This is a genomic window from Bradyrhizobium sp. CCBAU 51753 (assembly GCF_015291565.1).
GTDB lineage: Bacteria > Pseudomonadota > Alphaproteobacteria > Rhizobiales > Xanthobacteraceae > Bradyrhizobium > Bradyrhizobium ivorense.
Genome location: NZ_CP030037.1, coordinates 6,833,531 through 7,061,982, shown reverse-complemented (window position 1 = coordinate 7,061,982; position 228,452 = coordinate 6,833,531). Strand labels below are relative to the sequence as shown.

The following is a 228,452-nucleotide window of genomic DNA, read 5'->3' as shown; positions in this document are numbered from 1 at the left end:
TGGAACACCACGCCGCGGTCGGCGTCCGGTTCGCCGGGTAGCGGCTTGCCGTCGACCAAAATCTGTCCGCGCGTCGGCTGCTCCTCGCCGAGCAGCATCCTGAGCAGCGTGGTCTTGCCGCAGCCGGAGGGACCGACCAGCGCAATGAACGCGCGCGGCTCGACTTCCATCGTGATGCGTTCGAGCACGATGTGATCGCCATATTCCTTCCAGACGTCGTCGAAGCGGATCGCGCTCATTCGGCCCTCACCGACGCAAACCACGGAAACGCTCGGCGCTGCAGCACGCGCAGACCGGCATCGATCAGGAACGCCAGGAGCGTGATCCAGGCGACGTAGGGAATGATGATGTCCATCGCGAGATAGCGGCGCACCAGGAAGATCCGGTAGCCGAGCCCGGAGTCGGAGGCGATCGCTTCGGCGGCGATCAGAAACAGCCAGGCCGGTCCGAGTTGCAGCCGCAGCACGTCGATCAGCCGCGGCAGCGTCTGCGGCACCGCGACCCGCAGCGCGATCTGCCAGGTCGAGGCGCCGAGCGTCTGCGCCTTGACGATCTGCTCGCGCGGCAGCTCCTGCACCTTCATGGCGAGGTCGCGGATCATACAGGGCAACGTCCCGATCACGATCAGCGCGATCTTGGAGTTCTCGCCGAGCCCCATCACGATGAACAGGATCGGCAGCAGCGCCAGCGGCGGCACCATCGAGGTGACGGAGACGAACGGGCCGAGCAGGGCATTGGCACCCGGCAACAGCCCGATCACTATGCTGAGCACCAGGGCTGCCGCGGTCGAGATCGCCAGCGCCGAGCCCAGCCGCCCGAGGCTCGCGACCGTGTCCGACAGCATCAGATGGCTGCCGGAGCGCGGGTCGATCTCGAACGCCATTTGCTTGACGGCCTGCACCATGCTGGGCAACGCCGGCAGCAGCTTGTCGTTGGGATTCTCGGCGAGCCGCGCGGTGGAGCCGGCGAAGTAGGCGATTGCGACCAATACGAACGGCAGCGCGAGAAGATAGAATCGCGTCTGCCGGCCCGGCCGTATGTTCACAAGTCGCATGGCGAGCTCCTGCGTAAAGCTATTCCGCGGTCAGAGCTTGCCCTTGGCGGCGTCGTCCATGTAGGTCGGATCGAAGCGCAGCTTGACGTTCGACTTGTCGCCCAGCACCGACTTGTCGGCGAGCTCGATGCCGACGGCGTCGGCCGACTTCGCGCCCTTGCCGAGCAGGTCCTTCTCGAACAGGAACTTGCGCACGCGGTCCATGGTCGCGCCGACGGTCTGGCTGCGGGTGAAGGCTTCCGCATCCGCCGCCTTGTCGAACAGTTTTGTCGACGCGAGCTGGCTGTCGAAGCCGGCGAGGTCGGTGCCGGAGGCCTTGGCCATTGCCTCCTTGGCGGCCTTCGCGGCCTCGTCGTTCGCCGTCATCTTGGAGATCGTCTCGTACCAGATGCCGGCCAGCGCCTTGGCGAAGGCGGGATTGTCCTTGGCGACCTGGGTGTTGACCACCATCAAATCCATGATCTCACCGGGGATCTGCGAGGAATCGAACACCTTCTTGGCGTCGGGCGAGCCGAGGATTTCGGTGACGATCGGATTCCATGTCACGACAGCGCTCACGTCCGCGGTCTTGTAGGCGGCCGCCATGTCGGCATCCGACGTGTTGACGACCTTGATGTCCTTCTCGCTCAGCTTGCTGCTTTCCAGCGCGCGCGCCAAGAGATAGTGCGACACCGAGAATTCGACCAGATTGACACTCTGGCCTTTGATCGCGGCGAGATCGGACTTGTTCTTGAGGATCACGGCATCGTTGCCGTTGGAGAAGTCGCCCATCACGATCGCGGTGGTGTCGACGCCGCCGGCGGCGGGGATCGACAGCGCGTCCATGTTGGTGATGGTCACGGCGTCGAAGCCGCCGGCGGTGTACTGGTTGATCGATTCGACGTAGTCGTTGAACTGCTTGACCTCGATCTCGATGCCGTATTTGTCGGCCCACTTCTTCACGATGCCGGTGTCGGCGGCATAGCCCCACGGCATCCAGCCGACATAGATCGACCAGGCGACCTTGAAGCTTTTCTTCGGTGCGGCGTCGGCGGCGGGCGCCGCCGCAGCAAGCACGACGGCGCAGGCGATGATGACAGAGCGAAAGAAGATGGTGAGTTTGTTCATTGCCGATCCCTCTTGCGAAATTTCACAAAAAGGGAGTGGCGAAAGACCATCGCTCCGCCAATCCCTTGGCTAACGAGGTCTCCCGGGCTTTTGTCCCGCCGTGCACCTGCGGGGATGTCTCCCCCGCAAGCGGCTGCTCTCGGACCAGCGCCTTGCTGCTTGCAAGACCGGAACCCTAGCGGCCAACTCACCACCCTGTGATGCACGAGCCGTGCCACGGCTCGCTCGGTTGAATCGCAAGAGATTTCAGCCGCGCCGGCCGTCCGATTTGCTACCGCGCGCGGGCATCGTGCCTAAAGACTGTGCAGCAGCTGCCGGAAATTGGCTCTGTCAATTCGCCGGCGGCGCGCGCACGATCGTGACGTTCACCTGTTGGGGAGCAGCCTCGATGCGCACCCTGTTGCGCGTGTTATGTGACGGCTTCTGGCGCGGACTGCACGGCCGTTATGGCCGGACGCCGCATTGCGGCCTCGGCAACCGCTAGGCCTCTTCGCCGCCCCGCGCGATCGCCGTCGCGCCGATCATCCTATGCGCTTCATATGCGGCTGAGCCCGCAGCGCTCTCGAATTCATATCCCGCCCTATTGCCCGCGAGACAAGCGCGCCCGCGACGAGTTCTATGGACCGATCGGCGCGGGCGCGAAACCAACGGGTGATAGCATGCCTTCCATTCAGGCCGCCGCGGGCGACAGGATAATCGAGCCGATGATTGCGCTTGCCGGCTGCTCGACGCAGCAGCGCATCCTCGTTGCCGGCGCGAAGAGCATGGAGTTGATGTTCGATCTGCACCGGCGCGGCTATCTGCGCGCGGCGGCGACCGGCAATTGTGGCCGTCCGGCCGGCCAGTATGACACCGCGCTGGTCGACTGGCGGCGCCGTCCGCTGCGCACGCTCGACACGACGTTGGACTGGCTGACGAACTACCTCGGCGCCCGCGCGGTGCTGGTGGTCTGGCTCGATGCCCAGAAGGCGTCGGCCAACGAAAGTCTGCGCGGTTCGCTGCAAAGCCGCGGTTTTGTGATCGGACGTGACATCGTGCACGAATGCGGCTGCGCGCTGTCGGCGCGCCGGCTGCAGGCGCGGCCGCTGCAATTGGCGGCCTGACGAAAGACGCTGCTTCTCCTCGAAGGATTCCAACATGTCCAAGGTGCGACGCGCGATCATTCGCGAGTGGATGACGCTCGCGCGCGAGCAGCGGCAATTCCCCGCGCAGGCCTCGGCTTTCGCGAAGGTCGCCATCGCGCGGCACACGCTGCCGCGCCGCCGGCGCACGGCGCAGGACATCGTCATGGGCTGGTGCGGCCGCGCACCGGGCGGCCCTGATTTGGCAGCATAGACGGCGTAGCCTGGATGAGCGAAGCGATATCCGGGGCTGCTGGTCCCGCATGTTGCTTCGCTCATGCGGGCTACGGACGATAACTAACGTGACGACCGTCGACTGACCTTCTTCTTCGCGGGCTTCGCCGCCGCGGCCGTCTTGCCCGCCGGCCGCACCCGCAAACCATCCACGAACACATCGAGCAGCCGCAGCGCGGTCGCCTGCCAGCCGGGCTGGTCGTGCATGTAGCACATGCCGATCAGCGCGCGCAGCACGTCCTCGGCGCTGATGTCGCCGCGGATCTCGCCGGCCGCGACCGCGCGGGCGAGCAGGGTGCCGATCGCCTTGGTCAGGCGGTCGAACGAATAGGCGTACAGCTCGGTCGAGCCGTGCGCGACCAGCGCCAGCGCCGAGATCATGCCCTTCTTGGTCGCGACGAACTCGACGTTGGCGCGCATCCAGCGCCGCAGCGCCTCGACCGGCTCGGGCGCGCATTGCAGTTGCTCGGCAAGATCGCCGAGCTGCTCGACCTCGCGGCGATAGACCGCCTCGAACAGCGCCTCGCGGGTCGGGAAGTGGCGATAGAGCGTGCCGATGCCGACGCCGGCCTGCCGCGCCACCGCTTCCAGGCTCGCCTCGCTGCCGCCGGCCGAGAACACCGCTTTGGCAGCTTCCAGCACGCGTTCGCGGTTGCGCACCGCGTCGGCGCGCGGCTTGCGAACAATTTCTGTTGAGCGACCGGCCATCGTTTTTCTTTTCACCCTCCCTTGTAAACGGAGGATGCCTCCGTATATGGCGACCAGCATCCGGCCTGACAAGGCGCGCCGACCCTCCATCGGCGGGCCACGGCGCCGTGTTGCCTCGATTCAACCGACCATACACGGATCGGAGCCCTGCATGAATCTTCCCATCAGCCTCACCATCAACGGCGTCAGGCGGGACATTGTTCTCGACGACCCCCGCGTCACCCTGCTCGACCTGCTGCGCGAGCGGCTCGATCTCACCGGAACCAAGAAGGGCTGCGACCGCGGCCAGTGCGGCGCCTGCACCATTCTGGTCGACGGCCGCCGCATCAATTCCTGCCTCGCGCTCGCCGTCAGCCATGACGGCGCCGAGATCACAACCATCGAGGGCGTCGCGCAGGGCGACCAGCTGCATCCGGTGCAGGCCGCCTTCATCGCCCATGACGGCTTTCAGTGCGGCTTCTGCACACCGGGCCAGATCATGAGCACCATCGGCCTGATCCAGGAAGGCCAGGCCGGCGATGATCCGGAGCGCGTCCGCGAATGCATGAGCGGAAATCTGTGCCGCTGCGGCGCCTATGCCGGGATCACCGAGGCCGTGCTCGACGCGCAGGCCAACATGACACACGCAAAGCAGAGGCGCTCCGCATGATGAACTTTGATTATGTCCGGCCGGCCAACGTCACCGAGGCGATCGCGGCGGCCAGCGAGAAGGGCGCGACCTATCTGGCGTCCGGCACCAATCTGCTCGACCTGATGAAGGGCGGCGTCTGCCGGCCGAGCCGGCTGGTCGACGTCACGCGGCTGCCCGGGCTCGACCGCATTGAGCGTCTTGCCGACGGGTCTTTGCGGATCGGCGCGCTGGTGCGCAACGCCGATCTCGCCCATGACGCCGAATTTGCCTACGCCTATCCGGCGGTCGCCGAGGCGCTGCTGTCCGGCGCATCGGCGCAGCTTCGTAATGCCGCGACCGTCGGCGGCAATCTGATGCAGCGGACGCGCTGCGCCTATTTCTATGACGTCGGCAGCGCCTGCAACAAGCGCTGGCCGGGCGCCGGCTGCGACGCGCTGAAGGGCGAGAACCGCCTGCACGCGGTGCTCGGCTGGAGCGAGGGCTGCATCGCGACTCATCCGTCCGATTTCTGCGTGCCGCTGGTCGCGCTCGACGCCGTGGTCGAGATCGAGGGCAAGGACGGCCGGCGCGAGTTGCCGCTCGAGGCGCTGCACCGTCTGCCCGGCGACGCACCGGCCCGCGAGACCGAACTGGAGCGCGGCGACCTGATCGTCGCGCTACGGCTGCCGGCCCAGGCCAAGGACTTTGCCGCGCATGCGCGCTACATCAAGGTGCGCGAGCGCACGTCCTATGCCTTTGCCGTTGTCTCTGCCGCAGCACACCTGCGTATCGGGGACGGCAAGATCGGCGAGGCGCGGCTCGCGCTCGGCGGCGTCGCCGCAAAGCCGTGGCGGCCGCGCGAGGCCGAGCAAATCCTCGCAGGCGGTTCGCCTGACGCTGCCCTCTATCGCGAGGCGGCGCGCGCTGCGCTCGCCGATGCAAAACCGTCCGGCGACAACGCCTTCAAGATCGAGCTCGCGCAGCGCATCGTCGTGCGCGCGCTCTCGCTTGCTGCCCAAGGCACCCCGGCGCGCATTCCCGCGCTGCCCGGCTCTCCCTTCTCCTCCGTTGCAGGAGCCTGACGCATGACGCTTGAGATCAGTCTGACCCGCGACCCCGCCCATCTCCGGCATGGCTCGAACATCGGCCAGCCGCTGACCCGCACCGATGGCATTTTGAAGGTGACCGGTAAGGCGCGCTACGCCGCCGACAATCATCCGCCCGGCATGCTCTATGCCGTGATCGCGACGAGCTGCATCGCGCGCGGCCGTGTTACCTCGCTCGATGTCGCCGCGGCAAAGCGCCATCCCGGCGTCGTCGACGTGATGACGCCGTCGCACAAGCCCGAGCTGGCGGAAGACCCCGACGCCAAGGGCAATCCGTTCGCCTTCCGCATGGAGCTGTTGCAGAGCGATGCGGTGCGCTACGCCAACCAGGCGATCGCGGTCGTGATCGCCGAGACGCTGGAGGCCGCGACCGAAGGCGCCGCGCTGCTGTCGCCGCGCTACCAGGTCGAGATCGCGCGCGTCGGCCTCGAGGCCGGCGAGGCCTATGCGCCGCCGGTGGTCGGGATCGGCAACCCGGCTGAAGTCGTCGTCGGCGATATTGATGCCGGCCTTGCTGCAGCGTCGAAGGTGACCGATGCGACCTACGAGACGCCGGCGCAGTATCACAACGCGATGGAGCCGCACGCCATCGTCGCGGTGTGGGACGGCGACCGCCTGTTCATCGACACGCCGAGCCAGGGCATGGCGTTCGCGCAGATGCGCGTCGCCGGGCTGTTCGGCATTCCGCCCGGCAACATCCATGTCAACAGCCCGTTCCTCGGCGGCGGCTTCGGCTCCAAGGGGCTGATCTCCGGGCCGCAGGTGCTCGGCATCATGGCGGCCAAACTGGTCGGGCGTCCGGTCAAGCTGGTGCTCCGGCGGAGCCAGATGTACGGCCCGGTCGGCCACCGCCCGCCGACCCGGCAGCGGCTGCGCATCGGCACTGATGATGCGGGCATGCTGACCGCGATCGATCATCACGCGCGGATCGTGACCTCGAGCTTCGACGATTTCTACGAGCCCGCCGCCGACGCTTCGCACACGCTCTATGCCGCACCCGCGATCCACACCGCGCATGAAGCGGTGCGCGTCGACACCGGCACGCCGCTGTTCATGCGCGCGCCGGGCGAGGCCACCGGATCGATCGCGCTGGAGAGCGCAATCGACGAGGCGGCGTTCGCCTGCGGTATCGATCCACTGGAGTTTCGGCTGAAGAACTACGCCGAGGTCGAGCCGACCACCGGTAAGCCGTTCTCCTCCAAGGCGCTGCGGCAGTGCTATGCCAAGGCCGCCGAACGCTTCGGCTGGGCGCGGCGTCCGCTTGCGCCGAAGCAGATGCGCGACGAGAACGGCTTTCTGGTCGGCTGGGGCATGGGCACCGCGACCTTCCCGGCGATCATGTTCCAGGGCAATGCCCGCGCCGTGATCCGCGCCGACGGCAAGGGCGTGATGGAGACCGGCGCGCACGACATGGGGCAGGGCGCCTGGACCGCGCTGGCGCAGATCTCGGCTGACTCGCTCTGCCTCGATCTCGATCAGCTGACGTTCCGCTCCGGCTCGTCCGATCTGCCGGATGCCGGCATCGCCGGCGGCTCGGGGCATACCGCAACCGTCGGCGCCGCCATCCACAATGCCGGCGCGGCGGTGATTGCCAAGCTCGCCGAGCTTGCGACATCGGATGAACGTTCGCCGCTGTTCGGCGCCGGCAATGCCGGCGTGATTGCGCGCGGCGGGCGGCTGCATCGCCGCGACGACGAGGCTCGGAGCGAAGGCTATGCCGAGATCCTGGCGCGCGCCGGGCTCGCCGAGGTCGACGGCACCGGCAGCGGCGCGGCCGATCCGGCGGCGCAGTCGCGATATGCGATGCATGCGCATGGCGCAGTCTTCGCCGAGGTCAAGGTCGATCCGGAGCTCGGCCAGATCCGCGCCACGCGCATGGTCGGCGCCTTCGCCGCGGGCCGCATCATCAATCCGCTGCTGGTGCAGAGCCAGCTCTATGGCGGCATGATCTGGGGCCTGTCGTTCGCGCTTCATGAGGAGGCGGTGATGGATCATCGCTCGGGCCGCATCCTGAACGCCAACCTCGCCGAGTATCATGTGCCCGTGAATGCCGACGTGCCGCCGATGGACGTCATCACCGTCGACGAGCACGATCCGCACGTCAACGCGCTCGGCATCAAGGGCGTCGGCGAGATCGGCATCACCGGCAGCGCCGGCGCCGTCGCCAACGCCGTCTGGCACGCCACCGGCGTCCGCGTGCGGCGGTTTCCGATCCGGATCGAGGAGGTGGTGATGGGGTTGGGAGGCTGACCCCTCTCACCGTCATTGCGAGCGAAGCGAAGCAATCCATTTCACCGCGCGTGCGGAACGATGGATTGCTTCGTCGCTTACCCTCCTCGCAATGACGGCGGAGAGGTTGAGCGAGAACTATCCCCACCGTCGTCCTGGCGAAAAGCCAGGACGACGGTGTCATCCCGCCGCCGTCACGCAATTCACCCACAGCACCACGGCCTTGGCATCACGCGCGGGATTGGAAAACCGGTGCGGCCGGCGGCTGGCAAATCGAAAACTGTCGCCCTGCTTCAGCGTCCACGTCTCCGTATCCACCGTCAGCGTCATCTCGCCTGATAGCACGAGACCGGCTTCCTCGCCGTCATGAGTGTAAAACTCGTCGCCGGTGTTGCCGCCGGGTTCGAGATGCACCAGGAACAGATTGAGCCGGCTCTCGCTGCCGGCCGGGCTCAGCAATTGCTTTGAAATTCCGGTGCGCCACAGTTTCAGCTCGGCGCGCTGCGGCTCGCGGGTGACGACGCCGCCGGTGCTGTCGTCATTCGGCGCGGCACCGAACAGCGCCGCGATGCCGACGCCGAGCACGTCGGCGAGCGTTGCCAGCACGCGCAGCGAGGGCGACGACAGGCCGCGCTCGATCTGGCTGATGAAGCCGATCGACAGCTCGGTGCGTGCCGCCACCGTCTCCAGCGACATCGCCTTGCCGCGGCGCAGGTCGCGGATGCGGCGGCCGACCGCGAGATCCATCGGCGGCTCGGCCGGCTTGCTGGCCGGCTTTCTGACAGGTTTTCCGGCCGGCTTTTTCGCGGCGCGGCGTGCCGTCGCGGGCCGCGCTGCCGCCGCTTTGCGCATTCTCTTGCCGCCGCTCACGTCAATCCGCTTCCTTCATGTGCATGAAAACCGCTTGCATTGGCCGCGATTTCGTGACCACAATTTCATATTGGTGAAAATAGGCCGGAACGGCGTCGCCCGCAACAACAAGCTCAGAAACCGCGGGCGATGCGGCGCCGGGACCAGCTTCGGGAGGTCGTGCAATGTCGTTTCAGCGTCTCGTCCAGGCCGCGTTGGCGGCGCTTGCCCTTGTCTCGATCCCGGCCCTGAGCGCGCCGTCGCAGGCGCAGCAGGTGCTCAAGGTCGGCTCGACGCCGACCGGCATCCCCTTCACCTTCCTCGACACCAAGACCAACTCGATCCAGGGCATCATGGTCGATCTCGCCACCGAGATCGGCAAGGACGCCGGCTTCACCGTGCAGATCGAGCCGATGCAGTTCTCGGCGCTGATCCCCTCGCTGACCGCGAACAAGATCGACATCATCGCCGCCGCGATGTTCGCCACCGCGGCGCGCAAAGAGGTGATCGACTTCTCCGACGCCGTCTACACCTATGGCGAGGGGCTGATGGTGCCGAAGACCGACAGCAAGGCCTACAGCTCGCAGGAGGACCTGAAGGGCACCGTGGTCGGCGCCCAGGTCGGCACCGCGTTCGTCGATGCGCTGAAGAAGACTGGGCTGTTCAGCGAAGTCAAGGTCTACGACACCATTCCGGACATCCTGCGTGACGTCAATTCGGGGCGGCTGAAGGCCGGCTTCGCCGACTATCCGATCCTCGCCTACAATCTGCAGCAGGGCAATTTCGCCGACGTCCGCCTGGTCGACAGCTACAAGCCGGTCACCGTCGGCACGGTCGCGATCGGCGTGCGCAAGAGCGACACCGAACTGCTCGGCAAGATCAATGCGTCGCTGGCGAAGCTGAAGGCCAACGGCACGATCGCGAAGATCTTGGAGAAGTGGGGCCAGAAAGCCAACGCGTCGTGATACAGCAGGCCGCGAACGTGCTCGAGTTTGAACACGTGACTCTCTCCACGTCATTGCGAGCGAAGCGAAGCAATCCATCGGCCGGCACACGCGGAGGGATGGATTGCTTCGTCGCTGCCGCTCCTCGCAATGACGCGCGCGGATGCATTTGGAGCGTCTCGCTCGCCATCCCTATGAAGCCGCACACTTAGCCGATGCAAAAATTCTTCCATGACGCGGTCGAGTTCGTGCCGATCCTGCTGCAGGGCGTCTGGCTGACCATTGTCGTCACCATCGGCTCGCTGTTGCTGTCGACCGTGCTCGGGCTGGTGTGGGCCTTGATGCGGGTCTCCGGCATCGGCTTCTTCGTCGGTCTCAGCGCCACGCTGATCAACGTGATCCGCGGCATCCCGATCATCGTGCTGCTGTTCTACATCTACTTCGTGATGCCCGATTTCGGCATCGCGCTATCAGCGCTGCAGGCCGCGATCATCGGGCTCGGCATCGCCTATTCGGCCTACCAGGCGGAAAATTTCCGCGCCGGCATCGAGGCGATCGACAAGGGGCAGATCGAGGCGGCGCAGACCATCGGCATGGGCTGGTGGCTCACCATGCGCCGCGTGGTGCTGCCGCAGGCGGTCAGGATCATCCTGCCGCCCTACGGCAACATCATGATCATGATGCTGAAGGATTCCTCGCAGGCCTCGACCATCACGGTCGCCGAGCTCGCGCTGCAGGGCAAGCTGATCGCCTCTTCGACCTTCAAAAACACCAGCGTGTTCACGCTGGTCGCGCTGATGTATCTCACCATGAGCATTCCGCTCATCCTGCTGGTTCGGCATTTTGAGAACAAGGCGAACCGGAAATGATTGAACTGAGGGATGTCCATAAGAGCTTCGGCAAGGTCGAGGTGCTGAAAGGCATCACCGCGTCCGTCGCCAAGAGCGAAGTGGTGTGCATCATCGGGCCGTCGGGTTCCGGCAAGTCGACCATCCTGCGCTGCATCAACGGCCTCGAAAGCTACGATGCCGGCGACATCACCGTCGAAGGCGCGCGGGTCAACCGCGACGACCGCTCGATCGTTTCGATCCGCACCCAGGTCTCGATGGTGTTCCAGCGCTTCAATCTGTTCCCGCATCGCACCGCGCTCGAGAATGTCATCGAAGGCCCACTCTATGTGAAGAAGGAGCCGCGCGATCAGGCGATCGCGCGCGGCCGCGCGCTGCTGGCGCAGGTCGGGCTCGCCGACAAGGCCGACGTGCATCCGCCAAAACTATCCGGCGGCCAGCAGCAGCGCGTCGCCATCGCCCGCGCGCTGGCGATGCAGCCGAAGGCGATCCTGTTCGATGAGCCGACCTCGGCGCTCGATCCCGAACTGGTCGGCGAGGTGCTGTCGGTGATGCGCAAGCTCGCCGACGACGGCATGACCATGGTGGTCGTCACCCACGAAATGGGCTTTGCCCGCGACGTCGCCGACCGCGTGCTGTTCATCGACGGCGGCGTCATCGTCGAGCAGGGCGCCGCCAAATCTGTCCTCAACCAGCCGCAGCACCCGCGCACGCAAGACTTTCTGCGGCGCGTGCTGCATCCGCTCTGATCCGGTCGCATCTTATGTCTCCACCTGTCCGCCTGCCGCTGCCACCGAGCCTCTATGCCGACACCGCAGTCGAACCGACGCCGACCTCGCCGCTGACCGCCGACAAGAGTGTGCCGGTTGCGATCATCGGCGGCGGCTTCACCGGGCTGTCGACCGCGCTGCATCTTGCCGAGCAGGGGGTGTCAGCGACCGTGCTGGAGGCGCAGGAGCCGGGCTGGGGCGCCTCCGGCAACAATGGCGGGCAGACCAATCCGGGGCTGAAGCACGATCCCGACCAGATCGAGGCCGATTTCGGCGCCGATCTCGGCCGCCGCATGATCGACTTCTCCTACGGCACCACCAATTTCACGCATGATTTGATCCGCCGCTACCAGATCCCCTGCGAGGCGCGGCAGAACGGCACGCTGCGCGCCGCCTACAACGAAGCCAGCGCGGCGGCGATCGCGACCACCGCCAAGCAATGCATCGCCCGCGGCATGCCGGTCAAATTGCTCGACGCCGCCGAGATCCGCGAGATGACCGGCAGCGACCGCTATCTCTGCGCCATGCTCGATGCCCGCGGCGGCGATCTGCATCCGCTGAGCTATGCGCGCGGGCTGGCGCGTGCCGCGATCGACGCCGGCGCCGCGGTGCACGGCGAGACGCCGGCGCGGCGGCTGACCCGCGACGGCGGCCGCTGGCGGATCGAGACGCCGCGCGCGGTGGTGCATGCCGACAAGGTGCTGCTCGCGACCAATGGATTTACCGATGATCTCTGGCCAGCACTCCGCCGCAGCATCGTGCCGGTGTTTTCCTCGATCGCCTGCACCGCGCCGCTGTCCGACGCCGTCGCACGTTCGATCATGCCGGGGCGGCCGGTGCTGTACGAGAGCGGCCACATCACGGTCTATTACCGCATCGACCAGCGCAATCGCCTGCTGATGGGTGGCCGCGGCCCGATGCGCTGGATCAGCAAGCCGTCCGACGTCGCCTATCTCATCAGCTACGCCGAACGGCTGTGGCCGCAGCTTGCCGGCGTCGCCTGGACCCATGGCTGGAACAGCCGCCTCGCCATCACCGCCGATCACTATCCGCACGTGCATCAGCCCGCGGAGAACCTCCTGATCTCGCTCGGCTGCAACGGCCGCGGCGTCGCGCTCTCGACCGCGATGGGTGCGCAGCTCGCCCGCCGCCTGATCGACGGCAAGTGCGAGATCGACATGCCCGTCACGGGCATCAAGCCGATCCCGCTGCACGCCTTCTGGCGCGTCGGCGTCACCGCCGCGGTGCTGACCGGGCGGGTGCGCGACCGGCTCGGGGTGTGAAACCCGCGAGCTATTTTTTCGCGAGGATTCTCAGCTCCGCCGTCGCCTTGGCGACCGTCACGTCCTGGGCATCGATCAGGTCGGCCTCGACAATCATGTCGCGCTCGGTGCGGGAGACCACTCTTGCCTTTGCGATGATCGGGCCGACGCTTGCGGCCTTGAGGAAGCGGGTGTTCAAACTCTTCGTCACCACGGTCTGGGTCGAGGGAAGCGCGGCCAGCGCGCCGAGGCCGGTCGCCGAATCCAGCATCGCCGCCAGGAAGCCGCCCTGGATCGTTCCGTGCCGGTTGGTGAATGACGGGTGCGCCTGGAAGCGGATCGATGCGGTCTCGCCATCGAAGCCCAACCATTCGCGTCCGAGAAGCTGGGCGCCCGGCGGCACATCTGTGCTCTGATCGTTCATGTCGCCGACCGCCACCACGGATACTGGCTCGGCATGTCCTCCGAGACCTTGCCCGGAAAGGCCGGCTTCCGCTTCTCGATGAAGGACTGCACGCCTTCGCGCACGTCGGGGTGGCCGCCGCGCTCGATCGACATCGGCTTGTCGATCGCGAGCAATTCGAAGGGATCGGGTGCGCCGGCGAAGCGCCACAGCAACTGCCGGGTCAGCGCGACCGATACCGCAGAGGTCTCCGCCGTCATCTCCTCGGCGATCTGCCGCGCGCGATCCAGCAGCGCGGTGGGCTCGACGACCTCGCTGACAAGGCCCCCCTTGAGCGCTTCGTCGGCATCGAAAGTGCGACCGGAGAGCGACCAGCGCAATGCCTGCGGCAGCCCGACGAGTTTGGGCAGGAACCAGGCGCTGCCGGCCTCCGGCACCAGACCGCGGCGTGCGAAGATGAAGCCGACCTTGGCGCCCCTTGCGGCAATGCGCACGTCCATCGGCAGCGTCATGGTGATGCCGACCCCGACCGCAGCGCCGTTGATCGCGGCGATCGAGGGTTTCCGGCAGTTGAAGATCGCCTCGACGAAACGGCCGCTGCGCTGGCCGGCGCTTGCGAACACGCCGGCGCCGTGGCTGCCCGACGTGTCAAAGCTCTTCGCGCCGCCAGAGACATCGGCGCCGGCGCAGAACGCACGGCCGGCACCGGTGACGATGACGGCGCGGACATTGTCATCCATGTCGGCACGCTGGAAGGCGTCGGCGATCTCGGCGCCCATCGTCCCGGTATAGGCATTGAGCTTGTCCGGTCGGTTGAGCGTCAGGATCATCACGGAGCCGTCGATGTCGCACGTGATCTGTTCGTAGCTCATGGCGGCCTCCTTTTGACGACGCTGTTCTTGTGCCAACTGCGATCGGATTACTGCTCCGCCACCGCATCGCTCCACGGCTGGAACGGCTCGGTGGCGCCGCTGTTGGTGGTGCCGTCGCGCAGCACGAGGCTCGGGCAGGCGAACTTCATCGGCAAATTCTGGATCCGCGCCTCTTCATAGTCGAAGCGGCCGCGCAGCGCCTCGCGCACTGCGGCGGGCAGGCGGACATCGCCGATCACCACCGCGCCCTCGCTGGCGTCGATCCGTGGCTGGTGAATTGCAGCGTCGAGGTCCATGCCGAAGTCCATCACGAAGGACAAAAGCTGCGACACCGCGGGCAGAATGCGGCGGCCGCCGGATGCGCCGGCGGCGACGCGCCGTCCGTCGGCGGCCTCGGCCACGACGGGCGTATAGTTGGTCAGGCAGCGCTTGCCGCCGGCGAGCGAGTTCGGGTTGCCCGGCGTCGGGTCGAACCACATGATGCCGTTGTTCATGGTGAGCCCGGTGCTCGGCGTCACGAATTTCGAGCCGAATGTCGACAGCAGCGTCTGCGTCACCGCGGCCATGTTGCCGTCGCGGTCGACCGCGGAGAAATGCGTGGTGCAGCTCGGCGCGATCGCCTCGGCGCCGAGCGAACGGCGGCCGTCGACGTCGCCCATGTCCTTCAGCCGCTCGCGATAGGCAGCCTGCAGCGCCTCGACATAGGCGGTGTAGGCCACGGCATCGGGGCCGCCGCGCGCGGGCGCGAATGCCTTCTGCAGCAGGCCGAGCGTGCGCGCCATGGTCGGGCCCGCGGTCAGTTCCGGCGTCGCGTAAACCGTGCCGCCGCGATAGGGGATTTTCAGCGGCTCGCGCAGGTGCGCGTGGAACGCGGCGAGGTCGCGCACCGACAGCGCGCCGCCGGCGGCCTGGATGTCGTCGGCGATCGAGCGCGCCAGATCGCCCTCGTAGAAATCGCGCGCGCCGGCCGCCGCAAGCTGCGCCATCGTCGCCTTGAGCCGGTCCTGCGGCATCCGCACCACCGATTTGATGCCCCATTGCGCGTTCGGCGGCAGCCCGTCCTGCAAGTAGGCTGCGGCGCTGGCCGGATAGCGCCGGAGATCGGCGGCCGAGCTCGCGATCATCGCGGTGGTCCACCAATCGACCAAAAGCCCTTCGCCCGCGAGCTTCACGCTCGGCGCCAGCAAATCCTTCCACGGCAATTTCGCATGGCGGCGATGCGCCTCCTCCATGCCGGCGACCACGCCGGGCACCGCGATCGATCCGGGTCCGTGCAGGTTGCGGTCGTCCTTGACCCGCGCCCAGGGGAAGATGTCGGAGGCAACGCCGCTGGCGCTCAGCGGATAATCCTCGATGCGCAGGCTGTCGGGCGCGCGCATGCCGTAATCGATCACCTCGACGCGGTTCTCGCGGGCGCGGTACAGCACCATGGCACCGCCGCCGCCGGCGCCGCTCATCCAGGGTTCCAGCACGCCAAGCGCAAAGGTGGTGGCGATCACGGCGTCGACGCAATCGCCGCCTGCCGCCAAAACCTCGGCGCCGACCTCGGCGGCCTTGCGCGATTGCGCGGCGACGATGCCGCCCCTGGAACTGACGGCGGGTTTGCGGATCACTTGCGAGTTGGAGAACTGGTCGGACATGGCACTGCTTCCTGGCGTTGCATTCGCCGTTCTTGTTGCGGTTGGCGTTGGCGTAGCATGCCAAGCATGGCACAGTCAGTGCAACAACAAGCCTGTTCCGGGGAGAGGAAAATGACCGGTGTGAAGCGCGAGCGGGACGGCAAGGTCGGCATTCTGACGCTGAACGATCCCGCCAGCCTGAACGCGATGACGCCGGACCTGCTCGGCGATCTCGCAATGGCGATCGGCGAGATGACGGGCGACGCCGGGATCCGCGCGCTGGTGCTGACCGGCGAGGGCCGCGGCTTCTGCTCGGGGCAGAATTTGAAGGCGGTCAATTCGCTCGGCGACAACCTCTATGCTGGCGTCATGCAGCATTACTGGCCCGCGATGCAGGCGCTGCGCGAATGCCGCGTGCCGGTCGTGGTCGCGGTCAACGGCGTCGCGGCCGGCGGCGGCTTCAGCCTCGCGATGTCCGGCGACATTATTCTTGCAGCGCGTTCGGCGAGTTTCATTCAGGTGTTCAGCCGGATCGCTTTGGTGCCCGACCTCGGCTCGACCTGGCTGCTGCCGCGCCTGATCGGCCGGCAGCGCGCGCTCGAACTGATGCTGCTGAACGAGCCGCTGTCGGCTGAGCGGGCCAAGGAGTGGGGGCTGGTCCGCGAGGTCGTGGACGACGCAAAGCTGCTCGAGGCGGCGAAGGCATTGGCGCAGCGCCTTGCCGACGGGCCGACCCGGGCGCTGGTGGCGACGCGGCAATTGCTCGAGGAGAGTGAGCACGCGTCCTACGAGGCCCAGTTCCGCCGTGAGCTCGAGGTGCAGTCGGTGATCCGCACGGGCGAGGACGCGCAGGAAGGCCGCAAGGCCTTCGTCGAGAAACGCAAGGCGCAGTTCACCGGACGCTAGACCGTGATGTCAGGTGCGTCAGCCGATCGCGATCGCCACCTTGCCGAAATGCGCGCCGCTTGCCATGTGCGCGAACGCGTCCCTGACCTGGTCGAAGGGGAACACCTTGTCGATCACAGGCTTGACGCCGTGCATCGCGATGCCGTCGCAGAGTGCCTGAAGGTCCTCGATCGAGCCGACGGTAACGCCCTGCAGCCGCTGCTGCTGCATGACCATCAGCGGCAGCCTTGTGTCGGCGGTGGCGGGACCTGCCAGCACGCCGATGAAGGCGATGGTGCCGCCGATTCTGGTGGCGCGGATCGACTCGTTCAGCGTGCCGACGCCGCCGACCTCGACTACGAGATCGACGCCGCGCCCGGTCAGTTCGCGTGCCTTCTTGCCCCAGTCCGGCGTCGTCTTGTAGTTCAGCGTCACATCGGCGCCGAGCTGCTTCAGCCGCGCAATCTTGGCGTCGCTGGAGGAGGTCGCGATCACCCGCGCGCCGCACATCTTTGCGAATTGCAGCGCGAACAGCGAGACGCCGCCGGTGCCTTGGGTCAGTACCGTCTGCCCGGGCTTCACATTGCCGAGCTTGACCACCGCGCTCCAGGCGGTGAGGCCGGCGCATGGCAGCGCAGCGGCCTCGACGTCGGACAGATGGGCGGGCGTGCGCACCAGCGCGTGGGCGGGAAATACCCGGTACTCGGTCAAGACGCCGTCGACACTGCCGCCGAGCGCGGCGCGCATGCTGGCCTCGCTCGGCTCGCCGCCGAACCAGTTCTCGAAGAAGCTGCCGATCACGCGGTCGCCGGGGACAAGACTCCTGACCCCGGCGCCGATCGCTTCGACCACACCGGCGCCGTCGGAGACCGGCACCAGCGGAAACTTTTGCCGCGAGCCGTAGCCGCCCTTCACCGTCAGCAGATCGCGGTAGTTCAGCGTCGCCGCCTTCAGCCGCACCAGCACTTCGCCGGGGCCGGCCTGCGGAACCGGCTTGTCGACCAGCGCCAGCGCGTCGACGCCTTCGGGACCCTGCAACTCGTAGCACTTCAAGGGACGCCTCCTGCGGACGGTTGTTGTCTTGGGCGGCGCTTCCCGCGTCGCTGGGCATGCCCTGAGCATATGTCAGGCGGGCGGCGGCTGACCATCATGGATGACATGGCGCGCGGAATGGCGCCCATGCCGGAACCTGCGGCGATGTCGCAGAGCGGGAGGTAAACATGGCTGGCTTGCTTGAAACGCGACCCGCCCTGACCGGTATTCTCATGTGCCGGATGGCTCTGCTCGCCGCCAGCTTGATCTGGTGCAGCGGCGCAATGGCTGCGGCCGACGATTTGTACCGCGCGCAGACCGTCGTAACCGGCCAGGGCGAGCCGAACCGCATCGTCGGCTTCGGCGCCTGCCTGGAGGACGTGCTGATCAAGGTCTCCGGTCAACCCGCGCTCGCCGGCGATCGCCGGCTTGCGGCGTACAAGGCGAGGGCGAAGGAGGCGGTCAGCAATTTCAGCTATCACGACCAGTTCGCCGGCAAGCCGCACCGCGACGAGCAGGGCACCCGCGACCGTCCCTACGACCTGACGGTGGATTTCGACGACAGCAAGATCGACGGCATCCTCGGCGAGCTCGGCCTCAAGCCGTGGCGATCGCAGCGGCCGGTGCTCGGCGTCTTCGTTGAAATGCAGAATGGGCCGAAGGATTTTGTGGTCACCGCCGACGGTACGCAATCCGACCTGCAGCGCGACGCGCTGGCGGCGGCGGCCGACAAGCGCGGCATGCGCGTGGTGCTGCCGGAAGCAGCCGCGCTGGCGCGCGCAAATGTCGGCGCAGCCGACCTCCTCAAGATACCGCAGGCGAAACTGATACCGATCGTCGCCCCCGGGGGCGGTGAGGTCGCGCTGGTCGGTCGGCTGGTCTGGGACGATAAGGATCTCGGCTGGGCCACGCGCTGGCAGTTGGCCTGGCACGGCAAGGACTACAAATGGCAGTTTCGCGGCGTCAGCTTCGATGAGGCCTTCCGCCGCGCCGTCGGCGGCGCCGCGCAGGTGTTGTCAGGCAATGGCGACCCGGCGCGAGCGAAATGAAGCCGCATGCCAACGCTTCAATCAGGACGGGAACCGCGGATGCCCTACCTGCCAAACTCTGTTTCCACCTGTGGCTGAACTCGGACGTCGCATCTCCGCGTTCCGGCGATCGCAAGATTTAGGCTTGCAGGAAAGCGCGACCCGATTGACTTATGCCGTGATCAGGAATTGGATAGCGCCGTATTTTTGAGAAGGTGATTTTTACCTATGTCAACCACAGGTATAGTCGCAATTGTGACAAGGGTATTTCCGGAAGGACATTCCCGCCTACCAGCAACCGTCCCGCCCGCAACAACCTCCCCCGCAACAGCGTCCGTTGCGCGTCGCCACGCCAGAACCGCCGGCTAGGGTGACATCATGTGGAAGAGTGAAAAGCTCAGGCATCGCGAACGCAGGGTCGCGGCGCTTCGCTCGGTTCGCCCGCTGTCATCGCCCGTTCCATCGGGCAAGAACATTCCCACGCCCGACGCCATCGCCGACTTCACGGCGCAGATCGAGGGCACCGTGGTCTTGCCGACCGACCCGAACTATCAAGCGGCGCGGCAGCTCTTCACCCACGAATTCCAGGTCTTTCCCCAACTCATCGTGTATTGCGAGGTGTTCGACGACGTCAGGCACTGCCTGAAGTTTGCGCAGGACCAGGGGCTCTGGGCCGTCACCCGGTCCGGAGGGCACAGCACCGCCGGATATTCGGTCAGCTACGACATGGTGATCGATCTGAGCCGGATGAACTACGTCGTGGTCGATGCGGCGGCAAGGCGCGCGGTGATCGGCGCCGGCGCGACGTTCGGACATATCAACGCGGTGCTCAACGGCTACCAGCTGCACATGCCGGGCGGAGCCTGCGAGGACGTCGCCATCGCCGGCTACATGCAGGGCGGCGGCTACGGCTTTACCTCCCGCGAATACGGGATGAATTGCGACAATGTGATCGATGCGACGGTCATGCTCGCCGACGGCAGCATCGTGATGGCCAGCGAATCCGTGAACAGCGACCTGTTCTGGGCCATCAGAGGCGGCACCGGCAATAATTTCGGGGTGTTGCTGCAGGCGACCTACCGGTTGCATGAGCTCTGGAAGATCTGGGGCTTTGGTCTGCTATGGCCGATCGAGGATGCGCCGGCCGCGCTCGTCGAACTGCAGAACAACTATATGACCTCGGGCGCGGTCGACCAGCTCGGCTACATGGTGATCGTCACCGCACAGCAGGGCAAGAACGTCATGCTGATGCGCGGCACCTATCATGGCAGCCGCGACGACGGCATGAAGGCGCTGGCTTCGCTGCTGGCGACCAAGGGCGTCGAGCTGCAGGTCGACATGGTCGACCACACTTACCTCGAGGTGAACCGCTACATCGTCGACAAGCCGTTTCCCATCCCCGATGTGCCGATGACGGTGATGGAAGACAAGCAGAGCGCCTATGTCGCGCGGCCGCTCAGTCTCGACGATTGGAAGAAGGTCATGCAGCGGTTCGGCGAGTCGCCGTCGCCGTGGAGCTGGTTCGTGATCGAGCCCTATGGCGGCGCGATCAACCGCAAACCGAAGGGCTCCAACGCCTTCATCCATCGCGACGTCCTGATGAACACGTTCTTCGGCCTGTTCTGGCGGACGCCGGATGAACGCGAGCCGTTCGAGCAGTTCCTGGACGATTTCATGAAGATGTACGCGCCGTACGGCAACGGCCATTCGTACCAGAACTACCCGCGCCGCGAGCAGAAGGATTTTGCGAAGGCCTATTGGGGCGACTACTACTGGTTCCTGGTCAAGATCAAGGCCAAGTACGATCCCGACGGCTTCTTCCACTATCAGCAGGGCGTCGCGCTGACGAACGGGGGCGCCGCGCCGCCGGTGCCGCCACCTTTGCCGGCCCCGATCGACGGGCCCATCGTGCGCGAGCCTTATTAGCTATCGATTGTTGGGGGGGAGGACTGCGTGGACCGTGTCGTCGAGATGTACTTCCTGCCCCCGATCGCGGTCGCCCGCGTCGGCGGCAGCGATACTCCGCTGGAAGCCTTCGTCTGGGACACCGACATATCGACGCACGGCGCGCATCAGACCGTCATCAAGCCGGCGGTCACGCTGAAAGTCGCCGCCGACGGATCGGTTGAACCGTACATTCCCAACGAAATCAGATTCCGCGACGGCGATCAGCTTCGGCCGGCGGCGCCCTTCTTCGAGCTGTGGTTGAAGATCCAGTCGGGACCGGATGGCGAGACCCGTGACGAGCCGGCGACGCCGTCCTTGCTGGCGCATTTGGGGGTCTCGACCAAAAATCTGCAGTTCAAGGTCGCGGTCGGCAATTGCAAGGCGGAGCGGCGGACCAGGTCGCCGGCCTGTTCCTTTATTGCGCGGCTCGAGGTCCGCGGCACCGACCATGGGCGCAAGCCGCTGCTTGCCGTCAGCCCGTATACCTCGGGCGAGACACCGCTGGTTGCTCCGGAGCGCCCGATCCCGCTCGGCAGCTTTCAGGTGATGAAGCCTGCGGCGGGGAGCGGACCGGAGGTTAACCAGCTGGGCGTGGATCTGTCGCAGATCCGCGTCCGTTTCACGCCGGCACGCGGCGAGGTTTACGGGCCGCCCGAGGCGATCGCGGGCCCGTCGTCGCCGGTCCAGCCCGGCGAGATCGTCCCGGCCGCGGCGCTGCCCGGGAAGATTTACGAGATCGTGCCGGAGCGAAACCGGATCCTCAATTCCGAGACACCGTGGTCGACCTACATCATGGATGAGAAGGGACAGACCGATCCGCAGCCGTGCGATTCCTATGACGGCGCCGACGTCGGCAACTGGCAATCCTGGGGCGTGGTCGACGACACCTGCGATGGAACGATCACCGCCGAGCTGGTGATCCGCGGCGTGCGCTTCGTCGCCAACGCAAGGGTGCTGTCCGGCGTGCCGGATTTCGCGCCGGATCGACGCCCCTTCGTCTCGCTGGCGGGCGACCTTGCCGACCGCCAGTTGCCGCCGCTCGAGGTGTCCGAGAAAACCCGTCGCGATACCAGCACCGAAATCGCCGACCTGTTCTCCCGCGTGTTCGAGACGGCGACGCTGATGAACCTCGATGCCCAGCGCTACAAGGCGGTGCTGATCAACACCAACGATCCGCCGCCGCCGAATTATCCGGGGCTGCCGCAGATCGGCGACGGCATGATGACCAAGGACGATGTGCCCTATGTCGATCTCATCCCGGTGGAGCTCGGCTCGAACAAGGTCGAGCAGGAGAGCGACGGCGTGCCGTTCCGGCCGTTGCCCTATACCGATGTCGCCAGGGTCGCGCACGCCCCGTTGACCGATGAGATCTCGCTGCAAGACTTCCTGCGCACCCGCGCGGAACATGTGCGACGGCTGATCAGGCCTCCCTACGGCCGCTTCTGGCAACTCGATCAGGCGCCGGGGAAGGTGCCCAATCCTCGCTTCCGCGATTCCCGCGTGTCGCGCGACAGTCTGCACGACATGCGCATGCCGCCCTTCATGCGCGATTCCGACGAGAACCCGCTGTCATTGACCTGGCGCGACTACGACGCGCTGATGCGGTACATCGCGTTGCTGGAGGCGGAGGACGCCGCGGCGGCGCCGTCCCAGCCGTCGAACGACTGAGGACAGCCATGGACAACGGATCGGGCAAGATATTTCCACGCAACCTGACCGCGCGGGCTGCCTATCAGGTGCCCGGCAATCCGGTGGTCACGCGTCTCGAGGATGTGGTCGCCAATTGCTATCCCGGCCTCGAGCTCGACGTGCGCAATTTCGATCGCCGGTTCTTTCCGGGCCTCGTCTTCGAGTTCGTCGCCCGGCTCGACAATACCGCGAGCTACGAGGAGCCCGAGCGCTACGGAGCGTGGCTGCACTATGTCGACGTCCTGATGGATCCCGACGTGCAGTCGGAAGCGCCCGAGGTCAAGAAGCTGCGGATCGACCTGCTATTGAACGCCGGCGCGCTCGGCGCCCATGACGACTGGTACCTCGAATGGGTGGAGCAGAAGGGCAAGCGGCTGTCGATGCGGCACCACAATCCGGACAATCCGGATTATCCGCTCGATGGCCTCTACGTCTGGCGCCTGCTGCGCGGGCTCGAGCCCGGGCCGCTGACGATCGGGCTGAGGCGGCGCTCGGGGGACCACAGCGAGATCGTGCTCGAGGGGTGGCGGCGGAATTTCGTCGATCCCGTCACCGGCGTGATCAGCGGCGCCTACCAGCCCGGCGAATTGTTGCAAAGCCTGTGTTCGCCCTGGCAGCACGATTTCCGCGACTGCTCGTGCATGTACTGGGCCGCCAATCATCCCGACGTGGTGTTCCAGGAGGTCGGACCGGACGACGAGAAACTGCCGAACGGCCAGGCCGCGGATCCGCTGCTGGCCAATCTGAGGGTCGACTGGCTGCGCTCCGATCGCGCTCGCGACGCCACGGCGGCGGCCGAAAATACCATCGCCAAGAACCGCCCCTACCAGTTCGACCATTTCCAGATCAATCAGGAATGGCAGCGCCTCAACGTCGTGGTCCGCGACCAGGAAATCGATCAGGTCTACGCGCCGCTGCCCGACAAGGACAAGGCCAAGCCCTTCGACACGCCGGAAGAGCTCGCCAAGGAATTGCGCGAGAAGCTCGGCCCGATGGAAATGGCGCTCGCGCTCGAATATGTCTATGCGCGCTTCTCGCTGCTGTCGCCCGAGCAGGCCGACCAATCGGGGTGGCCGACGATGCGCGACGACGTCGCCTTCATTCGCGGCGTTCTGATGATCATCGCGTCCTGCGAGATGCAGCATCTGCGCTGGGTCAACGAGCTGTTGTGGATCCTGCACAATGCCAAGCTCATATCCTCCTACGCGCCGGTCTTGCATCCGGCGAAGACGTTGCCCGACGGCAAGCGCGGCTGGCGCAACGCCGTGCTGTCTCCCCTCACGCCCGATACATTGACGCGCTTCATCGATATCGAGCGGCCCAGCGGCGTGCTTGATGGCGCTTATGCGCGCGTCATCGCGACCTTGCGTCTGCCGATCTATCCCAAACTCGCCATCGAGCTCGCCGAGCGCATCGACAGTGACGGCATTGATCACTACAGCAAGTTCTGCGAGGTGGAGGTCGCGCTGAAGACCTATCGTAGGGCCAACCCCGCGCTGCCCTATCTGCGCAAAGTCGAGGTCGGAACGCCCAACGAGGCGAAGGACGCGCTGAAGGTCTATCACGACATCCTACGGCTGCTCGGCAACGGGTACACGGACTACGCGCGTGACCAGCTCGAGGAAGGCGCACCGTTTGTCATGGCCGCGCGGGCCAAGATGAACGAGCTTCTGACGGTCGGCGAGGCGCTCGCGCTGCGCGGCATCGGCATCCCATTCTGGTAGCCGACATGATCACCGCCAGTTCCTCCGTCGCGTCGGCCGACGTCCATCTGTTCGACACCGAGTTTGGTCCGCATGCGCTGCTGGCCGACGCCTCGCAGATCTTCGCGCTCGACGCGCAGAGCCGGGACGAGCTGGCGCGGGCGGCCGGGCTCGGCCGTGAGGCCGTGCGTGCGGTGATCGGGCTGTCGCGGCCGCTGGCATCGGCCATGGAGGCGCCGCGCGATCCGCCGCTGCGGTCGCTGTCGCTCGCGGTGGCGCAGGCCTGCAATCTCGGCTGCACCTATTGCTACGCGCAGGAAGGAAGCTTTGGCGGCAAGGCCAGGGACATGGCCTGGCGCACCGCCGAGGCCGCGGTGCGCCGTTTGTTCACTGATGCCGCAGCGGGCGACAGGCTCCACATCTCGTTCCTGGGCGGCGAGCCGCTCGCAGCGCGCGAAGTGCTGCGCGATGCGACCGAGCTTGCCGTCGCGCTGGCGCAGGAGAAGCGGGCGACCGCCGCGTTCTCGATCACCACCAACGGCACCCTGCTGCGGCCGGACGACGGCGAATTCTTCGAGCGCCACGGATTTTCCGTGACGGTCAGCCTCGACGGCATCGGCGCGGTCCACGACCGGTTGCGGCCGTTCAAGAGCGGCCGCGGCAGCTACGAGCGGGCGATCGAGAATGTGCTGCCGTTGCTCGCGATGCGCCGCCGCATGCAGATTTCCGCGCGGGTCACGGTGACGCCGGACAATCTCGACCTGCGCGAGACGCTGGACGGGTTCGCCGATCTCGGCTTCGCCAGCGTCGGATTTTCCCCGGTGCTGCGGTCACCGACCGGCCGGAGCGAGCTTCACAAGCCCGACTTCGAGGTCCTGCTGGCGCAGATGATCGCCTGCGGGCGCGAGTTCGAGCGGCGCATCGCGCAGGGCCGGCCGTATCCGTTTGCCAACATGCACAGCGCGATGCGCGAGATCCATCGCGGCACCCATCGCCCCTATCCATGCGGCGCGGGCGCCGGCTATTTCGGCGTCTCCGCCGACGGCGGCATGTTCGCCTGCCATCGCTTCGTCGATGATGACGCCGGCGCGATGGGGCATGTCGAGACCGGCGTCGACCGCGCGCGGCAGCGGCAATGGCTCGAAGAACGTCTGGTCGACCGGCAGGAGCCGTGCCGTTCCTGCTGGGCGCGCTATCTCTGCGGCGGCGGCTGTCATCACGAGGTGATCGCGCGCGGACGGCCGGCCTGCGATTACATCAGGGGGTGGCTGGAGTATTGCCTGCAGGCCTATGTGCGGCTGTCGGTGCTCCGTCCGGACTATTTCGACGGCCGGACTGCGGCTGACGCCACCGCCTTGTCATGACCCGCGTCACGACCGCCGAGGTCTGCGTGATCGGCGGCGGGCCGGCCGGGGCGGCGTTCGCAGTGCGGCTGGCGCGGCTCGGCCACGACGTCGTCGTGATCGAGCGGAGCGCATTTCCGCGCCCGCGCATCGGTGAGGCGATGGCGCCGTCGATCTGGACCGTCCTCGACCTGTTGAATATCCGCGATGAGGTCGCGCAGGCCGGCTTCGTGCGGGTCGAGAAATCGATCCTGCGCTGGGCCGGCGGCGTCGATGAGGACGTGTCGCCGCCGCCGGGGCATTTCGGCCTGATGGTCGACCGCGGCCGCTTCGACGCCATTCTGCTCGACACCGCGCGGAAGGCGGGCGCCCGCGTGCTGCAGCCGGCGCGGGCCAGGGCACCGCGCGCATGTCCCGGTGGCTGGATCATTCCGGTCGAGAGCGCAGCAGGCGAGCTGCTCGTGGAGGCGCGCTTCCTCGTCGATGCCGCGGGGCGCTATTCCAACATCCGCAAGACCGAGCCTGCGGCAGGGCCATCGACGGTGGCGCTGTCAGGGCATTGGCGAAATACACGGCTCGCTCCCGGCGCTAACCGGATCGAGGCCGGCAGCAGCTGCTGGTACTGGGGCGCGCCACGGCCGGACGGCGCATTTTGCGCGATGGTCTTTGTCGATGCCGCGCAATGCAGCGGTCGCCGCCGGCGCGAGATCGAAGCCCTCTATCGGGACCGGCTGGCGGAGTCCGCCCTGCTGCAGGATTGCCTGCAGGGCACGCTGGAAGACGGCGTCCGGCTCCATGATGCGACACCTCATCAGAGCGCCGTGTGCGTGACCGGGAATTCGATCCGGATCGGCGAGGCGAGTTTTTCGCTCGATCCGCTGTCGTCGCAGGGCGTGCAGGCGGCGATGAACGCGGGCCTGCAGGCCGCAATCGTGGTCCATACCATGCTGACACGCGCGGTGGACGCCGAAGCCGCCCGCGCGTTCTATCGCGATGCGCAGAGGGACACCGTCGAGCGCCACCGTGTCGCGGCGACGCGTCACTACGCGGCGGTAGCGGGCACAACGCCGACGCCGTTCTGGCGCGAGCGGGCGGCCGCACCTGTTGCGGTACCGCCGATGCCGCTGCCTCCGCCGCCGGCGTTCGCTGGACGGGCGCGCCTGTCGCGCGACGTGCGCATCGCGGATGTTCCAATCATCGAGCGCGACCACATCACGCTGCGCAAGGGCCTGCATCATCCGGCGCTGGGGCGCCCGTTCGCCTATCTCGACGGGGTTGATGTCGAGACCCTGCTGCAACGCGTTGCGCAGAGCGACAGCCTGGAGATGCTTGGACGCGAGCTCGCGCGCGACACCAGCGGCGAGCGCGGCAGGCGTATGGTGTCGTGGCTGGTCGAACGCAGGATCCTCGTGGCGTCGGAATGACGTCGGCCGTCACGCCGGCGAGACGTGCGGCGCCAGGATGGCGCGCGCGGCGGCAAGATCGACGCTGTCGAAACCTTCCTCGAAGCGGCGATAGACTCCGTCCACCAGCGCCTTGCCTTCGCCGGCGCGCCCGAGTTCGGCGAGCAGGCGGGCGAGATCGACCGCCGCACGCAATTCCCAGGACAGCGCCGCGTGATCCCGCGCGACCGCAATCGCCCGGCGCAGGCATGCCTCGCCGTCGGCGATCCGGCGCTCCGGCAGCGCCAGCAGCAGCATGCCTTCGACGCGATAGAGCTCGGGCTCGGCCCATCGCTCGTCGGTCGCCTCGAGCAATTCCTTGGCCTGGGCGACCACGGCCAAGCCCTCGTCGGGCTGGCCGGCATCGAGATAGGTCTCCGCAATCACCGTCAGCACATAGCCCTGATACTGGCGGGCGCCGGTGCCCCACCACAGGTTTGCGGCGTTCAGCATCTCCGGCAGCAAGTCCTCCGGCGCAGCCTCGCCGCGCCGCGCCGCGGCGAGGAAGAAGCTTGCGCCATGCTCCATCAGGTCGAACGACAGACGCCGCGCCAGATGCCGTCCCTGGGTGGCGGACTCGATCACGCCGGGATGGTCGCGCGACAGCACGCGAAGCAGCGCGCTGTAGATCAGCGCCTGGCAGATGCTGGGCAGATGCTTGAGATCCTCGGCGTGCGACAGCGCCTCCTGCTGCGAGGCTTCGGCCTGCACCGGCCGTCCGAGCAGCCACAGCGTGGTCGAGCGGAACGAGGCCGCGACTTCCTTGTGGTCCAGCCCGAAGGACGGGGCGAGCGGACCGTGCGTGACCGGATCGTAGAGCGCCAGCGACTGCTCGAAATGATCCAGCGCGGCCAGCTGATGTCCGAGCTGAAACTGCACGCACCCGGTGCTGCGCAGGCCGATCATGATGTAGTTGGTGTCGCCCTGCTGGCGCGCGAGCGCGAGCAATTCCGCGGCGATCTCCTTGGCGCGGATCGTCTCGGAGCGGACGAGGTGATAGGCATAGAGGCCGGCGAGCGTCAGCAGCAATTGCGACGGTTCGCCGACGCTTTGGCTCAGCGCATGGGCGCGGCGGATGGCATCGCCGGTTTCCGGCGCCGAATAGCCTTTGGTGCTGCGCAGCGCTCCCGCACGCTGCAGCTGCACCTGCAGTTCGAGACGGTCGCGCTCCGCGCCTGACGGCAAGGACTCGATGACGCGCAAGCCGTCGTTGAGATAGGCGAGGGCCTCGACGTTGGCGGACCGCGCCGCTGCCCGCCCGCCCGCCAGGCGGTAGTAGTCGGCAGCGCGCGCAGGGTTGCCGCCGTGCTCGTGATGCATCGCCGCGATCTCGGGCTGCGCTTCCACGATTTGCGGAAACCGGCTCTCGAGCACATCGACGATGCCGCGATGCACGTCCCGCCGCCGGCCGCGGATCATGAGTTGATAGGCGGCATCGCGCAGCAGCGCATGCTTGAAGGTGTAGACGGCCTCGGGCGGATCGCCGCGGCGATGGATGATGTTGGCAGCGATCAGCTTGTCGAGCGCGTCCACCAGGGCGCGGTCCGGGATGGCCGCGACCTCCTCCAGCAGGGAATGCGAAAATTCGCGTCCGATCGCCGCGCCGATCTGGGCGATGTCCTTCACCGAATTCAGCCGGTCCAGCCGGGCCAGCAGCGAGTCCTGCAGCGTCGAGGGGATCGCGATCGGCGTGCGTGCCGAAATCAGCTGGTAGGAGTCGCCCTCTTCGCGAAGCAAGCCTGATTCCATCACCGTTTTGGTCAGCTCTTCGACGAACAGCGGCACCCCGTCGGTCTTGACGATGATCTCGTCCAGAATTGCCGCCGGCAGGGCCTTTCCGCCGGCGACGCCGCGAACCATGTCGGTGGCTTCTTCCCGCGGCAGCGGCGCGAGCTGCACGATCGAGAGATTTGGTCCGGCGTCCCACGGCGGGTTGAATTCGGGACGGGCGGTGATGACCATCAGCGCACTCAGCGCGGGCATCTGCTCGAAAAAGCGCCCGAGCACGACCAGCGACGTCGGATCGATCCAATGGGCGTCTTCGAGCAGCGCGAGCGCCGGCGTCCGCCGCGCCCTGGCTGCGATGAGCAGGACCAGCGCGACGATCGTCCGCTCCTTCTGTTCCGCCGGCGTCAGGTCGAGCGCGGGATAGCGCCCGGCGGTCGGGATCGACAGCGCCCCGGCGAGCAGCGGCGCGAACTCGCCGGCGCTAAGGCCGAACCGGGTGATCATCGCCTCGAGCTTGTCGAGCTTTGTCGACGCAGGCTCGTCGCCGACCAGGCCCGCCGTGCGCCTGATTTCGCTCAGGATGGGATAGAGCGCTTCGTTCACGTGATGCGGCGAGCACTGGTAGCTGATCGCGACATGGGGTGACGCGGCGGCGTGTTCGGTCAGGGCGGCCACGATGCGCGATTTGCCGATGCCGGCTTCACCGAATACCAGCACCACCTGGCCTTCGCCGTTGCGCGCGCGTCGCCAGCGGTCCCGCAACAGCGCGGTTTCGCTCTCGCGGTTGACCATCGGCGAAAGGCCTTGCGACCTGAACGCTTCGAAGCGGGTGCTGGTCCGGGCATCGCGGAGCACCGACCAGATCGGGACCGGCGTTTCGAATCCCTTGAGCGTGTGCACGCCGAGCGGCTGCAGATCGAAGGTTCGGCCGACCAGCCGCATGGTGGATTCGGCGATCACGACAGTGCCGGGTGCCGCCAGGCCCTGCAGCCGCGCCGCCAGATTGGGCGTCTCGCCGACGACGTCGCGCTCCTGCGCGGGACCCTGGCCGATCAGATCGCCGACCACGACGATGCCGGTGGCGATCCCGACCCGGACCGCGAGCTTGCGCCGCGCCGCAGTCTCCAGCTTCGCGACCGCCTCGGCGATGTCGAGACCGGAGCGGATCGCGCGCTCGGCCTCGTCCTCGTGCGCGCGCGGGAAACCGAAATAGGCGAGGATGCCGTCGCCCATGAACCGCGCGACGAAACCATCGTAGCGGGCGATCACGCCCGAACAGGCATCCTGATAGGCGCGGATCACATCGCGCATGTCTTCCGGGTCGAGCCGCGCCGAAATCTCGGTCGATCCCACGAGATCGCAGAACATCACGGTCAATTGCCGGCGCTCGGCCTCGTCCGGCACTTGTGGTGCAGGTCCGCGAAGCGCCGCGACGGCCTTCAGCAGACGCTTGCGGTTGCCGAGCGATACGCCCAATTCGACGAGGTCGGCATCGGTGAGGTCAGGCAGAACGTCAGCCCCGACCTCCGCTTCGCGAAACGCGGTCTCGTACTGCTCAAGACCCAGGCCGCGCAGCCACTCTCCGACGTCCATGATGCTTCCCACCACCCCGGCTAGGGTCTTTCAACATCCTACAATAGTCCAGCAGATAGATGGGCGGTCAACTGCCCCGAAAGTTGCACGTAAAGGGCCGTGCAAATACGGGGCGCGGCCGTGAGCTTGCAACCGGACGTTATCGATGCCGGAAAGCCACATCGCGTTGAGCCGAATTCGCTATCTTCCGGGCGTCCCGATCGATTTTGTTCCCGTTTGGTGCACCCGCTTGGGCGGCGAGCTTGCCGCGCCGGATCGCGTCGTCGCCCGCCGCAGCGCGCGGGGAGATTGGCCGTAGATCCGCAGGAAGGCGCGCCGCATGCGGTCCTTGTCGCCAAAGCCGACCTTGCGCGCGATGACCTCGATCGGCTCCGTTCCGTCCTGAATTCGCAGCAGCGCCGCCTCCGCACGCAGCCGCTCGACGGCGCGCGCAGGCGTATCGCCGGTCTCTTTGAGAAACAGCCGGGCAAATTGCCGCGCGCTGATGCGGGCCGCCGCGGCCATCCGCTCGACGGGAAGCGGCTCGTGCAGGTGCTCGCGCGCGAAGTTCAATGCATCCCTGACGCGGTCGGACCACGGCTCCAGTTCAAGCAGCGTCGAGAACTGCGATTGTCCGCCCGATCTGCGGTGGTAGACCACCATGTCCTTGGCGACGGCCTTCGACATCTCGATCCCGAAATCGTCCTCGATCAACGCGAGCGCCAGGTCGATGCCGGAGGTGATCCCTGCCGACGTCCAGACGTTGCCGTCCCTGACGAAGATCTTGTCCGCGTCGATGCGCACGTTCGGAAAGCGCCGCTGCATCGCGGCGGCGTATCGCCAATGCGTCGTCGCCGATCGCTGGTCGAGCAGGCCAGCGGCGGCCAGCGAAAAGGCGCCGGTGCACACGCTCGCCACGCGCCTTGCGCGCGGCGCCAGTTTCCGGATCAGAGCGACGGTGTCTGCATCGGGATCGATCGCGCCGCCGGCGGCGCCCCCGACGACGACAAGGGTATCAAAGGGCGTGAGCCGCGAGACCTTCGCGGTGTGGACGGGGACGCCCGAACCGCTCGCGACCGCGCCGCCGTGAGCGGAGATCGCCTCGACCAGATAGGCGGCCTGATAGAACTCCGACGCCAGATTGAAGGCGCAGAGCGGGCCACTCAGGTCGAGCAACTCGAAGCCCGGGAATACGACCAGGCGAACACGCCGGCAAACGTCCGAAGCCATGGCCCTTCCTCCTGTTGCCGCCGCCGGAAAAAACGAACCGGAGCGGACTTCGTCACACGTGTCCGAATTTGTCGCTTATACGTCATTTCTGCCAACCGCATGTTCGGATAGGTTGCGGCGAATTTCAACGCCGGACCAACGAGGCAAACATGAAAGTCGTGGCAGTGGCTTTTCCTGGCTTCACCTTCATCGACCTAGCCGGGCCGATGCAGGCTTTCATGATGCTCCCTGGATTTTCCTCGCAGGTGGTGTGGCACAGCAGGGGCGCCATCGATTCCGACGCCGGCGTCAGCGTGCAGGCGACGGAGGAATTCGGCAGCTGCTGGAAGGATCCCGACATCCTGTTCGTGCCCGGCAACACCGTGTCGCTGTTCAAGCAATTGCAGGACGACCGGACGCTCGACTGCATCGCCGAGCTCGGCAGCCGCGCCAGGTGGATCACCAGCGTCTGCAACGGCTCGCTGCTGCTCGGCGCGGCGGGACTTTTGCAGGGATACAAGGCGGCTTCCTATTGGTACACGCGCGAGCATCTCGGTTTGTTCGGCGCCATTCCGACCGACGCCAGATACGTGATCGACCGCAACCGCGCGACGGGCGGCGGCATGACGGCGGGGATCGATTTCGGTCTCGCCATGGTCGGGCAGATTGCCGGAGAAGCGGTCGGCCGCGTCGCCGAGTTGTCCTTTGAGTACGCGCCGGCGCCGCCGTTCGGGACCGGTCGGCCCGAACTGGCCGACCCTGCGACGCTGGCTCAAACGACAGAGATGTTGAAGCACCTGATGCCGGTCGAGCAACTGGAGGGGGTGAGAGCGCGCCGCCTGAAGATGGGAAAGCTCTAGGGACCGGACCCAATCCCTGCCGGCGAATGCGGCGAACATTCCGTCAGCGTCTTGCGAGGTCGCGTCATGCAACAGATCTTCATCGAGCTCTATAACTACCGCCCCGCTTGGGTCGAACGTTCGGAAGGCGAGCGAACCGAATTCGCAAGAACCATCGCCGAAGCGGTCAAGGGTCTGAAGTCCGCTGGCGTCGACGTCATTGCCTACGGCATGAACTCGCCCGCGACCGATCGTCGTGCGCCGTACGATTTCTTTTGCGTCTATCGTGTGCCGAATGCGGGGTTTCGGCGCGAGTTCGAGCGGCAGGTCGTGGCATCAGGCTGGTACGATTACTTCGAGCAGGTCAATGTCAGCGGCGATGCGGAAGACTTTGAAGCGGTGCTGCTCGGCAATGCCAGGATGGTCCTGCCCGGTTCGTCCTGACGGCCGGCCGCTCTCCTTCCGATCATTCCAGGACGCTGGATTGCGGCGTGCGGTCACCATGTCGACTCCAGGATCCCTGGGCTCCGCAGCCTGATTGACGGCTCGCCTGCTGTTGGCGAGCAGGCGGGACGCGCCCGCTGAACGCCGCGCCGTAGCGTCGGTTGCGGTCGGGCAAGCGCCCGCGCGATCCGACAATGTCATTGCCTTGCAACTGCGCCGGCGCATTGGAGCGGGCAAGCCGTCGTCAGATCGAAAGCAGTGCGCTGGTTTGCCGGCCGTCGAGATCAAGCGAGCACGACGCTGAGGCATTTCCGGTGCGGTGATCGGACGCCGCGAGTCTCGCGCTCTCGACCGCTTCATTGAACGTTCAGTAAAGTGACTTTGCTAAACATATCGTTTGCGGCTAACCGTCCGAATCTTCTGCTATTCAGATGGGCCAAATTGCTTGCGCCAGGCAGATCGGCGATCCTGCTCTCGGGCAATCCTCACACATTTTGCTGCATTGCAAACCTCCCGGTCCTGCGTGCACGCGTCGCAGGTATTTTCGCCGCGGTCGCGAGAAACCGGCTTGACGGTTCGAAAAATTTAGTAATACGTTTAGTTCCACAAAAAACTAAACATCGCGCATCGGGCCGATGTGCAGGAGGAGCCCAAGCCATTCCGGAGCAGTCTCCGGAAGCGGTCCGTCTCGTCCTTCACTCATCGCTCCTCAAACTCGGTTTCAGGGTCTTGGCGTCGCTCCAGCAGGAGCCGCCGAGCGGGTTAGATGCTTCAACGAGAGAGGAAACGGATATGCGGGCATTCAATTGGTTGAGAAGCTCAGCGGCCACCACGGTTCTCGGGGCGGCGCTGCTGGGGGTATTTGGTGGCGGCGAAGCTGCGGCCCAGGGTAAGCAGCTCACGCTGTGCTGGGCAGCTTGGGATCCGGCCAACGCGCTGGTGGAGCTCGGCAAGGACTTCACTAAGCAATCCGGCATCGAGATGAAATACGAGTTCGTCCCTTGGACGAGCTATGCGGATCGCTTCCTCAACGAGCTTAATTCCCACGGCAAGCTCTGCGATCTCATCATCGGCGACAGCCAGTGGATCGGCGGCGCCGCCGAAAACAAATGGTACGTCAAGCTCAACGACTTCTTCGCCAAGGAGAAGATCTCGATGGACGACTTCGTCCCGGCGACGGTGGTCGGTTATTCGCAGTGGCCGAAGAACTCGACGAACTATTGGGCGCTGCCGGCGATGGCCGATGCGGTGGGCTGGACCTATCGCAAGGACTGGTTCTCGCGGCCCGAAATCCAGTCGGCATTCAAGGCCAAGTACGGCCGCGACCTGGCGCCGCCGAAGACCTATGACGAGCTGAAACAGATCGCGGAATTCTTCCAGGGCCGCGAGATCGACGGCAAGAAGGTGTACGGCGCCTACATCTTCACCGAGCGCGGCTCCGAAGGCATCACCATGGGCGTGACCAACGTGCTCTATAATTACGGCTTCAGCTACGACAATCCGAAGAAGCCGTACCAGATGCAGGGCATCGTCAACTCTCCTGAGGCGGCCAAGGGGCTCGAGTTCTACAAGGAGCTCTACAAGTGCTGCACCGCGCCGGGCATGACCAACGCCTACATGCAGGAAGGACTGGATGCCTTCAAGTCCGGCCAGGTCGCGATGCAGATGAACTGGTTCGCCTTCTTCCCCGGCCTCTACAAGGATCCGAATGTCGGCGGCGACAAGATCGGCTTCTTCGTCAATCCGGCCGGTCCAGGCGGACACTTCACCCAGCTCGGCGGGCAGGGCATCTCGGTGGTCGCGACCTCCGAGCGCAAGGATGACGCGCTCGCCTACATCAAATGGTTCGCGCAGCCGACGGTGCAGCAGCGATGGTGGCAACTCGGCGGCTACTCGGCGCTGAAGGCCGTGGTCGACGCACCCGACTTCCCGAAGAGCGCGGCATTCGCCCCGCAATTCCTGGAGTCGATGGGCATCGTCAAGGACTTCTGGGCCGAGCCGTCCTACGCGCAACTGCTGCTCGACATGCAGAAGCGCGTGCATGATTACGTCGTCGCCGACAAGGGCACGGCGCAACAGGCGCTCGATCTCCTGGTCAAGGACTGGACCAAGGTCTTCAAGGAGCAGGGCAAGCAGGTTGCCTCGCAGTAGACGCGGACGGCTTCTAACCGAACCGGTTTCCCCGGGGCGTGTCTCGGGGAAACCATCCCAGCCAGCCGATGGACAAGATGACCACGATCTCTCAACCTGATGATGCCACGGTCGCTGGCATGTGCGAGCCCGCGAGGTCTCGAACCACGCGACGCGTCTGGGCCCTGTCGGACCGGGCGATCGCCTGGCTGTTCGTGGCGCCGACGATTGCGCTATTGCTGGCGATCAACATCTTTCCGTTGGCGTGGATGATCCGGCTGTCCTTCACCAGCCTGAATCTGAGCATGTCCTATCTGCCGTTGCGGTTCGTCGGGCTCGACAATTTCACCGATATTCTCGGCGACGAGGACGTCTGGCTCCGGCTGCAGACCACGGCACAATTCGTGATCTGGTCGGTCACGTTTCAGGTGATCATCGGGTTTGGCCTCGCGCTGCTGATCAATCGCCAGTTCCGCGGCCACAGCTTCTGGACCACGATCATCCTGCTGCCGATGATGCTGTCGCCGGCGGTGGTCGGCAACTTCTGGACCCTGCTGCTGCAGCCGCAGATCGGGCCGTTCAACTACCTGATCAGCCTGTTCACCGGCGTGCCACCGAGCGCGTTCAGCATGACCGGGCAGGTCTCACTCGCACCCTGGACCATCGTGCTCGTCGACACCTGGATGTGGGCGCCCTACGTGATGCTGATCTGCCTGGCCGGGCTTCGCTCCATTCCCGATTACATCTACGAGGCGGCCGAAGTCGATCGTGCCTCGGCATGGCGGCAGTTTTGGTCGATCACGCTGCCGATGACGGTCCCGTTCCTGATGCTGGCGGTGCTGTTCCGCGCGATCGAGAACTTCAAGATGTTCGATATGGTCAACCTCCTGACCTCGGGAGGTCCGGGATCGACCACCGAGCTGGTCTCGATCACGCTGAAGCGCGCGGCGTTCGAGAAGTGGCGCACCGGCTATTCCTCCGCGCTCGCGATCATCCTGTTCGTCACCGTGTTCGGTGCCGCCAACATCTACGTCAAAGCGCTCAACAAGGTGAAGCAACGATGACCGCCGTTCTCGCCAAGTCCACCGCGCACTCCATCGTCGAGGCGTCGCCCCGTTCGAAGGCCGTGGCCGGCGGTCTCGTCATTCTCTACGCCGTGATCACGATCCTGCCGCTGCTCTGGATCGTCGCTACCGCCTTCAAATCGCAGAGCGACGCCATCGCCTATCCGCCCAAGGTGATCTTCGAGCCGACGCTGGAAGGCTATGTCAACCTGTTCACCGTGCGCACCCGCCAGACCCCGGATTTCATCGCCAAGCTGCCGCCGCCCGAAACCTGGTATGACAAGCTGGTGCGTCAGCGCGACATGGTGATTGCCGGACCGTCCAAGGTCGTGCCGCGCTTCGTCAACTCGCTGATCATCGGGTTCGGCTCGACCTTCCTGGCCGTCTTCCTCGGCACACTTGCGGCCTACGCCTTCTCGCGCTTCCGCATTCCGCTGGCCGACGATCTCCTGTTCTTCATCCTCTCGACGCGCATGATGCCGCCGGTCGCGGTCGCGATCCCGATCTATCTGATGTACCGGCAGCTCAATTTGACCGACACCAGACTCGGCATGATCCTGCTCTACACCGCCGTCAACGTCTCGCTCGCGGTGTGGCTGCTCAAGGGGTTCATCGACGAGATTCCGCGCGAATACGAGGAGGCTGCGCTGGTCGACGGTTACACGCGGCTGCAGGCGTTGCGCAAGGTGGTGTTGCCGCAGGCAGTCACGGGAATTGCGGCCACCGCAATCTTCTGTCTGATTTTCTCGTGGAACGAATACGCCTTCGCGGTCCTCCTGACGAGCGGCGAGGCGCAGACCATGCCGCCCTTTATTCCCTTCATCATCGGCGAAGGCGGACAGGATTGGCCGGCCGTTGCTGCCGCGACCACGCTGTTCGTCGTCCCGATCGTCCTGTTCACCGTGCTGCTCCGCAAGCATCTGCTCCGCGGCATCACCTTCGGAGCTGTGCGCAAATGAGCGGTTCTGCGGTTAGCAAAGGTGCGGTGTCCCGCTGGTTCCGTCGCGGACCCTGGGAGGCGGTCACAATGACCCTGATCGGGGGCGGCATCATCATGCTGGTGCAGCCATTGTCGATGGATCTGTACAGCTACTCCTTCGTCACGATCCTCGCCGGTACGGTCGGCTACGTCGTCGTCAGCCATTTTCCGGAATAGGGCGGTCAACATGGCACAGATCCGCGTCGAAAACCTGCGCAAGTCGTTCGATCAGTTCACGGCGGTGCACGGCTCGACCTTCACGATCGACGACGGTGCCTTCTTTGCAATGCTCGGCCCCTCCGGCTGCGGCAAGACCACCACGTTGCGCATGATCGCCGGCCTCGAGCTGCCGACTGAGGGCAAGATCCTGCTCGATGGCGAGGACGTGACGTTCCGCCGTGCTGCCGCCCGCGATATCGCCTTCGTATTCCAACTGTTCGCGCTCTATCCGCATATGAATGTCGCGGAGAACATCGCGTTTCCCCTGAAGTGCCAGGGCATGGCGAAGCGCGAGATTTCCGGACGGGTGCAGGAGACCGCGCGGCTGCTGCGGATCGAGCACCTGCTGTCGAGCAAGACGTCGAAGCTTTCAGGCGGCGACCGGCAGCGCGTCGCGCTTGGGCGTGCCATGGTGAGGCGGCCGAAGGCCTTTCTGATGGACGAGCCGCTCGGCGCGCTCGATGCGGAGTTTCGCCACCTGATGTGCAACGAACTCCGCGAGCTGCATGACCGCATCGGCGCCACCACGGTCTACGTGACGCATGACCAGCTCGAGGCGATGTCGATGGCCGATCAGATTGCCGTCATGAACAAGGGATGCGTCGAGCAGATCGGCTCGCCGCAGGAGATCTATGACCGGCCGGCGAGCATGTTTGTCGCCGACTTCATCGGCTCGCCGCCGATGAACTTCCTGCGCTTCGAGGGCGGCCTGAGAACCGGCGATCGGGCCATTGTCTTCCATGACACGAGCTTCGCGGTGCCGGAGATTGGCCAGGACTGCGCGCCGGCGCCGCTGGCGCTCGGGGTTCGTCCTGAGCATATCCGCTTCAGCGATGCGGCCCCCGTCCGCGGCGAGGTGTTCGGCGCGGAATATCTCGGCACCACGCAGATCGTCACCGTCGATACGGCGCACGGCCGCGTCGCCGCGCGGCTGCCGTCCAGCGCCATGGTGCGGATCGGCGAGACAGTGGGGCTCGAATTCCGCTCGGAGAGGCTCGTGTTGTTCGACGTGAGCTCGGGCCTTGCCATACCGACCGCCAATGAGGGGAGCGCGCAACATGGCTGACGTCGCCCTACGCAACATCACCAAGCGCTTCGGCGCGGTGGCGGCGGTGCGCGAGCTCTCGCTGACGGTGAATGACGGCGAGTTCCTGGTGCTGCTCGGGCCGAGCGGCGCCGGCAAGACCACGACATTGCGGCTGATCACCGGACTTGAGACGCCGGACACAGGCTCGGTCATGATCGACGGGCGCGATGTCACCCGCGACCCGCCTGGATCGCGCGATATTGCGTTCGTCTTCCAGCAATACTCGCTCTACCCGCATTTGACGGTCTACGACAATCTGGCCTTCCCGCTGCGTTCGCCCGCGCGGCGCGTGCCAGAGCCTGTCATCCGCAAGCGCGTCGAGCAGACGGCGGAACTGCTGCATATCGCAAGCAAGCTGAACAACCGTGCGACGCGCCTGTCCGGCGGCGAGATGCAGCGGGTCGCGATCGGTCGCGCACTGGTGCGCGATCCCTCGATCTATCTGATGGACGAGCCGCTGTCGTCGCTGGACGCCAAACTCCGTTCCGAACTCCGCCTCGAGCTCAAGCGGATCCAGCTCGAGCTCGGGGCCACCATTCTCTACGTGACCCACGACCAAGTCGAGGCCATGACCATGGCCTCCCGGATCGGCGTGATCAAGGACGGCGAACTGCTTCAGTGTGGCACGCCGCGCGAGATTTACGAAAGCCCGTCCTCGCGCTATGTCGCCTCGCGTCTCGGCACGCCCCAGATCAATTTCCTGCCAGCCCGACTGCTGTCCGAGGTCGCGGTACCGCCTGGAACGGAGACGGTCGGAATCCGCACCGAGCATCTGCGGATCGGCGCGCGCAACGGCGGGGCGATGGTCGGCCGCGTGCACCGCGTCGAGCACCTCGGCGAGCAGAATCACGTTCATCTGGACTATAAGGGTGAGACACTGGTGACGCTTGCGGATCCGCATCAGCCGCTGCAGGCCGGTCAGGAGGTCGAATTGCATCTGATGCATCCGCTCTGCTTCGATTCCGCGGGGCAACGCGTTGCTGCGGCGGCCCATTGAGAGGATTGTTTGCGATGTCGATGCAAGCCGAAACATTCAAGTCGCTGGTCAGGGTGGCCGCCGAGCAGGTCATCGCCAGCGCGCCCGAGCTGACCAGCCTGGATCAGGCGATCGGCGACGGCGACCACGGAACCAACATGAAGCGCGGCTGTGAGGCCGTGCTCGGCAAGCTCGATGCCATCTCGGCACAGCCGCTCGATGAGGCGCTGAAGATGATCGGCAAGACGCTGGTGATGACGGTCGGCGGCGCCTCGGGGCCGCTTTATGGCAGCTTCTTTCTGGCGGCCGGCGAAGCGCTCTCCCACGACAAGCATCTGCCCGAGGATCTTGCCGACGTCTTCGGCAGCGGCGTGAACGCGGTGAGCGCGCGAGGCCGCTCGCAGGCCGGCGAGAAGACGATGCTCGACGTGCTTGTTCCTGTCCTGCAGACACTGAAGACAGCGGCCGGCCAGCCGGACCTGATCGCGCGGGTGCGAACCACGGCGGCCGAAGCGGTCGAGCGGACCGCGCCGATGCAGGCCACCAAGGGGCGTGCGTCGTTCCTCGGAGCGCGCAGCGTCGGACACGTCGATCCCGGCGCCCGTTCGAGCTGCGTTCTCGTGCAGGCGGTCTGCGCGAGCCTGGAGGGAAAGCAATGAACGATACCGTGGGAATCGTGATCGTCTCGCATTCGAGGGACATCGCCAAGGGCACCGCCGACATGGTGCGGCAGATGGTCGGCAGCGAGGTCAAGGTCGCCTTCTGCGGCGGCAATCCCGACGGCGGGCTCGGCACCAGCGTTCCCTCGATCATCGATGCCATCAATGATGCGTGGTCCGCCAAGGGGGTCGCGATCCTGGTCGATCTCGGCGGCGCTGAAACCAACAGCGAGATGGCGGTGGAAATGCTGGAGCCCGCGCGGCGCGATCACGTTGTCGTATGCAACGCGCCGATCGTCGAGGGCGCCGTGATGGCGGCGACCGAGGCGGCGGGTGGCAGCACATTGGCCCAGGTGAAGGCCGTGGCCGAGGAACTCTCTGCCGACTGAACTGTCGGCGAAGCGATGGAATATGACGATGCTGGACAAAGCGGACGGACAAGTCTTCACGGGCAATGTGCGGCTGGTGCACGCGGTGGGCATGCATGCGCGTCCCGCGGTCAAGCTGACCAAGCTTGCCAAGAAGTTCCAGGCCCAGATTTCCGTCCGGGTCGAAGGCGCCGCCGAGTGGATCAATGCCAAGAGCGTCGCCAAGATCATGGCGATGCGCGCGGCGCACGGCAGCACCATCGAGATCAAGGCCTCCGGCAGCGACGCCGAAGCTGCGGTCGCCGCGCTGGTCAAGCTGGTCGAAACCGATTTTCCTGACGAGGTGTCGTAAGATGCAGGGCGGCGCTGCAGCACTGGCCTACCGCGGCAGGACCGCCTCGATCGGCTTCGCCCATGGTCCATTCGTTCGTGTCAATGCTGGCACCAGCGGCGAGCGGGTCGCCGGCTCACTGGTCGAGGAAGCGCTCGCGCTTCGCAAGGCGATCGACGCGGCCAGCGGGCAGATCGCGGAGCTCGCCGCGATCGCCGGCGGCGAAGCCGCGCAGATCCTCGAATTCCAGGTCGCGCTGCTGGAGGATGAGGATTTCATCGAAGCGATCTTCGCCGCGATCGGCGAGGGGGATGCTGCTGATGTGGCATGGTGTTCGGCGCTCGAAGCGCAGATCGCGGATTACAATGCGGCGGAAGACGAATATCTGAAGGCGCGCTCCTCCGATCTGGCTGATCTGCGCGATCGCGTGATGGCGATCCTGCGGGGCGGGGTCGGCCAGGCCCTGACGGTTCCGAGCGGCGCCGTGGTCTGCGCCGACGACCTGCCGCCGTCGCGCTTCCTTGAGATCGACTGGTCCGGCGGCGGTGGCCTCGCCCTGCTGCGCGGCAGCCCGACCAGCCACGTCGCGATGTTGGCGCGCGCGCGCGGCATTCCCATGGTGGTGCAACTCGGCGCCGTCCCTGAGCTCGGCGCCACCGCGCTGCTCGACGGTGAAGGCGCCACGCTCGAGCTCGATCCCAGCGCGGAGCAACTCCGCCTGTTCGAGAAGCGGCGCGATATCCATCGCAAGAGCAGGGCCTCTGCCCGCGCGATCCTCAGGCGCCCGACGGCGTTGTGGCGCGGCGAGCGGATCAAGCTGTTCATCAATATCCAGCATGTCGATGATCTCGCCCATGCCGATGCGCAATATGCCGACGGCATCGGGTTGATGCGCACCGAGTTTCTGCTCACCGGGCGGGGCGGCCCGCCCGACGAGGAGGCCCAGTTCGAAGCCTACGACGCGGTCTTGCGCTGGGCCGGGCAGCGGCCGGTCACGATTCGCACCTTCGATGCGGGTGGCGACAAGCCGGTACCGGGATTTACGCTGGATGGCGAAGCCAATCCCTTCCTCGGCGTTCGCGGCTTGCGGCTCTGCCTGGCGCGGCCCGAGATCTTTGCCGTCCAGCTCCGCGCGCTGGCGCGTGCGGCCGTGCGGGGCAACCTCAAGGTCATGTTCCCGATGGTTACCTCGGCCGACGAGCTCGAGGCGGGGCGGAAACTGTTTGCTGAAGTCGTGAAGCGCCTGCAGGCCGACGGCATTGCCGCGACGCTTCCTGAGCTGGGAATCATGGTTGAGGTTCCGGCTGCGGCCCTGGCGATCAACAGCTTCAAGGCCGCCTTCTTCTCAATCGGCTCGAACGATCTTGCGCAATATGTTCTTGCCTGCGATCGTTCCAACGGAGCTCTTACCCCCTTGATGGATCCCCTGCATCCGGCTGTGTTCGAACTGATCGCGCGGACCGCGGAACACGGGCGGCGCGCCGGCGTCAGCGTCAGCCTGTGCGGCGACATCGCGAGCGACCCGCGCTGCCTGCCCGCGCTGTTGAACTGCGGCCTGCGCGAGCTGTCCGTGACCACGTCGGCACTGGCCCAGATCAAGCAGACCATCGACCGCTTGAGCAGCGGAGGCAGCCTTGGCTGATACGGCGACCGATGAACCGGCCGAAGCCGGCGCAGTTGCGGTCTACAAGCGCGTTTTCAAGGAGGTGCTGGAGAGCCGTCCGTCGGGTATGCGGCTTCGCCTTGCGCATGCCATGGGCAAGAACCGCAGCTTCGTCAGCCAGATCAGCAATCCGGCCTACCCGGTGCCGATCCCCGTGCAGCATCTCAACACGATCTTCGACGTCTGCCACTTTCCGCCGCAGGCCAAGGCTGCGTTTCTGCGCGCCTATGCGCGTGCGCATCCGCGCCGGATCGGCCGGCTGACCGAAGGCACGCATGAGCGGACCCTGACGCTGCATTTGCCGGACCTCGGCAGCGCGAAGCGGAATGCCGAGCTGGACGCGCTGCTCCAGGAATTCGCGCGGCGCCTCGTTGCCATCTTGCGGGAAAAATAGCCGCGAGGTTCAAAAGGACGAAGCGGGGAGGAGACAATGAAAAAATTCATCAATTCGGTCGACAGCGTGCTGGCGGAAAGCCTCGATGGGTTCGCGGCCGCGCATGCCGATCTCGTCGCGCTCGGCGCGGAGCGCAAATTCGTGCGGCGTCGCGAGCTCAATCCGCGGAAGGTCGCGCTGGTGTCGGGCGGCGGCAGCGGGCACGAGCCGCTGCATGCGGGCTTCGTCGGCTATGGCATGCTGGATGCGGCCTGTCCGGGCCAGGTGTTCACCTCGCCGACGCCGGACCAGATCGTCGAGGCCACGCAGGCTGTCGCCGGCGATGCCGGCGTGCTGTTCATCGTGAAGAACTATGCGGGCGACCGCATGAATTTCGAGATGGCGGCCGAGATCGCCGAGGGCCGCATCGCCACCGTCGTGACGGATGACGACGTCGCGGTCGAGAACTCGACCCACAGCAGCGGGCGGCGCGGCGTCGCGGGCACGCTGATCGTCGAGAAGATCGTCGGCGCCGCTGCCGAGAAGGGCCTCAACCTCGAGGGCTGCGTTGCGCTCGGCGAGCGCGTCAACGCGCGAACCCGCTCGATGGGCGTGGCGCTGACGAGCTGCACGGTCCCGGCCGCGGGCACGCCGACTTTTTCGCTTGGCGAGGATGAAATGGAGATGGGGGTCGGTATTCACGGCGAACCGGGACGTCGGCGCGTCAAGCTGGAGCGGGCTGATGCGATCGCCCACGAGATGATCACGGCCATCGCCGACGATCTCGACGCGCGCGCCGGCTCCGAGGCCCTCCTGCTCGTTAACGGATTTGGCGGGACGCCGACAATCGAGCTCTACCTGATGTACAATGCGGCGCGCCGGATGCTGGAAAAGCGCGGCTTGCGCATCGCCCGCTCGCTGGTCGGCAGCTTCGTCACCTCGCTGGACATGGCCGGGTGCTCGCTCACCGTGAGCCTGCTCGATAGCGAGGCCACGGCGCTCTGGGATCATCCCGTTCGCACGGCCGCATTGAAATGGTGATCGTTACGACGCGCGGCCGCTGATTGTCAGATCGCGCCCCGGCCGACGATCGGCCGGGGCCTCACGCATGCACCGGAAGTCTGCCGGTTCACCCTCCCTGAAACTTGCCGTGTCCTTCGGGCACGGCGTCTTTTTGGGTAGTGCAGACAGCATTTCCAGCGATCGATGATCGCGAGTGCCAAGTGGTTGATCTCATTGGCGGGCCCGGCAGGACTCGAACCTGCAACCAGACCGTTATGAAATGGCTCATCCGTTAGCTGACGCGTTTCGTTCAGGACGCGGAGCGCAGCTTAGGCAATCGATGAATGAGCTGAGTTCCCCCGAGGAATTGGATATGCGTCACGGCGCCAGCAAATGCCGCAGCGTTCGACGTGCCATGTTGAGTGGCTTGGGGCTGCGCTCGACCTTCGCTGAGAGCACCGCGCCTTCCCAAAGCGCCAGAACCGTGCGTGCAAGCTCGGTCGCGGGCACGTCGGCCCGCACGCTGCCGTCGCGCTGCCCATCCGCCAGGCAGTGGGAAAGTGCATCCGTCCACTGGCGCCACAGGCACGACAAATCCGGGCGGAAGGCGTCGAGTTGCGCGAGTTCGGCCGTGAAATTGCCGATCAGGCAGCCATCCTCGCTATAGCCGAGCGACGCGAGGTAGCGGTCAAGCCGCTCGATCCCGGGAAGGCTGGCGTCCCGCAGCAGTGCACGCGCCTTGGCGCGATCCTCCCAGTAACGTGCCAGCGCCGCCTGGCCGAGGGCGTCCTTGCTTGCGAAATGGCTGTAGAAGGAGCCCTTCGGCACACCGGCCGACGAGACGATCTCCTGAACACCGGTCGCATGGTAGCCGCGGTGATGAAACGCCGCGAGACCCGCATCGAGAAGTGCTTCCTTATGACTAGGTTTCGGCATGGTCAGTTCAGCGTCCAGTTCTCGGCGAAAGGCCGGATGACGTGATCGAACGACCAGGTGGAGGGATGTTGATGCGCGATGTGATAAACCTCGTCGGCAATCGCGTCGGGATGCGCGAAATGGTCAGCCGGCTTGTCTTGCCAATCGGGCAGCGGAAAGGTGTCCCTCCTCCACGGGGCGTCGATCGCGGCATCGATGGTGATATATCCAACATGCACGCGCTTCGGACCCAAATCCTTCGCGAGCGACTGCGCGAGGATGCGCTGGGCGGCCTTGGTCGGCGCGAAGGCCGGGCGCAGCGGAATGCCGCGGAACGACGACGTGTTTCCGGTGACCATGATGGCTCCCTCGCCGCGGTCGATCATCGCCGGTGCGAGCTTCTGCGCCAGATAGAACAGGGAGGTGGTGTTCACCTGAAAATTTCGTTCCAGATCCTCGACCGACGCATCCAGGATCTTGGCGAATGTTGCGGCGACGGCGTTATGGACGAGGACATGGGGTGCCCCTAGCTCGGTCTGCACGCGCTCGACGATTTCACCGAGCCGGTCAAGGTTGGCTACGTCGCAAGGGTAGCCGCGCGTCCGGGGTATCTGCCTCTCGAGCTCCGCGAGCCGCTCGGCGTTGCGGGCGATCATCGCCACACGATATCCGCCTTGTGCGAAGCGCCGAGAAAGCGCTGCGCCGGTCGCGCCGCCGACGCCGGCGATGAGAGCGATCCGATCAGTCATGCTTTCCTCCATGCGCCTCAAGCCGCTGCCCTGGTCAGCGCGAAGGGCGGTGCATCTCGATATTCGGCCACAAGCTCGGCCAAGGCGGGGATTGCCGGAAGGGTCTCCAAATCCGGATTCGTCCGCGCGAGGTATTCCACCGCCACGATAGCGGTGATCGCTGCCGCGTCCAGCGGCGTTGCCCTGAGCGGTCCGCCATCGCGCGCGGCCTCGTCGAGCGCGCGCAAGCCTCCAAGGATCTGCGCCTTCCAGCGCCCGGCCTCGGTCGCAGCGACATCGCGTCCGCGGAACGAGAGGTTGGCGGCCTGTTCATAGACGCCGTAACCAATCGCCGCGAGTTTGAGAGTGGTGCGGCGGGCTCTCGATCCGGCGGGGATCAGCGGCGCCGAAGGCGTCAGTTCATTGAGGTAGTCGAGGATGGCCGTACTGTCGATCAGGATCTCGCCGTCATCGAGCACGAGCGAAGGTACCTTCGCCACGGGATTATAGCGGCTCGCGATCTCGAACTCGCGGTAGCCGTTCACGGCCTCATGCTCGAACGGCAGACCCCGAGAGATCAGGGCCGCTGCGACCCGCCTCGCATAGGGCGACAGATAGGTGCCGATCAGCTTCATAGGAACTCTCCTCGCAACTGCGTTTCTGAACTCAAGACGACCGGTCGGATTGAAAGAATACGACCGGTCGTCTATAAAGTCAATCATGAAGAAATCCGACATGGAAGCTGATTTAGACCTTGCCCCGAATATGCGCGGAAGCCTGCTGATGACTTCTGCCATGGCGACGTTCAACATCAACGATGCGATCACCAAGATGGTGTCGGCCGAGATGAATTTCGGCCAGGTCATGATGGTGCGCGGCTGGTTCGCGATTGTGCTGATCGCAGCACTTGCTTTGTATCAGGGGGCGTTGCGGCCGCTAGGCGCGCTGATGATAATACCGGTCGTGCTCCGGGTAGCTGGCGAAGTCGGCGGAACGATATTGTTGCTGGCGGCCATCGTGAACCTGCCTCTGGCCAATGCGATGGCAATCATTCAGGTGCTGCCACTCGCCATCACACTCGGCGCAGCCCTGACGTTCGGCGAATCCGTTGGCTGGCGGCGTTGGCTCGCTATCCCCGACAATGTCTCGGGTCTTTGATCCGATCAGTCATTGCGATGTTCGAGCTTCGACCGGACACCCGGCGAACATAGCCACTCCGCCAGATAAGCCGTGTTTTCATCGTTGCGCGCCTTGCGAAGAAGAGCCTCTCGTTTGGCGCCCGGTGGAAGACATCTCGCCTGCTCGCGCAACTCCTTGGCTTCGTTGGCAAGGCGCGTTTCAAGCGAATGAATTTGCTTCACTCGCCGTCGTCGTCGCATCTGTAGTCCCTCGTTGTCATCTCTGCCCACGAAATTGAGACGTTAACACCGGCGCGGCGCGGCAGTTCCTTCGGAAAATCAGTGATATCCGAACTCGGCCGAGCCCGTAGGTGAACTGACGCCCGATATTGTCGATCTGTTCCCGCCGCCTTTGTATTCTCGGAAGTGACGTTTGGGCATGCGCGGGCCTATCGGATTCTCAGTTCTCTGATCGCCTGGGCAGAAATCTCCGCAGGGTCGGCGATGTCGGTTTTGGCGATCTTGATGACTGACTTGGCGATTGTTTCCGTGAGCGGGTCGTCGCCGTCCCTGACGCAGAGCGCGTGAAGGGTTCGTTCGTAGGCCGTTACTATGCGGTCGATCTCCGCCGGCCTCATGTTGCGCACTTGCATACGCAGGTAGTTGCACATTTCTCCATCTCCGAACTCAAAGACGCCGTGCCGGAACGGTGAATGCTCCGGCCGCTGCTAACTTGCGATCGCCGGCACATCCTTCGATCCGTATTGTCGACCTCGGCAATCCATCATCGTGGAGGCCGACATTGCTTCAAATTTCGTCCATGCCCGCGGCCGTCAGAACGGGAAGCGAGTTATGGATCTCGATGCAGCCCATCTGGCTGAGCTTTTGAACATCGGCCGGATCAAGCGGGCTGATGATGAAGCGTCTGGCTCGGATATCCCGCAAGACCCACCGAAGTCTGATGGCCTCATCCAGGGGCAAGCTCTTCAACCGACTCATGCAGCCCAACTGCGCTCCCTTCATGCCGCGCGCGAGCGCGCCTCAGTCTGCCGCAACCTGTCCAACAGCAACTGCTCTTCGTCGATGCGTTGGCGAAAGCGCTCGCGCTCTCGTTCCGAGGTTGCGGTCGCAAGAAGATATCGGTAGTGGCCGATGATCTTCTCGCTGCCGCGAATGAGTGTTCTTTGAAGCTCGATCATAGGCTTTCTCCCGAGCTGTCATGTGCCGACACCGGTGTCGGGAGCACGCCGAGGGGCGGGATGTCGGACGCCGTACGTTGAGCGGCGGCATGCTCCTCGGCGAGGCGCCTTTCGATGAATTGGCGCTCCAGGTCGGTAAGCTTGGTCTTCAGCAGCCGTCGATAGCGCTGGATGTTGTTGCGGTGCGCCCGCAACTTCTCGAGCCGCTGGTCGATCATTCTGGAGCGTCGTTGGTCGGTCCGGCGCTGCCGCGAAATCCAGCGGGCGTCAATCCTGTCCATCACCTGCTTGGGAAGCTTGACGTCGTCCATCATGCGATCCTCCTACGCGGCAAGAGCATGCGAAGCGGGGTGGATCGAATGGCGGCGGCGTCGTCGGAAGCCCGGGATGCCAGGATGGCGCGCTTCTTGGCCAGAGACGGCTCCAACAGTACATCCCGCGGGTGCTCGAACCGGCGTTCGTATTGGGACGATGATTGCAGGGCATGCAGGTTTGCGTACGCGGTCGTCGGCCGCATGGTTGCCTCCGTTCTGTAGACGAATATCGATGTGAAAGCCGCGTTCCCGGTTTTCGGAACGCGGCCGGCGCCGGATCAGGCCGCAGCAGACTCGAGTTGCCGGAGCGTCTTCGGTTGCGCGGCGTTGATCGCGATCCGCCGTGGCTTCATGGCCTCGGGAATCTCCCGCGCAAGCTCGACCTTCAGCAGCCCATTGTCGAATGCCGCGCCCTTGACCTGGACGTAATCGGCCAGGCTGAACTGCCGCTTGAACCTCCGGGTCGAAATGCCCTGATAGAGGTAATCGCGTTCGGCTTTTTCGAGCTTGTTGCCTTCGATCGTCAGGACATTCTGCTCGGCCGTCACCGAAATCTCGTCCGGCGAGAAGCCAGCGACCGCAAGGGCGATTTGATAACGGTCATCGGCCAGCCGTTCGATATTGTAAGGGGGATAATTGTCCTCAGCGCCCCGCTGGGCCATCTCGGCGAGGTTGAAAAGATAGTCGAACCCAATGCTCGACCGGAAGAGGGGAGAGAAGTCGTAAGTGCGCATAACCAAATCCTCCACAGAGCAAGATGGATATGAACGGCACCGGACACGACCGGTGCCCGTCTGGTCTGGACCCGATGGCGCCCAGACGCTTCCCCGCCAGGCGGGGATAGCGTCGAAAAAATTAGGGAACGGATTTGCGGCGTCAAGAGCCGCCTGGCAAAAAAGTTTGCGGCGGCAACTCGGATAGTTCGGAGCTGCGACAGCATGTGGCACCGCAGCGAAGCGATGGGCCGATCAGGGCATCCTTCGTTCCCGACCCTTCGTCGCGCGGTGCGCGGCGAAGTGAGCCGCGCCAGCTTCGGTGATCGCGGCGTCGCAACGGATTTTGCGCCGGCGCATGATCCTCCGGGATACGATCCGCAGTGCAGCGGTTACGTACGAGCCACTCAGGACCTCATAAGGATCACCGCGGTGAAGAGAAAACAAACGTTCCCGTCATTCAACGCCAGGCCGCAGCATGGCTCGCGCCACTTCGAGTTCGCTTATCGCTTGGCGTAACGCCGTTCGCGCCGCATCCTTGTCACCATTCGCACAAGCCGCGCACATGTATTTCAGGTTGCGGATCGCAGCTTCAGCTTGCTCGACAAGGTCGTGGGCACCCGCAAAGCTGGATCGGCGCTTCGGGTCATTCATCGAACTCACTCCCGATCTTTGCCCGGATGTCCCCAGACAAAGAATTCTCAGCCGGAGAAAATCGAGTTATCCCGTCGTCTACGGAACACGTTTTGACGCGCGACCACTTGTCGACACCTCTGGCAAGTACAGTTAAACGTGGCGCACACTGAATCATAGGAGAGCAGCTCTACGGTTCAAGGCCCTTCGGTTGCGAGCGCGGGCTTGAGCACGGCGACCGGTCCACCGCGCAGCGGTCGCAGCGTTGGCCGATTTACCAACGGGGAACCGATGCCCGAGCAGTGAGTTGGCTGATAGATCGGAAGATCAATACCCGGTTCACCGAGACCAGACCGTCTAGCACGATGGAGAGCACGGGGACGAGCTATGTTCAAGAATCATGAAACCACGCCTCCGATGATGAGCGTTGCACATCTCTTGACACAAAAGCAGAACTTGCTCAGCCGTCTGGATGAGTTTCCCGGTCCGAACGAGAGGGCGGAGATCGAGCAACTCCTCGGCAAAATCGACGCGGAATTGAACGCGGTGGACAGCCCAGATCGGCTATAGGCGATGGTGAGGACCACACCTCCACCCCTGTCCGAGATTTACGGCCGGGTAGTTTATTCTGACGCGGTTCGACAGGTCGCCCATCTTGTCGGCGACGATATGTCTTGAATGCTAGACGCAAAGATAAGGAAGTGATTGCGACCGCAGCTCAATTCAAGCTCAAGAGTCGTCTATGCCTGACCGAACGCCATACACGAGGTTGCCCCATCGCACGCTCGTCTTCGTCGGAGACGGGCGTAAGGCACTATTCCTGTTGAACGAGGGTAGCAGCCGGGAGCCGCGCCTGAAGGTCCAGCGGGCTCTCGAAGATGAGAACCCGCCGACCCGTGAGCAGGGCGCTGATCGACCGGGTCGAGCGCTTTCTCGCATCGAGTCCAAGCGAAGCGCGATGCAGCAGACCGATTGGCACGAGATCGAGAAACATCGCTTCGCCCGCGCGGTTGCAGGTGATCTGGACCGCCTTCTACGACAGTCGCATGCGGAGCGGGTCGTCATCGTGGCACCGCCGCGGACACTGGCGGATCTGCGCCGATCATTTTCTCCCGCGATAGAACGGCGCATCGTCGCGGAAATTGCGAAGGATCTGACCGGCTTTCCGGTCAAGGATATCGCGCGATATCTGACCGTCTGACTATTGCCGCTTCGCGGATGGTCCGCGCAGAAACTCGCCCAGCCGGAGGCGCTCAGACGCCGCGCTGCCCGTCGGGTTTCGTCATTTTTCACAGTCAAAGATCGGCGCAAACATCAAGGGGGAAATTCGTCAGTTCGTCAGGGAGACGGAAAACCGAGTCGTTCTCAAAGTGTCCGCACGCCACTGAAATCCTTGGTGGGCCCGGCAGGACTCGAACCTGCAACCAGACCGTTATGAGCGGCCGGCTCTAACCATTGAGCTACAGGCCCCGCCGCCTCGCGGGCCCCGCGTCTAGGGGCCGGCAACGGTGCCGGCTCCATTTACAGGGCGACCGCCGTTTCGGCAATGGTGCGAGGGTCAGTCCACCGAAACGCCGGCGAACTCCACCACTTTGCGCCATTTCTCGGTCTCGTCGGCCACCAGCTTGCCGAATTCGGCCGGGCTCATCGGCTTGGGAATGCCGCCGACCTCGGCGAGGCGCGCCACCAGTTTGGGGTCCTTCAGGGCTTCGCCGACCGCCTTGTTGAGGGCATCGATGATCTCGGGAGGCGTGCCCTTCGGCGCCGAGATGCCGTAGAAGCCCACCGACTCGAAGCCCGGCACGGTCTCGGCGATCGCCGGCACGTCGGGCACGCTGGGCCAGCGCTGCGGCGAGGTGACGCCGAGCGCGCGGACATTGCCGCCGCGCGATTGCTCCAGCGCCGAGGGCAGATTGTCGAAGATCAGCTGCACCTTGTCGGAGATGATGTCGGGAAAGGCGATCGCCGAGCCGCGGTACGGCACGTGCTGCATCTCGCATTTGGTCATCGCCTTGAACAGCTCGGCCGACATGTGCACCGAGGTGCCGTTGCCGGACGAGGCGTAAGAGATCTTGCCCGGGTTGGCCTTGCAGTAGTCGATGAACTCCTTGACGGTCTTCACCGGCATCGCATTGGAGACCACCAGCATGTTGGTGAGCTGCATGATGCTGGCGACCGGCGTGGTGTCGCGCAGGAAGTCGAACGGCAGCTTCTTGTAGAGCGAGGTCGAGATCGCATTGTTGGGCGCGACGAACAGCAGCGTATAGCCGTCGGCCGGCGCGTTGATCGCAGCGGCCGCCGCGATGTTGCCGCCGGAGCCGGTGCGGTTCTCGACCACGAATTGCTGGCCGAGATGATCCGACAGAAACTGCGCCATGATGCGCGCCACGATGTCGACCGGCCCGCCGGCGGCAAAGCCGATCAGCCAGCGCACCGGACGGTTCGGATAATCGGCGGCGGAGGAGGGGGCGACAGTACCAAGGCAGCAGAGCAAACCAAGCAACGCAGCGCGCATAAACCGGATCATCGTTCCCCCGTCATTTTCTTTTGAACCATTGTCGGCATGGTTTCACAAAACGCCGGCTTTGCCTATGGCATCAGCCGTGCAACCATCGTCTGGCCTGTGTGCAATGCTGCTTGAGGCTCGAGATGAAATTCACTGTTATGATGTGCGCCGGCGCGTTGCTGCTCGCGGGCGGCGCGATGGCGCAAGTGAAGAATCAAGAGGGGAACAAGGCCATTAGCAACGAGGCTTCGAAGACCACGATCAGTTTCGGCACGGCGACGCCCGGCGGCGGCTTTCCGCTCTATGGCAATGCCTTCGCCGAGGTCATGAACGCGGCCGATCCGACGCTGTCGATCGAGCCGCGCAACACCAAGGGCTCCAACGAGAACATCCCGCTGCTCGAGACCGGCACCATCGATATAGCAACCGTCGCGGGCGAACCGTCCTACGAGGCCTTCATGGGCATCGGCCGGCCGAAGGCGACGAAGCTGAAGATCCTCACCGCGATGTATTCCAGCCCGGGCATGTTCGTGGTCCGCGCCGACAGCCCCTACCGGACGATCCAGGATCTGGTCGGGCTATCAGTCGCGTTCGGCGCCAAGGGCTCCGGCCTGCCGATCCTGTCGCGCTACATCCTCGACGGCATCGGGCTGAAGCAGGACGAGGACTTCAAGTCGATCTATCTCGATCGCGCCGGCGACGGCCCGGCAATGGTGCAGGACGGCCGCGCCGCGGCGCTGTGGGGCGGCGGCATCGGCTGGCCCGGATTCACGGCGATGGCCGAGAGCGCGAGCGGTGCCCGTTTCATCGTGCCTGACGCCGGCGAGATCGCGAAAATCCGCGCCAAGCACACCTTCCTGAAGCCGCTGACGGTGCCAGCCGGCAGCTATCCGAAGCAGACCGAAGCGATCGCCTCGGTCGGCTCCTGGAGCTACATCCTGGTGCGCGAGAGCCTGCCCGACGACGTCGCCTATCGGCTGGCGAAGACACTGCACGGCGCCGAGGCGGCGTTCTGCAACAAGCTCGCGCAGGCCTGCGAGACCACGGCGGCGAACACCGTTGCCGCCGCGCCGAGCACGGATCTGATCCACCCCGGCGTGCTCAGGTATTTCCGCGAGATCGGGGTGGCGCGCTAGCGCGGCGAATGGTGAGTGGCGAATAGCGAATGGTTGCTTCCATTCGTCACCCGCGGCTCGCTATTCGCCATTCGCTTATCTCACTTCTTCGCCATCGCGCAGGCCGGATCCGGCGGACCGAACGCGTCCTCGCCGGAGATCTTGGCCAGGATCTTGTAATAGTCCCACGGATATTTCGACTCCGCCGGGGTCTTGACCTGCACCAGCCAGAGGTCGTGGATCATCAGATTGTCCTCGCGCAGCTTGCCGTTGCGGGCGAAGAAATCCTCGACCGGCTTCTCGCGCATCTTGGCCGCGACCTTGAGCGGCTCGTCGGTGCCGGCCTCCTTGACTGCGTTGAGATACGCCGTCACCGAGGAATAGACGCCGGCCTGCCACATCGTCGGCATCCGGTTCATCTTGGCGAAATAGCGTTTTGACCATTCCCGGGTCTTGTCGTCCATGTCCCAGTAGAACGAGGTGGTCAGCAGCAGTCCCTGCGCGGCCGACAGCCCGATCGAGTGCACGTCGGTGATCAGCGCCAGCAGCGCGGCCATCTGCTGGCCGCCGGCGAAGACGCCGAACTCGCCGGCGGTCTTGATCTCGTTGGTGTTGTTCGGCGGTCCGCCGGCGATGCCGATGATCTTGGCCTTCGAGGCCTGCGCCTGCAGGATGAAGGACGACAAGTCCGGCGTCGCGAACGGAGGGCGCACCGCGCCGAGCACCTTGCCGCCGTTCTTGGTCACCACCGCGGAGGCGTCCTTTTCCAGCGAGTGGCCGAAGGCGTAGTCGTCGGTGATGAAGAACCAGCTGTCGCCGCCGCGCTTCACCACTTCCTGCGCGGTACCGACCGCGAGCGCGCGGGTGTCGAACACCCACTGCATGGTGTAGGGCGAGCAGAACTTGCCGTGGAAATCGGTCGCACCGGTCGAATGCGTGATGAACAGCTTCTTCTTCTCGTTGGCGATGTTCTGCACCGCGAGTCCGACCGCGGAGACCGGCACGTCGACGATCAGGTCGACCTGGTCGACGTCATACCAGCGCCGCGCGAGGCTCGCGCCGATGTCCGGTTTGAGCTGGTGATCGCCGACGATCACGGTGATCGGTTTGCCCAGCACCTTGCCGCCGAAATCGTCGACCGCCATCTGCGCGGCGGTGACCGAGCCCTGGCCGGTCGGCGTCGAGGCCGGGCCGTTCATGTCGGTCAGCACGCCGATCTTGACCAGATCGTCGGACACCTGCGCCAACGCGGCCGGGGAGGCCAGCAGCGCGGCTGCGAGCGTCCCGAACATGGCAAGTTTCTTGGTGATCATTCCGTCTCCCTCCGTGAATTGGCGCATTGGCCATTATTGCTTGTGCCGGGCTCTTGGGGACCCGGCCATATTGGTTTCTTTTGCAACTAGTTTGGGGTCCGCGTCAACGCGCCTTCGGTCTAATTGCGGTCGTCCGGCAGGTTGCAAAGCGGTTTCTTTCCGCGCCGATTCAGTTCATAGCGGGCCATGATCACCGCCCAGCGCCTGCCGGCCTCGCTCACCCCGCTCGATGCGGCCCTGGCCGCCGTGCTGCGCAATGTCGCACCGGTGGCAGCGGTCGAGCTGCCGCTGACTGAGGTCCTGCATTGCATCGCCGCCGAGATGCCGCCGCTGCGCGCGCATCCGCCGCACGACGTCGCAACCCTCGACGGCTGGGCGATGCGCGCCAACGATCTGGTCGGGGCCTCGTCCTACGCGCCGCTGCCGCTGCCGGCACCGCCAACCTGGGTCGAGGCCGGCAGCGCGATGCCCGCCGGCACCGACTGCGTGGTCGATGCCGACGCCGTCGATGCCTCCGGCCCGCTTGCGCAGGCGCTGGCTGAGGCGATCCCCGGGCAAGGCGTCCGCCGTGCCGGCAGCGATATCGCCGACGGGCGTCCGTTGACGGAGGCAGGCCATCCCGTGCGGCCGCGCGACCTGCTGCTCGCGCGCGCCGCGGGACTTGCGACCCTGCGCGTGCGGCGGCCGCGGCTTCGCCTCGTCAATAATCCCGGTGCCGAGGTGACGGCGCCGTTCATTGCTGACGCCGCACGCCTCGCCGGCGCCGACGTGCTGCGCGTCGAGGCGACGGGGCGCGATCCGGCGGCGATCGCTGAAGCACTCGATGCGGGCGGCTGTGATCTGCTCATCACGATCGGCGGCAGCGGCGTCGGTCGTAGCGACGCGGCGGTGAGCGCGCTGGCCGCGCGCGGCGAGGTGATTGCGCATGGCATTGCGCTGCAGCCCGGGCGCACCACGGCAGTCGGGCGGATCGACACAACGCCGGTCATCGCCTTGCCCGGCGCGCCGGACCAGGCCTTCGCCGCTTGGTGGGCGCTTGCGCTGCCGGTGCTCGATCGCCTGTCGGGCCGGCGCACGCGTCAGACGCAGGCGCTGCCGCTGGCGCGCAAGATCGCCTCCAGCGTCGGCATTGCCGAGGTCGCGCTGCTGATGTGTCAGCAGGGCTCGTGGACGACGCTCGCGATCGGCGACCTGTCGCTCGACGCGATCGCGCGCGCCGACGCGCTCTTGATCGTGCCCGGATCGGCCGAAGGCTTTGCTGCGGGGACCGTCGTCGATGCCTATATGTTGCGGGAGTGAGTTCCCGAGATGAGCAATACGTCGACGCCGAAACCCAACCCGTCCCTCGATCAGGACCAGTTCCTGACCATCCTGTCGCGCGAGGACGCGCTGGCGCGGTTCGAGACCGCACTGTTCCCGCGCGACGTGCCTTCCAAGACGCGCCGGCTCGCCCACGCGCTCGGCTGCGCGCTGGCTGCGGACGTGGTGGCGCCGATCGACGTGCCGCCGTTCGACCGCTCCAATGTCGACGGCTTTGCGGTGCGCTCCGCCGATCTCGCGAGCGCCGGTGAAGCGGCGCCGGTGCAGCTCCTGCTCAACGACGAGACCGTTGCCTGCGGCACCGCGCCGACCCGGCCGGTGCTCTCAGGCACCGCAACATCGATCGCAACCGGCGGCCCGGTGCCGCGCGGCGCCGACGCCATTGTGATGGTCGAACACACTCAGCCCGCCGGCCATCGCGCGATCGAGGTCCGGCGCGCGGCCTCGCCCGGCCAGTTCGTGTCCTATGCCGGCTCCGACATCGCGCGCGGCGAGGCGCTGTTGCGCGCCGGCACGGTGATCGGCTCGCGCGAGATCGGCATGCTCGCCGCCTGCGGCATCGCCGATGTCCTGGTGGCGCGCCGGCCGCGGGTCGCGATCCTCTCGACCGGCGACGAGCTGGTGCAGCCGGGCGAGGTGCTGCGGCCCGCCGCGATCTACGACACCAACGGCGCGATCGTTACCGCTGCCATCGCCGAGAACGGCGGCGAGGCGCATTTCCACGGTGCGATCGCCGACGACGAGGCCGAGCTCGAAGCCGCGATGCGCAACGCGCTGGCGGGCAGCGACATGCTGGTCCTGTCGGGCGGCACCTCCAAGGGCGCCGGCGACGTTTCGCACCGGATCATTGCACGGCTCGGCAAGCCCGGCATCATCGCGCACGGCGTCGCGCTGAAGCCGGGCAAGCCGCTGTGCCTTGCGGTCTGTGACGGCAAGCCGGTGATCATCCTGCCGGGCTTTCCGACCTCGGCGATGTTCACCTTCCACGACATGATCGTGCCGGTGCTGCGCCGGATGGCCGGACTGCCGCCGCGCACCGACGCCAAGGTGACGGCGAAGGTCCCGGTGCGCATCGCCTCCGAGCTCGGCCGCACCGAATTCGTGATGGTGTCGCTGGTCGAAGGCAGCGATGGGTTGATCGCCTACCCGAGCGGCAAGGGCTCCGGCGCGATCACGTCGTTCGCGCAGGCCGACGGTTTTTTGAAGATCGATGCGCTCGCCGACCAGATGCCGGCCGGCAGCGAGACCGAGGTGACGCTGTTCACGCCGCATGTGCGGGTGCCCGATCTCGTCATCGTCGGTAGCCACTGCACCGGGCTCGATCTCGTCACCGCGCCGCTGGCACGTACCGGCCTGATCGTGCGCTCGATCGCGGTCGGCAGCCTCGGCGGCCTGGCGGCCGCGAAGCGCGGCGAATGCGATCTGGCGCCGATCCATCTGTTCGACGACAAGACCGAGACCTACAACGCGCCCTATCTCACCGACGGCCTCGAGCTGGTGCCGGGCTGGCGGCGCATGCAGGGCATCGTGTTTCGCAAGGACGATGCGCGCTTCGTCGGCCTAGACGCGCAGCAGGCGGTGCGCGCTGCGCTGGCCGATCCCGCCTGCATCATGGTCAACCGCAACCAGGGCGCCGGCACCCGCATCTTGATCGATCGGCTGCTGGCAGGCAGCCGGCCGGACGGCTACTGGAACCAGCCGCGCTCGCACAACGCCGTCGCAGCCGCGGTCGCGCAACACCGCGCCGACTGGGGCATGACCATCGCGCCGGTCGCGCATGCCTCGGGCCTCGGCTTCATTCCGCTCGCCGAAGAACATTACGATCTCGCCCTGGTCGCAGCGAGCAAGCGGCGCCCGGCGGTGCAGGCGTTCCTCAACGCGTTGGCATCGGATGAAGGCCGCGCCGCGTTGACGGCGGCAGGGTTCCGGCCGGCGTAGATGCGCTCGGCGGCATGAGCGAGGCGCGAGCTCGCAACATACACCAGCGTCGTCCCGGCGAAGGCCGGGACGACAGCGACTTTGTTGTGCTGCTTTCAGCACCGTCACCCTGAGGAGCGCGAAGCGCGTCTCGAAGGGCGACGGCCACCAGCCGGGCCGATGCATCCTTCGAGACGCGCGCAAGAGCGCGCTCCTCAGGATGACGGTGATGGCTTGATTCGATTATCGGACAGCTAGCTCGGTGTCATCACCCGCGCATGCGGGTGATCCAGTATTCCAGAGACGCCAGTGATTGAACCGAGAGGCCGCGGCGTACTGGATCGCCCGGTCGAGCCGGGCGATGACGGTTGTGGATGGGATCAAGTTCGTAGGATGGGTAGAGCGCAGCGAAACCCATCATCTTTTCGCGAGTACGAATGATGGATTTCGCTGCGCTCCACCCATCCTACGAACTGGGGCCCTAACCGCTCGCCTCGTCCAGCGCCGCGAGCCGTTCGGCCTCGGCGATGTCGTCCATGGTGTTGGCGTTAAAGAACGGATCGAGCGGCGTCGCCGGCCAATTCACGGTGGCGAGCCGGTAGCGCGCGGTCCAGCGGTCGATCTTTCTGACGTCCTCGACGACCAGCGCCTCGCGCAGTTCGCTGCGCAGGGCCACGCTCCACAGTCCGATCACCGGATGCGACTGGCCGTCGGAGGCTGCGACCGCAAGCTGTGCGTTTTGCTCGATCAATGCCTGATGCAGCCGTGCCACCAGGTCGCGCGGCAGGAACGGGCAATCGGCGGCGGCGCTCAGCACCAGCGCCACATCGGGGCGATTGGCTGCGACCCAGTCGAGCGCGGCGAGAATGCCAGCGAGCGGGCCTGGGAAATCCGCAACGGTGTCGGCGATGACAGGCAGGCCGAATGACGCAAAGCGCGCCGGATCGCCATTGGCATTGAGGATCAGCTCGCTGCATTGCGGCTGGAGCCGCGCGATGACGCGTTCCAAAATGGTGCGGCCGCCGATGGTGCGCATCGGCTTGTCGCCGCCGCCCATTCGCCGCGCCAGGCCGCCGGCCAGCAGCACGCCGGGAATCGCCTCAGTCGTCACGCGCTTCGCCCTTGCGTTTGTGGCGCGCCGACTCCTCCTCGACGTAGTCGAGGTTCTGGTCGAACACGATGCGCTCCTGTCCCGATAGCGCGATGAAGCGCTTGCCGCGGGTGCGGCCGATCAGGGTCAGCCCAACCTGCCGCGCCAGCTCGACGCCCCAGGCGGTGAAGCCCGAGCGCGACACCAGGATCGGAATGCCCATCCGTACCGTCTTGATCACCATCTCCGAGGTCAGCCGGCCTGTGGTGTAGAGGATCTTGTCGCCGGGATCGACGCCGTGGCGATAGATCCAGCCCGCGATCTTGTCGACGGCATTGTGGCGGCCGACGTCCTCAGTGTAGCACAGCGGCGTGCCTTCCTTGCACAGCACGCAACCATGGATCGCGCCGGCCTCCAGGTAGAGCGAGGGCATGGTGTTGATGGTCTGCGTCATCTGGTACAGCCACGACGTGCGCAGCTCGGCCTTGGGCAGCGCCACGCTCTCGACCGCCTCCAGCAGGTCGCCGAACGCGGTGCCCTGCGCGCAGCCCGAGGTCTGGGTGCGCTTCTTCAGCTTGGCCTCGAAATTGGTGTGATGCTCGGTGCGCACCACCACGACGTCGAGGTCGTCGTGATACTCGACCTCGGTGACGACATCGTCGTATTTCAGCATGTTCTGGTTCAGGAGATAGCCGAGCGCCAGATATTCCGGATAGTCGCCGATCGTCATCATGGTGACGATCTCCTGCGCATTGAGATACAGCGTCAGCGGCCGCTCCACCGGCACCCGGATCTCGACCGGCGCGCCGGTCTGGTCGGTGCCTGCGACGCGCTCGGTCAGGCGCGGATCGTCCGGATTGGGGACGATCAGCGGAACGGGGGCTTTCTCGATCTTCATCATGTTGGTCAGGCTAGCATGACAAGGGCTCAGAGCCGATATAAGCATGTGAAGAATAGAATGAAACCTCGGCCAGAGGCCGTCATTGCGAGGAGCGAAGCGACGAAGCAATCCATGCCTCCGCGGGCGGATAGGTGGATTGCTTCGCTTCGCTCGCAATGACGGGGTGAGAGCGGGTTCCGTTATGGAGATCGAGTTCGAATGAAAGTGATTGGCCTCGCGGGATGGAGCGGTGCCGGCAAGACCACCTTGCTGTCGCGGGTGATCCCGTATCTGCTCGGCCGCGGCCTGCGCGTCTCCGTGATCAAGCACGCTCATCACGAATTCGACGTCGACGTGCCGGGCAAGGATTCCTGGGTGCACCGGCAGTCCGGCGCGACCGAGGTGCTGGTGTCCTCGACCCGGCGCTGGGCGCTGATGCACGAGCTGCGCGGCGCCGCCGAGCCGCGGCTGCCGGAACTGCTCGCCAAGCTGGCGCCGGTCGACCTCGTCGTGGTCGAAGGCTTCAAGCGCGAGCCGATCAACAAGATCGAGGTGCATCGCGCCGGCAACGGCAAGCCGCTGCTGTTTCCCGACGATGCGAGCATCGTCGGCATCGCCAGCGATGTCGCGGTTGAAACGGCGCTGCCGATCGCCCATCTCGACGACATCGAGGAGGTGGCGGAATTGATGCTGCGCTCCGCGATCGCCGTCGAGGACGTGCTGGACGTGGCTTCGGCCGGGAGCTGACGAGGCGGAATGGCGCAACTGTCCGACGATTGCTTTGCCTTTGGCGGACCGATGATGTCGGTGGACGAGGCGGTGCGCCTGATCGCCGAGCGCGTCACGCGCGTGGTCGAGACCGAGACCGTTGCGCTCGCGGCGGCCGATGGCCGCGTGCTCGCCGGCGATATCGCCGCACCGTTGCCACTGCCGCCCTTCACCAACTCTGCGGTCGACGGCTACGCGGTGGCGAGCGGCGATCTGCCGGCGGCGGACGCACAGGCGTTTCCGCTGTCCGGCCGCGTCCAGGCCGGCACCTCGGCGCCGGCGGCGGTGAAGCGCGGCGAGGCGATGCGGATATTTACCGGCGCGCCGATGCCCGATGGCGCCGACACCGTGTTCATGCAGGAGGATGTTCGGCTCGAGGGCGGCAAGGTGGTACTGCCGGCCGGACTGAAGGCGGGCGCCAATGTTCGCCCGGCCGGCGAGGATATTCCGCTCGGGCATGTTGCGCTGCAGGAAGGGCTACGGCTGCGGCCACAGCATGTGGCGCTGGCGGCGGCGTTCGGGCTGACCAATCTGACCGTGGTCAGGCGGCTGCGGGTTGCGGTGTTCTCCACCGGCAACGAGCTGGTCTCGCCCGGCGAGGTACGCGCCGCTCCGCAGCTGTTCGACTCCAACCGCTTCATGCTGATGGCGATGCTGCGCCGGCTCGGCTGCGAGGTCAGCGATCTCGGGATCTTGCGCGATGAGCGCGCAGCGCTGGCGTCGGCGCTGCAGAGGGTTGCAGGTAGCCATGATCTGATTCTCACCACCGGTGGCGTCTCGACCGGCGAGGAGGATCACGTCAAGGCCGGCGTCGAGGCGGTCGGAAAGCTGGTGCTGTGGCGGATGGCGATCAAGCCGGGGCGGCCGGTCGCGATGGGCATCATCGACGGCACGCCGCTGATCGGGCTGCCGGGCAATCCGGTGGCGAGCTTTGTCACCTTCGTCCATGTGGTGCGCCCGACCGCGCTGGCGCTGTCAGGCGCGCGGCAGGAGCCGCTGGCGCCGCTGCCGGTGCGCGCCGCCTTCAGCTACAAGAAGAAGATCGCGCGCCGCGAATATGTCCGCGTCAGCCTGCGCCAGGCGGACGACGGCGCGCGCGAGGCGGTCAAGTTTCCGCGCGAAGGCGCCGGGCTGCTGTCGTCGCTGGTCGACACCGACGGGCTGGTCGAACTGGGCGAGCAGGTGACGCGGGTCGAGCCGGGGCAGATGGTCGGCTTCCTGTCGTATGCAAGTCTGTTGTGAAGGCCTCGCGTTGACGATGCCGGAATGCTCCGTCATGGTCGGCTCATGACCACGACAAAGCTCGATCTCACCGGCCTGAAATGCCCGCTGCCGGCATTGAAGACGCGCAAGGCGCTGAAGAGCGTGACGCCGGGCGATTTCCTCGAAGTGCACTGCACCGATCCGCTCTCGGTGATCGATATCCCCAATCTCATTCGCGAGACCGGCGACAAGGTCGAGATCACCGAACGCAGCGACGCGCGCATCGTGTTCTTGATTGAGAAGACGAATGGCACGATAGACAAGTCAAATAATGCATCGCCGCGTACTTGATACGCGCAGTTGATCCGACCTTTTACCTATCGACACCTATTCCACTTCTGCGCCAATTGATAATCTCCACGACGCTGTGGAGATGCAGCCGCGCCCGGAAGAGGTGCGCAGTCGTCGAGGGTGGGCCAGTTTCCAGACTAGGCCGCGTGATCGGGCATAGCCGGTCGCGCCGAGGGTTAGACTCCCGGAATGCGCGTGGTGGTCCCAGCGCATGCCGGGAAGCTCGTGGCGCAACACCGTGACGGTTACGCCGCGAGGGGCTTAGACGGGATCGATGACGCAGACCCGCTGCATATGAGAGCGGGCTGCAGGGGAGGTTACAATGACGACGATGAGCAGCGCCGGGACCGTATCCGGAGCAGGCGCAGGTTTCCTCGACAAGGAACGCACGATCGCGGCCGCCGGCTTCAACCGCTGGCTGGTGCCGCCGGCAGCGCTGTGCATCCATCTCTGCATCGGCATGGCCTACGGCTTCTCGGTGTTCTGGCTGCCGCTGTCGCGCGCGATCGGGCTCACCGCGCCGAAGGCCTGCCCCGACATTTCGCTGGTGCAGGAATTGTTCACGACAAGCTGCGACTGGAAGGTCGCGAGCCTGGGCTGGATGTACACGCTGTTCTTCGTGCTGCTCGGTGTCTCCGCCGCGATCTGGGGCGGCTGGCTCGAGCGCGTCGGGCCGCGCAAGGCCGGCTTCGTCGCGGCGCTGTGCTGGTGCGGCGGTCTCGTGCTCGCAGCGATCGGCGTCTACATCCATCAGCTCTGGCTGATGTGGCTCGGCGCCGGCGTGATCGGTGGCGTCGGGCTTGGCCTCGGCTACATCTCGCCGGTGTCGACGCTGGTGAAATGGTTCCCCGACCGCCGCGGCATGGCGACCGGCATGGCGATCATGGGCTTCGGCGGCGGCGCCATGATCGGCGCGCCGCTGGCCGACAGGCTGATGAACTATTTCAGGACCCCGACCACGGCCGGCGTCTGGGAAACCTTCCTCGCCATGGGCGCGATCTACTTTGTGTTCATGATGATCGGCGCATTCCGCTATCGAATCCCGCCGACCGGCTGGCAGCCCGAGGGCTGGACCCCGCCGGCCAAGGCGAACGCGATGATCTCGAGCAAGAACGTCCATCTGGACAATGCGCACAAGACGCCGCAGTTCTGGCTGATCTGGTGGGTGCTGTGCCTCAACGTGTCGGCCGGCATCGGCGTGATCGGCATGGCCTCGCCGATGCTGCAGGAGATTTTCGCCGGCAAGCTGATCGGGCTGCCCAATGTCGGCTTCAACGCGCTCGACGCCGCGCAGAAGGCGCAGATCGCGGCGATCGCCGCGGGCTTCGCCGGCCTGCTGTCGCTGTTCAACATCGGCGGTCGCTTCTTCTGGGCCTCGCTGTCGGACAAGATCGGCCGCAAGAACACCTACTATACCTTCTTCGTGCTCGGCATCGTGCTCTATGCACTGGCGCCGACCTTCGCCGCGATGGGCTCGAAGCTTTTGTTCGTGCTCGGCTTCGGCATCATCCTGTCGATGTATGGCGGCGGCTTCGCCACCGTGCCGGCCTATCTCGCCGACATGTTCGGCACCCAGTTCGTCGGCGCCATCCATGGCCGGCTGCTGACGGCGTGGTCGACCGCGGGCATCATCGGCCCCGTGGTGGTGAACTATATCCGTGAATTCCAGCTCGCCGCCGGTGTGCCGCGCGACCAGCTCTACAACACCACGATGTACATCCTGTGCGCGATGCTGATCGCCGGCTTCATCTGCAACTACCTGATCAAGCCGGTCGATCCGAAGTGGCACATGAGCGACGCCGAGGTAGCCAAGCTGCAGGAGCCCACCGCGACCGGCGGCAATGGCGCGACCGGCTCGTTCGGCATCGGCAAGGGCGGCCTCGACGCCAGGGCGGCGCTGTTCTGGCTGTTCGTCGGCATTCCGCTGGCCTGGGGCATCTACATGACGCTGCTCAGCGCGGTCAAAATTCTCTGACCGCTATGCGCCTTGCCGCAGGTTGCCGATCACAGGCAACCTGCGGCCTTTGAATTTTTCTCGCGACTTTTCTCGACGAACAAAAAATAGAACTGGGGATCTCGATGTTTCGCATTTGCCTTGCTGCCGCGCTGCTCGCCCTGGGCCTTCACGCCGCCTCGGCCCAGACCACGGCGCCGGCCGCGACCACCGCCAAGCCGTCGAAGATGAAGCTGAGCATGGAGAAGCTGAAGGCCATGAAAGCGCAGTGGCGGGCCAACAGGCCCAAGCTGAAGGCCTGCCGCGCCGAGGTGAAGTCGAAGGGCCTCACCGGCGACGACCGCTGGTTCTACATCGAAGAGTGCATGACCAAAACCTGAGGCAAGATCTGACGGAAGACCTGAGGAAGACCTGAGACGGGAACCCGAGAACCGGCCGGTCCGGAACGCGTTGGTTCAAGGGGCGTGACAATGGCGCCCCTTAATCCTGTTTGGAACGGTTCGAATTTACTTGGCATCTGGTATGCCAACAGCTAGATTGTTGATCTGGCAGCAGGAAACGAGACGCCCTGATGACGACCGATGACGTTCACAAGGTCCGCAGCTTCGAGCACCCCGGCGCTGGGCGGAAGCGGGCCAAGGCCACGCCGAAGGGCCGCCAGGTCGATCCGACCGCCGCGCACGAGATCGAGCAGCTGCTCGGCGACCGGCCGCGGCAGCGCGACATGCTGATCGAGTACCTGCACCTGATCCAGGACCACTATCGCCAGATCTCGGCCGCGCATCTCGCAGCGCTCGCCGACGAGATGAAGCTGTCGTTCGCCGAGGTGTTCGAGACCGCGACCTTCTACGCGCATTTCGATGTCGTGAAGGAGGGCGAGCCGGACATCGCCCCGCTGACGATCCGGGTCTGCGATTCCCTGACCTGCGCGATGCTGGGCGCCGAGCGGCTGCTCGCCGAGCTGCAGGACAAGGCCGGTCCCGGCATCCGCGTTGTGCGCGCGCCCTGTGTCGGCCGCTGCGACACCGCGCCCGCCGCCGAGGTCGGCCACAATTTCGTCGACCACGCCACCGTCGACAATGTGCTGGCCACGGCGAAAGCCGGCGACGCCCACGCGCATCTGCCGAGCTATATCGGCTACGACGCCTATGTCGCCGACGGCGGCTACACGTTGCTCAACCGCCTGCGTTCGGGCGAGCTCGCAAAAGAAGACCTGCTGAAGTCGCTCGATGATGCCAGCCTGCGCGGGCTCGGCGGCGCCGGCTTCCCCACGGGACGCAAATGGCGCGCGGTGCTCGGCGAGCCCGGGCCGCGGCTGATGGCGATCAACGGCGACGAGGGCGAGCCCGGCACCTTCAAGGACCGCTACTATCTCGAGACCGATCCGCATCGCTTCCTCGAGGGCATGCTGATCGGCGCCCATGTCGTCGAAGCGCCCGACATCTACATCTACATCCGCGACGAATATCCGGCGTCGCGCGAGATTCTGACGCGCGAGATTGCGAAGCTCCCGGCCGGCGGTCCGCGGCTGCACATGCGCCGCGGCGCCGGCGCCTATATCTGCGGCGAGGAATCCTCGCTGCTCGAGAGCATCGAGGGCAAGCGCGGCCTGCCGCGGCACAAACCGCCTTATCCGTTCCAGGTCGGCCTGTTCGGCCTGCCGACCTTGATCAACAATGTCGAAACGTTGTGGTGGGTGCGCGACATCGTCGAGAAGGGCGCCGATTGGTGGAAGAGCCACGGCCGTCACGAGCGCCACGGCCTGCGCAGCTTCTCGGTTTCTGGCCGGGTGAAGAATCCCGGCATGAAGCTGGCGCCGGCGGGCATCACGGTGCGCGAACTGATCGACGAATATTGCGGCGGCATGGCCGACGGCCACAGTTTTCGCGCCTATCTGCCGGGCGGCGCCTCGGGCGGCATCCTGCCGGCGTCGATGGACGACATCCCGCTCGATTTCGGCACGCTGGAGAAATACGGCTGCTTCATCGGCTCGGCCGCGATCGTGATCCTGTCGCAGCAGGACAGCGTCCGCCTCGCGGCGCTGAACCTGATGCGTTTCTTCGAGGACGAGAGCTGCGGCCAGTGCACGCCGTGCCGCGCCGGCACCCAGAAGGCGGCGCAGCTGATGGAACGGCCGGTCTGGAACCGGGCCCTGCTCGACGAACTGAGCCAGGCGATGCGCGATGCCTCGATCTGCGGCCTCGGCCAGGCCGCCTCCAATCCGCTGACATCGGTGATTAAATACTTCCCCGACGAGTTCAAGGAAGCTGCCGAATGACCAAGATTACGTTCGAGCTCGACGGCAAGCAGGTCGAGGCCAAGGCCGGAGAAACCATCTGGCAGGTCGCGAAACGTCAGGGCACCGAGATCCCGCATCTCTGCTACTCGCCGGCGCCCGACTATCGGCCCGACGGCAATTGCCGCGCCTGCATGGTCGAGATCGAGGGCGAGCGCGTGCTGGCGGCATCCTGCAAGCGCACGCCGTCGGTCGGCATGAAGGTCAAGTCCGCGAGCGCCCGCGCCGTCGCCGCACAGAAGATGGTGATGGAGCTTCTGGTCGCTGACCAGCCGGCGCGCGAGACCTCGCACGATCCGGATTCGAAGTTCTGGCACTGGGCGGAGAAGACCGGCGTCACCGAGAGCCGCTTTCCGGCCGCGGAGCGCTGGAGCACCGATGCCAGCCATCCGGCGATGCGGGTCAATCTCGACGCCTGCATCCAGTGCGGCCTGTGCGTGCGCGCCTGCCGCGAGGTGCAGGTCAACGACGTCATCGGCATGGCGTATCGCAGCCATGAGTCCAAGATCGTGTTCGACTTCGACGACCCGATGGGCGAGTCGACCTGCGTTGCCTGCGGCGAATGCGTGCAGGCCTGTCCGACCGGCGCGCTGATGCCCTCCGTGATGCTCGACGACCAGCAGACCCGCGTCACCTATCCCGACCGCAAGGTGGATTCGCTGTGCCCGTATTGCGGCGTCGGCTGCCAGGTCACCTATGAGGTCAAGGACGAGAAGGTGATCTACGCGGAAGGCCGCGATGGTCCCGCCAACCACAACCGGCTCTGCGTCAAGGGTCGCTTCGGCTTCGACTACATCCATCACCCCAACCGCCTGACCAAGCCGCTGGTGCGGCTGCCCGGGGTCAAGAAGGACGCCAACGACCAGGTCGATCCGGCCAATCCCTACACCCATTTCCGCGAGGCGACGTGGGAAGAGGCGCTGGATCTCGCGGCCAATGGCCTGAAGAAGATCCGCGACGAGAAGGGCGCCAAGGCGCTCGCCGGCTTCGGCTCGGCCAAGGGCTCCAACGAGGAAGCCTATCTGTTCCAGAAGCTGGTGCGCACCGGCTTCGGCTCCAACAATGTCGATCACTGCACCCGGCTGTGCCACGCCTCGTCGGTGGCGGCGCTGTTCGAGGGACTGAGCTCCGGCGCGGTGTCGGCGCCGTTCGCCGCCGCGGCCGACGCCGAGGTGATCTGGGTGATCGGCGCCAATCCGGCCGTGAACCATCCCGTTGCCGCGACCTTCATCAAGAACGCCGCCAAGCGCGGCGCCAAGCTGTACGTGATGGATCCGCGCCGGCAGTCGCTGTCGCGCCACGCGACGCAGCACCTCGCCTTCAAGCCGGGCAGCGACGTCGCGATGCTGAACGCGATGATCCACACCATCATCACCGAAGGCCTCACCGACGAGCAGTACATCGCCGGCTATACCGAGGGCTACGAGGAGCTGAAGGCCAAGATCCAGGAGTTCACGCCGGAGCGCATGTCGGCGATCTGCGGCATTCCCGCGGAGACGCTGCGCGAGGTGGCGCGGGCCTATGCGCGCGCAAAATCGTCGATCATCTTCTGGGGCATGGGCATCAGCCAGCACGTCCACGGCACCGACAATGCGCGCTGCCTGATCGCGCTGGCGCTGATCACCGGCCAGGTCGGCCGCCCCGGCACCGGGCTGCATCCGCTGCGTGGCCAGAACAACGTGCAAGGCGCCTCGGACGCCGGCCTGATCCCGATGTTCCTGCCGGACTATCAGCCGGTCGGCCGCGACGACATGCGCGGCGCCTTCGAGAAACTGTGGGGCCAGGAACTCGATCCGGTTCGCGGGCTGACCGTGGTCGAGATCATGAACGCGATCCATGCCGGCGAAATCCACGGCATGTATGTCGAGGGCGAGAATCCCGCGATGTCCGATCCGGATCTGCAGCATGCGCGCGAGGCGCTGGCCAGGCTGGATCACCTCGTGGTGCAGGACCTGTTCGTCACCGAGACCGCGTTCCACGCCGACGTCATTCTGCCGGCCTCGGCGTTCGCCGAAAAGTCCGGCTCCTTCACCAATACCGACCGCCGCGTGCAGCTCGCGCGCGAGGTGATCAAGCCGCCGGGCGACGCACGGCAGGATCTCTGGATCATCCAGGAGATCGGCAAGCGGATGGGGCTGCCCTGGAATTATGCGGGGCCGGGCGAAGTCTTCACCGAAATGGCCGAGCTGATGCCGTCGCTGAAGAACATCACCTGGGAGCGCCTGGTGCGCGAGGGCGCGGTGACCTATCCGGTCGACGATCCCGACAAGCCCGGTAACGAGATCATCTTCACCACCGGTTTCCCGACCGAGAGTGGCCGCGGCAAGATCGTGCCGGCCAAGGTGATCCCGCCGGACGAACTGCCCGACGACGAATATCCGATGGTGCTGTCGACCGGCCGCGTGCTCGAGCACTGGCACACCGGCTCGATGACGCGTCGCGCCCAGGTGCTCGACCAGATCGAGCCCGAGGCGGTCGCGTTCATGACGCCGAAGGACATGCGCAAGAAGGGGCTCACACCCGGCGACTTCATCCGCCTGGAGACCCGCCGCGGCGCCGTCGAGGTCAAGGTGCGCGCCGACCGCGACGTGCCGGAGAACATGGTGTTCATGCCGTTCTGCTACGCCGAGGCGGCCGCGAACCTGTTGACCAATCCGGCGCTCGACCCGTTCGGCAAGATCCCCGAGTTCAAGTTCTGCGCCGTGCGCGCCGAGAAGGCGGAGTTCCGCTCGGCGGCGGAGTAGGGGACGGCGGCGGTTGGCGTTGCTGACGCGAGCCGTCGAGAGAGGACGCCGTGCGGCCACCCCTCTCCCTAACCCTCCCCCGCAAGGGGGGAGGGAACCCTTCCGCCGGTGGCCTCCTAACTCTCTCAACGAGCCAGAGCGAAAGCGGTGATGCCGCGTCAGGTGAGCACGCTGGTCGGGCTCCCTCCCCCCTTGCGGGGGAGGGTTGGGGAGAGGGGTAAGCCCCGGGCGAGAATGATGATGAGGCGTCAGGCGCCTCAACCTACAGCCAGTTACAACCACCCTGAACGCCGGAAGCGCCAGAACAGCAGGGTGCAGATCGCGACGATCGCGCCGATCACGGCGAAATAGCCGTATTCCCATTGCAGCTCCGGCATGTTCTTGAAGTTCATGCCGTAGATGCCGGCGATCGCGGTCGGCACCGCGACGATCGCAAGCCAAGAGGCGAGCTTCTTCGAGATCGCGGTCTCCTGCGCCTGGCCGACCAAGAGGCTCGCCTCGAAGGCGAATGCCAGCACCTCGCGCAGCGAGTCGATCTGCTCCTGAATGGTGCGAACGTGGTCGGTGACGTCGCGGAACAGCGGACGCATCGTCGGACGGATCATCGGCAGGTTGTCGCGCTCTAGCCTGCGGCAGACCTCGACCAGCGGTCCGACCGCATTGCGCAACCGCATCAGGTCGCGCCGCAACAGATAGAGCCGCTCGATCTGCGCCCGCGTCATCGCGCTCGCCAGCACCTCGGCCTCCATCGCCTCGACCTCGTCCTGGATGGTCTCGATCACCGGGGAGTAGTTGTCGACGATGAAATCGAGGATCGCATAGAGGATGTAGTCCTCGCCGCGGGCGAGCGCGCGCGGGCAGCTCTCGCAGCGTTCGCGGACCGGCGTATAGGACGTCGATGCGCCATGGCGGACCGAGACGAGATAGCCCTCGCCGACGAACAGATGCGTCTCGCCGAACGCGATACTCTCGCCGTCCAGCTGCGCGGTCCGCGCCACGATGAACAGCGCATCGCCATACTGCTCGATCTTCGGCCGTTGATGGGCGTGGTCGGCATCCTCGATCGCGAGGTCGTGGAGTTCGAACTGCCGCTGCAGGCTCTTGAGCAGCGCCGTCTCCGGCTCGTGCAGGCCGATCCACACCACGTGGTCGGGCTTGTTGCGCCAGCTCGCGGCCTCGTCGATCGCGATGTTGGCGACGCGCCGTCCTTCGACATAGACGCCGGCCGCGATCACGCCATCGCTGGTGACCGGCTCCGGAGTTACGACGCCCGGTGATACGAGGTTCATGGCGTCCACCCTTGTCGATAGTTTTTTGAACCCGCCCTGCGGCGATTTGTTCCTCGCGAGGCTATAGCACCGAATAGGCCGCCGTCAACGCGCACGGGCCGCTTTGCGGTCCGTGCCGTGCGCGGCGCCTTACTGTGGAGACGCCCCGATTCCTACAGGTTTTTTAGACGCGTCCGTCGCCGCAAGCCGGTACTACGCGATGATGAAATCGCTGTGGTCGAACAACGTGGTGCTGCCGATTGCGACGAACAATGTGCCTGGCTTCAAGAAGCCGGCTGATCCGTCGACATCGAGCACGACGCGCGTCGCCGGCACGCCGGTGCTGCCGAAGGAAGCGATCGGCTCAAATGTCAGCACGCCGTTGGTGAACGGATCGGCGCCGACCGGGCCGAGCAAGCTCATGATCTTCGAGACGTCGATCTTGTCGCCCTCGGCGCGGTTGAAGTCGTGAATGAGGTCGACGCCGTCGTTCGTGGTCGTGAAGACGAAATGATCCGCGCCGCTGCCGCCGGTCAGTTCGTCGCCGCCCCATCCGCCGATCAGCGTGTCGTTACCGGCACCGCCGTAGAGGAGGTCGTTGCCAGTACCTCCCCGAATGAGGTTGTCGGCAGCATTGCCGGTCCCGGTGAAATTGAACGTACCGGAATAGAGCAAATCCTCGAAGTTGGCCGGCAACGTGAACTGAGTGAGGGTGGTCTGGACCGTGTCATGGCCTTCATTGGCGAATTCCACCAGCGTGTCGCCGGGGCTCTCGACGAGATAGGTGTCGTCTCCCTTGCCGCCCTGCAGCGTATTTGCCGAACCGCCGCCGCCGTACAGCGTGTCGTTGCCGTCGAGACCGATCAGATAGTCGTTGCCGGTGTTCCCTTGAATCCAGTCGTCGCCGGCGGTGCCGATGCCGATGAAGTCTGCTGGCCCTAGATAGAAAAGCTTCTCGACATTGGGCGCCAGCACGACAAACGTCGCCGTGGTCGTGAGGGTGTCGTAGCCCTCGTTTGGCTGCTCGAAAATCGTGTCCGAGCCGTTGCTGCTGGAATAATAGTCGTCGCCGACGCCCCCGACCAGCGTGTTCAACCCGCCGCTGTCGAACAGGGTGTCGTTGCCATCCCCACCATAGAGCGTGTCGTTACCCGCTCCGCCATAGAGCACGTCGACGCCATCCTGGCCGAGTAGCGTGTCATTGCCCGATCCGCCGATCAGCGTGTCGCCACCCGTTCCACCCAACGCGAAGATCGCGGTCCCCGTCGCATGCGCGTCGAGAAGATCGTTTCCGGATCCGCCGTCGAAATAGACTTGCCCTGTCAGCGCTGTCGACGACAGGTCTCCGATCGTCAGAACATCATCTGTTCCATAAACCGTATAGTAGGGAAAGTAAGGTTGGCCCGGCGGCGCCGGATCATGCGTGCCCACGAAGCTGAAGTTCTCAACCCCGTACATCGTCACAGCCGAGACATGCGTCTGCGGACCGGGCGGAGGTAGAGTGACGTAGTCATAAAAAACCGAAGAGATGGTGAATACCGCTGATCCATCGATATCCGCAAAGAGGTTGTAACGTGGCGGATCGAGCGCGTAACTATAGTTCGAGTACGCCATCCAGACGCCACCGCCCACCTGGACCGTATCATTGCCCAGACGCCCGTAGACGACATCGCCATAGGACGGGGTGAAGACGTCGGGACCGTCGGTTCCTTCAATGTACATTATTCCAAATACTCCAAAATGCGGCCGGGCGGGCGCCCGCCAGAAAAGCAAGGCGGCTGGCGCTGGATCATCCGGTTGTCGCGATGCGCGGCCGCAATTATGAGGCGATCATGCCGCCTTGTCGACACGTGCAATTGTGTCTCTTTAGTATGAATTTCAATCGGATCGTTCTCGGCATGGCCGCTTTGGCCGCAAACATCAAATGTTTGACCCCACAAAACAAGTCACCGCGTCGCCGACGCCGGCCGCGAAACGGCTTCGGCAACAGCCGCGATTTTTTTGTGATGTTTCACGCGGCGCACCGGGCGCCAACATATTGCTGGATCAGCGGCTCAAGCCGGCTTCTTGACGATCTCAAAGCCTCTGGCCGCCAGCTCCTTCAAAATGCTCGCTGCCAGGTGCGAGCACTCATCCGGCTTGATCCAGCACGAACTCCGCCAATCCGGGTCGTCGTCTCTGGAATATGCGGTGAAGGCGGACCGGATTCCGGCTTCGATTGCATTGGCGGCTTCGTTTGGCATGCGGGCTCTCCCTGCCATCTCTCGCATGAGGCTTCATGGAATATCCGTGGCAACGTCGACGGCAATCAACACCTTCTGTGAACTTCACCATGGCCTTGCCGCCGCGATTACTCCGCGGCAGCAGGCGTGGTCTTGGCGGCTTCCAGCGCCGCTGCAATCGCGTCGTCGACCCGTTCGAGCCAGATGAACTCCAGCTTCTCGCGGGCGCTCGCCGGGATGTCGTCGTAGTCGCGCCTGTTGCGCGCCGGCAGCATCACGCGGGTCAGCCCTGCCGCGGCGGCAGCGACCACCTTCTCCTTGATGCCGCCGACCGGCAGCACCAGGCCGCGCAGCGAGATCTCGCCGGTCATCGCGGTGTCGCTGCGCACGGTGCGATCGGTCAACAGCGAGGTGAGGGCGGTGAACATCGCAACGCCCGCGCTCGGGCCGTCCTTCGGCGTTGCGCCCGCCGGGACGTGAACGTGGATGTCGTTCTTCTCGAACACGGCAGGATCGATGCCGAGCTGGGTGGCGCGATTCTTCACCAGCGTCAGCGCGGCCTGCACGCTCTCGCGCATGACGTCGCCGAGCTGTCCGGTGATCATCAGCCCGCCGCGGCCCGGCGTGCGTGACGCCTCGATGAACAGGATGTCGCCGCCGACCGGGGTCCAGGCGAGGCCGGTGGCGACGCCCGGAATGCTGGTGCGCATCGCGATTTCGTTCTCGAACCTGGGCTGGCCGAGCAGCGGCACGATGTCCTTTGGCGCGATGCTGACATGGCTGGTGCTGCCTTCGGCGATCTGCACGGCGACGTTGCGCAGCACCTTGCCGATCTCGCGCTCGAGATTGCGGACGCCGGCCTCGCGGGTGTAGCTCTTGATCACCAGCCGCAGCGCCTCCGGATCGAGCTCGACCTGCTCGGCCTTCAGCCCGTTGGCCTCGAGCTGGCGGCGCACCAGATAGCGTTTTGCGATCTCGAGCTTCTCCTCCTCGGTGTAGCCGGCGAGGCTGATCAGCTCCATGCGATCGAGCAGCGGCCCGGGGACGCCGTCGAGCATGTTGGCGGTGGCGATGAAGACGACGTGCGAGAGGTCGAACGGCACGCCGAGATAATTGTCGCGGAAGGTGCCGTTCTGCTCGGGGTCGAGCACTTCGAGCATCGCGGCCGAGGGATCGCCCTGGATGCCGCGGCCCATCTTGTCGATCTCGTCCAGCATCATCACGCAGTTGCGCGCGCCAGCCTTCTTGATGGCCTGGATGATGTTGCCGGGCAGCGCGCCGATATAGGTGCGGCGGTGGCCGCGGATCTCGGCCTCGTCATGCACGCCGCCGAGCGAGACGCGGACGAACGGCCGCGCCATCGCGCGGGCGATCGACTGGCCGAGCGAGGTCTTGCCGACGCCGGGCGGGCCGAGGAAGCAGAGGATCGGCGCCTTGCCGCCGGGCGCGAGTTTTCGTACCGCGAGATACTCGATGATCCGGCTCTTGATCTTCTCTAGACCATAGTGATCCTCGTCGAGGATCTTGCGCGCCTCGGCGATGTCGATCGGCTTCTCCGCGGGCAGTGCCCACGGCAGGTCGATCAGCCAGTCGAGATAGCTGCGCACCATGCCGGATTCGGCCGCGGCCTCCGGCATCCGCTCGTAGCGGCGCAGCTCCTTTTGTGCCTGGCCCTCGGCCTCCGGCGGCATCTTCGCTTCCACAATTGCCTTGGTCAGCTCGGCCACCTCGGCGGCCTTGCCGTCGCCTTCGCCGAGCTGGCGCTGGATGGTCGCCATCTGCTCGCGCAGGATCGCCTCGCGCTGCCGCTCGTCGAACGCGGCCTTGGTCTTCTGGCCGATCTCCTGGCTCAGCCGCAGCACCTCGATGCGCTCGGCGAGATGGCGCGAGACCTTGTCCATGCGGGCCGCAAGGTCGATGGTCTCGAGGATGTCCTGCTTCTCCTGCGGCTTGATGTCCATGTAGGAGGTCGCAAGATCGGCCAGCGTCGCCGGCGAGGTGGTGCCCTGCAGCGCGGCGATCAATTCCTGCGGCACCTGCGGCAGCAATTGCGCGGCCTCCAGCGCCTGCCGCTGCAGGTTGAGAAAGCGCGCCTCGATCTCGGGCGAGGTCGTGGTCGGCTCGGGGATCTGCAACACGCGGGCCGCGGGGAACGGCGTACCCGGCAGATAGTCGAGCACGCGCATGCGCTGCACGCCCTGGCAGACCAGGTGATGGGTCTCGTCGGCGCCGGTGATGTAGCGCACGATGTTGGCGACGGTGCCGATGCGGTAGAGGTCGTCGGGGCCGGGATCGTTCACCTCGGGGTCGCGCTGTAGCAGGATGCCGATCTGGCGCTGCTCGCGCACCGCCTGCTGGGCGGCGGCAATCGATTTGGGCCGCCCGATCGTGATCGGGATGATGACGTTCGGGAACAGCACGGTGTTGCGCGCCGGCACGAGGATCAGCGCATCGCTCGGTATCGACGTCGCGCGGTCGGGCGACGATGCGGATCCAGCGGTTGAGATGTCGGAAGCAGCCATGTCGAAATCCTCAACGCGATTTGCCGAGCCGCAGGCCGACGCAGCCATGCGCGGTGAAGCGGTTGATGGTGTAGCGGCCGGTCGGTAGCGCGATACGGCGCTCGAACCGGCCCTGCGGCAGCTCGAGACGCAGGATGCGGGCATCGCGCAGCTCGGGGGGCAAGGTGCGGCGGCCGCTGATCACCAGCGTCGCGCCGTCGAGCGCGGTCTCCACGTCACCGGGGTCGACCCCGGGCAGCGCAATGAAAATCAGGATTTCGTCGTCGGTCTCGATGACGTCCATCGGCGGTTCCCAGCTCGGCTCGCGGTTGCCGGTCTGGGGATGCAGGTTGAGGAACCGCTGGTGCATGCGCTCGGCCCGGGCCAGCGTCTCGATCGCGTCAGACAGCATCCAGTTGATCGGGTCCTTGGACCGCATGGCACTCTCCATGTCGTATTGGGGGTGAGGTTACCGGTCTTGCCGCCGACCGTAAACCGCCCGTCGGGCGGGCCGGATCGGGCCGTAAAAACCGTCATAATGTTCCGATTTGGCGAAACCGGCGGGTGCGCCCCTTTATGCCGCGGCTATGCGGCTTGTTCCGGGGCCATCTCGAATTCCTACGTCCGTCTCAGCATCTTCCCAAGTGACGCGGTGCGCCGAGATGCGCGCCGCAGGAAGGAAGGTGGGACATGACCTTGCTGTATTCACACGATGTCCGAATGGTCGAGGCCTCGGCATCCACTCGCTTGCCGTTGCGGCGGATGTTCAGGCGGATCCGTGCCGTGTTTCGGACCATCCACCGCTCGATCGCCGCGGCGAAGATCCATCGGCTGCGCAACGAGCTGTTGCTGCATCGCGGCCACGAGGACTGGGCCAAGATGAACCTGAATATCGGCGTGCTCGGCAGCGACGCCGAGAAATATCCGCGGCCGCCGGTCGTGCTCGGCGAGAAGTGGGATTACTGAGATGCGCGCCGCTCTGTCGACCGCTGCCGTCACCGTGCTGCGCCGCGCGGGCGAGCAGCTGTTCAAATTTCTCGCCTGGATCGGCGAGGAGCCGATCACCGTCTACCGGCCCGAGGCGCACTACATGCGCGGACCCGGACCGGCCTGGCGGGCCAAGCATCAAGGCGGTCAGGTCGCCTCGCTTCGCCGCGTCAGGTGATCGAGCAGGTTCATCGGCAGCGGAAACACCACGGTCGATGAACGCTCATTGGCGATGTCGTGCAGCGCTGCGAAATAGCGCAGCTGCATCGCCTGCGGCTCCTGGGCGAGGATCCGTCCGGCCTCGACCAGCTTCTCGGCGGCCTGCTGCTCGCCCATCGCGTTGATCACCTTGGCGCGCCGCAGCCGCTCCGCCTCGGCCTGCTTGGCGATCGCCCGCACCATGGTCTCGTTGATGTCGACGTCCTTGATCTCGATGCCGGTGACCTTGATGCCCCAGACGTCGGTCTGCTTGTCGAGGATCTCCTGAATATCGGCGTTCAGCCGGTCGCGTTCGGCCAGCATCTCGTCGAGCTCGTGCTTGCCGAGCACCGAGCGCAGCGTGGTCTGGGCGAGCTGGCTGGTCGCGGCCATGTAGTCGCTGACCTTGATGATGGCGCGCTCGGGGTCGACGATGCGGAAATACAGCACGGCGTTGACCTTGACCGAGACGTTGTCGCGCGAGATCACGTCCTGCGGCGGCACCACCTGCACCACCACGCGCAGATCGACCTTCACCAGCTGCTGCACCACCGGAATCAGCAGGAACAGCCCCGGGCCCTTGACGCCGGTGAAGCGGCCGAGCGTGAACACGACGCCGCGCTCATATTCGCGCAGCACGCGGATCGCCTGCGACAGAAAGATCACGACCAGCAGCGCGATCGCCGCGTAGGTGAAATAATCGAGCATCATACTGAGCCTCCCTCGCCGGTGGTGGCCGGGGCGCGCCGCACCACCAGCGTCAAATCGATGATATTGGCGACCTCGACCCTGTCGCCGGAGCTGAACGCCTCGGCGCCGCGCGCCTGCCAGCGCTCGCCATTGGCGAACACGTGGCCCGACGTGCCGGACCAGTCGAGCACCTCGGCGGACAGGCCCTGCATTGCCTGCGCGCCGGTCAGCACCGGTCCCTTGGCGGCGCGGCGCAGCGCGCCGAGCACGGCCACCAGGAAGGCGGCGAAGGCCGCCGTGGTGATGCCGATCACCCACCAGGACAGGGTGTAGCCGGGCGCCTCGATCCGAAACAGCATCAGCGCGCCGAGCACGAACGCGATCAGCCCGCCGACGCCGACCACGACCGTCGGGGTGAAGGCCTCCACGGCGAGCAGGCCGATGCCGACCAGCATCAGCGCGAAGCCGGCATAGTTGACCGGCAGCAGATTGAGCGCATAAAGGCCGAGCAGCAGGCAGATCGTGCCGACCACGCCGGGGCCGATCAGGCCGGGCGACATGAACTCGAAGATCAGCCCGTAGATGCCGACCATCAGCAGGATGAAGGCGACGTTGGGGTCGGTGATCACAGCAAGGAAGCGCGCAATCCAGCCGGGATCGATCGCCTCGCGCGTGGCATCCCTGGTCGCGAGGCGCTGCGTCTTGCCGCCGGCGACCTCGACCTCGCGGCCGTCGACCTGCTTGAGCAACTCGGCCTCGTCACGCGCGATGAATTCGACCGCCTTGGCCTGCAGCGCGCCGTTGGCGGACAGCGTGGCGGCCTCGCGCACCGCCTTCTCGGCCCAGTCGGCGTTGCGGCCACGCAGCTCGGCGAGGCTGCGGATGAAGGCGACGGCGTCATTGGTCGCCTTCGCCGACATGGCATCTTTCGCCTCGTCCTTCTTGTCCTTGCCGTCCTTGTCGGGCGCACCGCCGGGCAGCCCCGGAAATGCGCCGCCGATCTGCACCGGCGTCGCGGCGCCGATATTGGTGCCCGGCGCCATCGCCGCGATGTGCGTCGCATAGAGGATGTAGGTGCCGGCGCTCGCCGCATGGGCGCCGGACGGCGCGACATAGCCGATGACGGGAACGGGCGAGGCGAGCACGTCGGCGATGATCTCGCGCATGCTGGTGTTGAGGCCGCCCGGCGTGTTGAGGCGCAGCACGACGATTTCGGCGCGGCGCTCGGCGGCTTTTGCCAATGCGCTCTTCACATAGCTGGCCGACGCCGGGCCGATTGCGCCGTCGATTGCAATGGTCAGGGCAAGGCGGCTGTTCTCCTCCGCGCCGCAGGGGCGGATCGAGACAGACAGAGCAACGATCGCTATCGCCGCAACGAGGGCCGCCCTTAGCGTTTGCACGGCAAGCACTCCCTTGCCGAGGATATGGGGCGCCGCGCGCCAAGCTCAATATGGGCGCGGTGTCGCGGCACTGTGCAAGCGAGCCATTGTGCGTTGCGATGGCAGCGTTGGCCGGTCTCACTGCGCGGTTGCAAGGTACTCGTCGGCAAGGCAGGACATCGCGTCCGCGACCGCGGCCTTCGCCGCGGCGTCGAGCGGCACGATCGGCAGCCGCGTTGCCGGCTCGATGAAGCCGAGCAGCGCCAGCGCGAACTTCAGCGCGGCGGGATGCTCGCGCTCGAGCAGCGTGGCGAGCGGCACCAGCCGCCGGTGCAGATAACGCGCCGGCTGCAGACGGCCTTCGCGAAGATTGCGGTACACGGCCAAGCACAAATCGGGCGCGACATTGGTCATCGCCGAGACGCAGCCATGGCCGCCGGCGGCGAGCCAGGCGAGCGACGTCGCGTCGTCGCCGGTCAGCAGCCGGAACGCCGCCGGCAGCCGCGGCTGCAGCCGCAGCAGCCGGGCGAGGTCGCCGCTGCCGTCGCGCAGACCGGCGAATTGCGGCGAGGCCGCGAGCTCGACCAGCGTGTCGTCGGGCAGGCCCTTCACGGTGCGCGAGGGAATGTCGTGCAGGATGACCGGCAGCGTCGTCGCAGCGGCGACGGCGCGGAAATGCGCCGCCATGCCCTGTGGCATCGGCCTGACGTAGTAGGGCACGACGGTCATGATGGCGTCGGCGCCGGCTTGCTCCACGGCGCGGGTGAACGCGACGGCGCGGTCGGTCGCGTTCGAGCCGGCGCCGGCGATGATGCGCGCGCGCCCCCGCGCAATGCCGGCGGCGATGCGGACCAGCTGCTCGCGCTCGAAAAACTCCAGCGTCGCATTCTCGCCGGCAGTTTCGCCGACCACCAGCGCGGTGGCTCCGGCCGCGATCTGGCGCTCGCACAGCCGGCCAAAGGCCTCCGTGTCGATCTCGCCGCGATCGTTGAAAGGGGTCGGAAGATCGGGAATGAAACCCGACAGCCATTCGGCCGAGGCCGCGCGCGATGTCATCGGTGGCTCAAGCCACGCGGCGTGCGGGGAAGGTGGCGGCTTCGCCGGCCATATCGAGCTCGATCTCACGCGACAGCTCGATGATCATTTCGGGGTGTTGGCCGTTCTCGAACAGCGCGTATTTGACGGCCTGGGCGCGGTTGACGAACAGGCCGCCAAACAGGCCGTTCTGTTGCTGGGCGACCCACTGGCCGCGACGGTTGCGGCCGATGAAGACAATGGAAGACGCTGTACTACACGAAGGAGGTTCGACGAGTTTCACGTTGGTCAGTCCTTGTAATGACATTCACGCGATCAGTGTGTGATGTCAGGGATATGAAATCGAGCGCGACAGCCGAGCGACTTCATAGGAACGGCATAGGATTTTGAGGGAGGAATTCAGAGCCGCTGCACGATGCCGGTGGTGAGCGCGCACAGCGCGGCATAGCCCGCCATCTCGTCCCAGTGATTGAGCTGGGCGGTAAACGGCGGCTCGCGCCTGACAACGGCGACCACGGCGCAGATCAGCGCCGACATCCACAACAGCACGACCAGGCCCTTGCCGAAGCCGACATTGGCGAACATGGCAAAGCCGGTCATGATGGCGAGGCGGAATCCGAACCTGACCAGCACCTGCACCGGGCGCAGCGCGCGCGGCAGATCCTTGGCGCCCATGGCGGTGCCGCCGTCAGCCGAAATTGTCGGTGAGCAGCGGCTCGTAGAGCGCGCCGGCGTCGCGGCGGACGCTGGGCACGCTGGGCCGGCTCTCGGGCGCGCTGATCCGCTGCGCCTCGACGAAGGCGGCCAGGATCGCGAGCGCGAGGTCGGCATGACGGGTCTCGACCGACGGGTCGAGCCAGTCCGGCAGCTCGCGTTGCCGCGACAGCGCGCAGTGCCACTCGCCCTCGTCATAGACCAGGCGGCGGACTTGCCATTGCGGCAGCTCGAGATCGATCAGCGCCAGCGCCGCATCGGTCCATGCGCCGGATAGAATCAGGCGCTCGACCCGCGAGCTCTTGACGCTCTGTCCGGCCGAGGGAAAGCGCCGGCAGCTTTGCCTGACGATGTCGGCCATGAACTCGGCCGTGACCGCATAGGCGTCGCGCAGCCGCTCGGCGAGCGCGGTGGAGGTGTGTTGTGCATACAGTGACATGACTTGATCTCGTTCACGCGCGGCCCAACACGTTGGCCGCACGCCCAAAATGACTGGGCCGCCATTTAAATACGAGATGAGGGCAGGGGCCGAGATATAGGGATTCCATAAAGGTTCCGTCGTCCGTGCGCGGGCCGGATCGAGCACCGCCAGTTTCGGCTGCGATTCGCCGGGCTCGTGGGCAGCTGTCTGCGCCAGCATCCGAGCACGCCGCCCTCTAGCGTCGCCAAGACGGTGTCAACCCCATGCGACTATCAGTCATATGGTTCTACCTGAGATTGATGCCACGCTGACGCGGCGCTATGGTTTCACGAGCTGGGGAGGCCGACGCCAGGTGGCATCTCCCGCGAACCGTCGCCGCTCGAGAACGCATGCGTACCGTCGTTTCGTGGTTACGCAATCCCGTGGGATCTGCCGCCCCGGTCATTTGCGGCTCAGTCAATGGAGGTGTCTGAAATGGCCCGACTTGTCCAAGAGTTTATCGCGGGATCAGATCCGGTTCGTTCGATCTCGGTCTCGGGCAACGGTCAGCGAATGGCGTCGACGACCGGCCGCATGACTGACGGTGTGCGGTTTTGGAACGTGCAATCCGGCGGGCTGCTCCACACGTTTTCCCCGGTCGATGACCAGGATGAAATCAGCGGGGTGGCGTTGTCTCCGGAAGGATTTTTCCTTGCGGCAGCCACCCATCACTATTTGCTGCTGTGGGACATCGAGGCCGGCCGGCAGATCGGCACAGTCGAAACGCCCTTCGGCGGCACCAGTGTCGTCTTTTCCCGTGATGGATCCTTCATTCTCTTCACGCATGGTCATCGCTATTCGCGCTTCGACACGGCGCTCGCCCTGAAGATGGAGCACGATCTGCAGAGCGGGCCGATATCCTCACCATCGCTGTCGGCGGGCGGACGGTTCGCGGCGTCGATCCACGAGCCCGGCCAACCCAACATCATCGTCTACGATCTCCTCAATGACCGTGCAGCGCTGAAGACGTCTCAGACCGGGGTCTACTCCGCCGTTGCGATGGGCCCGGATGATGGTGTCGTGCTGACGGGCAACATCCACGGCAAGCTGGAGACCCTGAACGCGCAGACCGGTGACTCGATCCGCAAGTTCGACCTCCCGGGTCATTCAAGGAACGTGACCAGCGTCGTGTTCTCGCCCGACGGCAGCCTGGCATTGTCTGGCAGCGAGGACTTCTCCGCGAAGCTTTGGGACGTGAATACCGGAAGGGAACTCGATACGCTCGACCACGGTCACGGATTCGTGTCATGCGTCGCCTTCTTGCCCAACGGAAAGCTCGCGCTCACCGGCGGGCATGACAACAAGGTGAAGCTCTGGGAGCTCGCGCCATAGCGCATATCCTCCGCTAGGTGAGCGTTTCCGGCCAATTCCGTCCAATCCCGGAATTGGTCAAGGGATATCGGTCAAGCGATGTCATCTGCAATTGCGCGTCGCATGACGCTGCCGTTGCGGCCTGCGCAGGGCTGGCACTTATAGGATTCCTATAACGTGCTTATGCGCGCCCTCTCGAAAACCTATGCCCCGGATGGCACTTCACGGCAATCCGGCACGGGGTGCTTATGCGCCTCCCGTGGCCTGTGACGCATAGGAGTCTCTCATGATGGACATTGTCATGGCGGCGCTCGCGATCGGCCTGTTCGCGGCCGGCATCGGCTACGCATACGCCTGCGAACGGCTGTAAGGGAGGCGGCGATGATCTTCGACTATTCGCTCGCCGGCCTCGTCTCGCTCGGCCTGCTGTTCTACCTCACCTACGCATTGCTGCGCCCCGAACGCTTCTAGGCATCAGCCATGCTCGCACTTTGCCAGATCCTCGTCGCCGACGCGGTGCTGACCGGGCTGTTGCTCGGCGTATTCGCGTCGCTGCTGCGTCACGCGCCCATTCGAAAGGTTTGACTTCGATGACCGTCATCGGCTGGATTCAAATTATTCTGTTCTGCGCCATCGTCGCCGCGCTGGTCAAACCGCTCGGCGGCTACATGACCCGCGTGTTCAGCGGCGAGCGCACCTTCCTCTCGCCAGTGCTGCGGCCGGTCGAGCGCGGCATCTACTGGGTCGGCGGCGTCGACGAGCGGCGCGAGCAGCACTGGCTGACCTATGCGGTCGCCATGCTGCTGTTCCATGTCGGCGCGTTCTTCCTGATCTACGGCTTGATGCGGCTGCAGGCCGTGCTGCCGTTCAACCCGGCCGGACAGTCCGCGGTCGCCGAGGACCTCTCCTTCAACACCGCGATATCGTTCCTCACCAACACCAACTGGCAGAACTACGGCGGCGAGAGCACGCTGTCTTATCTGGTCCAGATGCTCGGCCTCACCCCGCAGAACTTCCTGTCGAGCGCGACCGGCATCGCGCTTGCGGTGGCGCTGATCCGCGGCTTTGCGCGCTCCTCGATGCGTACGATCGGCAATTTCTGGGTCGACGTGACGCGCTGCACGCTCTACGTGCTGCTGCCGGTCTGTGTCGTCTATGCGCTGTTCCTGGTTTCGCAGGGCATGCCGCAGACCCTCGGCGCCTATGTCGACGCCACCACGCTGGAAGGCGGCAAGCAGACCATCGCGCTCGGGCCGGTGGCCTCCCAGGTCGCGATCAAGATGCTCGGCACCAATGGCGGCGGCTTCTTCAACGCCAACGCCGCGCATCCGTTCGAGAACCCGACCGCGCTGTCGAACCTCGTGCAGATGGTCTCGATCTTCGCGATCGGCGCTGCGCTCACCAACGTGTTCGGCCGCACGGTCGGTAACGAGCGCCAGGGCTGGGCGATCTTCGCCGTGATGGGCATCCTGTTCATCGCCGGCGTCGCCGTCACCTATTGGGCCGAAGCCAACGGCACCTCGACCCTGCAGGCGCTTGGCCTCTCCGGCGGCAACATGGAGGGCAAGGAGGTCCGCTTCGGCATCGTCGCGTCCTCGCTGTTCGCCGTCATCACCACCGCGGCATCCTGCGGCGCGGTCAACGCCATGCATGACAGCTTCACCGCGCTCGGCGGCATGATCCCGCTGATCAACATGCAGCTCGGCGAGCTCATCATCGGCGGCGTCGGCGCCGGGCTTTACGGCATGCTGCTGTTCGTCGTGCTGGCGATCTTCGTCGCCGGCCTTATGGTCGGCCGCACCCCGGAATATGTCGGCAAGAAGATCGAGGCGCGCGAGGTCAAGATGGCGATGCTCGCGATCCTGGTGCTGCCGCTGATGTATCTCGGCTGGAGTGCCGTCGGGGTGGTGCTGCCGTCGGCGGTAGCCTCGATCGCCAATCCCGGCCCGCACGGTTTCACCGAGGTGCTCTATGCCTATACCTCGGCGACCGCCAACAACGGCTCGGCCTTCGCGGGCCTGACCGGCAACACCTTCTTCTACAATCTGACGCTTGCCATGGCGATGTTCGTCGGCCGCTTCTTCATGATCGTGCCGGCGATGGCGATCGCGGGCTCGCTGGTGGAGAAGAAGTCGATCCCGGCCTCGGTCGGCACCTTCCCGACCACCGGCGGGCTGTTCGTCGGCCTCGTCATCGGCGTGATCCTGATCATCGGCGGCCTGACCTTCTTCCCGGCGCTGGCGCTCGGGCCGATCGTCGAGCACCTCGCGATGAACGCCCACACCCTGTTCTGACCTGATACGTCCGGAGTGACATCCATGGAAACCATGAAACTGCAGAAGCAGGTGACGGCGTCGACCATGCTCGACCCGAAGATCCTGGTGCCGGCGATCTGGTCGGCGTTCGTCAAGCTCGATCCGCGGCTGATGGCGAAGAACCCCGTGATGTTCGTCGTCGAGGTGGTGGCCGCGTTGACCACGGTGATCTTCGTCCGCGACCTCGTGACCGGTAGCGCCAGCCTCGGCTTCACCTTCCAGATCATCATCTGGCTCTGGTTCACGGTGCTGTTCGCCAACTTCGCCGAGGCCGTGGCCGAAGGCCGCGGCAAGGCGCGGGCGGAATCGCTGAAGAAGACCCGGACCGAGACCCAGGCCAAGCTCCTGACCGGCACAGACCGGACCTATCGCATGGTGCCCGGCACCTCGCTGAAGGTCGGCGACGTCGTGCTGGTCGAGGCCGGCGACAACATCCCGTCCGACGGCGAGGTGATCGAAGGCGTCGCCTCGGTCAACGAGGCCGCCATCACCGGCGAGTCCGCGCCTGTGATCCGTGAATCCGGCGGCGACCGCTCGGCGGTCACCGGCGGCACCCAGGTGCTGTCGGACTGGATCCGCGTCCGCATCACCGCAGCCCAAGGCTCGACCTTCATCGACCGCATGATCAAGCTGGTGGAAGGCGCCGAGCGGCAGAAGACGCCGAACGAGATCGCGCTGAACATCCTCTTGGCCGGCCTCACCATCATCTTCGTGTTCGCGACGGTGACGATCCCGAGCTACGCCGCCTATGCCGGCGGCTCGATCTCGGTTGTTGTGCTGGTGGCGCTGTTCGTCACCCTGATCCCGACCACGATCGGCGCGCTGCTGTCGGCGATCGGCATCGCCGGCATGGACCGCCTGGTGCGCTTCAACGTGCTGGCGATGTCCGGCCGCGCGGTCGAGGCCGCCGGTGACGTCGACACGCTGCTGCTCGACAAGACCGGCACCATCACGCTCGGCAACCGCCAGGCCACCGCGTTCCGGCCGATCCGCGGCGTCACCGAGCAGGACCTGGCGGATGCCGCCCAGCTCGCCTCCCTCGCCGACGAAACCCCGGAAGGCCGCTCCATCGTGGTGCTGGCCAAGGAGAAATACGGCATCCGCGGCCGTGACATGCACGAGCTCGCGGCGACCTTCGTGCCGTTCACCGCGCAGACCCGCATGAGCGGCATCAACGCCGGCTCTTCGTCGGTGCGCAAGGGGGCGGTCGATGCGATCCTCGGCTATGTCGAGGGCGGCGAGCCCCGCACCGTTGCCTCCGGCAACACGGTCCGCTCGATCGCGGCGACGATGAGCGCCGAGGCGCGCGAGATCCAGGCCATTGCCGACGAGATCGCCAAGGCCGGCGGCACCCCGCTGGCCGTGGCCAAGGACGGCAAGCTGCTCGGCGTCGTGCACCTGAAGGACATCGTCAAGGGCGGTATCCGCGAGCGCTTTGCCGAGCTGCGCCGGATGGGCATCCGCACCGTGATGATCACCGGCGACAACCCGATGACCGCGGCCGCGATCGCCGCGGAAGCCGGCGTCGACGACTTCCTGGCGCAGGCCACCCCCGAGGACAAGCTCAAGCTGATCCGCGAGGAGCAGTCCAAGGGCAAGCTGGTGGCGATGTGCGGCGACGGCACCAACGACGCGCCGGCGCTGGCGCAGGCCGACGTCGGTGTCGCCATGAACACCGGCACCCAGGCCGCGCGCGAGGCCGGCAACATGGTCGACCTCGACTCCAACCCGACCAAGCTGATCGAGGTGGTCGAGATCGGCAAGCAGCTCTTGATGACCCGCGGCGCGCTGACCACGTTCTCGATCGCCAACGACGTCGCAAAATACTTTGCGATCATCCCGGCGATGTTCCTCGCGTTCTATCCGCAGCTTCAGGTGCTGAACATCATGCACCTCGCGAGCCCGCAGAGCGCGATCCTGTCGGCGATCATCTTCAACGCGCTGATCATCATCGCGCTGATCCCGCTGGCCCTGAAGGGCGTCAAGTACCGTGCAATCGGTGCCGGCGCGCTGCTCAGCCGCAATCTGATGATCTACGGCGTCGGCGGCATCATCATCCCGTTCATCGGCATCAAGGCGATCGACCTCCTGGTCGCCGCCCTGGGCCTGGCCTAACCCGTGCAACCGTCATTGCGAGGAGCGAAGCGACGAAGCAATCCATCCATCCGTTATGCCGAACCATGGATTGCTTCGCTGCGCTCGCAATGACGACAGAGATTTAGGAGACTGACCATGTTGAGAGAAATTCGCCCCGCCATCCTGGTCCTGGTCCTGTTGACCGCGATCACGGGCCTCGTCTATCCGCTCGCCATCACCGGGATCGCCGGCGTCATTTTCCCGAGACAGGCGCAGGGCAGCCTGATCGAGAAGGACGGCAAGGTGATCGGCTCCGCCCTTATCGGGCAGGAGTTCAAGGAGGACAAGTACTTCCACGGCCGGCCGTCGGCGACGCTGGCGCCCGATCCGAACGATTCCACCAAGACCGTGCCGGCGCCGTATAACGCGGCCAATTCCGGCGGCTCCAACCTCGGTCCGACCAGCAAGGCGCTGGCCGACCGCCTGAAGGACGATGTCGAGAAGCTGAAGGCCGAGAACCCGAACGCGCAGGTGCCGGTCGATCTCGTCACGACGTCCGCCAGCGGGCTCGATCCCGACATCTCGCCGGAGGCCGCGCTGTTCCAGGTGCCGCGGGTCGCCAAGGCGCGCGGCATGTCCGCGGATGCGGTGCGCGAGCTGGTGACGCAGAACACGCAGGGCCGCTTTGCCGGCGTGCTCGGCGAGCCGCGCGTTAACGTTCTTGCGCTCAACCTGGCGCTGGACGGCGCCGGCTCGAAATAGGGGAGTAGGCTCAATCCGCTGGGATGACTATATTGCGGTATGGCCAGTCAGCGCCGCGACCCTGAAAAAAGACCCTCGCCGGATGCGCTGCTGGAGGCAGCGCGCCGGGAGACCGATCGTTCCGGGCGGCTGAAGATCTTCATCGGCGCCGCCCCCGGCGTCGGCAAGACCTACGAGATGCTGCAGAGCGCGCACGCCCGCCTCAAGGCGGGCGTCGATGTCGTGGTCGGCGTGGTCGAGACCCACGGACGGGTCGAGACCGAGGTGTTGGTGAAGGGTCTCGAAGTGGTGCCACGCAAGCGCCTCGCCTACCGCGACCAGACCCTCGAGGAGATGGACCTCGACGCCGTGCTGGCGCGGCGCCCGCAGCTCGCGCTGGTCGACGAGCTCGCCCATACCAATGCGCCGGGCAGCCGGCACCCGAAGCGCTATCTCGACGTCGAGGAATTGCTGTCGAACGGCATCGACGTCTACACCGCGATCAACATCCAGCACATCGAAAGCCTCAACGACGTGGTCGCGCAGATCACCCATGTGCGGGTGCGCGAGACCGTGCCCGACTCGGTGATCGATCGCGCCGATGCCATCGAGCTGATCGACCTCACCCCCGACGACCTGATCCAGCGGCTGAAGGAGGGCAAGGTCTATGTGCCCCGGCAGGCCGAGCGGGCGCTGGAGCACTATTTCTCGCCGGGCAATCTGACCGCGCTGCGCGAGCTGGCGCTGCGCCGCACCGCCGAGCGGGTCGACGAGCAGCTGCTCAACCACATGCAGGCCAATGCGATCGCCGGCCCCTGGGCAGCGGGCGAGCGCATCCTGGTCTGCGTCAGCGAAGACCCGCGCGCGGCGGGCCTCGTGCGCTACACCAAGCGCACGGCCGACCGGCTGCATGCGCAGTGGACCGCGCTCAGCATCGAGACCCGGCGCAGCCTGCAGCTCAGCGACGAGCAGCGCGACCGGCTCGCCGACACCATGCGGCTGGCGGAATCGCTCGGCGGTGAGGCGCTGACCATTCCCGGCGTCGGCCGCCGCATCGCCGACGACATCATCAGCTTTGCGCAAGCCAACAACGTCACCCAGATCATCATCGGCAAGTCGACGCGCTCGCGCTGGTTCGAGCTGACCCATGGCTCGGTCGTGCACGATCTGGTACGCCGCGCCGGCAATATCAGCGTCAATGTGATTGCCGGCGACGAGCAGCCAGTCGGCAAGGCGGCGGTGCAGACCGCGCAGCGGCAGGAGCCGTTCAATCCGCGGCCCTATCTGATGTCGCTGCTCTTGGCGGCAATCGGCCTCGGCGCCGCCAAGCTAATCCAGCCGTATTTCGGCATCGAGAACGTTGACCTGGTGTTCCTCACTGCCGTGGTCGGTGCCGCGGCGCGCTACGGCCTCGGGCCCTCGCTGCTGGCCAGCGTCGTCGCCTCGCTGTGCTACAATTTCTTCTTCCTGCCGCCGGTCTACACTTTCACCATCACCGACCCGACCAATGTCGCGGCGTTCTTCTTCTTCATGCTGATCGCGCTCTTGGTCTCCAACGTCGCGGCGCGGGTGCGGATCCAGGCCGACACCGCGCTCAGCCGCGTCCGCACCACCGAGTCGCTCTATGCGTTCAGCCGCAAGCTCGCGGGCACCGCGACGCTGGACGACGTGCTGTGGGCGACCGCCTATCAGATCGCCCTGATGCTGAAGGTGCGGGTGGTGCTGCTGCTGCCCGAGGACGGGGTGCTGACGGTGAAGAGCGGCTACCCGCCGGAGGACCAGCTCGATCAGGCCGATCTCGCCGCCGCCAACTGGGCCTGGGGTAACGACCGCCCGGCCGGCCGCGGCTCGGATACCCTGCCGGGCGGCAAAAGGCTGTTCCTGCCGATGCGCACCGGTCGCGGACCGATCGGCGTGATCGGCATCGACGACGACCGCACCGGACCGTTGCTGACGCCGGACCAGCGCCGCCTGCTCGACGCGCTGGTCGATCAGGGCGCGCTCGCGATCGAGCGGGTGCTGCTGGTCGAGGACATGGACCGCGTCAAGCGCACGGTCGAATCCGACCGGCTGCGCGGCGCGCTCTTGACCTCGATCTCGCACGACCTCAAGACGCCGCTGGCCTCGGTGCTCGGCTCGGCCTCGACCCTGCGCGATCTCGGCGCCAATCTGAGCGACGCGCAGAAGCATGATCTGCTCGCCACCGTGATCGACGAATCCGAGCGGCTGAATCGGTTTATCGCCAATCTGCTCGATATGACCAAGCTGGAATCCGGCGCGATCGTGCCCAACACCGCGCGGCACGATGTCGGCGAGATCATCGGCAGCGCGCTGCGCCGTGCGGCAAAAATCCTGGTGCATCACAAGGTCTCGCTGGATCTGGCGGCCGATCTGCCGATGCTGGAGCTCGACGCCGTGCTGTTCGAGCAGGTGCTGTTCAACCTGCTCGACAACGCAGCGAAATATTCGCCGTCCGACACCACGATCGCGATCCGCGGCCTCCGTGATCGCAATGCGGTGACGTTGCAGGTGCTCGACGAGGGCAACGGCATTCCGGCGGCCGAGCTGGAAAGCGTGTTCGACAAATTCTATCGCGCCGAGAAGGGCGACCATGTCCGCCCGGGCACCGGCCTCGGCCTTGCGATCTCGCGCGGCTTCGTCGAGGCGATGCGCGGCACGATCGCGGCGGCCAACCGCTCCGACCGCAGCGGCGCCGTCATCACCATCCGCCTGCCTGTTACGGCGGACACCAACGCGCTGGATACTGCTGCATGAATGCCACGCCGATCAAAGTCCTGGTCATCGACGACGAGCCGCCGATCCGCAAGCTGCTGCGGATGGGCCTGAGCACGCAGGGCTACGACATCCTTGAAGCGTCCAACGGCAAGATCGCTCTGGAGAAATTGGCCGAGGACCCGGCGCTGATCATCCTCGATCTCGGACTGCCCGACATCCAGGGTCACGACCTCCTGCGCATGATCCGCGGCCGCAACGAGGCCGTCCCGATCGTGGTGCTGTCGAGCCGCGGCGACGAGGCCGGCAAGGTGCAGGCGCTCGATCTCGGCGCCGACGACTATCTGACCAAGCCGTTCGGCATGGACGAGCTCTTGGCGCGGCTGCGCGCCGCGCTGCGGCACCAGCTACAGGTGCAGGGCGAGCGGCCGGTGTTCCGCTCCGGCGATCTCTCGGTCGACCTGGTGCGCCGCATCGTCAAGGTCGGCGAGAGGGATATTAAACTGTCGCCGAAGGAATACGACCTGCTGCGCGTGCTGGTGCAGCATGCCGGCAAGGTGCTGACCCACCGCTTCCTGCTCAAGGAATTGTGGGACGAGTTGACCGACGCGCAATATCTGCGGGTCTATGTGCGCCAGCTGCGCCAGAAGATCGAGGCCGACCCCGAGCGCCCGCAATTCGTATTGACCGAGACCGGCATCGGCTATCGGCTGCGCGCCGCGGATTAGGTGCGCTCTTGTAGCCCGGATGAGCGAAAGCGATATCCGGGGGGCTTCCACGATTTCGGAATTTTGGAAGGGTAATGCTGAGTTGCCCGACGTGTCAAGTGGCTTGGACAGTCGCCTGTTCGAGTCGCCTATTCGAGCGCGGTCCACCACCCGCTACCGCCGTCCGCCGCCGCCGCCTACTTTGCATGGGGTTGTTTTTCGGCATTTGGTTGGCGGGCCCCTGCAGGCGGGATCTGCTCCAGTTCGGAACCTTCGTTCCGATCGAGGATTGGTTTCCTTCAGCGGGAGAGAAGCCATGGCAAGAAAGTACTCGCGAAAAGCATCGAGCGACGTCGAGCGCGTGATGAAGAAGCGCAAGGCCGGCACGCTGCGCAGCGGCCGCTCCAAGAAGAAGGTAAAGAGCCGCAAGCAGGCGATCGCGATCGGCCTGTCGGAAGCCCGCGCCAAGGGCAGGAAAGTGCCGAAGAAGGCGTCCAAGAAGCGCAAGACGAAGAAACGCAAGGCTGCAAAGAAGCGGTAGGGCACTCGGACCATCCACCGTCATTGCGAGCGAAGCGAAGCAATCCATCCCTCCACGCGTGCGGATAGATGGATTGCTTCCGCCTTCGCTCTTCGAGCTACGGCGGACAAGTCGTCGCTTCGCGCCTCGCAATGACGGTGGAGAGAGTTACCCTGCCTTACGTGACCGCGCGCCCGAACGATGCGATTTCTTCGCTGCCCGGCGATGCGAGGTCGGGCGCCGTGCGGTCGAGCCCGCGCGCCGCGTGCCGCCGCCCTTCAGGCTCTGCTTCAGCGCATCCATCAAGTTCACCACATTGCTCGGCTTTTCCTCGCGCGCGGCGGCCCTGATCGGCTTGCCGGCGGCCTTGCGGCGGACCAGGGCCTTCAGCGCGGTCTCGTACTCGTCCTTGAACTTTGACGGATCGAAATGCGCGGCCTTGCTGTCGAGAATGTGGCCGGCGAGCTCGATCATGTCCTTTGTCACCTTCGGGCTCCTGATGTCGTCGAAATAATCGTCGGCATCGCGCAGCTCGTAGGGGTAGCGCAAGGTGGTGCCGAGCATGCCCTTGTCGAGCGGCTCGATCGCGATGACGTGCTCGCGGTTGGTCAGGACGATGCGGGCCAGTGCGACGCGGTCCTGGTCCTTCATGGCGTCGCGGATCACCGCAAAGGCGTCGACGCCGGCCTTGCCGTCGGGCCGGATGTAATAGGGATGGTCGAGATAGCGCTTGTCGATCTCGCCCTCGGGCACGAATGAGTCGATGTCGATGGTGTGGTTGCTCTCGATCTGCACCGCCTCGAGCTCGTCCTTCTCGATCTCGACATATTTGCCCTTGCTGACCTCGTAGCCGCGACCCTTCTGGTCGCCCTCGACGACGTCGCCGGTCTCGGTGTCGACCATCTGCTGCTTCAGCCGGTTGCCGGTCTCGCGGTTGATCATGTGGAAGCGGGTTTTCTCGACCGCGGTCGAAGCCGGGTACAGCGCCACCGGGCACGACACCAGCGAGAGTTTGAGCGTGCCTTTCCAGTAGGCGCGGGGAGCGGCCATCATCGTCTCCAAACAGCTTGAGTTTGGAACTTGAACGGATACCGTGGGTTTTGGTTCCTGAATGGCCGCGCGGGCGGCGGCCGTCGTTTGCCCCGGGATTTCTGACGTGCCGCTGAAAAACCTGTCGACCTATCGCAAGAAACGCGATTTCGAGAAGACCAACGAGCCATCCGGCGACGTCAAGGTTGCGCCCGCAAAACAGCGGCGCTTCGTGATCCAGAAGCATGATGCGACGCGGCTGCACTATGATTTCAGGCTCGAGTTCGACGGCGTCTTCAAGTCCTGGGCGGTGACGCGCGGCCCCTCGCTCGATCCGCATGACAAGCGGCTCGCGGTCGAGGTGGAGGATCATCCACTCGACTACGGCGATTTCGAAGGCACCATTCCGGACGACCAGTATGGCGGCGGCACCGTGCAGCTGTGGGATCGCGGCTATTGGGAATCGGACGATCCCGAGCGCGGCTTCAAGAAGGGCGACCTGAAATTCACGCTTCAAGGCGACAAGCTGCATGGCAGCTGGGTGCTGGTGCGGATGAGAAATGACCGCAATGGCGGCAAGCGTACCAACTGGCTCCTGATCAAGCACCGCGACGAATATGCCGTCGACGGCAACGGCGAAGACATTCTTGCCGAGGATCGCTCGGTCGCCTCGGGGCGCTCGATGGCGCAGATCGCATCCGGCAAGGGGCGGGCGCCAAAACCGTTCATGCTCGCCAAGGGCAACGGCAAGACCAAAGCCGACGCGGTCTGGCACTCCAATCACGGCATCGCCGCGGAGGCGCGCGCCAGGACCAAGGCGCCGGCGCCCAAAGAACAATTGAAGGCGCGGCCGCCGGCGAAAGCGAAGCAGGTCTCGGAGATGCCGGATTTCGTCGCGCCGCAGCTCTGCGCCGCGGTCGAAACGCCGCCGGGCGGCGCCGGCTGGTGCCACGAAATCAAGTTCGACGGCTACCGGATGCAGTTGCGCGTCGAGGACGGAGCTGCGGTGCTGAAGACCCGCAAGGCGCTCGACTGGACCGAAAAGTTCGGCGCGATCGCGAAGGAGGCGGCGAGGCTGCCGGACGTGTTGATCGACGGCGAGATCGTCGCGCTCGACAAGCACGGGACGCCGCATTTTTCCACTCTGCAGGCCGCCCTGTCCGACGGCAAGACCGATCGGCTGATCTTCTACGCCTTCGATCTGCTGTTCGAGGCGACCAGCGACCTGCGCCCGCTGCCGCTTACCGAGCGCAAGGCGCGGCTGAAGACGTTGCTCGAGGCGCGCAAGGGCAAGAATCCCGTGATCCGCTATGTCGAGCATTTCGAGCAGAGCGGCCCGACCGTGCTGGACTCGGCGCGCAAGCTCAAGCTCGAAGGCATCGTCTCCAAGCGGCTCGACGGTGCCTATCGCTCGGGCCGCTCCGACGACTGGACCAAGGCAAAAATCCGCGCCGGCCACGAGGTGGTGCTCGGCGGCTGGAAGACCACCAACGGCAAATTCCGCTCGCTGATGGCCGGCGTCTATCGCGGCGATCATCTCGCCTTTGTCGGCATCGTCGGCACCGGCTTTGGCGCCGACACGGTTCGCCGCATCATGCCGGCGCTGAAGGCGGCGGAAGCAGACAAGAGTCCGTTCGGCGGCAAGGACGCGCCGAAGAAGACCCGCGACGTGCACTGGCTGAAGCCGGAGCTGGTCGCCGAGATCGAGTTCGCCGGTTGGACCGACGCCGGCAATATCCGCCAGGCTGCGTTCAAGGGCCTGCGCCAGGACAAGCCGGCACATGAGGTGGAAGCCGAGACGCCGGTCAAAACCACAGTGGTGAAGCCGATGGCCAAAGCTGCGGGGAAGGCGTCCGGCGAGGTGATGGGCGTCGCCATCTCGAACCCGGACAAGGCGCTGTGGCCCGATGCCGGCGACGGCGAGGCGGTGACCAAGCTCGAGCTGGCAAGATATTTCGAGGCGGTCGGCGCATGGATGATCGGCTATCTCAAGGGCCGGCCGTGCTCGATCGTGCGCGCGCCCGACGGCATCAAGGGCGAGACGTTCTTCCAGCGCCACGCGATGGCCGGCACGTCGAAACTGCTGAAGCTTGCCAAAGTCTCGGGCGACCGCAAGCCGTATCTGCAGATCGACCAGGTCGAGGGCCTCGCTGCGGTCGCGCAGGCCGGCGGGCTCGAGCTGCATCCGTGGAATTGCGCGCCCGACGCCTATGACACGCCGGGCCGGCTGGTGTTCGACCTCGATCCCGCGCCCGATGTCGCGTTCCCGGATGTGGTCGAGGCCGCCAAGGACATGCGCCAGCGGCTCAGCGCGGTCGGTCTCGAAAGCTTTTGCAAGACCACCGGCGGCAAGGGCCTTCACGTGGTGGCGCCGCTGCTGTCCGGCGCCAGGGACAAGGTGACGTGGAAGGAAGCCAAGGCCTTCGCGCAAGCGATCTGCCAGTGGATGGAGCAGGACGATCCGGCGCGCTATCTGATCAACATGTCCAAGGCCAAGCGCAAGGGAAAGATCTTTCTCGACTATCTGCGCAACGACCGGCTCTCGACCGCGGTCGCGGTGCTGTCGCCGCGGGCGCGTCCGGGCGCCACGGTATCGATGCCACTGACCTGGGCGCAGCTGCGCGGCGATCTCGATCCGAAGGCATACACGCTGCGCACAGTGCCGGCGCTGCTGGCGAAGACCAAGGCCTGGGACGGCTACGAGGATGCGGCGTCATCGATCAAGACGGCGATCAAGAAGCTCGCGGCGCAGTAGCTGATGAGGGCGGGCCGCCGCGTCGCCCTCAACTCGTCATACCCCGCGAAAGCGGGGTATCCAATACGCCGCGGCTTATCGGTTCAATCAACGCCGTCTCTGGAATACTGGATCACCCGCTTTCGCGGGTGATGACAGTCGTTTTGTGGAAGCCGTATGCCGCTAGAGCCGTCCCAGCAGCAGCAGGATCAGCAGGATCACGATCACGAGGCCCAGGCCGCCGCCGCCGTAATAGCCGGTGCCGTAGAACGGGCCGCCGCCGATCCCGCTGAAGCCGCCGAGCAGCGCGATCACCAGAATGATGAGAATGATGGTTCCAATTGACATCTCGTGTCTCCTCAGCCCCGCGGGCCTCACTCTTTCTGCCCTTCGGAAAAGCCAACAATCCGCATCTGCGAAGGTTCCGGCTCCCGCAGCGCGATAAAACTGTGTGCGTCTTCCGTTTTCGAGGAACCGAACTACATCAACGACATCGAGGGAGGACCGCCCGCATGTCGGCGCCACTGATCGTTTCGATTCCCCACAGCCTCGGCCGCGACGAGGCGATGCGCCGCCTCAAAACCGGCCTTTCGCGCGCGGCCGCGAGCGTCCCGGTCTTGAGCGTCGACGAGGAGCGCTGGGAGGACAACCGCATGAACTTTCGCGTCCGCGCGCTGGGGCAGGTCGCGGCCGGACAGGTCGAGGTCGAGGATGCCTATGTGCGGGTCGAGGTGACGCTGCCATGGCTGCTGCAGCGCTTTGCCGAAGTCGCGCAGGCTGCCATTCAGAAGCACGGGCAATTGCTGCTGACCAAGCGCTGACCTGCAGCTTAGCCATTTGCTTGAGCATGATCTTTCTGGAAAACCGCTTTGCACTTTTCCGGATCATGCTCTAGGCGTGTGAGGGCGACCGCTTGGCCGCTCGTTTCGCGCTCGCCGCGACCTTCGTCTTCAGCACCGCGACCGGCAGAGGGGCGAAGAGCTTCGAGAGTTCAATCTCTCTGCCGCCACCCGGGAGCGTGTATCCCGCCACATCGATCGCGCCCTCGAATGTCTCCGGACGCGGCCACGCCCGCCCGCTTTGCGTGAAGGGAGCAAACGATTTTGCCAGCGCGACGATGACAGCGTCGCGGCCGTGACGCCTTGCGAATGCCACGACGTGATCGCGATGCGGGCCGCTGACCGCGAGCGGTGCATAGTCGCCACTGGTGAACACATCGGGCAGTTCGTTGCGCAGCCGCAGGAGATGCCGCGTCCAGGCGAACTTCAGCCGGCCGTCGCGCCAGTCCTGCGCCAGCGCATGCCAATCCGGCGTTTCGAGCGCCTCCAGCGCCGCCGCGCGTTCGGCAAAATCGACCGGCCGGCGGTTGTCGGGATCGACCAATGAAAAATCCCACAATTCGGTGCCCTGGTAGAAATCCGGCACGCCCGGCATGGTCGCCTTCAGCGTCACCTGGCTGAGCGAGTTCAGCGCGCCGATCAATGCGGTGCGTTGCGCCAGCGTATCCAGCGCCTGCAGAAATTCGGGCGAGGTGTTGCGATCCAGGATCCGTTCGATGAAGGTCTTGATGCCGTCCTCATAGGGCGCATGCGGATTGAGCCAGCTGGTCTCCTGCTTGCCCTCGCGCGCGGCCTTCAGGGCGTAGGCCTGGATGCGGTCGACAAAATCCTTGTCGGCTGGATCCCAGGCGCCGAGCAGGGCCTGATACAGCATGTATTCGAACGTCGCCGACGGCGCCCGCATCTCGCCGTCGAGCACGAGATGCGGCGCGTTCAAGACCTTCCAGCGCGCCACCGCGCTGGTCCATTCGCCGGGAATCTCGGCCAGCGCCATGATGCGGGCGCGGGCATCCTCGCCGCGCTTGGTGTCGTGGGTCGCGGTCGCCGTCATGCCGTGCGGCCAGTCGCGAGCGCGCGCCTGCATCATGGCGTGAAAGTCATCGGCCGGCAGCGCGCTCGCCGCGGGATCGCCGCCGACCTCGTTCAGCGCCAGCAGGCGGTGGTAGCGATAGAACGTGGTGTCCTCCAGCGACTTCGCCATCATCGGCCCGGTGAACTGCTGCACCTTCAGCGCGAAGCGGCGCACCCGCGGCGTCGAGTGCGGCGGACGGCCGGGCTTCAACAAATCCATGGTCAGCGCGTCGCGCAGGAAATCGAAAATGCCTTCGTCGGCGGCGAACCAGTCGGCGCGGGCGCGCGCGATGGTCGCGCTGATCAGCGCGCGGTCATGCGTTGTCGGTCCCGCGGCGGTGAGGTAGGTGCGGTACACCGGGAAATGCAGCACATAGAGCTCGAGCGCCTGGCGCAGGCTGTCGGCGGAAAAGTCCCGGCTGCTGTAGTGGCCGTTGGCGATGCGCGCCAGAATGCGTGCCAGCACGGTGAATTCGCTGGTCAGCAGGGTCTCCAGCACCCGCCGCTTGGCCTCGCGCAGCACCGGCACGAGGTTCGGCGAGCGGTTGCTGATCTGGCGCCAGATCTCGCCGAGCGGATCGAGCCCGCTGCCGTCGACCAGCAGCTGGCCGATCACGTTCATCCATTCATAGCCGGTGGTGCCGTGGACGCCGGCAAAGCGCGGCAGCTTCTCGTCCTCGCCGAGGATCTTTTCGACCACCATGTAGAACGGCTTTGCCTTTGGCCCCTGCGCGGCGCGGATCAATCGGCGCAGCCGTTGGAAATATTGGGCGGGGTCGCGCAGGCCGTCGATGTGGTCGAGCCGCAGGCCCTGTAGCCGGTCCTCCGCGATCAGCCGCTTCACCAGACTGTGGCTGGCCTCGAAGGTCGCGGCGTCCTCGACGCGCAGCCCCGCCAGCGTGTTGATGTCGAAGAAGCGGCGGTAGTTGATGTCGCTGGAGGCGAGCCGCCAGTGGCCGAGCTTGTAATGCTGGCGCTCCAAGAGATGATGCAGCGCCAGCGTCTGGCTTGCGCCGTCGCCGGCGCGATACGCGGCGAGCCCGCGCGCAATGATGTCGGCAGCGCCGTCGATGGCGCGCAGCGCCGCCTTGAAGGCCGGCGCCTCGATGCGGTTGGGGTGACGCAGTCCGCGATATTGCGCAGCGAGCTGGAGCACGGCGCGTCCGGCCGCGCTGTCCTCGGCGCCGGCTTCGCGCACGACGGTGCGCAGCACCTCGCCATAGCGTTCCGGCGCGATCGGCAGGCGGTGCTCGTAATACCATGCCGAAAAGCTGCCTTCGCTCGCGTCGTAGCGCAGTTCGATCTCGCCGCGCTCCAGCGCCTGGCCGTAGGACGAACCGAGGATCGGCAGCAGCACGCCGCCGCGCGCCCGATACGGCAGCAGGTCCCAGTCGATGTCGAAGGAGACCGCGTGCGGCGAGGCCGGGCCCCACTCCAGCACGTCGAGCCACCACGGATTGTCGGCGAAATGCACGCCGACATGGTTCGGCACGAAATCCAGGATCAGGCCGAGATCGTTCTGCTTCAGCGCCTCGCTCAGCCGTGCAAAGCCGGCTTCGCCGCCGAGCTCCGGATTGAATTTGGTGTGGTCAACGACGTCATAGCCGTGCGTCGAGCCCTTGCGCGCCTTCATGAAGGGCGAGGCATAGACGTGGCTGATGCCGAGCCTCTTCAGATACGGCACGACACGGGCGGCAGCATCGAAGTCGAAATCGGCAGTGAGTTGCAGGCGGTATGTCGCGATCGGGATCGCGAGAGGCATCGAGCTATCCGAGGTTCCAGCGCACCGCCCAGCCGGGGAGGCCCCCCGACAACGCGCCGCCCCAGATCCCGGTTCCCTTCGGCTCCGGCGCATCAGCGATCGCGCGGTCCGACAGGTTGGCGGTGAGCCGCAGCGTGCTGCCGTCGCCCATCCGCCAGTGCGCGGTCAGGAGATCGCCGGCGACGATGGCATCGCCGAAGCGCGCGCCGGCCAGCCGCGGCGTGATCTCGCGTCGGCGTACGGCGAGCAGGTCGCGCACCAGCGCCAGCCGGGCCCGGCCGGGATCGCGGGCGAGCGCGGTCCAGTCGAGCACCGCGGATTGCATGGTCTTCTCGTCGAGCGGATCGGGAATGTCGTCGCCGTATTTGGCATAGGCCCAGGCGAACTCCTCACGCCGTCCCTTGCGCACGGCGTTGGCGAGATCGCCCTTGAAATCGCAGAAGAACGGGAACGGCGAGGTCGCGCCCCATTCCTCGCCCATGAACAGCATCGGCGTGGTCGGCGCGATCAGTGTGACCGCGAGCGCGGCGGCGACCGCCTCAGGCTTCGCGATACTTACGAGCCGGTCGCCGAGCGGCCGGTTGCCGATCTGGTCGTGGTTCTGCAGGAAGTTGATGAAGCAGATCGGCGACAGTGCGCCGCTCCGCTCGCCGCGCGGCTTGTTGCCCCAGAATGCCGAGACCTCGCCCTGGTAGACATAGCCGGAGGACAGCGCGCGGGCGAGCTCCTGCTTTGGCGCGCGGTAGTCGCCGTAATAGCCCTGCGTTTCCCCGGTCAGCATCACGTGCCAGACGTGATGATAGTCGTCGTTCCACTGGCCGCGGAATTTGCCGTGCGGCGGATCCTCGGTGGCGTCGAGCAGGCGCGCGAGATTGTCGCCGTTTTCGAGCACGAGGTTGATGTGCCGGCTGTCGTTGGCGACGAGATGTCCCGCCGCCTTGCTGAAGTCGTGTACGACGGCGACCTCGCCGGCCTCGACGATCATGTTCACCGCGTCGAACCGGAGCCCGTCGAAGCGATAGTCGCGCAGCCAGCTCACCACGCTGCCGATCGCAAAGGCGCGAACTTCAGGTACGCGATAGTCGATCGCGCTGCCCCACGGCGTGTGCGCATCGGTGAAGAACGAGGGCGCGTAGCGGCCGAGATAATTCCCCTCCGGGCCGAAATGGTTGTAGACCACGTCGAGCATCACCATCAGCCCGCGCAGATGCGCCTCGTCGATCAGGGTCTTGAGGTCTTCGGGGCGGCCATAGGCGCTGTCGGGCGCGTACCACAGCACGCCGTCATAGCCCCAGTTGCGCTTGCCCGCGAAGTCCGCCAGCGGCATCAGCTCCAGCGCGGTGATGCCGGTCGCGACCAGATGATCGAGCTTGTCGATCATGGCGCGGTAGGTGCCTTCACGCGTGAAGGTGCCGACATGGGCCTCGAGCACGACGGCCTCATGCCACGGTCGACCGCGCCACTCGGTCGCGCGCCATTTGAAGGCTGTGTGATCGATCACCTCGCTCGGGCCGAACACGTCATCCGGCTGGAACGCCGAGGCCGGATCGGGCACGTCGATCTCGTCATCGATGCGGAATCTGTAGCGCGTGCCGGCGCGCACGCCGGGAATCTCGGCGACATACCAGCCGGCGGCGTCACGCGTCAGCGGATGCGGCTTGTCGAGCAGGACGTCGACGCGCTTCGCCGCCGGCGCCCACAGCCGGAAGCGCGCGCCGTCCGATGTCAGCTCCGGGCCGAAATGCTGCGCACTCATGGGGCGCCTGCGAAGGCCAGCACCGCACGCGGCGGCGCCTTGGTTTCAACGCCGGAGAGAAACTGCTCGGCCGTCTGCACCGTCCTGGTCGTGTTCAGCACCTGCTGCCAGCTCCTGTATTCGGGCATTTTCGGCATCTTGAACGCGATCTCCTGCGGTGCGGCATTGAGCACGACAAAGATCGGCGCCTGACCTTGTTCCATCGGCCCCAGAACATAAGCCACAAACCGGCTTTCCGGAAACTTCCAGTCGGATTCCTTCATCTCCTCCGCCGACGGCGTCAGCCACAGCACGCCATAGGAGCCGTCGCCGCGGCGGCCGTCGAGCCAGCGCTGGCAGCGGATCTGGCCAAAGCGGCGGCGCAGCGCGGTGAGATGGCCGACGAAGTCGATGAAGTCGTCTTCGCCGCCGAGATTCTCCCAGCCGACCCAGCCCGTCTCGTTGTCCTGGCAGTAGGCGTTGTTGTTGCCGTTCTGGGTGTTGGCGACCTCGTCGCCGGCGAGGATCAGCGGCGTGCCCTGCGCGAGCAGCAGGCAGGCCAGCGCATTCTTGCGCAGCTGGCGGCGCAACGCGTTGATGGCGGGATCGTCGGTCGGGCCCTCATGGCCGCAATTGTTGCTGTGATTGTCGTTGGAGCCGTCGCGATTGTCCTCGCCATTGGCCTCGTTGTGCTTCTCGTTGTAGCTGAACAGGTCGGCGAGGGTGAAGCCGTCGTGCACCGTGATGTGGTTGATGCTGGCGCGGGTGGCGCGGTTGTCGTGGTGGAACAGGTCGGAGGATGCCGTCATCCGGCTTGAGATATCGCCGATCAGGCTGCCTTCGCCGCTCCAGTAGCGCCGCATCGCGCTGCGATAGCGGTCGTTCCACTCCGACCATTGCGACGGAAACGCGCCGACCTGATAGCCGCCGAGGCCGAGGTCCCAGGGCTCGGCGACCATCTTGGCGGTGGCCAGCACCGGGTCCTGACGCACGGCGGTGAGGAAGGCGTGGCCGCGGTCAAAGCCGTTCGGCCCGCGCGCCAGCGTGGTGGCGAGGTCGAAGCGGAAGCCATCGACATGGCAGACCTCGACCCAGTAGCGCAGCGAGTCCATCACCATCTGCAGCACCCGCGGATGGGTGAGGTTGACCGAGCTGCCGCAGCCGGTGAAGTCGTCGTAGAACCGCGGGTTCTCGCGGTTCAGCCAGTAATAGGAGGCGTTGTCGATGCCGCGAAAGCTCAGCGTCGGGCCCAAATGGTTGCCCTCGGCGGTATGGTTGTAGACCACGTCGAGCATGACCTCGATGCCGGCATCGTGCAGCCGCGCCACCGTGGTGCGGAAGGAGTCGAGTGCATTGTCCTGGGCGTAGCGGACCTCCGGCGCGAAGAACGCGATGCTGTTGTAGCCCCAGTAGTTCGCCAGCTTCTTCTCGACCAGGATGCGGTCGTCGATCAGGCCGTGGATCGGCAACAGCTCGATCGTGGTGACGCCGAGCCGCTTGAGATGCTCGATCATCGCCGGCGACGACAGCCCGCCATAGGTGCCGCGCAGGTTCGGCGGTACATCCTCGCGCTTCTGCGTCAGGCCCTTGACGTGGGCCTCATAGATGATGGTGTCTTCCCAGGGAATGTGCGGCCGCATCTCGCGGCGGCCCCAGTTGAAGCTCTCGTCGACCACCGCGGCCTTCGGCATGCCGCGGGCGTTGTCGCGCCGGTCGAACGAGAGGTCCTCGCGCGCGCTGCCGGTGCGGTAGGCGAAATGCGCGTCGCTCCACACCAGCCGTCCGACCAGCCGCTTGGCATAGGGATCGAGCAGCAGCTTGTTCGGGTTGAAGCGGTGGCCGCGCTCCGGCGCATACGGCCCGTAGACGCGATAGCCGTAGAGCTGGCCCGGCGAGACGTCGTTGAGATAGCCGTGCCAGACGTCCTCGGTGCGCTCGGGCAGCTCGATGCGCTCCAGCTCGCGGCGACCCTGGCCGTCGAACAGGCAAAGCTCGACCTTCTCCGCATTGGCTGAGAACAACGCAAAATTGGTGCCCCTGCCGTCCCAGCTGGCACCAAGCCGCGACGGCGTTCCCTCGGTCAGTCGCATCATTCAGCTTTCCGGTACGAGGAAGATCGCAGCCAGCGGCGGAATGGTCAGGCTGAGCTCGGGCGTTGCTCCCTCCGCGGCGCGAATCTCGCCGGCATTGCCGACATTGGTGCCGCCGTAGTGTGTGGAATCCGAGTTGAGCACCTCGTGCCACTTGCCCGCGAACGGCACGCGGACGCGATAGTCGCGATAGACGTTGGGCGAGAAATTGGCGACCACGAGGCAGCGCGCGCGTGCGTCACTGCCCTTGCGGATCCAGGCGAACACGTTGTTGGCGGCGTCGTCGGCAATCACCCATTCGAAGCCGGCCTGGTCGCAGTCGAGCTCGTGCAGCGCCGGCACCGCACGATAGAGCCGGTTGAGATCGCGGATCAGGCTTTGAATGCCGCGGTGCCTCGGCTGCTCCAACAGATGCCAGTCGATCGAGTAGTCGTGGTTCCACTCGCGTTCCTGGCCGAACTCGCAGCCCATGAACATCAGCTTCTTGCCGGGATGGCCGAACATGAAGCTGTAGTACACGCGCAAATTCGCAAAGCGCTGCCAGTCGTCGCCGGGCATACGGCCGAGGATCGAACGCTTGCCGTGCACGACCTCGTCATGCGAGAGCGGCAGGATGAAGTTCTCCGAGAAGGCGTAGTGCAGGCCGAACAGGATGTCGCCGTGATGGTATTTGCGGTGAATCGGGTCCTTGCCGATATATTTCAGCGTGTCGTGCATCCAGCCCATGTTCCACTTGTAGCCGAAGCCGAGCCCGCCATATTCGACCGGGCGCGAGACCTGCGGCCACGCGGTGGATTCTTCCGCCGCCGTCGTCGCCTGCGGAAAGCGCGCGAACACCTCGGTGTTGAAGCGGCGCAGGAAATCGATCGCCTCGATGTTTTCGCGGCCGCCATATTTGTTTGGGATCCAGCCGCCGGAGGGGCGGCTGTAATCGAGGTAGAGCATGGAGGCTACGGCATCGACGCGCAGGCCGTCGATGCCGTAGCGATCGAGCCAGAACAGCGCGTTCGAGACCAGGAAGTTGGTGACCTCGGTGCGCCCGTAATTGTAGATCAGCGTGCCCCAGTCGAGATGGCGGCCCTGCAGCGGGTTGGCGTGCTCGTAGAGCGCGGTGCCGTCGAAATGGCCGAGACCATGCGGATCGTCGGGAAAATGCCCGGGCACCCAGTCGAGCAGCACGCCGAGACCCTCGCGATGGCAGGCATCGACCAGCGCGGCGAAATCCTGCGGCGAGCCGAAGCGGCTGGTCGGCGCGAACATGCCGGTCGGCTGATAGCCCCAGGAGCCGTCGAACGGATGTTCTGATATCGGCAGGAATTCGACATGGGTGAAGCCGAGGTCGCGCGCGTAGGCCGGAAGCTGCTCGGCCATCTCGCGATAGCTCAGCCACTCATTGCGTCCCTTGCGCCGCCAGGAGCCGAGATGGACCTCGTAGATCGACATCGGCGAGCTCAGCGCATTGACGCGGTCAGGTGCCGGGCGCGGATGCGGGATGTTGCGTTCGTCGATCACGATCGATGCGGTCTTGGGGCGGACTTCGGCGGCGAAGGCGAGGGGATCGGATTTCAGCGGCAAATGCTGGCCGTTGCGCCCGATGATCTCGAACTTGTAGTGGTCGCCGACCCGCGCGCGCGGGATGAACAACTCCCAATAGCCCGGGCCGCGCACCCGCATCGGGTGCCGCCGCCCGTCCCAGAAATTGAAGTCGCCGACCACGCTGACGCGCCGCGCGTTCGGCGCCAGCACCACGAAGCCGATGCCGTCGACGCCCTCGAGCGTCATCGGATGCGCGCCAAGCGTGTCGTAGACCCGCTGATGGGTGCCTTCGCCGAGCAAATAGAGATCGAAGTCGCTCAGGATCGGCGGAAAGCGGTAGGCGTCCTCGAATTCGACGACGTTGTCGCCGAACTGCGCGCGGAGCTGATAGCGCATCGAGCCGTTCGGCAGCGTGCCGGCGAACAGCCCGGAGTCATGGATGCGCGCCAGCGCCGCCGTCTCGCCATGCTCGCCGATCGCCTCGACCTTGCTGGCATCGGGCAGGAAGGCGCGCACGACGCTGCGATCCCCCTCGGTATGACGCCCGAGATAATGGAAGGGATCGGAGTGGCGGCCCTCGATGATGGCGTAGGCTTCGGCTGGCAGCTTGTTCATGCAACCTCATGCGGCTGTTGCGCCAGGATCCTCAACAGGCCGGTCAGCGGCACCCGCAGCCAATCCGGCCGGTTCGTGAGCTCATATTCGATCTCGTAGAAGGCTTTCTCAAGCAGGAAAAAGCTGAGCAGGCGCTCGGCCGCCCTGGCGTCGGCAGGCCACAGGCGCTGGCCGGCCATCACCTCGCGATAGGCCGCAAGGAACGCATCCGCGGCCTGGTCGCGCCATTCGGCGAGGGCGAGGCTCAGCCTGCCGCTCTCGTCCGGCGCGACCCTGAGCGCGCGCTCCAGCGCCGCCGTGGCCGCGTAATCGATCGAGCGGATCACGCCGGCGACGTCGCGCGCGGCCGGCGCCTTGCGGCGGCGCTCGGCGATGGTGCGGCCCGGCCCGCCATCGAAATCGATGATGAAGATATCGTCCTTGACGACCAGCAACTGGCCGAGATGCAGGTCACCGTGATGGCGGATGTTGAGCCCGTCGGTGTCGCGCGGCAGCAGCGCCTTGAGCCGGTCCGGCAGCAGGTCGTGCTGCGCCAGCAGCTGGTCGGCCAGCAACCGCTCGGCATCCTTCAGGCCGTCGCGGCGCTGCTTCAGCGTGTCGAACACGCGCTCGGCGCGCGCCATGATCTCGTCGCTCCAGCGCTGGAGGTCCTCCGGCTTGGTCGGCTCGGGCGAGAAGTCCGGCATGTCCTTGCTGGCGAGCGCAATATGCAGTTCGGCGAGACGCTTTCCGCTCTGCGCCATGTGACGCATGTAAGTGGCGTGATCGCCGTTCTCCGCCGGGTCCTCGCTCGCGGCGAGCAAGCGTTGCCTTTCGACGAGGCGATCGAGGTGCGAGGCCCCAACCGTCCAGAGGTCGCCTTGGTTGACCACCATGGCATGCAGGACGGCGACCGCGCTGCGCTTGTCGCCCTCGACCAGCTCGGCGGTGCCGAGCAGGGCAGGCGTGTTGGGGAAGCCGATCACCTCGGTGAGGAAGCGGCCCATCTCGATCTCCGGATTGAGGCCGACCTCGAGCTTGCGGTAGATCTTGGTGACGTACTCATTGTCGACCAGCGCGGTCGAGTGCGGCTGATCGTTCTCGAAAACACGGATGCGCTCCGGCTGCCGGACCGGCCGGTCCGAGAAGCGGCTGGTCGGCCGGAATTCGAGCCTGAGGCCTTGCTCGCTTTCGTCGACCACGAGGTTCTCCCGCAGATTGCGCAGGAACAGTCCGGTGAAGATCTGGTCGGTGGCGACATCGAGCAGCGTGCCTTCGCGCGCGCCCTGGCGCACGGCGGCAAACGCGCGCGGATTGTAGCGCTCGCGGTCGAAGCGCACCCACTCGATCTGCATCGGCAGCACGTAGCGGCTGGTGGTGCCGCGCTCGGTGGTTTCGAAGAAGATCAGCCAGGGCCGGTTGTCGCCGATGTCGCAGAACGGGATCGCCGACACCAGCTTTGGCTGGATCGCCTTGGCGGAATGTTCCGAATACCAGCGGCAGCGCGCGAGATGGCCGGGCAGCACGTCGTGCTCGAACACGCCGCGCTCGCGCGCCAGCGACGTCCAGGTCGAATTCAGCGGCACCACCAGTGTCTCGAACTCCGGCACCGCGCGCGGGACGACCGGCTCGGACTTGTCGCGCTCCTGCAGCTGGAACCAGTAGAAGCCGTACGGCGCGAGCGTGATCATGTAGGGCAGTTCGCCGATCGCCGGAAAGCGCGTCCGGCCCAGCATCTCCAGCGGAATGCGGTCCTTGAACGCGGAGAGATCGAGCTGCGTGGCCTGCGCCGAACGCGACAGATTGGCGACGCAGAGGATCACCTCGCCGTTGTACTGGCGCACATAGGCGAGCACCGAGCGGTTCTCCGGGCGGATGAAGGTCATGGTGCCGCGCCCGAAGGCGAGCGTCGACTTGCGCACCGCGATCAGCCGCTTGGTCGCCGACAGCAGCGACGACAGGCTGCGCGACTGTGCCTCGACATTGACGGCCTCGTAGCCGTAGACCGGGTCCATGATCGTCGGCGCATAAAGCCGTGCGGGATCGGCGCGCGAAAAACCGCCATTGCGGTCCGGCGACCATTGCATCGGCGTCCGCACGCCGTTGCGGTCGCCGAGATAGATGTTGTCGCCCATGCCGATCTCGTCGCCGTAATAGATGATCGGCGTGCCGGGGAACGACAGCAGCAGCGAATTCATCAGCTCGATCTTGCGCCGGTCATTGTCCATCAGCGGGGCAAGGCGCCGGCGGATTCCGACATTGATGCGGGCGCGCGGGTCGTTGGCGTAGGTCGACCATAGATAGTCGCGCTCGACGTCGGTGACCATTTCCAGCGTCAGCTCGTCGTGATTGCGCAGGAACAGCGCCCACTGGCAGGCGGACGGGATGTCGGGCGTCTGCCGGAGGATATCGGTGATCGGAAAGCGATCCTCCTGGGCGATCGCCATGTAGATGCGCGGCATCAGCGGGAAGTGGTAGGCCATGTGGCATTCGTCGCCGTGGCCGAAATATTCCTGCACGTCCTCCGGCCATTGATTGGCCTCGGCGAGCAGCACCTTGCCCTTGGCGTAGGCGTCGAGCTCCTTGCGCAGCCGCTTGATGATGGCATGCGTCTCCGGCAGGTTCTCGTTGTTGGTGCCGTCGCGCTCGCACAGATAGGGAATGGCGTCGAGCCGGAAGCCGTCGACGCCGGTATCGAGCCAGCGCTTCATCACCTGTACGATGGCGCTGACGACGCGGGGATTGTCGAAGTTCAGGTCCGGCTGGTGCGAGAAGAAGCGATGCCAGTAGAACTGGCCGGCTTCGGGGTCCCAGGTCCAGTTCGACTTTTCCGTGTCGGTAAAAATAATCCGCGTATCGAGGTATTTCTGGTCGGTATCGCTCCAGACGTACCAGCTTCGCGCACTCGAATTCGGCGGGCTGCGGCGCGCGCGCTTGAACCAGGCATGCTGGTCCGAGGTGTGGTTGACCACGAGCTCGGTGATGACGCGCAGGCCGCGCTTCTTGGCCTCCTGGATGAAGCGCTTGAAGTCCTTCATCGTCCCGAAATCGGGATTGATGTCGCCATAGTCGGCGATGTCGTAACCGTCGTCGCGGCCGGGCGAGGGATAGAACGGCAACAGCCACAGCGTGGTGACGCCGAGTTCCTGCAAATAGCCGAGCTTCTCCGTCAGGCCGGCGAAGTCGCCGATGCCGTCATTGTTGCTGTCGGCGAACGCCTTGACGTGCAGCTGGTAGATGATGGCGTCCTTGTACCAGAGCTCGTCCGCGGTCGCGGTCGCGATCTTCTCCTTGATATCGACAGTGGAGAATACGTTCATGACGGCTCCTTCAGGCGATACAGCGCAGCAGCAGCGCGGGATCGCGCGCAGGATCGATATGCAGGCGGATGCCTCCCCATTCGAGCGGATGGCGCTCGCCGGTGACAAGATCTTCCACGGCCGTGACGGGACGGCGCGCCTCGCCGCGGCCGACCGCAATGTCGCCGAGCGGAAGCCAGACGTCACGTGCCTCCGGCGACAATGCGATCGCGGCCGCGATCACGTTGCTCTGATCGACCGCCTCCTTGACGAAGCCGATCACGCCGCCGTCATCGGTATTGATAAAGCGCAGATTGGCGAATTGTTGCAGCGCTGAGTGACTGCGTCTGATCCGATTTAGCGCCGCGATGTAGGGCTTGATGTTCCCCGCCTGGTCCCAGTCCCGCACCCTGATCGCGTATTCCTCGGAGTTGAGGTATTCCTCGCGGCCCGGGATCGGCGTGTGCTCCAGCAGCTCGAAGCCGCTGTAGATGCCATAGTTGCCAGACAGCGTCGCGGCCAGCGCGAGACGCGACTTGAACATCCAGGATTCGCCGCTCTGCAGGTGGAAGGGCAGGATATCCGGCGTGTTGACGAAGAAATTCGGCCGAAAGAAGTCACGCTCGGGATAACCGGTCAATTCGCCGAGATATTGCTCGAGCTCGCGGCGCTGCGTGCGCCAGGTGAAATAGCTGTAGGACTGGGTGAAGCCGAGCTTGGCCAGGCCCTTCATCAGCTTCGGCCGCACGAAGGCTTCCGCCAGGAACAGCACTTCGGGATCGTGCTGCTGCACCTCGCGGATCAGCCATTCCCAAAACGGCAGCGGCTTGGTGTGGGGATTGTCGACCCGGAAGATTTTGACGCCCTGCTCGACCCAGAACAAAACGACGTCGCGCAGCGCGTGCAACAATGCGCCGGCGTCCTCGCATCCGAAATCGGGGTTGACGACGTCATCCCAGCGCTGCGGCGGGTGCTCGGCGGTGCGCATCGATCCGTCCGGGCGGCGCTTGAACCATTGCGGATGCTGCGTCAGCCAGGGGTGATCGGGCGAGCACTGCACCGCGAAGTCGAGCGCGACTTCCAGGCCATGGGTCCGGCACGCCGCCACGAAGGCGCGAAAATCGGCGAGCGTGCCGAGCTCCGGGTGCACGGCGTCGTGGCCGCCCTCGGCCGCGCCGATCGCATAGGGGCTGCCAGGATCGCCGCCTTGCGCGATCGCCGCATTGTTGCGGCGCTTGCGGTGCTGCCGCCCGATCGGATGGATCGGCGCGAGCAGCACGACGTCAAAGCCCATCGCCGCGATATCGGGCAGCCGCGCGATGCAATCGCCGAAGGTGCCATGCGCGCTCGGCACCTTGCCCTGGCTGCGGGGAAACATCTGGTACCAGGCGCCGGCGCGCGCCCGCGGCCGGTCGGCGATCAGCGGGAACAGCTGCGAACGCGTGAGGTCGGGGCGAAACTGGCTGCCGGCCATCGCGTCCTGCAATTCCGGCGCGAGCAGCGCGCCGGCCTCGCCGGTCTGCAGATAGATCTCGCACTGCCTGATGATCACGGCGGCCGCTCCCGGGCCACCGGCCTGCGCCTGGGTCAGCATGCCTGCGCCTTCGAGCGCGTCCAGCGTGTGGTCGCTGCCGTCGCGCTGCTTCTGCGCGAAGCGATGCCGCCAGCTGGCGAACTGGTCGGTCCAGGCCTCGATCGCGTAGGTGTAGCGGCCCGGCCGGTCGGGCACGAAGGCGCCGCCCCAGCGGTCGTCGCTGTGCAAGGTCATCGGCGCGTGCTGCCATTCGCCGTCGCCCTCGTGCCGCCACACCAGCGCGGCCGCGATCACGTCATGTCCGTCACGGTAGATATCGGCCCAGACCTCGACCGGCTCGCCCACGATGCGCTTGACCGGGAAGCGACCGCCATCGACCGATGGATAAACATCGGTGATATGAAAAGTGCCGTGCGCACTCTCGACAGGCCGGGCAGTTTTGTTCACGGTGATGCCGCCGCCATTAGAAATGCAAATGACGTCCCGGCGCTGCAAAGGAGGCACGCCAGACCCATATAGTAAGCCGCTCGCCGGGTAATGGTTCCCGGCGGAACGCCGGACAGGGTAGAGCGTTAATCATCATCTATCCCTTTCCCTTATCTGTACAATTTAGCAACGGTCCGGATCCCGTTGCGAGCCAGCAGCGTGCCCAATGGACCTTTACTCCAAAGCCAAGACCCTGGGTATCCAGACCGAGTATATCGACGGCAGCGGTCACCTGCGTGTGACAACCCCCGAGGCGCTCGCGGCGATCCTCGCGGCGCTGCCGCCGGAGACGCCGCGGCGGATCGTCGCCGAGCCCGTGGTGATCAGAACGGGCCGCGCCGCGCACACCGAGCTGTCGGAGGCCGCGCAGCTTCCGGTGCAGTGGAAGGTTACGCACGGCTCCAGCCTGCTTGCGCAGGGTGAGGCGCGCGAGCGGACCGTGGCATGGCCATCCGGTCTGCCTGAAGGCGTGCATCGGCTGCAGCTATCGGACGCATCGGGCGCGCGCGAGGAAATGCCGCTGCTGGTTGGGCCGCAGGCCGCGTTCGGCGGCGAGTTCGATCGCTGCTGGGTGATCGCGGTGCAGCTCTACGGCGTGCGCTCGGCGCGCAATTGGGGCATCGGCGACTTCACGGACCTGCAAAACCTGCTCGAATTCGCGCACTCGGTCGGCGCCGACGGGATCGGGCTCAATCCGCTGCACGCGCTATTCGACGATCGGCCGGGCGACTGCAGCCCGTACTCGCCGAACAGCCGGCTGTTCCTCAACGCGCTCTATATCGACGTCGAGAAGATTCCCGAATTCCGCATCGATGCCGAGACGCGGGCCGCGCTGGCGCAGCTCCGCACCCGCGACATGGTCGATTACGTCGCCGTCGGCCCGCTGAAATGGCGCGCGCTGCGTGCGGCGTTTACGGCTTTCAAGGCCAATCCGGGGCTCGGCCGCTGGCAGGACTTTGAGAATTATCGCGCCGAGCAGGGCGCGCTGCTGTCGCGCTTTGCCTGCTTCGAGGTGATGCGGCACAGCTTCAACACGCCGTGGTGGGAATGGCCGGACGAATGGCGGCAGCCCAACGATGCAGCTTGCGCCAAGTTGCGCCGGGCGCGCGACACCGCCGGCGAGGTCGAGTTCGTCGAATTCGTGCAATGGACCGCCGACCGCCAGCTCGCCGCCTGCCAGGCGCTGGCGCACAAGCTCGGCATGCGCGTCGGCCTCTATCTCGACGTCGCGGTCGGCGTGCAGTCGGATGGTTTCGACGCCTGGAATGAGCAGACCGCGATCTCGCGCCAGCTCGGCGTCGGCGCGCCGCCCGATCCGCTCAACACCGCTGGCCAGGATTGGGGGCTCGCCGGCTTCAATGCCGCGGGCCTCGAGCTGCGCTCCTTTGCGCCGTTCAAGCAGATGCTGCGCGCCTCGATGCGCCATGCCGGCGCGATCCGGCTCGACCACGCCTTCGGGCTGAAGCGGCTCTATCTGGTGCCGCGCGGTTTTGGTCCCGCCAACGGCGCCTATGTGCTGATGCCGTTCGAGGCGCTGCTGGCGGCGACGGCGCAGGAGAGCGTCGCAAGCCGCTGCGTCGTGATCGGCGAGGATCTCGGCACCGTGCCCGAGGGTTTTCGCGAGCAGATGAACGGCTGGGGCATCTGGTCCTATCTGGTGATGATGTTCGAGCGTGACGGAGGGGGCGTGTTCTGCAACGCCGACCATTACCTCACCGATGCGCTCGTCACCTTCAACACCCACGACCTCTCGACCTATGCCGGCTGGCGCTCGTTCAGCGATCTCAAGACCAAGCGCACGCTCGGCATCGATCCCGGCGAGACCGACCAGATGCGCTGGGATGCGCTCGGCCAACTCGACGCCGTGCTGCGCCGGCACGACATCCACCATCACGATCTCTATTCGGTGGTGAGTTTTCTGGCGCGGACCCGGTCGCGGATCATGGTGGTCTCGATGGAGGACCTGCTGGGCCTGGTCGATCAGCCGAACATTCCCGGCACAGTCTATGAGCACCCGAACTGGAAGCGGCGGCTTCCAGTCTCGATCGCGCAGCTGGCCTCGGCGATCGACGTCGATGCGCTGAAGCACGCGACCCGCGAGCGCTCGCGCAACGGATCATGATGCGGAGCGCTGCATTTGGCCTCGCGTATCGAAGACTATGGACTGATCGGCGATTGCGAGACCGCGGCGCTGGTCGGCCGTGACGGCTCGATCGACTGGCTGTGCTGGCCGGCCTTCGATTCCGACGCCTGCTTCGCGGCGCTGCTCGGTACGTCCAGGCATGGCCGCTGGCTGATCGCGCCCGCCGAGGAGGTCACCGCAACGTCGCGCCGCTACTGGGACTATACGCTGATCCTGGAGACGCGGTTCGAGACCCAAGGCGGCGTGGTGGCGCTGATCGATTTCATGCCGCCGCGCGGCAACGCCTCCGACGTGGTGCGTCTGGTCCGCGGCATCCGCGGCCGCGTGAAAATGCACATGGAGCTGGTGCTGCGCTTCGGCTTCGGCGTCGACGTGCCCTGGGTCAGGAAAAATCCTGATGGCGACGGGCTGCTCGCGATCGCCGGGCAGGACATGACCGTGCTGCGCACGCCGGTCCAGACCCACGGCAAGGATCTGACCACGATCGCCGATTTCGAGGTCGGCGAGGGCGACACCGTGCCGTTCGTGCTGACCTACGGCGCGTCCTATTCCCCGGTGCCGGACCCGATCGATCCCGAGGCCGCGCTGAAGGACACCGAGGAGTACTGGCGGGAATGGTGCAGCCGCTCGACCTATGACGGCGGCTATGCGCGCAACCTCGTGATGCGCTCGCTGATCACGCTGAAGGCGCTGACCTTCAGGCCGACCGGTGGCATCGTCGCCGCGCCCACCACCTCGTTGCCGGAAAAGCTCGGCGGCGCGCGCAACTGGGACTACCGGTTCTGCTGGCTCCGCGACGCCACCTTCACGCTATTGGCGCTGATGAACTCCGGCTACACCGAAGAGGCAGCGGCCTGGCACAACTGGCTGCTGCGCGCGGCGGCGGGCGCGCCGGCCAACATGCAGATCATGTACGGCATCGTGGGCCAGCGCCGCCTGTTGGAGTGGGAGGCCGGATGGCTGCCCGGCTATGAAGGCGCGCAGCCGGTGCGGGTCGGCAACGCTGCGCATGCGCAGCTGCAGCTCGACGTCTATGGCGAGCTGATCGACGCCTTCCACCAGTCCCGGATGGCGGAGCTGAAGCTCGACGAGGAGAACTGGGCGCTGGAGTGTACCGTGGTCAATCACCTTGCCGAGGTCTGGGACAAGCCCGATCACGGCATCTGGGAGCGCCGCGGCGTGCCGAGGCACTACGTGTTCTCCAAGGTGATGTGCTGGGTCGCGTTCGACCGCGCCATCAAGAGCGCGGAGCGGTTCGGCTTCAAGGCGCCGCTGGTCAAATGGCGGGTGATGCGCGAGGCGATTCATCGCGACGTCTGCCACCGCGGATTTGACCGCGAGCTGAACAGTTTTGTCGAGAGCTACGGCTCGAAGCTGCTCGATGCCAGCCTGCTGCTGCTGCCGGCGGTCGGCTTCCTGCGGCCGACCGATCCGCAGATCCGCGGCACCATCGCGGCGATCGAGCAGCATATGATGCGCGACGGCTTCGTGCTGCGCCACGACCCGCGCGAAGTCTCCGACGAGACCCAGCCGATCGAGGGCGCGTTCCTGGCCTGCAGCCTGTGGCTCGCCGATGCCTATGTGCTGGCGGGTGAGATCGGCAAGGCGCAGACCATGTTCGACCACGTCGTGGCGGTCGCCAACGACCTCGGCCTGCTGGCCGAGGAGTTCGATCCCGGCGCCGGCCGGCAGACCGGCAATTTTCCGCAGGCGCTGACCCATATCGCGCTGATCAACACCTCGCACAATCTCAGCGCGGCGCAGGCCGAGGCCAAGAAGCCGGCGGTGCAGCGCTCGACCTGACGCGAATCCGTCGCGCTCCCCGGTCAGTGCAGGTCGACCGGCGGGAACGGCGTTCCCGAAGGTGCGCCGAGATAGAGGTATTCAAGGCCAAATTGGCCGGCAAATGCGGCGGCCGTCGCGTCGAGCAGGATGTGGCCTGTCGAATCCAGGTGCAGCTCCGGCCGCGTGAAGCCGTTGATCGTGAACGCCGGAAGGACATTGGAATTGCCCCCCGGAGGATTGCCGGGCGGTGGATTGTCGGGTGGAGGATTGCCTGCCGGGGGCGCGTTCTCGTTCACCGACAGACCGCTGAACAGCTCCGAGACGTGACCGAGGTCGGCGAGGTTGCCGGCGAGATCGGTCACGACAGCGCCATGCGTATCGAGGCCGGTGATCGCAAGCGATGCCGTCGGTGCATCGCCGGCCGACACCAGATAGTCGAACACCAGCTTGCTCGCATCACCGAGCAGGGCCGAAGCCACGGCGTCGAAACTGGCCGTGCCGCCGTCGTTGAGCGAAAGCGTCGGCGTTCCGCCAGCCACCTGCACCGCTTCGTCGAAGTCGAGGGTGAACTGGATCAGCGCCCCGGCCGCCTGATTGCCGCTCGCAGGCGACGCGGTGATGTCGCCGAGCTGCGGCGCTGTCGTATCGACGTGCAGCGTGCCCGTCGGGTTGCCCACTGCACCCGCCAGATCGGCGTCGTTGCCGGCCTGATCCCTGATCGTCGCGCCATTGAGGCTGGAGCCGGTGACGGCAAGGTCGGCGGTGTTTTCACCGGTGGCTACCGTGTACTGATAGGTCAGCGTAGCGGTCCCGCTGCCGCCGGCGAGATGCGCTACTCCGCCGTCGTTCAACGTCAAGGTCGGATTGCCGCCGGCAACATTGACGATCTCGTCGAAGGCGACCGCGAAGGTGATAACCGAACCCGCGGCTTCGTGGCCGTCAGAAGGCGTGGCCGCGACGCCGGTCACATGCGCCGCCGTCGTATCGATCTGCAAGGTGCCGGCCGGATTGACCGCGGCGCCTGCGAGATCGGCGTCATTGCCGGCCTGGTCCCTGATCGTCCCGCCATTGAGGTTCGAACCGGTCACGGCGAGATCGGCGGTGTTTTCGCCGGCTGCGACGATGTACTGATAGGTCAGCGACCCGGTGCCGCTGCCGCTCACATAATGCGCGAGGCCGCCATCGTTGAGCGTCAGCAGCGGAGTGCCGGTGACGGTGACCGCCTCGTCGAAGGCGACAGCGAGCGTGATCACCGATCCGACGCCCTCGTGACCATCCGCCGGTATGGCGGTCACGGCGGTGGCCTGCGGCGCAACCGCGTCGATCTGCAGAATGCCTGCAGGATTGACGATGAGGCCGGACACCTCGGCGTCCTTGCCGAGACCGTCCGTCATGGTGGCGGTGTCGAGATCGATGCCGGCAATGGCGAGGTCGGATGTGCTTTGATCTGCCGCGACCTGGTAGATGAATGTCAGCGTGGCGGTGCCGCTGCCGGTGGAGAAGGTCGCAATCCCGCCATCGTTGAGAAGCAGGGCCGGCTGACCGGTCACGATCACAGGCTCGTCGAACGTCACCGTGAAGGTGACTTCGTCATTGACCGTCAGCAGACCGTTGCCGGCGGTAATGCCCGTCCCCGACGTGGTCACCGAGGTGACGCCGGGGCCGCCAAAGACGAAATCGTCCTCGCTCAGATCGGTCTTGAGGACGTTCAGCAGCGTCAGCGTGTTGCCGCCGCCAAAATTGATGACCGTATCCGCGCCGACCTGGGCTGCGAGCGGCAGCACGGTTGCGAGCTCGTGAAAGCCGAGGCTGGCAAATGGTCTGAGATCGATCCTGTCGTCCGTGCCTGCGCCGGCGACGAAGTCAGTGACGGTGTCGGGCCCTCCGGTCGGCTTGTAGACATAGGAGTCGTTGCCGGCGCCGAGCGTGACGCGGTCGCCGCCCGCGCTGCCCGTGACGATGTCGTCGCCGATGCCGGCGTCGACGACGACCTTGATCTGCCCGGCGCCGAGCCCGGATGCATCGATGATGTCGTCGCCGTCACCGGCGTTGATGGTGAGCGTGTCGTTGGCGGCTTCCTGGCCGGATACCGACACCTCGGCCGCCAGGCCGTCCACCAGGATCTTGCTGCCGCTCTGGGTTACGTTGATCTGGTCGGCGACGGCCGTGCCCTCGACTGTCACCGTGTCGGCCGCGCCGTCACCGGTGCTGCCACCGGGCGTGGACGCGAGATCGATCAGAACCTGATTGGTGTCGGTGCCGGCGAGATCGTGAACGGTGACGTGGTCCGCGCCGCCAAGGGCCTGGAAGGCGATCTTCTCGACGCCGTTGAGGTCCATCACGATGCTGGCGACGTCGCGGGTGAAGCGCACGCGCGAGCCGTTGGCCGAGATATCGATGTTCTCGGCGATATTGGCGCCGTTGAACTGCAGCGTGTCGTTGCCGCCCTGGCCCTCGACAGTGTCGCTGCCGTCGCCGGGATTCCAGGTGAAGGTGTCGTCGCCGCCGCCAAGCAGGGCGGTGTCGTTGCCTTGTCCGCCGATCACGGTGTCGCCACCGGCGCTGCCGACGATCAAATCATTGCCGGCCCCGGCATTGATGGTGAGCGCGATCAGTCCGGCGGCAAGGCCGGAGGCGTTGATCTGGTCGTCGCCGCCCAATCCGTTGACCTGCAGGACGTCGCTCGCATCCTGGCCGTGCACCACGACCTGGGCGGCGAGGCCGTTCACCAGCACGTCGTTGCCGCTGTTGGTGACGGTGGTGGTGTCGGCGCCGGCCGTGGCGTTGGCGACCACCGTGTCGAGCGCGCCATCGGCGCTGCCGCCCGAAGCGGAGAGGTCGATTGCGATCTGCTGTGCGTTGGTGCCGGAGAGATCGTTGACCGTGACCGTATCGGCGCCGCCCAGCGCATCGATATTGATCTTCTCGACACCGTTGAGATCCATCACGATGTTGGCGACGTCGCGGGTGAAGCGAACGCGGCCGCCGTTGGCGGAGATATCGAATTTCTCGGCGATGTTGGCGCCGTTGAACTGCAGCGTGTCGGTGCCGGCCTGACCTTCGACAACGTCGCTGCCGTCACCGGGATTCCAGATCAAGGTGTCGTCGCCGTCGCCGAGCAGCGCGGTGTCGTCGCCGCGACCGCCGGTGACCGTGTCATTGCCGATGCCGCCGATGATCGTGTCGGCGCCGGCGCTGCCGATCACGGTGTCGTCGCCGTCGCCGGCGTCGATGGTGAGGTGAAGCTGGCCGGCGGGCAATGCGGACGCATTGATGGTGTCGTTGCCGCCGAACGCATTGATCTTCAGCGCGTCGTTGGCGCCTTCCTGGCCGGATATCGATACCTCGGCGGCCAGGCCGTTCACCAGGATGTTGCTGCCGCTCTGGGATATGTTGATCTGATCGGCGGCGGCTGTGCCCTCGACAGTCACCGTGTCGGCCGCGCCATCACCGGTGCTGCCGCCGGGCGTGGCCGCGAGATCGACCAGAACCTGATTGGTGTCGGTGCCGGTGAGATCGTGAACCGTGACGTGATCCGCGCCGCCACGGGCCAGGAAGGCAACCTTCTCGACGCCGTTGAGGTCCATCACGATGCCGGCGACGTCGCGGGTGAAGCGCACGCGCGAGCCGTTGGCGGAGATGTCGATTTGCTCCGCGATATTGGCGCCGTTGAACTGCAGCGTGTCGTTGCCGTCCTGGCCCTCGACACTGTCGCTGCCGTCACCGGGATTCCAGATGAAGGTGTCGTCGCCGTCGCCGAGCAGCGCGGTGTCGTTGCCGCGGCCACCGGCGACGGTGTCGTTGCCGGTCCCGCCGATCAGGAGGTCGGCGCCGTCGCCGCCGGTGATGGTGTCGTTGCCGGCGCCGCCATCCAGCGTGAGCGAGATCAGGGCTGCGAGCCCGTTCGAGGCCGTGATGGTGTCGTCGCCGCCATTGGCATGCAGCACCAGATTCTCGGTGGTGCCGATGTCCACGGAAAACGGATCCGGGCTGACCCGATCGAATCTGACACGCGAGCCGTTCGGGACGATGGTGAAGACTTCGCCTGCGTCTTCGCTCTCGATGTCCGCGGTGTCGGTGTTGTTGCCGCCCTCGAGCACGATATTGGGCAGCGCGCCATTGCTTGCGTCGAGCGTGAGGGTATCGCTGCCGTCCTGGCCCAGGACCTGAACCGCCGTCGTATTGGCGGTGGTGGAGGGCCCTCCCGCGATCGGTACCGCGCCGCCATTGATCTCAAGAGTGCCTGCAAGGTCGCGGCTGGTGGTGATGGAATTGTCAGCGGCATCGCCGGTGACGGTGAGGGTTCCAGCGGCGAGATTGGCGATGACGGCCATGGCATGACTCCAAAAAGCGCTGACGTGTCCGTGTCCGCAAACGTGCGGGGGCCGATCCGCGAGGGTCGACAAGGTGGGATCGGACGACGTCAAAAAAATTCCGGAACGCAAACGGCTGAGAGGGGATCTGACGCGAATGTGCTTGGGCGACTCCTTTGGGTGGCGACGGGCGGCATGCCGCCTTTGATGGGGCGCTGGGAACCGCGAACCCGGTCGATGTGACACCGTGGTGCGACAAACGGTCGCATGATCAGTGTGACGTGATCACACAACCAGTATGGCGCGATCCGGCGTCTGGAAATGTGCTGTAGATCACGGTGAAGCTGCGCTCAGTCTGGGCGCAGATCGGATTCGCGGGCTCAGCGGAGCTGCAGCACGCGGTCCATCGCGCGCGCGAAGCCGTCGTGCTCGTTGCTCTCGGTCACATGCGTTGCGCGCGCCTTGACGTCGTCGCTGGCGTTGCCCATCGCGAAGGAGGTGCCACTTCGCGCGAACATCGGCAGATCGTTCTGCATGTCGCCGATCGTTGCCACGTTCTCCAGCGGCACGCCGAGGCGCTTTGCGATCGCCTCGACGAAGGTGCCCTTGTCGTGGCCGGGCGGGGTGACGTCGAGATAATAGGTCTGCGAGCGGACTGCGGTCGCCTCATTGCCGACCAGCTGCTGCATCTCCTTTTCGCAGCGCTGCAGCAGCGCGGCATCCGGGCTCGCGCCGACGATCTTGCAGGCCCGATCGAGATAGGGCGTGAAATCGCTGATGATGGTCGGATCATGCTTGATGGTGTGCTGCTCGTGGGCGGTGTACTCGCCTTCGGGATTGCGCGTCAGCCAGCGGTCGTTGGTGAACAGCCAGATGTCGACGCCATGATCGCGCAGCATATCGACGCTGCGCTTGGCCACGGCGGGCGGGATCACGTGCTGCTCCAGAGGCCGCAACTCCGGATCGACGATCGAACTGCCGTTGAAGACACCGATCGGCTGCGTGATCGCGAGCGGCGTGACCAAAAATCCCATTCCGATCGTCGGCCGGCTGGAGACGATGGTGAAGCCGATGCCGGCCTCGTGCAGCTTGCGGACCGCCGCCCGTGCGCCGTCGGTCAGGATCTTGTCCTTGGTCAGGAGCGTGCCGTCGACGTCTGATACGACAAGGGCGATGCGGGTCATGGGCGGTCCAGCTTCAGTTGGTTGACGATGTCTTCGACGATCAGGTCGACGGTGCGGTCGATCGCGACGGTGATCGGGTGTTCATCCGGCGTCGGCGGCTCCAGCGTCTTGAACTGGCTCGCCAAGAGGCCCGGCGGCATGAAATGGCCCTTGCGCACGATCAGCCGTGAGGCGATCAGCTCCTGCGTGCCATCGAGGAAGACGATGCGGACATCCCGGCGGCCATGCACCAGGATGTCGCGATAGCTGCGCTTCAGGGCCGAGCAGGCGATCACCGCGCGCTCGTTCGCCTTGCAGGTGCGGTCGATCTCTGCGGCGATGGCTCTTAGCCATGGCCAGCGGTCCTCGTCGGTCAGCGGCTGCCCGGAATGCATCTTCGAGACGTTGCTCGGCGGGTGAAACGTGTCGCCGTCCTCGTAGCGCCAACCGATCCTGACCGCGAGGTGATCGGCGATGGTGCTCTTGCCGGAGCCCGATACGCCCATCACCACCAGCGCGCAGGGGTTTTCCCCGTCAGCCACGAAAATCCTCCGGCAGCGCGGCCTGATCGACCAGCCAGGCGGTTTCGTGCTGCGACCGCGCGCGGTTCGCCGGCAGGTCCTCACCGGCGAGCAGCCGCGCCAGGATCGCGCGCTTGCTCTCGCCTGCGATCTCGAACAGCATCTCGCGGCAGGAGGCGAGCGTCGGCAGGGTCAGCGTGACGCGCGGCACGAACGGCTCGACATTGGCCTTGGGCACGCCGACCACCCAGCGTGCGCTTTCCGCGACCGCGGGGTAGCCGGGAAACAGCGAGGCGGTGTGGCCGTCGGGGCCGACGCCCATCAAGACGAGATCGAACAGCGGCCGCGCCGGGTCGAGCTGCTCGGCGCCGTAGAAGGCCATCAACTCGTTCTCGTAGAGCGCGGCGCTGACGTCGGGGTCGTTGAGATCGGCGGTATCGGTCGCGATCGGATGGACGTTGGCGGCCGGCGCGCAACGGTCGAGGAAGGCCTGGCGCGCCATGCACATGTTGTGCAGCGGATCCTTCCTCGGCACCAGGCGCTCGTCACCGATGAACCAGTCGACGCGGTCCCACGGGATCGCGTCGCGATACTCCCGCGTCGCCAGCAGCTGATAGAGCGCCTTCGGGCTCGAGCCGCCGGTGAGGCAGACCGCCACCCGGCCGGGGTTTTGCTCGATCCTAGCGATCACCCGCTCGGCCGCAGCCTTCGCCAGTGCCGCCGGGTCGGCGACCGGGATGATCTTGCGCTGGTGGCTGGTGGCCATGGTCAGCCCAGCTTCCGCCAGCTGCGGCCGTCGCGGGTCAGCAGCGCGTTGGCGGCTTCCGGGCCTTCGCTGCCGGCCTTGTAGGGCTGCAGGCCGCGGCCGCCGGCGCTCTTCCAGGCGTCGAGGAAAGGCTGCACGGCCTGCCAGCCGGCCTCGACGCTGTCGGCGCGCTGGAACAGGATGTTGTCGCCGATCATGCAGTCATAGATCAGCGTCTCGTAGCCGGTCGACGGCTCGGCCTTGAAGTAGTCCTTGTAGCGGAACTTCATCTCGACGCCGTCGATGTTGATGACGGGGCCCGGCACCTTGGTGTTGAACTGCAGCTCGATGCCTTCAGTGGGCTCGGTGGAGATGACCAGGTAGTTCTGCGACAGCCGGTCGACCGCCGTATCGCGGAACATCGCGAACGGCGCCTGCTTGAACTTGATCGCGATTTCGGTGCGCTTGCTGGTCAGGGCCTTGCCGGTGCGCAGGTAGAAGGGGACGCCGGCCCAGCGCCAATTGTCGATGGTCAGCTTCAGCGCGGCATAGGTCTCGGTCGAGCTGTCGGGTTTGACGTCCGGGGTCTTCAGATAATCGCCGATCTCGGTATCGCCGATCTTTCCCGCGCGATACTGGCCGCGCACCGAATTCGACAGCGCCTCATGCTCGGTCTGGGTCTGGATCGCGCTCAGCACCTCGGCCTTCTCCGAGCGCACTGCATGGGCATCGAAGCGCGCCGGCGGCTCCATCGTCACCAGCGACAGCAGCTGGAACAGATGGTTCGGCACCATGTCGCGCAGCGCGCCGGTGGCGTCGTAGAAGCTGCCGCGGTGGCCGACGCCGAGCTTCTCGTCGACGGTGATCTGGACGTGGTCGATGTGATTGCGATTCCAGATCGGCTCGAACATGCCGTTGGCGAAGCGCAGCACCAAAATGTTCTGGACGGTTTCCTTGCCGAGATAGTGATCGATCCGGTAGATCTGATGCTCATCGACCAGCTTCAGCAGCGCGGCGTTCAGCGCCTTGGCCGATGCGAGGTCGGTGCCGAACGGTTTTTCCACCACCAGCCGCCGCCAGGCGCCGTTCTCTTCCAGCATGCCCGTGCGGCCGAGCTGCTCGCTGATCGGCAGGAAGGCGCTCGGCGGGGTCGCGAGATAAAACAGCCGGTTGCCGCCGGTCTCGCGCGCCTTCTCCAGTCTGTCGAGCCGCTCGCTCATGGCATCGAACGATGCGGGGTCGCGCGGATCGGCCTCGATCGCGGTCACGCATTCGAACAGCCGCTTGGCGATCGCCTCGTCGACGGGGCGGGTGGCGAACTTGCGCAAGCCCTGCATCAGGCTGTCCGTCAACTGCTCGCTCGACATGCCCTTGCGGACGATGCCGACCACGCAGAATTTGTCGGGCAGCAGATTGCCGGCGGCGAGATTGTAGAGCGCCGGGATCACCAGGCGGTGCGTCAGATCACCGGTGGCGCCGAAGATGACGAAGGAGCAGGGATCGGGTTTCTTCTGCACGTGACCTTCCGCGGTTGGTCTTAAGCTTTCTTCGGCGGTTCCTTGTGGCCGCCAAAACCTGCGCGCATCGCCGAGAGGATCTTCTCCGCAAAGGTATGATCCTTGCGCGAGCGGAAACGCGCGAACAGCGCGGCCGTCAGCACCTCGGCCGGCACGGCCTCGTCGATCGCGGCGTTGACCGTCCAGCGGCCCTCGCCGGAATCCTCGACGAAGCCCGAGTAATTGTCGAGCGTATGGTTCTCGGCAAGCGCGATCGCGGTGAGATCGAGCAGCCAGGACGGGATCACGCTGCCGCGCCGCCACACTTCCGCAATGTCGGCGATGTCGAGGTCGAAGCGATGCTCCGGAGGCAGCGTCGCGCTGCTGGCGTTCTTGAGGATGTCAAAACCTTCGGCATAGGCCTGCATCAGGCCGTATTCGATGCCGTTGTGGATCATCTTGACGAAGTGCCCGGCGCCGATCGGGCCGGCATGGATGTAGCCCTGCTCGATCCTGGGATCGCGGCCCTCGCGGCCGGGCGTGCGCGGGATGTCGCCGATGCCGGGTGCCATGGCCTTGAAGATCGGGTCGAGCCGGTCGACCACGGCCTTGTCGCCGCCGATCATCATGCAGTAGCCGCGCTCGATGCCCCAGATGCCGCCGCTGGTGCCGACATCGACATAGTGCAGCCCGCGCTCCCGCAGTGTCTTGCCGCGGCGGACGTCGTCCTGCCAGAACGTGTTGCCGCCGTCGATGATGACGTCGCCGGGCGACATCAGCTTCGACAGGGCCTCGATGGTGGCCTCGGTGATCTTGCCGGCCGGCAGCATCACCCAGGCGGTGCGCGGCGCTTCCAGCTTGAGGACGAAATCCTCCAGCGAGGCGGAGCCCGCGGCATTGTCGGCGACGAGCGCCGCCACCGCCTTGGGATCCTTGTCGTAGACGACGGTGGTGTGGCCGTGCGCCATCAGGCGGCGGACGATGTTGCCGCCCATCCGCCCGAGGCCGATCATGCCGAGTTGCATTGCCTGCCTCCCGTCAGTTCAGCGCCGCCGAGATCGCGGCGTCGAGCGCCGCGAGGCCGGAGGTGAGGTCGCCCTTGAGATGCACGCGCAGCGCACGCCGCCCGCGCTCGGTGAGCACGTCGAAATCGCCGCGCGCCTGCGCCGCCTTGATCACGCCGAAGCTGGCCTTCTGGCCGGGCACCGCGAGGTCCTCGGCGTCATCGACCGTGACCTGCAGGAACACGCCAGTGTCGGGCCCGCCCTTGTAGGCCTGTCCCGTCGAGTGCAGGAAGCGCGGGCCGAACTCGGCGCAGGTCGCCAGATGCCTGGTGTCGCGCAGCTTCAGCCGCATCGCCTGCATGGCGTCGATGGTGTCGCCGTCGCGCTCGATATAGGCGAGCAGGGCGACATAGTCGCCGCGGCCGGAGCGCGACAGATGCGCCCTGATCCAGGAGTTGAGATCGCCGTTGGCGCCGGCCTTGCGCAACTCGTCGGCGTTCTGCGCGTCGGTATAGAGCTCGACGTCCGCCGCCGACACCACCGGCTCCTCGGCAGGCAGCGACCCGGTTTTCTCGAACGCTGCGGTGAGCTCGCGGGTCTTGATCTTGGCGGCTTCGACGTCGGGCTGGTTGAACGGGTTGATGCCGAGGATCGAGCCCGCGACCGCGGTCGCGATCTCGAAGCGGAAGAACTCCTGGCCGATGTGATCGATCGATTTCATCACGATGCGCGCCACCGGATGGCCGGCGGCCTCCAGCGCCGCGAGTTTTGACTCATGCGCGGCATCGTGCTCGTCCTCGGTACGCAGGTCGATGAAGAAGCGGTCGTTGCCGTAGACGGCAGCGTCGCCGATGGTCTCGCCCTCGATCGGGATCAGGCCCTTGCCGTCCTTGCCGGTCGATTCCGCGATCAGCTGCTCGGTCCAGGCGCCGAAATCGGCGACGCTGGGCGAGGCGAAGATCGTCACCTTGTCGCGGCCCTCGAGCCCGGCGATGCCCATCGCCAGGCCAAGCTGCACGCCGGGGTTTTCATGCGGCGGCACGTCGGCGCCACAGGAGCGCACCATCGACAGCGTGTGGCCGAGCAGGCTGCGGACATCGATGCCGGCCGCGGCCGCCGGCACCAGGCCAAACGGCGACAGAACGGAATAGCGGCCGCCGATCGCGGGGGCGCCGTAGAAGATACGAGCAAAGCCCTGCTTGATCGCGACCTTCTGCAGCGACGAGCCGGGATCGGTCACCGCGATGAAGCGGTGGCCGGCCTTGTCCTTGCCGATCGCCTGGCTGACGCGGTCGAAGAAGTAGTCCTTCAGCACGTTCGGCTCGGTGGTGCCGCCGGATTTGGAGGAGACGATGAACAGCGTCTTCGAGATGTCGACATACTCCTCCATCGCGCGCACCTGCGCCGGATCGGTGGAGTCGAGCACGTGCAGTCGCGGGAAGCCCGATCGGTGCGGGAAGGTCTCGGCCAGCACCTCCGGCCCGAGGCTCGATCCGCCCATGCCGAGCACGACGGCGTCGGTGAAATTCTGCCCCTTCACGCGCTGGGCAAAATCCTCGTAGTCGGCGACATCGGCGGTGGCGGCGCTGGTCAGCCAGCCCAGCCATTTGTTCTCGTCGTCGCCGGTCCAGACCGACTTGTCCTTCTGCCAGAGCCGGCGGATTTTTGCCGCGGCGCGCCATTCCTCGGTGCTCTTCTCGACCGCCTTCTCGATGGTCGCGCCAAGCGCAAGCTTCTGGCGGTCGATGCCGCTGCCGAGCGAGGTCGCGCGCTTGTGGGCGACGGCGCCGTAGAGCTTGTCGGCCGCGTCGGCGAACAGCTTGACGCCGTCCTTGACCAGCTCCTCGGTGATGGCGTCGAGCGAGATGCCGGATTTCTCCAGCTCCTCCAGCACGTGGCGGGCGTCCTCGACATTCTCTTCGAGGCTGTCGCGGGTCTTGCCGTGGTCGCGGAAGGCATCGAGCGTCGCCGGCGGCACGGTGTTGACAGTGTCGGGGCCGATCAGCTCCTCGACATAGAGCACGTCGCTGTAGTCCTTGTTCTTGGTGCCGGTCGAGGCCCACAGCAGCCGCTGCGGCTTGGCGCCTTTTGCCTTCAGCTTGTCCCAGCGGCCGCCCGCGAACAGGCGCTTGTAGTCCTGGTAGGCGAGTTTTGCATTCGCGATCGCGACCTTGCCCTTCAGCGCGGCCAGCCGCTCCTTTTCGGACGGGTCGTTGGCGCGGGCGATCTTCTCGTCGAGCTGCTTGTCGACGGCCGAATCGATCCGGCTGACGAAGAAGCTGGCGACGCTGGCGACATGGGAGGGATCGCCGCCCTTGGCGACGTATTTCTCCAGCCCCTTGAGATAGGCTTCCGCGACCTGGCGGTAGACCTTCTGCGAGAACAACAGCGTGATGTTGATGCTGATGCCTTCGCCGATCAGCTGCTCGATCGCCGGCAGGCCTTCGGGCGTCGCCGGCACCTTGACCATCAGGTTCTTGCGATGAACCTCCTTCCAGAGCCGCTCGGCTTCCGCGATTGTGCCCTTGGTGTCCATGGCGAGATAGGGCGACACTTCGAGGCTGACGAAGCCGTCGCCGCCGTCGCTGTGGTCGTAAACCGGGCGCAGCACGTCGGCGGCGTGCTGGATGTCCTCGATCGCCAGATGCTCGAACAGGTCGGCGACCGAGCGGTCGCCTGACTTGAGGGCCTGGCCGATCGCCCCGTCATATTCGTCCGAACTGCCGATCGCCTTCTCGAAAATCGACGGGTTGGACGTCACGCCTTTGACGCCGTCGGTCTCGATCAGCCGCTTCAGGTCGCCCTTGGCGACGAAGCCGCGGGCGAGGAAGTCCAGCCAGACCGCTTGGCCGTGATTTTCGAGTGCTTTGACGGGGTTCATGGGTGCCTGTTCTCGTTCGATCGAGGGTCGATTTTTGGGTTCCCGGGCAGCTTTCGGGCGCGGAGGCGGATTGTCAACATGGGGGGCCCCGGGGCGGAATGTCAGCATTCCCAAGGGATAACGCCATTCACAAAAGTTCGATCCCTCGGACGCGATCCAAGCCTGAACCCCATCTCAGCACATTTTTATGACGTGTCGCGGCGCCCGGTCAGTTGGTCCGGTCAGGTTATGGCCGCAGATACAGGTAGCCCTGCGACTGCAGCTCGGCGAGGCGGACCACGCCGCCCCGCTCGGCGGCCACGAAGCCGGGTAGCAGGTCATTCAGCGTGATATGCTGCGATTTCATGGTGTTGCCGCAGGCGGCAAGCTCGATTCCGGCCTTTGAGAACTGCCCGACATGCCGCGACAGGTCGGGATTGGCGGCGGCGGAGTGAAACGCCTTCAGCGCCTGACCGTGCACCACCAGCGCGATCGTCACGTTGTCCGGCCCGCCGACGCCGTCGAGATGGTTCTGGATGTTGCCGATCACGAAGCTGACCTTGTCGAGGTCGTTGAGGTGATAGACCACCTTCAGCTTCGCGGGCGCTTCTGTCGCGGCGTGCGCGCGTGAGGTGGCGAAGGCGGCGCCGATCGCCGAGAGCGCGCCCGACAAGATGCTGCGTCGATGCATGGCATCCTCCCACAATTATTGTTGATCAGGCCAAGCCTGATCACCTAACGCCCGATCACTTAAGGCCCATCACTCGCAGCCTATCACTTGTGGCTGAGGGCGGCGAGTTCCTCGCGATCGGTCACGAGTTCGGCGCATTCGCTTGCCTCGGCGCGATCGACCCGAAACACCTTGTCGTCGCTGCCGTCGGTTTGCATCTCGGCCGGTTCGGCGTCCGGTTTGCTGCGATCCGAGACCATGATGCGCCCGATGCGGGCAGTCGCCGATTTATTATCGTTCGACAATGCCACAGTTAGGCCACCGCCCTCACAATCGACGCCGCATTCGTAAGCCGTGACGCGGCCGGCTTTGGTCGGCAGCGCGTGATTGCAGTAGCCGCCGGAGTCGAAATTGCCCGAGCGATCGCGGTACTGAATGCCGACGCGGAAGGAGTAGTTGATGGTCTTGTCCTCCGGCACGGTCTCGGCTTCGACCAACAGCTTCATCGCGCTGACCTTCTGCTTCGGATGCTGCGCGAGATGGTTGGCGTCGTAGCGCCGTACGAAGCAGGCGAAGCTTTTGGCGCCAAGGGGGCCCGCGAACATCCGCTTGTCGAAGGCGGCTGCCTGCGCCTTGCCGGCGGCCTCCTGCGCCCGGGCGGTCGACAGGGCTCCGGCGCATGCCGCAACTGCGAGGACAACGAAGGAAGACAGCTTCATGACGGGCCTCGGGAATAAGCGATGCCGGAGCCGCATCACCGTCCTGCGCGGCACGTGGATGCCGTCCGGAACTGTGTGGGCTCGCTGCCTTAGTCGCGGCGACAAGGAGGCGCGTTCAAGCGTGCCTGAATGATTGTTCATCCGCCGCTGTGACGCACCATCTTGACGCCAAGGCTGGACAGTCACACCTTTTCAGGGAGGCCAGCGTTGATCGCCGGGCAGGAAGTCGCCCGTTCGGAAGTCCCGCCTTTGGAGGCCAGGCCCCGGTAAACCACGGATGTGGCGGCGGGGCTACAACGGCCAAAAACAGGGGGATATTGATGAACTATTAAGCTTCCTGCCTGTTGATAAGGCGGTGGCTGCACGCGCCGTGCATTGCCGAAGTGAGTCGGTCGAGTGTCCAATGGACGTAGCGTGCCGACGCTGATTCGATCCTAGGACGCTCTGGTTGCGACTCGTGTCAGTCGTGCGGCGATACATATCGTGGAGAGAGGGATCATGTACAACGATTCTTTGTTCAACGCCTTTGCCAGGTCGTTTGAAGCACGAAGCCAAACCGACATGTCGATGGCCGAGTATCTGGAGTCGTGTCGAAGTGATCCGATGCGATATGCAAATGCGGCCGAGCGGTTACTAGCGGCGATCGGTGAGCCCCAGATGATCGACACGGCCAAGGACCCACGCCTTGGCCGTATCTTTTTGAACCGCACGATCAGATCCTATCCTGCCTTCGCCGGCTTCCACGGCATGGAGGATACGATCGAGCGCATCGTCGGCTTCTTCCGCCACGCCGCGCAGGGCCTCGAAGAGCGCAAGCAGATTCTCTATCTGCTCGGGCCGGTCGGCGGCGGCAAGTCGTCGCTCGCCGAGCGCATCAAATCGCTGATGGAAATTCATCCGATCTACGTGCTGAAGGCCGGTGACGAACTCTCGCCGGTGTTCGAGTCGCCGCTCGGGCTGTTCGATCCGGATCAGCTCGGGCCGATGATCGAGGAGAAGTACGGCATTCCGCGCCGCCGGCTCAGCGGGTTGATGTCGCCCTGGGCCTACAAGCGGCTCGAGGCGTTCGGCGGCGACATCTCGCAATTCCGCGTCGCGCGCCTCCAGCCCTCGCGGCTGCGCCAGATCGCGGTGGCCAAGACCGAGCCCGGTGACGAGAACAACCAGGACATCTCCTCGCTGGTCGGCAAGGTCGACATCCGCAAGCTCGAGACCTACGCCCAGAACGATCCCGACGCCTACAGCTATTCCGGCGGGCTGAACCGCGCCAACCAGGGTGTGCTTGAATTCGTCGAGATGTTCAAGGCGCCGATCAAGATGCTGCATCCGCTGCTGACCGCGACGCAGGAAGGCAACTACATCGGCACCGAGAACATCGGCGCGATCCCGTTCACCGGCATCATCCTCGCGCACTCCAACGAGGCCGAGTGGCAGAGCTTCAAGACCAACAAGAACAACGAGGCCTTCATCGACCGCATCTGCGTGATCAAGGTGCCGTATGTTCTGCGGGTGGCCGAGGAGCAGAAGATCTACGAGAAGCTGATCCAGAGCTCGGAGCTCGCCGCCGCGCCCTGCGCGCCGGCGACCTTGGAGACGATGGCGCGGTTCTCGGTGATGTCGCGGCTGCGCAAGCACGAGAACTCGACATTGTTCGCCAAGATGCGGGTCTATGACGGCGAGAGCCTCAAGGAGTCCGATCCGAAGGCGCGCAGCGTCCAGGAATACAAGGACGCCGCCGGCGTCGACGAGGGCATGGACGGTGTCTCCACCCGCTTTGCCTTCAAGGTGCTGGCCTCGACCTTCAACCACGACACCACAGAGGTCGGCGCCGATGCGGTGCACCTGATGTACGTGCTGGAGCAGTCGATCCGCCGCGAGCAGCTGCCCGATGAGACTGAGAAGCGCTATCTCGAGTTCATCAAGGCCGACCTCGCCCCGCGCTATGCCGAGTTCATCGGCAACGAGATCCAGAAGGCCTACTTGGAATCCTACGCTGACTACGGTCAGAACCTGTTCGACCGCTATGTCGACTACGCCGACGCCTGGATCGAGGATCAGGACTTCAAGGATCCCGACACCGGCCAGCTGATGAATCGCGAGCTGCTGAACCAGGAGCTGACCAAGATCGAGAAGCCGGCCGGCATTGCCAACCCGAAGGACTTCCGCAACGAGGTCGTCAAGTTCTCGCTGCGCTCCCGGGCGCACAATGGCGGCAAGAACCCGAGCTGGACCTCCTACGAGAAGGTCCGCGACGTGATCGAGAAGCGGATCTTCTCGCAAGTCGAGGATCTGCTCCCGGTCATCTCGTTCGGTTCCAAGAAGGACGGCGAGACCGAGAAGAAGCACGGCGAGTTCGTGGCGCGAATGGTCGAGCGCGGCTACACCGAGCGCCAGGTCCGGCGTCTTGTCGAATGGTACATGCGGGTGAAGCAGGCCGGCTAGCGTATCAAGAATTTGGACAGGATCCCGAGCGTGGACACTGCGTTCTCCATGCTCGACTAACGACAAAAATAATGATGCGATCGCTTGTGGTCGCATCCCGGCGTGAGGCAGATGCAACGTGGTCATGCATATCGTCGATCGACGCCTGAATCCGGGTAGCAAGAGCCTGGAGAACCGGCAGCGTTTCCTGCGCCGCGCCAAGGCGCTGGTGCAAGGAGCCGTGAAGAAATCGTCGCAAAGTCGGGACATCAAGGACGTCCTTGAGGGCGGCGAGGTGACGATCCCGCTGGACGGCATGGACGAGCCGCGGTTCCGCCGCGAGGGCGGCACGCGCGACATGGTGCTGCCCGGCAACAAGAAATTCATCGAAGGCGATTATCTGCCGCGTCCGAACCAGAGCGGCGGCAAGGGCTCCGGCGCTGGCGAGGGCGACAGCGAGGATGCCTTCCGCTTCGTGCTCAGCCGCGACGAGTTCGTCGACCTGTTTTTGGATGATCTCGAACTGCCCGATCTCGCCAAGCGCAAGCTCGCTGAGACCGAGAGCGAGGGCATCCAGCGCGCCGGCTACGCCACCTCAGGCTCGCCCGCCAACATCTCGATCAGCCGCACCGTGAGCCGGGCGCTGGCCCGCCGCGTCGCGCTGCGCCGGCCGCGCAAGGACGACATCGAGGCGCTCGAGGCCGAACTGGCGGAGTGCGAGGACGGCCCGCGCCGCCGCGAGCTGCTGGCCCTGCTCGAGGCGCTGAAGGCCAAGGCCAAGCGGATCCCGTTCATCGATCCGATCGACATCCGCTACCGCCGCTTTGAAACGGTGCCGAAGCCGGTGGCGCAGGCCGTGATGTTCTGCCTGATGGACGTCTCCGGGTCGATGTCCGAGCACATGAAGGACCTGGCGAAGCGGTTCTACATGCTGCTCTACGTGTTCCTGAAGCGGCGCTACAAGCACGTCGAGATCGTGTTCATCCGTCACACCGACCGCGCCGAGGAGGTCGACGAGGATACGTTCTTCCACGGGCCGGCCTCCGGCGGCACCCTGGTGTCGAGCGCGCTGGTTGCGATGAACGATATCGTCCGCACCCGCTTCCGCCCGGCCGACTGGAACATCTATGCTGCGCAGGCCTCCGACGGCGACAACATGACGTCGGACAGCGCGCTGACCGGACAGCTCCTCACCAACAACATCCTGCCGGTGTGCCAGTTCTTCGCCTATCTCGAGGTCGGCGAGGCCGCCAACTACACCTTCGACATGCCGGACTCCTCGCTGTGGACGCTCTACGAGCGCCTGCGCAATGAAGGCGCGCCGCTGTCGATGCGCAAGGTGAGCGAGCGCGGCGAAATCTTCCCGGTGTTTCAGGACCTGTTCAAGCGCCGCAGCAAGCAAGAGAGGGTTGCGTAATGGCTTCTTCCGGCGATCGCCTGTTCGAGGGCGCCGACTGGGATTTTCCGCTCCTGCAGCGAATTCACGATGCCTGCGAGGAGATCGCACGCAAGGAGCTCGGGCTCGACGTCTATCCGAACCAGATCGAGGTCATTACCGCCGAGCAGATGCTGGACGCCTATTCGTCGGTCGGCATGCCGCTGTTCTACAAGCACTGGTCGTTCGGCAAGCAGTTCGCCTTCCAGGAAGCCTCCTACCGCAAGGGGCTGATGGGGCTCGCCTATGAGATCGTGATCAACTCCTCGCCGTGCATCTCCTATCTGATGGAGGAGAACACCGCGACCATGCAGACGCTGGTGATCGCGCACGCGGCGTTCGGGCACAATCACTTCTTCAAGAACAACTATCTGTTCAAGCAGTGGACCGATGCCGAAGGCATCCTCGATTATCTCGAATTCGCCAAGGGCTACATCGCGGCCTGCGAGGACCGCCATGGCAGCGAGGCGGTGGAGCGGACGCTCGACGCCGCGCATGCGCTGATGTCGCACGGCGTCGATCGCTATCCCGGCAAGAAGACGCTCGACCTCCGCGACGAGGAGAAGCGCGCCGGTGAGCGCCGCCAGCACGAGGAAAGCGTGTTCAACGACCTGTGGCGGACGGTGCCGAACGTCAAGGCCAAGAGCAAGGCGACGCTGTCGGCGGAGCGCCGCCGCGCGCTGCTCGGGCTGCCGCAGGAGAACGTCCTCTATTTCCTCGAGAAGACCGCGCCGCGGCTGGCCCCTTGGCAGCGCGAGCTGATCCGCATCGTGCGCCACATCGCGCAGTACTTCTACCCGCAGGGCCAGACCAAGGTGATGAACGAGGGCACCGCGACCTACGTCCATTACCGCATCTTGAATCGGCTGCACCGGCAGGGCCGGATCACCGACGGCAACTTCCTGGAATTCCTGCAGTCGCACACCAATGTGGTGTTCCAGCCCGAGTTCGACGACCGCCGCTACTCCGGCTTCAACCCTTACGCGCTCGGCTTCGCCATGATGCAGGACATCGAGCGGATCGTGTCCAATCCGGAGGATGAGGACCGCGAGTGGTTCCCGGACATCGCAGGCAAGGGCGACGTCGAAGGCGTGCTGCGCGAGATCTGGAGCAACTACCGCGACGAGAGCTTCATCAATCAGTTCCTCAGCCCGGCGCTGATCCGGCGCTTCCGCATGTTCCATTTGCACGACAATCCGGCCGAGAGCGCCGGCATCAGGGTCGACGCGATCCACGACGAACGCGGCTATCGGCGGGTTCGCCGCGAGCTGTCGCGGCAATACGACGTCGGCTTCGTCGACGCCAACATCGAGGTCGTCGACGTCGATCTCGACGGTGATCGCCGGCTGCTGCTGCGTCACACCACCGTGAAGGGCGCGCAGCTCAACGAGACCGACACCAGGCGGGTGCTGCAGCACCTCGCCGATCTCTGGTCCTACGACGTCGCACTGACCGAAGTCGACGGCGCCGACAATGTGCTGAAGGAATACGTCATCAGCCCGCGCGCCGCAGCTGTCGCGGCGTAGCAAACACGCCACTGACGGCGCGCCTGCAACCGCGCGCCGTCATGCGGAATGCGTGTCTTGCCCGGCGAATTTTTGATTCCATCGACGGCTCATATCATGAACATCGCGGCAACGTTCGGGCACCGCGCGTTGCGCGCGCGAGTGTGATTGCCGGCATACGAAATTTCCTGAGCGCTTCTTGGTGATTGCCTGCGCGGACGCGATTGATAAGGTGCGCCGCGTCAAGAAGACCAAGAAAAGGATACGCTCTTGTCAACTCACTCACGCCTGGCGGGCTTGCTCGCCGTCACTGTTCTCACCGCTTCGTCGATCTCGCCATCCCCAGCCGCCGAAGGTGCGATCAAGATCGGAAACACCGCGCCCTATAGCGGGCCGGCCTCCGCCTACGGCACCATCGCGCGCGCCGAAGGCGCCTATTTCCAGATGCTGAACGACCAAGGCGGCATCAACGGCCGCAAGATCGAGTTCGAGAGCCTCGACGACGCCTACTCGCCGTCGAAGACGGTCGAGCAGACCCGCAAGCTCGTCGAGCAGGACGAAGTGCTGGCGATCTTCAGCGCGGTCGGCACCGCGCCCAACATCTCCGTGCAGAAGTATCTCAACATCAAGAAGGTGCCGCAGCTGTTCGTCTCGTCCGGCGCGACGCGCTGGAACGATCCGAAGCACTTCCCCTGGACGGTCGGCTTCAATCCGACCTACGAGCTCGAGGGTAGGCTTTACGCAAAGTACATCCTGCAGACCAAGCCGAATGCCAAGATCGCCGTCATCACGCCGAACGAGGATGCCGGCAAGGATTACCTGAAAGGCTTCAAGGACGGGCTCGGCGAGCATGTCGGCCAGATCGTCGCGGAGACCACCTATCAGACCAGCGATCCGACCATCGACTCGCAGATGGTGACGATGCGCGAGTCCGGTGCCGACGTGTTCTTTGCCGAGGCGACGCCGAAATTCGCCGCGCAAGCGCTGCGCAAGGCGGCGAGCATGGGCTGGAAGCCGCTCACCATCCTGCCGTCGGTGTCCAATTCGGTCTCGGCGGTGCTCGAGCCGGCCGGCTTCGAGAACGTGGTCGGTGTCGTCACCGGCCTCTATCTGAAGGACCCGACCGATCCGCGCTGGGCCGATGATCCGGCCCAGAAGGAATTTTCGGCCTGGATGAAGAAGTACCAGCCGAACGCCAACGCCGGCGATCTCTTCAACGTGCAGGGCTACACCGTCGCGCAGCTGATGACCGCGGTGCTGAAGAACTGCAACGGCGACTACAGCCGCGACAACGTCATCAAGCAGGCGGCCAATCTGAAGCCGCTCGAACTGCCGATGCTGCTGCCCGGCATCAAGGTGCAGACCGAGCCCGACAACGTCACGCCGATCCGGCAGATCCAGATGGCGCGGTTCGACGGCAAGTCGTGGGCGTTGTTCGGCGACGTGCTGAGCGACAGGTAAACCTTGTCGTGACAATCGGCCAAAGCGCGACGATCCGTCACGCTTTGGCCGGCGAGATCAGCCGATTTCGACGGATTGCTGCAAGGCGCCCTTAACACGTTCCACACGAAACATCCGGACAGCCAATGCCATTGACTGTCCGAACGCCGATGCTTCGCAAGACCTACGCCTATCCGCCGCTTCCCGACGTCGAGATCGGCTATTCGCTGGTGCGGCTTGTGGGCTGGGCTGGCGTCTTCGTTCTGATGCTGGTGCTGTGCACCTGTATTGCCCTTGGCATACTTCCGCACAAGCCGGGCGATACGGCCCATCTCTACGTCGGCTATGGCGGCATGGTCCTCTTCGCTGTTGCGATCTGGAACTCGATCCGGATCTTCATGTCGCCGAGGGCGCCGGTCATCGTTGTCAGCCGCCACGGCATCCGGGATTCGCGGACATCGCACGGGCTGATCCCGTGGCACTCGGTGGAGGCGATCTCGCTCTGGCAATCCCGCGCCAACAAGAGCGTGCTCCTGAAGCTCAGCCCTGCGGCGGAAGCGCAGCTTTACACGACCAGGACGATGCGTTTCGTGGCGTGGAGCAACAGGCTGCTCGGAGGTGACGGCATCATGATCGGCACGACAGCGCTGACGATGGACACTGACGAGCTGTTCGACCTGTGCAGGACCTACCACGAGGCCGCGCTGCGATCACCGCAGGCTGGCGTTGATCTTGTCCAGTACCGCTGAGCCCGGGCACAGCGCCTTTTCATCCAGCGTGTTGAGCGGCGTCTCGACGGTTTCGAGATGGCTGTGCATGTCCTCGGCGTCCGGATCGACATAGAGCAGCCCGGTGACGATCTGGCCCTTGGCGGCATGCTTCTGCAGGAAGGTCTGCGCGCCGAGCCGGTCATGCGGATCGTAGTCGGCGTCGAGCTTGCGGAGCGCCAGCCGCGAGCCGTCATGCTGCTCGACCACCTGAACGGTACCCGGCGCATAGTCGACGCTGATCGGATCGCGGCCGACCAGCACGTCGAGCCGGTTCACCGCGTCATTGTGCTCGCGGACGTAGTCAAAACTCTTGGTCGAGCCGGCGTGGTTATTGAAGGCGATGCACGGGCTGATCACGTCGATGAACGAGGCGCCCTTGTGCCGGATCGCAGCCGCAATCAGCGGCACCAATTGCGTCTTGTCGCCGGAGAAGCTGCGGGCCACGAAGGTGGCCCCGAGCTGCAGCGCGATCGCGACCAGGTCGATCGCATTGTCGGTGTTGGTGACGCCCTTCTTGGACTTCGAGCCGCGGTCGGCAGTCGCGGAGAACTGGCCCTTGGTCAGGCCGTAGACGCCGTTGTTCTCGACGATGTAGGTCATGTTGACGCCGCGCCGGATCGAATGCGCGAACTGGCCGAAGCCGATCGAGGCGCTGTCGCCGTCGCCGGAGACGCCGAGATAGATCAAATCGCGGTTGGCGAGATTGGCGCCGGTCAAGACCGACGGCATGCGGCCGTGCACCGAGTTGAAGCCGTGCGAATTGCCGAGGAAGTAGTCCGGCGTCTTCGACGAGCAGCCGATGCCGGAAATCTTCGCCACCCGGTGCGGCTCGATCGAGAGCTCGTAGCAGGCCTCGATGATCGAGGCGGTGATCGAATCGTGGCCGCAGCCGGCGCACAGCGTCGAGATCTTGCCCTCGTAGTCGCGGTGGGTGTAGCCCAGCTCGTTCTTCTTCAGGCCGGGGTGATGAAATTTCGGCTTTGCAATGTAGGTCATGACACGGCCTTGCGGAGAGGGGTCACCTTGAGGTGGTCCTGGTGGTCGCCGATCGAATTGGCGATGAAGCGCGCGGTGATCGGCGTTCCGTCATAGTGCAGGATCGGCACCAGCCGCACCGGATCGATGCCGTTCTCGTTGACGATCAGCTGGCGCAGCTGCGCGTCGCGGTTCTGCTCCACCACGTACACGAAATCGTGGTCGGCGATGAAGCTCGCGACGCTGGAGTGGAACGGGAAGGCGCGGATGCGCATGCGGTCGAGCTGGTGGCCGCGCGCTTCCAGGAGGCCGATCGCCTCGTCCATCGCCGGCGAGGTCGAGCCGAAATAGATCACGCCGTATTTGGTCGGCTTCGCCGCATTGGCCTGCAGCGGCCGCGGCACCAGGTCCTGCGCGGTCTCGAACTTGCGCACCAAGCGTTGCATGTTGTCGGCGTAAACAGCGCCTTCCTCCGAATAGCGCGCGTAACGGTCGCGCGAGGTGCCGCGGGTGAAGTAGGAGCCCTTGGTCGGATGGGTGCCGGGATAGGTGCGATAGGGGATGCCGTCGCCGTCGACGTCGAGATAGCGGCCGAAGTCGCGGCCTTCCTCGAGCATCTCCGCGGTCATCACCTTGCCGCGGTCGTATTGCCTTGCGTCGTCCCACTTCAGCGGGCGGCAGAGACGGTGGTTCATGCCGATGTCGAGATCGAGCATCAGGAAGATCGTGGTCTGCAGCCGCTCGGCAAGATCGAACGCGTGCGCGGCGAACTCGAAGGCCTCGGCCGGATCTTCCGGGAACAGCAGCACGTGCTTGGTGTCGCCGTGCGAAGCATAGGCGCAGGCGATCACGTCGCATTGCTGGGTGCGGGTCGGCATGCCGGTCGAGGGGCCGGCGCGCTGGATGTTCATGATCACGGCCGGGATCTCGGCAAAGTATGAGAGGCCGATGAACTCGGTCATCAGCGAGATACCCGGGCCCGAGGTCGCGGTGAAGGCGCGGGCGCCGTTCCAGGAGGCGCCGATCACGATGCCGATCGAGGCGAGCTCGTCCTCGCCCTGCACGATGGCGTATTTTGCCTTCCCGGTCTCGGGGTCGTGGCGGTACTTCTTGCAGTGGCTGGTGAAAGCCTCCGCGACCGACGATGACGGCGTGATCGGATACCAGGCGCACACCGTGGCGCCGCCATAGACCGCGCCGAGCGCGGCTGCGCTGTTGCCCTCGATGAAGATGCGGTCGCCGACCTTGTCGGCCTTCTTCACCCGCAGGCCAATCGGGCATTTCAAGTTCTGCAGCGCCCAGTCGCGGCCGAGATGCAGCGCGTGGACGTTGGAGGACAGCAGCTTCTCCTTGCCCTTGTACTGCTCGCCGATCAGCTGCTCGACCAGTTTCGGATCCATGTCGAGCAGGGCGCAGAGCGCGCCGAGATAGATGATGTTCTTGAACAGCTGGCGCTGCCTGGGATCGTTGTAGGTCGAGTTGGTGATCGCGGTCAGCGGCACGCCGATCACGGTGATGTCCGCGCGGAATTTCGACGACGGCATCGGCTTGGTCGAATCGTAGAACAGATAGCCGCCGGGCTCGATGCCGGCGACGTCCTTGTCCCAGGTCTGCGGGTTCATCGCCACCATCATGTCGACGCCGCCGCGGGCGCCGAGATGGCCGTCCTCGGTGACGCGCACCTCATACCAGGTCGGCAGGCCCTGGATGTTGGAGGGGAAGATGTTGCGTGGCGAGACCGGCACGCCGTGGCGCAGGATCGCGCGCGCGAACAGCTCGTTGGCGGAGGCCGAGCCCGAGCCGTTGACGTTGGCGAAGCGGACGACGAAGTCGTTTACGCTGCTGATCGGGCTTTGGACTGACATGTTGATCCTGCGTGAACCATATCGATGAGGTACTTCTGCATGTCCCAGGCGCCGGTTGGGCAGCGCTCGGCACACAGCCCGCAATGCAGGCAGACGTCTTCGTCCTTGACCATGACGCGGCCGGTCTTGAGGTCGCCGGAGACGTAGAGCGCCTGGTCGTGGTGCGGCGAGGGCGCCTTCAGGCGCTGCCGCAAATCATCTTCCTCGCCGTTTTCGGTGAAGCTGATGCAGTCCATCGGGCAGATGTCGACGCAGGCGTCGCATTCGATGCAGAGCGGCGCGGAGAACACCGTCTGCACGTCGCAGTTCAGGCAGCGCTGCGCCTCGCCGAGCGCCAGCTTGACGTCGTAGCCGAGCTCGACCTCGGCGCGGATGTCCTTCAGCGCGATCACCTTGTCGCGATGCGGCACCTTGAAGCGCTTGTCGGCGGAGATGTCGTTGTCGTAGCTCCACTCGTGAATGCCCATCTTCTGCGAGGAGACGTGCACCTCCGGCAGCGGACGCTCATTGATGTCCTCGCCTGATATCATCTTGTGAATGGAGAGCGCGGCGTCGTGGCCATGCGCCACCGCCCAGATGATGTTCTTCGGGCCGAACGCGGCGTCGCCGCCGAAGAACACCTTCGGATTGGTGGAGGCGAACGTCTTGGGATCGACCTTCGGCATGTGCCACTTGTCGAACTCGATGCCGCAATCGGCTTCGATCCAGGGGAACGCGTTCTCCTGGCCGACCGCGACCAGCACATCGTCGCAGGGCACGGTCTCGTCGGGCTCTCCTGAAGGCACCAGGCTGCGGCGGCCCTTGTCGTCGTACTCCGCCTTCACCTTCTGGAAGGTGACGCCGATCAGCTTGCCGGCGACGTGCTTGAAGGCCACCGGCACCATGTAGTTGAGGATCGGGATGTCCTCGTGCAGCGCGTCTTCCTTCTCCCACGGCGAGGCCTTCATCTCCTCGAAGCCGGAGCGAACGATCACCTTGACGTTCTCGCCGCCGAGCCGGCGCGCGGTGCGGCAGCAATCCATCGCGGTGTTGCCGCCGCCGAGCACGATGACGCGCTTGCCGATCTTGTTGACATGGCCGAACGACACGTTGGCCAGCCACTCGATGCCGATATGGATGTTGGCGGCGGCCTCCTTGCGGCCGGGAATGTCGAGCTCGCGGCCGCGCGGCGCGCCGCTGCCGACAAAGATCGCGTCGTAGTTCTCGGCGAGCAGCTGCTTCAGGCTGTCGATGCGCTGGCCGCCCTTGAACTCGACGCCGAGGTTCAGGATGTAGCCGGTCTCCTCGTCGATCACGCTGTCGGGCAGGCGGAATTTCGGGATCTGGCTGCGCATCATGCCGCCGGCCTTAGGATCGCCGTCGAACACCGTGCAGTGATAGCCGAGCGGGGCGAGGTCGCGCGCCACCGCGAGCGAGGCGGGGCCGCCGCCGACCAGCGCGATGCGCTTGCCGTTCTTTGCCGCAGGCCGCGGCAGGCGCTGCGTGATGTCGTCCTTGAAGTCGGCTGCGACGCGCTTCAGGCGGCAGATCGCGACCGGATTGTCCTCGACCCGGCCGCGACGGCAGGCCGGCTCGCAGGGGCGGTCGCAGGTGCGTCCCAAAATTCCCGGGAACACGTTCGACTGCCAATTGATCATGTAGGCGTCGCTGTAACGCCCCTCAGCAATCAACCGGATGTACTCGGGAACGGGGGTGTGTGCGGGACAGGCCCATTGGCAATCGACCACTTTATGGAAGTAGTCCGGCGCCGAGATATCAGTCGGTTTCATTCCTACCTTTGACCCGCGCGAAAATGCCTGACCGCGCGGCCTTATCGTTGACGAGCGCTCACGCGACGTTGTTTTGGTTTTTGAATTGGATCATAGGCTTATCTTATTAGAGCCGTTCCAGAGAAGGCAAAGGCAAAATTGGGCGATCATCAGCTTTCGCGTGGCTGATGCGCGTCTGGCGTCCATCTCGATCTTGTTATGTGGCGGTGCAGCATGACGCACCGTACATCATGCGCGTTAACCGTGCGGAAGATCGCTCTTCGCGATGTCCCACAGCAGCCGATAGACACCGTGGGTAACGACCAGCGGCTTGAACGCCGCGTTGTCGATGATGCGCGCCGAAGCCGCCGGCACCGCGTTTAAATCGGTGGCGTCGATCAGCACGAACCAGTCGCCGGCGCCCGGATCGGCCTTCGCCGCGTCTGACGTGAGCGGCTTCGACAGGTCAGGATCGTTCTCGAGCAGATGCATCGAGATGATGCCGTCCTGCGTGGACGGATCGAGCTGTTCCCGCAACGCAGCGCGGAGCTTGTCCGCGCCATTGGCGGGTGGCCGCAGGCGGATGATGCCAAGTGTCGCACCCCTGCCGACGCCGCGGCTGATCGTGATGCGCGCGACGCCGCGGATCATGTTCTTGAAGCGCGCGATGTTGGCCTTCGACCAGTCGGTCTGGTTGGCGAGCGCCTTGCGGTAGACCGGGCTGTCGAGCACGTCGAAGGTCGCGGTCGAGTACAGGCTCAGATATTTCGGCTTGCCGTCATAGGCGACGTAGCGCCGCGCTTCGAGGAACCCGTCGATGGCGACGCGCTCCTCGAGATGTTCGCGGTCATACCAGCGATTGAATTCGGCTTCGTCGTGGGCGTCGACATCCATCGATGTCAGCAGCATGCCTTGTCCGGCGATCGGCATCGATTGCTCCTCTTTGCCTGTTTTGCCTGCTCCATATCGCCGAATGGCGAGTCAGGGAAGCAGGTTCCCGGCGCGGAGACCAAGGATTGCCACAATGCTGCAATGCTGTTCAGGGCGCGTTCACAGACCTTGCACTTCCATGTGAGCGCCGACCTCCAGTCGAGAAGGACAACAACGATGGCGCGAATTTGGTGGGCATTGCTCGTTGGTCTATCGCTGGCGTCGTTCCCCGCGCATGCGCAAGAGCCGGAGAAACAGCAGGAAAAGCGGCTCGCGCTCGTCGTCGGCAATGGCGCCTACCAGGCCGGCGAATTGCAGACCGCCGCCAACGATGCCGGCCTGATCGCGCAGACCTTGCAGGCCGCCGGGTTCGACGTGATCGGCGCGCGCGACCTCGACGGTGAGACGCTGCGCAAATCGTTCCGCGATTTCGTCCAGAAGGTGCAGGAGGCCGGACCGAATACGGTCGCTTTCGTCTATCTCGCCGGCTACGGCGTGCAGCTCACCGGCGAGAACTATTTCGTGCCCATCGATGCCAAGACCGCGCGCGACATCGATGTGCCGGTCGAGGCGATCCGCATCTCCGACTACAGCCGTCAGCTCGCGGCGCTGCCGCTCAAGGCGGGCGTGATCGTGCTCGATGCGGCGCGCAGCAATCCGTTTGCGAAAGAAGGCCAGCCGCTGGCCGGCGGTCTTGCGCTGGTCGATCCCGATCCAAAGCTGCTGATCGCGTTCAATTCCGCACCCGGCACCGTCGCTCCCGACGGCGCGCCACCCTATGGACCCTATGCGCAGGCGCTGGCGGAGATGATCCGCACCGGCGGTCTCTCCCTGCCCGAAGTGTTCGACCGCGTCCGCCTGCGCGTCAACGAGATGACCAAGGGTGCGCAGATCCCGTGGGATGCGCAGAAGATCGATGCGCCGTTCGTGTTCTTCGAGCGCCAGCCGGACGCGCCGCCGCAGCAGGTCGACGCCGGGCTGCGCACCAAACCGATCCGCGATTTCTCGGCGCAGGACGCCTACGCGGCCGCGCTCGAGCGCGACACGCTGCAGGGCTACGAGGAATATCTGCAGGCCTATCCGAACGATCCGCTCGCCAAGCGCGTGCGCGCCATCGTGGCGGCGCGGCGCGAGGCCATCACCTGGCGGCGCACCTATTCTGCCGACACGCCGGACGCCTACTGGTCGTATCTGAAGCGCTATCCGCGCGGGCCGCACTCGGCGGACGCGCGGCGCCGGCTCGCTTATCTCTCGGCTGCGCTGGAGCCGCCGCCGCAATTCACCGCGCTCGACTACGACGTGCCGCCGCCGCCGCCGGATGAAATCGAATATGTCGACCGTCCGGCGCTCTATTATGGCGATCCGGTGTTCGCCTTTGCGCCGCCACCGCCGCCGCCGGTGTTCTTCCTGCCGCCACCGCCGCCGGACTTCGTGGTGTTGCCGCCACCGCCGCCGCCGGACGATCTGTACGTGCTGCCGACGCCGCTGTTCGTGGCAATTCCGGCTTACATCGCCGCGCCGCGCTATGTCGTGCCGCCGCCGAACAACATCGTGTTCAACAACATTCACAACACGACCGTGATCAACACGGTGATCAACAACCGCAACCCGACGCCGGCGCAGCTTACCGCCGCGGGAGTGCGGCCGCCGATCCCGGGCGGCAGGATATCGGCAGCGCCGTCGCTGCCGCCCGCCGCCCTGCAACGCGCCAATTTGACGCCGCAGGGCACACCGCAAGGCGGTCAGCCCGGCCCTGGTGGACGGCCCGGAGCCCTGCCGGGGACCGTGCCGAACGCGGCCATTGCGCCCAACGCGCCCGCTGCACCTGGCGTCCACACCCTACCGGGCGGCAGGAACGCACCGCCGCTGCCGCAGAGCGCGACCGCACCGCCCAACGCGCCGCAACCGGGCGCCCGGCCGAATGCGCTGCCGTCCGGCAGGCCGCCGGCGGCGGCGATGGCGCCGCCCAATGCGCAACCGGCACCCGGCGGCAGACCGGCGATCCTCCCCGGTCCGAACGCGCCGCCGGCTGCCGGCAGACCGCCTGTGCGGCCACCGGTCGCGCATGCCGTTGCACCGCCGCCGAGCGCGGTGAGGCCTCCGGTGACGGCTCCGGCGCCGGCGATCCGCGCGGCGCCCGCAAGGCCGGCGCCGGTCGTGCGGCCGGCGCCGCATGCCGCCGTCGCTCCGCCGGCGGTTGCACGCGCCGCGCCACCGCCTCCGCGCATGGCCGCCCCGCCGCCGCCGCGCATGGCCGCCCCGCCGCCGCGCGCGGCAGCGCTGCCGCCGCGCCCTGCGCCGGTCGCGCCGGTCGTTCGTGCCGCGCCAGCGCCGGCGATGCAGGCGCAGCACGCCGCGCCACCGCCGCGAATGGCAGCGCCGCCACCGCGGCCCGCCGCACCGGCGGCCCGGCCGCATCCGTGTCCTCCCGGAGCGTGTGGGCGCTAACGCATGATCCGGAAAAGTGTGAAGCGGTTTTCCGGAAAGATCATGCTCAAACAAGGAGCTAAAGCGCGATGATGATTCAACCCAATCTCATCGCGCTTTAGTCGTCGGAGACGGCGAGTGTTAGCTCGCTCTCGACGCGAGGTCGGCGATCGCCTTCATCACCGCGTTGCGGATGCCGGGGTCGTAGAGGATGTGGCCGGCGCCATCGACGATGCGGACCTCGCTGCCCGGCCAGCGCGCGGCGAGCGCATGCGAGGTCGCGGGCGGGCAGAGCAAATCGTAGCGGCCCTGCACCAGAATGCCGGGAATGCCGGCGAGCTTGCCGGCGTCCTCCATCAACTGGTTCGGTCGCATGAAGCAGTCATTGGCGAAATAATGCGCTTCCATGTACGGGGTCGACGGCAGCACGCCTGACGTCTTCTGAAAATCGAGCCGCGTCTGTTTCGGCGTATGCTCCGACAGCGCGCGCTCGGTGTCGTGCCAGGCCCGCGCGGCCGGCGCGTTCACGTCGATATTCGGATCGAGGATGCGGCGGTAATAGGCGGCGAGCGGCGCCGCACGCTCGTTCTCGGGCAGTAACTTCAAAAAATCCTGGTAAAGCGCGGGATAGAACCGCGGCAGCGTATGCAGGAAGGCGCCGTCCAGTTCCTCGCGCGTGCCGAGGAAGGTGGCGCGCAGCACAAGGCCGCTGACGCGCGCGGGATGCGCCTGCGCGTATGCAAGAGCCAACGTTGCGCCCCAGGAGCCGCCGACCACCATCCAGCGCGCAAAGCCGAAGCGCTCGCGGATCTTCTCCATGTCGGCGATCAAATGCGCCGTGGTGTTGTGGGCGCGGCTGCCTTTCGGCCGGCTGCGGCCACAGCCGCGCTGGTCGAACAGCACGGCGTGGAAGCGTTCCGGATCGAACAGTCGGCGATGGTCCGGCTGGCAGCCGCTGCCGGGCCCGCCATGGAGATAGACCGCGGCAATGCCGCCTTCGCGGCCGATGCTCTCGACATGGACATCGTGCCCGTCGCCGACATCGAGCAGTTCCGACGTCAGCGGGGCAAACGGATCGGCGCGCTTGGCGAGCTTGCCGGCGTCGGCGTCAGGCGCCATTTCGGTTGTCCTGGCGATTGTCCTGGGATTCTTCCGTCTCCAGCGTGCCGCCGGCAAAATTGCGATACAGGAAGCGGTTCTGGCTGGCCGCGGACTCCCGCTCGGCCTGCTTGAAGATCTCCTCATGCCGCGGCGACAGCGCGCAGGCCGGATCGGTGTTGCCGGCATCGCCGGTCAGCGCAAAGGCCTGGCAGCGGCAGCCGCCGTAATCGACCTCGCGGAATTCGCAAGACTTGCACGGCTCCGGCATCCAGCCGGTGCCGCGATAGCGGTTGAAAGCTTCCGAGTTCTGCCAGATCCAGGCGATCGAATGGTTCGAGCGCACCGATTCGAATTCCAGTCCGGTGATGCTTTCGGCGGCATGGCACGGCAGCACTTTGCCGGCCGGCGAGATGTTGAAGAACTGGCGGCCCCAGCCGCCCATGCACTTCTTCGGCCGCAGTGCGTAGTAGTCGGGGACGACGTAATCGATCGCCAGCGTGCCCTTCAGCCGCGCCTGCGCCTCCTCGACGATGCGGCTGGTCTCCTCGATCTGCGCGATGGTCGGCATCAGCGCGGCGCGGTTCTTCAGCGCCCAGCCGTAATACTGCACATTGGCGACCTCGAGCCGGTCGGCGTCGAGATCGACCGCCATCTGGATGATGTCGGGGAGTTGATGCAGGTTCTGCCGGTGCATCACCGCGTTCACCGTGAGCGGCATTTCAAGCTCGCGCGTCCATTTCGCGACTTCGAGCTTCTTCCGGTGCGCGTCCTTCAACCCGGCGACGCGGTCGGCAACGACCGGCTCGTTGCCCTGAAAGCTGATCTGCACATGGCTGAGGCCGGCATCCGCCAGCGCCGCGAGCTTGTCTTTGGTCAGCAGCACCGCCGAGGTGATCAGATTGGAATACAGCCCGACATCGCTTGCATGCTGCACCAGCTCGACAATGTCCTTGCGCGCGGTCGGCTCGCCGCCGGAAAAATGGATCTGCAGCACGCCGAGCTCGGCGAGCTCGCTCAGCACCTTCTTCCATTCCTCTGTCGTGAGCTCGGTCGAGCCGCGGTCGAGCTCGACCGGGTTCGAGCAATACGGGCATTGCAGCGGGCAGCGGTGCGTGATCTCGAGCAGAACCGCGAGCGGGATGCCGTAGGTCTCGGCCGCCGAGCGGCGGCTCTCCAGCACCGCGAGCCCGTCGCTCGGGCCTGGCGGTGTCTTGTTGTCGGCGAGCGTGTCACTCATGCTGTGCTCTCGCGCGCTTCGGTGAGAAAGCCCTTGTCGGCCAGGTCCTGCAGCATCGCGACCACGTCGGTTGCGATCGCCTCGCGCGGCGCTGCGTATTTTTCCGCGAGCATGTCGACCACGTGAGCCACGCTGCGCACGCCGTCGCAGAGCTGCAGCACCTCAACCGCGATCTCGTCCGGCGCCAGCACGCGCTCCGGCGCCAGGATCACCCAAACCTGCCGCGTCTCGTCGAATTTCAGCTTGGCATGGCGCGGCAGTTTCGGCCGGCTGGTCTCGCTGACGCTGATGTTGCGGCTCGCCATGTGTCGTTCCTAGCTCGTCTTCTAGCTCGTTTTGGGCACGAAGGCGCCGGGCGGAATGTGGCCGTCGACATAGGCGTGATACAGCGCGTCGAGCTGCACCCACAGCACGTTGGTCTTGAAGATCAGCGCGTTGCAGACCGCCTCGCGCTCGGCCGGCGTTCTGGCGTGCTGCTTGACGTAGTCGAGCGCAAAGCCGGCATCGCGCGGCGCCTGGGTCAGGCGGCGGCTGAAATAGCTCATGATGTCGGGATTGACGAAGTCGTAGTGCTTCAGCATCCCCGAGATGCGTTCCTCGTGCAGGTTCGGCGCGAACAGTTCGGTCAGCGAGGAGGCGATCGCCTCCAGCGGCGTGCGGTCGCGGCAGAAATGCACGTAGGCTTCGACCGCAAAACGCGTCGCGGGCAAAATGCCTTCGGTGGATTCGACGTAAGTCGTGTCGAGGCCGAGGCCCTCGGTCAGCTTGAGCCAGCGCTCGATGCCGCCCTCGGTGCCGAGATCGCCGTCATGATCCTCGATGCGGTGACGCCATTCGACGCGGGTGTTGCGATCGCGGAAGCGCGAGATCACCATCGCGTCCTTCAGCGGGATCGTGCTCTGGTAGTAGTAGCGGTTCAGTGCCCAGGCCTGCACCTGGCCCTTGTTGAGCTTGCCGCCGTGCAGCAGGCGGTGGAAGGGATGCAGGCTGTGATAGCGCGTCGCGCCGATCGTGCGCAGCGTCGCTTCCATCGCCTCGGCGCTGTCGAGCGTGATGCCCTTGCCGATCGAGAGCGCCGTCATCCCATTGGTAGGCACCACATTCACAGCACGATCTCCGTTCCGTCGGAGGGAATCTGCCAGCCCGCCTGTTCTGCCGCCTTGCGCTCGGCCGAGGTCCCAAGCAGCGCCGGGTTGGAGTTGTTGATATGCAAAAACACTTTTCGTCCGATGTCGAGACCGGCGAGGCCTTCGATCGCGCCGTGCTCGCCCGACATGGCGATATGGCCCATGCTCTGGCCGGTCTTGTTGCCGAGCCCGGCCACGGCCAACTCGTCGTCGCGCCACACCGTGCCGTCGAAGAACACCAGCGGCGCGCCCTTGATCCGCGCCTTCAGGTCGTCGGTCACCCGCGCGCAGGCCGCCAGGAAGTAGAAATATTTGCCGCTGGCCTTGTCCGCAATACGCAGGCCCAGCGTATCGCCGACGCCGTCGCGGCCTGCCGGATGCGCGGTGCCCTCGAGATACCAGGCGCCCTTGCCGGGAACCTCGAACGGCAGCACCTCAAGGCCCGACGGCGTGCCGTCGGGCAGGGCGGGCTCAAAGGTCTGATCGACCGCGATCGGCTGGCGCTTGACGTTCTTCTCGTTCAGCACGTTGAAGACGCTGTTGGCGCGCAGGATCGCCAGCACCCGCTCATGCGCATAGATCGAAAACGGCGAACCCTCGCGCATCGACAACAGCCCCGCGACCGCATCGATCTCGCCATTGGTGAGGATCACGCCCGCGATCGGCGTGTGCCGCAGCGCGCCGGCCTTTGGATGCAATTGCGCCGTTGCGATCAATTGCTGGCGCAGATCGGGCGAGGCATTGACCAGGAACCAGTGCGCGCCGTCGCGGCTGAATGCGATCGAGGCTTGCGTGCTCTGCAGTTCCGGATGGTCGCTTCGTGCCGCCCTGCAATTCGGGCAACCGCAGTTCCACTGCGGAACGCCGCCACCTGCTGCGGCACCCAGGACGACGACACGAAGCATGATCCGTCTCCCGGAGAATCAGAGCCCAAGCGAGTGACCACCTAGGCGAATCAGCGCCCAGAAACGTTACGAGGTGGAGCCGGGGTCTGAACCGCACTCCCTCGCTCGGGAGCGCGCGTCACGCCCGGACGTCCACCTGCGCTAAACGCTAAACGTGTAGAGGGCGCTGCCGCTTACTTGCGGGTGGCGCACATGTACATGTTGATTTCCATGCCGACCGACACTTCAACGATCTTCGGTGCTTTCCAGGCCATTTGGCTCTCCTTATTGCGACCGGACGACTTCCGCCCTGCGGACTAAAGTACTGCCGTCAAAAAAGTTCGCCACCTAAATTTTTTGCAAGGTTGCCGTGCCCGGTGCATGCTGCGTTGCGGCATGCAAATTCCCCCCGCTCACGTCATTGTGCGCGCGTTTGCCTCAAAAGCCCGTGGCATCAGACGTTTTTCCTGTTGTTCGCCATACGGTGAATGGTGATCTTGGGTTAAGGAGGGTCCTCCCAAGGTCCTGGTGACGATGTCGCGCCTTCGGCGACGAGGAGCGCATAACTGAAGCCGAGTTCAGCCCGATGCCACGCTATTTCTTCAACACCCGTATCGGCGACGAGCTGATTTCCGACCCTGACGGCGAGATTCTGCGGGATCCCGACCGCGCCTGGGAAATGGCGCGGGCGATGATCCGGGAGCTGCTCAAGACCGAGGGCGCCGACGGCGCCCTGCTCAGCGCGGTCATCGAGGTGACCGACGACGACGGCGAGATCGTGCTGGAGTTTCCGTTCACGGAGGCGATCCTCGACCGCCCAGACCGCTCGATCACCCGGCATTGACGCGCGCGGAAGTTGCGTGCGGCTCGAATGTGTTGGCCAACGTTCATTTTTCAGCACGTTTCGATTGCATTTGTCCGGACAAATTCGCAAAACTAACAACTCCGGAAAGCCGCCGGCCGATGTCATCGGTGCCAAGGAAGACGGCTTCCGCTCAGGGGAGAAACATCATGATCCGTCATTGCTTCGCGCCGCGCAGCCTGCTGCTGGCGGGCGCTTTCTTTGGTGCATTCACGCTCGGTGCTGCGGCACAGCAACCGGCCAGCCCGCCCGCTGCAGGCGCCGCACCAGCCGCGCAGCCGCTGCCGCCGGGATCGCCGCTGATCGGGCGTCCGGACAATGAGGCCGCCGCCAAGCTCGCACCCGTCGCGCCGCCGCCGCTGCCGGCCGCGCCCGACAAGCTGCCGCTCGCCAAACTCAAGGTACCGGCCGGCTTCAATGTCGAGGTCTATGCCGCCGGCATGGCCAATGCGCGTTCGCTCGCGGTCAGCGACAAGGGCACGGTGTTCGTCGGCAGCCGCCTCGTCGACAAGGTCTATGCGATCGTCAACAAGGACGGCAAACGCTCGGTCAAGGTGGTCGCCTCGGGGCTCTACCGGCCGAACGGCGTCGCCTTCAAGGACGGCACGCTCTACATCGCCGAACTGTCGAAGGTCTCCAAGATCGACAACATCGATGACGTGCTGGACAACCCGCCGAAGCCGACCTTGATCTATGACAAGCTGCCGAAGGACGAGGCCCATGGCTGGAAGTTCATCGCCATCGGTCCCGACAACAAGCTCTACGTCCCGGTCGGCCAGCCCGGCAACGTCGTGCTGCATGACGACGCCCACGGCCAGATCCGCCGCATGAATCTCGACGGCTCAGGCGCCGAGGTCTACGCGCTCGGCGTTCGCAACACCGTCGGCTTCGACTGGAATCCCGAGACCAAGCAGATGTACTTCACCGACAATGGCCGCGACTGGCTGTCGGAGACGGTGCCGGAGGACGAGCTCAACCGCGTCACCAAGGCCGGCGAGCATTTCGGCGCGCCCTATTGCCTGCAGGGCAATATCATCGACCAGGAGCTTGGCTGGGGCAAGGACTGCAAGGACTACACCGCGCCGGTCGGGCTGATGGGCCCGCACACCGCGGCGCTCGGCATGCGCTTCTACACCGGAAGCCAGTTCCCGAAGAGCTACAAGAACGCGATCTTCGTCGCACGCCACGGCTCCTGGAACAAGTCGAAGAAGCAGGGCGGCGACGTCGTCGTGGTCAAGCTGAACAAGGACGGCACCGTGAAGTCGATGGAGCCGTTCATGACCGGCTTCCTCGAGGACAACAAGTATATCGGCCGCCCGGTCGACGTGATGCTGCTCAAGGACGGCTCGATGCTGGTCTCCGACGACTGGAACGGCGCGGTCTACCGCGTCAGCTACGGCAAGCCAAAGGTCGCGAACCAGAGCAACTGAGAATAATCATCGTCATTGCGAGCGAAGCGAAGCAATCCATCTATCCCCGCGGGGACAGTATGGATTGCTTCGTCGCTTCGCTCCTCGCAATGACGGGAATGTGTCGGGAGTGCAATGTACAAAACCATCACCGCGGTCCTGGCATTCGCCTCCATCGCCTTCTCCGCCAGCGCCGAAACCATTCAGGAGCGTGCCGTCGTGTGCCTTGCCTGTCACGGCGAGCGCGGCACGTCGGAGGCCGAGAACACGCCCTCGCTCGGCGGCCAGCAGGCGCCCTATGCGCTGATCCAGCTGTTCATGTTCCGCGAGAAGCTGCGGGTGTTCGAGCCGATGAACGAGATGGCAAAGCCGCTCACCGACGACGATCTGCGCGCCTTCTCCGACTTCATCGCCACGCTGCCGAAGCCCGCGCCGCCGGCGGACGCCGGTGATCCCGCGCGGATGGCCAAGGGCCAGGCGCTGGCGCAGCAGAACCGCTGCAACACCTGCCACAACACCGATTATTCGGGCAAAGAGAACGTTCCGCGCATTGCCAACCAGCGCGAGGACTACCTCGCCAAGACGCTGGCCGAATACAAGGACAACACCCGCCACGGCTACGACGCCACCATGGCCGACGTGATGCAGCCGGTCGCCAAGGAGCAGATCGCCGATCTCGCCTATTACATCGCGCATGTCCGTTGACCTGTCCGGGCCGCTGGCCATGTGCTCCTTGCGGCGCTAAAACGCCTCCGTCACACGGAGTGCGTTATGCAGGATCTTTGGCGTCTGTCGGCGGCCGAGCTCGCCGGTCTCATCAAATCGAAGAAGGTTTCGGCGAAGGAGGCCGCAGAGGCGGGGCTTAGCCGGCTCGACGCGGTCAATCCGAAGATCAATGCGGTGGTCGATCACCGCCCGGACGACGTGCTGGCGCAGGCCGCCGCGGTCGATGCGGCGATTGCGCGCGGCGAGGAGGTCGGGCCGCTCGCCGGCGTGCCCGTCACCATCAAGGTCAATGTCGACCAGGAGGGCTATGCCACCACCAACGGGCTGAAGGCACAGCGCTGCGTCATCGCCAAGGTCGATAACCCGGTGGTCGCCAATCTGCGCAAGGCCGGCGCGGTGCTGCTCGGTCGCACCAACTGCCCGGCGGTGTCCTATCGCTGGTTCACCACCAATCTCATTCACGGCGACACCAAGAACCCGCGCGACCCCGGCATCACGCCCGGCGGCTCGTCGGGCGGCGCGGGGTCCGCGGTCGCGGCCGGCATCGGCCACATCGCGCACGGCACCGATATCGCCGGCTCGATCCGCTATCCGGCCTATGCCTGCGGCGTGCACGGCCTGCGGCCGAGCATGGGCCGCATTCCGGCCTTCAACGCGGCGCTGCCGGAGCGCCCGATCGGCCCGCAGATCAGCGCGGTCTCCGGCCCGCTGGCGCGCACGGTGAACGACCTGCGCATCTCGCTGGCGGCGATGGCGGCGCCGGATTTTCGCGATCCCTGGTACGCGCCGGTGCCGCTGGTGGGGCCGCCGCGCGAGAAGCGGGTCGCGATGTGCCTCAATCCCGGCGGCCTCAACCCGGTCTCCGAGGTGACTGCCGCTGTGGCTGACGCCGGCAAGCGGTTGCAAGCGGCCGGTTGGACCGTCGAGGAGATCGATGACACGCCACCGTTGAAGGAGGCCGCCGAGATCCAGACCCGGCTCTGGCTCGGCGACGGCTACGAGGCCCAGCTCGCCTTTGCCGAGCGCGAGGGCGATCCCGGCGCGCTGGCCTGCCTGCGCGGCGTGCGCTCGCGAGTGCATCCGTTCGACCTGTCGCAGGCGTTGGCCCGCCGTGCGACGCTGACCCGCGAATGGTTTGGTTTCTTCGAAAAATATCCGGTGCTGCTGATGCCGGTGTCGGGCGAATTGCCGTTCCCCGATCATCTCGACCGCAAGGACGAGGCATCGTTCGCGCGGGTCTGGCACGCGCAACTGCCGCAGATCGCGATTCCCTTCATGGGGCTGCCGGGGCTCGTCGTCTCCACCGGCCTCGTCGGGCGGATTCCGGTCGGTGTGCAACTGGTGGCGGGGCGCTACCGCGAAGATCTCTGCCTGGCTGCGGGCGAAGCAGTGGAAGCGGGCGGCACGCCGTCCGCGCCAATCGATCCGGTGACCTGAGATGCCGACGGTCTACGATTTCAGTGCCAAGTCGCTCGCGGGTGAGGACATATCGCTGCAGCGCTTCGAGAACCAGGTGCTGTTGATCGTCAACACCGCGAGCGCCTGTGGCTTCACCACGCAATACAAGGGCCTGCAGGAGCTGTACGCCGATTTGTCGCCGCGCGGCTTCGCCGTGCTCGGCTTTCCCTGCAACCAGTTCGGCGCGCAGGAACCGGGTGACGCCAGGCAGATCGCGGAGTTCTGCGAGACCAAATACGCCGTGACGTTTCCGATGTTCGCCAAGATCGACGTCAACGGCAGCAACGCGCATCCATTGTATGAACACCTGAAGCGTGAGAAGTCGAGCCTGCTCGGACCCTCGATCAAATGGAATTTCACCAAGTTCCTGGTCGACCGGTCCGGCAAGGTGGTGGCGCGGCATGCGCCGACCGCCAGGCCCGAAGGATTGAGGAAGGAAATCGAGGCGTTGCTATGAGCGAGAACGACGACACCACCAACCAGCCCCTGCCGGACCGCCTCTCGGTCGATCCGAACAGCCCGTTCTACAACGCGGAGGTCCTGTCGCGCGACGTCGGCATCCGCTTCAAGGGCGTCGAGAAGACCAATGTCGAGGAATACTGCGTCAGCGAAGGCTGGGTGCGCGTCACCGCCGGCAATGCCAAGGACCGCCACGGCAATCCCCTGACCATCAAGGTGCACGGCCCGGTCGAGCCGTATTTCAGGGATAAGAAGTAGCACCGTCATTCCGGGATGGTGCGCAAGCACCAGACCCGGAATCTCGAGATTCCGGGTTCGATGCTGCGCATCGCCCCGGAATGACGTGCCTAACAACCCCGAGAGTATTTCCCATGTCCGTCCGCATCGTCGACGTCCGCGAGGTCACCAAGCCGATCTCCTCGCCGATCCGCAACGCCTATATCGACTTCAGCAAGATGACCTCGAGCCTGGTCGCCGTGGTTACCGACGTCGTGCGCGACGGCAAGCGGGTGGTCGGCTACGGCTTCAATTCGAACGGCCGCTACGGCCAGGGCGGGCTGATCCGCGAGCGCTTCGCGCCGCGGCTGCTCGAGGCCGATCCGAAATCGCTGCTCGACGCCGGCGGCGACAATCTCGATCCCGACAAGGTCTGGGCGACGCTTATGTCGAACGAGAAGCCCGGCGGCCATGGCGAGCGCTCGGTCGCGGTCGGCACCATCGACATGGCGGTGTGGGACGCGGTGGCGAAGATTGCCGGCAAGCCGCTGTTCCGGCTGCTGGCCGAGCGGCACGGCCTCACCGCCGATCCGCGCGTCTTCGTCTATGCTGCCGGCGGCTACTATTATCCGGGCAAGGATCTCGGCGCGCTGCGCAAGGAGATGCGCGGCTATCTCGACCGCGGCTACAACGTCGTGAAGATGAAGATCGGCGGCGCGCCGCTCGCCGAGGATCGCGAGCGCATCGAGGCGGTGCTGAAGGAGATCGGCAGGCATGCGCAGCTCGCCGTCGACGCCAACGGGCGCTTCGACCTGGAGACCGCGATCGCCTACGCCAAGATGCTGCGGGAGTATCCGCTGTTCTGGTACGAGGAGGCCGGCGATCCGCTCGACTATGCGCTGCAGGCCGCGCTTGCCGAGTTCTATCCGGGGCCGATGGCGACCGGCGAAAACCTGTTCAGCCATCAGGATGCGCGCAACCTGATCCGCTACGGCGGCATGCGCCCCGACCGCGACTGGCTGCAATTCGACTGCGCGCTGTCCTATGGGCTCTGCGAATATCTGCGCACCTTGCAGGTGCTGAAGACCCACGGCTGGTCACCGCGGCGCTGCATCCCGCATGGCGGCCACCAGATGTCGCTCAACATCGCCGCCGGCCTCGGCCTCGGCGGCAATGAGAGCTATCCCGACCTGTTCCAGCCCTATGGCGGCTTCCCCGACGGCGTGCGGGTCGAGGGTGGCCACATCGTGATGCCCGACCTGCCGGGCATCGGTTTTGAAGGCAAGTCCGACCTCTATGCGGAGATGAAGGCGCTGGCCGACTAAAATGCCGAAAAACAACCCCATGCAAAGTAGCCGGCGGCAACCGGCGTTCGACATGGCACTTGACACGTCGGGCAACTCACCGGTATTCTTCCATTATTCCGAAACCTGCGCGGCGCCCGTCACCCCCGGGCAATCGCATTTGGCATTGAGCGCTGTGGGTCAGCGGTCGATCCGGTAGAGCTTTGCGAAATCGCCGTCATAGAGCGGCGATAGCTTGCCGACCTTCGGAACTTCCGGCGGCGGATCGATCAGCAGCACATAGTCGAAATTCGTGCGCCAATCGACGAGGTAGCGGGCGTACTGGATCGATTCCGCCGAGTACGGCTCATGGGTCAGCACGCTCCAGCCGATCGGCTCGGTCAGCGGGTGGGCGATGCGGTCGAACGGCGGCAGCACGGTCACCGGCTGCTGCGCCGGATCGGCGTACAGCAAGGGCCAGAACGCCTTGCGCTCGATCACCAGCAATGCGGGGATCTGTTCGGTCAGCCGATAGATGCCGGGCAGGGCGCGGCGCGCGGGATGCGCCTCCGTCAACTCGCCCGTGTAACCGGTCGCGGCCATCACGCGCGCGCCGGGCTCGACCTCGGCGATCGCCTTGCGCAAATCGACAAGGTCGTGCCGCGCGTCGATCCAGGTCACACCGAGATCGGCCGACCGCACCACGATCAGGGCCGCGAGCACGACGCCGAACATCGTCGCCTCGCGCCGCGCGAGCTTCGGCTGCATGCCCGCGAACAGCAGCAGCGCGAACATCAGCGCGACCCTGAGATCGATGAAGGAGCCGCCCTTCAGTCGCAGCGGCGCGGCGATGAAGATAATCACCAGCACCGCAAGCACCAGCGGCAGCCCCGGCGCGAGCGCGATGCGGCGGCGCATGGCGACCAGCGCCACCGTGACGGCGACGGCGGTCACGATGGTCAGCTCCAGGTTGGTGGTCATGAACGGGCTGAGCAGCCGCATCACCTTGGAGATCGCGCGCCATGCGCCGAACGTCGTGGCGGTGTCGCCGAATGGGCTGAGCCGGTACAACACGACCGCTGGCGCCAGCGCGATCAGGATCGGGATCGCCGCCTTGATGACATCGCGCGAGGTGAGGGAGCCCGTCGCGCGGCGTTTCCAGAGCGCGGCGGCTTCGTCCGCGCCGATCAGCAGGAACAGGAGGCCAAGCCCAAAGATGTGGGTAAAGAACGTCGCGACCGCGGCCACCGCGCCTGCCAGCGCCTTCCAGGCGGAACGATCCTGCCGGCGCAATGCCGTCCAAGCGGCGGCGCCGGCCAGCGCCAACCCCAGCGACAGCAGGAAATTCATGAAACCCATCATGAAGGCGGCGTTGTAGGCGACCAGCCCCGACGCCAGCGGCCACCAGGAGCGCTGCCCGAACACGACACGGTGGTAGATGACGGTGCCGGCCACCGGCGCCAGCAGGCTGAGCGCCAGCAGGATCCGGCCGCCGGTGTGCACATCGGTGATGCGCAGCAAGGCTGCGCCGATCAGGTCCATGCCGAGATTGGGCAGGATCGTCCAATGCGGCGCGTACATCTTCGAAAGGATTGGGTCGTCGGGATGCGCCAGGATGAAGAACCGCGCCAGATGGTTGGGATAGTCCAGCAGCGGCGGCACATCGATCACGAACAGCGGGGCGACCAGCACGGCCGCGAGCGCCACCGCCGTGCCCCACCACGCCCAGGCCGCGGTGGTGTCGGGAGCAGAAATCCTGGCGAGCGGCGCGTGCATCAGGAGCATGTTCCGGCTGACCCGCCAGCCTGCGGTGAATGGGCGAGAGTTTCGGCTTGGCCCGGACCATAGCCCCGGCTTGGTTGCGGACCTCTTACGGGACGGCCCCCAAGCCCGACGTTCGCGAACCGCGCCGGAACCGGTCCGGCAGAGCCGGGGCGCTCACCAAAATGTGTGAGCGTTGCTCAAAATATCCTTGAACATTGCTCAAGTTGAATTATACCAATCCTGCGAGCCCGGCTCTTGCCCGTATGGCACGGGAAAGCGAACCCGCGGCACAGGAACCAGTCGCATGCCCTATTCAGCAAAAGACCTACGGGGTGCAGCAGATGCCGGGGTGATCACCACCGCCGACCTGGACCGGCTGCTCGCCTTCCTGGCGCAGGGTCCGGGGCAGGACGCCGCCGGTGAGGCCAGCCCGGCGGCGAAGTTCGATGCCGCGCATATCCTCTGGTACGCCGGCGCGCTGATCGTGATCGGCGCCATGGGCCTGTTCTCGACCCTGGCGTTCACCCAGATGGGCGGGCGCGCGCTCACGATCTGCGCGATCGCCTACGCCGCGGCCTTCAGTTTTGCCGGTCATTACCTTTGGCACCGCAAGAACCTGCGGGTTCCCGGCGGCCTCCTGATCGCGATCGCGGTGTCGATGGCGCCGCTCGCGGTCTACGGCGTCCAGGAAGAGCTCGGCTGGTGGGGCACGTTCGGCAAGCCGGGCACGGTGCGCGATTTCTATATCTGGGTGAAAGGTAGCTGGATCTTCATGGAGATCGCGGCCGTTGCTGCCGGGATCGTCGCGCTGCGCTACTACCGCTTCGCCTTCATCGTCGCGATCATCGCGTTCGCGCTCTGGTTCATGTCGATGGACCTCGCGCCGTGGTTCGCCGGCATGGATCACGCCGACTTTGCGACGCGGCGCACGGTGTCGATCTGGTTCGGCCTTGCCGTCCTCGCGGTGGCCTGGGTGATCGACTACCGCAGCCGCAACGGCGACTTTGCCTTCTGGCTGCATCTGTTCGGCCTGATGGCGTTCTGGGGCGGCATCACCGCCTCCGACGGCGCCACCGAGCTCGGACGGGCGGTGTATTGCCTGCTCAATGTCGGCCTGGTCGCGCTGGCCGTGATCCTGATGCGGCGGGCCTATGCGGTGTTCGGTGCGTTCGGCATCTGCCTCTATCTCGGACATCTCGCCGACGTCGTGTTCAAGGACTCGCTGCTGTTCCCGTTCGCGCTGTCGCTGATCGGCGTGGCCGTGATCGCCGCGGGGCTGGTCTACCATCGCAACGAGCGCGCGATCGCCGCCTGGCTTGCCGCGCATCTCCCCGCGCCGCTGTTGCGGCCGCGGGCGTGATCCCTGACTGTCATGCCCGGGTCAAGCCCGGGCATGGCTACGACGAGAGACTCTGCATCCCAGCGTCATTGCGAGCGAAGCGAAGCAATCCATCTCTCCGCACAAGCGGAGGCATGGATTGCTTCGCTTTCGCTCGCAATGACGTGGAGAGAGGTTGGTGGCCGCCTACCCCAGCCGCATGTCCAGCAGCCGCCGGCCTTCGCCCTTCAGCAGCTTCTTCACCGCGCTCGAGGCGATCACCTCGCCATTGTTGGCATAAGCCTCATGGTTCTTCTCGATGTCGTCGAGCCGGTAGAGATAGTTGACCATGATGCCGGCGGATTCGCGCAGCGCCTTGGCCGAGAGGTCGCCGAGCCAGTTGATCCGCTCCAGCCGCGCGCCGTTGCCGAGATGGAAGCGGGCGACCGAATCGATCAGCCGGCCCTTCGGCGTGCGCGCCTTCAGGAAATAATACGCGGCGAGCGGCTCCAGCACCGGGCGCAGCTGCGTGGTGAGCTCGGTATTCTCCGGCCAGTCGGACTTGCCGAGGCTTTCCAAGAGCTGGCGGTCGTCCTCGGTGAGCGGCACATCGTCGGCCTGCTTGACCCATTGCATGAAGCCCGGCACCGGCGACAGCGTCACGAAGGTGTCGAGCTTGGGCAGCTCGCGGCGCAGCTCCTCGACCACCTGCTTGATCAGGAAGCTGCCGAACGAGATGCCGCCGAGCCCGCGCTGGGTGTTGGAGATCGAATAGAACACGGCAGTGCGGGCGCGCTCGGCGGCGACCGGCTCGCGCTCCTCGGCGAGCAGCGGCGCGATCGCGCCCGGGATCGCTTCGGTCAGCGCGACCTCGACGAAGATCAGCGGCTCGTCGGCGAGCGCCGGATGGAAGAAGGCGTAGCAGCGGCGGTCGACCGGATCGATGCGGCGGCGCAGGTCGTCCCAGTCGCGGATCTCGTGCACGGCCTCATAGCGGATGATCTTTTCCAGAATATTGGCCGGCGACGACCAGTCTATCCTGCGCAGCACGAGGAATCCCCTGTTGAACCAGGACGAGAGCAGATGCACCACGTCGCGGTCGAGCGCGGCGAGGTCCTTGTTGCCCTTCATCAGTGAAATCAGATCGGATCGCATCGACACCAGCTCGCCGGTGCCGCCCGGCGCGCGATTGAGCCGCCGGATCAGTTCCTGGCGGCGCGGCTCGGACGCAAAATGCAGGTCGCTGGCGTCGTCGCCATTGGCATTGGCGCGCCAGCTTTCGATCGCCTGGGCAAGCCGGGCCTGGTCGGGCCCGAAATTCTTCGCCAGCGACTGGAAGAAGGTGAGGCGGCCGGCGGCATCGAGGTGGTGATAGCGGTCGAGCACCTCGCGCGCCATCGCGGTGCCGGAAGCCTCGCCGCGGCCCGACAGCAGCGCCTCGCACAATTCCACCAGCTCGGAGGCGTCCTGCTTGCCGTTATTGGGATTTGACCGGCCGAGCAGGGTGCGGCCGCGTTCGGAGATGGTCGAGAGCAGATCAGAGAAGAAGGCATTGGCCATAGGCAGGGCGTATCCGGTGAAGCCGAACCTTACACGGGATTTAAGGCCGGGCGCACGGGAATCAAGCGCATGGATCGTACGGAAATATGTCGCAGCTCATCATAGGTCGTTATCGCCGCCATCCATCTCAAATCTAGAAGCTTTCTGAGGATTGATGGATACGCGGGTCAAGCCCGCGTACGACGAGTCGCGTAACGTTCACGTTTTCTCCGCGAATGCGGTCGGTGTCTTGCCGGTGACCTGGCGGAACGCATGGGAAAACGCCGGCACGCTGGCATAGCCGAGGTCGGAGGCGACCTGCTTGACCGAGACATTCGCATCGGTCGAGAGCCGCTCGATCGCGGCGGCGATGCGGGCGCGTTGGCACCAGCTCTTGAACGAGAGCTGCGTCTCCGCTGAGAACAGCCGCGACAGCGTTCGTGCCGAGGTGCCGACCGTGCGCGCGAGCGTCTCGATCTCGTAGTCGCGGGTCGGATCCGCCAGCACGATGTCGGCGGCGCGGCGGCAGCGCGCTTCCTGCGGCAGCGGGATGAAGGTCGCGGAATCCTCGGCGCGGTGCAGCTCCAGCATCACCAGCCTGATCAGGAGCTCGATGCGTTCGTCGCTGCTCGATTTGTCGAACAGCGCGAGGATCGCCTGATGCAGCAGCGGCGAGACCCGCACCACGAACTCGTTGTCGAGACTGTCGCTGCGCTCCTCGCGCGCGAGCCAGGCCGGCTCGAAATACAGCGTGCGCATCTCGATGTCGGCGAGCACGTCGATCGCATGGCCGAGCAGGGCCGGGACCCAGACCGCGCGGTCCGGCGGCACCAGCCAGCGGCCCTTCGGCGTCGTCACCTGCATGGTGCCCTTGGCGGCATAGACCAGCTGCGCCTCGCGGTGCATGTGCGGGTCGAGCCGGACACCCTTTTCATAGGAGCGCGCGACCATGTGCACGCCGTCGCCGGTCATGCGGCGTTGCTCGTACAGGGCCCGGATTGGCGGGTCAGCGATACTCATTGGCGACATCCCGTCACGACAAGCACCTATAACCTATTTCCGAGCAATTGAAGATTCGAGTGAGAGACGTGCAAGTGAAAGACCTGCAAGTGAAAGCCCTGCAAGTGAAAGACCTGCCCATCAACAGCCCGAGCCGGGTGATCACCTTCGTCAACGGCGCCCATTTCATCGACCATTATTCGATGCTGATCTTCGCCGCCGCGGTCATCATCATGGGCCCGGCGCTCGGCATGGCCTATTCGGAACTCTTGCCCTATGCGACGCCGGGCTTCATCGCCTTCGGCGCCGGCTCGCTGATCACCGGCTGGCTCGGCGACCGCTGGAGCCGCCGCCACATGATGCTGATCTTCTTCGTCGGCATCGGGCTCTCAATGATCTCGGTCGGCCTGGTGCAGACGCCGCTGCAGCTCGGCGCGGCGCTACTGGCGATCGGCATCTTCGCCTCGATTTACCATCCGGTCGGCACCGCGATGATCGTGTCCTATGCCGAGAAGCTCGGCGCCGAGATGGGCATCAACGGCGTCTGGGGCAATCTCGGCGTCGCCTCGTCGGCGCTGGTCACCGGCGTGATCGGCCAGTATCTCGGCTGGCGCTGGGCCTTCATCGTGCCCGGCGTGATCACGGTGCTGATCGGCATCGCGTTCGCGATGACGGTGGTGCATGAGGATCGCAAGGGCTCAAAGCAGGCCGCGGCGCAGGCGCGGGTCGCCAAAGAAGACATGTGGCGGGTGGTGCTGTCGCTCCTGATCGTGGTGATCGCGATCTCGACCACCTTCAACGCGGTGACGGTGGCGCTGCCAAAGCTGTTCGCCGAGCGTCTCGCCGATCTGACCAAGAGCCCGGCGCTGCTCGGCGTGATCGCGGCCGGCGTCTACGTGTTCGGCGCGATGACGCAGTACACGATCGGCAAGCTGCTCGACCGGCATTCGCTGAAGGCGGTGGCGCTGCCGCTGTCGTTCATGCTGGCGCCGTTCCTCTATCTGGCGGCGAGCCTGTCGAACCTGTCGCTGATCGTGGTCTCGATCGGCATCGTGATGGGCGCGTTCGGCCAGGTCACGGTCAACGACGCCATGGTCGGCAAGTACACCACCGAGGAATGGCGCTCGCGCGCCTATGCGGTGCGCTACTTCGTCGGCTTCACTGCGGCCGGCGCCTCGGTCGGCCTGGTGGCGTGGCTTTACGACCAGGGCGGCTTCAGCATGATGCTGCGCGCCTTCGCGGCACTGTGCCTGCTGGCGATCGCGGCCGCGATCATCCTGCCGCGCGAAATCAAGGCGCCCGCCGCACAGGCGGGCTGACGCCCTGACGGTTTGCCGCCACTGAGCTTGTCCGGAGCAGCGCATCGGCGTTTTTGCCGATGCGGCCATGCGGGCTGTTGTCTGTGAGCTCGGTCACTTGTTCCGACCCGGCGGTGTGATACGATCCGACGCGGGCTTCGGGGAGCCGAGGCGCCGGTTGCGCCTCGACATGCCAACTATGGTTTGCGGAGCGGCCGGAGCAATGGGAGAACTGCGCGACTTCAGGTCTGGGAAGTCCACCACGCCGCCTTCCGGCGGCGATATTGGGCCCCGACGGCTTGCCGCGATCGTTGCGGGCGATATCGCCGGCTACAGCCGGCTGATGCAGCTCGACGAGGAAGGCACGCACAAGCGCGTGAAGCGGCTTGAGCGCGATCTCATCGAGCCCACCATCACCGAGCATCACGGCAAGCTGGTCAAAACCACCGGCGACGGCTTCATCGCGATGTTCGACAGTCCGGTCGAGGCCGTCCGCTGCAGCATCGTGATCCAGCAGAACATGGTCGGCCGCAACGCGGCGATGCCGCGGGAATTCTGGATCGAATACCGCCTCGGGGTCAATCTCGGCGACGTCATCATCGAGCCCGACGACATCTATGGCGACGGCGTCAACGTGGCTTCGCGCCTGGAAGGGATTGCGGCGCCGGGCGAGGTCTTCATCTCCGGCGGCATCTACGAGCAGATCAAGCACAAGCTGGTGTGCGGATACGAGTCGCTCGGGGACAAGAAGGTCAAGAACATCACCGATCCGGTCAGGGTGTATCGCGTGCTGCCGGATGCCGCCGCGTTCCAGCGGACGCGCAAGCGCCGCGAGACGATCCTGATCACCTTGCTCGGCCTTGCGATCGCAATCATCGCCGGCGGCGCGCTCTGGTACATGCTGACGCAACAGCGCGGCAAGCCGGCCGACGTGGCGCAGGCGCCACCGTCACCTGCGGCATCGCCAAGCCCGGCTGCAAGCCAAACTCCAGCTCAAGCTCCAAGTCCGGTCCCAAGCGCCGCGCCGACCCAGCAGGCGTCGCCTCAAGTTGCGCCGTCCGCGAGCCCCGCGCCCGCTGCATCCGCAGCGGAGCCCGAGATGGTCTCGCTGCAAGGCGGCAGCTTCTCGATGGGCAGCAATGACGATCCCTCGGAGCGGCCGATCCACAGGGTGACGGTCAAAGCCTTCGCCATGAGCAAATATCCGGTTACCGTGCGCGAATGGAACGCGTGCGCGGCGGCCAAGGCCTGCGGCTTCACGGCGGCCGGCAAGGATGACTCCCCGGTCACCAATGTGAGCTGGAGCGATGCCAAGCAATATGTGACGTGGCTCGCCGAGCGCACTAAAAAGGCCTACCGGCTTCCGAGCGAATCCGAATGGGAATTTGCAGCACGTGGCGGAACGCAAACCAGATACTGGTGGGGTGACCAGATGCAATCGGGCAACGCCGGTTGCAAGGATTGCGGCGGCGATGCCGGCGCCGAGCAGCCGCTCAAGGTCGGCAGCTTCAGGGCGAATCCGTTCGGCCTCCACGACATGGGCGGCGGGGTCGATCAATGGGTGGAGGATTGCTGGCACCGGAATTACCAGGGCGCGCCCGCCGATGGTTCGGTCTGGTCCGGCGGCGATTGCGCCTCCCACGTCATCCGCTCCGGCTCCTGGAAGAATGACGCACGCTACGTGCGTCCGGCCAATCGCGACAGTTACGACACCAATGTCCGCTATCCGACCCACGGTTTCCGCGTTGCGCTGTCTCCTTGAGTTCCATCCGCATCGCCTGGTTCATGGAGAGGTAATGAAAATCGCATGTTCGATCCTGTTCGCGGCGGCGCTGGCGCTGCTCGCGAGCCCGGCAGCGGCGCAGAACAAGCCGGCGGGAAAAGACGTCAAGCTGTATTTCATCTCGCCGCGCGATGGCGCGACGGTCAGGGGCGCGTTCCTAGTCCGCTTCGGCCTGCGCAACATGGGCGTCACCCATGCCGGCGACGATTACCCGAACAGCGGTCATCACCACCTCTTGATCGACGTCAACGAGCCGCTGAATCCGAACGAGCCGATACCATCGGACAAGTCGCATCAGCACTTCGGCGCGGGGCAGACCGAGACCCGCATCGAGCTGTCGCCCGGCAAGCATACGCTGCAACTGGTGCTGGGTGACGCCAAGCACTTTCCCTTTGATCCGCCGGTCGTCTCCGAGAAGATCACCATCCGGGTCAGGTCGCTCCCTGATCGCCCCTAGCAATGACACGCGCTTGCGCGAACGAGTCGCGCAAGCATCATTGCGCGCGTTCTGTTCGATCGTGACCACGATCGTTGGTGTGCGAGATCGGGACGTCGCCCGGTCCGGCGCGTCGATCGCATTCTGTATGCAACACAATGTCGTGCGCGCAGCTCAACACCGCGGCACGGAACGTTGACCATTTTTGGATACACGCTAAGATAGATATACTCGGCAATTTCTATCGATATCATTGCAAATTTATTTCACATGCCGAGCAGCCCGGAGGCATCAGATGTCATCAGGAAAGAAACCGCGTGGATCTGATTTGCTCGCCCAGCGATGGACGAAGCAGGACTTGGCCAGGCTCGTCGACATCGAGCATGACGGCGTCAATCTCGTCGAATTCTTCCCCAAGGGAATCCCGGATCCCGATGGCGGATGGGGGACATGGCATGTCAAACCGGATGCCCTGCTGAAATTCCTGGGAACGTTGCTCAACCACGACAAGATTCCCGGCGTCTGGGTGTTCCCGAAGGGGCTCCCTCCCGCCATCGAAGGGTTTGACGTCGGATTCCAGGCGGGCTCCGCGCGCGAGCGCTAGCAGTGGGCTTCATCCGGTCCGCAAGGATCGTCCAGATACATCCGACCCGGCGATGCAATCTGCGTTGCTTGCATTGCTATTCGGACTCCTCGCCCGAAGCGAGCGACGAGCTTCCAGCGGAGCTCGTCGCGCGCGTCCTCGGCGAGGCGGCGACGCTCGGCTATGGCGTCGCTTCGGTATCGGGCGGCGAGCCTTTCATGTATCAGCCGCTGCCGCGATTGCTCGCGGCGGCCAAGGCGGCGGGCATGCGCACGCAGCTCGTCTCGAACGGGCTTGCCATCACCCCGTCACGCCTGAAGGCGGTGACCGGCCTGCTCGATCTGCTCGCCGTCAGCATCGACGGCGCGCCTGACGATCACGACCGGATGCGCGCGCAGGCCGGTGCGTTTCGCCGGCTCGGCGATCGTCTTGCACTGGTGCGCGACAGCGGCATCCCGCTCGGCCTCGTCTTCACGCTGACGATGTGGAACGTGCACCAGATCGAATGGGCAGCGGAGTTCGCGCTCGCCAGCGGCGCGGGGCTGCTGCAGATTCATCCGCTCGAAGCCTCCGGTCGGGCAATCGGTCTCGCCGACGATGTTCCGGACGAGATCGAGGCCTCCGCCGCGCTGGTGGAATGCCTGCGGCTGCAGCGTGCCGTCGGTTGCCGGCTCACGATCCAGGTCGACGTCGCCACCTCGGGCGGGTTGCGCCAGATCATGGCTTGCGCGGATCAGCATACGCCGCCACGCATCAGCGACATCGTCTCGCCGCTGGTGATCGAGCCGGACGGGATGTGCGTGCCGCTCGAATACGGTTTTCCGCGCGACTACGCGCTCGGCAATGTCAGAGAGGCGAGCCTGCACGATCTCGCCGCAAGCTGGATGGAGCGCGTGCTGCCGTCGTTCGCCTCGGGCATGGCGCGGATGGACGCACGGCTCGCCGAGATGGGCGACGGCGTTGTCGTCAACAGCTATGCGCTGGCGCGCGAGGTGCTGGTAGGCGCTGCGCACTGACGGCGTTGCAGCTTCGCGCCCGGGTAAGCTACAAGACACCGGATCATGCAACAGCCGGGCGCAAGACCCGGCGTGGAGGAAGTCCGATGTCGTCTCGACTGCTGCGTCTGGCTGGCCTCGTTTTTGGAGTACTGATGATGGCCGTGCCAGCCCATGCCGATGCCCTGAAGGATGAGATCGCGCCGACCGGAAAGCTTCGGGTCGCGATCGCAATCAGCGCGGCGGGCGGCGCGTTCTGGTCGACCAAGACCGAGAGCGGCTATGCCGGCGTTCCCGTCGAGCTCGGCCGCGAGATGGCAGCGCAGCTCGGCGTTCCCGTCGAGTATGTCGTGCACCAGAATTCCGGCCAGATCACCGACGCGGCGGCGAAGAACAGCTGGGACGTCACCTTCCTGCCCAAGGACCCCGAGCGCGAGACCAAGATGATTTTCGGGCCGATCTACGAGGTCGCCGACGCCACCTACATCGTCAAGCCGGGCTCGACGATCACGAATTTTGCGACGCTGGATCAGGACGGCGTCAAGGTCGGCGCGGTCAACAACACGACGACCATGCGCGGCGCGATCGCGCATCTCAAGCACGCCAAGGTGACGGGCTATCAGACCTATGACGAGATCTTCAACCTCTTGAAGAACGGCGAGGTCGACGCCTTCGCGCTGTCGCGCGACCAGCTCCGCGCGATGGCGAAGAAGATCCCGGGCACCAGGGTGCTGGACGAAACCTTCAAGCAGACCGTTACCGCGATCGCGGTGCCGCTCAACCATCCGCTCGCCGCCGCCTTCGCCGCCAAGTTCATGACGGACGCCACCAGCAACGGCACGCTGCGCAAGGCCTACGACAACAACGGCCTGAAGGATTCGCCGATCAGGACGGGCGCGAAGTAGGCGCATCGAGCAGCATGCCGGACGCGCTGGCGCTCTGTCCCCGTCATCCTGAGGTGCGAGCCTCTTCGGCGAGCCTCGAAGGATGAATCGGCCCGGCTGGTGGCCGATTCATCCTTCGAGGCTCGCCCAGCGGCGCAAATTGCGCCGCAAGGCTCGCACCTCAGGATGACGGGGAGAGAGACTGCGAACGCCAGTGGCCGACATCTGTGCACGCTGCATAAATTGGCGGCAGCGCACCGGCCGTTCCCACGAGGCCTCAGGGAAGTCATTGGTTCCAAAGGATTTTTGAGGCCGCCGCCCGCGCCGCGCTTGGCATATCGATTGCTTTGACTGCATCAGTCAATGACGACTGCCGTCCTCCGGATTGCCGAAGCCAACGCTGGCCGAGGTAAAGGGACGCTTGCGCGCCTCGTTTGGGCGCGCCGAGCAGTCAGACATCCACGACAGCTTGTCTTGTCCCCGCCGTGATCGGCGTCGCTCCGGGCCAAAACCCCGGCACCGGCGCTCCGATGCCGGCACACGTTCCCGGATCGACGCGCATTTCAACCAGCCCGCGCCGCGGCTGCATGGCAGCCAGCGCGATCCGATTGCTCAAGGGGACTTTACGCTATGTCCTATCTCGCACCTTCCGAGTTCGTCACCAAGATGGTGGACGCCGGCGAATCCAAGATCTTCATGTCGACGCGCGACACCGTGATCCGCGCCTACATGGCCGGCGCGATCCTCGCGCTCGCGGCCTGGTTCGCCGTGACGATCAACGTCAACACGGGCCAGCCGCTGGTCGGAGCGCTGTTGTTTCCGGTCGGCTTCGTCATGCTCTATCTGTTGGGCTTTGATCTCTTGACCGGCGTGTTCGTGCTGTCGCCGCTCGCGCTGGTCGACAAGCGGCCGGGCGTCACGCTCGGCGGCGTGCTGCGCAACTGGGGCCTCGTCTTCATCGGCAACTTCGCCGGGGCGCTCACGGTCGCGTTCATGATGGCCTTCGTCACGACGTTCGGCTTCACGCAGGAGCCCGACAAGGTCGGCATGACCATCGGAAACATCGGCGAGGGCCGCACGCTGGGCTATGCTGCGCACGGCGCGGCCGGCATGGCGACGCTGTTCATCCGCGGCATGCTCTGCAACTGGATGGTCTCCACCGGCGTCGTCGGCGCCATGATCTCCACCACGGTCCCCGGCAAGGTGATCGCGATGTGGATGCCGATCCTCGTGTTCTTCTACATGGTGTTCGAGCATTCGGTGGTGAACATGTTCCTGTTCCCGTCCGGGCTGATGCTGCATGCGAAGTTCTCGATCCTGGACTACCTGATCTGGAACGAAATTCCGACCGTGCTGGGCAACCTCGCCGGCGGCCTCGCCTTCACCGGGCTCACGCTCTACACGACGCATGTGAAGACGGCGCGGAGCCGCGCGCGCCTCGCGGCTTGATCCGGTAGAATTGATGGGTCTCTCCTTTCCGGAGAGACCCATCAGGACGGGCGATGCCGCGCACGCTGAAAATTTCGGTCGGGCAATTTTCTGACAAGGGCCGCAAGGAGGCCAATCAGGATTTCCACGGCGTGCTGATCCCCGCAGAGCCGCTGCTCGGCCTGAAGGGGATATCGGTCGTGCTCGCCGACGGCATCTCGTCGAGCAGCGTCAGCCGCATCGCCGCCGAATCCGCTGTCAAGGGCTTTCTCACCGACTATTACTGCACCTCGGAATCCTGGTCGGTGAAGACCTCGGCGCAGCGGGTGCTGGAGGCGACCAATTCCTGGCTGCACGCGCAGACCAGGCGCAGCCAGAACCCCTACGACAAGGACAAGGGCTACGTCTGCACGCTGAGCGCCATGGTGATCAAATCGACCACGGCGCATCTGTTTCACGTCGGCGATTGCCGCATCTACCGCGTCGCCGGCCACAGCCTCGAGCAGCTCACCAACGATCATCGCGTCGTGATCTCATCGCAGCAGAGCTATCTCGGCCGCGCGCTCGGCGTGAATCCGCAGCTCGAGATCGACTACCAAAACCTTCGGCTCGAGCCGGGCGACACCTTCCTGCTGGTGACCGACGGCATCTACGAGCACGTGCCGCCGCGCCAGCTCACCAAGACCATTCTGGACAATGCAGCCGACCTCGACCTTGCCGCGCGATCGCTCGCCGAGCAGGCGTTCGAGCGCGGCAGTCCGGACAATCTCACCGCGCAGATCGTCCGCATCGACGAATTGCCTGACGGCGAGGCCAGCGAGGTGTTCGGCCAGCCCGGCGAACTGCCGCTGCCGCCGCTGCTCGAGGCGCGGATGCGGTTCGATGGTTACCGCATCGTGCGCGAGCTGCATGCCTCGCACCGCAGCCACATCTATCTCGCCGTCGACGAGGAGTCTGGCACCACCGTCACGATCAAGATCCCGTCGATCGATTTGCGCGACGATCCGGCCTATTTGAAGCGCTTCATGATGGAGGAGTGGGTCGCCAAGCGGATCGACAGCCCGCATGTGCTGAAACCGTGGCTGCCGCAGCGCCGGCGCAATTTCCTCTACGTCGCGACCGAATATGTCGACGGCCAGACGCTGACGCAGTGGATGATCGACAATCCCGCTCCGGCGCTGGAGACGGTGCGCGACATCGCCGAGCAGATCGCCAAGGGCCTGCGCGCTTTCCACCGCAAGGAGATGCTGCACCAGGACATCAGGCCCGACAACATCATGATCGACACCACCGGCACGGTGAAGATCATCGATTTCGGTTCGACGCGGATCTCGGGCGTCGCCGAGGCGGCGCCGTCCGGCAGCGATGATATTCTCGGCACCCAGCAATACACCGCGCCGGAATATTTTTTGGGCGAAGGCGGCTCGGCGCGCTCCGACCTGTTCTCGCTCGGCGTCGTCACCTACCAGATGCTGACAGGACGGCTGCCCTATGGCGCACAGCTCGCGCGCGCCCGGACCCGCGCCGATTTCAACAAGGCGGTCTACAGCTCCGCCACCCATGGCGGCCGCGACATCCCGACCTGGGTCGACGGCGCGCTGGAGCGCGCGGTGCATCCCAACCCGCTGAAGCGCTACGAGAGCTTTTCCGAGTTCCTGTTCGACCTGCGCAATCCCAACGCCAAGTACCTGACGACGTCGTCGACCCCGCTGATCGAGCGCAACCCGGTGCTGTTCTGGAAGTCGACGACCCTGCTGCTGGCACTGGTCATCGTGCTGCTGCTCGCCTACGGCGCGCATCACTGGCGGTAGGGGATGTGCCGACCTATCCCGGTCATTGCGAGAAGCGAAGCGACGAAGCAATCCATCCTTCCGCATATGCGGAGCGATGGATTGCTTCGCTTCGCTCGCAATGACGGGGATAGAGGATAGAGCGTCGCGTACAAAACTATCCCCGTCATCCTGAGGTGCGAGCCCTGCGGCGCAATTGCGCCGCTGGGCGAGCCTCGAAGGATGAATCGGCCACCAGCCGGGCCGTGCATCCATCGAGGCTCGCCGAAGAGGCTCGCACCTCAGGATGACGGGGAGGGAGTGGTGGCCGACTCCCCAGCTAATGCGTCCCGCCGGCCGGAATCGGATCAAGCCCGCTCTTCACCAGCGCGTCGCGGGCGTCGGGCGAGGCGAGGAAGCTGATCAGCGCCTTGCCGGCGTCGGGCTCCTTCGACACCGTGGCGATGCCGGCGGAGAACACCGTGATCTTCTGCAGCGGCTCCGGCAGCGGGCCGACGATGTCGATGCCGGCGACCGGCTTGAGCTCGGAGATCTGCTGGAAGCCGATCTCGGCCTCGCCGTGCGCCACGATCTCGCCGACCGGGGTGGCCGGGATCATCCGCGCCTTGTCCTTCATTTGATCCGCGATGCCGAGCTTGCTGAACATCTCGGTCGAGACATAGACGCCGCTGGCGCTGTCGGAATAGGCGATGGTTTTTGCCGCCAGCAGCGCCTGCTTGACGCTGTCGGCCGAGCTGATGTCGGGCTTCGGCGCGCCGGATTTCACCGCGATACCGATCGGGGACTTCACGAGGTCGACGCGGCTGTCGGGCTTGACCTTGCCCTGCTTGATCAGATCGCCGAGCGCGTAGCCGACCATGATCAGCACGTCGGCCGGCTCGCCGCGCTCCAGCCGCACCGGGATCGCGTTGGTGGTGGTGCCCATCGACGGCCCGAACGCGGTGACCACCTTGTGCCCGGTCTTGCGCTCGAACTCCGGCACCAGCGCCTTGTAGGCGGCGGTCAGCCCGCCCGAGATCATGACATGGACCTCGGCGGCCGATGCGGCCGAAGTGAAGGCGAGGGCGGCGGTGACGGCGAGCGCAAGGGCGCGGCAGGCGGGGCGCATGGAGGGTTCTCCCTGGACGATTCTTGGGGACGGGTCGTCGTGGCGGGGGACACTACTGCGCGGGAAGAGGCGTGGCTAGTCGCTCCGCAGTCCGTAGCCCGGATGAAGCGTAGCGAAATCCGGGACCGGCTGCTCCGCGGAACACTTTCCCGGATTGCGCTGCGCTTCATCCGGGCTACGAGGGCATCGTGATGACGGAGAGCGCGTCGCTAGCCCCTCACGCATTCACATGCACGAAATCGCGCAGCAGCGGATAGATCTCGTTGTTCCAGCGTTTTCCCGAGAACACGCCGTAATGGCCGACGCCGGCCTGCATGTGATGCACCTTGCGATAGGTGCGCACGCCGGTGCAGAGGTCCTGCGCCGCCAGCGTCTGGCCGATCGAGCAGATATCGTCCTTCTCGCCCTCCACGGTCATCAGCCCCATGCGCCGGATCGCGGCCGGGTTGACCGGGCGGCCGCGATGCATCAGCCGGCCCTGCGGCAGCAGATGCTCCTGGAACACGTCGCGCACCGTCTCGATATAAAATTCCGCCGGCAGGTCCATCACCGCGAAATATTCGTCGTAGAAGGTCTTGATCGTCTCGGCCTTTGCGGTCTCGCCTTTGGCGAGATGCCGCGCCAGCTCGACGTGCTGCTTGATGTGGCGCTCCAGGTTCATCGAGACGAAGGCGGTGAGCTGCACGAAGCCGGGATAGACTTGGCGCAGCGCGCCCTTGCATTGCACCGGCACGTAGTTGATCAGATTGTCCTCGAACCATTTGATCGGCTTGCTCTTGGCGAAGCCGTTGACCTTGGTCGGCTGGATCCGCGTGTCGATCGGCCCGGCCATCAATGTCAGCGACGCCGGCCGCGCCGGATGATCGTCCTCCGACATGATCGCGGCCGCCGCCAGCGCCGACACCGAGGGCTGGCAGATCGCCACCATGTGCGCGCGCGGGCCGAGCTGGCCGAGGAAATCGATCAGATGGTCGGTGTAGTCCTCGAGCCCGAAGCGGCCTTCCTCGCGCGGGATGTCGCGCGGATTGTGCCAGTCGGTGATGTAGACGTCGTGATCCTGCAGCAGCGTCTTCACGGTGCCGCGCAGCAGCGTCGCGAAATGGCCGGACATCGGCGCCACCAGCAGCAGCCGCGGCTGCTCCGGTCCGTCGACCTTCCTGAAGTGCAGCAGCGAGCCGAACGGCGTCGCGTAGGCGACCTCCTCGGTGACCTGCAAGTCCCGGTTGCCGACGGTGACGCTGTCGATGCCGTAAGCGGGCCGCGTATAGGTCAGGCTGGCGCGGGAGATCAGCTCGAGCGCCGCCGCGAGGCGGCCGAAGGTCCGGTCGGAGGCGCCCTGCGGCACCAGATTGAGATATTTCAGCGCCGCCGCGGCGCCGGTCCGCCATGGCGCCGTCAGGTCCATGTGGTTCTGATAGGCTTGGTACAGCATCGACATCATACGCATCCGCCCCTTGCCAGGCACACCATGCAATATCGACGCCAGAGCAGGGGCCACTGCCCCGAAAACTGGCACGTGGCTTGCCAGCAAAAACGACTGAAGCCCAAACCTTCGGCACCGTTTGGGCGGCGTTGGCGTGAGGAATGGGCATGGCGAAGACGACACTCACCATCAGCAGCAAGAACTATTCGTCCTGGTCGCTGCGCGGCTGGCTGCTGGCAAGATTTGCCGGGTTGGAGTTTGAGGAGATCGTCGTCGCGCCCGATGACCCGGCGGCACGGGCCGAGCTGCTGCTGCTGTCATCCTCGATCCTGGTGCCCTGCCTGCGCCACGAGGGCGCGACGGTCTGGGATACGCTGGCGATCGGCGAGTATCTCAACGAGATCATGCCGCAGGCCGGGCTGCTCCCGGAGGACCGGATCCAGCGCGCGCATTGCCGCTCGATCTGCGGCGAAATCCATTCCGGCTTCACCACCTTGCGGGCCTCGCTGCCGGTCAACCTCAAGGGCCATTTCCCCGGCTTCAAGATCTGGTCGCGCGCGCAGGCCGACATCGACCGTGTCTGCAGCATCTGGCGCGATTGCCTCGCTGCATCGGGCGGGCCGTTCCTGTTCGGCAAACGCCGCACCATGGCGGATGCGATGTATGCGCCGGTCGTGACCCGCTTCCTGACCTACGACGTGAAGCTCGGACCCGATCTTGCCGCTTATGCCACCACCATCATGATGATGCCCGAGATGACCGAATGGATCGCGGCGGCGAAGGCGGAGCCGGCCGACGTCGAGGAGCTCGAGGTCGAATATTAGGCAGCCGGCTGCACGCCTGACCGCATCGGCGGTCCAAGCGCCGGGCAGGCCTGCTCAATGGACGTGCCGCAAGTGATCATTGGCTCCGGCCGCCGGGGCCGCCTCGCGACATCGGCCATGCGCAAATTTCCGCTTTGCTTCAGATGCTTCCGGCAGAGTGACGATCGCAGCCACCGCAGCGAACGCCGCTGGCAAGGATTTCGCATAGGAGTTCCCGAGCTGTGACCGCGACGATGCGACGCTGCCGAAAATTTGGACGCTGAGCCCGCGCCGCGATCTCGCGAACACGAGAACCGTGGAGGCTTCAGATGAACCAGCATGCCGTCGTCAGCAAATTCTCCCACGTCAAACCTGCCGATACCGAGTTCAAGGGCGGAGGTCTGCGCGACTTCTTCCTGTACCGCGATCTCGGCATTGCGGATGCCACCGGCGGGCAGGTGATCTGCCATCTGGTCAAGGCCAATCCCGAGTTGCCGCCGGAGCAGGGCACCGGCTGGCACAAGCACCTCTGCGATTTTCAGATCGTGATCATGACCAAGGGCTGGGCCCGCTTCATGTACGAGGACAAGGAGACGCTGGTCGAGGCCGGCGACGTCATCCATCAGCGCCCCGGCATCACGCATTATCTGTTCGATTACTCCAAGGATATGGAATACCTCGAGATCGTCAGCCCGGCCGACTTCAAGACCGTGGATGTCGAGCCGGCGACCGACAAGGTGCCGCCGGTCACGCCGTGGTCCTGATCGAACGGAGCCGGCACGATGTCATCAGCGGAAGAATTAACCTTTATCATCGGCCGCTGGGTGCGGCCGGTCATCATGGTTCTGTATGTGGTGCGCTGCCTCGGACTGATCGCCACATCTAGCCGTGAACAAGCGCGTACGACGCGCGATCAGTGATTCGGACGCGGTTCGTTCCGTCCGTGTTCCGGATCTTAAGGCGGTGAGCACGCGCGTCGCGTTTTGAAACAGGCGCGCGTGCGTCGTGCTGGATCGGTCCCTCGCGGCGATGTCGGCGCGAGCATGCGTCGCAGCTCTCCTCGCGGCAAAGGCGAGGCGCTTTGCTGCGAGGATGATCCAACGAGGGTTGCGGAAATCCGGCCTAGGCCAGGCCCGCCTGCTTCTCCCGCGGCATGCGCCAGGCGATGACGTTGGCCTCGAGCGCGCCGCCGGTCGTGTCATTGCGCCACTGGCCATCGACGAAACGGCAGGCGAACGGCAACTGATACGTTCCACTATGATCTTCACAAAGCACTTCCACGCGCTGGTGGGGCGAGGGTTCGCCATTGCCATCGAATTGCGCCAGCCGTTTTTCGCGCGTCGCCATGTGATCTGTCTCCACTGCCCAAGGTCGAGCCAAATAGGGGTCGAACCAAACAAGTTCCGAAGGCCCCCGTCCCCACGAGAAGTCCCCGTAATGGGTGAAGCACACCGCTTGAATGCGGTATCAGTGTGGTATGGCTGCCTTGCTTTCAGCGTCGTGAGCACAAAACTGTGAATGACACGCCCGGCCGGAGGATGATGGATGATCGCTCGTATCGCTCTCGCACTGTTCGTGCCGCTTGCATTCGGCATCGCTGCAAGCGCCCGCGCGCAGGACGTGCCCGGCATCGAGATCTGCACCGTGGAAAAAACCATGGAGCGTCGCACCAGCTGTCTGCAGAGCAATATCGATTTCCTGCAGAAGACCATCAGCAAGCTGACCTCGGATCATCAGCAGAAGCTCGACGCCGCCAATCGCCAGATCGCCAACCTGCAAGGCACGGTCGCGAGTTTGCAGAAGCTCGCTACGGATCTGCAGACCGCGCAGGGCAAGCTGGCCGATGATTTGAAGAAGAAGGCCGACGCACCGGCGGCAAAGGATGCTGCGCCTGCCGCGAAGGAGGGGACGAAGTAGCTCTCGTCATTGCGTGGAGCGAAGCGACGAAGCAATCCATCGCTCCTCATACGCGGGCCGATGGATTGCTTCGCTTCGCTCGCAATGACGGTGGAGAGCTAGTCGCTCACGCCACCCGGTACGTCTCCATCACGTCGCGGTCCGGCTCGTAGCCGAGCCCTTCGCCCTGCGGCACGGCGACGTGGCCGTTGGCGTCGACATCGATGCGGTCGCCCCACAGGCAGGCAGGGCGCTTCATGAAGAACACCTCGATCAGGCCCTCGTCGCGGATCGCCATCAGATGCAGGGTGGCGAGGAAGCCGGGTCCGAAATACGGCGAGTGCGGGATCACCTTGACGCCGAACTCGTCGGCGAGCACCGCCACCTTCAGGAATTCGGTGACGCCGCCGACCTTGATCACCGACGGCTGGGCGTGGCTCACCGCGCCGGCGCTCATCATCTGGCGGAATTGATGCACGGTGCAGGCGTTCTCGCCGGCCGCGATGTCGAGTCGGCCCTCCCGGCGCACGTCCGCCAGCGTGGCAAAATCCTCCGGCGGCCACACCGGCTCTTCCAGGAACAGCGGCGCGGCCTGCTTGCAGTCGCGCGCGAACTGGATTGCCGCCGGTCCATCCAGCGGGCAGTTCATGTCGACCATCAGCGGCACATCAGGACCGATCGCCTCGCGCGCGGCGGTGACGGCAGGAATCGTGGTCTCGTGCAGTTTGATCGCGGAATAGCCAAGCTTGATCGCCTTCTTGCATTCGCTGGCGATGTGTCCGGCATTGCCGATCCGCATCAGGCTGGCATAGGCCGGGATCGTCGTGCGCCGGGCGCCGCCGATCAGCTGATGCAGCGGCACGCCTTTCACCTTGCCGGCGAGATCCCACAGCGCGATGTCGAGCGCCGAGATCGCAAACATCGTGATGCCGTAGCGGCCGAACAGATGCAGGTTGCGCTGGATCTGCTCCATCACGGCGGGGATGCCGGAGGCATCGGGCACCTCGAGGCCGCGGGCCTGCGGCGCGATCATCTCGGTCACCGCCGCGCAGCTGGTCTTCGGGCAGACATAGGCAAAGGCATCGCCCCAGCCGGTGAGGCCGGCATCGGTCGACACCTCGACGATCACCATGTCGAGCGCCGAGATCGCCGATGCGCCCTGCCTGAAACTCGCGGGACCGGCGTCATAGGGGATGCGGATATGGTGAGCGCGGACGTCGGTGATTTTCATTGTTGTTGTCCTTCCGATCGCAGGACGGGCTTCGTGAATGTCGTGGCCCGTCATATTCGCCTGACGAACAGCTTCATTGCCCTTCGCCAGGTTCCAGCTAATCAAGTGTAGCGCATAACAAGTCTAGCGCGTGAATCGTGTCGAAGACGTGGATGCCCGGCAGCCGGCTACGCCAAGGCTTCGCCGGGCCCGGGTGCAGGCCTCGACGAAGCTTTGGCGAAGGCGGGCACGGGCCCGGGCATCACCAACGCCGGAATTTGCGCAGCGCGACGCCTACGAGCTCTTCTCGCCGCTCATGATGGGGCCGAAGCGCTCCCAGCTCTCGCCCTTGAACCGCATCATCTGCAGCTGCTCGATCGGGGCGTAATCGTCAGGGCTGGTCTTGATCCTGGTGCCCGGCAGATAGATGCCAATCTCGAAGTTCAGGCTGGCGGCCTGCTTCATCAGGTTCTCGCGGGTGAGGTTGTCGCCGCACTGTCGCAGCACCTGCTCCAGCCCCTTGGCGACGCCGTAGCCGAACACGGTCGCGGCATCGTCGAGGTCGCCTTCGGGGTACCATTTGGTCATGAAGGCGCGCCACTCGGTCATCGCCGCATCGTTCTTCCACTCGGCGTCCTTGGGATCCTTGAGATAGGCGGTCGACAGCACGCCTTGGCTCGCCTCGTAGCCGGCCGGCTTCATCACGCCGCCGATCGAGCCCGAGACGTTGGTCAAAAATTGCACCGGATGCCAGTTGAGCTCGGCGGCCTTCTTGATCGCCTGCGCCGCGAATTTCGGCGTCGAGATGTTGACGAAGATGTCGGGATTGGCGCCCTTGATCTGCACGATCTGCGAATCCACCGTCGGCGACGCGGTCTCGTAGGAAGATTCGACGACGATCAGCTTCTTGGCCTGATCGCCCAGCCCTTCGTGCAGGCCGATCAAATAATCCTTGCCGAAGTCGTCGTTCTGGTAGAGCACGCCGATGGTCTTGCCCGGATAATTCTGCAGGATGTATTTGGCATAGATCCGCGCCTCGACCTGGTAGCTCGGCTGCCAGCCCATGGTCCATGGAAAATTCTTCGGGTCGTTCCACTTCGCAGCCCCCGTGGAGACGAACAGCTGCGGCACCTTCTTGGAGTTCATGTACTTCTGGATCGCGGTGTTGCCGGGCGTGCCCAGCGGATTGAAGATCAACAGCACCTCGTCGCTCTCGACCAGCTTGCGGGCCTGCTCGACCATCTTCGGCGGCGAGTAGGCGTCGTCGTAGGAGATGAAGTTGATCTTGCGGCCGTTGATGCCGCCTTCGCTGTTGAGCTTGTTGAAATAGGCGGCTTCGGTCTTGCCGATGGTGGCATAGGCGGACGCCGGGCCGGAATAGGGCATGATGTTGCCGACCTTGATCTCGGTGTCGGTCGCGCCCGGATCGTATTTCTTCTGTGCGTTGGCGGCGCCTGCGACGGCAACCGTCACAAGGGCCGCAAGTGCTGCGGATAGGGCATAGCTCAGGCGTCGGTGATGCATCATTGTCCTCCCTGACAGTCTGGCCGCGGCTCAGTTTTGTTTATCGGGCAGCTTGTGAGCCATCGGATCGATGCGACAGCGAGTATGCACGATTGCGATCATGTTGCCAGCGACGGCGATGCGCTAGATTTCCGCGTAGCGGAACCGAAGTTTCAACGGCCGACCCGCAAGGGCGATCAAGCGCCGGACGCGGCCGCGTCGCATGATGCGCCTGCTTTGCAAGGGAAACGTTGTCCATGAACCCGGCCCAGAAGGCGCTCTGGTACATCGAAAGCCATCTCCGCGCGCCGCTGACGCTCGACGAGATCGCCGGCGTCGCCGGTGTGTCGCGCTTCCATCTGGTGCGCGCCTTCGCGGAGGCGACCGGATTTCCGGTGATGCGCTATGTGCGGGCGCGCCGCCTCAGCGAGGCCGCGCGCGAGCTCGCGGCCGGCGCGCCCGACATCCTCTCGCTCGCGCTGGATGTGGATTACGGCTCCCACGAAGCATTCACCCGCGCGTTCCGCGACCATTTCGGCGTCACGCCCGAGACGGTGCGCGCGACGACGTGCCTCGCCGCGCTCAAGCTCCAGGAGCCGATCACCATGATCTCGACCGCCCTCGATCACATCGATCCGCCGCGCAAGGCGACCGCCAACGCATTCCTCGTCGCCGGCATCGGCGAGCGCTACAATCTCGGCAATGGCGGCGGCGCCGGCATTCCGAACCAGTGGCAGGAGTTTCACCTCAAGCACGCCGAGATTCCGCGCCGGGTCGGCAATCTCGCCTATGGCGTCTGCTGCAACGGCGACGACGCCGGCAATTTCGATTACATCGCCGGCGTCGAGGTCGCCGATTTCTCCGACCTGCCGCGCGAATTCGCCCGCGTGCGGATTCCGGCGCAGACCTATCTGGTGTTCACGCACACCGACCACATTTCGACCATCCGCCGCACCGTCAACACCATCTGGAACCGCTGGCTGCCGCAATCCGGCATGAAGGTCGCCGACGCCCCGAGCTTCGAGCGCTACGACGACAAGTTCGATCCGGCCACGGGTAATGGCGGGCTGGAGATCTGGGTCCCGGTGGAGGGGTAGGGGCGTCGGCTGAATGCGATCAACCAACCCGTCATCCTGAGAGGGCGCGAGGAAATACAGCCGTCATTGCGAGGAGCGATAGCGACGAAGCAATCCATGCCGCCGCATATGCTGCGCGATGGATTGCTTCGCTTCGCTCGCAATGACGGAGGATAGAATTGCGTATAACCTCTCACCGTCATTCTGAGAGGGTGTGAAGCTTTGTCCTCATCTACCGTTGTCATCGCCCGGCCTGTGCGCAATTGCGCACATGGACCGGGCGATCCAGTACGCCGCGGCCTCTCGCTTCTATCACTGGCGTCTCTGGAATACTGGATCACCCGGTCAAGCCGGGTGATGACACCGAGCAAGCTGAGCAAACCAACCCGTCATCCCCGCGCAAAGGCTTCGCCTTTGTCGCTGGAGGTGCGAGCCTCTTCGGCGAGCCTCGAAGGGCCCGGCTGGTGGCCGTCGACCCTTCGAGGGCCGCTGAAGAAGCGGCCACCTCAGGGTGACGGGACTGACAGCGGCGCAACACATTCGATGTCGTCCCGACTTTCGCCGGGACGGCAAGTTGGGATCAATGCGCGAGATCCAACACCGTCATCCTGAGGTGCGAGCCTCTTCGGCGAGCCTCGAAGGATGAATCGGCCCGGCTGGTGGCCGTCGACCCTTCGAGGGCCGCTGAAGAAGCGGCCACCTCAGGGTGACGGGACTGACGGTGGCGTGCGTGAGCGAGGGCCGGCTTAATGCGACCGTGCCAGGCAGAACGCGACCACCTCTTCCAGCGCCGTCTTCATCGGCGAGGGCGGGAACAGCGCCAGCGCGTCGACCGCCATGGCGCCGTAGTGCTGGGCGCGGCTGATGGTGTCTTCCAGCGCGCGGTGCTTGGTCATCAGGCCGATGGCGTGGTCGAGGTCGCTCGCGCCGATCTCGCCGCGCTCCAGCGCGCGCACCCAGAACTTGCGCTCGGTGTCGTTGCCGCGGCGGAAGGCGAGCACCACCGGCAGGGTGATCTTGCCCTCGCGGAAATCGTCGCCGACATTCTTGCCGAGTTTTGCGGACTTGCCGCCATAGTCGAGCACGTCGTCGACCAGCTGGAAGGCGATGCCGAGATTCATGCCGACCGAGCGGCAGGCGGTCTGCTCGGCCTTCGGCCGGTTGGCAATGACAGGCCCGACCTCGCAGGCGGCCGCGAACAGCTCGGCGGTCTTGCCTCTGATGACGGCGAGGTATTCGTCCTCGGTGGTCGCGGTGTTCTTGGCGGCGGCGAGCTGCATCACCTCGCCCTCGGCGATGGTGGCGGCGGCGGCCGAGAGGATGTCGAGCGCGCGCAGCGAGCCGACCTCGACCATCATGCGGAAGGCCTGGCCGAGCAGGAAGTCGCCGACCAGCACGCTCGCCTCGTTGCCCCACAGCATCCGCGCCGAGAGCTTGCCGCGGCGCAGCTCGCTCTCGTCGACCACGTCGTCGTGCAGAAGGGTCGCGGTGTGCATGAACTCGACCGCGGCGGCGAGCTTGATATGGCCGTCGCCGGCATAGTCGGAGAGCTGGGCCATCGCCAGCGTCAGCATCGGGCGCAACCGCTTGCCGCCCGACGAGATCAGGTGGTTGGCGACCTCCGGGATCATGGTGACCTCGGAGCCGGTCCGCGAGAGGATGGCAGCGTTGACCCGCTCCATGTCGGCGGCGACCAGTCCCACCAGCCCGTCGATCGAAGCATTGGACGGGCTTTCGAAGGGTACAATAACCGCCACGCTGGTCTCCAATTTTGCCGAATTCGCACTATCCTCAGCTATAACAATAGAAACTGCGCGGTGAAGCGGCAAGGCCACGAAATTGTTGACATGTGTCGCAGCCGCAGCACAGCCAGAGGCTGGGCGGGCCAGAGGAGAACGAGTTTTGCGGGAATTGGTTCGGACCAACGACATGGTGCTGGTCTCCGCCGTCGGCGCGCTGCTCGACAGCGCTAACATCCATCATCTGGTGCTGGACCAGAACATGAGCGTCATCGAGGGCTCGCTCGGCGTGCTGCCGCGGCGGATCCTGGTGCACGAGGACGATGCCGGCCAGGCCCGCCAGCTGCTGACCGACGCCGGTCTCGGCCACGAATTGCGGGCCGATGACTAGGACGTTTTCCAGCGAAGTGGGCCCCGGCTCGCGTGAGGAAAACGCGTCAAAAAACGAGTCTCAGGCCGCCGTCACCGAGGACCGATTCCTCGGCGGGCAATTGCGCCTGCGGCAGCCGCGGACCGGCCACCGCGCCGGTCATGACGCGATCCTCTTGGCCGCGGCGACACCAGCGCGTCCGGGCGACCGCGTCGTCGATCTCGGTTCCGGCGTCGGCGCGGCCGGGTTTGCGGTGGCGCGGCGGGTCGGTGGGATCGATCTGGCCCTGGTCGAGATCGATGCTGCGCTGGCCGGGCTCGCCCGCGACAATGCCGCGGCGAATGCGATTGCCGCCGACGTGATCGTGCTCGACGTCGAGGCCGATGCCGCGGCCTTTGCCGCGGCCGGCCTCGGGCCCGATAGCGCCGACGTCGTGCTGATGAACCCGCCATTCAATGATCCCGCGCGGCATCGTGCGTCGCCGGATGCGGTCCGCGAGCGTGCGCATGTCGCGACCGCGACCACGCTGGCAAGCTGGGTCCATGTGGCGCGGCGGATTCTGAAGTCGAACGGCCGGCTTTCGATGATCTGGCGGGCTGACGGCATTGCCGAGGTGTTGGCCGCGCTCGCGCGCGGCTTCGGCAGCCTCGAGATCATCCCCCTTCACGGTGACGTGACGTCGCCGGCGATCCGAATCCTGGTGCAGGCCACCAAGGGCGGCCGGGCGCCGACGCGGCTCCATGCCGCACTGCTGCTCAATGAAGAGTCAGGCGTGCCCAATAAATGGGTAGAGGAGATCTTGGCTGGACGGGGAGGTTTGCCGTTGGCACGGCCATAAGCGGGCGGTTCGCCGCCCGCGTCGTGATGGGCGCGGGTTACTGCGGAGCCGTTTCCGACTGGCGTTCCGGCGTAGACGTGAAGCGGATTGCCGTGAGCAGTGTACCGATCAGAAAAATGAGCAGATAGATTTTCATGTCCCCTCTCCGCCGCGCATTGCAACCACCCAACGGCAAGAATGCAAAACGCGTTCCGCGTATTCCAATGACAGTGGCGTGATAAAAAGTGGTTAATTCGAGGTAAGCGCATGAGTGAACAAATAAGTGATCGGCAGCAGCTTTCGGGCGGCGTGCTGGAGCGTGTGCAAGCGATGCTTCCTGCGCGCTTCAGGCGCGGCGCGGCCGTCGTGCCGGTGGTGCGGCTGGCGGGCGTGATCGGCGCGGTAACGCCGCTGCGGCCCGGCATGACGCTATCCGGCGTCGCCAAGATGCTGGAGCGCGCCTTTGGTACGCGGAATGCCAAGGCGGTGGCGCTGGTGATCAATTCGCCCGGCGGCTCGCCGGTGCAGTCGCGGCAGATCTATCTGCGCATCCGCCAGCTTGCCGCCGAGAAGAAGCTGCCGGTGCTGGTGTTCGTCGAGGACGTGGCGGCGTCCGGCGGCTACATGATCGCCTGCGCGGGCGACGAGATCTATTGCGACCCGTCCTCGATCCTCGGCTCGATCGGCGTGGTCGGCGGCAGCTTTGGTTTCCAGGAGGCGATCAAGAAGATCGGGATCGAGCGGCGGCTCTATACCGCGGGCATCCACAAGGCGACGCTCGATCCATTCCTCCCGGAAAACCCCGATGACGTCGCGCGGCTGAAGGCGATCCAGCGCGAGATCCACGCCATCTTCATTGCGCTGGTCAAACAGAGTCGCGGCGGGCGGCTGAAGGGCGCCGAGGACGAGCTGTTCACCGGCGAATATTGGGCGGGCGAGACCGCTGTTGGCCTCGGACTCGCCGACGGCATCGGCGATCTGCGCTCGACGCTGCGCGCCCGCTATGGCGACAAGGTGCTGACGCCGGTGATTGCGCCGGCCAGCGGCATGCTGTCGGGTCTGCTCGGCCGGCGGGCGCCGGGGGCAGGGTCGCTGTCGGCGCTGGATGGCATCGCCGCCCTCCCTGACGATCTGATCTCGGCGCTGGAAACCCGGGCAATTTGGGCCAAATTCGGATTCTAACGCGGTTGTGAGCGCGCCATTTAGTCCCAAAGCGCGGTTGCGGCACGGTTACGGTTGCGCGAGAATACCGGTCATTGGGGGCCTGACCGACGTGAACGACAAGGATCGACCGATGCCGCCGCTGATTGCATTCGCAGGCGTTTTGGGAGGCCTGGCCGTGGTCCGCTGGGCCTACAGGACGGCCACTCGGATCAACCAGGAACTGGAAGAAGTCCGGCTTGCCCGCATGGAGCAGGCCGCCCGCGCAGGCGAAATCAAGACCCTGCGTCAGGACCCCGTGACCGGAGCCTACCGGCCGGTTTAGCTTCGCCGTCATTCCGGGGCGATGCGTTAGCATTGAACCCGGAATCTCGAGATTCCGGGTCTGGTCCTTCGGACCATCCCGGAATGACGCTTCAAATCCCCCATCGCCTTGATTCCATTGGCTGCCGCCGATACGGTCCCGCGCGCTTCAAAACCCCCTCGCGAGATCGATTCTGCCGATGGACGCCCTGCCTGACCACATGCGCCCGGAACGTTCGTTCCAGGGCTTCATCCTCGCTCTCCAGCGCTTCTGGGCCGAGCAGGGCTGCGTCATCCTGCAGCCCTACGACATGGAAATGGGCGCCGGCACCTTCCATCCCGCCACGACGCTGCGCGCGCTGGGGCCGAAACCGTGGAACGCGGCCTATGTGCAGCCGTCGCGGCGGCCCAAGGACGGCCGCTACGGCGAGAACCCGAACCGCCTGCAGCACTACTACCAGTTCCAGGTGATCATGAAGCCGTCGCCGCCGAGCCTGCAGGAGCTGTACCTGAAGTCGCTCGCCGCGATCGGCATCGATTCCGCGGTCCACGACATCCGCTTCGTCGAGGACGATTGGGAGAGCCCGACGCTCGGCGCCTGGGGGCTGGGCTGGGAGTGCTGGTGCGACGGCATGGAGGTGTCGCAGTTCACCTACTTCCAGCAGGTCGCCGGCGTCGAATGCGCTCCGGTGTCCGGCGAGCTCACCTACGGGCTGGAGCGCCTCGCGATGTATGTGCAGGGCGTCGACCGCGTCTATGACCTCAACTTCAACGGCCGCGAGGGCGCCGAGAAGGTGACCTATGGCGACGTGTTCCTGCAGGCCGAGCAGGAATATTCGCGGCACAATTTCGAACATGCCGACACCGCGATGCTGTTCGAGCAGTTCAGGATGGCCGAGGACGCCTGCCGAAAGTATCTCGCCGCCGGCTGGCGTGAAGGTGGCAACCAGAAGGAACATCTGATGGCCTTGCCGGCCTACGACCAGTGCATCAAGGCGAGCCACGTCTTCAACCTGCTCGATGCCCGCGGCGTCATCTCGGTGACGGAGCGGCAGAGCTACATCGCGCGCGTCCGCGATCTGGCGAAGGCCTGCGGCGAGGCGTGGATCCACACTGAAACGGGCAGGGCGGCCTGATGCCCGATCTTCTCCTCGAACTGTTCTCCGAAGAAATCCCCGCCCGCATGCAGGCGAAGGCGGCGGACGATCTGCGCCGCATGGTGACCGACAGACTGGTCGCCGAGGGCCTGGTCTATGAGGGCGCAAAGGCGTTCGCGACGCCGCGCCGCCTCGCGCTCACCGTGCACGGCATTCCCGCGCGCCAGCCCGACCTCAAGGACGAGCGCCGCGGCCCGCGCGTCGGCGGCCCCGAGCCCGCGATCCAGGGATTTCTGAAGGCCACCGGCCTCGCCTCCATCAGCGAGGCGAAGATCCAGCACGACAAGAAGGGCGATTTCTACATCGCGCTGATCGAAAAGCCCGGCCGCGCCGCGATCGACGTGATCGCCGAAATGCTGCCGGTGATCATCCGCACCTTCCCGTGGCCGAAATCGATGCGCTGGGGCGCGCGCTCGGCCAAATCCGGCGCGCTGGTCTGGGTGCGCCCGCTGCATGCGATCACCGCGACCTTCGGGCTCGAGACCGAGGAGCCGGATGTGGTGCCCTTCGAGGTCGACGGCATCAAGGCCGGCCAGACCACCTACGGCCATCGCTTCATGGCGCCCGGCGCGATCTCAGTGCGCCGCTTCGAGGACTATGAGGCCAAGCTGAAGGCGGCCAAGGTCATCCTCGATCAGCAGGCGCGCAAGGACATCATCCTCGAGGACGCCAAGGAACTGGCGTTCGCGCAGGGCCTGGAGCTGGTCGAGGACCAGGTGCTGCTCGACGAAGTCTCGGGCCTCGTCGAATGGCCGGTCGTGATGATGGGATCGTTCGAGAAGGAATTTCTGGCGATCCCGGACGAGGTGATCCGCGCCACCATCCGCAACAACCAAAAGTGCTTCGTGGTCAAGGATCCCAAGACGGGTAAGCTGACCAACAAGTTCGTTCTCACGGCTAACATCGAGGCGCCCGACGACGGCAAGACCATCATCGCCGGCAACGAGCGCGTGATCCGGCCGCGGTTGTCGGACGCGAAGTTTTTCTACGAGACCGATCTGAAGACCAAGCTCGAAGACCGGCTGCCGAAATTCGAGCAGATCGTGTTCCATGAGAAGCTCGGCACCCAGGCGGAGCGGATCAAGCGCATCGAACGCCTCGCCGCCGAGATCGCGCCGCTGGTCGGCGCCGACGTCGAAAAGACCAAGCGCGCCGCGCGGCTCGCGAAAGCGGATTTGCTGACCGAAGTCGTCGGCGAATTCCCCGAGCTGCAGGGCCTGATGGGCAAGTACTATGCGCTGGCGCAGGGCGAGGATGCATCGGTCGCCGCGGCGAGCGAGGAGCACTGGAAGCCGCAGGGGCCGACGGATCGCGTGCCGACGGATCCAGTGAGCGTCGCGGTGGCGCTGGCGGACAAGCTCGATACGCTGGCGGGCTTCTGGGCTATTGTCGAAGAGCCGACCGGGAGCAAGGACCCGTTTGCACTTCGTAGAGCGGCGCTTGGCGTCATAAGAACAATTCTTGAACGCGCACTGAGAGTGAACCTCGCCCCAGTGATCAAGCGACACTTGTGGAGTATTCTGGCTTTCCCTTCAGGTATGGAGCCTGCGCAGAATGCTGTGCGATTGGTTGCGGCAGTCCGCGGCAATGAGATGGCCTTTCGCGTCGTAGGTGTCCCGAACGGTGCACCGCAGCGGGTCATCGAGGAGCTAAAGGTTGATTTTGCAACGGAGCACATGAATCTAGTGGCGAGCAAGCTGCTCGCCTTCTTCGCCGACCGCCTAAAAGTTCAACTCCGCGATCAGGGCGCGCGTCACGATCTCGTCGATGCCGTGTTCTCGCTCGGCGGCCAAGACGATCTCCTGCTCGTGGTTCGCCGCGTCGAGGCGCTCGGAAAATTCCTCGACAGCGACGACGGCAAGAACCTGCTCGCGGGAACGAAGCGCGCCAGCAACATCCTCGCGATCGAGGAGAAGAAGGACAAGCGCACGTTTGATGGTGCGCCTGACGCCGCGCTCTACAAGCTCGACGAGGAAAAGGCGCTGGCTGCGGCAATCGACCAGGTCAAGAGCGAAGCCTCCGCCGCGGTCGCCAAGGAGGATTTCGCCGCCGCGATGAGTGCGATGGCGAAGCTGCGTCCTGCTGTCGACGCGTTCTTCGACAAGGTCAAGGTCAACGACGACGATCCCAAGGTGCGCGAGAACCGCCTGAAACTGCTCAACGAGATCCGGGCGGCGACGCGCGCGGTGGCGGATTTCTCGAAGATCGAGGGCTAGGCCATGGACCGCGCAACGCTCGCCGCCTACGACAAGCAGGCGGCGGCGTTTGCGCAGGACTGGCACGATCAGCCGGCGCCCGTCGACCTGCACGAGCTCGTTTCGCGCTACTTCATCAAGGGCGGCGCGACCGCCGACATCGGCTGCGGCAGCGGCCGCGAGGTGGCGTGGCTCAACGCCAACGGTTTTCCGGCCGAAGGCTATGATGCCTCGGATGGTCTGCTCACCGAGGCCCGCGCGCGTTATCCGCACCTGCGCTTCACGCATGCTGAATTGCCTGAACTGGCCGGCATCGCGGCCGCCAGTTTCGACAATGTGCTGTGCGAGACCGTGATCATGCATCTCGACCCCGCGCTGATCGCGCCGTCGGTCCGCCGCATGCTCGACATCGCAAGGCCCGGCGGCGTGCTTTATCTGAGCTGGCGCGTGACCGATGGCGCGGACCTGCGCGATGCGCACGGCCGGCTCTATGCGGCGTTCGATGCGGCGCGGGTGCGGGCCGAACTGACAGGGGCCGAGATGTTGCTCGATGAGGAGGTCGTCAGTGCCTCATCCGGCAAGGTCATCCACCGCCTCGTGGCGCGAAGAGGCGGGTAATCGTCGCGGAAGTATTTCGAAACAATTTGCAGTTTGTTAACCATGCCCTGCGAAGGTCCGGGCCGATCAACGATTTCTTAAGAAATCGCCCCCGCGCCAATGCAGGGAGCTCGGCAATGACCTCGATCGGCAGCAACCCCTACGCCCAGTATGGTTCGGCCTATGCACGGGCCGCGGCGACGCCCTCGCTGGCGGCGACGCTGTCCGGCGACGGCACGGCCGGCGATGCATCGGCATCCCCGGCCTCGAATGCCGCGACCAATTTGACGCTGTCGGAGGCCGCCCGCGCGCAACTGGCAAAAGCGCCGCTGCCCGACTTTGCCACCGTGACGAGCGACGCGCGCACCACCCTCGACCGGCTCTACACCGTCGCCGGCGTGAAAGGGCCGATCGTCGACGGCAAGACCTCCATTGATCTGTCGACACTGGACCGCCGCTCGCTGTTTGCGATCTCGACCAACAATGGCGGCAAGTTCACACCGGACGAGCAGGCCGTGGCGGCGACCGAATTGAAGCAGCGCTTCGACAAGGCGCTGGAGCCGTCGCTCGCGACCACCCGGCTGACCGGCGACTACAGCGTCAGCTACAAGGCGGCGCTCGACTGGCTCGATGGCGCCAGCGACGAGGAGAAGGCGACCGCAACCTGGGCCAAGCAGCGCGCCGCGGTGCTGAAAGGCTATCAGGCGACGCAGCAGGATCCCAACACGGCGCCGACAGGGATCGACGGCGACCCGATCGCCGCTGCGCTCTCGGGAACTGCGCCTCCGACCAAGAGCGACACGCCGCGCGACTTCAGCAGTGTTGCGAACGACGTCCGCGCGTTCCTCGACCGGCAGAAGAGCGAGGCCGCGAAGAGCGGCAAGGAACTGGTGTACGATTCCCGCCGCAAGACCGGGCAGCTCGCCGACCTGTCCTCACTCGACAACCGCTCGCTCTCGGCGATCTCGCTGAACCAGGACAAAAAATTCTCCGCTGACGAAATCTTCGCCGCCAAGCAGGAGCTCAACACCAGGACGCGCCTCGCCGTGCTCGACGCGCTGAAACAGAGTCAGTCGGCCGGCGATCCGCGCCAATTCAGCCTCGGCATCCTCAAGCAATATTCCTCGATGAGTTCCGAGGAGCGGCTGGCGTCCAACTGGACGCCGGATTTTCAGGACGCCGCGATCAAGAGCTACAAGTCCACCTCGACGCTGCTCTCGCTGCTCAGATCATAGGCCAGCGCAAGGCGGCGGCACTTCGACAGAAAAGCCCCGCCCGGAGGGGGAGCCGGGCAGGGCTTTCTGGTCCGGTCGATCCTCGCGCACATCCGCTTGCGCGGCGCCCGGACTATCCGTTCAGGCTATCGCGCTGATCAAGCTCGATCTAGTCGACCACCTGAACGATCCGGCGCGACCGCGGCTCGACCAAAACGGTCTCGCCGTTCACGACGGTGTAGCGATAGGGCGTCGCGCCGAATCGCTGCGGCACGTCGTAGGTGGTCACGCCGGCTTCGGGCAGCACCGTGCCGACCACGACGCGATCCGGAATGGTGTAGTTCGGCACGCGCTCGCGCACGATGTATTCACGGAACGCCGGACGCTGTTCGACCGTGAGGCCGTAGTCGTCCTCGACTGCGACCGGAGGACCGCCGCGCACGATGCCAACGGTCTGCGCCTGTGCGGCAACAGCCGGCACCGTGATCGCAGCAGCAACGGCTGCAACGGCAAGTAATCTGTTTCGCATGGCTCGCTCCATTTCACGTTCATGCTTCAACGCGCCGGCCTTCGCCAGCACGCATGTTGAGCCAATGCATCCGGTGTTGTGATGTTCCGGAAAAACGGCTGTCATATACGCGGCATTTTCGAGCAAATTTCGTGAGGAGGGGAACCCGTTGGCGTGTCGGGCGTCTTGATGTGGGAACCTGGCCAGCAGATAAACTGCGGCCCTCGATTCGACCTCCCGAAAAACTGCCGGAGAAACTTCAATGACCATCACCGCTGGGCATTTGCCTGCCATCGTGGCCCTGATCGCAGGCATTCTGATCCTGATCATGCCGCGGCTGCTCAACTACATCGTGGCGATCTACCTGATCTTCGTCGGGCTGGTCGGCATGGGGTTGCTGAAGTGGCTCCACCTGTAGCGGGAAAGCGGGGTTTCGCGGCTTGCGCGGAACCCCCCAAAATGGTGTAAGGCGCGCATCTTCGACCCCTCTTTTCGGATTGTTGTCTGACATGGCCAAAGCCGTCGCGAAGTCCAAGAAAACTGCCGAGAAAACTGCAGCGAAATCAAAGTCCTCTGCACCGGCCCGGAAGGCCGCGCCGGTGCGCAAGGCGCTGAAAAAGAGCGCCCCGAAGGTGGCGCCGAAGGCTGCCGCCAAGCCTGCGGCAAAGCCTGCCAGCAAGACGCCAGCAAAGGCGGCTCCCGCTGTGAAGGCGCCTGCGATCAAGGCCGGCAAGTGGGTTTATACGTTCGGTGACGGCAAGGCCGAGGGCCAGGCCGGTCTGCGCGACCTGCTCGGCGGCAAGGGCGCCAATCTCGCGGAAATGGCCAATCTCGGTCTGCCGGTGCCTCCCGGCTTCACCATCCCGACCTCGGTCTGCACCTATTTCTACGAGCACGACAAGACCTATCCGAAGGAACTGAAGACCCAGGTCGAGAAGGCGCTCGACTATGTCGGCAAGATCACCGGCAAGAGCTTTGGCGATGCCAAGAACCCGCTGCTGGTGTCGGTGCGCTCCGGCGCGCGCGCCTCGATGCCGGGCATGATGGACACCGTGCTCAATCTCGGCCTCAACGACCAGACGGTCGAAGCGCTCGCCGAGCTCTCCGGCGACCGCCGCTTCGCCTATGACAGCTATCGCCGCTTCATCACGATGTATTCGGACGTGGTGCTCGGCTTCGAGCATCATCACTTCGAGGACATCCTCGACACCTTCAAGGACAGCCAGGGCTATTCGCTCGACACTGATCTGACCGGCGACGACTGGGTCGAACTGGTCGGCAAGTACAAGGAGGCGGTGGCCAAGGAGACCGGCCACGACTTCCCGCAGGATCCGCACGACCAGTTGTGGGGCGCGATCGGCGCGGTGTTTTCCTCCTGGATGAACGCGCGCGCGGTGACCTACCGCAAGCTGCACGATATCCCGGAGTCCTGGGGCACCGCCGTCAACGTGCAGGCGATGGTGTTCGGCAACATGGGCGAGACCTCGGCGACCGGCGTCGCCTTCACCCGCAACCCCTCGACCGGCGAGAGCAAGCTCTACGGCGAGTTCCTGATCAATGCGCAGGGCGAGGACGTCGTCGCCGGCATCCGCACGCCGCAGGACATCACCGAGGAAGCGCGCCAGGAGTCCGGTTCCGACAAGCTGTCGATGGAAGCCGCGATGCCCGCGGCGTTCAAGGAGCTGACGCGGATCTACACCCAGCTCGAGAAGCACTACCGCGACATGCAGGACATGGAGTTCACGGTCGAGCAGGGCAAGCTGTGGATGCTGCAGACCCGCGGCGGCAAGCGCACCGCCAAGGCGGCGCTGCGCATCGCGGTCGAGCTCGCCAATGAAGGCCTGATCTCGCGGCAGGACGCAGTGACGCGGATCGATCCGGCCTCGCTGGATCAGCTGCTGCACCCGACCATCGATCCGGCGGCGAAGCGCGACGTGATCGCGACCGGCCTGCCGGCCTCGCCCGGCGCGGCATCGGGCGAGATCGTGTTCTCGTCGGATGAGGCCGCCAAACTGCAGGCCGACGGACGCAAGGTGATTTTGGTCCGCATCGAGACCAGCCCGGAAGACATCCACGGCATGCACGCCGCCGAGGGCATCCTGACCACGCGCGGCGGCATGACCTCGCACGCGGCGGTGGTCGCGCGCGGCATGGGCAAGCCCTGCGTCTCCGGCTGCGGCACCATCCGCGTCGATTACGGCCGCGGCACCATGACCGTCGGTCAACGCACCTTCAAGACCGGCGACGTCATCACCATCGACGGCTCGGTCGGCCAGGTGCTGGCCGGCCGCATGCCGATGATCGAGCCTGAGCTGTCCGGCGAGTTCGGCACGCTGATGGGCTGGGCCGACGAGGTCCGCAAGCTCGGCGTCCGCGTCAACGGCGACACGCCGGATGACGCGCGCACCGCGGTGAAGTTCGGCGCCGAGGGCATCGGCCTCTGCCGCACCGAGCATATGTTCTTCGAGGAGACCCGCATCCGCACCGTGCGCGAGATGATCCTCTCCGAGGACGAGCAGTCGCGCCGCTCGGCGCTGTCGAAGCTGCTGCCGATGCAGCGCGCCGATTTCGTCGAGCTGTTCGAGATCATGCAGGGCCTGCCGGTCACGATCCGCTTGCTCGATCCGCCGCTGCACGAGTTCCTGCCGCACACCCAGGCCGAGATCGAGGAGGTGGCGCGCGTCATGAACACCGATCCGCGCAAGCTCGCCGACCGCGCCCGCGAGCTCGCCGAGTTCAACCCGATGCTCGGCTTCCGCGGCTGCCGTCTTGCGATCGCCTACCCGGAAATCGCCGAGATGCAGGCACGCGCGATCTTTGAGGCCGCGGTCGAGGCCGGCAAGCGCACCGGCAAGCCGGTTGGTCTCGAGGTGATGGTGCCGCTGATCGCGACCAAGGCCGAGTTCGATCTGGTCAAGGCGCGGATCGACGCCACCGCGAGCGCGGTGATGAAGGAGACCGGCGTCAAGCTGAGCTACCAGGTCGGCACCATGATCGAGCTGCCGCGCGCCTGCCTGATGGCCGGCGAGGTGGCGGAGACCGCCGAGTTCTTCTCGTTCGGCACCAACGATCTGACGCAGACCACCTACGGCATCAGCCGCGACGACGCCGCGAGCTTCCTCGGCACCTATGTCGCCAAGGGCATTCTGGAGATCGATCCGTTCATCTCGGTCGATCGCAGCGGCGTCGGCGAGCTGGTGCAGATCGGCGTCACCCGCGGCCGCAAGACCCGGCCGAGCCTCAAGGTCGGCATCTGCGGCGAGCATGGCGGCGATCCCGCTTCGGTCGCGTTCTGCCACGAGGTCGGCCTCGACTACGTCTCGTGCTCGCCTTACCGCGTGCCGATCGCACGCCTCGCCGCAGCGCAGGCCGCGCTCGGCAAGGCGATCGCCAGCCAGGCGTGAGCGCGCAGCAGCTAGTGACCAACTACATGTGACGAATGCCCGGGCCTAGTCCCGGGCATTTTCGTTTTGAGCACTGCCGGTCCAGCACCGTCATTGCGAGCAAAGCGAAGCAATCCATTCTCACCGCGCATGTGGAGGGATGGATTGCTTCGCTGCGCTCGCAATGACAATGGGAAGATACGCACTCGCGCTCGGGCATTTTCGTTTGTAGCGCGCTGCCCGCCCGATACCGTCATTGCGAGCAAAGCGAAGCAATCCATTCTCACCGCGCATGTGGCGCGATGGATTGCTTCGCTGCGCTCGCAATGACGGCGGAAGGGCCTGCCATCAACACTTCCTTCACCATCCTCATTGACCGGATGTTCACGATCTCCATCCGCCGCGCATTTACCAAGCTGCGCGATGCAGCAGGCGAAAACTGCTGGATTGCTTGAGTGTAGCGCGCGTGCAACGCCGATTAACTCCGCGGCAACCTAAACACGTTAGCAACAATAAAGGTCGAATTGCGCGGATGTACCGCGTTCGATTGCATTCAGTAAGCGTTGCGTGAGCGTACGATGTTTGTGTTGCTTAACCAGCCGAGGAGCGCACGGCTCGCGCTCTTCGGTCTCGGTCTCAGCATCTTCGCTTTGATGCCGACCGAGATCGGATATCAGGATGTCGCTTCGCTGCTGGCCCGCCAGCCGGGCGTCGCCGAGCGCTGGCAGAAGCGCGTCTTCTCATCCGCAATCGGCTCGATCCAGGTCGCCACCTACAGCTTTGGCCGTCCGATCGGAACCTCGGCGCCGCAAGCGCCCGCCGTGCTGCTCGCAAGGCTCGACACGTCAGGCGATATCACCGGCGCGCTGACGCGCAATCCGATCGCCGCGCCGCCGCCGCGCTACCAGGCCGCCGACTTTCCCAAGGTCGATCGCACCATGAAGGGCGATCGTCTCGTGGTCAAAAAGCCCGATGCGGACGCACCGGCCGCGCCGGAAAATGCCGCGCCGGCAAACGAGGATCCCGCGACGTCGAATTCCTCGGTGAAGGGCATGAAGACCGTGACCGCGCCGGCCGACAGCGCGCCGCTCGATCCCGAATTGCAGGAGGCGCTGCGTGCGCCGCCATTGCCGCAATATTCGCAAGCAGCGCCGTCGCATGACGGCGTGTCGCTGTCGCTGGAGTCGACGCCGCTCGACGACCTGAAGCCCGCACCCGCGCCGGCACCGGCGGCTCCCGCCCATGCGGCGCCGCCGCGCGATCCGTTCTCGTTCCAGACCGCCAGCCTGTTCTTCGGCTCGTCGCTCGGCGCGCCCGAGAGCATGGAAAGCTGGCAGCCCGGTGAGGCGCCGACCATCGTGACGCCGGCCGCGCAGCCCGATCCCGACATGAAGGTGATGGCCTCGCTGCCCGTCGATGCCGACGGTCCGGTGAAGGCCGGCGAGATGGGCGAGAGCATCGCGCCGAAGGGCGAGGTCAATGCCGACGACCAGCACACCAGGACGCCGGCCGAGCGGCTCGGCCTGTTCGACGAGCACGCGCGCGCCAAGTCGGAGAAGTGCCTTGCAGAGGCGGTCTATTTCGAGGCGCGCGGCGAGGCGGTGCGCGGCCAGATCGCGGTCGCCCAGGTGGTGCTGAACCGCGCCTTCTCCGGCAAATATCCGGAAACCGTGTGCGGCGTGGTCTATCAGAACAAGCACCGGCATTACGCCTGCCAGTTCACCTTCGCCTGCGACAATGTCCGCGACGTGGTGCGCGAGCCCGACATGTGGGACCGCGCCAAGAAGATCGCGAAGGCGATGCTCGAAGGCAAATTGTGGCTGCCCGAGGTCAACCGCTCGACCCATTATCACGCCTATTGGGTGCGGCCGTCCTGGGTCAGCGAAATGAAGAAGATGTACAAGTTCGGCGTCCACACCTTCTATCGCCCGCGCGCCTGGGGCGACGGCAGCGACGCACCGAGCTGGGGTAATCCGGCCGAAACCGCCGCGATCTCCGCCCAGCTCGCAGAAGCCGCGCAAAGCTCGGCCGAGCTGGCCAGCGCCAAGCGGTAAGCGAGATACTCGCCACGTCATTCCGGGGTGGCCCGTAGGCCAGACCCGGAATCTCGAGATTGTCTTGGCTGTGACGCTTCCAAGCTCGAGATTCCGGGTTCGATGCTCCGCATCGCCCCGGAATGACGGCCATCATGCTTTTCCAATTCTGCAGAGCAGCTCTGCAGGCGAAGATTTTTCTCCGCCGCCCCTTGGGGTTTCCATGCACCTGCATTAACTCCCTGTAACATTTGGTGCGGGGTGCCCCGCAGCAGTTGCGGGGAATGACATGGCTGTAACCACCGGGGACCTGCGTCCGACCTCTGCCACGTGGCGGACGCCGCTCGTGATCATCGTCTGTGGCTGCGCGATCGCGCTGCTCAGCTTCGGCCCGCGCTCCAGCCTCGGCTTCTTCGTGCAGCCGATGAGCAAGGAATTCACCTGGGGCCGCGACGTGTTCGGCCTCGCGCTGGCGCTGCAGAATCTGCTGTGGGGCCTCGGCCAGCCGATCGCCGGCGCGATTGCCGACCGCTTCGGTCTGCTGCGCGTCATGATCGTCGGCGCGCTGCTGTATGCCGCGGGCCTGCTGTTGATGCGCTATTCGGCGACGCCGCTGTCGCTCAACATCGGCGCCGGCGTGCTGATCGGCTTCGGCCTGTCCGGCTCGTCGTTCAATCTGGTGCTGACGGCCTTCAGCAAGCTGCTGCCGCCCGAACGCCGTGGCATCGCGCTTGGCGCCGGCACGGCGGCGGGCTCGTTCGGCCAATTCCTGTTCGCGCCGTTCGGCGTCGCCATGATCGATAATTTCGGCTGGCAGACCGCGCTGCTGGTGTTCGGCGCGCTGATGCTGCTGATCCTGCCGCTGTCGCTTGCGCTGGCGACGCCGCCGTCCGAGACCAGCAACGCGCCCGCCGGAGATCAGCAGTCGTTCAAGACCGCGCTCGCCGAAGCCTTCGGCCATCGCTCCTATGTGCTGCTGGTGCTCGGCTTCTTCACCTGCGGCTTCCAGCTCGCCTTCATCACCGTGCATCTGCCGGCCTATCTCGCCGACCGCGGCATCCCGGCCACGACCGGCGGCTGGGTGATCGCGGCGATCGGCCTGTTCAACATCATCGGCTCGCTCGGCGTCGGCTGGCTGCAGAACGTATTCCCGAAGCGCTACATCCTGTCGGTGATCTATTTCACCCGCGCGCTGTCGATCGTCGCCTTCATCTCGTTCCCGATCACGCCGTTCTCGGCGATCGCGTTCGGCGCGATCAGTGGCCTGACCTGGCTCTCCACGGTACCGCCGACCTCGGCGCTGGTGGCGCTGATGTTCGGCACGCGCTGGTTTGCGACGCTGTATGGCTTCGCTTTCGTCAGCCATCAGGTCGGCGGCTTCCTCGGCGTCTGGCTCGGCGGCATCGTGTTCGAGCAGTTCGGTTCCTACACGCCGATCTGGTGGCTGTCGGTGCTGTTCGGCGTGCTCTCGGCATTGATCAACCTGCCGATCGTCGAGAAGCCGGTCGCGCGCCCGGTTGCGCAGCCTGCCTGATGGGTTAAACATGCCCCGAAACCAGGCTTTCGGGGAGTGCACATCGTGGCAACGTTCAAGGCGATCAGGATCGACAAGGCGGACAAGGGCACCACCGCCGCACTCACGCAATTTGACGATGCCGAATTGATGGACGGCGACGTCACCGTGCGGGTCGAGTGGTCGACGCTGAACTACAAGGACGGCCTCGCGCTGACCGGCAAGGCGCCGGTGGTGCGCCGGTTCCCGATGATCGCCGGCATCGACTTCGCCGGCACCGTCGAACAATCCAGCCATCCCGACTGGAAGGCCGGCGACAAGGTCGTCTGCAACGGCTGGGGCATGGGCGAGACCCATCTCGGCGCCTACGCCGAGAAGGCCCGCGTCAAGGGCGACTGGCTGGTGCGGCTGCCCGACGGCATTTCCGCGCGCGATGCGATGGCGATCGGCACCGCCGGCTACACCGCGATGCTCTCGGTGCTGGCGCTCGAGAAGCACGGCCTGACGCCGAACAGCGGCCCGGTCGTGGTGACCGGCGCGGCCGGCGGCGTCGGCTCGGTCGCGACCGCGGTGCTGTCGAAACTCGGCTATCACGTCATCGCTTCGACCGGACGGACGTCCGAGGCGGATTATCTGAAGGGCCTCGGCGCCTCGGAGGTGATCGACCGCGCCGAGCTTTCGGGCCCGGTGAAGGCGCTGGCGAAGGAGCGCTGGGCCGGCGGCGTCGACAGCGTCGGGTCGACCACCCTCGCCAATGTGCTGTCGATGACGCGGTATGGCGGCGCCGTCGCGGCCTGCGGTCTCGCGGCCGGTATGGATCTGCCGTCGTCGGTCGCGCCCTTCATTTTGCGGGGGGTGTGCCTTCTCGGCATCGACTCGGTGATGTGTCCGATCGAATTGCGCCGGACCGCCTGGCGCCGCCTGGCCAGCGATCTGGATAAGGCAAAACTCGCTGATATCACTCACGAAATCGCCATGGACGAGGTGATCGGCTACGGGCCGAAAATCCTCGGCGGCGAGGTCCGCGGACGCATCGTGGTAAAAATAGTCTGAGGACGTTCAGACTTTACCAACCAAGCTGCTCCAATGTTGCCACTGTTGGTATGGTAAGCAGCGGGTAAAGAGACTTGCAGCATGATCCGGGGGGCCGGATTTCCCTCGCGCAGACGTCGAAGGCGTCCGGTGCGGGGATCATGCTCAACAAGGAGCGGGAGCCCGCGCTCGTAGGGTGGAGTAGTTGCATGCTTGCGCGTTTGGTGTTGGGGGCCGTCACGGCCGGAGCGATGGTCGTGCCGGCATTCGCAGGCATGATGAATGCCGACGAGGCCCGCAGATTCGTCGCCGGCAAGGTCTTCGCATTCACCTGTTTCGACGGCACGCGCGGCGCCGGCCGCATCCTCGACGACATGGGCGCGGCGGGCTCGATCCAGTTCTCCGGCGCCGGTCCGATCCGTCATGTCCGGCTACCCGGCAACACGCTGCAGATCCGCGGCCAGAGCGTCTGCGCTTCGCTGAAGGGCATTCCGTTCGAGCCGTGCTTCAATCTCGACAAGCAGGACGATCGCTCATTCCGCGGCTCGGTCTCCGGCATGGGCTTCGCCTATTGCGACTTCCGCCACCAGGGCGCGCAGCAGATGTTGATGGCCCGCTCGGTGGCGCGGCCGCGCTCGCATGTGCGCACCCGTTCGGCCGACGCCTCGCAGGCCGAGGTGTCCCGCGTCGAGACGCCGCAGGTCCAGAGCTCGAAGATCGAGCCGGTCAGGGCGCCGGCCAAGGTTGAAAGCGCTCCGGAATTGCGCCGCTCGACCGACTGACGCCGCAGGCCTAGAAATCTTCCCAGTCATACGATTATCCGCCGCCAAGCCGTAGTCATACGGATGGCGGCGTTTGCGTTGGTGGATACTCAATACCCTACGTTCACCCGAACGATCGAACGTGGGGGACCACGCATTTGAGCACAGTTATGGCGCAGTATTTTTTCCGGATCAGCGATGGCGATTACGCGGGCGCGTCCGACCATCCGACTGAGTTCGAGAGCCGTGATGTGGCTTGGGCCGAGATGACGAAAGTCTGCGGTAATTTCCTCGGCAGCATCTCGCGCAATCTCAAGCAGAACAGCGAATGGCACATGGAATTGCTCGACGAGGGCAAGAAGCCCGTGTTCCGGATTCGCCTGGTCGCGGAATCCGTCGATTGAGGTTGGCCGTTCGAACTTAGCCGCCCACTATCCCTCCGCCTGCGGGACGGGCGGCGGAGCTTGCCTGCGAAACAGGATGCGCTGGTATAGCCAGCCGATCGCCACCAGCACGATGCCGAGGCCCATGAACGACAGGGCGCGATAGACCCCGGTCAGCGTCGACATGTCGATGAAGAATGCCTTCAGGACGGTCAGGCCGATCACCACCGCGGAGGCGAGCCGCGCCCGCTGTGAATTGACCAGTATCCCGATACCGAGCAGCGCGACGCCGAACATCAGCCAGGCGATCGAATAGCTGTACTGCTCCGCATCCGTCGTCGCGCCCCGGCTCAGCACCGGTCCGTGATGGAGCCTGCGAACTTCGAAGGTGACGTAAGCGAGCGCCAGGATCAGCGCTCCCGCCGCGATCGTGTTGCCGTAACTCGGCGGGCGATGGCCCGCCACTGCATAGGACAGCAGCAGTGCCAGCACCGCCGGCAGGGCATAACCGAGCAGCAGCAGATTGATGAAGCTGCCGCCGACGTCCTGGGTCCACAGCATCGGGTTTTCCAGCACCAGCAGTCCCCACACACTGGCAAGCCCGGCAAAGGCGGCGAGCAGCACCGCGCCGACATTGTGCACGATGCTGCCGGTGCGCAGCCGCAACCGCTCCAGCCCGATCGCCATCGCGAGCGTCACGCAGACCTGCAGTGCGACCTCGGTCAAGCCGGCGCTTGCGTAATAGACGTCGCCGGCGTTGACGAGGTGGCGGATCTCCATGAAGGCGAGCAGCACCGTGAACAGGATGGCGGCGGCTTCCACGATCCGCAGCGGCGGATCGTCGCCGTTGCGGCGGAGCAGATGGCTTCCCGCCCAGAACGACAGCGCCGGGATGCCATAGCCCCACAGCAGCCAGTTGAAGATCGGCGTGGTGCCGACGGCGTCACCGGCGATCCGCGGCTCATGGCCGATGCGCAGCACGACGATCCCGGCGAGGATCGCGGCGAGCCAGCGCAGGAACGGGATCGGCCGCTGCACCGAGAGCCACGCGGTGCCCATCGACACCAGCGCCAGCGCGATGGTGAGCCAGCCCTTTTCCAGCGCGAAGGTGAGCGCCAGCGCCAGCGAGGCGAGGGCGCCGGTCGCCGCCAGCGCGATCGAGGGCGACAGCTCCGGACGCTCGCCACGCCGGGTCAGCGCCTCGGTCGCGGCCGCGTAGGCGGCGGCGAGCAGCACGGCAAGGATCGCAAACGGGATCGATCGATCGAGATGCGCGATGCGCGCATAGAGCGTGACCAGCAGCGCAACCGGCGTGAACACCGCGGCTGCGGCCCAGGTCACCGTGACCTGCGTCGTCGCAAAGCGCAGCTGGGCGAGGAAGCCGGCGATGCCGAACGCGGCGGCAAAAATCGCTGCGGTTACGAGATGCAGCGACACCGAGCCATCGGTCGCCGCCGGTCCAATGCCGGGGATTGCGCCGCCCGGCAGCACCAGCATCTCGGCGTTGCTGCGCACCGCCCATTCGCCGAACACGATGAAGACGAACGCCGCCGCGGCGCCGACTGCGCCGACCGCTGCGGGCGCCCGCCAGGCGACGAACAAGGCGCCGGCCACCAGCAGCGCGAAGCTGATCATCGCGATGTCGGCGTGAAAGCTGTTCAGCACGATCAGCATCGCGCCGAACAGATAGGCCGCGAGCGAGCCCGACGAGATCGGCTCGATCTCCTCGCCACTGCCTTCGGGGCCGAACATGAAGCCGCAGACCACGAGCAGCGCGGCGAGCACGAAGCCCGCGATGACGTGGAAGGCGTGCGGGGCGATCAGGTCCGGTCCGCATGCCAGGCACGGGAAGGTCCACAGCAGCGCGAAGGCGATAGTGGTAACCGCAAGCCAGCGCCACAGCCGGATACGCGCGAGGCCGAACGCCGCCGCGGTGACGATCGCGAGATAGATGTAGAGCGACCAGTAATCCGGCTTGTCGGATGAGACCAGGATCGGCGTGGCGAAGGCGCCGACGATGCCGAGCCCGGCCAGCGCCGGGCCGTGCAGCAGCGCGGCCGCCAGCGTGCCGAGCGCGACCATGCCGAGCAGGATGAAGGCGGTGGCCGGCGCCAGGAAGTCGTAGAGCGCGTAGGCCGCGTAGACCGTGGCGAAGGCCACCGCGGTGCCGGCGGCGGTGAGGATCGCCGGAATGTTGGCGATCGGCACCGGCGCGATGTTCGAGATGTTCTCCTTCCGCCGCGTCCATTCGCCGGCCGCAAGCAGCGCCAGCGCGAACAGGCTGCCGAGCATGGTGCGCACGCCGGGGCCGAGCAGGCCGGCCTCGATCGAGTAGCGCACCATGAAGAAGCCGCCGAGCGCGAGCGTCAGGCCGCCGATCCACACCACCCAGCGGGTGCCGAGGGTCTCCTCAAAGCCCGGTGCCGGCTGCGGCAAGGGCGGCGGTGCGGCGCTCGGCGCGCTTGCGGCCGGCTGCTCCTCCGCCTCGGGCAGGATGGGAGGCGGCTCCGGCAGCGGTGGCGGCTGGCTGGCGGAAGGCGCCGTTGGCGGCGCCGGCTCGAAGTCCTGCAGCGGCGCCAGCGGCGGCGGCATGGCGGTCCGTGCGGCGCCGGCGCCTTCGATCGCATCCAGCCGTCGTTGCAGCGCCGAGACCTGGCTCATCGCCTTCTGGGCGAGAGCGATCGCGATGATGGCGATGACCAGCGTGAGGAAATCGAACGGCGAATCGAACATCGGGCCTCCGGCAAAGCGCGCCGGAGCCATGGCCAGTACCCTTGGCCAGCCAGCGGCCCGTCGCAATCTATTATGTGCAGCCGTGGAGACTGAAAGTTCAAGCCGCCGGGTGTGGCACGTTCGTGCTATTCCAGATCGATCCGGAACGGACGGCCTTCGACGGTCATGCTGCCCGGCCCCATCGCCTCGACCGCGCGCAGCATCCTCCCCTCGCGGCCCAGCGCCTTGTCGGCGAGGCTGACGATCAGGCGGTTGGGCTGCGCGATCGGCGAGGCTTCGCGTATCAGCCGGGCGATCGCCATCTCATCGCGATGCGGGTTGAGCGCACAGGCGGCGGCGAAGGCGCTCGCGGTCGAGCGGCTGATGCCGGCATAGCAGTGCACCACCATCGGCGCGCGGCGATCCCAGCCGCGCACGAAGGCCAGCACCCGCTCGATATGCGCCTCGTTGGGCGCAACGAAGCCGTCCATCACCTCGGTGATGTCGTCCATCGACACCTTCAGGTGATTGGCGGGAAGCACGGAGGGCGGCCGCGGCACCTGGTCGACATTGGCCATCACGGTCAGCACATGGCTGGCACCGGTGACACGGACCGTGTCGGACAGTGCGGCAAGCGAACAGACGTGGAGCATGGTGGTCCTTGGGTTCGTTGGCGCAATTATAGCTGCTGCTGCAGGGCGGGCAAAGCGACGCGGGTGCGCACCCTGCGAAACGACAATGCTGCGCTGCTACGCGTGCAGTGCGTTGAAGCGCTCGAGGAACTGCTTCTCGGCCCTCGCCGCAGTCCACGGCGTCAGATAATCGCGCTCGGTCGCCTCCGGCAGCCCGGGATCGCGGCCGAACAGCCGCTTTGCTTCGGTCCGGGAAAACCCCGCAAGATGCGTCGCCTCGAGATAGGCCGCGCCGCGGTCGGCGGCCTTGATCTGCTGCGTGATCTCGTCCGCCAGCACCGCGGGCAGGCCGAAGCGGACATGGATCGCGGACAGCAGGCGCTTCTCCACCACCTTGTAGTCGCCGCCGAGCACGGCCTTGAACGGCGAGATCATGTCGCCGATGACGTATTCCGGCGCGTCATGCAGCAGCGCGGCGAGACGAAACCGCGTGTCGACGCGTGGCGTCTGCTGGCGCATCACGGCTTCGACCAGCAGCGTATGCTGCGCCACCGAGAAGATATGCGCGCCGGAGGTCTGTCCGTTCCAGCGCGCGACCCGCGCCAGCCCATGCGCGATGTCGACGATCTCGATGTCGAGCGGCGACGGATCGAGCAAATCGAGCCGGCGCCCGGACAACATCCGCTGCCAGGCGCGGGTGGTTTCCGCCGATCTGCGCGCGGTCATTTCGCCTTGAGCCGCGGTACGCGAGGCTTGCCGCCGCAGGTCGCGTGACAGTAGCAGGTGACGAGGTGATCGTTGACCATGCCGGTCGCCTGCATGAAGGCGTAAACGATGGTCGGGCCGACGAATTTGAAGCCGCGCGCGCCGAGCTCCTTGGAGATCTTGATCGAGACCGGCGTCGAGGCCGGCACGCTCGCGGTGGTCTTGAACTGATTGACCTTCGGCTTGCCGTCGACGAAGTCCCACAGGAATTTAGAGAAACCGGGACCCTTCTCCATGATCTCCAGATACGATCTTGCGCTCGCCACCGTGCCTTCGATCTTGGCGCGGTTGCGCACGATGCCGGCGTCGTTCATCAGCGCATGCACCTTCTTGTCGGTGTAGCGTGCGATCTTCTCGGGCTGGAAGTCGTCGAAGGCTTTGCGAAAGTTCTCGCGCTTGCGCAGGATCGTGATCCAGGACAGGCCGGCCTGGAAGCCGTCGAGGATCAGCTTTTCGTAGAGCGCGCGGTCGTCATATTCGGGCACGCCCCATTCGGTGTCGTGATAGGCGATGTAGAACGGGTCTTCGCCCGGCCACGGACAACGTGTCTTGCCGTCGGGATGCAGTTTGGCGGTGCGGCTCATGCGATGTTCTGTTTGGGCGGGGTGCGGACGACGTCGGGTTCGGCGAGGCGAAGTGGCAGCCCGCCTGCGGTGAGCGGCTGGCCGGCGTCGAGCGCGTCGGCGACACGGTCGATGCGGACCAGCGCGAGGCCTTTTTCGCCCGCCGTCGAGCCGATGGTGCCGACCTGCTTGTCGCCGGCGAGGATAGTTGCGCCGGCTTCCGGCGACGGGCCGTCGAGGATGATCTTCACGGTGCGGGTGCGCGCCGTGCCGCGGTGCTGCATGCGCGATACGACTTCCTGGCCGACATAGCAGCCCTTGTCGAAATCGACGCCGTTGAGGCGATCCATGTTGGTCTCGTGCGGGAAGGCATCGCCATAGATGAAATCGAGCCCGCCGCGCGGCACACCGGTGGCGATACGATGCGCCTCATAGGCGCTGCTGTCGACGAGATCGGCGCCGATCAGTTCGGCGACCGCCTGCGTTTGCTCCTCGGGGACCAAGATGCGCCAGCCCAGCGCCGGATTGCGCGGATCGGCGAAGCCGAGATCGGGCGTCGTCGCCGGCTCGCCGTCCCAGGCCGCAAGCACGCCCATGCTGTCCGAGAGGTTTTCGACCGTGACCTTGGCGCGCAGCTTGTAGAAGCCGAGCTTGTCGGCAAGGCCTTTGGCGAGAGCGCGCGGCGCATCGATCAGGAAGCCGCCGCCGTGGCCGGCCGGCGCCTCGGTGATCAGGAAGTCGGCGATGATCTTGCCCTGCGGCGTCAGCAGGGCGCCGAACTTGCCGAGCCCCGGGCGCAGCTCGGCGATGTCGGTTGTGATGAGGCCGTTGAGGAAGTTGCGGGCGTCGTCGCCTGCGACCTTGACCACGCCCCGATCCGGAAGAAACGCTGCTTTCATCGCAAAAGTGGCTCTTTTTTCAAGTTCCTTGGGAAACGCAAAGGCTGCGGATATCCCCTGCCAAGCTAAGGCGCTAGAGTGCGCCGAACAAGGCCCGCGCGACAGCGGAAGGCGGGCGCCGAGGACCGATGAATCAGCATTTCGACAGCATTCTAAAATCCGGCACCGTGGTCAATCAGGACGGCGAGGGCGTCCGCGATATCGGCATCAAGGGTGGCCGCATCGCCGCGATCGGATCGCTCGGCCAGGCCTCGGCCGGCGAGGTGATCGACTGCAAGGGCCTGCACATCCTGCCCGGCGTGATGGACACCCAGGTGCATTTCCGCGAGCCCGGGTTGACGCAGAAGGAAGACCTCGAGACCGGCTCGCGCAGCGCGGTGATGGGCGGCGTCACCGCGGTGTTCGAGATGCCGAACACCAACCCGCTGACGGTCACGGAAGCGGCGTTCACCGACAAGATCAACCGCGGCCGCCATCGCATGCATTGCGATTTCGCGTTCTTCATCGGCGGCACCCGCGAGAACGTGCAGGACCTGCCGGAGCTCGAGCGGGCGCCGGGCTGCGCCGGCGTCAAGGTGTTCATCGGCTCCTCCACCGGCGCGCTGCTGGTCGAGGACGACGAGAGCCTGCGGCGGATCTTCCAGGTGATCCGGCGCCGCGCCGCGTTTCACGCCGAGGACGAATACCGCCTCAACGAGCGCAAGCCGCTGCGGATCGAGAACGACCCGCGCTCGCACCCGGTGTGGCGCGACGAGACCGCGGCGCTGATGGCGACCGAGCGCCTGGTCAATCTCGCGCGCGAGACCGGCAAGCGGATCCACGTGCTGCACATCTCGACCAAGGAAGAGATTCTCTACCTGCGCGACCACAAGGACGTCGCGTCCTGCGAGGCGACGCCGCATCACCTGACCATGGCGGCGCCGGAATGCTACGAGCGGCTCGGCACGCTGGCCCAGATGAACCCGCCGGTACGCTCGGCCGATCACCGCGCCGGCGTCTGGTACGGCATCGAGCAGGGCATCATCGACGTGCTCGGCTCCGATCACGCGCCGCATACGCTGGAGGAGAAGGCGAAGGCCTACCCGGCCTCGCCGTCGGGCATGACCGGCGTGCAGACGCTGGTGCCCTTGATGCTCGACCACGTCAACGCCGGCCGGCTGTCGCTGGCGCGGTTGGTGGACCTCACCAGCGCGGGCCCGGCGCGGCTGTTCAACATCGCCTGCAAGGGCCGCATCGCGGCGGGCTACGACGCCGACTTCACCGTCGTCGATCTGAAGCGCAGCGAAACCATCACCAACCGATGGATCGCCTCGCGCGCGGGCTGGACGCCCTATGACGGCGTGCGAGTGCAGGGTTGGCCGGTCGGCACCTTCGTGCGCGGCAAAAGGGTGATGTGGCAGGGCGAGCTCGCGACGCCGTCGACGGGCGAGCCGGTCCGCTTCCTCGAGACGCTGAAGCCGTAGCGCTTTTGGCTGGTCACTGCCGCGCCAGCGTCAACGAGAACTCGCCATTGCGCACGCGCGCGCCAAGGCCCTCGGCGTACTTCGCCACCGCGTCCTCGCCATAGGTGGAGACGAGCTCGGCCAGCGCGGCAAATAGGCTCGCCTGCGCCAGGCAGTCGCCATCGACGCCATCAAGACGCGCTTCCGCCCAGGCCTGGTTGAGGTAACTCAGTGCGGCCTGCTTCTGCTCGTGGTCGGGCCGTGGGTCTTGGTGGAGAGTAAAGCTCGCTGGATGGCGCATGAAACTTCATCAAAATGGGACACACGGTACGGATGCGAACCGCGGCACGTCGCATTTGAGACTTACCACGCATGTGGGTACCGCCTAGCCATATCTTTAGGAAAGGTTAACGGCCCCTTGGGCATTTAACGGGGAAATCCCGATATCTTGCCGTCCATCAGCCCCTTGAGCTGTGGATATGGTGCAGCACCGCGCGCGGGGTGGCGCAGAGCTCGCTCGCGCCGGCCTCGCGCAGCTCCTCGGCGCTGCCATAGCCGTAGGTGACGCCGACTGCGCGGATGCCATTGCGCTTCGCGCCGATCACGTCGTGGCTGCGATCGCCGATCATCACCGCGGAGGCCGGATCGGCCCCGGTCTGTTCGAGGGCATAGGCAAGCAGCTCGACCTTGTTGACCCGGGTGCCGTCGAGCTCGGAGCCGAACACATGGTCGAAATGCCCTGACAGCCCGAAATGCGCGATGATCCGCGTCGCGAACACGTGCGGCTTTGAGGTCGCCACGAACATGCGCCGCGGCGTCGCGCGCAGCGCGCCTAGCACCTCGGCGATATCTGGATAGACGCTGTTCTCGAACAGCCCGACGGTGCCGAACCGCTCGCGATACAATTCGATGGCGCGGTCGGCATATTCCTCGCCGCCGAGCAGCATGGCAAAACTCGCGCGCAGCGGCGGCCCGATGCACCAGGTCAGCTCGTCCTGCGTCGGAACTTTTCGGCCGAGCTTCTCCAGCGCATATTGGATCGAGCCGGTGATGCCGGGTTTCGGGTCGGTCAGGGTGCCGTCGAGGTCGAAGAAGATCGCGCCGTCAGTTGGCATAGCGGGCCGTCAGGTCGCGGGAGATTTTCGAGCCCTCCTCGATGTAGCGGCGGATCGCCACCGCGGCAGCCGGGGTGCAGGTCCGGTAGGTCTGTTGGAACCCGTTATAGCCGCGGTTGAAGCCTGCGATCATGCGGGCGCGGCGGTCGCCGGAGGGGGTTTCGGCGTCGATCAGCGCCTGCATCTCGTTACGCCATTTGGCGCCCTCGTTGGAGCCACAGATGCCCCGCAGGTAATGCAGGGTGCCGAGGATCTCGGCCAGCCGCTGCAGGTCACCGTCGAACGGCGCAGGGGCGTCCTGCGCCCGGACGGGCAGGCAAGCCGACAGCAGGATCAAAAAGGCGAGAAAAGCGTGGCGCATCAGGGGTTCCGGGATGCCCGTGGTATGCCCCCGCAATGCGCCCGAGGCAAGGCGGGGAAGGCCCCGAATCCCCTCAAACCAGCCGCTTGGCGGCGGCAATGACCTCATGGAGCCCGCCGGTGACTTTGAGGTCGCCGATCTCCTCGGGCGCTAGCCATTTGAAATCGTCGTGCTCGTCGTTCAAGACCGGTTCCCGGGACGCCCAGCGCGCCGCAAACGACATGATCACATAGTGCCCGCCGCCGGCGCCGGTCGGCAGCACCTCGCGCCAGCCGGCCAGCCCCACGATTTCGATCCGGAGGCCGGTCTCCTCGTCGACCTCGCGGTGCAGGGCGGTGTGCAGGGATTCACCGAACTCGACCCGGCCGCCGGGCAGCGAATAGAAGCCCTTTCCGGGCGAGCGGGCGCGGCGCACCAAGAGCACCTTGCCGTCGCGAAAGATCACGCCGGAGACGGCAAGCTGCGGGCGGATCGGGGGTTCGGAAGAGGTCACAGCGCCATCATGCCCGACAAATCACGGGCCCGCCATGATGCTGTCGACATCGGCCTCGGCCGCGCCGTTGATGACGCCGGCGGTCTGCATCACCAGCGGCTTGACCCAGACGATGGCCTGCTCGGCGAGCGCGACCCGGCTCTTGTCCTGCTGCACCTGCCGCATCGCCGCGCCGACCTCGGTCAGGATCCGCGTCATGCTGTCGGTGAGCTGGTCGAACTCGGCGCGAATGTTCACGTCGGCCGTCTCGTAGGCCTCGATTGCGAGATCGCGCGCCCGAAAGCCGGAGGCCGTGAAATGCTCGGCATAGGACAGCGGCGTCCATTCCAGGAAATCGCTGGCGCATTCCGGCATGTCCGGGACCATCTCCAGCAGCATGATGGCTTCGTTGAAGTGGTTGAGGTAGTCGGTCGCAAGCCCGGTGCGCGGGTTGATGTTGGCGGCGCGCAGTTGCGCGGCCCGCGCCTCGTCGGGATACGTCTTTCGCGGGGAGGAGCCCGCTATGGCGGCCGTTGAGGTCATCGGTCGCACTCTTTAACGGTTGGGGTTAAAGCGGAATAAACGGATACCACTCTGGACCAGATATGTGCGGACGCTTTGTGATCACCTCGCCACCGGCGGCCTTGCGGGAAATTTTTGGCTACATCGAGCAGCCGAATTTTCCGCCGCGGTATAATGTTGCGCCGACCCAGCCGATCCCCGTGGTTCTGTTGCAGAATGGCGGGCGGCATTTTCAATTGATGCGCTGGGGCCTGATCCCGTCCTGGGTCAAGGATCCGCGCACCTTCTCGCTCCTGATCAACGCGCGCTCCGAGACCGTGCGCGAGAAGCCCGCGTTCAAGAACGCGATCAAGCGCCGCCGCGCGCTGATCCCGGCCGACGGCTATTACGAATGGCAGGACGCCGGCGGCCGCAAGCGTCCGTTCTTCATCCATCGCCGCGACGGCGCGCCGGTGGCGTTCGCCGCGCTCGCCGAAACCTGGATGGGGCCGAACGGCGAGGAGCAGGACACGGTCGCGATCGTCACCGCGCCGGCGAGTCGCGATCTCGCCGCGCTGCATCCGCGCGTGCCGGTGACGATCCGCCTCGAGGATTTTGCGCGCTGGCTCGACTGCCTGCCGAACGACGTCGACGACGTGATGCCGCTGCTGAAAGGGCCCGAGGTCGGCGAATTCGCCTGGCACCAGGTGACGACGCGGGTCAACAGCTTTGCCAATGACGACGCGCAACTGACGCTGCCGATGACCGCAGAGGAGATCGCCGCCGAGGAAGCGCCGCCGAAAAAGGCCGCGCCGCGCAAGCCGCCGGTGCGCGAGGAGGATGACGGGCAGGGCTCGTTGTTCTAGCCCGAGACGACCGTGAGTGTGTTGCGTCGCTGTTCAACCCGTCATCCTGAGGTGCTCGCCTCTTCGGCGAGCCTCGAAGGATCGACGGCCTCCAGCCGGGCCGATTCATCCTTCGAGGCTCGTCCAGCAGCGCGATTGCGCTGCTGGACGAGCACCTCAGGATGACGGGGATAGTTTGATTCCAGTGTCAAACAACTCACTCGATGTCATCAGCCGCGCACGCGAGTGATCCAGTATTCCAGAGACCGCGGTGATTGAGCCGATGGGCCGCAGCGTACTGGATCGCCCGGTCGAGCCGGGCGATGACAGTTGTGGGTGGGGACGCACCTTCGCGTTCTCGCGACATGATTGCCCGAGCTTTGCTTCTCGTTCCGCCCTCTCCATTCACAGCCGTCGTCGGATTTCGGTTGCCCGGCCAATGTTGGTGATTGCCGGCGCGGCCGTTCTGTGGTCGCCTTGCGCCAGGCCGCGTGCTCAAGCAGCCATTCGGGAGAAACCTCATGCGCCGGACAGTCGCCTCGTTGCAAACGCTCTGCGCCGTGCTGGCGCTGTGCCTGTGTCCGGCCACGACATGGCCAGCATCGCCGGTTGCCGTTGCGATTGCGGATTTCGACTATGTCGATACCTCGGGCGAGCCGACCGACCAGGTGGCCAAGCACACAGCGTTGGTCACCGCCTTCGGCGAACACCTGCGCCGGGACCTCGGCGGCAGCGGCGACTATCGGGTGCAGCCGCTCGCCTGCGCGCAGCATCCCTGCACGGCCGGAAGCATGCCGGCGGATGATTTCGCTGCCGCGGCGCGGCAGTCCGGTGCGCAGTTCGTCGTCTATGGCGGCATTCGCAAGATGAGCACGCTGGTGCAATGGGGCGAGGTCCAGCTCGTCGACGTCAAGGACAACAAACTGCTGCTGCAGCGGACCGTAACCTTCCGCGGCGACAACGACGAAGCCTTCCGCCGCGCCGCCGGCTTCGTCAGCGCCACGCTGCGCGAAGCGCTGCCGCGGCCGTGAGTTTAGTGGCGTGTGCACGGCGCTGACACGCCTTCATCCACCCGGCGATAACGACATCAGGTCAGGTGAGCACGCCAGTCAGGCTCCCTCCCCCCTTGCGGGGGAGGGTTGGGGAGAGGGGTAAGCCCCGGGCGAGATGATCGACGGAGGCGCCGCTCTTACAAGGACCTCTCGCATCGTCGAAGCTCGAATGGAGAGAGTGCGCCGTGTGGCACCCCTCTCCCTAACCCTCCCCCGCAAGGGGGGAGGGAACCCTTCCGCTAGTGCCTTCCTCACATGTGCGAAATCAGCACCGTGCAAATGTGCGCCGTGACGCCCGACAGACGCATCTCGGAAGTGACGGAGAGAGCCGTCACCCCTTGACCTGTGCCACGCCCTCGATCTCGATCAGCATTTTCGGATCGGGCAGCGCCACCACCACGCAGGTGGTGCGGGCGGGATAGGGCGCCGGGCCGAACGCGCCGGCATACAGCACGTTCATCGTCGCGACATCCGAGGCGCGGGTCAAAAGCACGTTGACCTTGACGAGGTCGCGCATCGTCGCGCCGGCCTCACCGAGGACGCGCTTGAAGTTGGTCACGACATTGGCGAACTGCGCCTCGAAGCTGTCGGGCAGCCCGCGGTTGGCGTCGAAGCCGGGAATGCCGGAGATGAACAGCAGGTCGCCGACGCGGGTGCCGAACGAGAGCGGCGGCGCCTTGACGCCGGGCGGGGGAGGGAAGTGCTGGATCGACATGGATCACCATTCTGTGTTCAGAGCGCTTTCACGCGACGTGGCTGCCGGCTCGCGTGATGAAAACGCGTTAAAGCGAAATTTTGGCCCGCCCCGATGATAGGCTCCGCGGCGTCAGCTACAAGCTCAACTCTGTGTGCTTTTGCGGACACATCAACGGTGCCGCCCATCGGCTAGATTGGCGCGACTCGATTTGCCGTCTGGAGAATACCCCATGAAATTTCCGTCCGCCGCCCGCGCCGTGCTGCTCGCACTTGCGCTGCTCACCGGATCGTCCGCCGCGCTGGCCGACGAAGGAGCCGTGACGCTGGTCATCTTCAAGGGCGGCTGGGTGTTCGGCGGCTCCGCCGGCAAGGGCGTCATGACCTTCCACGGCAAGACCTACGGGCTGACGGCGGGCGGGCTGGACTACGGCCTCGTGTTCGGCGGCTCGCAGACCACGCTGCAGGGGCGGGTGCGCAACATCCGCCGCGCCCAGGACATCGCCGGCGTCTACGCCGCTGCGGGCGCCGGCGTTGCCTTCGGCGCCGGGATACGCGGCATCGTGCTGACCAACCCGAACGGCGCGATCCTGGAGCTGGGCGGCAAGCAGGTCGGCCTGATGGCGAACTTCGACCTCAGCGGGCTTGCGATCACGTTGAAGGAATAGTCCTTCGTAGGGTGGGTAGAGCGAAGCGAAACCCACCATCTCTCCAGGCGCGGCGAAGTCGATGGGTTTCGCTGCGCTCTACCCATCCTACGATCTTATCCACTCAGCCAAGTCGCGCCACGGCTGCAACGTCCAATGTCCGGACGCCGCGCCCGATGGCGACGGCAGCACGAACACGGCGGGAAAGCCGGTGAGTGTCGGCTGCCGGCCGAGCGCGAGCGCGCTGGTCGGCCGCTGATAAAACAGGCTCGCCGCCTTCTTGCTGGTGAAGGCGATGGTCTTCGGCCGGAACGTCTCGATCTTCGTCCTGAAGCCGATCACGTCGAACGACAGCCGCGCAATCTCATGATCCATCCCGGCGCCGGTCTTGGACAGATCGGTGAAGCCGATGCCGAGCGCGAGCAGCGCGGCAAACTCATCCGGCCGATAGCGCCGCGACGTGATCCCGGCCTCATGTAGCGCCCGCCAGAACCGATTGCCGGGATGCGCATAGTAATGCTCGAGCGCGGCCGAGCGCGTGCTGGCCGCGGTGCCAACGAACACGAGGCGGAGGTTGGCGCGGAGCTGGTCGGGGAGGCGGTGGGGGAGATCGTCCGGCATTTTGAGGAATGGTGTTGATAGCCCGCATGAGCGCAGCGATATGCGGGGAGAGGCCCCGGATGTCGCTGCGCTCATCCGGGCTACGCGCCGTTGAGTTGCAGGGATCGATGTCGCGCAGGCAGCGCCTCAACGCAAGCTGCGTCGTCGATCCTGCGGTTGCCTGATCAGGCAAAACGGTCTGTAATCCCGGCCACCAGACAAGAATTCCGGAGCAGGAACCGATGGGCGAGGCAAAAACCCATTACGAGGTGATCGTGGTCGGCGCCGGCGTCGCCGGCATCTACCAGATCAAGCGGCTGGTCGATCTCGGCATCGACGCCACCGTGCTGGAAGGCGCGCCCGATCTCGGCGGCACCTGGTACTGGAATCGCTATCCCGGCTGCCGCTTCGATTCCGAAAGCTACACCTACGGTTTTTCGTTCTCGCGCGAGCTGCTCGACGAGTGGCACTGGAAGGAGCGTTTTTCCGGCCAGCCCGAGAACCTGCGCTACCTCAATTATGTCGCCGACAAATTCGATCTGCGACGGCACATGCAGTTCAATTGCAAGGTCGACGCGATGCGCTTCGACGAGACGCGCGATCTCTGGCACCTCACGCTCAGCGACGGCCGCGAGCTGACCTGCCGCTTCGTGGTGCTGGCGATCGGGCTGCTCTCCGCGCCGACCATGCCGCGCGTGCCTGGTACCTGCGACTTCAAGGGCCGCTCGTTCCACACCTATTACTGGCCGCACGAACCGGTCGATCTCGCGGGCAAGAAGGTCGCCGTGATCGGCACCGGCGCCACCGGCATTCAGGTGATCGGCGAGATCGCTGACAAGGTCGGCGAGCTCACCGTGTTCCAGCGCCGGCCGAACTGGAGCGCGCCGCTCAACAACAGCGCGATCTCGGCCGAAGAGATGGCCGACATCCGCGCCCGCTACGACGAGATCTTTGCCGCCTGCGCGCTGACGCCGGGCAGCTTCGTGCACGGGCCGGACAAGCGCGGCTTCTACGAGGTGTCGCGCGAGGAGCGCCTTAAGCTGTGGGACAAGCTCTACGACGAGCCCGGCTTCGGCATCTGGCTCGCGAATTTTCGCGAGATCTTCATGGACGAAGCCGCCAATGCGGAGCTGTCGGCGTATATCGCGGACCGCATTCGCGGTCGCGTCGACGATCCGAAGGTCGCCGAAAAGCTGATCCCGCGGGATCACGGCTTTGGCGTGCAGCGCCTGCCGCTGGAGACGAACTACTTCGAGGCCTACAACCGCGATAACGTGCACCTCGTCGATCTCAGCGAGACGCCGCTGGTCCGCGTCACCGAGAACGGCCTGCGCACCACGGCGCGCGACTACGATTTCGACATCATCGTCTACGCCACCGGCTTCGACGCCATCACCGGCGCCTACGACCTGATCGACATCACTGGCATCGGTGGCGAAAAGCTCGCCGACAAATGGAAGCAGGCGCCGTCCACCTTCCTCGGCATGCTGGTCCACGGCTTCCCGAATTTGCTGATGCCGACCGGCCCGCAAAGCGCCTCCGCCTCGACCAACTTTCCGCGCGGCATCGAGAACGGCGTCGGCTGGTGCACCAACCTGCTGAAATTCATGTGGGACCGCGGCTACGTCAGAGCCGAGGCAACGCTGGAAGCGCAGGAGCGCTGGACCGCGCATGTCGTCAAAATGTACGAGATCATGCTGATGCGCAAAGCCAAGTCGTGGTTCACCGGATACAACTCGAACGTAGCGGGCCACGAGGAGGGCACGGTGCGCTACTTCGTCTACAACGGCGGCACGCCGAAGTTTTTGGGGATCATCAACGAGGTCGCAGCGAAGGGGTACGAGGAGATTGCGTTTGGGGCAGAGGCAGAAGCTGGCGTACAGGCGGCGGCTTCGTAGGTCGGATTAGCGAGGCATAACCCGCCATTCTTTCGTCGGCCAAATCGGTGGGCACGCCGGAGCCTGTCATCGGGCCACGCCAAGCGCGAACCCGTTGGGCTCACCCACCTACGCGCTTTATTCGTCCGGGCTTCGCTTGCTGCTCTGTTGAAAACGGCGGCCCTTCTCAAGGCGCGGCGATATCCGCCACGATTTGGCCTCCGGGCGATCGGCTAATTTCCGAAGTGTCATTCAACGATTCGCACGAGGCATGGGTGTCCGCTCTGACGCTCTGGAATAACATGACGCGCCGGGAGCAGCGAATTATCATCAAGCTGTTCGGGGGCGGGTCGTTGCATGGTGACAGCATGAACGAGACAATCAACCTGATGCGGTTGGGTCTCATCACGGAGAACGGTTTGACCCCGGTTGGCCTCGAGGTGTTCATCGCTGCATTCAAAGCGCAACGTGAAATTCGCCAAGCGGAAGTGGCGGCATAGAACCGGTCATGCCACGGCAAGCGAACCGAGCCCGGTTTGCTGATTCCAGGGTCGTAGGATTGGTTAGCGACGCGGCAAACCCACCGATCTAGTCGCATTGGAAAAACGGCGGATTACGCTTCGCTGATCAGCCCTACCGGTTGCGCACCGGCTCCTTGGTCCGTTCTTCGCTTGCCACCTGCTCCGCCGGCCGGCTGGCGCGGATCATCAGAAACGTGCCCGAGAACCGCGTGCCGGGGATCTTCCAGTGGCCGTCGATCTCGGTCGCTTCGGCGTTGACCGCGCCTTCGTAATGCACGGTGTCATAACCGTAGCCGGGCGGCTCGTAGCGCTTGACGAACGCTACTGCGCTGCCGGAGCGGTGGCCGGCAACCGATGCGTTGTGAGTGGTCAGCGGACAGGCTGGCATCATGCAGGGTTCGGTGATGCTGCCGCCGAGCGCGCCACCGGACTCGATCAGGGTGGCCAGAAACGTGACCACGCCGGTATCAGGCTGAACGTAGCTGCCGTCCCAGACGCCGGTGAGATTGTCGGTCATGGTAGTCTGTGCCGAGTGAGCGGTCTGTAGCCCGCGTAAGCGTAGCGATATGCGGGGCCGAGAGAAACCCCGGATATCGCTTCCGCCGTCGCTCTTCGAGCTATGGCGGACAGGTCGCTCATCCGGGCTTCTGTAACGGGCCTTGGTTAGTCAATCCCTTTTTGCATCATCCGCTCGCCGGGAACCTGCTTCTGTACGGGATCGGCGCGGTGGCCGTCGCCTGATGGGGTTCTAAGAGGAGCAGGTCGGCCAATCTACGGAAGCGTGATCGCATCGTGGGATGCGTCGACAACCCGGATGACGGCCTGACCTGATCCATCGTCCCGGCGAAGGGACTTCGCTTCGGGAAGGCTGGTGTGGTGACCCGCCCGAAAACTTGTTTGCTCCTGTTTTAAGCCGCCATGGCGGTTGCCTTGGCAGTCGCGTTCTTGGCAGTCGCGTTGAAGGGGACGTTGTCCTTGAGCATGCGCAGCATGATCACGGCGAGCTTGCGCGCCAGCGCCACCTTGGCCTTGCTGATGCCGGCGCGGCGGGCGATCCGCATCGCCCAGCTCTTGAGCTGCGCGCAGCCCTTGATCGGCTTGCTCAGGATGCTGTGGGCGGCCTCATAGAGCGCCTCGCGCACCGCGGCGTCGCCGTTTTTGCTGATGCGGCCGGAATAGTCGGTCTCGCCCGACTGATACTTCTTCGGCGTCAGCCCGAACAGCGGCCCCGCCCGCTTCGACGAAATGAAGCGGGAGGTGTCGTCGATGGCGCTGGCATAGGTCAGCGAGGCGACCGGCCCTACGCCCGGCGTCGACATCAGCAGCCTGGCCTTGGCATCCAACCGCGACATCGCCCGCACCCGCTTCTCAAATCCGTTGAACTCGCGCATCAGCACCGTGTGGGCCGCGAGCAGCGCCTCGGCGATCGTCTCGAGCGCCGGATGGCCGGTCACCAGCTCGCGGATCCGTGGCGCAAAGCTGCGCTTGGTTGTCTTGCCGACCTTCAAGCCGAAGCCACGCAAGATCCCGCGCAGGCTGTTCTCGACGTCCTGGAGCTTGTTCTGGACCAGCTTGCGCGCCGTCAGCATTGCGCGGGTCTCCTGCGCGCTCATCGACTTGCAGTGGACCGGCCGGAACCAGCCGAGCCGGATCAATTGCGCGATATTGCGGGCATCGTTGCGGTCAGACTTCACCGGCATCGCCTTGAACGCGTCGCTCACATGGCGCGTCTCCAGAAGCTCGACCGCCAGACAGGCCTTCTTCATCGCCGCATAGAGCCATTGCGACAGCGGTCCGGCTTCAAGTCCGATCCTGGCCAGATCGAACCCGAGCGAGCGGAACCAGTCGATCAGCGCCTCCGGCTCGCTCGCCACCTTGGCCTCGCGAACGATCTTGCCGTTCGCATCGACAACGCACACGCTGGAGCATTCCAATGACACGTCGATTCCGGCATAATGGTCCATGGTCGTCTCTCCTCGATGCTTGGAGCGGGCTCAAGCCCCGACTCCGTTACACCATCAATGTGAGGGACGACCGCCTCCCTTCCAAGCAAGCCGCGCGACGCGCGCATCAAAACAGCGCCGTAGCTAGCGCGGCTTGCTTGGAAGGGAGGACCGCGGGCCCGTTACCCCATCTACTTTATCGCGAAAAAAAGCCGGGCTCTGGCCCGGCCTTTCGCTTTTCGATGGATGTCCGGGTCGTCTAGCGCGAAGACGCGCTTCGCGTTGTTGCCCGGGCATGACGAGCGGTGAGGGTCAGAAAACCCGGTTGCTCTCCTTCACCTTGTCCGCATCGAGATACACGTTCTCGCCCATCTCCTTGAACTTGGCGCTCATCTGCGCCATGCCCTGCTCCTTGTCGTTGAGCGTCGCGGCGTAGTCGCGCACGTCCTGGGTGATCTTCATCGAGCAGAATTTTGGGCCGCACATCGAGCAGAAATGCGCGACCTTGTGGGCTTCCTTCGGCAGCGTCTCGTCGTGGAAGTTCTTCGCGGTGTCGGGATCGAGACCGAGGTTGAACTGGTCCTGCCAGCGGAAGTCGAACCTCGCGCGCGACAGTGCGTCGTCGCGCAGCTGCGCGGCCGGGTGGCCCTTGGCGAGATCGGCGGCGTGGGCCGCGATCTTGTAGGTGATGACGCCGGTCTTGACGTCGTTGCGGTCGGGCAGGCCGAGATGCTCCTTCGGCGTGACGTAGCAGAGCATGGCGCAGCCGAACCAGCCGATCATCGCGGCGCCGATGCCCGAGGTGATGTGGTCGTAGCCCGGCGCGATGTCGGTGGTCAGCGGTCCGAGGGTATAGAACGGCGCCTCACCGCACTCCTTGAGCTGCTTGTCCATGTTGATCTTGATCTTGTGCATCGGCACGTGGCCGGGGCCCTCGATCATCACCTGGCAGCCCTTGTCCCATGCGATCTTGGTCAGTTCGCCGAGAGTTTCCAGCTCGGCGAATTGCGCGCGGTCGTTGGCGTCGGCGATCGAGCCGGGACGCAGACCGTCGCCGAGCGAGAACGAGACGTCATACTTGCGCATCAGGTCGCAGATCTCGTCGAAGTGGGTGTAGAGGAAGCTCTCCTTGTGATGCGCCAGGCACCACTTCGCCATGATCGAGCCGCCGCGCGACACGATGCCGGTGACGCGGTTGGCGGTGAGATGGATGTAGGGCAGGCGTACGCCGGCGTGGATCGTGAAATAGTCGACACCCTGTTCGCACTGCTCGATCAGCGTGTCCTTGTAGAGCTCCCAGGTCAGCTTGACCGGATCGCCGTCGCACTTCTCCAGCGCCTGGTAGATCGGCACGGTGCCGATCGGCACCGGCGAGTTGCGCAAGATCCATTCGCGGGTGGTGTGGATGTTGCGCCCGGTCGAGAGGTCCATCACGGTGTCGGCGCCCCAGCGGATCGCCCACACCATCTTGTCGACCTCTTCCTCGACCGACGATGTCACCGCCGAGTTGCCGATATTGGCGTTGATCTTTGTGAGGAAGTTGCGGCCGATGATCATCGGCTCGAGCTCGGCATGGTTGATGTTGGAGGGGATGATGGCGCGGCCGCGCGCGATCTCGGAGCGCACGAACTCCGGCGTGATGAAGGCCGGCACCGAGGCGCCAAAACTCTCGCCGTCGGCGAGCGCGGCCTCGGCGCGCTCGAGCTGTTGCTTGCGGCCGAGATTCTCGCGTTCGGCGACGTAGATCATCTCCTTGGTGATGATGCCGGCGCGGGCGAATTCGAGCTGGGTGATCTTGTGGCCGTCGAGGCCGCGCAGCGGCTTGTGGTGCGCGGTGAAGGCCTTGGCGGCGTGCGCAGCGCCGACATTGCCGTTGTCCTCCGGCTTGATGTCGCGGCCCTGATATTCCTCGACGCCGCCGCGCTCCTTGACCCAGGCCAGCCGATTGCGCGGCAGGCCGGCATTGACGTCGATCGTGACGGCGGGATCGGTGTACGGACCCGAGGTATCATAGACCGGCAGGTTCGGCTCGCCGGCGCCTTCCGAAAGAATAATCTCGCGCAGCGGCACGCGCAGGTCGGGCGCGGCCTCCGGCGTCGCAAAGATTTTTCGCGAGGCGGGCAGCGAGCCCGTCGTGACGGCGGGACGGGTGTTGTCGGGGTTGGAGCGGATGTTCATGAGGGATCCTCCGTTTTAATCTCTTGAGCGATGGTTGTTCTCGTCACCCTGAGGTGCGCGCACTTGCGCGCCTCGAAGGGTCGACGAGCCGGGCCGTCGACCCTTCGAGGGCCGCTGAAGAAGCGGCCACCTCAGGGTGACGGGATGAGTAGTGTGCGATGCCGTGCATCACGCGGCCTCCGCTTCGAGGCCGAGCCACTGCCGGACCCGCGCGTCGGGGTCGGCGTTCTGGGTGACGTCGGAGACGACGGCGATCGAGTCGGCGCCGGCGGCAAAGATCTCGGCCGCGTGCTCGAACTTGATGCCGCCGATCGCGACAAGGGGGATGGCGCCGATGCGCTGCTTCCATTCGGTGATCTTCGGGATGCCCTGCGGCTCGAACCGCATCGACTTCAGCGTGGTGAAGAAAATCGGGCCGAGCGCGATGTAGTCGGGCTTCGCGGCGAGCGCGGTGGCGAGCTCGGCATCGTCATGGGTGGAGATGCCGAGCGTCAGCTTGGCCTTGCGGATTTCGGCGAGGTCGGCGTCGGCAAGATCCTCCTGGCCGAGATGCAGGTGTTCGGCGCCGGCGACGATCGCCGCGCGCCAGTAATCATTGACCACGAGTTTTGTCGGTGTCCCCTTGGTCACCGCCAGCGCATCGCTAACGATCTGCAGCGCGGCGCCGTCGTCGAGCTCCTTGGCGCGCAGCTGGATGGTGCCGACGCCGAGTTTGGTCAGTCGCTCGACCCATTTGATGCTGTCGACGACGGGATAGAAACGATCAGGATACGGCATGCCAGAACGGTGTCCCAACGACAGGGGTGGAAGGGGAGGCGAAGTCGCGGGCTTCCATCAGCCCGGCTTCATAGGCGGTGCGGCCGGCCTCGACGCCGAGGCGGAAGGCATTGGCCATCGCGACCGGATCGGCGGCTTTCGCGACGGCGGTGTTGAGCAGCACGGCGTCGTAGCCGAGCTCGAGCGCCTCCGCCGCATGCGACGGCGCGCCAATGCCGGCGTCGACCACCAGCGTGATGTCGGGCAGCCGGTCGCGCAGCAACCTCAAGGCGTCGCGGTTGATGATGCCCTTGGCGCTGCCGATCGGCGCGGCCCACGGCATCACCACCTTGCAGCCGGCGTCGACCAGCCGCGCGGCCACCGAAAAATCCTCGGTGCAATAGGGGAACACCTCAAAGCCGTCCTTGATCAGGATAGAGGCCGCTTCGACCAGGCCGACCACGTCGGGCTGCAGCGTGTCGTTGTCGGCGATCACCTCCAGCTTGATCCAGGGCGTATCGAACAATTCGCGCGCCAGCTTCGCCGTGGTGACGGCCTCCTTGACGCTGCGGCAGCCGGCGGTGTTCGGCAGCACGGTGACGCCGAGCTCGCGGATCAGCGACCAGAACGCATCGCCGGTCTTGCCGCCCGCCGCCTCGCGCCGCAGCGACACCGTGACGATGCTGGCGCCGGAGGCGCGGATCGCCGCCTGCATGATCGCGGGCGAGGGGTACAGCGCCGTGCCGATCAGCAGGCGGGAGGGAAAGGATTTGCCGTAGAAGTTCACCATGTCGGAGGTGTCTCCCCAAATGAGGTCGTCATCCCCGCGAAAGCGGGGATCCAGTACGCCGGGGCGTCTGTAATTGATCCGAGAGGCCGCGGCGTACTGGATCGCCCGGTCCATGTGGGCCATGCGCACAGGCCGGGCGATGACAGCGGAGTGTGCGGAAGGTGCGCAGTCCTCACCATCACCCTCCCTGCCGCGGCGTGATGATCTCGATCTCGTCGCCGGCTTTCAGCGGGGTCTCGGCCCAGCGGCTCTTCGGCACCACGTCGTAGTTCAGCGCGATCGCGAAATGCGTGCCCTCGTAGTCGAGCTCGGCGAGCAGCGCGCCGACGCTGCCTGCCGCGATCTCCCGTTGCTCGCCGTTGACGATCACGCGCATTGCATCACCTCGTTGTCGATTTCGCCGCGCGCGAGATAGGCGAGCGTCAGCTCGGCCAGCGCCGGCGCCAGCAGGAAGCCATGACGGTAGAGTCCGTTCACCGTGATGCGTTCCTGCTCGATCCTGATTTTCGGCAGATTGTCCGGGAAAGCAGGCCGCAGCCCGGCGCCGAATTCGACGATGCGTGCCTCGGCAAAGGCCGGATGCACGACATAGGCTGCGCCCAAAAGTTCCAGCGCCGAGCGCACGCTGACGCCAGTGTCCTCGGCCTCGATCGAGGTCGCGCCGAGCATGAAGCGGCCGTCGCCGCGCGGGATCACATAGAGCGGCCAGCGCGGATGGATCAGCCGCACCGGGCGCGACAGCGTAACCTCCGCGGTCTCGATGATGATCATCTCGCCCTTGACGCCGCGCAGGTGTGGCGCGCGGTCGCGCGCGGCGAGGCCCCGGCAGTCGATTACGAGGCCGTCGAGGTCAGCGGCCTCGGCGTCGCTGCCAAACATGATCGAACCGCCGGCCTTCGTGATCGCAGCATGGAGCTCCGGCAGCACGCGGCGCGGCTCGACATGGCCCTCGTCGGGATAGAACAGTGCATCGCGGAAGCGGCCCTCGAGCGACGGCTCGAGCGCGCGCACGCCCTCTGCATCCAGCCTTCGGTGGCCGCTGGTTATGCGGGCGAAGCGTTCGAAATCACTGCGGTCGCGCGGATGCGCCACCACCAGCGAGCCGTTGAACGGAGTTTTCGGAAAATGCTGCCGCCACAGATCCAGCGAGCGGATGCCGAGGCGGGAGATCACGGGCTCAGCGGCCTCGGCCTCGCACCACGGCGCCAGCATGCCGCCGGCCCAATGGCTTGTGGATTCCGTCATGGTGGCGTCACTGCGCTCGTGCAGGGTGACGGCACGTCCGGCCTCTGCGAGCAATAGCGCATGCCAAGCGCCGGCTATGCCTGCGCCGATGATGGAAACGGGGGAATCCCCCCGCGGTATTGACGTCTGGTACATCCCTGTCCCTTCGCCGGCATGACCCGGATCAGGTTCAAAGGGTCACCGCGGTCCCGGACTTTTTCGCCATCGGGCGGGGTCCAAGCTTGCGGTATCTCAGCTCCTCCTCGGAGCACCCCTCGGAACGGCCCTAATGTAGGCGGATGAGCGAGCGTGTCAACGTGTATGCCAGGAACCGACAAGGAACTCGACCGCGCCCTTCGCCGTGGGCGCGTGGCTGGATTCGGATCGCTTGTGTGCTAGCAGGTGATCGAAGACGACCAGGTGCTGCCGGGCGGCCGCGGCGCGATGGTGCCTATTTTGAAGCATGTTCCGGCTTCGCCTCGGCGGTCTCGGCTGTCACTTGCTCCGACCCGACGAACGCCTTTGGCGGTTCACCCGTGCCGCCATGCTTCGCCTCTTTCAGGTGCTCGCTGCGCTGGCGCTTTGCGACGTAGTAATACCCGCCCGCGAAATAACGCACGGCTCGATCGTGATCGCCGTTGGCAGCGCGGTAGGCGCCGGCGAGGTATTTGATGCCGTATTTGAGGTTGGTGCCGGGGTCGCGCAGGCCCTCGGCGTTGCCGGTGTAGCCGAGGCCGCGAGCGGTGCCGAGCTTGATCTGCATCAGCCCGATGGTGCCGCCGCGTCCAATCAGCTTTGGCTGATACTTGCTCTCACGCACGATGACGCGATGCACCAGCGCTTCCGGCACCAGATTGGCTTGCGCTTCCGCCGCGACCATCGCCTCATACTGCGCGCGCGATTGCGCGCTCGCAGTTGTGCACGGCACCAGGGCCGCGATCACGGCGAGGCAGCCAAGGGTCTGAAGAAAGGTTTGAAAGGTCTTCATGTCGGGTCGATCGGGGCCATTGAACGCGCATCAGTTCCTGCGGCTTCATTGGTACGGCGAGCAGGCAGGAATGTGGCAAAACCCGCGTCACGAATTGATGCCACTGCATGCATCGTTCTCGCTGCTGCGAACACGACGAGAGAAATTCAAATTGACAGGATTGATTTTTCCGCACGCCGCGAACAACGGTTTGTCGTGCAAATGAATCAACAGAGGTCTACACTGCCTGCCGGCAGCGGTGCCAGTTCAGTCAGTCAGCACAACTGTCTATTCCAAAAGCCGATAAGAAACGGTGTTCGGGAGATGCGCCATGGCTCGTCAGGATTTTGCCCGTCCGGATTTTGGTTACACACCTCGCGAAAATCCCTGCGCACAATGCGGCAAACCGATTTCCCGCCCGGACTGGGTGGAGCATGGCGAAGGCCGCACGTCCTATCTGTGGAATTGCCGCGCCTGCAATTACCGTTTCGAGGCCATCGCGATCTACGACGACGAGCAACTCACCCCGCTCGCCGCGTGAACGCAACACATCCGAACTCCGCTCGCCCGCACTCGATCGCCTGATCAGGCCGCGGATTTCTGCGGCGGCTGGTCGAGCTGCGGCTGCTGGCGCGCCGGCAGTTGGATGCGGACCACGAGCCCGTGCGGCTTGCGGTCGTGCAGCGACAGCGTGCCGCCATGCGCGAGCACGATTGCATTGGCGATCGACAGTCCAAGGCCAAAGCCCTCGGCCTCGTCCATGTTGCGCGCCTGGTCGCCGCGCACGAACGGCTCCAGCACGCTCGCCTTGTGCGCATCCGAAATACCCGGGCCGTCGTCCTCGATGTCGATGGTGAGCAGGTCGCGCCCAACGGCGAGGCGGACCGCGACATCGCCGCCGAAGCGGACCGCGTTCTCCACCAGATTGGTGATGCTGCGATTCAGGTCGGCGGGCCGCGCGGTCGCCATCGCGTGCTGCGGGCCTTCATAGGTCACCTTGTGGCCCATGTCGGCGAACTGGTCGGTGACGAGGTGCAGCGTGCTCGCGATGTCGACCAGCGTCATGTCCTCGAGCTTGCGGTCGTTGCGCAGGAACGACAGCACCGATTCCAGCATCGAGCGCATCTGGTCGAGATCGCGCAGCATGCGCAGGCGATGGGTCTCGTCCTCGATGAATTCGGCGCGCAGCCGCATCCGCGTGATCGGCGTGCGCAGATCGTGGCTGATCGCAGCTAGCATCTTGGTGCGGTCGTCGATCAGCGCGGTGATGCGCTCGCGCATCCGGTTCAGCGCCTTGGCGAGCGAGCGGATTTCCTCCGGGCCACGCTCGGGCAGCGGCGCCGCGGCGCCGTTCAGGCTAAAGGTCTCGGCGGCCTTGACGAAGGACGACAGTGGTGCGGTCAGCGCCCATGCTGCCCACAGGCTGAGCAGGGTGACGCAGATGACGGCGAACAGCACCGTCATCATCCACGGTCCGCCCCAGAACGGCCGCAGGTGCAGATCCGGCATCAGGTTGGCGGCGATCATGTCGCCGTCGGGCAGGCGGATCGCGACGCGACGGACCTCGCCCTCATGCGGCGTGACGCCGGCGTCGCGCGGCAGCAGGAAGACGCGATAGCCGGCGCCGAGCCGGCGCAGCGCGTGCAGGCTCTGCGTATCGGGATCGGTCATCGGGACGGTCTCGTCCGGCAGGTCGCTGATCGCAAGCTGCGGGAAGGCGCGCGTGATGTCGGCAGCGAGCCGCGGCCGCTCCGATAGCGGGGCGCGTCCCAGGAGCTGCGTTGCGGCCGCAAGCTGGTTGTGCCAGCGATCCGGCGGTTCGGGCTGGTCCGGGCGGTGGATCAGAAAGATTGCGGTGATGATCAGATGCAGCGCGACGATCGATACCACCACCAGCGCCGCCATCTGTGCGCCGATCCTCCGCAGACTCAGCACACTCAGCAGCTTCATGGTCAGTTGCTCGCGGTGGGAATGGCCTCCACCCTCGGCGTGAACACGTAGCCGCCGGAGCGCACCGTCTTGATCATGGTGGCCTCCTGCGGGTCGGGCTCGATCTTGCGGCGGATGCGGCTGACCAGCACGTCGATCGAGCGCTCGAACGAGCCGGAGCTGCGGCCCTGGGTCAGATCGAGCAGGCTGTCGCGCGACAGCACGCGGCCGGGCCGCTCGCAGAAGGTGCGCAGCAGGTCGAACTCGGCGCTGGTCATCGCGACGCGGGCGCCTTCGGGGTTGCGCAGCTCGCGCAGGCGGATGTCGATCTTCCAGCCGAGGAAGGTCAGCACGGTGGCGCCCTCGATCGCGCTGGCGTTGCGCGCGGCGACCTGGCGGCGCAGCACCGCGTTGATCCGCGCCAGCAGCTCGCGCGGGTTGAACGGCTTTGCCAGATAGTCGTCGGCGCCCATCTCGAGGCCGAGGATGCGGTCGACGTCCTCACCGCGCGCGGTCAGCATGATGATCGGCGTCTGCGATTCAGCGCGCACCTTGCGGCACAGGCTGAGTCCGTCCTCGCCCGGCAGCATGACGTCGAGCACCAGGAGGTCGATCCGGTGGTCGGTCATGGCCTTCGCCATTTCGCGGCCGTCGGAGGCGGTGGTGACGTGACAGGAATTGGTGCGGAGATATTTTGCGATGAGGGTCCGCGTCTCGCGATCGTCCTCAACGACAAGGATGTTGGGCGTGGCCTGGGTCATACCGACCTTTTGTCCGTGATTCGGGGAAAGCGGCTGAGGAATTTTGTTTCAGTGTATGTCTGAAATCTTGCCCGGCATTCGGAGGTAGCAGGTCGCCGCCAGGGTGAAAAGTTAGCGTTGTGTCATCAAGCGTAGTGCATTGAAATGGCGAAAGAACTGGCCCAATCTGCAGTCCGCCTCGGCGGCCGTGCAAGGCAAAGGGGAAGGGCGGCTGTCGTATCCCGGCGGAACCCGCATGCCCGGCGAGGCGTTGACTGTTTTTCAGGCTGTGGAGGGTGAGATGGCTGTCGAGGTCCAGACCAGACCGCATCAACTCATTGCAAGCGATCGCGTCGAGGGGACCGCGGTGCGGCGGCCCAACGGCGACATGATCGGCCATATCGAGCGGCTGATGATCGACAAGATTTCCGGCAAGGTGTCGTACGCCGTGCTCAGCTTCGGCGGCTTCCTCGGCATCGGAACCAACCTGATTCCGCTGCCATGGGGCAAGCTGCACTACAACCCGAAGTTCGAGGCCTACGAGCTCGACATCGAGGATGACGAGCTGAAGCGCGCGCCGTCGTTCCGCGCCGACAAGGATTTCGATTGGGGCGACCGTTCGCAGGAAGCCGAGTTGCATCGCTTCTACGGCGTACCGCCCTATTGGGGCGGCTTCTGATTCAACCTAAAGCGCGATGAGATCGGATCGAATTGTCATCGCCCTTTAGCTCTTTGTTTGAGCATGATCTTTTCGGAAAAACCGCTTCACACTTTTCCGGATCATGCTCTAGTCGCCTCGCCAGCCAAGCTCGCGCAGATAGGCGGCGCGGGCGGCAACGCCGGTGTGCGTGAAATCGGTAAAGACACCATCGACGCCGAGACGGAAGAACTTCAGATACTCCAGGCTGGGATCGGCGCGATAGTCGGCAGCCAGGTATTTCTTCTCGTTGCGGAACGTGAAGACATGCACGAACAGGCCGAGCTTGTGCGCGTCGGCGATGACGCTGGTTGCCTCCTGCGTCGTGGCCTCCGGTGTCGATCCCTTGTAGGGCGTGCCGTCGGCGTTGCTGTCCTTCCACGGCGAGATCTTGTAGGGGACGATATACGCCTTCCACGGACCGATGCCGTCGGCATAGGTCTTGATCTCCGCCAGGCCCTCGGGCGTCAGCATCGCATCGTACTGGCGCGGGTCGCCCGCAATCGTCCAGTCATACGGACGTGAGGTGGTGATGTTGTTGAGCAGCACCTTGCCGGTCTTGAAGTCGACGCCGTTGCCGTCGATGAGCTGGACCTGCCGCGTCTGAAGGCCCTGACTGCGCATGTATTTCAGGCTGCCGGGCTCGAAGCTCTGGACGATGATGGGCGCGTCCTTGGCGTTGAGGCCGTTGTCCTTGATGATCTTGATCAGGGCATCCTCGAGCGGGCGGCTGCCAGGCGCGCCGCAGCCATTGGCGATCGCCTGGGCATTATTCCACGTCGGATTCTTGGTCTCCGGATAGACCGAGATGCTGCGTCCGGTCTCCTTGCTCTTGGCCTTGGCGATGTCGATGACGTCCTGGAAACTGATGACCGGCAGCTTGCCGTTGAACACCCTCGGCCGTTCATTGGCCGCATCATAGGTGGTGCCGGCGATCCACTCCTTCAGCTCAGCCATGGTGAAATCGGTGATCGACCAGTCATTGGTGTGGTCTTCGCCGTCGACGATCAGCGCCTTCAGCACCGATTTGGGGTCCGCCGGATCGACGAGATCGGTGGGATAGTCAGCCGGTCCGCTGGTGGGAGTTTGCGGCCATTTCACCTTGACGCGGACGCCCGGTGGCGTGCGCTTGCGGGCCGCAACCACAGGGTTGGTCTTCGCCACCTCGGCAATGTTGGTATTGTCGCCCAGCCACGGATTGTGACGCGCCACCAGGACGCAGTCCTTGGTCAGGTGCAGGTCCTCTTCGAGTGAATCGGTGCCCAGCGCCGCGGCCAGGTCATACGAGGCCTCGGTCTCTTCAGGCACCAGCCCCGGCACGCCGCGATGCCCGATGACCAAGGGCTGCTTGCCATCGAGGGTCAGGAACGGTTTTGCGCCGGCCGGCGCCGAGCCGGCTTGCGCTGACGCCATCGAGGCCGGGAGGACCGCCAAAGCCGCGGTCGCGAGCAGCATCGCGCCAACGCGTCGTTTCCGCAGCGAACCAGTGTGCATCATAGCCAGCCCTCCATCTCCAACGCAGCACCTGTTACCTCCTGTTCCTCATGTCGCAGTTCTCTGACAGTCCGATGACTGTCAGGCGGGCCGGGCGGGCAAAAAACTTGCGGGACACGCTGAATTTGCACAACGCCGTCGGTGATGAATGCAACGCTTGAGGGCTACGGCCGTTAGTTGAGTCGTCGGCGGCTTCGCTTCCGCGAAGGCTGTTGCGTCGCGTCGAAGCGTTCCTCCGTGCTGGAGTGGCCTTTGATCGCAGGTTCCCGTAGGAACGCTTGCCAAGATTACGGGTTCTCCATGTATCGATTTTGCGAACTGAGGAGAGCCAACATGTTAGTCAGATCTATCATGGCCGGCGTCGCCGGCACTGCGCTGCTTGCAACCGTTGCGTTCGCGCAGACGCCGACCGACACCAAGAGCGACAAGAATGAGATGTCGCCTCCGGCCGCGAGCACCACATCGCCTCCGGCGAGCACGACAGCCGCCTCATCGACCTCGTATAAGGGCGACTGGCGCGCATCCAAGGTCGTCGGTCTCAGCGTGTACAACGACAAGAACGAGAGCGTCGGCTCGATCAACGATCTCTTGATGGACAAGGGCGGGGCCATCAAGGCGGTGGTGATCGGCGTCGGCGGCTTTCTTGGCGTCGGCGAGCATCTGGTCGCCGTGCCGATCGACAAGGTGAAGTTCTCGACCGAACCGGTCGCCTACACCGGGTCCAGCGCGTCGAACACCGGCAGCCCCGGCGGTGCCGGCGGCACCAGCAAGACGTCGACGACCACCGGCGCGGCCCCGGCAACGGCGTCGAAGCCGAACCCCTGGTATCCCGATCACGCCGTCTTCAACGCGACCAAGGACGAGCTGAAGGCAATGCCCGAGTTCAAGTACTCGACCGAGTAACGCATCGCGTTCCGTGAAAGCCAAACGCGCCCGGTGCCGCCGGGCGCGTTTTCTGCGCAATGACTTCGCGCGCCCTGCCTCTAGGATCGCGGCGCGCCGTATTCCTGCCGTGTGACAAGCCAGTCGGCCGCAGCCGCGAGGTCGGGCTCCGCCCCCAATCCTGGTCCGTCAGGCAGCGGGAAGAGACCATCCCGGACGCGGGGGAAGGGCTGCGCCAGCGCCTCACGCAAGGGATTCTCCATCACATCGTGCTCGAGCAGGCCGGGACCGCCCACCGCCGCAAGCACTTGGGCCGCTGCAAGCAGGCCGACGCCGCTGCCGAGCCAATGCGGGCAGTAGGACCGTCCCGTCTGCACCGCGCGCCGGCCGACCGCGTAGGCACCGGTGACGCCACCCCATTTCAACATGTCAGGCTGAACCACACCGTGATGGCCGTTCGCGATCAGACCCGCGAAGGCTTCGTAACCCATGACATTCTCGCCACCTGCCAGCGGCACTGGCGATAGCAGCGCCAGCTCGGCCCATTCGGCTGCGGGCCGGTCCGCCGCCAGTGGCTCCTCAATCCAGCCAAGGCCGAATGCGCCGAGCCTCGGCACCGCGCGCCGGGCCTCGGCTAGATCCCAGCCCTGGTTCGCATCCACCATCAGCCGCTCGCCGCTCCGCAGGTCGCGCGTGATGGTCGAGACGACAGCCGTATCGGTCTCGGTGCCGAACGCGACCTTGACCTTGAAGGCGCGAAACCCGGCGTCGCGGCAGCGCGCCACCGTCTCGGCGGCGGTGTCCGGATTGAGGCCGCTGGCATAGGCCGGCACCCTATCGCGCACGGCGGTGCCGGCGAGCATGGCGCGCAGCGATTTCCCCGCGCGCCGTGCAGCGAGGTCCCACAGCGCGAGGTCGAGCCCGCCGAGGCACGCCGCAAACGGGCCGGGCTCGGCGCCTTGAAGGGCCCAGCGATGAGTCCGCGCCGTCAGCGTGTGCCAGGCGTCCGACGGATCGAGATAGGTTGAAGCCAGCGCTGCGGGACAGATCACGGTTTCGAGCAACCGCATCTTGTTGTCGGCGCTGTAGGGCGGGAAGTTGCACCAGATTTCGCCCCAACCATACGCGCCATCGGTATCCTCGACGCGCAACAGCAGAACGCTGCGCCTTGGAATGCTGCCGAACGAGGTCTTGACGGGCTCCTTTACCTCGGCGCGAAACAGGAACGCCTCGATGCGCGCGATGCTGATGGTCATGGATAGTGCTCCTTTCGGCGAGGCATGTGCGGGCCGGCTCAGGCCCGCTTCAGTCCGGACGTCGGCGTCGCGACCTTGAGGAAACGCGGATTGACGACGACCGGTACAAGCACCGCGGCGACGAACGACAGTGCGGCGAGGAGGTAGAGCCCGGCCTGATAGCTGTGTGTTGCATCGCGAATCCAGCCGATCGCATAGGGCCCGACGAAGCCGCCGAGATTGCCGGTCGCATTGATCAACGCGATGCCGGCGGCCGCAGCGTTGCCGACAAGGAAGGTCGACGGCAGCGGCCAGAACGGCGGTTTTGCGCCGTAGATGCCGACGGCGGCAACCGCCATGACGGCCACGGCGAGCAGCGATCCGGACATTGCGCCGGCCGCCGTCAATCCGACGGCCGTAAGCACGAGCGCCGCGCAAAGGGTCCATCGGCGTTCATTGTAACGATCGGAGATGAAGCCGAACGCGATGATGCCAAGCGTGCCGAAGATGTAGGGGATCGAGGTCGTGATCCCGGTCTGCATGTCGGTCAGGCCGAGCCCCTTCAGGATCTGGGGCAGGAAGAATGCGAGGCCGAGATTGGCGGTGGTGTTGGCGAACCAGATGAATGCGAGCGCCAGCACGCGCATGTCGGCGAGCGATTGCAGCAGGCTGAGCCCATGCGCCCCGGCGACCGCGCGCGCTTCGCTGTCGAGCGCATTCTGCAGCCAGACCCGCTCCTCGCTGCTGAGCCATTTTGCTTCGCCCGGCCGGTCGGGCATCACTTTCAGGAAGACCAGGCCGACCAGAATGGTCGGCAACCCTTCGAGGATGAACAGCCACTGCCATCCCTTCAGGCCGGCAACCCCGTCCATCTGCAGGATCGCCGTCGAGACCGGTCCGCCGAGCGCGAGCGACACCGGCACTGCGACGATGAACGCGGCGATCATGCGCGCGCGATATTGCTGCGGAAACCAGTAGGTCAGGTACAGGATCACGCCCGGGAAGAAGCCGGCCTCGGCCGCTCCAAGCAGAAAGCGGATGACGATGAAGCTCGCAGGTCCCTGCACCAGCGCCATCGCGATCACGCCCCAGGAAATCATGATGCGCGAAATCCAGCGCCGCGCACCGACTTTCGCCATCACCAGATTACTCGGGATCTCGCAGACGAAATAGCCGAGGAAGAACACGCCGGCGCCAAGCCCGAAGATATAGGGCGAAATGCCGAGATCGGCGTTCATCGTCAGCGCCGCAAAGCCGACATTGACCCGATCGATATAGGCCAGGATGTAGGAGACGAACAGCACCGGCATCAGCCGAACGAAAGCCTTCCTGATCGCCCTGTCAGCAACCGCGTCGGACATTCTCGCTCCCGTGTCGTTGTTGTTCGCACATGGCGTATCGTTCGCCGTCTCGATGGTTCGAGCGTCGCGGTCTTCAGCGGCAGACAGATCGCTGAACCAAAGGCGGATGACACGCCTTATCGGGCGGGGCGTTCGGCGAATAATGAATTGTTGAGATGGCGCCATCTCAAAACGAGATATCGCGGAGTCTGATGCCGGCCTCGCTCGCGCGGGCGTAATCGCGACTGGCAGGCGGCGCCTTCAGCCTGGCGAGTTCTGCCGCGCCGTCAGGCCAGCCCTGCGAATTGCTCAACGGCATTGCGCCGACACGATTATTTGAAGCCATGGACGCTTATAAATCGCATCCGATTTAATCGGAACGCTTGAAATCCCGCCCCTCGGGGGCATCTATAAAGCGTAACCGAGTTAATCGCATGCGATGAAAATCGCGGGAGCGTTACCATGACCACCAGGAATTCCCACGTCGCAAAGACGTTCAAAACCATCGCGCTGGCTGCGGCGCTGTCGGCCATCACCGTCACGGCGGCGTCAGCCCAGGCGGCGATCTCCGAGCCGGCCGCGTATCAGGCGATGTATCCCTATCGGGACGTGCTCAATGGCGGTGCGCCGACGCCGGCGGCCAAGCTGGTTCTGCTGCCGCCGCAGGTGCTGCAGCGTCTGCAGGCCGAGGAGAGCGGCGTCGGCATCGCCAAAGTGCCGCACTACAGCCACCATCACCGCGGCCGCTAATCGTCAAACTGCTCGGCGGGCAAGCGATTGCCCGCCGCAT

General features: G+C 65.4%; 208 protein-coding genes, 1 tRNA gene and 2 riboswitches (1 of these 211 cut by a window edge). Of the genes, 110 read left to right on the top strand and 99 right to left on the bottom strand.

Going from position 1 to position 228,452, the window contains the following annotated elements:
• The 3 genes in view from XH93_RS32325 to XH93_RS32315 are tightly spaced (at most 30 nt apart) and all read right to left on the bottom strand, a layout consistent with a single transcriptional unit that may run on beyond the window.
• On the bottom strand, positions 1–239 hold the 5' end (the start) of the coding sequence (locus XH93_RS32325) for an ABC transporter ATP-binding protein (RefSeq protein ID WP_194470557.1). 595 nt of this gene lie to the left of the window's left edge; 239 of the gene's 834 nt are visible here — the first part of the coding sequence; the start codon lies at positions 237–239; its stop codon lies off the left edge, out of view.
• Positions 236–1,054 (bottom strand): ABC transporter permease, encoded by an 819-nt coding sequence (locus tag XH93_RS32320; RefSeq protein ID WP_194470556.1) that lies wholly within the window; start codon positions 1,052–1,054, stop codon positions 236–238. The genes XH93_RS32325 and XH93_RS32320 overlap by 4 nt, the downstream gene beginning before the upstream one ends.
• A gap of 30 nt (positions 1,055–1,084) precedes the next feature.
• Positions 1,085–2,161 carry a putative urea ABC transporter substrate-binding protein gene (locus XH93_RS32315; RefSeq protein ID WP_194470555.1) on the bottom strand — a complete coding sequence of 359 codons (1,077 nt, stop codon included), beginning with the start codon at positions 2,159–2,161 and terminating at the stop codon, positions 1,085–1,087.
• 77 nt (positions 2,162–2,238) lie between these two features.
• Positions 2,239–2,351: riboswitch (guanidine-I (ykkC/yxkD leader) on the bottom strand.
• Positions 2,352–2,820: 469 nt separating this feature from the next.
• On the opposite strand from XH93_RS32315, the gene XH93_RS32310 reads away from it, so the two are divergent.
• Both XH93_RS32310 and XH93_RS32305 read left to right on the top strand, forming a co-directional pair.
• The gene (locus XH93_RS32310; RefSeq protein WP_139485855.1) at positions 2,821–3,264 is read left to right on the top strand and encodes a hypothetical protein; all 444 of its coding nucleotides are present in this window, start codon (positions 2,821–2,823) and stop codon (positions 3,262–3,264) included.
• A 34-nt stretch (positions 3,265–3,298) separates the two neighbouring features.
• Positions 3,299–3,496, top strand: coding sequence for a hypothetical protein (locus tag XH93_RS32305; protein ID WP_194470554.1), 198 nt, complete (start codon positions 3,299–3,301; stop codon positions 3,494–3,496).
• Between the two features lie 83 nt (positions 3,497–3,579).
• Here the strand turns inward: XH93_RS32305 and XH93_RS32300 are convergent, their stop codons facing one another.
• Complete coding sequence (locus XH93_RS32300; RefSeq protein ID WP_139485857.1) at positions 3,580–4,224, bottom strand: TetR/AcrR family transcriptional regulator; 645 nt, start codon at positions 4,222–4,224, stop codon at positions 3,580–3,582.
• Positions 4,225–4,375: 151 nt separating this feature from the next.
• On the opposite strand from XH93_RS32300, the gene XH93_RS32295 reads away from it, so the two are divergent.
• Genes XH93_RS32295 through XH93_RS32285 form a run of 3 tightly spaced genes read left to right on the top strand, consistent with a single transcriptional unit; the run spans position 4,376 to position 8,190 of the window.
• Entirely contained in the window at positions 4,376–4,873 is a 498-nt protein-coding gene (locus XH93_RS32295; RefSeq protein WP_194470553.1) for a (2Fe-2S)-binding protein, read from the top strand.
• Positions 4,870–5,916, top strand: coding sequence for a xanthine dehydrogenase family protein subunit M (locus tag XH93_RS32290; RefSeq protein WP_194470552.1), 1,047 nt, complete (start codon positions 4,870–4,872; stop codon positions 5,914–5,916). The genes XH93_RS32295 and XH93_RS32290 overlap by 4 nt, the downstream gene beginning before the upstream one ends.
• A 3-nt stretch (positions 5,917–5,919) precedes the next feature.
• The gene (locus XH93_RS32285) at positions 5,920–8,190 is read left to right on the top strand and encodes a xanthine dehydrogenase family protein molybdopterin-binding subunit (protein WP_194470551.1); all 2,271 of its coding nucleotides are present in this window, start codon (positions 5,920–5,922) and stop codon (positions 8,188–8,190) included.
• A 159-nt stretch (positions 8,191–8,349) separates the two neighbouring features.
• On the opposite strand, the gene XH93_RS32280 is transcribed toward XH93_RS32285, so the two are convergent.
• Positions 8,350–9,021 carry a cupin domain-containing protein gene (locus tag XH93_RS32280; RefSeq protein WP_246799354.1) on the bottom strand — a complete coding sequence of 224 codons (672 nt, stop codon included), beginning with the start codon at positions 9,019–9,021 and terminating at the stop codon, positions 8,350–8,352.
• Positions 9,022–9,203: 182 nt separating this feature from the next.
• Here XH93_RS32280 and XH93_RS32275 point away from each other — a divergent pair, with 182 nt between their 5' ends.
• The 4 genes from XH93_RS32275 (at position 9,204) to XH93_RS32260 (ending at position 12,863) form a co-directional block, all read left to right on the top strand.
• Positions 9,204–9,983, top strand: coding sequence for an ABC transporter substrate-binding protein (locus tag XH93_RS32275; protein ID WP_194470549.1), 780 nt, complete (start codon positions 9,204–9,206; stop codon positions 9,981–9,983).
• Positions 9,984–10,177: 194 nt separating this feature from the next.
• On the top strand, positions 10,178–10,831 hold the full coding sequence (locus XH93_RS32270) for an amino acid ABC transporter permease (protein WP_194470548.1): 654 nt from the start codon (positions 10,178–10,180) through the stop codon (positions 10,829–10,831).
• On the top strand, positions 10,828–11,559 hold the full coding sequence (locus XH93_RS32265) for an amino acid ABC transporter ATP-binding protein (RefSeq protein ID WP_194470547.1): 732 nt from the start codon (positions 10,828–10,830) through the stop codon (positions 11,557–11,559). The genes XH93_RS32270 and XH93_RS32265 overlap by 4 nt, the downstream gene beginning before the upstream one ends.
• A gap of 14 nt (positions 11,560–11,573) precedes the next feature.
• Entirely contained in the window at positions 11,574–12,863 is a 1,290-nt protein-coding gene (locus tag XH93_RS32260; RefSeq protein WP_194470546.1) for an FAD-binding oxidoreductase, read from the top strand.
• Between the two features lie 10 nt (positions 12,864–12,873).
• On the opposite strand, the gene XH93_RS32255 is transcribed toward XH93_RS32260, so the two are convergent.
• Genes XH93_RS32255 through XH93_RS32245 form a run of 3 tightly spaced genes read right to left on the bottom strand, consistent with a single transcriptional unit; the run spans position 12,874 to position 15,757 of the window.
• On the bottom strand, positions 12,874–13,266 hold the full coding sequence (locus tag XH93_RS32255) for a PaaI family thioesterase (protein WP_246799353.1): 393 nt from the start codon (positions 13,264–13,266) through the stop codon (positions 12,874–12,876).
• Positions 13,263–14,117 (bottom strand): enoyl-CoA hydratase-related protein, encoded by an 855-nt coding sequence (locus XH93_RS32250; RefSeq protein WP_194470545.1) that lies wholly within the window; start codon positions 14,115–14,117, stop codon positions 13,263–13,265. Before XH93_RS32250 ends, XH93_RS32255 begins: the two co-directional genes overlap by 4 nt.
• A gap of 47 nt (positions 14,118–14,164) precedes the next feature.
• On the bottom strand, positions 14,165–15,757 hold the full coding sequence (locus tag XH93_RS32245; RefSeq protein ID WP_194470544.1) for a gamma-glutamyltransferase family protein: 1,593 nt from the start codon (positions 15,755–15,757) through the stop codon (positions 14,165–14,167).
• A 111-nt stretch (positions 15,758–15,868) separates the two neighbouring features.
• Between XH93_RS32245 and XH93_RS32240 the strand changes: the two genes are divergently transcribed.
• A complete protein-coding gene (locus XH93_RS32240) occupies positions 15,869–16,642 on the top strand; it encodes an enoyl-CoA hydratase-related protein (protein ID WP_194470543.1) in 774 nt (257 codons plus the stop codon).
• A gap of 18 nt (positions 16,643–16,660) precedes the next feature.
• Here XH93_RS32240 and XH93_RS32235 read toward each other — a convergent pair whose 3' ends face one another.
• Positions 16,661–17,674, bottom strand: a complete 1,014-nt coding sequence (locus XH93_RS32235; protein WP_194470542.1) for an NAD(P)-dependent alcohol dehydrogenase — start codon at positions 17,672–17,674, stop codon at positions 16,661–16,663.
• A 167-nt stretch (positions 17,675–17,841) separates the two neighbouring features.
• Here XH93_RS32235 and XH93_RS32230 point away from each other — a divergent pair, with 167 nt between their 5' ends.
• From XH93_RS32230 to XH93_RS32205, 6 genes are all read left to right on the top strand, one after another.
• Positions 17,842–18,702 carry a DUF2066 domain-containing protein gene (locus XH93_RS32230; protein WP_194470541.1) on the top strand — a complete coding sequence of 287 codons (861 nt, stop codon included), beginning with the start codon at positions 17,842–17,844 and terminating at the stop codon, positions 18,700–18,702.
• Between the two features lie 357 nt (positions 18,703–19,059).
• Positions 19,060–20,607, top strand: a complete 1,548-nt coding sequence (locus tag XH93_RS32225) for an FAD-binding oxidoreductase (RefSeq protein ID WP_194470540.1) — start codon at positions 19,060–19,062, stop codon at positions 20,605–20,607.
• A gap of 27 nt (positions 20,608–20,634) precedes the next feature.
• Positions 20,635–22,296 carry a hypothetical protein gene (locus tag XH93_RS32220; RefSeq protein WP_194470539.1) on the top strand — a complete coding sequence of 554 codons (1,662 nt, stop codon included), beginning with the start codon at positions 20,635–20,637 and terminating at the stop codon, positions 22,294–22,296.
• An 8-nt stretch (positions 22,297–22,304) separates the two neighbouring features.
• A complete protein-coding gene (locus tag XH93_RS32215) occupies positions 22,305–24,041 on the top strand; it encodes a ferritin-like domain-containing protein (RefSeq protein ID WP_194470538.1) in 1,737 nt (578 codons plus the stop codon).
• A 5-nt stretch (positions 24,042–24,046) separates the two neighbouring features.
• Entirely contained in the window at positions 24,047–25,384 is a 1,338-nt protein-coding gene (locus XH93_RS32210) for a radical SAM/SPASM domain-containing protein (protein WP_194470537.1), read from the top strand.
• A complete protein-coding gene (locus XH93_RS32205) occupies positions 25,381–26,787 on the top strand; it encodes an NAD(P)/FAD-dependent oxidoreductase (RefSeq protein WP_194470536.1) in 1,407 nt (468 codons plus the stop codon). Before XH93_RS32210 ends, XH93_RS32205 begins: the two co-directional genes overlap by 4 nt.
• Before the next feature lie 9 nt (positions 26,788–26,796).
• On the opposite strand, the gene XH93_RS32200 is transcribed toward XH93_RS32205, so the two are convergent.
• Positions 26,797–30,126, bottom strand: a complete 3,330-nt coding sequence (locus tag XH93_RS32200; RefSeq protein WP_194470535.1) for an adenylate/guanylate cyclase domain-containing protein — start codon at positions 30,124–30,126, stop codon at positions 26,797–26,799.
• 180 nt (positions 30,127–30,306) lie between these two features.
• Positions 30,307–31,335, bottom strand: a complete 1,029-nt coding sequence (locus tag XH93_RS32195; protein ID WP_194470534.1) for a GlxA family transcriptional regulator — start codon at positions 31,333–31,335, stop codon at positions 30,307–30,309.
• Positions 31,336–31,484: 149 nt separating this feature from the next.
• Here XH93_RS32195 and XH93_RS32190 point away from each other — a divergent pair, with 149 nt between their 5' ends.
• The 14 genes from XH93_RS32190 to dhaK all read left to right on the top strand — a co-directional run bounded on the left by XH93_RS32190 (position 31,485) and on the right by dhaK (position 43,487).
• A complete protein-coding gene (locus XH93_RS32190; RefSeq protein WP_194470533.1) occupies positions 31,485–32,174 on the top strand; it encodes a DJ-1/PfpI family protein in 690 nt (229 codons plus the stop codon).
• A gap of 66 nt (positions 32,175–32,240) precedes the next feature.
• Positions 32,241–32,597, top strand: a complete 357-nt coding sequence (locus XH93_RS32185) for a DUF6616 family protein (RefSeq protein ID WP_194470532.1) — start codon at positions 32,241–32,243, stop codon at positions 32,595–32,597.
• 792 nt (positions 32,598–33,389) lie between these two features.
• Positions 33,390–34,748, top strand: coding sequence for an ABC transporter substrate-binding protein (locus XH93_RS32180; RefSeq protein ID WP_194470531.1), 1,359 nt, complete (start codon positions 33,390–33,392; stop codon positions 34,746–34,748).
• A gap of 68 nt (positions 34,749–34,816) precedes the next feature.
• Complete coding sequence (locus XH93_RS32175) at positions 34,817–35,791, top strand: carbohydrate ABC transporter permease (protein ID WP_194470530.1); 975 nt, start codon at positions 34,817–34,819, stop codon at positions 35,789–35,791.
• Positions 35,788–36,750 (top strand): carbohydrate ABC transporter permease, encoded by a 963-nt coding sequence (locus tag XH93_RS32170; protein ID WP_139485879.1) that lies wholly within the window; start codon positions 35,788–35,790, stop codon positions 36,748–36,750. The genes XH93_RS32175 and XH93_RS32170 overlap by 4 nt, the downstream gene beginning before the upstream one ends.
• A gap of 68 nt (positions 36,751–36,818) precedes the next feature.
• Positions 36,819–36,947, top strand: coding sequence for a hypothetical protein (locus tag XH93_RS43150; RefSeq protein WP_371814831.1), 129 nt, complete (start codon positions 36,819–36,821; stop codon positions 36,945–36,947).
• 10 nt (positions 36,948–36,957) lie between these two features.
• Positions 36,958–38,055: an ABC transporter ATP-binding protein gene (locus XH93_RS32160; RefSeq protein ID WP_194470528.1), complete on the top strand. Its 1,098-nt coding sequence runs from the start codon at positions 36,958–36,960 to the stop codon at positions 38,053–38,055.
• Complete coding sequence (locus XH93_RS32155; protein WP_139863853.1) at positions 38,048–39,073, top strand: ABC transporter ATP-binding protein; 1,026 nt, start codon at positions 38,048–38,050, stop codon at positions 39,071–39,073. The genes XH93_RS32160 and XH93_RS32155 overlap by 8 nt, the downstream gene beginning before the upstream one ends.
• 14 nt (positions 39,074–39,087) lie before the next feature.
• Positions 39,088–39,711 carry a dihydroxyacetone kinase subunit DhaL gene (dhaL, locus tag XH93_RS32150; RefSeq protein ID WP_139485883.1) on the top strand — a complete coding sequence of 208 codons (624 nt, stop codon included), beginning with the start codon at positions 39,088–39,090 and terminating at the stop codon, positions 39,709–39,711.
• Entirely contained in the window at positions 39,708–40,100 is a 393-nt protein-coding gene (gene dhaM / locus XH93_RS32145) for a dihydroxyacetone kinase phosphoryl donor subunit DhaM (RefSeq protein WP_139863858.1), read from the top strand. The genes dhaL and dhaM overlap by 4 nt, the downstream gene beginning before the upstream one ends.
• Positions 40,101–40,128: 28 nt before the next feature.
• A complete protein-coding gene (locus XH93_RS32140; protein ID WP_246799352.1) occupies positions 40,129–40,431 on the top strand; it encodes an HPr family phosphocarrier protein in 303 nt (100 codons plus the stop codon).
• Between the two features lies 1 nt (position 40,432).
• Positions 40,433–42,052: a phosphoenolpyruvate--protein phosphotransferase gene (ptsP, locus tag XH93_RS32135; protein WP_194470526.1), complete on the top strand. Its 1,620-nt coding sequence runs from the start codon at positions 40,433–40,435 to the stop codon at positions 42,050–42,052.
• Positions 42,045–42,467 carry a hypothetical protein gene (locus XH93_RS32130; protein ID WP_194470525.1) on the top strand — a complete coding sequence of 141 codons (423 nt, stop codon included), beginning with the start codon at positions 42,045–42,047 and terminating at the stop codon, positions 42,465–42,467. Before ptsP ends, XH93_RS32130 begins: the two co-directional genes overlap by 8 nt.
• Positions 42,468–42,503: 36 nt before the next feature.
• Entirely contained in the window at positions 42,504–43,487 is a 984-nt protein-coding gene (gene dhaK / locus XH93_RS32125; protein ID WP_194470524.1) for a dihydroxyacetone kinase subunit DhaK, read from the top strand.
• A 339-nt stretch (positions 43,488–43,826) separates the two neighbouring features.
• Here the strand turns inward: dhaK and XH93_RS32120 are convergent, their stop codons facing one another.
• The 3 genes from XH93_RS32120 to XH93_RS32110 are packed head-to-tail and all read right to left on the bottom strand — an operon-like array spanning position 43,827 to position 45,726.
• Entirely contained in the window at positions 43,827–44,384 is a 558-nt protein-coding gene (locus XH93_RS32120) for a TetR/AcrR family transcriptional regulator (RefSeq protein ID WP_194470523.1), read from the bottom strand.
• Positions 44,385–44,386: 2 nt separating this feature from the next.
• The gene (locus XH93_RS32115; protein WP_139485890.1) at positions 44,387–45,112 is read right to left on the bottom strand and encodes an SDR family NAD(P)-dependent oxidoreductase; all 726 of its coding nucleotides are present in this window, start codon (positions 45,110–45,112) and stop codon (positions 44,387–44,389) included.
• Positions 45,113–45,129: 17 nt separating this feature from the next.
• Positions 45,130–45,726 (bottom strand): glutathione S-transferase N-terminal domain-containing protein, encoded by a 597-nt coding sequence (locus XH93_RS32110; protein WP_194470522.1) that lies wholly within the window; start codon positions 45,724–45,726, stop codon positions 45,130–45,132.
• 85 nt (positions 45,727–45,811) lie between these two features.
• Between XH93_RS32110 and XH93_RS32105 the strand changes: the two genes are divergently transcribed.
• A complete protein-coding gene (locus XH93_RS32105; protein WP_246799351.1) occupies positions 45,812–46,249 on the top strand; it encodes an EamA family transporter in 438 nt (145 codons plus the stop codon).
• A 5-nt stretch (positions 46,250–46,254) separates the two neighbouring features.
• Here the strand turns inward: XH93_RS32105 and XH93_RS32100 are convergent, their stop codons facing one another.
• The 7 genes from XH93_RS32100 to XH93_RS32070 all read right to left on the bottom strand — a co-directional run bounded on the left by XH93_RS32100 (position 46,255) and on the right by XH93_RS32070 (position 49,089).
• Complete coding sequence (locus XH93_RS32100; protein ID WP_308284907.1) at positions 46,255–46,452, bottom strand: hypothetical protein; 198 nt, start codon at positions 46,450–46,452, stop codon at positions 46,255–46,257.
• Positions 46,453–46,658: 206 nt separating this feature from the next.
• A complete protein-coding gene (locus XH93_RS32095; RefSeq protein WP_139485894.1) occupies positions 46,659–46,880 on the bottom strand; it encodes a hypothetical protein in 222 nt (73 codons plus the stop codon).
• A gap of 136 nt (positions 46,881–47,016) precedes the next feature.
• The gene (locus XH93_RS32090; RefSeq protein ID WP_244626798.1) at positions 47,017–47,232 is read right to left on the bottom strand and encodes a hypothetical protein; all 216 of its coding nucleotides are present in this window, start codon (positions 47,230–47,232) and stop codon (positions 47,017–47,019) included.
• The gene (locus XH93_RS32085; protein ID WP_139485895.1) at positions 47,229–47,408 is read right to left on the bottom strand and encodes a hypothetical protein; all 180 of its coding nucleotides are present in this window, start codon (positions 47,406–47,408) and stop codon (positions 47,229–47,231) included. Before XH93_RS32085 ends, XH93_RS32090 begins: the two co-directional genes overlap by 4 nt.
• Positions 47,405–47,722 (bottom strand): hypothetical protein, encoded by a 318-nt coding sequence (locus tag XH93_RS32080; RefSeq protein WP_246799350.1) that lies wholly within the window; start codon positions 47,720–47,722, stop codon positions 47,405–47,407. Before XH93_RS32080 ends, XH93_RS32085 begins: the two co-directional genes overlap by 4 nt.
• A gap of 278 nt (positions 47,723–48,000) precedes the next feature.
• Positions 48,001–48,456 (bottom strand): Hsp20 family protein, encoded by a 456-nt coding sequence (locus XH93_RS32075; protein ID WP_139485896.1) that lies wholly within the window; start codon positions 48,454–48,456, stop codon positions 48,001–48,003.
• Positions 48,457–48,891: 435 nt separating this feature from the next.
• On the bottom strand, positions 48,892–49,089 hold the full coding sequence (locus XH93_RS32070; protein ID WP_139863881.1) for a hypothetical protein: 198 nt from the start codon (positions 49,087–49,089) through the stop codon (positions 48,892–48,894).
• A gap of 366 nt (positions 49,090–49,455) precedes the next feature.
• Between XH93_RS32070 and XH93_RS32065 the strand changes: the two genes are divergently transcribed.
• Both XH93_RS32065 and XH93_RS32060 read left to right on the top strand, forming a co-directional pair.
• Positions 49,456–49,638 carry a hypothetical protein gene (locus XH93_RS32065; protein WP_194475548.1) on the top strand — a complete coding sequence of 61 codons (183 nt, stop codon included), beginning with the start codon at positions 49,456–49,458 and terminating at the stop codon, positions 49,636–49,638.
• Positions 49,639–49,810: 172 nt separating this feature from the next.
• Positions 49,811–50,269 carry a host attachment protein gene (locus XH93_RS32060; protein WP_194470520.1) on the top strand — a complete coding sequence of 153 codons (459 nt, stop codon included), beginning with the start codon at positions 49,811–49,813 and terminating at the stop codon, positions 50,267–50,269.
• 193 nt (positions 50,270–50,462) lie between these two features.
• On the opposite strand, the gene XH93_RS32055 is transcribed toward XH93_RS32060, so the two are convergent.
• Positions 50,463–50,538: transfer RNA gene (locus XH93_RS32055), tRNA-Ile, on the bottom strand.
• A gap of 88 nt (positions 50,539–50,626) precedes the next feature.
• The gene (locus XH93_RS32050) at positions 50,627–51,583 is read right to left on the bottom strand and encodes a tripartite tricarboxylate transporter substrate binding protein (protein ID WP_246799349.1); all 957 of its coding nucleotides are present in this window, start codon (positions 51,581–51,583) and stop codon (positions 50,627–50,629) included.
• 134 nt (positions 51,584–51,717) lie between these two features.
• On the opposite strand from XH93_RS32050, the gene XH93_RS32045 reads away from it, so the two are divergent.
• Positions 51,718–52,710: a TAXI family TRAP transporter solute-binding subunit gene (locus tag XH93_RS32045; RefSeq protein ID WP_194470518.1), complete on the top strand. Its 993-nt coding sequence runs from the start codon at positions 51,718–51,720 to the stop codon at positions 52,708–52,710.
• Positions 52,711–52,790: 80 nt separating this feature from the next.
• Here XH93_RS32045 and XH93_RS32040 read toward each other — a convergent pair whose 3' ends face one another.
• On the bottom strand, positions 52,791–54,002 hold the full coding sequence (locus XH93_RS32040; protein ID WP_246799348.1) for an ABC transporter substrate-binding protein: 1,212 nt from the start codon (positions 54,000–54,002) through the stop codon (positions 52,791–52,793).
• A 186-nt stretch (positions 54,003–54,188) separates the two neighbouring features.
• Between XH93_RS32040 and XH93_RS32035 the strand changes: the two genes are divergently transcribed.
• Both XH93_RS32035 and XH93_RS32030 read left to right on the top strand, forming a co-directional pair.
• The gene (locus tag XH93_RS32035; protein WP_194470517.1) at positions 54,189–55,301 is read left to right on the top strand and encodes a molybdopterin-binding protein; all 1,113 of its coding nucleotides are present in this window, start codon (positions 54,189–54,191) and stop codon (positions 55,299–55,301) included.
• A 9-nt stretch (positions 55,302–55,310) separates the two neighbouring features.
• Positions 55,311–57,260 (top strand): molybdopterin biosynthesis protein, encoded by a 1,950-nt coding sequence (locus XH93_RS32030; RefSeq protein WP_194470516.1) that lies wholly within the window; start codon positions 55,311–55,313, stop codon positions 57,258–57,260.
• A gap of 460 nt (positions 57,261–57,720) precedes the next feature.
• Here the strand turns inward: XH93_RS32030 and mobA are convergent, their stop codons facing one another.
• Positions 57,721–58,350, bottom strand: coding sequence for a molybdenum cofactor guanylyltransferase MobA (gene mobA, locus XH93_RS32025; RefSeq protein WP_194470515.1), 630 nt, complete (start codon positions 58,348–58,350; stop codon positions 57,721–57,723).
• Complete coding sequence (locus XH93_RS32020) at positions 58,340–59,230, bottom strand: formate dehydrogenase accessory sulfurtransferase FdhD (protein WP_194470514.1); 891 nt, start codon at positions 59,228–59,230, stop codon at positions 58,340–58,342. Before XH93_RS32020 ends, mobA begins: the two co-directional genes overlap by 11 nt.
• A gap of 198 nt (positions 59,231–59,428) precedes the next feature.
• Between XH93_RS32020 and mobB the strand changes: the two genes are divergently transcribed.
• The 7 genes from mobB (at position 59,429) to fdhF (ending at position 68,525) form a co-directional block, all read left to right on the top strand.
• A complete protein-coding gene (gene mobB / locus XH93_RS32015) occupies positions 59,429–59,956 on the top strand; it encodes a molybdopterin-guanine dinucleotide biosynthesis protein B (RefSeq protein WP_194470513.1) in 528 nt (175 codons plus the stop codon).
• A 9-nt stretch (positions 59,957–59,965) separates the two neighbouring features.
• Entirely contained in the window at positions 59,966–61,219 is a 1,254-nt protein-coding gene (gene glp, locus XH93_RS32010) for a gephyrin-like molybdotransferase Glp (protein WP_194470512.1), read from the top strand.
• A 45-nt stretch (positions 61,220–61,264) separates the two neighbouring features.
• Positions 61,265–61,531, top strand: a complete 267-nt coding sequence (locus XH93_RS32005; RefSeq protein WP_139863901.1) for a sulfurtransferase TusA family protein — start codon at positions 61,265–61,267, stop codon at positions 61,529–61,531.
• A 322-nt stretch (positions 61,532–61,853) separates the two neighbouring features.
• Complete coding sequence (locus tag XH93_RS32000; RefSeq protein ID WP_194470511.1) at positions 61,854–63,506, top strand: OFA family MFS transporter; 1,653 nt, start codon at positions 61,854–61,856, stop codon at positions 63,504–63,506.
• 104 nt (positions 63,507–63,610) lie between these two features.
• The gene (locus XH93_RS31995) at positions 63,611–63,865 is read left to right on the top strand and encodes a hypothetical protein (RefSeq protein ID WP_194470510.1); all 255 of its coding nucleotides are present in this window, start codon (positions 63,611–63,613) and stop codon (positions 63,863–63,865) included.
• A gap of 191 nt (positions 63,866–64,056) precedes the next feature.
• Entirely contained in the window at positions 64,057–65,763 is a 1,707-nt protein-coding gene (locus XH93_RS31990) for an NADH-ubiquinone oxidoreductase-F iron-sulfur binding region domain-containing protein (RefSeq protein ID WP_194470509.1), read from the top strand.
• On the top strand, positions 65,760–68,525 hold the full coding sequence (fdhF, locus tag XH93_RS31985) for a formate dehydrogenase subunit alpha (RefSeq protein ID WP_194470508.1): 2,766 nt from the start codon (positions 65,760–65,762) through the stop codon (positions 68,523–68,525). The genes XH93_RS31990 and fdhF overlap by 4 nt, the downstream gene beginning before the upstream one ends.
• A gap of 272 nt (positions 68,526–68,797) precedes the next feature.
• Here fdhF and corA read toward each other — a convergent pair whose 3' ends face one another.
• The 5 genes from corA to XH93_RS31960 form a co-directional block, all read right to left on the bottom strand.
• Complete coding sequence (gene corA / locus XH93_RS31980) at positions 68,798–69,814, bottom strand: magnesium/cobalt transporter CorA (RefSeq protein WP_194470507.1); 1,017 nt, start codon at positions 69,812–69,814, stop codon at positions 68,798–68,800.
• A gap of 192 nt (positions 69,815–70,006) precedes the next feature.
• Complete coding sequence (locus tag XH93_RS31975; protein ID WP_194470506.1) at positions 70,007–71,566, bottom strand: calcium-binding protein; 1,560 nt, start codon at positions 71,564–71,566, stop codon at positions 70,007–70,009.
• A 281-nt stretch (positions 71,567–71,847) separates the two neighbouring features.
• Positions 71,848–72,036 (bottom strand): hypothetical protein, encoded by a 189-nt coding sequence (locus XH93_RS31970; RefSeq protein WP_194470505.1) that lies wholly within the window; start codon positions 72,034–72,036, stop codon positions 71,848–71,850.
• A 107-nt stretch (positions 72,037–72,143) separates the two neighbouring features.
• Positions 72,144–74,537: an endopeptidase La gene (gene lon, locus XH93_RS31965; protein WP_194470504.1), complete on the bottom strand. Its 2,394-nt coding sequence runs from the start codon at positions 74,535–74,537 to the stop codon at positions 72,144–72,146.
• 10 nt (positions 74,538–74,547) lie between these two features.
• Positions 74,548–74,955, bottom strand: a complete 408-nt coding sequence (locus tag XH93_RS31960) for an Hsp20/alpha crystallin family protein (protein ID WP_139485916.1) — start codon at positions 74,953–74,955, stop codon at positions 74,548–74,550.
• A gap of 251 nt (positions 74,956–75,206) precedes the next feature.
• Here XH93_RS31960 and XH93_RS31955 point away from each other — a divergent pair, with 251 nt between their 5' ends.
• Positions 75,207–75,482, top strand: coding sequence for a hypothetical protein (locus tag XH93_RS31955; RefSeq protein ID WP_210340408.1), 276 nt, complete (start codon positions 75,207–75,209; stop codon positions 75,480–75,482).
• 1 nt (position 75,483) lies between these two features.
• Positions 75,484–75,681: a hypothetical protein gene (locus tag XH93_RS31950; protein ID WP_139485918.1), complete on the top strand. Its 198-nt coding sequence runs from the start codon at positions 75,484–75,486 to the stop codon at positions 75,679–75,681.
• Here the strand turns inward: XH93_RS31950 and XH93_RS31945 are convergent.
• The 6 genes from XH93_RS31945 to XH93_RS31920 form a co-directional block, all read right to left on the bottom strand.
• A complete protein-coding gene (locus XH93_RS31945) occupies positions 75,651–76,412 on the bottom strand; it encodes a slipin family protein (RefSeq protein WP_139485919.1) in 762 nt (253 codons plus the stop codon). The two genes, XH93_RS31950 and XH93_RS31945, sit on opposite strands and share 31 nt — an antisense overlap.
• Positions 76,409–77,791, bottom strand: a complete 1,383-nt coding sequence (locus XH93_RS31940) for a nodulation protein NfeD (RefSeq protein WP_194470502.1) — start codon at positions 77,789–77,791, stop codon at positions 76,409–76,411. The genes XH93_RS31945 and XH93_RS31940 overlap by 4 nt, the downstream gene beginning before the upstream one ends.
• A gap of 117 nt (positions 77,792–77,908) precedes the next feature.
• Positions 77,909–78,826: a 4-hydroxy-tetrahydrodipicolinate synthase gene (dapA, locus tag XH93_RS31935; protein ID WP_194470501.1), complete on the bottom strand. Its 918-nt coding sequence runs from the start codon at positions 78,824–78,826 to the stop codon at positions 77,909–77,911.
• 7 nt (positions 78,827–78,833) lie between these two features.
• Positions 78,834–79,088: a hypothetical protein gene (locus XH93_RS31930; protein ID WP_172628340.1), complete on the bottom strand. Its 255-nt coding sequence runs from the start codon at positions 79,086–79,088 to the stop codon at positions 78,834–78,836.
• Between the two features lie 116 nt (positions 79,089–79,204).
• The gene (locus XH93_RS31925) at positions 79,205–79,480 is read right to left on the bottom strand and encodes a hypothetical protein (protein WP_139485923.1); all 276 of its coding nucleotides are present in this window, start codon (positions 79,478–79,480) and stop codon (positions 79,205–79,207) included.
• A gap of 13 nt (positions 79,481–79,493) precedes the next feature.
• Entirely contained in the window at positions 79,494–79,958 is a 465-nt protein-coding gene (locus XH93_RS31920) for a hypothetical protein (protein ID WP_194470500.1), read from the bottom strand.
• Between the two features lie 456 nt (positions 79,959–80,414).
• On the opposite strand from XH93_RS31920, the gene XH93_RS31915 reads away from it, so the two are divergent.
• The 8 genes from XH93_RS31915 to XH93_RS31880 all read left to right on the top strand — a co-directional run bounded on the left by XH93_RS31915 (position 80,415) and on the right by XH93_RS31880 (position 90,403).
• On the top strand, positions 80,415–81,311 hold the full coding sequence (locus tag XH93_RS31915; RefSeq protein ID WP_194470499.1) for a WD40 repeat domain-containing protein: 897 nt from the start codon (positions 80,415–80,417) through the stop codon (positions 81,309–81,311).
• Positions 81,312–81,671: 360 nt separating this feature from the next.
• Positions 81,672–81,761: a K(+)-transporting ATPase subunit F gene (locus XH93_RS31910; protein WP_016846764.1), complete on the top strand. Its 90-nt coding sequence runs from the start codon at positions 81,672–81,674 to the stop codon at positions 81,759–81,761.
• Positions 81,762–81,880: 119 nt separating this feature from the next.
• On the top strand, positions 81,881–83,584 hold the full coding sequence (gene kdpA / locus XH93_RS31905; protein WP_194470498.1) for a potassium-transporting ATPase subunit KdpA: 1,704 nt from the start codon (positions 81,881–81,883) through the stop codon (positions 83,582–83,584).
• 24 nt (positions 83,585–83,608) lie between these two features.
• Positions 83,609–85,720, top strand: coding sequence for a potassium-transporting ATPase subunit KdpB (kdpB, locus tag XH93_RS31900; protein WP_194470497.1), 2,112 nt, complete (start codon positions 83,609–83,611; stop codon positions 85,718–85,720).
• Between the two features lie 117 nt (positions 85,721–85,837).
• Entirely contained in the window at positions 85,838–86,443 is a 606-nt protein-coding gene (locus XH93_RS31895) for a K(+)-transporting ATPase subunit C (RefSeq protein ID WP_194470496.1), read from the top strand.
• A 39-nt stretch (positions 86,444–86,482) separates the two neighbouring features.
• On the top strand, positions 86,483–89,197 hold the full coding sequence (locus XH93_RS31890; RefSeq protein ID WP_194470495.1) for a sensor histidine kinase KdpD: 2,715 nt from the start codon (positions 86,483–86,485) through the stop codon (positions 89,195–89,197).
• On the top strand, positions 89,194–89,883 hold the full coding sequence (locus XH93_RS31885) for a response regulator (RefSeq protein WP_139485930.1): 690 nt from the start codon (positions 89,194–89,196) through the stop codon (positions 89,881–89,883). The genes XH93_RS31890 and XH93_RS31885 overlap by 4 nt, the downstream gene beginning before the upstream one ends.
• A gap of 295 nt (positions 89,884–90,178) precedes the next feature.
• A complete protein-coding gene (locus XH93_RS31880) occupies positions 90,179–90,403 on the top strand; it encodes a DUF6496 domain-containing protein (protein WP_194470494.1) in 225 nt (74 codons plus the stop codon).
• A 147-nt stretch (positions 90,404–90,550) separates the two neighbouring features.
• Here the strand turns inward: XH93_RS31880 and XH93_RS31875 are convergent, their stop codons facing one another.
• Entirely contained in the window at positions 90,551–91,432 is an 882-nt protein-coding gene (locus XH93_RS31875; RefSeq protein ID WP_194470493.1) for a Ku protein, read from the bottom strand.
• Positions 91,433–91,493: 61 nt separating this feature from the next.
• Between XH93_RS31875 and ligD the strand changes: the two genes are divergently transcribed.
• Positions 91,494–94,166 carry a DNA ligase D gene (ligD, locus tag XH93_RS31870; protein WP_194470492.1) on the top strand — a complete coding sequence of 891 codons (2,673 nt, stop codon included), beginning with the start codon at positions 91,494–91,496 and terminating at the stop codon, positions 94,164–94,166.
• Between the two features lie 162 nt (positions 94,167–94,328).
• Here ligD and XH93_RS31865 read toward each other — a convergent pair whose 3' ends face one another.
• Positions 94,329–94,493 carry a DUF3309 family protein gene (locus XH93_RS31865; protein WP_021080901.1) on the bottom strand — a complete coding sequence of 55 codons (165 nt, stop codon included), beginning with the start codon at positions 94,491–94,493 and terminating at the stop codon, positions 94,329–94,331.
• 164 nt (positions 94,494–94,657) lie between these two features.
• Here XH93_RS31865 and XH93_RS31860 point away from each other — a divergent pair, with 164 nt between their 5' ends.
• On the top strand, positions 94,658–94,966 hold the full coding sequence (locus tag XH93_RS31860; RefSeq protein WP_194470491.1) for a polyhydroxyalkanoic acid system family protein: 309 nt from the start codon (positions 94,658–94,660) through the stop codon (positions 94,964–94,966).
• A 70-nt stretch (positions 94,967–95,036) separates the two neighbouring features.
• On the opposite strand, the gene treY is transcribed toward XH93_RS31860, so the two are convergent.
• From treY to XH93_RS31830, 6 genes are read right to left on the bottom strand one after another with little or no spacing between them, the layout of a single operon-like run.
• Positions 95,037–97,817, bottom strand: a complete 2,781-nt coding sequence (gene treY / locus XH93_RS31855; protein ID WP_194470490.1) for a malto-oligosyltrehalose synthase — start codon at positions 97,815–97,817, stop codon at positions 95,037–95,039.
• A gap of 4 nt (positions 97,818–97,821) precedes the next feature.
• Positions 97,822–99,573: a malto-oligosyltrehalose trehalohydrolase gene (treZ, locus tag XH93_RS31850; RefSeq protein ID WP_194470489.1), complete on the bottom strand. Its 1,752-nt coding sequence runs from the start codon at positions 99,571–99,573 to the stop codon at positions 97,822–97,824.
• Positions 99,570–101,642, bottom strand: coding sequence for a glycogen debranching protein GlgX (glgX, locus tag XH93_RS31845; protein ID WP_194475402.1), 2,073 nt, complete (start codon positions 101,640–101,642; stop codon positions 99,570–99,572). The genes treZ and glgX overlap by 4 nt, the downstream gene beginning before the upstream one ends.
• A 3-nt stretch (positions 101,643–101,645) precedes the next feature.
• Complete coding sequence (gene glgB, locus XH93_RS31840; protein WP_194470488.1) at positions 101,646–103,793, bottom strand: 1,4-alpha-glucan branching protein GlgB; 2,148 nt, start codon at positions 103,791–103,793, stop codon at positions 101,646–101,648.
• Entirely contained in the window at positions 103,790–107,092 is a 3,303-nt protein-coding gene (gene treS / locus XH93_RS31835; protein WP_139485938.1) for a maltose alpha-D-glucosyltransferase, read from the bottom strand. The genes glgB and treS overlap by 4 nt, the downstream gene beginning before the upstream one ends.
• A gap of 10 nt (positions 107,093–107,102) precedes the next feature.
• Positions 107,103–109,052: an alpha-1,4-glucan--maltose-1-phosphate maltosyltransferase gene (locus XH93_RS31830; RefSeq protein ID WP_194470487.1), complete on the bottom strand. Its 1,950-nt coding sequence runs from the start codon at positions 109,050–109,052 to the stop codon at positions 107,103–107,105.
• Between the two features lie 205 nt (positions 109,053–109,257).
• On the opposite strand from XH93_RS31830, the gene malQ reads away from it, so the two are divergent.
• A complete protein-coding gene (malQ, locus tag XH93_RS31825; RefSeq protein ID WP_194470486.1) occupies positions 109,258–111,213 on the top strand; it encodes a 4-alpha-glucanotransferase in 1,956 nt (651 codons plus the stop codon).
• A gap of 15 nt (positions 111,214–111,228) precedes the next feature.
• Entirely contained in the window at positions 111,229–113,037 is a 1,809-nt protein-coding gene (locus tag XH93_RS31820; RefSeq protein WP_194470485.1) for a glycoside hydrolase family 15 protein, read from the top strand.
• Positions 113,038–113,060: 23 nt separating this feature from the next.
• On the opposite strand, the gene XH93_RS31815 is transcribed toward XH93_RS31820, so the two are convergent.
• From XH93_RS31815 to XH93_RS31775, 9 genes are all read right to left on the bottom strand, one after another.
• Positions 113,061–117,353: a calcium-binding protein gene (locus XH93_RS31815; protein ID WP_194470484.1), complete on the bottom strand. Its 4,293-nt coding sequence runs from the start codon at positions 117,351–117,353 to the stop codon at positions 113,061–113,063.
• Positions 117,354–117,712: 359 nt separating this feature from the next.
• Positions 117,713–118,516, bottom strand: coding sequence for a Cof-type HAD-IIB family hydrolase (locus XH93_RS31810; RefSeq protein WP_194470483.1), 804 nt, complete (start codon positions 118,514–118,516; stop codon positions 117,713–117,715).
• A complete protein-coding gene (locus XH93_RS31805) occupies positions 118,513–119,001 on the bottom strand; it encodes a gluconokinase (protein ID WP_194475401.1) in 489 nt (162 codons plus the stop codon). Before XH93_RS31805 ends, XH93_RS31810 begins: the two co-directional genes overlap by 4 nt.
• A gap of 28 nt (positions 119,002–119,029) precedes the next feature.
• A complete protein-coding gene (gene pgl / locus XH93_RS31800; RefSeq protein WP_194470482.1) occupies positions 119,030–119,782 on the bottom strand; it encodes a 6-phosphogluconolactonase in 753 nt (250 codons plus the stop codon).
• Between the two features lie 2 nt (positions 119,783–119,784).
• Positions 119,785–121,278 (bottom strand): glucose-6-phosphate dehydrogenase, encoded by a 1,494-nt coding sequence (zwf, locus tag XH93_RS31795; protein ID WP_194470481.1) that lies wholly within the window; start codon positions 121,276–121,278, stop codon positions 119,785–119,787.
• A 20-nt stretch (positions 121,279–121,298) separates the two neighbouring features.
• The gene (gnd, locus tag XH93_RS31790; protein ID WP_194470480.1) at positions 121,299–122,282 is read right to left on the bottom strand and encodes a phosphogluconate dehydrogenase (NAD(+)-dependent, decarboxylating); all 984 of its coding nucleotides are present in this window, start codon (positions 122,280–122,282) and stop codon (positions 121,299–121,301) included.
• A 13-nt stretch (positions 122,283–122,295) separates the two neighbouring features.
• Positions 122,296–125,142: a bifunctional transaldolase/phosoglucose isomerase gene (locus XH93_RS31785; protein ID WP_194470479.1), complete on the bottom strand. Its 2,847-nt coding sequence runs from the start codon at positions 125,140–125,142 to the stop codon at positions 122,296–122,298.
• 226 nt (positions 125,143–125,368) lie between these two features.
• Positions 125,369–125,812: a DsrE family protein gene (locus tag XH93_RS31780; protein WP_139863937.1), complete on the bottom strand. Its 444-nt coding sequence runs from the start codon at positions 125,810–125,812 to the stop codon at positions 125,369–125,371.
• A gap of 83 nt (positions 125,813–125,895) precedes the next feature.
• Positions 125,896–126,510 (bottom strand): hypothetical protein, encoded by a 615-nt coding sequence (locus XH93_RS31775; protein WP_194470478.1) that lies wholly within the window; start codon positions 126,508–126,510, stop codon positions 125,896–125,898.
• A gap of 498 nt (positions 126,511–127,008) precedes the next feature.
• Between XH93_RS31775 and XH93_RS31770 the strand changes: the two genes are divergently transcribed.
• From XH93_RS31770 to XH93_RS31750, 5 genes are all read left to right on the top strand, one after another.
• A complete protein-coding gene (locus XH93_RS31770) occupies positions 127,009–128,952 on the top strand; it encodes a PrkA family serine protein kinase (RefSeq protein WP_194470477.1) in 1,944 nt (647 codons plus the stop codon).
• Between the two features lie 124 nt (positions 128,953–129,076).
• Positions 129,077–130,348: a YeaH/YhbH family protein gene (locus tag XH93_RS31765; RefSeq protein WP_194475400.1), complete on the top strand. Its 1,272-nt coding sequence runs from the start codon at positions 129,077–129,079 to the stop codon at positions 130,346–130,348.
• Complete coding sequence (locus XH93_RS31760) at positions 130,348–131,892, top strand: SpoVR family protein (RefSeq protein ID WP_194470476.1); 1,545 nt, start codon at positions 130,348–130,350, stop codon at positions 131,890–131,892. Before XH93_RS31765 ends, XH93_RS31760 begins: the two co-directional genes overlap by 1 nt.
• Positions 131,893–132,141: 249 nt before the next feature.
• The gene (locus tag XH93_RS31755; protein ID WP_194470475.1) at positions 132,142–133,332 is read left to right on the top strand and encodes an ABC transporter substrate-binding protein; all 1,191 of its coding nucleotides are present in this window, start codon (positions 132,142–132,144) and stop codon (positions 133,330–133,332) included.
• Between the two features lie 125 nt (positions 133,333–133,457).
• Complete coding sequence (locus XH93_RS31750) at positions 133,458–134,060, top strand: STM3941 family protein (RefSeq protein WP_194470474.1); 603 nt, start codon at positions 133,458–133,460, stop codon at positions 134,058–134,060.
• Here the strand turns inward: XH93_RS31750 and XH93_RS31745 are convergent.
• From XH93_RS31745 to XH93_RS31730, 4 genes are all read right to left on the bottom strand, one after another.
• Positions 134,022–135,077 carry a 2-oxoacid:ferredoxin oxidoreductase subunit beta gene (locus XH93_RS31745; protein ID WP_194470473.1) on the bottom strand — a complete coding sequence of 352 codons (1,056 nt, stop codon included), beginning with the start codon at positions 135,075–135,077 and terminating at the stop codon, positions 134,022–134,024. The two genes, XH93_RS31750 and XH93_RS31745, sit on opposite strands and share 39 nt — an antisense overlap.
• Complete coding sequence (locus XH93_RS31740) at positions 135,074–136,921, bottom strand: 2-oxoacid:acceptor oxidoreductase subunit alpha (RefSeq protein ID WP_172627092.1); 1,848 nt, start codon at positions 136,919–136,921, stop codon at positions 135,074–135,076. Before XH93_RS31740 ends, XH93_RS31745 begins: the two co-directional genes overlap by 4 nt.
• Positions 136,891–138,690: an FAD-dependent oxidoreductase gene (locus tag XH93_RS31735; protein ID WP_194470472.1), complete on the bottom strand. Its 1,800-nt coding sequence runs from the start codon at positions 138,688–138,690 to the stop codon at positions 136,891–136,893. The genes XH93_RS31740 and XH93_RS31735 overlap by 31 nt, the downstream gene beginning before the upstream one ends.
• 237 nt (positions 138,691–138,927) lie before the next feature.
• A complete protein-coding gene (locus XH93_RS31730) occupies positions 138,928–139,599 on the bottom strand; it encodes a DUF4286 family protein (protein ID WP_194470471.1) in 672 nt (223 codons plus the stop codon).
• 177 nt (positions 139,600–139,776) lie between these two features.
• Between XH93_RS31730 and XH93_RS31725 the strand changes: the two genes are divergently transcribed.
• Entirely contained in the window at positions 139,777–142,047 is a 2,271-nt protein-coding gene (locus tag XH93_RS31725) for a caspase domain-containing protein (RefSeq protein WP_194470470.1), read from the top strand.
• A 120-nt stretch (positions 142,048–142,167) separates the two neighbouring features.
• Here XH93_RS31725 and pip read toward each other — a convergent pair whose 3' ends face one another.
• The 6 genes from pip to pqqA all read right to left on the bottom strand — a co-directional run bounded on the left by pip (position 142,168) and on the right by pqqA (position 146,650).
• Positions 142,168–143,145, bottom strand: a complete 978-nt coding sequence (gene pip / locus XH93_RS31720) for a prolyl aminopeptidase (protein WP_194470469.1) — start codon at positions 143,143–143,145, stop codon at positions 142,168–142,170.
• Positions 143,135–144,364 (bottom strand): pyrroloquinoline quinone biosynthesis protein PqqE, encoded by a 1,230-nt coding sequence (pqqE, locus tag XH93_RS31715; protein WP_194470468.1) that lies wholly within the window; start codon positions 144,362–144,364, stop codon positions 143,135–143,137. The genes pip and pqqE overlap by 11 nt, the downstream gene beginning before the upstream one ends.
• On the bottom strand, positions 144,361–144,669 hold the full coding sequence (gene pqqD / locus XH93_RS31710) for a pyrroloquinoline quinone biosynthesis peptide chaperone PqqD (RefSeq protein WP_194470467.1): 309 nt from the start codon (positions 144,667–144,669) through the stop codon (positions 144,361–144,363). The genes pqqE and pqqD overlap by 4 nt, the downstream gene beginning before the upstream one ends.
• 21 nt (positions 144,670–144,690) lie before the next feature.
• Positions 144,691–145,446: a pyrroloquinoline-quinone synthase PqqC gene (gene pqqC, locus XH93_RS31705; protein ID WP_194475399.1), complete on the bottom strand. Its 756-nt coding sequence runs from the start codon at positions 145,444–145,446 to the stop codon at positions 144,691–144,693.
• A 20-nt stretch (positions 145,447–145,466) separates the two neighbouring features.
• Positions 145,467–146,396, bottom strand: coding sequence for a pyrroloquinoline quinone biosynthesis protein PqqB (gene pqqB, locus XH93_RS31700; RefSeq protein ID WP_194470466.1), 930 nt, complete (start codon positions 146,394–146,396; stop codon positions 145,467–145,469).
• 173 nt (positions 146,397–146,569) lie between these two features.
• A complete protein-coding gene (pqqA, locus tag XH93_RS31695; protein WP_035635412.1) occupies positions 146,570–146,650 on the bottom strand; it encodes a pyrroloquinoline quinone precursor peptide PqqA in 81 nt (26 codons plus the stop codon).
• 311 nt (positions 146,651–146,961) lie between these two features.
• On the opposite strand from pqqA, the gene XH93_RS31690 reads away from it, so the two are divergent.
• The 7 genes from XH93_RS31690 to XH93_RS31660 all read left to right on the top strand — a co-directional run bounded on the left by XH93_RS31690 (position 146,962) and on the right by XH93_RS31660 (position 152,830).
• Positions 146,962–147,219, top strand: coding sequence for a hypothetical protein (locus tag XH93_RS31690; protein ID WP_139485965.1), 258 nt, complete (start codon positions 146,962–146,964; stop codon positions 147,217–147,219).
• 167 nt (positions 147,220–147,386) lie between these two features.
• On the top strand, positions 147,387–148,667 hold the full coding sequence (locus tag XH93_RS31685) for a sorbosone dehydrogenase family protein (protein WP_194470465.1): 1,281 nt from the start codon (positions 147,387–147,389) through the stop codon (positions 148,665–148,667).
• Positions 148,668–148,781: 114 nt separating this feature from the next.
• Complete coding sequence (locus XH93_RS31680; RefSeq protein ID WP_194470464.1) at positions 148,782–149,351, top strand: c-type cytochrome; 570 nt, start codon at positions 148,782–148,784, stop codon at positions 149,349–149,351.
• A gap of 66 nt (positions 149,352–149,417) precedes the next feature.
• Positions 149,418–150,809 carry an amidase family protein gene (locus XH93_RS31675; RefSeq protein WP_194470463.1) on the top strand — a complete coding sequence of 464 codons (1,392 nt, stop codon included), beginning with the start codon at positions 149,418–149,420 and terminating at the stop codon, positions 150,807–150,809.
• A 1-nt stretch (position 150,810) separates the two neighbouring features.
• The gene (locus XH93_RS31670; protein WP_194470462.1) at positions 150,811–151,287 is read left to right on the top strand and encodes a glutathione peroxidase; all 477 of its coding nucleotides are present in this window, start codon (positions 150,811–150,813) and stop codon (positions 151,285–151,287) included.
• Positions 151,284–151,547: a DUF3297 family protein gene (locus XH93_RS31665; RefSeq protein WP_139485970.1), complete on the top strand. Its 264-nt coding sequence runs from the start codon at positions 151,284–151,286 to the stop codon at positions 151,545–151,547. Before XH93_RS31670 ends, XH93_RS31665 begins: the two co-directional genes overlap by 4 nt.
• Positions 151,548–151,660: 113 nt before the next feature.
• Positions 151,661–152,830, top strand: a complete 1,170-nt coding sequence (locus tag XH93_RS31660; protein ID WP_194470461.1) for a mandelate racemase/muconate lactonizing enzyme family protein — start codon at positions 151,661–151,663, stop codon at positions 152,828–152,830.
• 159 nt (positions 152,831–152,989) lie between these two features.
• Here the strand turns inward: XH93_RS31660 and XH93_RS31655 are convergent, their stop codons facing one another.
• Complete coding sequence (locus tag XH93_RS31655) at positions 152,990–154,573, bottom strand: hypothetical protein (protein ID WP_246799346.1); 1,584 nt, start codon at positions 154,571–154,573, stop codon at positions 152,990–152,992.
• Between the two features lie 283 nt (positions 154,574–154,856).
• Between XH93_RS31655 and XH93_RS31650 the strand changes: the two genes are divergently transcribed.
• The gene (locus XH93_RS31650) at positions 154,857–155,912 is read left to right on the top strand and encodes a hypothetical protein (protein ID WP_194470460.1); all 1,056 of its coding nucleotides are present in this window, start codon (positions 154,857–154,859) and stop codon (positions 155,910–155,912) included.
• 165 nt (positions 155,913–156,077) lie between these two features.
• Here the strand turns inward: XH93_RS31650 and XH93_RS31645 are convergent, their stop codons facing one another.
• Both XH93_RS31645 and XH93_RS31640 read right to left on the bottom strand, forming a co-directional pair.
• Positions 156,078–157,430 (bottom strand): malonyl-CoA decarboxylase, encoded by a 1,353-nt coding sequence (locus XH93_RS31645; protein ID WP_194470459.1) that lies wholly within the window; start codon positions 157,428–157,430, stop codon positions 156,078–156,080.
• 198 nt (positions 157,431–157,628) lie between these two features.
• Positions 157,629–158,429, bottom strand: coding sequence for a helix-turn-helix domain-containing protein (locus tag XH93_RS31640; RefSeq protein ID WP_246799345.1), 801 nt, complete (start codon positions 158,427–158,429; stop codon positions 157,629–157,631).
• 119 nt (positions 158,430–158,548) lie between these two features.
• Here XH93_RS31640 and XH93_RS31635 point away from each other — a divergent pair, with 119 nt between their 5' ends.
• From XH93_RS31635 to XH93_RS31600, 8 genes are all read left to right on the top strand, one after another.
• Complete coding sequence (locus tag XH93_RS31635) at positions 158,549–159,727, top strand: MFS transporter (RefSeq protein WP_194475397.1); 1,179 nt, start codon at positions 158,549–158,551, stop codon at positions 159,725–159,727.
• Between the two features lie 202 nt (positions 159,728–159,929).
• The gene (locus XH93_RS31630; RefSeq protein WP_194470457.1) at positions 159,930–161,468 is read left to right on the top strand and encodes an SUMF1/EgtB/PvdO family nonheme iron enzyme; all 1,539 of its coding nucleotides are present in this window, start codon (positions 159,930–159,932) and stop codon (positions 161,466–161,468) included.
• Positions 161,469–161,502: 34 nt separating this feature from the next.
• Positions 161,503–161,946 (top strand): DUF4399 domain-containing protein, encoded by a 444-nt coding sequence (locus tag XH93_RS31625; protein WP_194470456.1) that lies wholly within the window; start codon positions 161,503–161,505, stop codon positions 161,944–161,946.
• Between the two features lie 274 nt (positions 161,947–162,220).
• A complete protein-coding gene (locus XH93_RS31620) occupies positions 162,221–162,529 on the top strand; it encodes a hypothetical protein (RefSeq protein WP_194470455.1) in 309 nt (102 codons plus the stop codon).
• A 68-nt stretch (positions 162,530–162,597) separates the two neighbouring features.
• Positions 162,598–163,524, top strand: a complete 927-nt coding sequence (locus XH93_RS31615) for a radical SAM protein (protein WP_194470454.1) — start codon at positions 162,598–162,600, stop codon at positions 163,522–163,524.
• 137 nt (positions 163,525–163,661) lie between these two features.
• Positions 163,662–164,408: a transporter substrate-binding domain-containing protein gene (locus tag XH93_RS31610; protein ID WP_194475396.1), complete on the top strand. Its 747-nt coding sequence runs from the start codon at positions 163,662–163,664 to the stop codon at positions 164,406–164,408.
• A 609-nt stretch (positions 164,409–165,017) separates the two neighbouring features.
• Positions 165,018–165,836 (top strand): formate/nitrite transporter family protein, encoded by an 819-nt coding sequence (locus XH93_RS31605; protein ID WP_194470453.1) that lies wholly within the window; start codon positions 165,018–165,020, stop codon positions 165,834–165,836.
• Between the two features lie 53 nt (positions 165,837–165,889).
• On the top strand, positions 165,890–167,626 hold the full coding sequence (locus tag XH93_RS31600) for a bifunctional protein-serine/threonine kinase/phosphatase (RefSeq protein WP_194470452.1): 1,737 nt from the start codon (positions 165,890–165,892) through the stop codon (positions 167,624–167,626).
• Positions 167,627–167,924: 298 nt separating this feature from the next.
• Here the strand turns inward: XH93_RS31600 and XH93_RS31595 are convergent, their stop codons facing one another.
• Positions 167,925–168,713 carry an extracellular solute-binding protein gene (locus XH93_RS31595; protein WP_194470451.1) on the bottom strand — a complete coding sequence of 263 codons (789 nt, stop codon included), beginning with the start codon at positions 168,711–168,713 and terminating at the stop codon, positions 167,925–167,927.
• A gap of 217 nt (positions 168,714–168,930) precedes the next feature.
• Complete coding sequence (locus tag XH93_RS31590) at positions 168,931–170,154, bottom strand: polyhydroxyalkanoate depolymerase (RefSeq protein WP_139485658.1); 1,224 nt, start codon at positions 170,152–170,154, stop codon at positions 168,931–168,933.
• Between the two features lie 149 nt (positions 170,155–170,303).
• Here XH93_RS31590 and XH93_RS31585 point away from each other — a divergent pair, with 149 nt between their 5' ends.
• The 3 genes from XH93_RS31585 to XH93_RS31575 all read left to right on the top strand — a co-directional run bounded on the left by XH93_RS31585 (position 170,304) and on the right by XH93_RS31575 (position 171,859).
• A complete protein-coding gene (locus tag XH93_RS31585; RefSeq protein WP_139863964.1) occupies positions 170,304–170,960 on the top strand; it encodes a glutathione S-transferase family protein in 657 nt (218 codons plus the stop codon).
• Between the two features lie 308 nt (positions 170,961–171,268).
• On the top strand, positions 171,269–171,703 hold the full coding sequence (locus XH93_RS31580) for a cupin domain-containing protein (RefSeq protein WP_139485660.1): 435 nt from the start codon (positions 171,269–171,271) through the stop codon (positions 171,701–171,703).
• A gap of 18 nt (positions 171,704–171,721) precedes the next feature.
• Positions 171,722–171,859 (top strand): hypothetical protein, encoded by a 138-nt coding sequence (locus tag XH93_RS31575; protein WP_172627070.1) that lies wholly within the window; start codon positions 171,722–171,724, stop codon positions 171,857–171,859.
• A gap of 202 nt (positions 171,860–172,061) precedes the next feature.
• On the opposite strand, the gene XH93_RS31570 is transcribed toward XH93_RS31575, so the two are convergent.
• The gene (locus XH93_RS31570; RefSeq protein WP_139485661.1) at positions 172,062–172,286 is read right to left on the bottom strand and encodes a hypothetical protein; all 225 of its coding nucleotides are present in this window, start codon (positions 172,284–172,286) and stop codon (positions 172,062–172,064) included.
• A 198-nt stretch (positions 172,287–172,484) separates the two neighbouring features.
• Between XH93_RS31570 and XH93_RS31565 the strand changes: the two genes are divergently transcribed.
• A complete protein-coding gene (locus XH93_RS31565) occupies positions 172,485–172,856 on the top strand; it encodes a hypothetical protein (RefSeq protein ID WP_194470450.1) in 372 nt (123 codons plus the stop codon).
• A gap of 106 nt (positions 172,857–172,962) precedes the next feature.
• Here XH93_RS31565 and XH93_RS31560 read toward each other — a convergent pair whose 3' ends face one another.
• Together XH93_RS31560 and XH93_RS31555 are read right to left on the bottom strand one after the other, a co-directional pair.
• Positions 172,963–174,066 (bottom strand): mandelate racemase/muconate lactonizing enzyme family protein, encoded by a 1,104-nt coding sequence (locus tag XH93_RS31560; protein WP_194470449.1) that lies wholly within the window; start codon positions 174,064–174,066, stop codon positions 172,963–172,965.
• 273 nt (positions 174,067–174,339) lie between these two features.
• A complete protein-coding gene (locus XH93_RS31555) occupies positions 174,340–175,572 on the bottom strand; it encodes an ABC transporter substrate-binding protein (RefSeq protein ID WP_194470448.1) in 1,233 nt (410 codons plus the stop codon).
• A gap of 233 nt (positions 175,573–175,805) precedes the next feature.
• Here XH93_RS31555 and XH93_RS31550 point away from each other — a divergent pair, with 233 nt between their 5' ends.
• Positions 175,806–176,645: an AraC family transcriptional regulator gene (locus tag XH93_RS31550; RefSeq protein WP_194470447.1), complete on the top strand. Its 840-nt coding sequence runs from the start codon at positions 175,806–175,808 to the stop codon at positions 176,643–176,645.
• A 725-nt stretch (positions 176,646–177,370) separates the two neighbouring features.
• Here the strand turns inward: XH93_RS31550 and XH93_RS31545 are convergent.
• Positions 177,371–178,381 (bottom strand): polyprenyl synthetase family protein, encoded by a 1,011-nt coding sequence (locus tag XH93_RS31545; protein ID WP_194470446.1) that lies wholly within the window; start codon positions 178,379–178,381, stop codon positions 177,371–177,373.
• Positions 178,382–178,526: 145 nt separating this feature from the next.
• On the opposite strand from XH93_RS31545, the gene XH93_RS31540 reads away from it, so the two are divergent.
• The 8 genes from XH93_RS31540 (at position 178,527) to XH93_RS31505 (ending at position 186,198) form a co-directional block, all read left to right on the top strand.
• Complete coding sequence (locus tag XH93_RS31540; RefSeq protein WP_139485667.1) at positions 178,527–178,754, top strand: DUF2007 domain-containing protein; 228 nt, start codon at positions 178,527–178,529, stop codon at positions 178,752–178,754.
• Positions 178,747–179,571 carry a tRNA1(Val) (adenine(37)-N6)-methyltransferase gene (locus XH93_RS31535; RefSeq protein ID WP_194470445.1) on the top strand — a complete coding sequence of 275 codons (825 nt, stop codon included), beginning with the start codon at positions 178,747–178,749 and terminating at the stop codon, positions 179,569–179,571. The genes XH93_RS31540 and XH93_RS31535 overlap by 8 nt, the downstream gene beginning before the upstream one ends.
• Before the next feature lie 246 nt (positions 179,572–179,817).
• The gene (locus tag XH93_RS31530; protein ID WP_194470444.1) at positions 179,818–180,732 is read left to right on the top strand and encodes a S49 family peptidase; all 915 of its coding nucleotides are present in this window, start codon (positions 179,818–179,820) and stop codon (positions 180,730–180,732) included.
• 112 nt (positions 180,733–180,844) lie between these two features.
• Positions 180,845–181,036 (top strand): hypothetical protein, encoded by a 192-nt coding sequence (locus XH93_RS31525; RefSeq protein ID WP_139485670.1) that lies wholly within the window; start codon positions 180,845–180,847, stop codon positions 181,034–181,036.
• Between the two features lie 178 nt (positions 181,037–181,214).
• Positions 181,215–182,150, top strand: a complete 936-nt coding sequence (locus tag XH93_RS31520) for a glycine--tRNA ligase subunit alpha (protein ID WP_194470443.1) — start codon at positions 181,215–181,217, stop codon at positions 182,148–182,150.
• On the top strand, positions 182,150–184,387 hold the full coding sequence (glyS, locus tag XH93_RS31515; RefSeq protein WP_194470442.1) for a glycine--tRNA ligase subunit beta: 2,238 nt from the start codon (positions 182,150–182,152) through the stop codon (positions 184,385–184,387). The genes XH93_RS31520 and glyS overlap by 1 nt, the downstream gene beginning before the upstream one ends.
• 3 nt (positions 184,388–184,390) lie before the next feature.
• A complete protein-coding gene (locus XH93_RS31510; RefSeq protein WP_194470441.1) occupies positions 184,391–184,984 on the top strand; it encodes a bifunctional 2-polyprenyl-6-hydroxyphenol methylase/3-demethylubiquinol 3-O-methyltransferase UbiG in 594 nt (197 codons plus the stop codon).
• Positions 184,985–185,100: 116 nt separating this feature from the next.
• Positions 185,101–186,198 (top strand): hypothetical protein, encoded by a 1,098-nt coding sequence (locus XH93_RS31505; protein ID WP_194470440.1) that lies wholly within the window; start codon positions 185,101–185,103, stop codon positions 186,196–186,198.
• Positions 186,199–186,346: 148 nt separating this feature from the next.
• On the opposite strand, the gene XH93_RS31500 is transcribed toward XH93_RS31505, so the two are convergent.
• The gene (locus XH93_RS31500; RefSeq protein ID WP_139485675.1) at positions 186,347–186,706 is read right to left on the bottom strand and encodes a DUF1236 domain-containing protein; all 360 of its coding nucleotides are present in this window, start codon (positions 186,704–186,706) and stop codon (positions 186,347–186,349) included.
• 241 nt (positions 186,707–186,947) lie between these two features.
• Between XH93_RS31500 and XH93_RS31495 the strand changes: the two genes are divergently transcribed.
• The 8 genes from XH93_RS31495 to XH93_RS31460 all read left to right on the top strand — a co-directional run bounded on the left by XH93_RS31495 (position 186,948) and on the right by XH93_RS31460 (position 195,811).
• Complete coding sequence (locus XH93_RS31495) at positions 186,948–187,103, top strand: DUF3096 domain-containing protein (RefSeq protein WP_139485676.1); 156 nt, start codon at positions 186,948–186,950, stop codon at positions 187,101–187,103.
• A gap of 91 nt (positions 187,104–187,194) precedes the next feature.
• On the top strand, positions 187,195–190,089 hold the full coding sequence (ppdK, locus tag XH93_RS31490) for a pyruvate, phosphate dikinase (protein WP_194470439.1): 2,895 nt from the start codon (positions 187,195–187,197) through the stop codon (positions 190,087–190,089).
• Between the two features lie 281 nt (positions 190,090–190,370).
• Positions 190,371–190,523 carry a hypothetical protein gene (locus tag XH93_RS31485; RefSeq protein WP_194470438.1) on the top strand — a complete coding sequence of 51 codons (153 nt, stop codon included), beginning with the start codon at positions 190,371–190,373 and terminating at the stop codon, positions 190,521–190,523.
• 123 nt (positions 190,524–190,646) lie between these two features.
• Complete coding sequence (locus tag XH93_RS31480; RefSeq protein WP_194470437.1) at positions 190,647–192,122, top strand: cell wall hydrolase; 1,476 nt, start codon at positions 190,647–190,649, stop codon at positions 192,120–192,122.
• 268 nt (positions 192,123–192,390) lie between these two features.
• Positions 192,391–193,635: an MFS transporter gene (locus XH93_RS31475; RefSeq protein WP_194470436.1), complete on the top strand. Its 1,245-nt coding sequence runs from the start codon at positions 192,391–192,393 to the stop codon at positions 193,633–193,635.
• 45 nt (positions 193,636–193,680) lie between these two features.
• Positions 193,681–194,667 carry an MDR family oxidoreductase gene (locus XH93_RS31470; protein ID WP_139863978.1) on the top strand — a complete coding sequence of 329 codons (987 nt, stop codon included), beginning with the start codon at positions 193,681–193,683 and terminating at the stop codon, positions 194,665–194,667.
• Positions 194,668–194,855: 188 nt separating this feature from the next.
• Positions 194,856–195,428, top strand: a complete 573-nt coding sequence (locus tag XH93_RS31465; protein WP_194470435.1) for a hypothetical protein — start codon at positions 194,856–194,858, stop codon at positions 195,426–195,428.
• 149 nt (positions 195,429–195,577) lie between these two features.
• On the top strand, positions 195,578–195,811 hold the full coding sequence (locus tag XH93_RS31460; RefSeq protein ID WP_139485682.1) for a hypothetical protein: 234 nt from the start codon (positions 195,578–195,580) through the stop codon (positions 195,809–195,811).
• Between the two features lie 27 nt (positions 195,812–195,838).
• Here XH93_RS31460 and XH93_RS31455 read toward each other — a convergent pair whose 3' ends face one another.
• From XH93_RS31455 to XH93_RS31435, 5 genes are all read right to left on the bottom strand, one after another.
• On the bottom strand, positions 195,839–198,523 hold the full coding sequence (locus tag XH93_RS31455) for a DUF2339 domain-containing protein (RefSeq protein WP_194470434.1): 2,685 nt from the start codon (positions 198,521–198,523) through the stop codon (positions 195,839–195,841).
• Positions 198,524–198,648: 125 nt separating this feature from the next.
• Complete coding sequence (locus tag XH93_RS31450; RefSeq protein ID WP_194470433.1) at positions 198,649–199,155, bottom strand: tyrosine phosphatase family protein; 507 nt, start codon at positions 199,153–199,155, stop codon at positions 198,649–198,651.
• 96 nt (positions 199,156–199,251) lie between these two features.
• Positions 199,252–199,860, bottom strand: a complete 609-nt coding sequence (locus XH93_RS31445; RefSeq protein WP_139863662.1) for an HD family hydrolase — start codon at positions 199,858–199,860, stop codon at positions 199,252–199,254.
• A complete protein-coding gene (locus XH93_RS31440; protein ID WP_139863661.1) occupies positions 199,857–200,483 on the bottom strand; it encodes a DNA-3-methyladenine glycosylase I in 627 nt (208 codons plus the stop codon). Before XH93_RS31440 ends, XH93_RS31445 begins: the two co-directional genes overlap by 4 nt.
• Entirely contained in the window at positions 200,480–201,361 is an 882-nt protein-coding gene (locus XH93_RS31435; protein ID WP_194470432.1) for a folate-binding protein YgfZ, read from the bottom strand. Before XH93_RS31435 ends, XH93_RS31440 begins: the two co-directional genes overlap by 4 nt.
• 128 nt (positions 201,362–201,489) lie before the next feature.
• Between XH93_RS31435 and XH93_RS31430 the strand changes: the two genes are divergently transcribed.
• On the top strand, positions 201,490–202,824 hold the full coding sequence (locus tag XH93_RS31430) for a dihydroorotase (protein ID WP_194470431.1): 1,335 nt from the start codon (positions 201,490–201,492) through the stop codon (positions 202,822–202,824).
• A 13-nt stretch (positions 202,825–202,837) separates the two neighbouring features.
• Here the strand turns inward: XH93_RS31430 and XH93_RS31425 are convergent, their stop codons facing one another.
• The 5 genes from XH93_RS31425 to XH93_RS31405 form a co-directional block, all read right to left on the bottom strand.
• A complete protein-coding gene (locus tag XH93_RS31425) occupies positions 202,838–203,104 on the bottom strand; it encodes a hypothetical protein (protein WP_194470430.1) in 267 nt (88 codons plus the stop codon).
• A gap of 157 nt (positions 203,105–203,261) precedes the next feature.
• Complete coding sequence (locus tag XH93_RS31420) at positions 203,262–203,918, bottom strand: HAD family hydrolase (RefSeq protein ID WP_194470429.1); 657 nt, start codon at positions 203,916–203,918, stop codon at positions 203,262–203,264.
• Positions 203,908–204,279: a TIGR02301 family protein gene (locus tag XH93_RS31415; RefSeq protein ID WP_194470428.1), complete on the bottom strand. Its 372-nt coding sequence runs from the start codon at positions 204,277–204,279 to the stop codon at positions 203,908–203,910. Before XH93_RS31415 ends, XH93_RS31420 begins: the two co-directional genes overlap by 11 nt.
• 73 nt (positions 204,280–204,352) lie before the next feature.
• Entirely contained in the window at positions 204,353–204,772 is a 420-nt protein-coding gene (locus tag XH93_RS31410; protein ID WP_194470427.1) for an NUDIX hydrolase, read from the bottom strand.
• A 21-nt stretch (positions 204,773–204,793) separates the two neighbouring features.
• The gene (locus XH93_RS31405; protein WP_139863656.1) at positions 204,794–205,294 is read right to left on the bottom strand and encodes a hypothetical protein; all 501 of its coding nucleotides are present in this window, start codon (positions 205,292–205,294) and stop codon (positions 204,794–204,796) included.
• Between the two features lie 62 nt (positions 205,295–205,356).
• Between XH93_RS31405 and XH93_RS31400 the strand changes: the two genes are divergently transcribed.
• Positions 205,357–206,118, top strand: coding sequence for an SOS response-associated peptidase (locus tag XH93_RS31400; protein WP_194470426.1), 762 nt, complete (start codon positions 205,357–205,359; stop codon positions 206,116–206,118).
• Between the two features lie 500 nt (positions 206,119–206,618).
• Positions 206,619–207,128, top strand: a complete 510-nt coding sequence (locus XH93_RS31395) for a DUF2380 domain-containing protein (RefSeq protein ID WP_194470425.1) — start codon at positions 206,619–206,621, stop codon at positions 207,126–207,128.
• Positions 207,129–207,480: 352 nt separating this feature from the next.
• Here XH93_RS31395 and XH93_RS31390 read toward each other — a convergent pair whose 3' ends face one another.
• Positions 207,481–207,864, bottom strand: coding sequence for a RidA family protein (locus XH93_RS31390; RefSeq protein ID WP_194470424.1), 384 nt, complete (start codon positions 207,862–207,864; stop codon positions 207,481–207,483).
• Between the two features lie 211 nt (positions 207,865–208,075).
• Here XH93_RS31390 and XH93_RS31385 point away from each other — a divergent pair, with 211 nt between their 5' ends.
• Positions 208,076–208,510 carry a hypothetical protein gene (locus XH93_RS31385; protein WP_139485697.1) on the top strand — a complete coding sequence of 145 codons (435 nt, stop codon included), beginning with the start codon at positions 208,076–208,078 and terminating at the stop codon, positions 208,508–208,510.
• Positions 208,511–208,597: 87 nt separating this feature from the next.
• On the opposite strand, the gene XH93_RS31380 is transcribed toward XH93_RS31385, so the two are convergent.
• Positions 208,598–209,110 carry a mismatch-specific DNA-glycosylase gene (locus XH93_RS31380; protein ID WP_194470423.1) on the bottom strand — a complete coding sequence of 171 codons (513 nt, stop codon included), beginning with the start codon at positions 209,108–209,110 and terminating at the stop codon, positions 208,598–208,600.
• A 221-nt stretch (positions 209,111–209,331) separates the two neighbouring features.
• Between XH93_RS31380 and XH93_RS31375 the strand changes: the two genes are divergently transcribed.
• Positions 209,332–210,987: an NAD(P)/FAD-dependent oxidoreductase gene (locus XH93_RS31375; RefSeq protein ID WP_194470422.1), complete on the top strand. Its 1,656-nt coding sequence runs from the start codon at positions 209,332–209,334 to the stop codon at positions 210,985–210,987.
• Between the two features lie 254 nt (positions 210,988–211,241).
• Positions 211,242–211,466, top strand: coding sequence for a hypothetical protein (locus XH93_RS31370; RefSeq protein WP_194470421.1), 225 nt, complete (start codon positions 211,242–211,244; stop codon positions 211,464–211,466).
• Positions 211,467–211,599: 133 nt separating this feature from the next.
• Here XH93_RS31370 and XH93_RS31365 read toward each other — a convergent pair whose 3' ends face one another.
• From XH93_RS31365 to XH93_RS31330, 8 genes are all read right to left on the bottom strand, one after another.
• A complete protein-coding gene (locus XH93_RS31365) occupies positions 211,600–212,004 on the bottom strand; it encodes a hypothetical protein (protein ID WP_194470420.1) in 405 nt (134 codons plus the stop codon).
• Positions 212,005–212,395: 391 nt separating this feature from the next.
• Positions 212,396–213,451 (bottom strand): IS110 family transposase, encoded by a 1,056-nt coding sequence (locus XH93_RS31360; RefSeq protein ID WP_194470419.1) that lies wholly within the window; start codon positions 213,449–213,451, stop codon positions 212,396–212,398.
• A 291-nt stretch (positions 213,452–213,742) separates the two neighbouring features.
• Positions 213,743–215,608 (bottom strand): phosphomethylpyrimidine synthase ThiC, encoded by a 1,866-nt coding sequence (gene thiC, locus XH93_RS31355; RefSeq protein ID WP_194470418.1) that lies wholly within the window; start codon positions 215,606–215,608, stop codon positions 213,743–213,745.
• Between the two features lie 168 nt (positions 215,609–215,776).
• Positions 215,777–216,385 (bottom strand): thiamine phosphate synthase, encoded by a 609-nt coding sequence (thiE, locus tag XH93_RS31350; RefSeq protein ID WP_194470417.1) that lies wholly within the window; start codon positions 216,383–216,385, stop codon positions 215,777–215,779.
• Positions 216,372–217,154, bottom strand: a complete 783-nt coding sequence (locus tag XH93_RS31345; protein ID WP_194470416.1) for a thiazole synthase — start codon at positions 217,152–217,154, stop codon at positions 216,372–216,374. The genes thiE and XH93_RS31345 overlap by 14 nt, the downstream gene beginning before the upstream one ends.
• A gap of 178 nt (positions 217,155–217,332) precedes the next feature.
• Entirely contained in the window at positions 217,333–217,530 is a 198-nt protein-coding gene (thiS, locus tag XH93_RS31340; RefSeq protein WP_139479446.1) for a sulfur carrier protein ThiS, read from the bottom strand.
• Positions 217,521–218,534, bottom strand: a complete 1,014-nt coding sequence (locus tag XH93_RS31335; protein ID WP_194470415.1) for an FAD-dependent oxidoreductase — start codon at positions 218,532–218,534, stop codon at positions 217,521–217,523. The genes thiS and XH93_RS31335 overlap by 10 nt, the downstream gene beginning before the upstream one ends.
• Positions 218,522–218,664, bottom strand: a riboswitch (TPP riboswitch). Its footprint overlaps the gene before it by 13 nt.
• 165 nt (positions 218,665–218,829) lie before the next feature.
• The gene (locus XH93_RS31330) at positions 218,830–219,366 is read right to left on the bottom strand and encodes a lytic transglycosylase domain-containing protein (protein WP_194470414.1); all 537 of its coding nucleotides are present in this window, start codon (positions 219,364–219,366) and stop codon (positions 218,830–218,832) included.
• 310 nt (positions 219,367–219,676) lie between these two features.
• Here XH93_RS31330 and XH93_RS31325 point away from each other — a divergent pair, with 310 nt between their 5' ends.
• Positions 219,677–219,886 carry a hypothetical protein gene (locus XH93_RS31325; protein WP_139863644.1) on the top strand — a complete coding sequence of 70 codons (210 nt, stop codon included), beginning with the start codon at positions 219,677–219,679 and terminating at the stop codon, positions 219,884–219,886.
• 44 nt (positions 219,887–219,930) lie between these two features.
• Here XH93_RS31325 and XH93_RS31320 read toward each other — a convergent pair whose 3' ends face one another.
• Together XH93_RS31320 and XH93_RS31315 are read right to left on the bottom strand one after the other, a co-directional pair.
• The gene (locus XH93_RS31320) at positions 219,931–221,295 is read right to left on the bottom strand and encodes an ATP-binding protein (RefSeq protein WP_194470413.1); all 1,365 of its coding nucleotides are present in this window, start codon (positions 221,293–221,295) and stop codon (positions 219,931–219,933) included.
• A gap of 2 nt (positions 221,296–221,297) precedes the next feature.
• Positions 221,298–222,035, bottom strand: coding sequence for a response regulator (locus XH93_RS31315; protein WP_139479451.1), 738 nt, complete (start codon positions 222,033–222,035; stop codon positions 221,298–221,300).
• Between the two features lie 280 nt (positions 222,036–222,315).
• On the opposite strand from XH93_RS31315, the gene XH93_RS31310 reads away from it, so the two are divergent.
• The gene (locus XH93_RS31310; RefSeq protein WP_139479452.1) at positions 222,316–222,693 is read left to right on the top strand and encodes a PRC-barrel domain-containing protein; all 378 of its coding nucleotides are present in this window, start codon (positions 222,316–222,318) and stop codon (positions 222,691–222,693) included.
• Positions 222,694–222,801: 108 nt separating this feature from the next.
• On the opposite strand, the gene XH93_RS31305 is transcribed toward XH93_RS31310, so the two are convergent.
• Entirely contained in the window at positions 222,802–224,208 is a 1,407-nt protein-coding gene (locus XH93_RS31305) for a glycerophosphodiester phosphodiesterase family protein (protein WP_246799344.1), read from the bottom strand.
• Between the two features lie 330 nt (positions 224,209–224,538).
• Between XH93_RS31305 and XH93_RS31300 the strand changes: the two genes are divergently transcribed.
• Positions 224,539–225,108: a PRC-barrel domain-containing protein gene (locus XH93_RS31300; RefSeq protein WP_194470412.1), complete on the top strand. Its 570-nt coding sequence runs from the start codon at positions 224,539–224,541 to the stop codon at positions 225,106–225,108.
• Positions 225,109–225,188: 80 nt separating this feature from the next.
• Here the strand turns inward: XH93_RS31300 and XH93_RS31295 are convergent, their stop codons facing one another.
• The gene (locus XH93_RS31295; RefSeq protein ID WP_194470411.1) at positions 225,189–226,343 is read right to left on the bottom strand and encodes a mandelate racemase/muconate lactonizing enzyme family protein; all 1,155 of its coding nucleotides are present in this window, start codon (positions 226,341–226,343) and stop codon (positions 225,189–225,191) included.
• A 38-nt stretch (positions 226,344–226,381) separates the two neighbouring features.
• Complete coding sequence (locus XH93_RS31290) at positions 226,382–227,683, bottom strand: MFS transporter (protein ID WP_194470410.1); 1,302 nt, start codon at positions 227,681–227,683, stop codon at positions 226,382–226,384.
• Positions 227,684–228,124: 441 nt separating this feature from the next.
• On the opposite strand from XH93_RS31290, the gene XH93_RS31285 reads away from it, so the two are divergent.
• Positions 228,125–228,412: a hypothetical protein gene (locus XH93_RS31285; protein ID WP_194470409.1), complete on the top strand. Its 288-nt coding sequence runs from the start codon at positions 228,125–228,127 to the stop codon at positions 228,410–228,412.
• Positions 228,413–228,452: the final 40 nt, after the last annotated feature.

Bases quoted from the DNA above. Each gene is read 5' to 3' on its own strand.
- XH93_RS32210 (WP_194470537.1), top strand. From the start codon at position 24,047: ATGATCACCGCCAGTTCCTCCGTCGCGTCGGCCGACGTCCATCTGTTC.
- XH93_RS32035 (WP_194470517.1), top strand. From the start codon at position 54,189: ATGATCACCGCCCAGCGCCTGCCGGCCTCGCTCACCCCGCTCGATGCG.
- XH93_RS32200 (WP_194470535.1), bottom strand. From the start codon at position 30,126: ATGGACGTCGGAGAGTGGCTGCGCGGCCTGGGTCTTGAGCAGTACGAG.
- XH93_RS31765 (WP_194475400.1), top strand. From the start codon at position 129,077: ATGCATATCGTCGATCGACGCCTGAATCCGGGTAGCAAGAGCCTGGAG.
- XH93_RS32205 (WP_194470536.1), top strand. From the start codon at position 25,381: ATGACCCGCGTCACGACCGCCGAGGTCTGCGTGATCGGCGGCGGGCCG.
- XH93_RS32285 (WP_194470551.1), top strand. From the start codon at position 5,920: ATGACGCTTGAGATCAGTCTGACCCGCGACCCCGCCCATCTCCGGCAT.
- XH93_RS31875 (WP_194470493.1), bottom strand. From the start codon at position 91,432: ATGGCCGCTCCCCGCGCCTACTGGAAAGGCACGCTCAAACTCTCGCTG.
- XH93_RS31895 (WP_194470496.1), top strand. From the start codon at position 85,838: ATGTTGAGAGAAATTCGCCCCGCCATCCTGGTCCTGGTCCTGTTGACC.
- XH93_RS31970 (WP_194470505.1), bottom strand. From the start codon at position 72,036: ATGCCAAACGAAGCCGCCAATGCAATCGAAGCCGGAATCCGGTCCGCC.
- XH93_RS31580 (WP_139485660.1), top strand. From the start codon at position 171,269: ATGAACCAGCATGCCGTCGTCAGCAAATTCTCCCACGTCAAACCTGCC.
- XH93_RS32115 (WP_139485890.1), bottom strand. From the start codon at position 45,112: ATGACTGATCGGATCGCTCTCATCGCCGGCGTCGGCGGCGCGACCGGC.
- pqqD (WP_194470467.1), bottom strand. From the start codon at position 144,669: ATGGCGAGCCGCAACATCAGCGTCAGCGAGACCAGCCGGCCGAAACTG.
- XH93_RS31745 (WP_194470473.1), bottom strand. From the start codon at position 135,077: ATGACCTACATTGCAAAGCCGAAATTTCATCACCCCGGCCTGAAGAAG.
- XH93_RS32315 (WP_194470555.1), bottom strand. From the start codon at position 2,161: ATGAACAAACTCACCATCTTCTTTCGCTCTGTCATCATCGCCTGCGCC.
- XH93_RS31510 (WP_194470441.1), top strand. From the start codon at position 184,391: ATGGACCGCGCAACGCTCGCCGCCTACGACAAGCAGGCGGCGGCGTTT.
- XH93_RS32260 (WP_194470546.1), top strand. From the start codon at position 11,574: ATGTCTCCACCTGTCCGCCTGCCGCTGCCACCGAGCCTCTATGCCGAC.
- XH93_RS32170 (WP_139485879.1), top strand. From the start codon at position 35,788: ATGACCGCCGTTCTCGCCAAGTCCACCGCGCACTCCATCGTCGAGGCG.
- XH93_RS31320 (WP_194470413.1), bottom strand. From the start codon at position 221,295: ATGAAGCTGCTGAGTGTGCTGAGTCTGCGGAGGATCGGCGCACAGATG.
- XH93_RS32020 (WP_194470514.1), bottom strand. From the start codon at position 59,230: ATGATGAAGATCGAGAAAGCCCCCGTTCCGCTGATCGTCCCCAATCCG.
- XH93_RS31590 (WP_139485658.1), bottom strand. From the start codon at position 170,154: ATGATGTCGATGCTGTACCAAGCCTATCAGAACCACATGGACCTGACG.
- XH93_RS31560 (WP_194470449.1), bottom strand. From the start codon at position 174,066: ATGAAAATCACCGACGTCCGCGCTCACCATATCCGCATCCCCTATGAC.
- XH93_RS31460 (WP_139485682.1), top strand. From the start codon at position 195,578: ATGGCGCAGTATTTTTTCCGGATCAGCGATGGCGATTACGCGGGCGCG.
- kdpB (WP_194470497.1), top strand. From the start codon at position 83,609: ATGGAAACCATGAAACTGCAGAAGCAGGTGACGGCGTCGACCATGCTC.
- XH93_RS32090 (WP_244626798.1), bottom strand. From the start codon at position 47,232: ATGAAGGGAGCGCAGTTGGGCTGCATGAGTCGGTTGAAGAGCTTGCCC.
- XH93_RS31865 (WP_021080901.1), bottom strand. From the start codon at position 94,493: ATGTCAATTGGAACCATCATTCTCATCATTCTGGTGATCGCGCTGCTC.
- XH93_RS32140 (WP_246799352.1), top strand. From the start codon at position 40,129: ATGCTGGACAAAGCGGACGGACAAGTCTTCACGGGCAATGTGCGGCTG.
- XH93_RS31585 (WP_139863964.1), top strand. From the start codon at position 170,304: ATGGCGAAGACGACACTCACCATCAGCAGCAAGAACTATTCGTCCTGG.
- XH93_RS32155 (WP_139863853.1), top strand. From the start codon at position 38,048: ATGGCTGACGTCGCCCTACGCAACATCACCAAGCGCTTCGGCGCGGTG.
- XH93_RS31690 (WP_139485965.1), top strand. From the start codon at position 146,962: ATGCCACGCTATTTCTTCAACACCCGTATCGGCGACGAGCTGATTTCC.
- XH93_RS32245 (WP_194470544.1), bottom strand. From the start codon at position 15,757: ATGTCCGACCAGTTCTCCAACTCGCAAGTGATCCGCAAACCCGCCGTC.
- XH93_RS43150 (WP_371814831.1), top strand. From the start codon at position 36,819: ATGACCCTGATCGGGGGCGGCATCATCATGCTGGTGCAGCCATTGTCG.
- XH93_RS31725 (WP_194470470.1), top strand. From the start codon at position 139,777: ATGGCGCGAATTTGGTGGGCATTGCTCGTTGGTCTATCGCTGGCGTCG.
- XH93_RS31480 (WP_194470437.1), top strand. From the start codon at position 190,647: ATGTTTGTGTTGCTTAACCAGCCGAGGAGCGCACGGCTCGCGCTCTTC.
- XH93_RS31305 (WP_246799344.1), bottom strand. From the start codon at position 224,208: ATGATGCACACTGGTTCGCTGCGGAAACGACGCGTTGGCGCGATGCTG.
- XH93_RS31555 (WP_194470448.1), bottom strand. From the start codon at position 175,572: ATGATGCATCACCGACGCCTGAGCTATGCCCTATCCGCAGCACTTGCG.
- XH93_RS32005 (WP_139863901.1), top strand. From the start codon at position 61,265: ATGACCACGACAAAGCTCGATCTCACCGGCCTGAAATGCCCGCTGCCG.
- XH93_RS31405 (WP_139863656.1), bottom strand. From the start codon at position 205,294: ATGACCTCAACGGCCGCCATAGCGGGCTCCTCCCCGCGAAAGACGTAT.
- thiE (WP_194470417.1), bottom strand. From the start codon at position 216,385: ATGCCGTATCCTGATCGTTTCTATCCCGTCGTCGACAGCATCAAATGG.
- XH93_RS31535 (WP_194470445.1), top strand. From the start codon at position 178,747: ATGACTAGGACGTTTTCCAGCGAAGTGGGCCCCGGCTCGCGTGAGGAA.
- XH93_RS31785 (WP_194470479.1), bottom strand. From the start codon at position 125,142: ATGAACCCCGTCAAAGCACTCGAAAATCACGGCCAAGCGGTCTGGCTG.
- lon (WP_194470504.1), bottom strand. From the start codon at position 74,537: ATGGCTGCTTCCGACATCTCAACCGCTGGATCCGCATCGTCGCCCGAC.
- glgB (WP_194470488.1), bottom strand. From the start codon at position 103,793: ATGAACAAGCTGCCAGCCGAAGCCTACGCCATCATCGAGGGCCGCCAC.
- XH93_RS32250 (WP_194470545.1), bottom strand. From the start codon at position 14,117: ATGAGCTACGAACAGATCACGTGCGACATCGACGGCTCCGTGATGATC.
- XH93_RS32060 (WP_194470520.1), top strand. From the start codon at position 49,811: ATGCCTGACCGAACGCCATACACGAGGTTGCCCCATCGCACGCTCGTC.
- XH93_RS31780 (WP_139863937.1), bottom strand. From the start codon at position 125,812: ATGCATCGACGCAGCATCTTGTCGGGCGCGCTCTCGGCGATCGGCGCC.
- XH93_RS31805 (WP_194475401.1), bottom strand. From the start codon at position 119,001: ATGGGCGTATCGGGCTCCGGCAAGAGCACCATCGCCGATCACCTCGCG.
- XH93_RS31660 (WP_194470461.1), top strand. From the start codon at position 151,661: ATGTCCGTCCGCATCGTCGACGTCCGCGAGGTCACCAAGCCGATCTCC.
- XH93_RS32075 (WP_139485896.1), bottom strand. From the start codon at position 48,456: ATGCGCACTTACGACTTCTCTCCCCTCTTCCGGTCGAGCATTGGGTTC.
- XH93_RS31605 (WP_194470453.1), top strand. From the start codon at position 165,018: ATGTCCTATCTCGCACCTTCCGAGTTCGTCACCAAGATGGTGGACGCC.
- XH93_RS31760 (WP_194470476.1), top strand. From the start codon at position 130,348: ATGGCTTCTTCCGGCGATCGCCTGTTCGAGGGCGCCGACTGGGATTTT.
- XH93_RS31380 (WP_194470423.1), bottom strand. From the start codon at position 209,110: ATGCCGGACGATCTCCCCCACCGCCTCCCCGACCAGCTCCGCGCCAAC.
- XH93_RS32120 (WP_194470523.1), bottom strand. From the start codon at position 44,384: ATGCCGAAACCTAGTCATAAGGAAGCACTTCTCGATGCGGGTCTCGCG.
- XH93_RS31950 (WP_139485918.1), top strand. From the start codon at position 75,484: ATGCGCGCCGCTCTGTCGACCGCTGCCGTCACCGTGCTGCGCCGCGCG.
- glp (WP_194470512.1), top strand. From the start codon at position 59,966: ATGGCGCAACTGTCCGACGATTGCTTTGCCTTTGGCGGACCGATGATG.
- ptsP (WP_194470526.1), top strand. From the start codon at position 40,433: ATGCAGGGCGGCGCTGCAGCACTGGCCTACCGCGGCAGGACCGCCTCG.
- XH93_RS32195 (WP_194470534.1), bottom strand. From the start codon at position 31,335: ATGGCTTCGGACGTTTGCCGGCGTGTTCGCCTGGTCGTATTCCCGGGC.
- XH93_RS31530 (WP_194470444.1), top strand. From the start codon at position 179,818: ATGAGTGAACAAATAAGTGATCGGCAGCAGCTTTCGGGCGGCGTGCTG.
- ppdK (WP_194470439.1), top strand. From the start codon at position 187,195: ATGGCCAAAGCCGTCGCGAAGTCCAAGAAAACTGCCGAGAAAACTGCA.
- XH93_RS31365 (WP_194470420.1), bottom strand. From the start codon at position 212,004: ATGACCGACAATCTCACCGGCGTCTGGGACGGCAGCTACGTTCAGCCT.
- XH93_RS31595 (WP_194470451.1), bottom strand. From the start codon at position 168,713: ATGCGCCCCGCCTGCCGCGCCCTTGCGCTCGCCGTCACCGCCGCCCTC.
- XH93_RS31675 (WP_194470463.1), top strand. From the start codon at position 149,418: ATGCAGGATCTTTGGCGTCTGTCGGCGGCCGAGCTCGCCGGTCTCATC.
- XH93_RS31290 (WP_194470410.1), bottom strand. From the start codon at position 227,683: ATGTCCGACGCGGTTGCTGACAGGGCGATCAGGAAGGCTTTCGTTCGG.
- XH93_RS31920 (WP_194470500.1), bottom strand. From the start codon at position 79,958: ATGTCACTGTATGCACAACACACCTCCACCGCGCTCGCCGAGCGGCTG.
- XH93_RS31450 (WP_194470433.1), bottom strand. From the start codon at position 199,155: ATGCTCCACGTCTGTTCGCTTGCCGCACTGTCCGACACGGTCCGTGTC.
- XH93_RS31600 (WP_194470452.1), top strand. From the start codon at position 165,890: ATGCCGCGCACGCTGAAAATTTCGGTCGGGCAATTTTCTGACAAGGGC.
- mobB (WP_194470513.1), top strand. From the start codon at position 59,429: ATGAAAGTGATTGGCCTCGCGGGATGGAGCGGTGCCGGCAAGACCACC.
- XH93_RS31455 (WP_194470434.1), bottom strand. From the start codon at position 198,523: ATGTTCGATTCGCCGTTCGATTTCCTCACGCTGGTCATCGCCATCATC.
- pip (WP_194470469.1), bottom strand. From the start codon at position 143,145: ATGGCGCCTGACGCCGACGCCGGCAAGCTCGCCAAGCGCGCCGATCCG.
- XH93_RS31990 (WP_194470509.1), top strand. From the start codon at position 64,057: ATGACGACCGATGACGTTCACAAGGTCCGCAGCTTCGAGCACCCCGGC.
- XH93_RS31310 (WP_139479452.1), top strand. From the start codon at position 222,316: ATGGCTGTCGAGGTCCAGACCAGACCGCATCAACTCATTGCAAGCGAT.
- dapA (WP_194470501.1), bottom strand. From the start codon at position 78,826: ATGACATCGCGCGCGGCCTCGGCCGAATGGCTGTCGGGTTTCATTCCC.
- pqqE (WP_194470468.1), bottom strand. From the start codon at position 144,364: ATGAGTGACACGCTCGCCGACAACAAGACACCGCCAGGCCCGAGCGAC.
- XH93_RS32180 (WP_194470531.1), top strand. From the start codon at position 33,390: ATGCGGGCATTCAATTGGTTGAGAAGCTCAGCGGCCACCACGGTTCTC.
- XH93_RS31415 (WP_194470428.1), bottom strand. From the start codon at position 204,279: ATGCGCCACGCTTTTCTCGCCTTTTTGATCCTGCTGTCGGCTTGCCTG.
- pqqC (WP_194475399.1), bottom strand. From the start codon at position 145,446: ATGACGGCGCTCTCGATCGGCAAGGGCATCACGCTCGACAGCGCCGAG.
- XH93_RS32160 (WP_194470528.1), top strand. From the start codon at position 36,958: ATGGCACAGATCCGCGTCGAAAACCTGCGCAAGTCGTTCGATCAGTTC.
- XH93_RS32065 (WP_194475548.1), top strand. From the start codon at position 49,456: ATGTTCAAGAATCATGAAACCACGCCTCCGATGATGAGCGTTGCACAT.
- XH93_RS31345 (WP_194470416.1), bottom strand. From the start codon at position 217,154: ATGGTGAACTTCTACGGCAAATCCTTTCCCTCCCGCCTGCTGATCGGC.
- XH93_RS32270 (WP_194470548.1), top strand. From the start codon at position 10,178: ATGCAAAAATTCTTCCATGACGCGGTCGAGTTCGTGCCGATCCTGCTG.
- XH93_RS31330 (WP_194470414.1), bottom strand. From the start codon at position 219,366: ATGAAGACCTTTCAAACCTTTCTTCAGACCCTTGGCTGCCTCGCCGTG.
- XH93_RS32300 (WP_139485857.1), bottom strand. From the start codon at position 4,224: ATGGCCGGTCGCTCAACAGAAATTGTTCGCAAGCCGCGCGCCGACGCG.
- XH93_RS31440 (WP_139863661.1), bottom strand. From the start codon at position 200,483: ATGAGCCGCACCGCCAAACTGCATCCCGACGGCAAGACACGTTGTCCG.
- XH93_RS31335 (WP_194470415.1), bottom strand. From the start codon at position 218,534: ATGTACCAGACGTCAATACCGCGGGGGGATTCCCCCGTTTCCATCATC.
- XH93_RS32225 (WP_194470540.1), top strand. From the start codon at position 19,060: ATGTGGAAGAGTGAAAAGCTCAGGCATCGCGAACGCAGGGTCGCGGCG.
- XH93_RS32275 (WP_194470549.1), top strand. From the start codon at position 9,204: ATGTCGTTTCAGCGTCTCGTCCAGGCCGCGTTGGCGGCGCTTGCCCTT.
- pgl (WP_194470482.1), bottom strand. From the start codon at position 119,782: ATGGCCACCAGCCACCAGCGCAAGATCATCCCGGTCGCCGACCCGGCG.
- XH93_RS31995 (WP_194470510.1), top strand. From the start codon at position 63,611: ATGTTTCGCATTTGCCTTGCTGCCGCGCTGCTCGCCCTGGGCCTTCAC.
- XH93_RS32070 (WP_139863881.1), bottom strand. From the start codon at position 49,089: ATGAATGACCCGAAGCGCCGATCCAGCTTTGCGGGTGCCCACGACCTT.
- XH93_RS32040 (WP_246799348.1), bottom strand. From the start codon at position 54,002: ATGATCACCAAGAAACTTGCCATGTTCGGGACGCTCGCAGCCGCGCTG.
- XH93_RS32095 (WP_139485894.1), bottom strand. From the start codon at position 46,880: ATGTGCAACTACCTGCGTATGCAAGTGCGCAACATGAGGCCGGCGGAG.
- XH93_RS32215 (WP_194470538.1), top strand. From the start codon at position 22,305: ATGGACAACGGATCGGGCAAGATATTTCCACGCAACCTGACCGCGCGG.
- XH93_RS31860 (WP_194470491.1), top strand. From the start codon at position 94,658: ATGTCGGCGCCACTGATCGTTTCGATTCCCCACAGCCTCGGCCGCGAC.
- XH93_RS31915 (WP_194470499.1), top strand. From the start codon at position 80,415: ATGGCCCGACTTGTCCAAGAGTTTATCGCGGGATCAGATCCGGTTCGT.
- XH93_RS31945 (WP_139485919.1), bottom strand. From the start codon at position 76,412: ATGATGCTCGATTATTTCACCTACGCGGCGATCGCGCTGCTGGTCGTG.
- XH93_RS31420 (WP_194470429.1), bottom strand. From the start codon at position 203,918: ATGCCAACTGACGGCGCGATCTTCTTCGACCTCGACGGCACCCTGACC.
- ligD (WP_194470492.1), top strand. From the start codon at position 91,494: ATGGCCGCGCGGGCGGCGGCCGTCGTTTGCCCCGGGATTTCTGACGTG.
- XH93_RS31620 (WP_194470455.1), top strand. From the start codon at position 162,221: ATGTCATCAGGAAAGAAACCGCGTGGATCTGATTTGCTCGCCCAGCGA.
- XH93_RS31485 (WP_194470438.1), top strand. From the start codon at position 190,371: ATGGATTGCTTCGCTGCGCTCGCAATGACGGCGGAAGGGCCTGCCATC.
- pqqA (WP_035635412.1), bottom strand. From the start codon at position 146,650: ATGGCCTGGAAAGCACCGAAGATCGTTGAAGTGTCGGTCGGCATGGAA.
- XH93_RS31640 (WP_246799345.1), bottom strand. From the start codon at position 158,429: ATGAGTATCGCTGACCCGCCAATCCGGGCCCTGTACGAGCAACGCCGC.
- XH93_RS32190 (WP_194470533.1), top strand. From the start codon at position 31,485: ATGAAAGTCGTGGCAGTGGCTTTTCCTGGCTTCACCTTCATCGACCTA.
- XH93_RS31680 (WP_194470464.1), top strand. From the start codon at position 148,782: ATGTACAAAACCATCACCGCGGTCCTGGCATTCGCCTCCATCGCCTTC.
- XH93_RS32305 (WP_194470554.1), top strand. From the start codon at position 3,299: ATGTCCAAGGTGCGACGCGCGATCATTCGCGAGTGGATGACGCTCGCG.
- XH93_RS31630 (WP_194470457.1), top strand. From the start codon at position 159,930: ATGGGAGAACTGCGCGACTTCAGGTCTGGGAAGTCCACCACGCCGCCT.
- XH93_RS31495 (WP_139485676.1), top strand. From the start codon at position 186,948: ATGACCATCACCGCTGGGCATTTGCCTGCCATCGTGGCCCTGATCGCA.
- XH93_RS31570 (WP_139485661.1), bottom strand. From the start codon at position 172,286: ATGGCGACGCGCGAAAAACGGCTGGCGCAATTCGATGGCAATGGCGAA.
- gnd (WP_194470480.1), bottom strand. From the start codon at position 122,282: ATGCAACTCGGCATGATCGGCCTCGGGCGGATGGGCGGCAACATCGTC.
- XH93_RS31885 (WP_139485930.1), top strand. From the start codon at position 89,194: ATGAATGCCACGCCGATCAAAGTCCTGGTCATCGACGACGAGCCGCCG.
- XH93_RS31670 (WP_194470462.1), top strand. From the start codon at position 150,811: ATGCCGACGGTCTACGATTTCAGTGCCAAGTCGCTCGCGGGTGAGGAC.
- XH93_RS31285 (WP_194470409.1), top strand. From the start codon at position 228,125: ATGACCACCAGGAATTCCCACGTCGCAAAGACGTTCAAAACCATCGCG.
- XH93_RS32080 (WP_246799350.1), bottom strand. From the start codon at position 47,722: ATGATGGACGACGTCAAGCTTCCCAAGCAGGTGATGGACAGGATTGAC.
- XH93_RS31610 (WP_194475396.1), top strand. From the start codon at position 163,662: ATGGCCGTGCCAGCCCATGCCGATGCCCTGAAGGATGAGATCGCGCCG.
- XH93_RS31810 (WP_194470483.1), bottom strand. From the start codon at position 118,516: ATGACCCGCATCGCCCTTGTCGTATCAGACGTCGACGGCACGCTCCTG.
- malQ (WP_194470486.1), top strand. From the start codon at position 109,258: ATGGACCTTTACTCCAAAGCCAAGACCCTGGGTATCCAGACCGAGTAT.
- XH93_RS31730 (WP_194470471.1), bottom strand. From the start codon at position 139,599: ATGCCGATCGCCGGACAAGGCATGCTGCTGACATCGATGGATGTCGAC.
- treS (WP_139485938.1), bottom strand. From the start codon at position 107,092: ATGAACGTATTCTCCACTGTCGATATCAAGGAGAAGATCGCGACCGCG.
- XH93_RS32280 (WP_246799354.1), bottom strand. From the start codon at position 9,021: ATGCGCAAAGCGGCGGCAGCGCGGCCCGCGACGGCACGCCGCGCCGCG.
- XH93_RS31925 (WP_139485923.1), bottom strand. From the start codon at position 79,480: ATGGGCGCCAAGGATCTGCCGCGCGCGCTGCGCCCGGTGCAGGTGCTG.
- XH93_RS31550 (WP_194470447.1), top strand. From the start codon at position 175,806: ATGAACCCGGCCCAGAAGGCGCTCTGGTACATCGAAAGCCATCTCCGC.
- fdhF (WP_194470508.1), top strand. From the start codon at position 65,760: ATGACCAAGATTACGTTCGAGCTCGACGGCAAGCAGGTCGAGGCCAAG.
- corA (WP_194470507.1), bottom strand. From the start codon at position 69,814: ATGAACCTCGTATCACCGGGCGTCGTAACTCCGGAGCCGGTCACCAGC.
- glyS (WP_194470442.1), top strand. From the start codon at position 182,150: ATGCCCGATCTTCTCCTCGAACTGTTCTCCGAAGAAATCCCCGCCCGC.
- XH93_RS32295 (WP_194470553.1), top strand. From the start codon at position 4,376: ATGAATCTTCCCATCAGCCTCACCATCAACGGCGTCAGGCGGGACATT.
- XH93_RS31650 (WP_194470460.1), top strand. From the start codon at position 154,857: ATGCCCTATTCAGCAAAAGACCTACGGGGTGCAGCAGATGCCGGGGTG.
- XH93_RS31645 (WP_194470459.1), bottom strand. From the start codon at position 157,430: ATGGCCAATGCCTTCTTCTCTGATCTGCTCTCGACCATCTCCGAACGC.
- XH93_RS31375 (WP_194470422.1), top strand. From the start codon at position 209,332: ATGGGCGAGGCAAAAACCCATTACGAGGTGATCGTGGTCGGCGCCGGC.
- XH93_RS32185 (WP_194470532.1), top strand. From the start codon at position 32,241: ATGCAACAGATCTTCATCGAGCTCTATAACTACCGCCCCGCTTGGGTC.
- XH93_RS31955 (WP_210340408.1), top strand. From the start codon at position 75,207: ATGACCTTGCTGTATTCACACGATGTCCGAATGGTCGAGGCCTCGGCA.
- XH93_RS31655 (WP_246799346.1), bottom strand. From the start codon at position 154,573: ATGCTCCTGATGCACGCGCCGCTCGCCAGGATTTCTGCTCCCGACACC.
- XH93_RS31430 (WP_194470431.1), top strand. From the start codon at position 201,490: ATGAATCAGCATTTCGACAGCATTCTAAAATCCGGCACCGTGGTCAAT.
- XH93_RS32105 (WP_246799351.1), top strand. From the start codon at position 45,812: ATGAAGAAATCCGACATGGAAGCTGATTTAGACCTTGCCCCGAATATG.
- thiS (WP_139479446.1), bottom strand. From the start codon at position 217,530: ATGCGCGTGATCGTCAACGGCGAGCAACGGGAGATCGCGGCAGGCAGC.
- XH93_RS31665 (WP_139485970.1), top strand. From the start codon at position 151,284: ATGAGCGAGAACGACGACACCACCAACCAGCCCCTGCCGGACCGCCTC.
- XH93_RS32265 (WP_194470547.1), top strand. From the start codon at position 10,828: ATGATTGAACTGAGGGATGTCCATAAGAGCTTCGGCAAGGTCGAGGTG.
- XH93_RS31500 (WP_139485675.1), bottom strand. From the start codon at position 186,706: ATGCGAAACAGATTACTTGCCGTTGCAGCCGTTGCTGCTGCGATCACG.
- XH93_RS31890 (WP_194470495.1), top strand. From the start codon at position 86,483: ATGGCCAGTCAGCGCCGCGACCCTGAAAAAAGACCCTCGCCGGATGCG.
- XH93_RS32240 (WP_194470543.1), top strand. From the start codon at position 15,869: ATGACCGGTGTGAAGCGCGAGCGGGACGGCAAGGTCGGCATTCTGACG.
- XH93_RS31295 (WP_194470411.1), bottom strand. From the start codon at position 226,343: ATGACCATCAGCATCGCGCGCATCGAGGCGTTCCTGTTTCGCGCCGAG.
- XH93_RS31880 (WP_194470494.1), top strand. From the start codon at position 90,179: ATGGCAAGAAAGTACTCGCGAAAAGCATCGAGCGACGTCGAGCGCGTG.
- XH93_RS31815 (WP_194470484.1), bottom strand. From the start codon at position 117,353: ATGGCCGTCATCGCCAATCTCGCCGCTGGAACCCTCACCGTCACCGGC.
- XH93_RS31425 (WP_194470430.1), bottom strand. From the start codon at position 203,104: ATGCGCCATCCAGCGAGCTTTACTCTCCACCAAGACCCACGGCCCGAC.
- glgX (WP_194475402.1), bottom strand. From the start codon at position 101,642: ATGCGACTGACCGAGGGAACGCCGTCGCGGCTTGGTGCCAGCTGGGAC.
- XH93_RS32085 (WP_139485895.1), bottom strand. From the start codon at position 47,408: ATGATCGAGCTTCAAAGAACACTCATTCGCGGCAGCGAGAAGATCATC.
- XH93_RS31465 (WP_194470435.1), top strand. From the start codon at position 194,856: ATGCTTGCGCGTTTGGTGTTGGGGGCCGTCACGGCCGGAGCGATGGTC.
- XH93_RS31390 (WP_194470424.1), bottom strand. From the start codon at position 207,864: ATGTCGATCCAGCACTTCCCTCCCCCGCCCGGCGTCAAGGCGCCGCCG.
- XH93_RS31685 (WP_194470465.1), top strand. From the start codon at position 147,387: ATGATCCGTCATTGCTTCGCGCCGCGCAGCCTGCTGCTGGCGGGCGCT.
- XH93_RS31315 (WP_139479451.1), bottom strand. From the start codon at position 222,035: ATGACCCAGGCCACGCCCAACATCCTTGTCGTTGAGGACGATCGCGAG.
- XH93_RS32045 (WP_194470518.1), top strand. From the start codon at position 51,718: ATGAAATTCACTGTTATGATGTGCGCCGGCGCGTTGCTGCTCGCGGGC.
- treZ (WP_194470489.1), bottom strand. From the start codon at position 99,573: ATGAGTGCGCAGCATTTCGGCCCGGAGCTGACATCGGACGGCGCGCGC.
- pqqB (WP_194470466.1), bottom strand. From the start codon at position 146,396: ATGCTTCGTGTCGTCGTCCTGGGTGCCGCAGCAGGTGGCGGCGTTCCG.
- XH93_RS32320 (WP_194470556.1), bottom strand. From the start codon at position 1,054: ATGCGACTTGTGAACATACGGCCGGGCCGGCAGACGCGATTCTATCTT.
- XH93_RS31750 (WP_194470474.1), top strand. From the start codon at position 133,458: ATGCCATTGACTGTCCGAACGCCGATGCTTCGCAAGACCTACGCCTAT.
- XH93_RS31775 (WP_194470478.1), bottom strand. From the start codon at position 126,510: ATGAAGCTGTCTTCCTTCGTTGTCCTCGCAGTTGCGGCATGCGCCGGA.
- XH93_RS32000 (WP_194470511.1), top strand. From the start codon at position 61,854: ATGACGACGATGAGCAGCGCCGGGACCGTATCCGGAGCAGGCGCAGGT.
- dhaL (WP_139485883.1), top strand. From the start codon at position 39,088: ATGTCGATGCAAGCCGAAACATTCAAGTCGCTGGTCAGGGTGGCCGCC.
- XH93_RS32175 (WP_194470530.1), top strand. From the start codon at position 34,817: ATGGACAAGATGACCACGATCTCTCAACCTGATGATGCCACGGTCGCT.
- XH93_RS32030 (WP_194470516.1), top strand. From the start codon at position 55,311: ATGAGCAATACGTCGACGCCGAAACCCAACCCGTCCCTCGATCAGGAC.
- XH93_RS31300 (WP_194470412.1), top strand. From the start codon at position 224,539: ATGTTAGTCAGATCTATCATGGCCGGCGTCGCCGGCACTGCGCTGCTT.
- thiC (WP_194470418.1), bottom strand. From the start codon at position 215,608: ATGAACATCCGCTCCAACCCCGACAACACCCGTCCCGCCGTCACGACG.
- XH93_RS31910 (WP_016846764.1), top strand. From the start codon at position 81,672: ATGATCTTCGACTATTCGCTCGCCGGCCTCGTCTCGCTCGGCCTGCTG.
- treY (WP_194470490.1), bottom strand. From the start codon at position 97,817: ATGCCTCTCGCGATCCCGATCGCGACATACCGCCTGCAACTCACTGCC.
- XH93_RS31400 (WP_194470426.1), top strand. From the start codon at position 205,357: ATGTGCGGACGCTTTGTGATCACCTCGCCACCGGCGGCCTTGCGGGAA.
- XH93_RS31385 (WP_139485697.1), top strand. From the start codon at position 208,076: ATGAAATTTCCGTCCGCCGCCCGCGCCGTGCTGCTCGCACTTGCGCTG.
- XH93_RS32255 (WP_246799353.1), bottom strand. From the start codon at position 13,266: ATGAACGATCAGAGCACAGATGTGCCGCCGGGCGCCCAGCTTCTCGGA.
- XH93_RS31505 (WP_194470440.1), top strand. From the start codon at position 185,101: ATGACCTCGATCGGCAGCAACCCCTACGCCCAGTATGGTTCGGCCTAT.
- XH93_RS32110 (WP_194470522.1), bottom strand. From the start codon at position 45,726: ATGAAGCTGATCGGCACCTATCTGTCGCCCTATGCGAGGCGGGTCGCA.
- XH93_RS32290 (WP_194470552.1), top strand. From the start codon at position 4,870: ATGATGAACTTTGATTATGTCCGGCCGGCCAACGTCACCGAGGCGATC.
- dhaM (WP_139863858.1), top strand. From the start codon at position 39,708: ATGAACGATACCGTGGGAATCGTGATCGTCTCGCATTCGAGGGACATC.
- XH93_RS31445 (WP_139863662.1), bottom strand. From the start codon at position 199,860: ATGACCGCGCGCAGATCGGCGGAAACCACCCGCGCCTGGCAGCGGATG.
- XH93_RS31625 (WP_194470456.1), top strand. From the start codon at position 161,503: ATGAAAATCGCATGTTCGATCCTGTTCGCGGCGGCGCTGGCGCTGCTC.
- XH93_RS31740 (WP_172627092.1), bottom strand. From the start codon at position 136,921: ATGTCAGTCCAAAGCCCGATCAGCAGCGTAAACGACTTCGTCGTCCGC.
- XH93_RS31960 (WP_139485916.1), bottom strand. From the start codon at position 74,955: ATGCGGTCCAAGGACCCGATCAACTGGATGCTGTCTGACGCGATCGAG.
- XH93_RS31520 (WP_194470443.1), top strand. From the start codon at position 181,215: ATGGACGCCCTGCCTGACCACATGCGCCCGGAACGTTCGTTCCAGGGC.
- XH93_RS31435 (WP_194470432.1), bottom strand. From the start codon at position 201,361: ATGAAAGCAGCGTTTCTTCCGGATCGGGGCGTGGTCAAGGTCGCAGGC.
- XH93_RS31770 (WP_194470477.1), top strand. From the start codon at position 127,009: ATGTACAACGATTCTTTGTTCAACGCCTTTGCCAGGTCGTTTGAAGCA.
- XH93_RS31475 (WP_194470436.1), top strand. From the start codon at position 192,391: ATGGCTGTAACCACCGGGGACCTGCGTCCGACCTCTGCCACGTGGCGG.
- XH93_RS31575 (WP_172627070.1), top strand. From the start codon at position 171,722: ATGTCATCAGCGGAAGAATTAACCTTTATCATCGGCCGCTGGGTGCGG.
- XH93_RS31360 (WP_194470419.1), bottom strand. From the start codon at position 213,451: ATGGACCATTATGCCGGAATCGACGTGTCATTGGAATGCTCCAGCGTG.
- XH93_RS31565 (WP_194470450.1), top strand. From the start codon at position 172,485: ATGATCGCTCGTATCGCTCTCGCACTGTTCGTGCCGCTTGCATTCGGC.
- XH93_RS31735 (WP_194470472.1), bottom strand. From the start codon at position 138,690: ATGAAACCGACTGATATCTCGGCGCCGGACTACTTCCATAAAGTGGTC.
- XH93_RS32310 (WP_139485855.1), top strand. From the start codon at position 2,821: ATGCCTTCCATTCAGGCCGCCGCGGGCGACAGGATAATCGAGCCGATG.
- dhaK (WP_194470524.1), top strand. From the start codon at position 42,504: ATGAAAAAATTCATCAATTCGGTCGACAGCGTGCTGGCGGAAAGCCTC.
- XH93_RS31395 (WP_194470425.1), top strand. From the start codon at position 206,619: ATGCGCCGGACAGTCGCCTCGTTGCAAACGCTCTGCGCCGTGCTGGCG.
- XH93_RS31325 (WP_139863644.1), top strand. From the start codon at position 219,677: ATGGCTCGTCAGGATTTTGCCCGTCCGGATTTTGGTTACACACCTCGC.
- XH93_RS32230 (WP_194470541.1), top strand. From the start codon at position 17,842: ATGGCTGGCTTGCTTGAAACGCGACCCGCCCTGACCGGTATTCTCATG.
- XH93_RS32050 (WP_246799349.1), bottom strand. From the start codon at position 51,583: ATGCGCGCTGCGTTGCTTGGTTTGCTCTGCTGCCTTGGTACTGTCGCC.
- XH93_RS31525 (WP_139485670.1), top strand. From the start codon at position 180,845: ATGCCGCCGCTGATTGCATTCGCAGGCGTTTTGGGAGGCCTGGCCGTG.
- kdpA (WP_194470498.1), top strand. From the start codon at position 81,881: ATGACCGTCATCGGCTGGATTCAAATTATTCTGTTCTGCGCCATCGTC.